Below are 230,686 nucleotides of genomic sequence, written 5' to 3'. Positions count from 1 at the left end.
CCTTCCCTTGAATCGATGTGGTGCGCAAGCTGCCGACCTTACAGAGCAGATGCCAAAGTGCCACTTTTGATGAGTAAGCAATGAGTATGTCAACAGCCACTGAAGTCATCGCTCAACACTGGGCGTTCGCCGTTTTTCTTGTCGTCGCAATGGGTCTTTGTTGCCTGATGTTACTGGGCGCCGCGTTTCTTGGCGGGAGAGCCAGAGCGCGTTACAAAAACACGCCTTTTGAATCAGGTATTGCCTCTGTCGGCACTGCCCGACTGCGTCTGTCCGCCAAGTTCTATCTGGTCGCCATGTTCTTCGTCATTTTCGACGTTGAAGCCCTGTATCTGTATGCATGGTCAACATCTATTCGCGAAAGCGGCTGGACCGGATTCGTTGAAGCCACCATTTTCATTTTGGTACTGCTGGCTGGTTTGTTCTATCTGGTGCGTATTGGCGCACTCGACTGGACACCAACACGTTCGAAAGGACCTGTTAAACCAAGCCCGGCGATTAATACCAACAGTCACCCTCAGTAAGCAGTCATAGCGAGGCATTAAGATGGACTATACGCTCACCCGCATAGACCCGGACGGTGAGAACGACCGTTACCCCCTGCAATCTCAGGAGGTCGTCGGCGATCCTCTTCAGGAACAGGTTAAACGCAGCGTCTTCATGGGAAATCTCCAGGAATCACTGCATGGCATGGTGAACTGGGGTCGTAAGAATTCCCTTTGGCCGTATAACTTCGGTCTTTCATGCTGTTACGTGGAAATGGTGACGTCATTCACTGCGGTGCATGACGTTGCGCGTTTTGGCGCAGAAGTTCTGCGTGCTTCACCACGTCAGGCTGACTTTATGGTGGTAGCCGGGACCTGCTTCACCAAAATGGCGCCGGTTATTCAGCGTTTGTACGATCAGATGCTGGAACCAAAATGGGTCATTTCGATGGGTGCCTGTGCGAATTCCGGCGGTATGTACGATATTTATTCTGTCGTTCAGGGCGTGGATAAATTCCTGCCTGTCGATGTGTACATCCCGGGATGTCCGCCGCGTCCGGAAGCCTATATGCAGGCTCTGTTACTGCTGCAGGAATCCATCGGCAAAGAACGTCGCCCATTGTCATGGGTTGTTGGCGATCAGGGTGTTTACCGCGCGAATATGCAGTCTGAAAAAGAGCGTAAACGTGCTGAGCGTATTGCAGTGACAAATCTGCGTTCGCCGGACGAGATTTAACACTGCGGTCTGAGAGTCAACCCTGAGGGGAGGTGTTTATGAATATCCCCCTTACGGCATAAATGACCATTTAGTGTGGTGAAAAAAATATGACAGATTTGACGACGCAAGATTCCGCCCTGCCAGCATGGCATACCCGTGATCATCTCGATGATCCGGTTATCGGCGAATTGCGTAACCGTTTTGGGCCAGAGGCCTTTACTGTTCAGGCGACCCGCACCGGAATTCCCGTGGTGTGGTTCAAACGTGAACAGTTACTGGAAGCGATTACCTTTTTACGAAAACAGCCAAAACCTTATGTCATGCTTTTCGATTTGCATGGCTTTGACGAGCGTTTACGTACTCACCGCGACGGTTTACCGGCCGCGGATTTTTCCGTTTTCTATCACCTGATCTCGGTCGAGCGTAACCGCGACATCATGATCAAAGTGGCATTGGCAGAAAACGATCTCCATGTTCCGACCATCACCAAAGTGTTCCCGAACGCTAACTGGTATGAGCGCGAAACGTGGGAAATGTTCGGTATTACCTTCGATGGCCACCCGCACCTGACGCGCATCATGATGCCGCAGACCTGGGAAGGGCACCCGCTGCGTAAAGACTATCCGGCACGCGCCACCGAGTTCGATCCTTACGAGCTGACCAAGCAGAAAGAAGAACTCGAGATGGAGTCGTTAACCTTCAAGCCTGAAGACTGGGGCATGAAGCGTGGTACCGAAAATGAGGACTTCATGTTCCTCAACCTCGGTCCTAACCACCCGTCCGCGCACGGTGCTTTCCGTATCATCCTGCAGCTTGATGGCGAAGAGATTGTCGACTGTGTTCCGGACGTTGGTTACCACCACCGTGGTGCTGAGAAAATGGGCGAACGCCAGTCCTGGCACAGCTACATTCCTTACACCGACCGTATCGAATACCTGGGCGGTTGTGTTAACGAAATGCCCTACGTGCTGGCCGTTGAAAAACTCGCCGGTATCGTGACGCCGGATCGCGTTAACACCATCCGTGTCATGCTGTCTGAACTGTTCCGTATCAACAGCCATCTGCTGTACATCTCTACGTTTATTCAGGACGTGGGCGCAATGACTCCGGTGTTCTTCGCCTTTACCGATCGTCAGAAAATCTACGATCTGGTGGAAGCGATCACCGGTTTCCGTATGCACCCGGCCTGGTTCCGTATTGGTGGCGTAGCGCATGACCTGCCGAAGGGCTGGGATCGTCTGCTGCGCGAGTTCCTTGACTGGATGCCAGCGCGTCTGGATTCCTATGTCAAAGCGGCGCTGAAAAACACCATTCTGATTGGCCGTTCAAAAGGCGTAGCTGCGTATAACGCAGACGACGCTCTGGCCTGGGGCACCACCGGTGCTGGCCTGCGCGCAACGGGTATCCCGTTCGATGTGCGCAAATGGCGTCCATACTCTGGTTACGAAAACTTTGACTTTGAAGTCCCGACAGGTGATGGCGTCAGTGACTGCTATTCCCGCGTGATGCTCAAAGTAGAAGAGCTGCGTCAGAGCTTGCGCATTCTGGAACAGTGCTACAAAAACATGCCGGAAGGCCCGTTCAAGGCGGATCACCCGCTGACCACGCCGCCACCGAAAGAGCGCACGCTGCAACACATCGAAACCCTGATCACGCACTTCCTGCAAGTGTCGTGGGGGCCGGTCATGCCTGCGCAAGAATCTTTCCAGATGGTTGAAGCAACCAAAGGGATCAACAGCTACTACCTTACCAGTGACGGCAGCACCATGAGCTACCGCACCCGTGTCCGTACGCCAAGCTTCCCGCATTTGCAGCAGATCCCGTCCGTAATCCGTGGCAGCCTGGTATCCGACCTGATCGTGTATCTGGGCAGTATCGATTTTGTAATGTCAGATGTGGACCGCTAACGATGACAGATATCAATAAAGACTCAGAAGTTCAGTACATCAACGTCAGCGAGCCCGTCGCGCCGCCGGTGTTTGTGCTGAGCGACGCTGAACGCGAAGCGATTGAGCACGAAAAACATCACTACGAGGATGCCCGTGCGGCCTCTATCGAAGCGCTGAAGATCGTGCAAAAAGCGCGTGGCTGGGTGCCTGATGGCGCTATCTACGCGATCTCCGATGTTCTGGGCATTCCTGCCAGCGACGTTGAAGGTGTGGCGACATTCTACAGCCAGATCTTCCGTCAGCCGGTGGGCCGCCATGTGATCCGTTACTGTGACAGCGTGGTGTGCCACATCACCGGTTATCAGGGGATCCAGGCTGCTCTGGAACAACAGTTGCACATCAAGCCGGGCGAAACGACCGAAGACGGACGTTTTACCCTGCTGCCGACCTGCTGCCTCGGTAACTGTGACAAAGGCCCGTCAATGATGATTGATGAGGACACGCACAGCCATCTGACGCCAGAAGCGATCGGTTCGCTACTGGAGCGCTACGCATGACCTACATCCCAAGACACATCGAACGCACGCCAGAAATGCACCCGCTGACATGGCGTATGCGTGATGATAAGCAGCCTGTCTGGATTGACGAATACCGCAGCAAAAACGGTTACGTCGGTGCAGAAAAAGCACTTAAAGGTATGGCTCAGGAAGAAATCGTCAATCTGGTAAAAGACGCTGGCCTGAAAGGGCGCGGCGGCGCAGGTTTCTCCACCGGTCTGAAGTGGAGCCTGATGCCGAAAGACGAAAGCATGAACATCCGCTATCTGCTGTGTAACGCCGATGAGATGGAACCGGGTACGTATAAAGACCGTATGCTGATGGAGCAAATGCCGCACCTGCTGGTGGAAGGCATGTTGATCTCGGCATTCGCGCTGAAGTCTTACCGTGGTTACATCTTCCTGCGTGGCGAATACATCGAAGCGGCTGTGAATCTGCGTCGTGCGATTGCGGAAGCCACTGAAGCGGGCCTGCTGGGTAAAAATATTCTCGGCACCGGTTTTGATTTTGAACTGATTGTTCACACCGGCGCAGGGCGTTACATCTGCGGTGAAGAAACCGCACTGATTAACTCGCTGGAAGGCCGCCGTGCTAACCCACGTTCCAAGCCACCGTTCCCGGCATCTGCCGGTGCATGGGGTAAACCGACCTGTGTTAACAACGTCGAAACCTTGTGCAACGTGCCAGCCATCCTGGAGCACGGTGTGGACTGGTACAAAGGTATGTCTGCGGGCAAAAGTGAAGATGCCGGTACCAAACTGATGGGCTTCTCTGGTCGGGTAAAAAATCCTGGCGTCTGGGAATTGCCGTTTGGGACTACCGCACGTGAAATTCTCGAAGACTATGCCGGTGGCATGCGTGATGGCCTGAAATTTAAAGCCTGGCAGCCGGGCGGGGCAGGGACTGACTTCCTGACCGCCGATCATCTGGATCTGCCGATGGACTTTGCCAGCATTGGTAAAGCCGGTAGCCGTCTGGGGACCGCCCTGGCGATGGCCGTCGATCATGAAATCGGTATGGTGCCGCTGGTGCGTAACCTGGAAGAGTTCTTCGCCCGTGAATCTTGCGGATGGTGTACACCGTGCCGCGATGGTCTGCCGTGGAGTGTGAAAATTCTTCGTGCGCTGGAACGTGGTGAAGGCCAGCCGGGGGATATCGAAACTCTCCTGCAGCTTTGCCGCCAGCTTGGCCCCGGCAAAACCTTCTGCGCACACGCGCCAGGTGCCGTGGAACCATTGCAGAGTGCGATTAAATATTTCCGGGAAGAGTTTGAGGCGGGTATCGCCAAACAGCATTACAACAACGCACATGCGATTGCGGGCATTCAGCCAAACAATCTGCTGAAAGAGCGCTGGTAGTGAAGGCAACAGGCAGCGGACGTGAGCCCGCTGTGCGCGAATTTCCGGAACAAGGGACGCGCTGTCGAATGATATACGCCAACCCGGCAAGAATTTTTGATTAACGCCCGTTTAGGCGGGCCACGTGGAAGCATGCTGACTATGGCTACGATTCATGTAGACGGCAAAGAATACGACGTAGACGGAGCGGACAACCTGTTACAGGCTTGCCTCTCTCTCGGCCTCGATATTCCTTATTTTTGCTGGCATCCGGCGCTGGGAAGCGTCGGCGCTTGCCGCCAATGTGCGGTTAAGCAATACCAAAACGCGGAAGACACGCGCGGTCGTCTGGTGATGTCATGTATGACACCAGCGTCTGATGGCACCTTCATTTCCATCGACGACTCTGAAGCGAAAGAATTCCGTGAAAGCGTCGTGGAATGGCTGATGACCAACCACCCGCACGACTGTCCGGTGTGTGAGGAAGGCGGTAACTGTCACCTGCAGGATATGACAGTCATGACCGGCCACAGTATGCGCCGTTACCGTTTCACCAAACGTACCCATAACAACCAGGATCTCGGTCCGTTCATCTCTCATGAAATGAACCGCTGTATCGCCTGTTACCGCTGCGTCCGCTACTACAAGGATTACGCAGATGGTACCGATCTGGGTGTTTATGGCGCGCACGACAACGTCTATTTCGGTCGTCCGGAAGATGGCCCGCTGGAAAGCGAGTTCTCCGGTAACCTGGTAGAAGTGTGTCCGACCGGCGTATTCACCGATAAAACGCACTCCGAACGCTATAACCGTAAATGGGACATGCAGTTTGCGCCAAGCATCTGTCAGCAATGTTCTGTTGGCTGTAACACCAGCCCGGGTGAGCGTTACGGCGAACTGCGTCGTATCGAAAACCGTTATAACGGTACCGTAAACCATTACTTCCTGTGCGACCGTGGTCGTTTCGGTTATGGCTACGTGAACCTGAAAGATCGTCCGAAGAAACCATTGCAGCTGCGTGGTAACGACTGGATCGAACTTAACGCTGAACAGGCGATGCAGGGCGCGGCAGACATTATCCGTCAGGCGAAGAAAACCATCGGTATCGGTTCTCCGCGCGCGAGTCTGGAAAGCAACTTTGCGTTGCGCGAACTGGTCGGCGCCGAAAACTTCTATACCGGCATCAACGCGGCAGAGCAGGACCGTCTGCAACTGATGCTGAACGTTCTGCGCAACAGCGGTGTTCACACACCGGCGCTGCGTGAAATCGAAGAATACGATGCCGTTCTGGTGCTGGGCGAAGATTTGACTCAGACCGGCGCGCGTATCGCGTTATCTGTTCGTCAGGCCGTTAAAGGCAAAGCCCGTGCGATGGCTGCGGCTCAGCGCGTAGCCGACTGGCAAATCGCGGCAGTCCAGAACATCGGTCAGCACGCCAAACATCCGCTGTTCATCACTAACGTGGACAACACCAAACTCGACGATATCGCGGCTTACAATTACCGTGCACCGGTCGATGAGCAGGCGCGTTTCGGCTTTGCTATCGCCCATGCGCTGGATAATTCTGCGCCCGCGGTCAGCGACCTTGCTGATGGCCTGAACAAGAAAATAGACGTGATCGTGCAGGCACTGACCGGTGCGCGCAAGCCGCTGATCATCACCGGTACTAGCGCTGGTTCTGACGCCATCATCGAAGCCGCTGCAAATATCGCCAAAGCCCTGAAAGTGGCTGGCAGCGATGTCGGCATTACGTTCGTGGCTTCTGCGGCAAACAGCATCGGTCTTTCGATGATTGGTGGTGGTACGCTGGACGAAGCTCTTGAATTGCTGACCCGCGGCGAAGCTGACAGCGCGATCGTGATGGAAAATGACCTATACCGTCAGGCGCCTGAAGCGAAAGTTGATGCGGCATTAGCGAATGTGCAGAACTTGCTGGTCGTTGACCATCAGCGTACGCGCATTATGGATAAAGCCAGCCTGATCCTGCCTGCGGCAAGTTTCGCAGAAAGCGACGGCACGCTGGTGAACCAGGAAGGCCGCGCACAGCGCTTCTTCCAGGTTTACGATCCGGCTTACTACGACACAACGGTTGCCATGCTGGAAAGCTGGCGCTGGATGCACTCGCTGCATTCCACCATCAACAGCCGCCATGTTGACTGGACGCAGTTGGATCACGTCATTGAAGCCTGCGTTGAAGCACTGCCACAGCTGAAAGGCATGGTAGAAGCTGCGCCAAACGCCAGCTTCCGTATCCGTGGTCAGAAACTGGCGCGTTCTCCGGCACGTTCCAGTGGTCGTACCGCCATGCGTGCGAACATCAGCGTTCATGAACCGCGTCAGCCGCAAGATAAAGACACCATGTTTGCCTTCTCAATGGAAGGGAACAACAGCCCGACAGCCAACCGCAATCAGGTGCCATTCGCCTGGGCGCCGGGCTGGAACTCACCACAAGCCTGGAACAAATTCCAGAGCGAAGTCGGCGGCAGTCTGCGCCATGGTGATCCGGGTGTGCGCTTGATTGAAGCAGGTGAGGGGACACTCGATTACTTCACCACTATTCCGGCTGCCTTTACTGCGCAGAGCGATAACTGGCGTGTTGCGCCTTATTATCACCTGTTCGGCAGCGAAGAAATGACACAGCGCTCTAAGGTGATCCAGCAACGTATGCCACAGGCGTATGTGATGGTTAACCCGGCAGATGCCGCGCAATTAGGGGTGAACGCAGGTTCTCAGGTGGAATTCACCTGTGCCGGTCAGACCCTCAGATTGCCGGTTCGTCTGAGCGAAACATTGGGTCAGGGCCAGGTTGGCCTGCCGCTGGGCTTGCCGGGCATTCCTCCGATACTGGTTGGCGCAACGGTTGAAAATCTGCGGGAGGCAGCACAATGAGCTGGTTTACACCTGTAGTCATTGATTCATTGATCGCCATTCTGAAAGCTGTCGTGATCCTGCTGGTTGTTGTGACCTGCGGGGCCTTTATGAGCTTCGGTGAGCGTCGCTTGCTGGGGCTGTTCCAGAACCGTTACGGGCCAAACCGTGTCGGCTGGGGCGGTTCCCTGCAGCTGGTCGCTGACATGATCAAGATGTTCTTCAAGGAAGACTGGGTACCTAAATTCACCGACAAAGCCATCTTTACGCTGGCGCCGATGATTGCTTTTACGTCCCTGTTGATCTCCTTTGCGATTGTTCCGGTCAGCCCGACCTGGTTCGCCGCAGACCTGAACATCGGCATTTTGTTCTTCCTGATGATGGCCGGTCTGACCGTCTATGCCGTGTTGTTCGCTGGCTGGTCCAGTAATAACAAATACTCGCTGCTGGGTGCGATGCGTGCGTCCGCTCAGACGCTGAGCTACGAAGTGTTCCTCGGCTTATCGCTGATGGGCGTTGTAGCGCAGGCGGGTTCTTTCAATCTGCAAGACATCGTCATTTCTCAGTCGCACATGTGGAACATCATCCCGCAGTTCTTTGGTTTCGTGACCTTTGCGATTGCCGGCGTTGCTGTTTGCCACCGTCATCCGTTTGACCAGCCGGAAGCCGAGCAGGAACTGGCCGATGGTTACCACATTGAATATTCCGGTATGAAATTCGGTCTGTTCTTTGTGGGGGAATACATCGGTATCGTGACTGTCTCTGCGCTGATCGTCACCTTGTTCTTCGGTGGCTGGCAAGGGCCGTTCCTGTATCCGGTGATCTGGTTTGCGCTGAAAACGGCGTTCTTCATGGTGATGTTCATTTTGATCCGTGCTGCTTTACCGCGTCCCCGCTACGACCAGGTGATGTCATTTGGCTGGAAAGTTTGCCTGCCATTGACCTTGCTTAATCTGCTGGCGACCGCTGCGGTCATCTTGTACAACGCGCAATAAGGGGTGATGAAACCATGACATTGAAAGACATAGTGGTCGGGTTCGGTACCCAGGTTCGCAGCTTGTGGATGATAGGCATGCACGCCTTCGCCAAGCGCGAAACCCAGATGTACCCTGAAGTTCCGGTCAATCCACCTCCGCGTTACCGTGGCCGTATCGTGCTGACGCGCGATCCGGACGGTGAAGAGCGCTGCGTTGCCTGTAACCTGTGTGCGGTAGCCTGTCCGGTAGGCTGTATTTCTCTGCAAAAAGCAGAAATGAAAGACGGTCGCTGGTATCCGGAATTCTTCCGCATCAACTTCTCACGCTGCATTTTCTGCGGTCTGTGTGAAGAAGCTTGCCCGACAACAGCCATTCAGCTGACGCCGGACTTCGAGCTGGGCGAATTCAAACGCCAGGATCTGGTGTATGAAAAAGAAGATCTGTTGATTTCTGGGCCGGGTAAATATCCGGAATACAATTTCTACCGGATGGCCGGTATGGCGATTGACGGCAAGTCGAAAGGCGAAGCTGAAAACGAAGCCAAACCGATCAACGTCAAAGGTCTGTTGCCTTAAGGAGCCGCAAGCATGGAATTTGCATTTTATATTGCAGCCCTGGTGGCCGTGTTGGCGACATTGCGTGTTATCACGCATACCAACCCGGTTCATGCACTGCTGTATCTGATCGTCTCTTTACTGGCGATTGCTGCGGTCTTCTTCTCGCTCGGTGCGTATTTCGCCGGTGCCCTGGAGATCATCGTTTACGCCGGCGCCATTATGGTGCTGTTCGTCTTCGTCGTGATGATGCTCAACCTAGGCAATGTCGAAGAACAGGAACGTGCATGGCTTAAACCTGCCACCTGGATCGGACCTTCGGTTCTGTCAGTCATCCTGCTGGTGGTGATGATCATGTCAATCCTCGGCGTGCATGACCACGGCATCAAAGGCGACATGATTGACGCGAAAGCAGTGGGCATCGCGCTGTTCGGGCCTTACGTTCTGGCTGTTGAACTGGCGTCAATGTTGCTGCTGGCCGGTCTGGTCGTGGCATTCCATATTGGTCGTGAACACAAACCGGGTGAAGTCTTCGGTGACGCACCGGTCACGACCGAAATGGCAACAAAAAGAAAACCGGAGGAGAGAGCATGATCCCTCTACAACATGGTCTTATTCTGGCCGCGATCCTCTTTGTTTTGGGGCTTACCGGGCTGCTGGTTCGTCGTAATTTGCTGTTTATGCTGATCAGTCTTGAAGTGATGATTAACGCAGCAGCGCTGGCGTTTATCGTGGCGGGAAGCTACTGGGGTCAGGCAGACGGGCAGGTGATGTACATTCTGGCTATCAGCCTGGCTGCGGCGGAGGCCAGTATTGGTCTGGCGTTGCTGCTGCAACTGTATCGCCGTCGCCACACTCTCAATATTGATACTGTCAGTGAGATGCGCGGATGAACTTACTCTATTTAACAATTTTGTTCCCGCTGATTGGCTTCCTGTTACTGGCCTTTTCACGCGGTCGCTGGTCTGAAAATACCTCTGCTACCATAGGCGTAGGTTCCATTGGTCTGGCAGCAGTGACCACCCTTTATGTGGGCATCAATTTCCTCAGCCAGAAAGCGGCGGGCGTGGAAGTCTTTAATCAGCATCTGTGGAACTGGATGCAGGTCGGTGACTTCAATATTCCTGTCACACTGACGCTCGACGGTTTGTCGATGACCATGCTGTCCGTGGTGACCGGCGTCGGTTTCTTCATCCACATGTTCGCTTCCTGGTACATGCGCGGTGAAGAAGGCTACTCACGCTTCTTCGCATACACCAACCTGTTTATCGCCAGCATGGTGATTCTGGTACTGGCAGACAACCTGTTGCTGATGTACCTCGGTTGGGAAGGCGTGGGTCTGTGCAGTTACCTGTTGATCGGTTTCTACTATACCCATCCGGCTAACGGCGCGGCAGCGATGAAAGCATTTATCGTGACCCGTGTGGGTGACGTGTTCCTGGCTTTCGCACTGTTCATCCTGTACCGCGAACTGGGTACGCTGAACTTCCGTGAACTGATGGTCCTGGCACCGCAGAAACTGGCAGTAGGCGACACGGCAATTACCTGGGCGACCCTGATGTTACTGGGCGGCGCAGTGGGTAAATCCGCACAGCTTCCGCTTCAGACCTGGCTGGCAGACGCCATGGCCGGTCCGACGCCGGTTTCCGCGCTGATCCACGCCGCGACCATGGTCACCGCCGGTGTTTACCTGATTGCACGTACTCATGGCCTGTTCCTGATGGCGCCTGAAATTCTGCATCTGGTGGGCATTATCGGTGCGGTCACGCTGGTTCTGGCCGGTTTCGCGGCGCTGGTGCAAACCGACATCAAACGTGTTCTCGCGTACTCGACCATGAGCCAGATTGGTTACATGTTCCTGGCGCTGGGCGTTCAGGCGTGGGATGCCGCTATCTTCCACCTGATGACGCACGCATTCTTCAAAGCACTGTTGTTCCTTTCTTCCGGTTCGGTCATTTTGGCCTGCCACCACGAACAGAACATCTTCAAAATGGGTGGATTACGTAAATCCATTCCTCTTGTCTATATCTGCTTCCTGGTCGGTGGCGCGGCGCTGTCCGCCTTACCAATCATCACTGCGGGCTTCTTCAGTAAAGATGAAATCCTCGCGGGTGCGCTGGCTAACGGCCACCTGAATCTGATGGTTGCTGGGCTGGTCGGTGCGTTTATGACCTCGCTGTACACCTTCCGCATGATCTTCATCGTCTTCCACGGCGAAGAGAAAATCAAAGCGCATGCGGGTAAAGGCATCACTCACCACCTGCCGCTGCTGGTGTTACTGGTTCTGTCCACCTTCATTGGCGCGATGATTGTTCCGCCACTGAAAGGCGTATTGCCGGATACCACTGAGCTGGCGCATGGCAGTGTGTTGACGCTGGAAATCACATCAGGCGTGATTGCAATTGCGGGCATTCTGCTGGCGGCTGCCCTGTATCTGGGGAAACGCTCGCTGGTCAACAGCATTGCGAAAAGCGCACCGGGCCGTTTCTTCACGACCTGGTGGTTCCATGCCTGGGGCTTCGACTGGCTGTACGACATGATTTTCGTGAAACCTTATCTGCTGGTTGCGAAACTCCTGCAACGTGATCCACTGAACTCAATGATGAATCTGCCTGCGCTGTTTGCCCGTCTGGGTAACCGTGGTCTGACTCTCAGCGAAAACGGTCAGGTTCGTTGGTACGTCGCGTCAATGGGGCTCGGTGCAGTGGTCGTTCTGGCGCTGCTGCTGGTGATTTAAGCCTGCATTACGGGTGTAGTTATCAATGCCGGTCTGTTCGTGTAACGGACCGGCAAGTGAAATAGCCTTCGGGCATAAAAGAAGGGAACGACACGCCATGCTATTACCTTGGCTAATATTTATCCCCTTTATCGGCGGGCTGCTGTGCTGGCAGACTGAGCGCTTTGGGAGCAAAGTACCGCGCTGGATCGCGTTAATTGCGATGGGGCTGACGCTGGCTCTTTCCGTGCAATTGTGGTTGCAGGGAGGATATTCATTAACGACGCCTGCGGGTATTCCACAGTGGCAATCCGAGTTTTCGGTGCCGTGGATCCCTCGTTTTGGCATCAGCTTCCATCTGGCGCTGGACGGTTTGTCCCTGCTGATGGTGGTTCTGACCGGTCTTTTGGGTGTTCTGGCGATCCTCTGTTCGTGGCGTGAAATCCAGAAGTATCAGGGTTTCTTCCACCTGAACTTACTGTGGATCCTCGGCGGCGTGATCGGCGTGTTCCTTGCCATCGACATGTTCCTGTTCTTCTTCTTCTGGGAAATGATGCTGGTGCCGATGTACTTCCTGATTGCCTTGTGGGGACACAAAGCGTCAGACGGTAAAACGCGTATCAGCGCAGCAACCAAATTCTTCATCTATACGCAGTCCAGCGGTCTGGTGATGTTGATTGCCATCCTCGGTCTGGTGTTTGTGCATTACAACGCCACCGGTGTGTGGACATTCAACTACGCTGACCTGCTGAAAACGCCAATGTCGCACGGTGTTGAATATCTGCTGATGCTGGGCTTCTTCATCGCCTTCGCGGTGAAAATGCCGGTTGTGCCACTGCACGGCTGGTTGCCGGATGCACACAGTCAGGCACCAACCGCCGGTTCCGTCGACTTAGCCGGTATCTTGCTGAAAACCGCGGCCTACGGGATGTTGCGTTTCTGTCTGCCACTGTTCCCGGAAGCGTCTCACCAGTTCGCACCGATTGCCATGTGGCTGGGGGTGATTGGTATCTTCTACGGTGCGTGGATGGCGTTCTGCCAGACTGATATTAAACGTCTGATTGCTTACACCTCCGTTTCGCACATGGGCTTCGTGCTGATTGCTATCTACACCGGCAGCCAGCTGGCGTACCAGGGCGCAGTTATCCAGATGATTGCACATGGTCTGTCCGCAGCTGGTATGTTCATCATCTGTGGTCAGCTGTACGAACGTCTGCATACCCGTGATATGCGCCAGATGGGCGGATTGTGGGGCCGGATTAAATACCTGCCAGCGTTGTCTCTGTTCTTCGCCGTCGCCACTTTAGGGATGCCGGGTACAGGTAACTTCGTCGGTGAATTCCAGATCCTGTTCGGCAGCTACCCGGTTGTGCCGGTGATCACTGTCATCTCAACCTTTGGTCTGGTGTTCGCTTCGGTTTACTCACTGGTGATGATGCAGCGCGCTTACTACGGCAAAGCAAAATCTGACGAACCGCTGCCGGGCATGACCTCACGCGAACTGTCGATCATCTTGTTACTTGTTGTATTGCTGGTGGCGCTGGGTTTATACCCGCAGCCAATTCTGGATACTTCAAGTGCTGCGATGAGCAACATTCAGCACTGGTTCGGGTCTTCAGTTTCCACTATTTCAACGACAAGGCCGTAACTCGCCATGACATTTACACTTCAAAATCTGATCGCACTATTACCGCTGATGATCGTCGGATTGACGGTGGTGGTGGTGATGCTGTCCATTGCGTGGCGACGCGACCATTTTCTTAATGCCACACTGACAGTCATCGGGCTGAACGTTGCCTTACTTTCCCTTTACTACGTCGGGCAGGTCGGCCCGCAGGACGTCACACCGTTGCTGCGCGTTGACGGCTACTCGATGTTCTACATCGGGCTGGTGCTGCTGGCGAGTCTGGCCACCAGTACGTTTGCTTACCCCTGGCTGGCCGGTTATCCGGACAACCGCGAAGAGTTCTACCTGTTAGTTCTCATTGCGGCCATGGGCGGCATTCTGCTGGCATGCTCTAACCATCTGGCGTCAATGTTCCTCGGGATCGAACTGATTTCCCTGCCATTGTTCGGCCTGATTGGTTACGCCTACCGCCAGAAACGCTCGCTGGAAGCGGCGATCAAATACATGCTGCTGTCGGCTGCTGCGTCTTCCTTCCTGCTGTTTGGTATGGCGCTGCTGTACGCACAGTCCGGTGATTTGTCCTTCGCGTCACTGGGCAAAAACCTGGGCGATGGCGTGATGCTGCACCAGCCGTTGCTGATGGCCGGTCTGGGCATGATGATTGTCGGTCTGGGCTTCAAGCTGTCGCTGGTTCCGTTCCACCTGTGGACGCCAGACGTGTATCAGGGCGCACCTGCACCGGTTTCGACTTTCCTGGCAACCGCCAGCAAAATCGCAATCTTCGCTGTGGTGATGCGTTTGTTCCTGTACGCGCCGGTGGCTGACAGCGAATCGATTCGTATCGTGCTGGCGATTATCGCCTTCTGCTCGATTCTGGTCGGTAACCTGATGGCGATCAGCCAGAGCAACATCAAACGTCTGCTCGGTTACTCTTCCATCGCTCACCTGGGTTATCTGCTGGTGGCGCTGATTGCCGTACAAACGCATCAGCTGTCGATGGAAACCGTTGGTGTGTATCTGGCCGGTTACCTGTTCAGCAGCCTCGGTGCTTTTGGTGTGGTCAGCCTGATGTCCAGCCCGTACAAAGGCCCGGACGCAGAATCGCTGTTCTCCTACCGTGGTCTGTTCTGGCATAAGCCAATCCTGTCTGCGGTAATGACCGTGATGATGCTGTCACTGGCCGGTATTCCGATGACGCTGGGCTTTATCGGTAAGTTCTACGTGATTGCGACCGGTGTGACCGCGCATCTGTGGTGGCTGACCGGTGCTGTGGTTGTCGGTTCTGCGATTGGTCTTTACTACTACCTGCGTGTAACGGTGAGCTTGTATCTGAGCGCGCCTGAAACACTGGTTCGTGATACGCCAAACAACTGGGCGCTCACGGCAGGTGGGGTAGTCGTACTGATTTCCGCGATTCTGGTGCTGTTGCTGGGTATCTTCCCGCAGCCGCTGATTTCGCTGGTACAGATGGCGCAACCGCTGCTCTGAAAAAGTCTGCAAATGCAGTCTGAAAAGCTGACGAAGCCGCTCACATGAGCGGCTTTTTTAATCGTATTAGTTGATAAATGTGATTCATATCACATTTATATGTACGTTCAGCTAAATATTACATTCATTTTGTGATCTTCCCCATTCCATTATTCCTGCCAATGCGTACACTGCGCGCTTGTTCAAATTCGTATGGAATTACACCATGAATGTTTTAGTGATGATTGCCATTACCACCGGCATCCTCTCCGGTATCTGGGGCTGGGTGGCTATCAGCCTTGGCCTGATAAGCTGGGCGGGATTCCTCGGATGCACGGCGTATTTCGCCTGTCCGCAGGGCGGGCTGCGCGGATTGCTGATCAGCACGCTGACCTGTCTCAGCGGCGTGTTCTGGGCAGTGGTGATCATCGCGGGCAGCGCCATGCGTCCCGAATGGAGCATTCTGGGTTATATGCTGACCGGCATCGTCGCCTTCCTGATGTGTATTCAGGCACGTCAGCAGTGGCTGGCGTTTGTTCCGGGCACCTTTATCGGTGCCTGTGCGACTTTCGCCGCACAGGGCGACTGGCGGCAGGTGGTGGTGTCATTGCTGGTCGGTCTGGTGTTCGGTTACGCGATGAAAAACAGCGGATTATGGCTGGCGAAACAGCGCGAAAAGCAGCTGAATGGCGCTAAAAAAGCTGCTATTTTCCCGGACGTTAAAGGGTCAGAAGGTTCTTAAAACCCCGTTTTTACGACAGTTTTCTGATGATCTGTCGGGCAATTCAGGCGGAACTGCGCTAGGGTTAATGGCAGCATAAGTTTTTAGAAGACCCGAACACATCATAAGGAGATAACCATGGCTGACCAATTTGAGACACAGCAGAATTCGTTAGATGACGATTTGCGTATGCTGACTGAAACTCTGGAAGAAGTGCTGAAATCTTCCGGCGATAAAGCGGATGAGAAATACGTGCAAATTAAAGCACGTGCTGAAAACGCACTGAAAGACATTAAATCCCGTATTGACCCTTCCGCCCGTTCTTACTGCAAGAAAGCCCGTCACGTCGCGGAACAGACTGACAGCTATGTGCGTGAAAATCCGTGGCATGGCGTGGGCGTCGGTGCCGCCGTCGGCCTGGTTGTAGGCCTGTTGTTGCGTCGCTAATGTCATTCCTTCAGGAGCAGCGTCCTGCTGCTCCTGCTCTTAACGCATTTGATAACTCCTTTGTCTGCTCCTATACTCCCTCTTAGCTAACAGCACTCACTTCAGCTTGATCTGTCGCATATTTTCATTTTTCGTATCGCCGCATAATTCATCCGTAATTGATCCAACCCGTTTTTTGATCCAGAAGGGTATTTCTACCCGTCACTAAACATCCGGTATGGCCCGAGGTAGCGGTGAAACAAATATCAGCAATCATTGAGCAGCTTGATACAACGCTGGCAGGCGAATGGCCTGATACAGCGGGGATCCGGCAGTTCAGTTATTCCCTGCAAAAACAGCCAGACACCGGCCTGCTGGAATGGTTGTCTGCGCAACCCTGCTACCCGAAATTCTACTGGCAACAGCGTGATGGCAATGAAGAAGCCGCCGTTTGTGGCGATGCTTACGCTTTTGGCGATACGGCACAGGCGCAGGCTTTTATCCGCGAACATCAGGATGTGCCTGATCTGCACATCTGGGGGCTGAACGCCTTCAATGGCGCTGACAGCTCCGCCTTTGCTGCCAATGCACTGTTTCTCCCACGCATCGAACTTTGCCGTCAGGGCAGCCGCTACTGGTTGCGGTGTACGCTTTTCAGTGCGCACTCTTTACGTAAGGAAGCTCGCCGCACACGTTTGTTCCTGCGATCTCTGGTCGCCAGTCAGGCTTTACCGCCGATCGCCTCCCGCGTATTACAACACCAGCATTTACCGGCGCAGCCCCAGTGGAATCAGCTGATTACCCGCGCACTGAACTGCATTGAAGCGCAGCAATTCGACAAAGTCGTGCTGGCGCGAAAAACCACGCTGACTCTCAGTCGACCGCTGAACGCCTGCGCATTTCTGGCTGCCAGTCGTGCGGTGAACCACCACTGCTATCACTTTATGCTGGCATTCACGCCACAACAGGCTTTCCTGGGTTCCAGCCCTGAACGCCTGTTCCTGCGCAACCACGATGAGTTATATACCGAAGCGCTGGCGGGCACCGTCGCCAACGATCCTGATGATTTTAAAGCACAGGAACTGGGCGACTGGCTGCTGAACGACGGCAAAAATCAGCGAGAAAACCTGCTGGTGGTGGATGACATTTGCCAGCGTTTGCAGGGCGGGGCGCAAACGCTCGACATCATGCCTGCCGAGATTTTACGTCTGCGCAAAGTCCAGCATCTGCGCCGCAGTATTCATGGCGAACTGACGGAATCCGATGACGCCGGTTGTCTGCAACGTTTACAACCGACGGCGGCCGTCGCCGGATTGCCGCGTCAGGCAGCCCGCGAATTTATCGCTGAATTTGAGCCTTTTGACCGCGAATGGTATGCCGGTTCCGCCGGGTACATCAGCGCTGAACAGACGGAGTTTACCGTCGCGCTGCGTTCTGCGGCGGTGAAAGGACATCATCTGGAACTCTACGCTGGCGCGGGAATTGTCGCGGGTTCTGACGCTGCACAGGAATGGCAGGAAATCGAAAACAAAGCCGCAGGTCTGCGTACTTTGCTGGAAGAGCACTACACGCCTGCCGTTCAGGCCGGATAATCCTTTGCCGGAGTAAGTTGACCATGTCTGTTGCCGTTTTTAACCGCCGCTGGGCGACGTTGCTCCTCGAAAGCCTGACCCGCCATCAGGTGCAACACGTATGCATTGCGCCCGGTTCCCGATCCACGCCGCTGACCCTTGCCGCCGCGGCGCATCCGCACCTTATCTGCCATACCCATTTTGATGAACGTGGCCTCGGCCATCTGGCGCTCGGGCTGGCAAAAGCCAGCGGGCAGCGTGTGGCGATCATTGTCACCTCCGGCACCGCGGTAGCCAATCTTTATCCGGCGCTGATCGAAGCCGGGCTGACCGGCGAAAAGCTGGTATTGCTCACTGCCGACCGTCCGCCGGAGCTTATCGATTGTGGCGCGAATCAGGCTATCCGCCAGACCGGCATGTTTGCCAGCCATCCTGTACACACCCTGGATTTGCCGCGTCCGACGCCGGAAATCAGCGCCCGCTGGCTGGTCTCCGCGCTGGATAATGCACTGGCGCAGCAGACACACGGCGCGGTGCATATTAACTGTCCGTTCGCCGAACCGCTGTATGGTGAAGACAGCGGTGAACATCTTGACTGGTTGCAACAGCTGGGCGACTGGTGGCAGGGGCATCAGCCGTGGCTGAATTACTCGCCGGTTGAGCATACGACCGCACAGCCAGACTGGTTTTCCTGGCGGCAAAAGCGCGGCGTGATTATTGCCGGTCGCATTTCAGCACAGGAAAGCGAGTCCGTCGCCCGCTGGGCTGAAGTGCTTGGCTGGCCGCTGATCAGCGACGTTCAGGCTTCAACGGGTAACCCGCTTCCCTGTGCCGATCTTTGGCTGGCTTCACCGCAGGCGCAGGCTGTGCTGGCACGCGCTCAGCTGGTGATTCAGTTTGGCGGCGGTTTAACCGGTAAACGTTTACTGCAATGGCAGGCAGCGTGTGAACCCGAGGAATACTGGCTGATTGATACGCTGCCGGGCCGTCAGGATCCGGCGCAGCACCGTGGCCGCAGGATACAGGCGACCGTCGCTGACTGGTTGCTGACGCATCCGGCTCAGCCACAGCCTGACTGGGCGGAAGAGCTTGGATCCTGTTCGCAACGTGCCAGTCAGGCGGTGAAAACTCATCTCGATGGCACTTTTGGAGAGGCCGCCGCCGCATGGCAGCTTCCGGCATTATTGCCCGCGCACGGCCAGTTATTCCTCGGCAACAGCCTGATTGTCCGGCTGGTCGATGCCTTTGCAAAACTGCCCGCCGGTTATCCTGTTTATGCCAATCGCGGTGCAAGCGGTATTGATGGTTTGCTTTCCACCGCTGCGGGCGTGCAGCGCGCAACCTGCAAACCGACGCTGGTGCTGCTCGGCGATATCTCTGCGCTGTATGATTTGAACGCACTGGCGCTGATGCGTCAGTGCTCAGCGCCAACCGTCATCATTATCGTTAACAACAACGGCGGACAGATTTTCTCGCTGCTACCGACGCCGGAAGCTGAGCGCCAGCGATTTTACTGCATGCCGCAGAACGTCAGTTTCAGTCACGCGGCGGCGATGTTTGGTCTGGATTATGCCTGCCCGACGTCAGTGCCTGCGCTGTATCAGGCTGTCAGCGAATGCTGGCAGCACGGCGGCGTGAAGCTGATCGAACTGAAAGTCAGTGAGACGGATGGAGCAGAAAGCCTGCGCACGCTGGTCCGCCAGATGAGCGCATCATGACGCTGGTCTGTACTTCGCTAAATGCCGGAGCCACAGGCCGTCCGTGGCTGGTATTTCTCCATGGCCTGCTGGGCAGCGCGCAAGACTGGCAGCCGTTACAGGCGGCGCTCGAAGGCTGGCCTTGTCTGTTTGTCGATTTGCCGGGACACGGGCGTTCAGCGCAATTAACCGCCGCCGGTTTTGCGGATGTCAGCCAGTTACTGACCGATACTTTGCATCAGCAGGGGATATCGTCGTACTGGCTTATTGGCTACTCGCTCGGCGGACGCATCAGTTTGTATCACGCGTGCCAGGGGGATCGCAGCGGATTGCAGGGCGTGCTGGTCGAAGGTGCGCATCCCGGGCTGACCTGTCAGGCCGAACGCGCGCAGCGTCGTCATCACGATCAGCAATGGGCGACGCGCTTTTTGCAACTGCCGTGGAAACAGGCGCTCGCCAGCTGGTATCGCCAGCCGGTGTTTTCCGGCCTGACCGATGAACAGCGACAGCAGCTGATTTTGCTGCGGGAAAACAACAATCCCCACACTGTGGCTGCGATGCTCACGGCGACATCGCTTTCTGTCCAACCCGATTTGCGCGGACAACTGCATCAGCTTTCGCTGCCCCTGATCTGGTTATGCGGCACTCATGACACCAAATTTATTCATCTCGCGCAGCATTCCGGTTTCGAACTGCGCACTATCGCCAATGCCGGGCATAACGCCCACCGTGAAAATCCGGCGGAATTTGTCCGTCAGGCGCTGGCATTTATTACTTCACCTGTCTTAAAGGACGTTGCACATGATTTATCCTGATGAAAAAGAACTTTACGCGCCGGTCGAATGGCGTGACTGCACCGGTGAGTTTGAAGATATTCGTTATCACAAATCCACCGATGGCATCGCTAAAATCACCATCAACCGCCCTCAGGTGCGTAATGCCTTTCGCCCGCTGACGGTGAAAGAAATGATCCGCGCCCTCGATGACGCCCGTAACGACGAAGGTATCGGTGTGATCGTACTGACCGGTGAAGGCGAAAAAGCCTTCTGTGCCGGCGGTGACCAGAAAGTCCGTGGCGACTACGGCGGCTATCAGGATGCCAGCGGCGTGCATCATCTGAATGTGCTGGATTTTCAGCGCCAGATCCGCACCTGCCCAAAACCGGTTGTGGCGATGGTGGCAGGTTATTCCATCGGCGGTGGCCACGTGCTGCATATGATGTGCGACCTGACGATTGCGGCAGATAATGCCATCTTCGGCCAGACCGGCCCGAAAGTCGGTTCTTTCGACGGCGGCTGGGGCGCATCTTATATGGCGCGTATCGTCGGCCAGAAAAAAGCCCGCGAAATCTGGTTCCTGTGCCGTCAGTACGATGCTAAAGCCGCGCTGGAGATGGGACTGGTCAACACCGTGGTTCCGCTGGCAGATCTGGAAAAAGAAACCGTGCGCTGGTGTCGTGAAATGCTGGAAAACAGCCCGATGGCGCTGCGTTGCCTGAAAGCGGCTCTGAACGCGGATTGCGACGGTCAGGCCGGTTTACAGGAACTGGCGGGTAACGCCACCATGCTGTTCTACATGACTGACGAAGGTCAGGAAGGCCGCAACGCGTTTAACGAAAAACGCCAGCCGGACTTCAGCAAATTTAAGCGGAATCCATAATGCGTCGCGCCACGGTGTACCGGTATTGCCTGCCGATGGAAGCGGGCGTGGTGCTGCGCAACCAGCGTCTCAAAACGCGCGACGGGCTGCTGGTTTCATTGTGGCAGGACGATAAAACAGGCTGGGGCGAGATTGCGCCGCTGCCCGGATTCAGTCAGGAAGATTTGCCTCAAGCGCAGGAAGCCGTTCAGCATGGCCTGAGTCAGTGGATGCAGGGCGCGTCGCTGACGGCGGTTGCCTCAGCATTCAGCACGCTGCCCTCAGTGGCTTTCGGGCTGAGCTGTGCCGATGCCGAACTGCGCGATGAACTGCCGCAGGTGCTGAGTACGCGCTGTGCGCCTTTGTGCCACGGTGATCCGAATGAGCTTTATGCACGTCTCGGTGCATTACCCGCAGATGCGCATGGCCGCAAGGTCGCCAAAGTAAAAGTCGGATTGTACGAATCTGTCGGCGACGGCCTGAATGTCAGTATGCTGCTGGAAGCCTTACCGGATTTGCATCTGCGTCTCGATGCTAACCGCAGCTGGACCCCGGTGAAAGCCGCAGGATTTGCCCGCCACGTTGCACCGGAACTGCGATCCCGCATCACGTTTATCGAAGAACCCTGTCTGAGCCGCGATCAATCCCGCGACTTTGCCCGTCTGACCGGTATCGCAATCGCCTGGGATGAAAGCGTGCGTGAAACGGGTTTTACCGTGCAGGCTGAGCCGGGTGTGGCAGCGATTATCATTAAACCTACGCTCACCGGCAGTCTGATGCGTTGCCGCCAACTGATAGCGCAGGCACACGCCGCCGGGCTGGAAGCGGTGATCAGCTCATCCATTGAATCCAGTCTGGGACTGACACAACTGGCGCGTATCGCGCAGTGGCTGACGCCGGATGCGGTTCCCGGTCTGGATACGCTGGATCTGATGCAGGCGCAGCTGGTCCGCCGCTGGCCGGATTCCGCGCTTCCGCTGACCGATGTTTCTGCGCTGGAGATTGTATGGCAGAGCAGATAGAGAAGCAGATAAATAGTATGGCAGAGCAAATAATGACGGACTGGCCGTGGCGCCAGAGGTCTGTGCAAACCCCTTTTGCTGTGGCGCTGAAAGCCGGAGACGTCAGCTGGTGCTGGCGCGATTTACAGCACCGCGTTGATTCGCTGGCCGCCGGATTTATTGCGCAGGGCGTGACGGAAGGCACCGGCGTGGTGTTGCGCAGTAAAAATAATCTGGATGCGTTGCTGTGTTATCTGGCGCTGTTACAGACCGGTGCGCGTTTATTGCCGCTTAATCCGCAACTGCCTCAGACGTTATGCGAGGAACTGCTTTCTCAGCTCAATATTGATTTTATGCTCGACCTGGCTGAAACGGCGCTGGGTTTAAATATCCCCGCGCTTTCGCTGCAAAATGCCTGGTCCGTCAGCGCTGTCGCATGGCAACCGGATCGCGTGGCAACTCTGACGCTGACCTCCGGCTCCACGGGTTTACCTAAAGCCGCCGCGCATACCGTCTCCGCTCATCTCGCCAGTGCGGCCGGGGTGCTGGGGCTGATTAATTTCACACAGCACGACAGCTGGCTGCTCTCGTTGCCGCAATTCCACGTTTCCGGACAGGGCATCATCTGGCGCTGGTTGCTGGCTGGCGCGACGCTGGTGCTGGCCGACGGACAACCGTTCGAGGCGGCGCTGCAGGAATGCAGCCATGCCTCACTGGTGCCGACTCAACTCTGGCGCCTGCTCAAAGGCACGCCGTTGCCTGAACAACTCAAAGATGTCCTGCTGGGTGGCGCGCAGATCCCGCCGGAATTAACCCTGCAAGCAGAACGCGCCGGTATCCGCTGCTGGTGCGGATATGGCATGACCGAAACGGCGTCGACCGTGACGGCAAAACGGGCAGATGGATCTGCGGGCGTAGGGCTGCCGCTCAGCGGTAAAGACGTCAAAATCGTCGATCAGGAAGTCCTGATCCGCAGCGACAGTCTGGCCTGCGGTTACTGGAAAAATGGCACGCTGACGCCAGTTGTCAGTACTGACGGCTGGTTACATACGCGTGACCGGGGAGAATGGCGGAATGGCGAACTGCTGATCGCCGGGCGGCTGGATAATCTCTTTTTCAGCGGCGGGGAAGGGATACAGCCTGAAGATATCGAGAAAGTGCTGGTAAGCCATCCGCAGGTTTCTCAGGCGTTTGTGATACCGGTGGAAGACGAGCAATTTGGACAGCGGCCGGTCGCCGTGCTCGAAGCACAAGCCGGGCTGCTGTATGAGGAACTCAATCTCTGGCTGAGCAATAAACTCCCGCGCTTTCAGCTACCGGTGGCTTATCATTCGCTGCCTGAAACTCTGGCACAGGGCGGGATTAAAATCTCGCGGGCCAGCGTCCGCCAGTGGATAGCCATGCTTTCGTAAAATATGCTTTTGCAGAAAACATTCTTTTGCAAAAAATAGAAAGGGCCGCGCATTGCGGCCCTTGTCATGTATGCGGCGCTAAAATCAGTCTTTCAGGGCTTTCTCAACACCTGCGCCATAAGCCGGGTCGACTTTATAGAACAGTGCGACCTGACGTGCCTGCGTGTCCGGCGACGCATGTTTCAACTCACCGGCAATGCGCGCAAACATGCGCTGATGTTCGGCCTCAGACAGCAAATTGAACAGCAGACGCGGCTGGGTGAAGTAATCGTCATCTTCACGGTGATTCCAGTGATCGGCCGCGCCTTCAATGCTCAGTGGCGGTTCGCTGAAATCAGGTTGTTCCTGGAACAGACCGGCGTTGTTCGGTTCGTACGTCACGCCGTTGCCGCTGTTACCGTCCACACGCATTGCGCCGTCACGGTGATAATTATGGAACGGGCATTTTGGCGCGTTCACTGGGATCTGATGATGGTTCACACCCAGACGGTAGCGGTGCGCGTCGCCGTAGGAGAACAGACGTCCCTGTAACATGCGATCTGGTGAGAAACCAATACCAGGGACCACATTCGCCGGGCTCATGGCGACCTGTTCCACTTCGGCAAAGTAGTTTTCCGGATTGCGGTTCAGTTCGAATTCACCGACTTCGATCAGCGGATAATCGCTGTGCAGCCAGACTTTAGTCAGGTCAAACGGGTTGTACGGCAGTTTTGAGGCGTCCGCTTCCGGCATGATTTGCACGAACAGCTTCCAGCGCGGGAAATCGCCACGTTCAATCGCTTCGTACAGATCACGCTGGGAGCTTTCGCGGTCGGTGCCCACCAGTTTTTCTGCTTCGTCGTCCATCAGGTTTTCAATACCCTGCTGGCAGCGGAAGTGGAATTTCACCCAGAAACGTTCATTTTCTGCATTAATAAAGCTGAATGTATGGCTGCCGAAACCGTGAATATGACGGTAAGAGGCGGGCAGACCGCGGTCACTGACGTCGATGGTCAGCTGATGCAGAGCTTCCGGAAGATGCGAGAAGAAGTCCCATTTATACGCCGGATTACGCAAGTTAGTGCGCGGGTCACGTTTAACGACGTGGTTCAGGTCAGGGAATTTCAGCGGGTCACGCAGATAAAACACCGGCGTATTATTGCCGACTAAATCCCAGTTACCTTCTTCGGTGTAAAACTTCATCGAGAAACCGCGGATATCACGCTCTGCATCTGCCGCACCGCGTTCACCGGCCACCGTCGAGAAACGGATAAACATGTCAGTTTGCTTGCCAATTTCGGAGAAGATTTTCGCGCGGGTGTAAGCGGTAATATCGTGGGTGACGGTAAATGTACCGTGAGCGCCGGAACCTTTTGCGTGCATACGGCGCTCAGGGATCACTTCGCGGTCGAAGTGCGCTAATTTCTCAAGAAACCAGACATCCTGCAGAAGTAACGGGCCACGGCGACCCGCCGTTATTACGTTATTATTATCGACGACGGGCGCGCCAGCGGCAGTAGTTAAACCTTTCTTGGTCATAACAAATTCCTTCCAGTGAAAACGGGGTGTGTAGGTAAAAGAAGCGTTGTAGATCGTTAACATTCCTTGTTTGCGGGTTGCTCTCCTAAGCCAAATTAACTCTACCCATTACAAATAAACCATATGTTGATCAGGGGCAAATAGGTGGGAGTTATCATTTCGACGTGAAAACTTCGTTTCATCAATGAGAACGATGTTTCTTACAATTTTCTATGCTCCGCTGAATGTTTAAAAGTCCCAAAAAGTTGTTACAACAGAGTGAATTGCTTTAGACTTCCAGCGGAAGATTTAATGTCGTTTAGCTATTATTTGGGAAAAATAATGAAAAAGATCCTTGTCGCTGGCGCCGCTGCCAGCCTGATGTTTGCCGCGGCTTCTGCGAACGCCATCAGTGTTAACGGTGAAGTCGGCGAACACTACACGCACCTGGGCGTGGGCTTTGGTACCACTTCTCCGGGACTGGCTCTGAGCGGTGATTACACTCACAACGATGACGACGGTGATGTGGCTGGCGTTGGTTTAGGTTACAACATTCCTTTAGGGCCTTTCATGGCAACCGTTGGCGGTAAAGGTCTGTATACCAATCCGAAAGACGGCGACGAAGGTTACGCGGCTGCGGTCGGCGGTGGTCTGCAATTGCCAATCGCAAAAATGTTCACCCTGTACGGTGACTATTACTATTCCCCGGATTCACTCTCCAGCGGCATCGCAAACTATGAAGAAGCGAACGCAGGCATCCGTCTGACCGCCATTCCACTGGTGACAGTGAGCGTGGGTTACCGCTACATGGCGATGGACGGCAAAGACGGCAACCGCGATAACGTGGTGGCAGATGGCGCATATTTAGGTGGCGCGATCAACTTCTAAATACCCGTCATCTTTCAAGTTGCAGATGCGTTAGCTGTACTTGCTCACCCCGGTCACTGACCTGTGTCAGCTCCCGGGGATCCGCGCGCTTGCCGCCTTCCTGCACCATGAAATCTTTTGGGTATTACTCTGTTTAAAGCCTGCTTAGCAGGCTTTTTTATTGTCTGTAATATCACTTTGTGCCCCAAAGATTGTTTTTCTGTCTCAGCCTTTCTACAGTGGAATGACAAAAAAACAGAAGGAGAACGGGATGCTTAGGGTTGAGATGCTGAGTACGGGTGATGAAGTGCTGCATGGCCAGATTGTGGATACCAATTCGGCGTGGCTGGCGAATTATCTGTTCGAACAGGGTTTACCGATGACCAGCCGTGAAACCGTGGGCGACAGCCTGGACGCGCTGGTGGCTGTTCTCGAAGAACGCAGCCATATCGCCGATGTGCTGATCGTGAACGGCGGCTTAGGGCCAACGACGGATGATTTAAGCGCGCTGGCTGCGGCGAAAGCCTGCGGCGTTGAGCTGGTTGAAGATGCCGGCTGGATTAAAACCATGCAGGCGTTCTTTAACGAACGTGGTCGCCCGATGGCCGAATCTAATCGTAAACAGGCGCAGATCCCGGCCAATGCTGAGTTGCTGGATAACCCGGTCGGCACTGCCTGCGGCTTCAGCGTGAAGCTTAACCGTTGCCAGATATTCTTCACCCCGGGCGTGCCTTCTGAATTCAAAGTGATGGTGGAGCAGCAAATCGTTCCGCGTCTGCATAAACAGTTTCCGGCGCTGGAAGCCCCGCTGTGTCTGCGTCTCACGACGTTTGGTCGCGGTGAAAGTGATCTTGCGACGGAGCTGGATAAACTCGAACTGCCGGAAGGCGTGGTGATGGGTTACCGTTCTTCTTCACCGATTATCGAGCTGAAAGTCACCGGCCCGCGCTCGCAGGAAGCCGCCATGCACAAAGCATTTGAGCGCGTGCGCGAAGTGGCGGGGGAGAGCACCATTTTCGAAGGACTGGGCAGCCTGCCGGATCGTCTGGCTGAGCGTCTGCTGGCGCAGGATTTGCGTCTGGCGGTCAGCGAAAGTTTCACCGGCGGACTGCTGAACTGGCGTCTGCAAAGCGCCGGCGTTCCGCTGGTCAACGGCGAGTTATTGCCACAGGGCGACGAAGCCTCACCAGAGAAATCCCTCGAATGCCTGCTGGCGCGCGCGCAGAGTCTGGCAGAAAGCACCGGCGCACAACTGGCTCTTGCCGTCGGTGCGCTGTCAGGGGATCAACTCAGTCTGGCGCTTCATACGCCATCCGGTACCAGCGGATTAACCATTCGTTATACCGCGACGCGTCACGGTCTGGCATTACGGCAGGAGACGATGGCAATGGTGGCGATGGATCTTCTCAGGCGTTATCTGAACGGGTGGGAACCGGTGGCGGATTATCCGTGGTTGGATCGGGTTGCAAAGGTTTAGCTTTTACAAAAGCCAGGTCAAGACCTTGGGTTGCCACCCAAACTGGCCTTAAGATCAAGGTCGTGGGCGTCGGCCCACACCGACTTAGGGGACGGCTTATCGCCGCCGCCCCCCAAGACCCCCCAGGCTCTTTCACTGCGCGCTATCGCGGGCACGACGGACATGTTTCTGACGCAATTGTGAGTGGCGCAAAATGTCATCGCTGCGCGATTCCCGAATTTCAGGTTTCGAGCCTCTGGTCTCGAACCATTCATTCGGTGCCATTTTTGAGCACGCCAATCAACTTATTTAAAAGATGAAAAATAGTCTGTCTTTGAATTTAAGATCGTGCGGGCGATTCAGAAATCTTGCTGAACGGAGCGGCTTCGAGACCTATGGCTCGAAGACCGAGAGAAGGTACCGCGCAGCGGCAAGATTTCCAGCCTGTCGCAGTGGTACCTGAAACATAGTGTCTAGCGGAGCGCGCAGTGAAAAAGCGGGGGAGTCCAGAGGGCGCGCGCTTACGCGTCCTCTGGTCGGTGTGGGCCGACGCCCACGACCTTAGGTCAGTTTGGGCGGTGAGCCCAATATCTTGATGTTGAAGGCTAAAAGCTAAAGGCAGGCATGGGCAGCAGCCCATCAAAACTCAATCTCAATATCCCCAACCGGCATGCAACAGCACGGCAAAATCTCGCCGTCAGAGATGAAAGCTAAAGGCTTCTCACTGTACTCAACGGCACCGTTGATCAGCTTCATCCGGCAAGATCCGCAATAACCTTCGCGACACTGGTATTCGACTTCAACCTGATGATGTTCAAACACTTCCAGCAAATTCCGGTGCTCTGACTTGCAGGCCAGTTGCTGGCCATTTGCTGAAAGTGTGATGGTTCTGTCCGTCATTTACAGCTCGAAATCACTCAGGTCGTCTGCGTGAACTTCAGAATCAATCTGACCCACGAGATAGGAGCTGACTTCCACTTCCTGCGGCGCAACCTGCACGTTATCAGACACCAGCCAGGCGTTGATCCACGGGATTGGGTTAGAGCGGGTTTTGAATGGCGCGTCCAGACCCACAGCCTGCATACGGATGTTGGTGATGTATTCCACGTACTGACACAGAATGTCTTTGTTCAGGCCAATCATCGAACCGTCTTTGAACAGGTATTCCGCCCAGTCTTTTTCCTGCTGTGCCGCGAGCACGAACAGGTCGTGACATTCCTGCTGACATTCCAGCGCGATTTCTGCCATTTCCGGGTCGTCCTGACCTGAACGCAGCAGGTTCAGCGCGTGCTGAGTACCGGTCAGATGCAGGGCTTCGTCACGGGCGATCATCTTGATGATTTTCGCGTTGCCTTCCATCAGTTCACGTTCAGCGAACGCAAATGAGCAGGCGAAGCTGACGTAGAAACGCACGGCTTCCAGCGCGTTCACGCTCATCAGACAGATGTAGAGTTTTTTCTTCAGCTCGCGCAGGTTTACCACGACCGTTTTGCCGTTGACCTGATGCGTACCTTCGCCCAGCAGATGGTAGTAGCTGGTCATCTCGATCAGTGTGTCGTAATAACCGGAGATGTCTTTCGCGCGCTTGAGGATTTCTTCGTTGGTGACGATATCGTCAAACACAATCGCCGGATCGTTCACGATGTTACGGATGATGTGCGTGTAAGAGCGTGAGTGAATGGTTTCTGAAAACGCCCAGGTTTCGACCCAGGTTTCAAGCTCAGGAATAGAAATGAGGGGTAACAGTGCCACGTTCGGGCTGCGACCCTGAATGGAATCGAGCAGCGTCTGGTATTTCAGGTTGCTCAGGAAGATGTGTTTTTCGTGATCCGGCAACGCCTGAAAATCGATACGGTCGCGGGAAACATCAATCTCTTCCGGACGCCAGAAGAAGGACAGCTGTTTTTCGATCAGTTTTTCAAAGATTTCATGCTTCTGCTGGTCGAAACGGGCAACGTTAACCGACTGGCCAAAGAACATTGGCTCAAGAAGCTGATCGTTTTTATTCTGGGAAAAAGTACTGTAAGCCATAACTTCCTCGACATTCTCGGCAAAAACCCCCTGACGGGGGTTTTGAATAATATATTTAGTTAAAACAGATGATTAGATTTTGCAGGCGCCGCTTTCGCAGTCGTCAGCCACGTCGGCTTTCATATCTTCCTGCACATCATCAGCACCGTCGCGGGTGTTCTGATAATACAGCGTTTTGACGCCAAATTTGTAGGCTGTCAGCAAGTCTTTCAACAACTGTTTCATCGGCACTTTACTGTTCGGGAAGCGCGACGGGTCATAGTTGGTGTTAGACGAAATCGCCTGGTCGATGAATTTCTGCATCACGCCAACCAGTTGCAGATAGCCGTCGTTGTTCGGCATATCCCACAGCAGTTCGTACTGATCCTTCAGACGCTCATACTCCGGCACGACCTGACGCAGGATCCCGTCTTTCGACGCTTTAATACTGATGTGGCCGCGCGGTGGCTCGATACCGTTGGTGGCGTTGGAGATCTGCGAAGAGGTCTCGGACGGCATCAGCGCAGACAGCGTGGAGTTACGCAGGCCGTGCGTTTTGATGCTTTCACGCAGCGTATCCCAGTCCAGATGCAGCGGCTCGTTGCAAATCGCATCCAGATCTTTCTTGTAAGTATCCACCGGCATGATGCCTTGTGAATAAGTGGTTTCATTGAACCACTGGCACGCACCTTGCTCTTTCGCCAGTTCGTTCGACGCTTTCAGCAGGTAATACTGAATGGCTTCAAACGTTTTGTGCGTAAGATTGTTTGCGCTGCCGTCGGAATAACGCACGCCGTTTTTCGCCAGATAGTAAGCGTAGTTAATCACGCCGATACCCAGAGTACGACGCCCCATCGCGCCACGTTTTGCGGCTTTAATCGGGTAATCCTGATAATCGAGCAGGGCGTCGAGGGCACGAACCGCCAGAACTGCCAGCTCTTCCAGATCGTCCAGGCTTTCTATCGCGCCGAGGTTGAAGGCAGACAGCGTACACAGCGCGATTTCGCCGTTTTCGTCGTTAACATCGTCCAGCGGTTTGGTTGGCAGTGCGATTTCCAGACACAGGTTGGACTGGCGAACAGGCGCGATAGCCGGATCAAACGGGCTGTGCGTGTTGCAATGGTCAACGTGCTGAATGTAGATACGTCCGGTAGATGCACGTTCCTGCATCATCAGGGAGAACAGTTCAACCGCTTTCACTTTCTGCTTACGGATGCTGGCGTCCTGCTCGTATTTTTCATACAGACGCTCGAACTCGTCCTGATCGGCAAAGAATGCATCGTACAGGCCAGGCACGTCAGAAGGGCTGAACAGAGTGATGTCGCCGCCTTTTACCAGACGCTGATACATCAGTTTGTTGATCTGCACGCCGTAGTCCATGTGACGGACGCGGTTGCCTTCAACACCACGGTTGTTTTTCAGAACCAGCAGGCTTTCGACTTCCAGATGCCACATCGGGTAGAACAGCGTCGCTGCGCCGCCACGAACGCCACCCTGAGAACAGGATTTCACCGCGGTCTGGAAATGTTTATAGAACGGGATACAACCGGTGTGGAACGCTTCACCGCCACGGATCGGGCTACCCAGCGCACGGATGCGACCGGCGTTGATGCCGATACCTGCACGTTGAGAAACGTATTTCACGATGGCGCTGGAGGTGGCGTTAATGGAATCCAGACTGTCGCCACATTCGATCAGAACACAAGAACTGAACTGACGGGTTGGGGTGCGCACGCCGGACATGATTGGCGTAGGCAGAGAAATTTTGAAGGTAGAAATCGCGTCGTAGAAACGTTTGATGTAATCCAGACGGGTTTCGCGCGGGTAGCCGGAGAACAGGCAAGCCGCGACCAGAATGTACAGGAACTGTGCGCTTTCGTAGATATCGCCGGTCACGCGGTTCTGTGCCAGATATTTCCCTTCCAGCTGTTTCACAGCGGCGTAGGAGAAATTCATGTCACGCCAGTGGTCAATAAAACTGTCCATCTGCTCGAACTCTTCAGTCGTGTAGTCTTCCAGCAGATGTTTGTCGTATTTACCCATTTCAACCATGCGGGTCACCTGGTCGATCAATTTTGGTGGTTCAAACTGGCCGTAGGCTTTTTTACGCAGGTGGAAGATAGCCAGACGTGCAGCCAGATATTGATAATCCGGTGCATCTTTAGAGATCAGGTCAGCCGCTGCTTTGATAATGGTTTCATGAATGTCAGCGGTTTTGATCCCGTCATAGAACTGGATGTGTGAACGAAGTTCTACCTGAGAAACTGATACGTTTTGAAGACCTTCCGCTGCCCAGTCAATGACACGGTGGATTTTATCAAGATTGATGCGTTCTGTGCGGCCATCACGTTTAGTTACAAGCAGACTTTGGTTCATTCGGGGCGATACCTCAAAGGTTTATAAAGGGTCTGACCTGGCCGCGTAAAACACGCGCAGCAGCACAAGAGGTCCCTAGTGTGCTGGTCAGGATATAAACACAATATATTGTGGGTTTGTTATTTTCTGATGACAAGATAGTGACTGAATGGCCCTTTTGCAAGTGAACAAAATGGGCAGATTTGTGGATAAGTTGGGGAGAAATTTTTGAGCCCTGCCTGAAGAGTCCGCCATTGCTGGCGCGACAATCCTGTCAATATCTGAGATACGATTTTCTTATATTTTTAAGAAAGGTGATCGACTGCCGGTTTATTAAACGTTAGAAAAAAACGCTATATTGATCTGGATAACTATTCTAAAAAATCATGTTCCGGCGTCGCTGCGAACCAACGCCCTAAAAACTAAGGTTTTAACACTCAAACTCGCCGTTCCCTAACGCAAATCACACCAGGCCACCCCAAAAAATGACTTGCAACTGCTAACAATTTAGCGTTGCCGTACTACCGGGAAGGCGCGCCGGGACAACATCAGAACCCTTCTTTTGTTCACTTTCTGAAAAATGCACTTTTGAGAAAAATGAGCCGTATTATAAATACATATCATGAATAAATGATGTTGTTTACATATTCTAAATTTATCATTAAGTGGCCTCCATGCCGCGTCAGTATTAACTTTCCCGCTCTTCATCAGGCGTGGGAATGAAATTGAATGATGTTCAATAAAGTGACGGTGTGTTTATTTTTAGCCTTTAACTTACTGCCATTGGCAAACGTTGTTTTTGCTGAAACCCTGCCGGCTTGTTCGGGTATGCAAATCACCGAAAGCTGCCATGCAAATGCTACCGCCCTGGGAAATGAAACACTCAACACCTACACCGTTGCCGATGGCGCTGAAATGCAGTTCTCCGGGCTGACGGTCTCAGACGCATCCGGCGGCGCTGTTCACCTGGACAGCAATACGTCACTGGCGATCATTCCTGAAAACTCTACCGGTTATAGCCTGTTCTCCCAAAATAAAAGCAATGGCAGCGGCGGGGCGATTTATGCCAATGAAGACTCTTCCGTTTATTTAGAAAACACGGGTTTTACGGATAATGTTGCCAATGATTATGGCGGCGCCATTTATATGAATGGTTCGAATGACCGTGGTGTGGGTGATCTCACCATTATCAATGGCGTATTTTCAGGCAATATTGCCAGTGAAGGGAAGGGCGGTGCCATCTATTCTCTGAATAATAAAGTTCGCCTGACGAATGTTTTATTTGAGGATAATCAGGCAAAAACCAGCGGAAACGGTAACAACGGAAATGGCAGCGGCGGCGCGATAGACGCCACTGACAATACGACAAATTCGCATGGCAACCTGATAATCACCAACAGCGAATTTACCGGCAATCAGGCAGAGGGGCAGGGCGGCGCGATTTATACTAACAGTGCATCCACACCGTTCCTCGTCGATATCAATATTGATGAAAACTATGAAGATAACGACGGCGTGGCCTATTACCACGATAATGTTGCGTACAGCTACGGTAATGATGCGGACGCGGCTGGCGGTGGTTTCATGTACCTCGGCCAAAGCGAGGCCGATTTTGATATTGCCAAAGATAAAACGCTGATCATCGGCAACACGGCTAATGACGGTGCTTATGACTCTATTGCGGGTGAAGGGGCTATTTTCAAACGCGGCGAGGGTGAACTGGTACTGAATGCTGATAACAGTGGCTTTACCGGCATCTTCCAGGTCTTAGAAGGTACGGTCACGCTCGGGCGTGACAACACCTTAATTAACGTCGGCGATACCCATTGCCAGGCTGAACCGGATTCCTGTCAGGGCATAATATTAGGCAGCGACTCTCCCGCGAATGATACCGCGATCCTCAATGTCGGCAGTACAGAGCAAACCTTCAAAAATACCTTTACCGGCTACGAAAACAGCACGTTGAATATTGATGACGGCGGCAATGTGATTGTTAACAGCGGCACCATGGCGGGTTCCACTTCCGGCGCAGGCGACCTGACCGTCGCCGAAAACGGCAGTTTCACGCTCAACGGCGCACAGTCCATGGGGCTGGAGGGCGACATTGTGGTGGAACAAAACGCTGTGCTCAGCGTTCAGGGCGATGCTGAAGACTTAGCGATATTGCAGGCCGATCCGCAGTCCATTGTGTTAGACGGCGGTGTACTGGATTTATCAGATATGTCGACGTTTAACGGAACAATGAATCAGATAAACGACGGCCTGACGATCACGGGTTCCGGCGGGACGGTGATTGGCAATGCCGATCTGGTTACGCTTGGTACGGGTAATGACTATCACATCGGTGACGGTACCTCAGCCGGTGACGGTGTGTATGTGGTGATTAATGCCGGAACCGGACGCGTCACGCTGGCAGATAACAATACTTATCTGGGCACGACGCAGATCGCTTCCGGGACATTGCAGGTCACCGGTAACTCTCAGTTGGGCGACGAAGCCTATAACCGTCAGGTCATTTTCACCGATCCGTCACAGGCCAGTACGCTGGAGATTTCTGCGCCGGGCGATACCAGCGGGCAGGTTGATACCACATCAGCACAAACCGGTAAGGCACGAGATATTGAAATGCGGGCCTCAGGGACGATGCAAGTGGACGACGGCGTGACCACGCAATGGGGCGGCTTAACCGCTGACAGTACCGGCGGGCAGGCAGACGTTGACAGCACGTTCACCAAAACCGGTAACGGTACGTTGATTCTGAACGATTCGGGCAACAGCCATTCCGCTGTGCGTGTCGAAGAGGGCAGCTTGCAGGGCGGCGCTGAAAATATTATCGCTGACGCCTCTTCATTGTATGTCGGTGAAAATGCCATGTTCGTCACCGGCATGGATCAGCAGGTGCGAAGCATCGATACAGATTCCGCTGGTACGGTGTTGATTTCCGATGACACTCAGCTGGTCCTGACAAATCAGGACACTTCCTCGGCGCTGGATGCCAGCCTGTTTACCGACACGGGCGGCACACTGGTGAATGCCACGTCCGGTATGGCGTTGCAAGGCACGCTGAACACTAATATGTCCCTCGACGCATTAACCTATTTATCCGGCGTGACGGTCAACGGCAGCCTTGATAACAGCGCAGGAACCGCCAGTCTGGAGAATGGCAAGGCTGGCGATACGCTGACGGTCAACGGTGATTACACCGGCGGCGGTACCGTGGTGCTGGAAACGGAAATGAATGGCGACGCATCGGCTACCGATCAACTGATCCTGAATGGCAATACTTCCGGTGATACCGCCCTGGCGATTGTGCCGGTCAGCGGCGTCGGGCAGGCCACAGAAACCGGCATCAAAGTCGTCGATTTTGCTGCTGATCCGCAAAACTATAATAACGCGGCAAATTTCCATCTGGCGGGCGATCAGCAATATATCAATATGGGTGCCTACGATTATTCGCTGGTGCAGGATAATCAGGACTGGTATCTGCGGTCGCAGGTGGTGACGCCTGATCCGCAACCTGAGCCCGATCCTGATGTCCAGCCACAACCAACACCGCAGCCACAACCTGTGCCAGCCTCTGGCGGGGAAGATTTTACCCCGGTGCTGAACCCTAAAACGGGCAGCTACGTGAGCAACCTGCGTATCGCCAATAATGCGTTCAGCATGACAGCACAAGATCACGCCGGTGCAGCGCATGACAACATCAAATTGCGTGTAGAGTCTGCGCATGAAAGTTCCACATTCAGCAACCAGATTGACAGCAGCAATGACACTAACGTCGCGCAGATCAGCGCCAATTTCCTGCGCGATAATGTGGGTGACGGCGAAATTCTGGCCGGTGTCGTCGGCGGCTACAGTAACAGCCACGGCGACAGCACCAGCGCGCTGACCGGGCGAAAATCAGATAATGATATTCAGGGCTATGCCGCAGGGCTGACCGCTTCCTGGTATCAGGATGCGCGGGATCATCAGGGCGCGTATCTCGACAGCTGGCTGCAATATGCCTGGTTTGATAACAGCGTCAGCGAAGACGGCACGGGTGACGATAATTATCACTCCTCCGGTCTTCTGGCCTCGCTGGAAGGCGGTTATCGCTTTACTCTGATGCAGGGAGAACAGTGGAACTGGACCTTGCAACCGCAGGCGCAGGTGACTTATCAGGGGGTGAAACAGAAAGACTTTACCGCCTCGAATCAGTCGAAAGTGACACAAGAAGGCGATAATAACGTTCAGACACGCTTAGGGCTGCGCAGCGAATGGGATATTCATACGGCACCGGCGCTGCATCTCAAACCCTTTATCGAAGCGAATTATCGCCATAACAGTGCGGAAACAGCGCTGAATGTCGATGGCGTGAGTTTTACCGACAACACCGCAAAAGACAGTGCGGAACTGAGTGCCGGGGTCAGTGGCAATCTGGGCGCAAATACCACGGTCTGGGGCAAGATCGGGCAACAGGAAGGGTCAGATGATTTTTCACAAACCGAAGCGTCAGTAGGTGTGAGTGTTCGCTGGTAAGTCAGTGGAATAGCTGCAACATAAAAAAAGGGTACAGCGCAAACTGTACCCTTTTTTGCAGGCAAAATATTACAGTGCCTGAGTATGGATCATGTAGTTCACATCTACATTTGGTCCGAGCTTGAAATGGTCGGTCAGCGGGTTGTAGTGCAGACCCATAATGTGACGCTCAAACAGCGATGTGCGGTCGATCATACCCAGCAATTCAGAAGGCTTGATGAATTTCTTGATGTCGTGCGTGCCCTTAGGCACCATTTTCAGCACATACTCAGCGCCGAAAATCGCCATCAGCCAGGCTTTATTATTGCGGTTGATGGTAGAGAAGAACACATGACCGCCGGGTTTCACCAGACGCGCGCAGGCGGCAACGACGGAAGCCGGATCCGGCACGTGCTCGAGCATTTCCATGCAGGTCACCACATCATATTGCTGCGGATGTGCGTCGGCATGAGATTCTACCGTTTCCTGTACATAATCGACTTTCACGCCACTTTCCAGCGCATGTAAACGCGCCACCTGTAACGGCTCACCGCCCATATCCAGACCGGTAACATTCGCACCTGCTACCGCCATGCTTTCACTCAAAATCCCGCCGCCACAACCGACATCCAGCACATTCTTGCCGAACAGGCCATCAGCGCGTTCGAGAATGTAGTTCAGGCGCAGCGGATTGATACGGTGCAGAGGTTTGAATTCGCCTTCCAGATCCCACCAGCGCGAGGCGACGGCTTCAAATTTGGCGATTTCTTCGTGGTCGATGTTTTGCGGTTTTGCAGACGGTGTGGTTGTCATGAGCGTGAGTAACTCCTTATCACTTGATTAGCGGATTATACATATTCCATCTGCTTTGGCTCAGTTTTGTCGTTTTGGTTAATGTTTATACGAAATGAAGACCTGCGTGCAAAGGTTTGAAACGCGTTGGATAATAGTACGCAAAAGGGGGCGGTTGTTTTCCACGTTTGGCTGGTTTGTGGTATAGTTTTACACCTTTGCGCTATATATGCCTACGTGGGCAGCGGCCATGAATAATCAGTAGAGGGATAGCAGCTCCATGAGCGACCTTGCCAGAGAAATCACACCGATTAACATCGAAGAAGAGCTTAAAAACTCTTATTTGGATTATGCGATGTCCGTTATTGTCGGACGTGCGTTACCAGATGTGCGCGATGGTTTGAAACCGGTGCACCGCCGCGTACTTTTCGCAATGAATGTCCTCGGTAACGACTGGAATAAAGCCTACAAAAAATCGGCCCGTGTGGTCGGTGACGTTATCGGTAAATATCACCCACACGGTGATACCGCGGTTTATGACACCATCGTTCGTATGGCTCAGCCTTTCTCACTTCGCTATATGCTGGTGGACGGGCAGGGTAACTTCGGGTCAGTGGATGGCGACTCCGCAGCAGCCATGCGTTATACCGAAATCCGCATGTCAAAAATTGCTCACGAATTGCTGGCAGACTTAGAAAAAGAAACTGTCGATTTCGTGCCAAACTATGACGGCACCGAACAAATTCCTTCTGTTATGCCTACGCGCATTCCAAACCTGCTGGTTAACGGCTCGTCCGGTATCGCGGTAGGTATGGCGACGAACATTCCGCCGCATAACCTTACCGAGGTTATCAACGGCTGTCTGGCGTACATTGAAGATGAAAACATCAGCATTGAAGGGCTGATGGAACACATCCCGGGGCCAGACTTCCCGACAGCGGCCATCATCAATGGTCGCCGTGGTATCGAAGAAGCTTACCGTACCGGCCGTGGCAAAATTTATATCCGTGCCCGTGCTGAAGTGGAAGCCGATGCAAAAACCGGTCGCGAAACCATCATTGTTCACGAGATCCCGTATCAGGTGAACAAAGCCCGTCTGATCGAAAAGATCGCCGAGCTGGTGAAAGAAAAACGCGTTGAAGGTATCAGTGCGCTGCGCGATGAGTCTGACAAAGACGGCATGCGTATCGTCATTGAAATCAAACGTGATGCGGTTGGTGAAGTGGTTCTGAATAACCTGTATTCACTGACGCAGCTGCAGACCTCTTTCGGTATCAATATGGTGGCACTGCATCAGGGTCAGCCGAAAATTCTCGGTCTGAAAGAAATCCTGTCTGCATTTGTTCGTCACCGCCGCGAAGTCGTCACGCGTCGTACCATCTTCGAACTGCGTAAAGCCCGCGACCGTGCTCATATCCTTGAAGCACTGGCCATCGCGCTGGCTAACATCGACCCAATCATTGAACTGATCCGTGCTGCACCGACGCCGGCAGAAGCGAAAGCTGGCCTGGTTGCGCGTTCATGGGATCTGGGCAACGTGTCTGCCATGCTGGCAAGCGCCGGTGATGACGCTGCGCGTCCGGAATGGCTGGAGCCGCAGTTTGGTATTCACGACGGGAAATACTTCCTGACTGAACAACAGGCGCAGGCAATTCTGGATCTGCGCTTGCAGAAACTGACCGGTCTCGAGCACGAAAAACTGCTGGATGAATACAAAGAGCTGCTGGTGCAAATCGCCGAGTTGCTGTTCATCCTGTCCAGCCCTGACCGTCTGATGGAAGTCATTCGTGAAGAACTGGAAGCGATCCGCGATCAGTACAACGATCCACGTCGCACTGAAATCACTGCCAATACGTCTGACATCAACATCGAAGACCTGATCAATCAGGAAGACGTTGTGGTGACCTTGTCGCATCAGGGCTACGTGAAATATCAGCCTCTGACCGATTACGAAGCGCAGCGTCGCGGCGGTAAAGGTAAGTCAGCAGCACGTATTAAAGAAGAAGACTTCATTGACCGTCTGCTGGTGGCTAACACCCATGACACCATTCTGATGTTCTCAAGTCGCGGACGTCTGTACTGGATGAAAGTCTATCAGTTGCCGGAAGCCAGCCGCGGTGCCCGTGGTCGTCCTATCGTCAACCTGTTGCCGCTTGAGCCGAACGAACGTATTACCGCCATTCTGCCAGTACGCGAGTACGAAGAAGGCCGTCATGTGTTCATGGCAACGGCGAGCGGTACCGTGAAGAAAACTGCACTGACCGATTTCAGCCGTCCACGCAGCGCCGGCATCATCGCCATCAACCTCAATGAGGGTGATGAGCTGATTGGTGTTGACCTGACTGACGGTAAAGACGAAGTCATGCTGTTCTCTGCGGCCGGTAAAGTGGTGCGCTTCTCTGAAGCAGCGGTCCGCTCTATGGGTCGTACGGCGACCGGTGTTCGCGGTATCCGACTGGGCGAAGGCGACAGCGTTGTATCGCTGATCATCCCACGCGGTGACGGTTGTATCCTGACTGTGACTGAAAACGGCTTCGGTAAACGTACTGAATCCACCGAATACCCAACCAAATCCCGTGCAACGCAAGGCGTTATCTCGATCAAAGTGAGCGAGCGTAACGGACCGGTTGTTGGCGCGATCCAGGTTGATGAAGCGGACCAGATCATGATGATCACCGATGCCGGCACACTGGTGCGTACCCGTGTTTCCGAAGTAAGTACTGTAGGTCGTAACACCCAGGGTGTGACGCTTATCCGTACCGCAGACGATGAGCACGTGGTCGGTCTGCAACGTGTTGCAGAACCGGTTGAAGACGAAGAGCTGGATGGCGTAGCCACCGAAGCGGGCGAACTGGAAGCGGCACAAGCAGCCGATTTGCCAGACGACGCGGAAAGTGAAGACGATCAGCCAGCTGACGACGAAGAAGAATAAGTTTTCTTCGTCAGATGACAAAAGGGCATAACATTGTTATGCCCTTTTTTATAACATCGTATTTTTTAGAAACTGCGACAATAGTGTATTCTGAATTCAAAACCTAACCCGCTCACAGAGCCGTAACATCAATGGTTAATCCTTGAAATATCTTGCTTCGTTTCGAACAACGCTAAAAATATCCCGCTATTTGTTCCGGGTGCTGGCGCTCATGTTGTGGACACTGGGTGTGTTGCTCACCACCTTCTATGTGCTCAATATTTTCCACAACAAAGAATCCGAAATCCGTGATGAAGACAACTTCAATTACGATCTCGCGCAGAGCTACATCAAGAATTCTAATGACGTCATGCACAGTATTAAGTTCATGGCGGAAAAACGGCTTAGCGATTCAATGAACGGGCTGGATATCATCAATGGCATGATCAGCACCAAAAACGTTCAGCCGACGTATCTTTCCCTTTTCCCAGAGTCCGATTGTTCGCAGATTAATGACAGCTACCGCAACTCCCTGAGTACGCTCGGTAACATGATCCATTACTGGAAAGATAATTTTTCCGATGCGTACGATCTGAACCGGGTGTTCTTCATCGGCGGAGCGAACCTGTGCCTGGTTGATTTTGGTATCAGCAGCGAACCGTTCGAACGCGCCAGTCAGGATCAGCTCAAGTCACTGCACGAAAAAATTCTGCAATACCGCAACGGCAAGAGCCAGGACAAAGAAAACAGCCTGTACTGGGTGTCGCAGGGCAGCAATAAAGATTCCGGTTATCTTTATGTTCTGACGCCGATTTATGTCGGCAATAAGCTGGAAGCATTGATGGGCATTCAGCAAAATCTTCGTATGGAAGATTTGGTCAATCCGAATGCGCAACACACCTCCGTCACGCTGCTGGATGCGGACGATCAGCCGCTGCTCAACATTTCTGAGGATAACCGAGCCACCGCGCCCATCGCTAATATCCCTGAGGAAAGCTCATTCTTTGGTTATGTGAATGGCTATAAAGATCTGGTCTATAAAAAGCCGCTGACGCCTTCCTCGCTGAGCGTGGTGTATTCGATGCCGTTTAATACCGTCATCGAGCGTTTTAAAATCCTGATATTCAACGCCGTGTTACTCAACATTTTCTCAGGCCTGCTGCTGTTTATTCTGGCGTGGGTTTTTGAGCGCAAAATGTTCTTACCTGCCGAGGAAAACGCCTTCCGTCTTGAAGAGCATGAGCAGTTCAACCATAAAATCGTGGCCTCGGCACCGGTCGGTATTTCGATTCTGCGTATCAGCGATGGCGTCAATATTCTGAGTAATGAACTGGCGCATAACTACATCAATATGCTGACGCAGGAAGACCGGCAACGTATTACGCGCATCATCTGCGATCAGCAAACAAATTTCGTCGATGTCATCACCAAGAACAATAACAACATCCAGCTCAGCTTCGTGCATTCGCGTTACCGTAATGAAGACGTGGCGATCTGTGTGCTGATCGACGTCAGTTCGCGGGTCAGGATGGAAGAATCTTTGCAGGAAATGGCCAATGCCGCCGAGCAGGCCAGCCAGTCGAAATCGATGTTCCTCGCGACGGTCAGCCATGAATTACGCACGCCGTTGTACGGCATCATCGGTAACCTGGATTTACTGCAAACGCAGGGGCTGCCGCAGGGCGTTGACCGGCTGGTGACGGCGATGAATAACTCTTCGGCGCTGCTGCTGAAAATTATCAGCGACATTCTCGATTTCTCGAAAATTGAATCCGAGCAGCTGAAAATTGAGCCACAGGAATTCTCATGCCGTGAAGTGATCACGCATATTGCCGGTAACTATTTGCCGCTGGTGGTGAAAAAGCGTCTGGGGCTGTACTGCTTTATCGAACACAACGTGCCGCTGTCATTTAACGGTGACCCGGTACGTTTGCAGCAGGTTATTTCCAATATTCTCAATAACGCGATTAAATTTACCGATACCGGCTGCATTGTCCTGAATGTCAGAACCTGCGGGAATTACCTCGAATTCCAGGTACGCGATACCGGTGTGGGGATCCCTGAACGTGAGATCACCCGTCTGTTTGACCCGTTCTTCCAGGTCGGTACCGGTGTACAGCGCCACTTCCAGGGGACCGGTCTTGGTCTGGCGATTTGTGAAAAACTGATTAACCTGATGGACGGTGATATCGACGTTGAATCCGAGCCGGGGTTGGGCAGTTCGTTTACGGTGCGAATTCCGCTCTATAACGCCACGTTCCCGTCGGGCGAGCCGCTGGATGACTGGCAGGATAAAACGGTCTGGCTGGATGTGCGTAATGCGTATCTGGAAAGCTATCTGATGCAGCTGATGCGCTACTACGGTGCGAATGTTCAGCGCTGCGAGGCGGAGCTGCAAAGTCAGCGTGAAGATGTGTTAATCACCGATACTCCGTTCATCCATAATGGTGAGCTGGCGGCGCAAATCGAGTTTTCTATCGATCATATCGGTCCGCCGGTCGAAACGCGTCCGGGTTACTGGGTTCACAGCACGTCAACGCCGCTGGAAATCACCGCGCTGCTGAATCGTATTTACCGTCTTGAGGCTGAAACGGAAGAGGGCATTCCGGCTCTTCCAGAAGCCACGGCGCAGGATTACAGCGATGTGACCTTGCTGGTGGTGGATGACCACCCAATTAACCGTCGTCTGCTTGCTGACCAGCTGGGAACCATGGGGTATATCGTGGTGACGGCAAATGACGGGATGGATGCGCTGGACGCCATGCGTGCGCATGAAATTGATATTGTGCTCAGCGACGTTAACATGCCGCGACTCGATGGTTATGGCCTGACGCAGAAACTGCGCGAACTCGGTCACACGCTGCCGGTGATTGGCGTTACCGCCAATGCGCTGGCCGAACAGCGTCAGCGTTGTCTGGAAGCCGGTATGGATAACTGTTTATCCAAGCCGGTCACGCTGGAAACCCTGCGCGATACGCTGCGTTATTACAGCGCGCTGGTTCGCAGAAAGCGCGACAGCTAAAACACCAAAACAAAAGGCACCGCGAAGGTGCCTTTTTCATTTCTTAATCATTTAGACTGAAACGTTAGTCTTTATCCACCGGCTGTGAGCTGACGGATGACAGGTAGTTCAGCAGGGCGATATCATTTTCAACGCCCAGTTTCAGCATCGCAGATTTCTTCTGGCTGCTGATGGTTTTAATGCTGCGGTTCAGCTTTTTGGCAATCTCAGTCACCAGGAAGCCTTCTGCGAACAGGCGCAGAACTTCGCTTTCTTTCGGAGACAGGCGTTTGTCGCCGTAACCGTTGGCGCTGATTTTTTCCAGCAATTTCGCCACGCTGTCCGGCGTGAACTTCTTGCCTTTCTGCAATGCAGCGAGTGCTTTAGGCAGGTCAGTTGGCGCGCCTTGCTTAAGCACAATCCCTTCGATATCCAGATCCAGAACAGAGCTCAGGATCGCCGGGTTATTGTTCATGGTCAGAACAATAATGGATAACTGCGGGTAATGGCGTTTGATGTATTTGATCAACGTGATGCCATCGCCGAATTTATCGCCGGGCATGGACAGGTCGGTGATCAGCACGTGAGCATCAAGTTTGCTTAAGCTGTTAACCAGTGCGGTGGAGTCCTCGAACTCGCCTACAACATTCACCCATTCAATTTGTTCAAGGGACTTACGAATACCAAACAGGACGATAGGATGGTCATCAGCAATAATTACGTTCATATTATTCATGTGATTAGCTACCTTGCTGGAGCAGTCTGGAGACAAAAGAATCAATGTGATTGATGGTTTCAGTAATCTGTAAAGCATCGCCATCTGCGATGTATTGCTCTAACGATTCACACATTTGCTTGCCTGGGGTCAGGTTCAGCATAGCGAACACCCCCTTGAGACGATGTGCTGTTTGTGAAAGTGACGTGAAATCACGACGTTGGTTCTCATTATACAGTTTCTCAAGATCTTCCGGTACTGTCTCGACGAAAAGCTGATAGTAATCGCTTGATTTTAACTGCTTTTCATAATAGTCGAGAGAGTCTTCACCGGGTTCTTCGGATGAAACACTGTCATCGGAAACAGAAAATTGCTGTTCGATTAACAGTAGGGTTGCGTCAATCAGCGCACTGCTGATGTTGTAATTGACGCGAATATAATGCTTTTCAAGCTGCTGGAAACCTGACTCATCATCAGTCAGCAAAAGCGTAAATTTGTCGCTGTTCTGCGGGTTATCTGTCAGTAAAACGTCGTATTCCCGCGCGACCTGCCGGTCATCAGCCACGATGCATACGGCACCATAGGCATTCATGGTCCGGGTGATAATACCGCGAACTTCTTCAGACGTGATGTCGAGCAAGACCGTCACATCATTCAGTAATTTCTCATGCTCAGCTTCAAGCTCCTGCGCTTCCTGACGCTGTTTAACACGTACAGTATAGCGTGTGCCAATATCTAGCTTGCTGCGGATTTCTAACTGGCCGCCAAGCTTTTTACACAGCTGATTACACAGGAAGAATGTCAGGCCGGAGCCGTGATTGAAACGGTCAACCAGTGTCTGGCTCAGGAAAGGATAATTCAGATTGCTTAATTCTTCCTTGGAAATTCCGCTACCGGTATCGTTAATGTGGAAAATCAACTGATCCGGACGATCTTCGTCCTGTTCGCTGGTCAGCGTCACTTTACCCAGAGAGGTGGTGACGATGGCATAATCGAGCAGCAGCGAAAGGATTTTCTTCACCGCCTGCACGTCGCCGACAAAGGTGGCTTCCGGGGCAATCTGGAAGTGATTGAGTAAGCCAAGACCTTTCTGGTTCAGGCGGGGCAGGGCTTCAAGCAACAGTTCATCAATCATGGCGGATAACACGTACTTTTCACCAGCCGGTTGCCAGTCCTGCGTTTCCAGCCGCGTCAGCAATGTGATGTTGTCTACCAACGTCAGCGCATTGCGCGATTCATTGAGCAGCTTGCCTTCCAGCGTCTGGCGCTCTTCCGGGCTTTGCTCTTCCACCAGCGCCACCGCCAGTCCGTTCAGCTCCTGCAATGGCTGATTCAGCTCAATGCCTAAATTGTGCAGCATCAGTTTACGGGCCTGCAGGTTTTTCTCAAACTCGCGTTTTGCCTGTTGCAGTGTGCGGTTCACCATCACTTCTTTGTCCTGATCATGAAGCATAAACAGGTAAGTTTCCGGTGAGATCTGACTGCGGATCATGCGGATTTCATAGACTTCGTTATTGACCGTGGCCTGAATGGTGCCGTGATGCTGTTCGGCCATATTGGCGATTTTATTCAGGCTCAGATGCGGTAACAGCTGGTCGGCAATTTTATTGCTCAGCACCACACTGTGATTGCTGAAGTTATACACCAGCAAACCGAGTGGCAGTCCGGAGATGATTTCCTGGTTCAGCGCCTGCTGCATCTGCAACTGGGCGGCCATATTTTCGCTCGGGCGGATGTACTGATGGCGGATAAAGTAAATGCTGGCCATCGCCAGACCCATCAGGAACAGATTAACCAGGATCAGCCAGAAGTTATTGCGTGAAAGGTCAACGACCAGACTGAACAAGGGAACATGATAGGTCAGCGACAGCGGCGAATTACTCAGCGGAACGTCAAACACCAGTGTCCAGCCCTGCATCACGATGCTGCTGGCCTCGGCGCTATCGTCTTCCGGATCCCCTTCATTTACCGCCGTGGTGTTGCCGTTTAACTGGAAATTATCCCGCGCCATGTTGTAGGGCACAAGATCAGTTATCGGTAAATCAAAGGCAATAACAGTCGCCAGATGTCCGGGATTATTAAACGTGGTGCGCAGGGAGAACGAGTAGTCGCTGCCCTGACGCGATTTTCTCAACGGGGAATAGCTTTCACGTTCATCCAGCGTATTGGCCTGTTGCAGCATTTCAGCGCGACGCGCCTGCAATGTGCTGGTGAATGCGTTTTCCTTCAGGCGCGAATCTTGTTGCTGCAAGGGAACGGTCGTCACCACCAGCATACTGTTATCCTGACCATTCAGGTAATACAGCGAGTAGGGCAGTGTGTTTGAGCCCCACTGATCATCCAGAAACGACGAGATTTTCAGGGTTAAATCCAGCGTAGAGCTGTCATGGGTGCCTAAAATAAGCGCATCGGTTTTTTTATGAGGTTTGGAGACAAGATACATGTCCTGACGCAGACGGATTTCCTGCGTACTGACCGCATCGGGTGTCATAGGCTGACCCGAATAGTTGTCATAAATCTGGTAGGTCATGTAACGGAATTTATCGATACGTTTTTGCAGCAGTTCGGCGGTGTTTTGCACCGTTCGCATCTTATCGTTCAGATAGGCATTGGTGTAATTGTAACCATACAGGCCCAGTCCCATCACCAGAAGGACAATGAACAACCAAAAGAAGCGCGTGATATTGGTCGATGTCAGCGATAAATATTTACCAGCCATGATGATGAGTTTTTTCCTTCATTCTTGTTATTACTCTTTACCGGACAACGGCTCTGGCGCAGGCGGTGACACAAAGCATCATCGCCGCTACGCAACCTAATGCAAAAGACAAACTACTGACCTGTGCGATAAAACCTATCAGCGCAGGGCCCGCCAAAATACCGGCATAACCCAGAGTTGTCACGGAGGCGATAGCCATGCTGGCAGGCATTGATGTCTGATTACCTGCCGCGCTGAACATAATCGGTACCAGATTCGAGGCACCAAATCCGATCATGACAAAGCCCAGACCGGCAATCCACAGATTATCCACCAGCGTCAGCAAAATCAGCCCGAGACTGGCACAAAGACTGCCGTACATCAGTACTTTATAACGCCCGAACGCGGCGATAATTTTGTCACCGGTCAGACGTCCTGCGGTCATAGCGACCGAGAAAACAGCGTAGCCCAGTCCGGCCTGATGTGCTGCAACGCCGCGTTCCGTGGTGAGGAACAGGGCGCCCCAGTCAAGCATCGACCCTTCGGTCAAAAACATCACAAAACATAAAAAGCCCAGCAAAATGACCCAGCCGCGGGGCAGGACAAAAATAGGGCCATCGCCATCATGACGGGTTTCGCGCCACAAGTGCGGGCTGGTTACCACCGTCAGAACGGCCAGTAAAATCACGACCAGCATCACCGACTCAAAAGGCGTCAGCCCGAAAAATAATAAACCGGTGACGGCCAGCGCGCCAAAAATGCTGCCCATGCTGAAAAAGCCATGAAACCCGGACATCATCGCGCGGCCGCTGGCTTTTTCAACCACAATCGCGTGGACGTTCATGGCCACATCAATCATGCCTATCGCCGCACCGAACACCAGCAGCACCACGGCCATACCGGCGGTGCTGTCCATCAGCGTCAGCAGGGGCAATGCCAGCAGCAGTAACACGCTGGCAATCAAAATCACGGTTTTACATCCCAGTTTTCCGGTGAGAAAACCGGTCAGCGGCATCGAAAAGGTCGAACCTGCGCCAATGCATAGCAACAGTAATCCTAATGTGCCGTCACTGATTGCCAGCCGCAATTTAACAAAGGGCACCAGCGGTGCCCAGGCGGCCATGGCAAAACCGGACAATAAGAAAATCAGCCGGGTGGCATGTTGTTGCGCTCTGCCCGGAACCGGCGCAGCAGTCAGGGGATATTCAGGTGACGAAGCTGTCGTCATCGGTTCTGGAGACATCTTTGGAAATTCCTTTTAGGCGTACCTTTCAGATATGCCTTTTCGATACAAAAACACTGACTCAGTTTCCACCTGTCTGACTGACCGGACACTTTATCAGAAAGCATAAGTTACTGTGATTGCACAAAGTCTTAATTATTTCTCAGGGCAATACATTAGCGATAAAAAATCTAAAACACGATCACACAATTGGTAAGTCATTTTGATGGGTGTTTCAGCGGGCTAATGCTTGATTTCATTAATAATGATCTGGCTTACTCTTTGCGTAAAAGTTAATAATATGTTGTTTTTTATGCATTTGTTTTAATTCTCAGTAAGCTAGATGACGATCCAATCCTCGTCAAACGGATGTTTTATAATTCATTGATGAAATTTTCTTGTCATGATGATTTGGTTTTTTTATAGCACTTATCCCAAATCATGCATATAACTTATGGAGTTTCGGGCAAAAACTACCGAAACAATGAATCATTAAAGTCATAAAAAATATCTTAATGTATTCACCACGCTTTAATTTGTTCGATTTGTAGTCTATGGCATTCCCTGACACCAGTTGGAAGTATACCCATTTTTTTTAATGGTCTTCACATCACGACACACCGCTTTTTCCTTAAAAGGAGAGAGCGGTATTTAGCGTGTGTGGGCAACAACTGGTGTAACAGGGGTACAACATGGCTCAGAACGGTAGCGTTGTTATTGATATTCTTTCTCGTACAAATGGCGCAGTAGTTTCTCAGGTCTCAAACGCCAGCCAGGACGTAACCCTCAATCAAATCAGTATCGTACGCGTCCACGCGACGCGGGACGCCGTCACCAGCTATGAGCGTGTCGGCAACGATCTGGTCATCCACATGAAAGATGGCCGCACAGTCCGCTACCACAGTTTCTTTGATACCGACGGCAAAGGGCACCACAGCGAACTGATTTTTGACGACGGCGTACACCCTATCGAACATGCCGCGTTTGTCGATACCGGCGCGACGGCAGCCGCCGTACCCATTGTTCCCGCGTATGAAACCATTCCTGACGTCGGTGCGCTGGTCATCGACTCCTCTAATTTTGATCCCGCTGTTTTAGGTGCCGTGCTGGGCGTGCTTGCGCTGGGCGCCGGTATTGCCATTGCCGCAGGTGGCGGCGGTGGTGGTGGCGGTGGCAGCAGCAGTAACAATGGTGGCAGCGACGGCGGTGGTAACACCGGTGGCGGCAATACCGGCGGAGGCAATACGGGTGGGGGAAATACCGGTGGCGGCAATACCGGCGGAGGCAATACGGGTGGGGGAAATACCGGTGGCGGTAATACCGGCGGAGGCAATACGGGCGGCGGGGATACCGGTGGCGGCAATACGGGTGGCGGCACTGTCGGCGGAGCAGCACCAACCCTGACGCTGGCAGCCTTTGCCAATGAAAATATCGTCAACCAGTCTGCTGTACAAAGTACTCAGACTTTCAGCGGTAGTTCAACTAACGCCGCCGCAGGCAGCACCATCGTGCTGACCATCAACGGCAAAACCTTCACCACGACGGTGGATGGCAGCGGTAACTGGAACGTTCCGCTGTCTGCCAGCGAACTGCAAACACTGGCCGACGGGACTTATGTTATTTCCGTTACCCTGACCAATACGTCGGGTGAAACCGTCACTAAAAGCGTGACCGTGGTGGTGGATACCACGCCGCCAACGCTGACCGTTGATCCCATCGACGGCGACAATGTGATTGATGCCAATGAGCATCAGCAACCTCTGACTCTCACCGGTACGGCATCCGTTTCTGAAGCGGGCCGGTCAGTGGATGTGGTACTCAACGGCGTGCATTACAGCGCCACCGTCGGCGCGGACGGCGTCTGGTCTGTGACCATCCCGGCGAATGTCGTTTCTGCGCTGGCTGAAGGGAATTATACGCTGACGGCTTCCCTGACCGATGCGGCCGGTAACTCGACTTCCACGCCGGAAAGTTTTGTCATCAGTGACAGCGCGGGCGTGCTGACCGTTAATCCGATTTCCGGTGACGGGCAGCTCAATGCCAGCGAAGCACAAAGCGCGCTGGTGATCACCGGCACGACGTCCAATGTGCCCGTCGGCACACCAATTACCGTCACCGTGGGCAGCACGGTGTATAGCACCACCACCACGGCGGGTGGCGGATGGAGCCTGACCCTTTCCCCGGCTGATTTGCAGGCACTCACCGACGGTTCGACAACTGTGACGGTCAGCATGGTGGATTCTCAGGGCAATACCATCAGCCAGACGACGGATCTGATTGTCGCCATTCACGGTGTTCCGCCGACCCTTGATCCGGCATTCGGTGGCGACAATACGCTGGATGCCAGCGAATCCACCACCAGCCAGACGCTGACCGGCCACACCGGTCTGACCGGCGAAGGCCAGACGGTGACCGTCACCATTGGCGGCCAGCAAATTACCGGCACCGTAGCCCCTGACGGCACGTTTACCGTCACGGTTCCGCCATCCGTGCTCGGCACTTTGCCGCAGGGCAGCAATAATATCGTGGTCACCGTGACGGATCCGGCGGGCAACCACAACACCATTACCACGCCGGTGAGCGTGGATACCATCGCGCCGACCCTGACTGTCAATCCGCTGGAAGGCGACGGATATATCAGCGTGGCGGAAGCCGCATCACAAATGACCCTCACCGGTACGGCGTCGGTGTCTGAAGCCGGTCGTCCGGTTGTCGTCACTATTAACGGCGTCGATTATACGGGCGCAATTGTTCAGCCGGATGGCAGCTGGAGCGTGAATATACCTGCCGGTTCCCTGAGCAATCTCAGTCAGGATGTGACGGTCACTGCGACGCTGACGGATGCCGCAGGTAACGCCACTACCAATACCAGTACTATTCACGTCGCTTCTGATCCGACCCTTCCGCCGCTGATCACGGTGAATACGTTCGCGTCCGATAATATTGTCGATGGTGCCGAGCGCCAGACCGCACAAACCTTAAGCGGTACCACCACGCGCGTTGAAGCCGGGCAAATTGTCAGTATTACCCTGAACGGCCACACCTATTCGGCGACCGTCGGTGCCAGCGGAAACTGGAGCGTGATTGTTCCTGCGGCGGATATGATTGTGCTGGCTAACGGCCCGCAAACCATTACAGCTACTGTGTCTGATAAAGCCGGGAACGAAGCCGCGCCGGGCACTGATACCTTTAACGTGGATACTGCGCAGGAAGGCATCGCCATTGATCCGGTGACCGGCGATAACGTCATCAACGCTGTGGAAACTGCTGATGGAATTTTGATTACTGGTACTACCCTTGGGGCTCTCCCATTAGGGATGGTTACGGTAACTATAGGTACTCCAGGTTCTCCTAATTTTCTGACATTCAGTACTAATATCCTGGCTGATGGGCGTTGGTCTCTGGCAATAAATTCAGCTGATTTGCAAGGATTGGATCCGACAACTCAGCTGTTAACTGCCACAGTCCTCTCTGCGGATGGGGTAACTCCCCTGAATAACAGCATCTCTGTTGGGCTGGATAATCAGGCACCTGTGCCAACCCTTAACACGCCGTTTGGTGACGGCTATCTGAATATTGCCGAAGCGGCAACGGCTGAAACGCTGAGCGGTACCACTGGCAAAGCCGGTGATGGTCAGACGGTCACCGTCACGATTGGCGGGCATACCTATAACGCCACGGTGGATGGCGCCGGTGTCTGGTCGGTGAGCCTGACTTCTGCTGATTTGCAGGCATTACCGCCAGGCAATAATGCGATTGTGGTGAATGTGACTGACAGGGCGGGCAACACCGCGACGCTTAACGGTACTGCCACTGTCGATTTAACCGCGCCAACCCTGACCATCAATCCGGTTTCCGGCGATGGTTACATCAACAACGCCGAAGCGGCGGCTGATATTGCCGTAACCGGTACCGCGTCGATTTCCGAGGCCGGTAACAGCGTCACGGTGACGATAAACGGCCAGCCTTACACCGGCATTGTGGCGGCGAACGGGCAGTGGACGGTGACTGTTCCGGCTGGCGCTCTGACGGGTGTGGCGGACGGGCAATATCCTGTCACCGTGCAGCTTGCAGATGCCGCAGGTAACAGCACCACGATTACTTCAAATGTTCAGCTGGCAGCCGATCCTGCGTCAGCGCCGACCATCACCCTGAATGCCTTTGCTGGCGACAATATTCTTGATGGCGCAGAGCAGCAAACGGCTCAGACCCTCAGCGGGACGACGACGCATGTCGAAGCCGGGCAGGTCGTCAATATTACCCTTAACAGCGTGGTGTACAACGCGACCGTGCAGGCCGATGGTAGCTGGAGCGTCAGCATTCCGTCTTCCGCATTGGGCGCACTGACCAACGGCACACTGCAAATTGACGTCGCTGTACTGGATAAGGCCGGAAATCAGGCCACCGGCAGCGAATCGTTTACCGTAGATAACACGCTAAGCGGTCTGTCTGTGGATCCGGTCACCGGCGATAACCAGCTGAATGCCCAGGAAGCGGCAGCGGGCGTCACCATCAGCGGCACCTCGGCTAACGTGCCGGTCAACGGTGTGGTGACGATTATCCTTAATGGCAAAACCTATACCGCAACAGTCGGGGTGGGCGGCGGCTGGAGTGCCCAGGTCTCTGCGGCAGATCTGGCTACGCTGAGTGACGGTGAACATACCATCACCGTCAGTGCGACCGATGCCGTCGGGCAAACGGTCACCGGAAGCGATGTGCTGAATGTCATCATTAACAATCTGCCCAATGCCACACTCGATACGCCGTTTGGCGACAGCATTCTTAATGCCGCCGAAGCCGGTGTCAGCCAGACTCTGACCGGGAATACCGGTGTTTCCGGCAGCGGTCAGACGGCTGTTGTGACCTTTGGCGGGCAGGGTTACACCGCAGTTGTCGCCGCCGACGGTTCCTTCTCGGTTTCCGTGCCGTCATCGGTACTGACGGCCCTCGGACAAGGCCCGACTGCCGTGCAGGTGGCGGTGACTGATGCGGCTGGCAACACCAGCAACATTTCTGTGCCGGTATCAGTGGATACCGTCGCGCCAGTAGTCACCATCACCACCCCGGTTGCGGGCGACGGCACCATCAATGCCGCCGAAGCCGGGGCGATTATTCCGGTCAGCGGTACGACGGGCGCGGGTGAGGCGGGCGACACGGTCACCCTCAGCCTTGGCGGACACACTTATACCGGCACCGTAGCCGCAGGCGGCGGCTGGACCGTTAACATTCCGGCCGATGCGCTGGCGAATGTGGCGAACGGGACTTATACCCTGACCGCGACGGTCACTGATGCCGCAGGCAACGCAGGCACAGCGACGGCACCGGTCACCGTGACCGCAGATCCGACGCTTTTGCCGACCATTGCAATTGATCTCTTTGCCGGAGACGGCACGTTAGACGGCGCGGAACGTACCAACCCGCAAACCGTCAGCGGCACCACCACTCACGTGGAAGCCGGACAAATCGTCACTGTGACCATCGGCGGCATTGATTATCAGGCCACGGTGCTGGCCAGCGGCGCATGGAGTGTCAGCGTTCCGGCAGCCACCTTGCAGACGCTGCTGGACGGCACGGCAACCATTGAGGTATCCGTCACCGATATAGCCGGTAACCCTGCTGTTAACAGTGAAGACTTCACCGTTAACAGTGCGCTGGGCGGCGTGACCATCAACCCGATCACCGGCGATAACAAAATCGACGCCACTGAGGCGGGTACCGGTTTTGACATTAGCGGTAAAACAGTCAATGTGCCGGAAGGAACCGCCGTTACCGTTCAGTTGGGCACGGTGACTTACACCACCCAGACTGATGCTGACGGCAACTGGACCGTCAATGTGCCTTCAACGGATGTCGTCAATCTGGCGGATGGCACCAGCCATGTGATTGTGACCACCGTGACCACCGATCTGGGACAGGTGACTACCACACAGGATTTGGGCATTTACACCACATTGCCGGTACCGACCCTGAATCCGCCGTTTGGCGATGGTCAGTTAGGCACGGACGAAGCGGCTGCAACACAGACTCTGACCGGTTCTACCGGGCTGACCGGCGATGGTCAGACGGTGACCGTGGTGATTGACGGTAATACCCTGACAGGTACCGTAGCGACTGACGGTACCTGGACCGTCACCGTACCGGCTGGCACATTAACCGGTTCGGCAGAAGGCCCGACGCCGGTGGTAGTCAACGTAACTGATGCCGCAGGTAACACGGGCACCACCACCGGTTCTGTGAATGTCGATTTCACATCACCAACGCTGACGCTCAACCCGGTGGCGACGGATAACGTGATTAACGCGCAGGAAGTGGCGGGCGTCATCGAGCTGTCGGGTACTGCCGATGTGGCGGATGCCGGTCAGATAGTCACGCTGCAATTTAACGGTCAGACCTATCAGGCAACCGTTCAGGGCGATGGCTCCTGGTCGACAAACGTTCCGGCGGGCGCGCTGGCCGGTCTGGCAGACGGCAGCTATACACTGACAGCCACGCTGGCTGATTTGGCGGGTAATACCACGACCGTTCCGGAGACGTTCACCGTAGTCGCCGCGAATCCTCCAGTGCCGACCATCGACACGCCATTTGGCGATACTTTCCTCAATCAGCGCGAAGCAGACACCGACCAGACGCTCACCGGCACCACCGGCGTCACGGGCGCAGGTCAGTCCGTCGTCGTGAATATCGGCGGTGTGGATCATACGGCGACTGTCGACGCGGCCGGTATCTGGACGGTTAATATCAGTGCGGCCGATTTGCAGTTAATCACCGAGGGTCCGCAAAACATTGTGGTCACGGCTACCGACAGCGCCGGAAACACGGGCACGGCCAACAGCGCCATCACCGTGGATTACACGCTGCCAACGCTGAGCTTTGATCCGGTGGCGAGCGACGATATCATTAATGCTGCTGAAACCTTGCAGCCGGTGGTGATCAGCGGCACATCCGATATCCCGGATGCCGGACAAACCGTTTCTGTGGTGCTGAGCTTCAACAACGTGACGTATACCGCAGTCGTCCAGCCGGACGGCACCTGGAGCTTCACGCTGCCAAGTTCTGTGGTGCAGGCGCTGGCTGATACCACTTACACGCTGTCAGCGACGATCACTGATGCGGCCGGTAACACCACCACAGGCGATCATACCTTCACCGTGGATGCAGCGGCGGCTGACTTGCCAACGCTGACCATCACGGCGGTGTCGGAAGATGATTACATTAATGCGGCAGAGAAAGGCGCCGATATCCCGATCACCGGAACATCCACCAATCTCGAAGTCGGACAGACGGTGGTGGTGAGCTTTAACGGCAAAAACTACAACGCCCTCGTCGGTGCGAATGGCGACTGGACGGCAACCGTGCCGCTGGCGGATCTGGCTACCTTGTCTGACGGGCCGATTACCGTAACAGCGACCTCTGCTGATCTGGCCGGTAACCCGGCGTCAGCGTCGCATAACGCCACCGTGATCGCCCAGCCGGGCGACCTGCCAACGCTGAGCATCAACGCCATTTCCGGCGATGATTACATCAATATCATTGAGCACAATCAGGGGATGACCGTCAGCGGCACCTCCACCCACGTTCCTGTGGGCGGTACGGTGACGGTGGTTATTACCGGCGAAGCCTACACGGCGACCTATACCGCTACCGTGCAGGCTGACGGCAGCTGGAGCTTCCCGATGACGGCGGCGCAGGTTCAGGCAATGCCGGCGGGCAACAATACCTTCACCGCGACTGCGGATGATGTGGCGCAAAACGTTGCGACGGCAACGCATGACGTGGCTGTTGATACAACTGCGCCGATACTGACTGTGACCGTGGATACCGGCGGTGATGACATCATCAATCTGGCAGAAGCTGCGCTGGGTATTCCGGTCAGTGGCACCACGGATCCAAACCTGACCGTGACCGTCACGCTCAACGGAAAAGACTACACTACCATCGCCGACGGTACAGGCGTCTGGAGCCTGACCATTCCGGGCGTGGATGTGCAGGCCATTACCACTGATGGCACTAAAACCATCGGTGTCAGCGTGACCGATCCTGCCGGGAACAACCTCACTACTTCGGCTGATTTCACGCTCTCCTCGCACGCATTACCAACGCTGACCATTGGCGTGATTGCCGGCGACGGTATTTTGAATATTACTGAAGCGGCCAACGGCTTTAACCTGAGCGGAAGCAGTTCAGGTCTGGCGCCGGGAACTGTTGTGCAGGTTACGGTGCCTGGGCTGGCGGATCCGATTTCCGGTACGGTGAACCCGGACGGACTCGGCTGGACAGCCATCGTTGCGCCAAACCTGCTCAGCGGGCTGACTACCGGTATCGTACAGGTGACCGTGACGGCAGAAGATGTGGCCGGTAACCCGGCGTCTTCCAGCGCAAGTCTGGATATCGAACTGTCTGCGCTGCTTTTACCGACCATCAATACCCCGTTTGTGGATGGCGTGCTTAACGCCACCGAAGCAGCGGGTAATCAGCTGATTACCGGTACAACCGGGATTACCGGCGCGGGTCAGACTGTACTGGTGACTGTTGATGGCACGCCGGTGCTGGCCACCGTCGCCAATGACGGCACCTGGACGGCGACCGTGCCTTCCGGCGTGCTTCAGGGGCTGGCGGATGCCACGCACACCATCAGCGTGACCGCCACCGACAGCGCGGGGAATACCAGTGCGGCCGGTACCCTTGATTTCACGTCGGTGACGCAGGTTCTGCCAGTCGCTGGCATTAACGTGCCATTCGGTGACGGCATTCTGAATCTGGATGAAGCGACCGCGGGCGGCAGCATTACCGGTACCACCGGTATCACCTCGCCGGGGCAAACCGTCACTGTGGTCATTAACGGTAACGCAGTGCCGGTGGTGGTGGATTCTGCTGCCGGAACCTGGACTGTCACTCTGACGCCAGCGCAGTTGCTGGGCTTGCAGGATGGCACCTGGCCGGTTGTCGTGACCGTGACCGACAGTGCGGGCAACACCTCGCCGCTGACGGCATCGGTTGATGTGCGGATCAATAACATTCCGCAACCGACGATTGATCTGCCATTCGGTGACGGCACCCTGAACATTGAGGAATCTGCGGCTGTTGGCGGCCAGACGCTCACCGGATCCACCGGTGTGACTGGCGCAGGACAAACCGTCAGCGTGGCGATCGCGGGCATGACCGGCAGTCCGTTTGCGGCAGCCGTCGATCCGGATACCGGAAACTGGACCCTGAACCTGACGCCGGCTCAGCTGGCAACGCTTGGGCTGGCGACCGCGCAGCATGATATTACCGTCACGGCGACCGATTCTGTTGGTAACCATAACGATACGACCATCAGCTTCACTTCACATCTGTCCGGACCGGTACCTGTTATCAATGAACCTTTCCTTGACGGCAGTCTGAATATCGCTGAAGCCGCGGGTGTGAACGTCATCACCGGTAACACCGGCATCACCGGCGACAACCAGAACGTCAAACTGACCATCGACGTGGGCGGCACCACCTATACCGCAACCGTCGATCCGACGACAGGCGACTGGGCGGTCAGCCTGCCTGCGGGCGTGCTGAGCTCTCTGGGCAGTGGTACGCATGATATTAACGTGACGGTGACAGATGCTGCAGGCAACACCACGCCAGCGACATTGGCATTCACCAGCTACCTCACCGTACCGGATGTCACTATCAACACGCCGTTTGGCGATGGTTATCTGAGTGCCGCCGAAGCTGCGACAGCACAGACCATTACCGGAACGACCGGGCTGACAGGCGCGGGACAAACGGTGGTGGTCACCATAGGCGGTCTGACAATTCCGGGCGTGACGGTGGATGCGAACGGCAACTGGACGGCACCTCTTTCAACCAGTGAAATCGCCGATCTGCCGCAGGGCGCACAGCAAATCTCCGTCACCGTGACTGACGCTGGCGGTAATACCGGTTCGGCCTCGGCCGATGTCGGCATTGCCGTGACGCAACTTCCGACAGTGGCGGTTACGTCCTTTGCCGGTGCCGGTTTTGACCTGACCTATGCAGAAAGCCAGAGCACGCAAACTATCACCGGTACCACGGTGAACGTGCAGGCCGGACAGCAGGTGACGGTTTCAGTCGGCGGCATCAGCCATCAGGCAACGGTGCTGGGCGACGGCACCTGGAGTGCCACCTTTACACCTGCTGAACTGGCAACGCTGGACAGCGCGGACACGATCACCGCTTCTGTTAATGACCTGGCGGGTAACACGGCAAATCTGCCGCTGCCTCAGGCCATTACGGTCAACCTGACGCCGCCAACATTCGCCATCACCATTGATCCGGTGACCGGCGATAACATTATTAACGTGGCGGATGGCAATCCGGCGAACATTACCGTTTCGGGTAAATCAATCAACGTGCCTGACGGTACGCTGGTCAATATCACGGTCGGGGGTGTTCCGCATCTGGCGACAGTCACTGGAGGAACATGGTCGGTATCTGTGGCTGCCGCTGAATTTGTCAATGGCACCACCACTAACGTTACCGCTTCAACACTGATCCCGGCGACCAGTGCCACACAAGGCGTGCTGGTGGATACCACTGCGCCTACGGTGACCATCAATGCCTTCACCGGCGACGATGTCCTCAACAGTACCGAGTCGAAATCCGCGCAGGTGATTACCGGTACTGCGGATACCGGCGATGTGGGGCGTGTTGTCGCCGTCACATTGAATGGCAAAACTTACAACGGTACCGTGCAGACGGGCGGCACCTGGTCGGTCAGCGTACCGGCAGCCGATTTGCAGGCATTGCCACAAGGCAACGGCGCAACTAACGTGATCTCCGCGACCCTGACGGACGCGGCAGGCAACGTGGGAACAGCAGTTCCGCACACCGTCACCGTCGATACCACCGCGCCGTTGCTGGCGCTGGATGTGGTTGCCGGGAATAACGTCATTAACCTGGCAGAATCGCTGCTCAACGTACTGGTCGGCGGGACGTCCAGCGGCGCTGACGGTCAGACCGTCAACGTCACACTGGGCGGTGCGTCCATCGGTACAGCGGTTATTCAGCCGGGCGGGGCATGGTCGCTCAACCTGACGCCAGCGCAGTTGCTGCTGCTTAACGACGGCACACTGACACTGGCGGCAACGGTAACGGATCAGGCGGGTAACACCACCAGCGTCAGTACCGGTCTGGATATCTTCTTCAACAAATTGCTGGACCTGAACGTGGCCAGCGGACTGGGGCTGACCGACGGTTTCCTCAATCTGGCGGAATCTCAGGTAGCACAAACCATCAGCGGCACGGCGATTGGTGCGGGTGTCGGGTCAGTTATCTCGACGGTGATTGACGGCACGCCGCTGTCGGCAGTTGTGGGCGCTAACGGGGTGTGGTCGATGACCATACCGGCAGCCGTGCTCGGCGCACTGACCGATGGCGCGCAGGTTATCGATCTGACCCTGACCGATGCGGCGGGTAACACCAAGGTTGAAGCACTTAATCTTGATGTGCTGAAAACACTGCCGGTGCTGGGCAATCTGGATCCTCTGTTCGGTGGCAACGGCCTGCTGAATGCGGCGGAATCCCTGCTGGCACAAACTATCGGCGGCGTCGCGACGGCGGTTGACGGCACTCAGGTCACCGTGACCCTCGGCGGCAAAACCTATAACACCACCGTGACGGCGGGCACCTGGAATATTCAGATCCAGCCGGGCGATCTGGGCGCACTGCTTGATGGCAATCTGAATCTGGGTATCACCCTGACAGATCCGGCAGGCAACACCTCTTCCACCACTATTCCGGTGGGGATTGCCATCCACAATCTGCCGCAGGTGGTGCTCAACACAGTGTTTGGCGACGGCGTGCTGAATATCGCCGATCTGCTGGTTAATCAGACCATCAGCGGTACTGTTTCCAATGTGGCGGCGGGTACAGCCATTGCGGTGCAGGTTGGGACACAAACCATTAATGGCGTAGTGGATGCGACGGGGCATTTCCTGGTCACCGTTCCGCCGTCCGTTCTCGGCTTACTGAGTGGCACGACCGCAGCAGTCAGCGTGACGGTAGCGGATGCGGCAGGCAACGTCGGCAGTGCTGTGGCGAACGCGGTGCTGGATCTGGTCCAACCGGTCATTAACCTCACCTCGGTACTGGGCGACGGCTTGCTGAATGCGGCTGACGCGCTGACCACGCAGGTGATTGGCGGTACCGTTGGCGGCGTCGCGGCGGGGACGCAGGTGCAGGTCACGCTGGGCGGGAAAACCTTCCTCGGCGCGACCGACGGTACGGGCGCATTCAGTATCACCCTGCAACCGGGTGACCTGAAAGCGCTGGGTGACGGCACCTTCCCGGTCGTGGTTTCTGTTACCGATGCTGGCGGTAATACCAGCACCAGCAGCAGCACGCTGACTTCCATCATCAACGCAGTACCGAAAATTGTGCTGGATCCTGTTTTCGGTGCAGACGGCATCCTCAACGCGGCGGAAGCACTGCTGACGCAAACCATCAGCGGTACGGTCACTAATGGGCATGTCGGCGAAACGGTCAACATTAACGTCGGCGGCGGCCTGATCAACCTGACAGCCACCGTCGGCAGTGACGGCAAATTCTCCGCGTCACTGACGCCGCTGCAACTTGCCGGATTGCTTGACGGCAATCTGACCATTGTCACCAGCGTGACCGATGAAGTGGGTAACACGGCGTCAAATACCGTGGGGCTGAATGTCGGTATTCACAATCTGCCGTCGATTGTCCTGAATCCGGTCTTTGGCGATGGCGTACTGAACGTGGTTGACCTGCTGACCGGCCAGACCATCAGCGGTATCGCGACTAATGTCGCGCAGGGCACACAAGTGCAGATTTCCCTGAATGGCAAAAACTACCTTGCCAATGTGGGTGTCGGCGGCGTGTTCAGCGTGACCGTGCCGGTGACGGATCTGGGCGCCATTCTCAACGGCACACAGTCGGTGGTCGCCAGCCTGGTGGATGGTTCCGGTAATACGGCGTCGGTCACCAATCTGCTGAGCGTGGTAGCGCAGTCTCTGCCAACCATTACGCTGAATCCGCTGTTTGGCGATGGCCTGCTGAACGCGGCGGATGCATTGCTGACACAAACCATCAGCGGTACCACCACCAACGCGCAGGGATCGACCGTAACCCTGAACGTCGGCGGCAATACCCTGACCGCGCTGGTAAAAGCGGATGGCACCTTCAGCGTCGCTGTTCCGCAGCTTACGCTGGCAAGCCTGCTCGACGGCACGCTGAATGTCGGTGCGTCAATCACTAACGCCGCCGGCCATTCAACCAGCGGTAGCGCAACGGCAACGGTCGGTATTCACGTTCTGCCAACGTTGTCACTCGGCTCACTGTTTGGCGGCGACGGTTACCTGAATGCTGCCGAAGCGGGCGCTAACACCAACATTACCGGGACTTCAAACCTGCTCAACGGCACGGTGTCGGTCAGTATTGGTGGCGTGACACATACCGGCACCATCACTAACGGTGCGTGGAGTGTGCCGTTTACGTCGGCAGAACTGAAAGGGCTGGCGGATGGCTCAACGCAGGTTTCCGTCTCGGTTGCGGATCTTGTGGGTAACACCGCGATTATCTCTAATCCGCTGAGCGTCCTGACTCATGCACTGCCGCTGGCGGCGCTGAACCCGCTGCTCGGGCTGACGCTCGGTGTGGTAGGCGGCATTTTGGGTGGTCAGGGTCTGACCCTGAGCGGAACCAGCCGCAACATCGCACAAGGTGGTCTGGTCAGCGTCACGCTGCTGGGTAATACGCTGGCGGGAACCGTGCAGGCGGACGGTACCTGGACGGTGAAACTGACCAGTGCGCTGCTGAGCAGTTACGGGCTGGTGGGCTTACTGAACGCACTGCTCGGCGCGGTGGTTGAACTGAAAGCCGTCGATGCGGCCGGTAACGGATTCGATGCGCACGTCGGGCTGACGGTAGGTTCAACATTGCCGGCGGACGCCAACGTTGCGCAGGTTCAGTCGCTGTCAGTGGACGATACCCATACGCTGGCGGCGGTTCACACCACCGATACCAGCACAACTACGGATACCTCAGTGACGCACGCCGCCAGTACGCTGACGGATCCGCTGGTCACTGCGGACACCAGTGCTTCAACCACAACCACGCACGACACCACCACGGCAGACACTACCGCGCACGCGGACACGGCGTTCTCCATTGGCGGTATCACCATCGACCTGACGGCCACTGACGGCGTGGCCATCGGTGGCGCGGGTGACGACACCATCTCGGTTCATACCCTCGATTTCTCGCAAATCGACGGCGGCACCGGTGTCGATACCTTACTGCTGGCGGGCACCAATCAGCATCTGGATCTGACCGTACTCGGGCTGAAAGTCGAGCATATCGACATCTTCGACCTGGGCAATTCCGGCACCAACAGCATTTCCCTGAACCTGCATGAGGCGCTGAACGTGAAGGATAACCCGACCGATGAAGTGATCATCAAAGGGGGCGAGGGCAGTCTGGTCAATCTGCAAATGGGCACCGACGGCGCATGGAACGAAACCGGGCAACGCACGGTGGATGGCCTGACCTTCGACGTTTACCACAACGCGTCAATGGATACCTCGAATACGCTGGGAGACGTTCTGGTGCAACACGGTCTGCACGTACAACAGAGTTAATTTCTGTACTCCTCCCCCTGCGAAGGGGGAGGCGGGGAGGGGGTTTTGCTGGCGTCTGCGATGCCATTGATACCCCGCCCCAACCCTCCCCTTTGCAGGGGAGGAATCAGTAAAAAAACAAAAAAAATCGGCGTAATTAAGTGGTGTCGGTAATGAAAAAAAAGAGAGCAATACGGCAAATCGCCGTTGTGTTGGGCACTTTGTGTCTGACGGGATTAACAGGGAATACGGGTGTGATGGCGGCGGAAAAACAGCCGGAATTTAACTGGCAGGCGGCACCGACGGAGGAAATGCGCGCCAGCCTGACGTTACGGGATGCCATTTTGCGGGCGTTCGCGCGTAACCCGCAAATTGCGGAAGCGGCGGCGCAAATCCGCGTGGGCGGCGGGAATCTGGATGCGGCGAAAAGTGCGTGGTATCCGCAGGTTTCATTACAAGGGTCAGCGGGGCAATCCCGGCAGACCTATTCATCGGGCGATCAGAGCAGCAACGGGTCGGCGGGTATTCAGCTCAGCCAGCTGCTGTGGGACTTTGGCAAAACCAACGGCAGTATCGGTGAGCAGGAATACTTGTCTGATTCCTATCGCTTTTCTCTTTACAGCACCATGACTGACGTGGCGCTGAGCACCATGCAGGCGTACCTCTCGGTGAAACGCTTCCAGGCGTTAAGCGTGGCAGCGCAGGACAATATCGAATCGCTCACCCGCGTGAAAGATACCGCGAAACTGCGCTCTGACGCCGGGCTGAGTTCTCAGTCTGACGTGTTGCAGGCGGAAACCCGCATTGCCGGGATGCGTGCCACCGTTGAACAATATCGCGCTCAGGAGCGTTCCGCACAGGCGCAGCTGACCGTGCTGACCGGTGTTGTCTCAAATAACTTGCCGGATCTGCCGGAAAGCCTTCTCAATCAGAAAGTCACTCTCGACAAAATCCCCTACGAAAACAGCACACTGGTGCGTGCCGCGCAGGCCAAGCAACAGGCCGCGATTGAGCAGGTCAATCAGGCGGAGGCGCAACACTGGCCGACGGTCAAAGTTCAGGCCGGTCGCACCCGTTATGACAATAACGGCAACACCGGTTCTTACTGGGATGACCAGCTCCAGCTGGCGGTAGATGCCCCGGTGTATCAGGGCGGCGCGGTCAGTGCCAAAGTCCGGGCGGCAGAAGGGCAACGGCAGGCCGCGCAGGCGGATGTCGAAAAAGCCAAGCTGGATATCAACCAAAAAGCGTCAACCGCTTACGCCGACATGATCGGCGGGCAGCAGCGGCAGGTCGCGGGCGAAGAGCAGTATGCCAGCGCCACGCACACCCGCAGCGTCTATCAGGACGAATACAAACTCAGCAAACGCAGCCTGAACGATTTGCTCAGCGTTGAGCAGGACGTTTTTCAGGCCGACACGTCGCGCATTGGCGCGCTCTACGACGGGTGGGATGCCACCGTGCGCTATGCCGCCGCCGTGGACAATCTGGTCGATATGTTAGGCATCGACCGGCAGAAACAAACAGGTGACACCATCCCGGCGCTGTAAGGCGAAACAGGCCGTGGGAAAACCCAGAAGCATTCGATACCGAGGTTGAAATGAGCAACGAAACAACAACACCTTTGTCGATCGACGTCTGGATAAGCGCCATGGGGCGCGTGGCCGAAACATTCGGTAAGCCAGCAGATCCGCTCTATCTTCGCCAGCAAATGCGCTGGTTTGAACATCAGCCGCTGCGCCGTCAGCTCGACCGTCTGAGCGGACTGATGGGGTTACAGGTGGGTATGGTCAGCTGGAATCAGGTGCGCTGGCGGCAGGAAGTGTTACCCGCCGTGATAACCCTGGAGCAGGGCGGCATTGCGGTGCTTGAGCAGTTACACGATGACGGCAAAGTAGATTACTGGCTGAGTGACGGCGGTGACCTGCTGCGCTCGGCGGAGCTGGTTACGCTGCTGGAACAAAGCGCCGGGCCGGTATTTCTGGTGGGTGTGGCGGCGCGCGGGCGTGATGAGCGTATCGATCAGTTTGTTCAGCCGCATAAAAAACACTGGTTCTGGGAAAACTTTCGCGGCAGCGGGCGGAAAATCGCGGAAATTTCGCTGGCATCCATTCTCGGCAACGTGCTGGCGCTGGCAGGGATTTTATTCTCTATGCAGGTTTATGACCGCGTTATTCCGGCACAATCTTTCCCGACTTTATGGGTGCTGTTCTTCGGCGTGGTGCTGGCGGCAGGCATGGAATATGTCATCCGCCTGATGCGCACGCTGGTGTCCGATTTAATGGGAAAGAAAATCGACCTCAAAGTTTCTTCGCTGTTTTTCGTGCGGGCGATGAACATCAAAAATGACGATCGGCCAAAATCCACCGGTTCGTTTATCTCTCAGTTACGCGAGATCGATCAGGTGCGCGAACTGCTGACGTCAACGACCGTCAGTGCCGCCGCTGATATGCCGTTCGTGCTGCTGTTCCTCGGCATCATGTTCTTCATCGGCGGTCCGCTGGTGATCATCCCGCTGCTGGCGATCCCGCTGATCGTTATTCCCGGCATTCTGATCCAATGGCCGATGGCGAAACTGGCGAAAGAAGGGATGCGTGAAAGTGCGCTGCGCAACGCAGTGCTGGTGGAAACTATCGAAGGCATCGAAGACATCAAAGCCTTGCAGGCCGAAGCGTATTTCCAGCGCCAGTGGGAACAGACGCATGAAGTCAGCGCAGCGGTCGGCATGAAGCAGCGTCTGTGGGGCGCACGCCTGACCGGCTGGGCATCCACCGTCCAGCAGCTGACGTATGGCGGGATGCTGGTGTTCGGGGTGTATCTGGTGCTGAACGGCGATATCACCACCGGTACGCTGGTCGCCGCCAGCATGTTGTCGTCACGCACCATTGCGCCGCTGATGCAGCTGACGATGGTGTTTTCCCGCTGGCAGCACGCCAAAAGCGCCATGCACGGGCTGGATGAGTTGCTGAAAAAACCGATCGACCGGCCTGCGGATGCAGAACTGTCGCATTGTCCGTCGCTCAGCGGTCATTTCAACGTGCGTAATCTGCAATACACCTACGACAAAGAAAATGCGCCGAATGTGCTCGGCATCGGCCAGCTGGAAATCAAACCGGGTGAACGTGTGGCGATCCTCGGCAAAGTCGGCGCGGGGAAATCCACGCTGCTGAAATTGCTCTCCGGTCAGGCCAGTCCGTCGCAGGGTAAAATCCTGATCGACGGCGTGGACATGACCAAAATCGAACCGGCAGATGTCCGCCGTCAGCTGGGGTATTTGTCGCAGGATTCGCGGCTGTTCTTCGGCACGCTGCGCCAGAACCTGATGCTCGGTTATCCCCATGCCTCCGATCAGGAAATGCTACAGGCGCTGCGCATCAGCGGCGCGCTGAGTATGGTGCAGGCCGATGCTTCGAGTCTGGATAAAATCATCAACGAGGGCGGGCGCGGATTGTCTGGCGGGCAGCGTCAGATGGTGATGCTGAGCCGCATGATCCTGCGTAATCCGCAGGTGGTGCTGATGGATGAACCGACGGCGTCGATGGATGAACAGCTTGAAGAATATGTGATCCGCCAGCTTCATGCCTGGCTGGTCGGACGCACCCTGATTGTTGTCACGCACCGCCCGGCGCTGCTCAAGCTGGTTGACCGGATTGTGGTGATGGACAACGGACGGGTGGTAGCTGACGGACCGCGGGATCAGATCCTCGCGAAAGCGGCCAGCAATACGCCCGCTCCGGCTGCGGCCGTGGTGGCGGACAACAAACAAGGCGCAGCCTGAGCTGCTGAGGACATCGCATGGCACATCTTACTTTGCATGATGAACTGGAAGCAGAAGGTCGCAAAGTGTCGTGGATCATCTGGGTATCGCTGGCTTGCCTGCTGATTTTCTTCGTCTGGGCGCGGTTTGCCCTGCTTGATGAAGTCACTGTCGGCACCGGCAAGGTCACGCCATCGAGTAAAGCGCAGCAAATCGACTCGCTCGACGGCGGCGTTATTTTAAAACTGATGGTGCAGGAAGGCTCGGTAGTCAATCGCGGCCAGTTGCTGGCGCAGCTCGACCCGACGCGCTCGCAGTCGAACTTCGGTGAAGCCGCTTCCCGCGTGCGGACCCTGCGCGCCTCATCTGAACGTCTGAGTGCTGAACTGACCGGTGCGCCGCTGAAATTCAGCCCGGAGACCATGAAATCGCCAGAGCTGGTGGCGCGTGAACGCCAGCTGTATTTATCGCGTAAACAGAACCGCGACGAAACCGTCAGTAACCTGCAGCAGTCGCTCAAACTGGTGAATGATGAAATCAACATGACCCAGCCTCTGGTGGCGAAAGGCGCGGCGGGGCAGGTGGAGGTGATCCGCCTTAAACGTCAGGCCAGCGAACTGCGCGGCAAAATCGACGATGCAACGAACCAGTACGCAGTGCGCGCCCGTGAGGAGCAGGTGAAGAACAACGCCGATCTGGACGCCGAATTGCAGGTGATGGCAGGGAAAGAGGATCAGGTGACGCGTTCCGAACTTTATTCGCCGGTTCACGGTATCGTGAAAGACATTCAGGTTTCCACCGTCGGCGGCGTGTTGCAGCCAGGCGGAAAACTGATGGAAATCGTGCCGATTGAAGATCAACTGCTGATAGAAACCCGCATCAACCCGCGTGATATCGCTTATATCCGTCCGGGCTTACCGGCGACGGTAAAAATCTCGGCGTACGATTCGTCCATTTACGGTGACCTCGAAGGCAAAGTCGAAGGCGTCTCGCCGGATACCTTGCAGGATGAAGTGAAACGCGATCAGTATTATTACCGTGTCTACGTGCGCACCGACAAAGCCTTCCTGACCAACAAAGCCGGCCGCCAGTTCCCGATTGTCCCGGGGATGGTGGCGAACGTAGACATCAAAACCGGCCAGAAAAGTGTGCTGGATTATTTGATAAAACCGCTGAATAAGGTGAAGGAATCGTTGAGGGAGAGGTAAGCGGGAGGCCGCTGCTTGTGCGGCTTCAACTTCAACTTCAACTTCGACTTCAACTTCAACTTCAACTTCAACTTCAAGGTCGTGGGCGTCGGCCGGGGTTTTGATTTTGCTCCTCCCCCTGCGAAGGGGGAGGTTGGGAGGGGGTTTTACAAGCGAAAAGAAAGTTGAGGTGAGCACTTCAACTTTTTGATTTTGCATTAATACCCCACCCCAACCCTCCCCTTCGCAGGGGAGGGAGCTGTCCTCTGCTGCTTCCACCCTCAGTCTATAAACACACTCGTCGGCACATTAAACCGCAATGCCAGCGGGCGATAGCGCGCAGTTAAAAAACTCAGGATTCCAAGGGGTTTCGCTTAAAACTCTTAGGGCCCGTGTGGGCGGCGAGCCCAGGATATCACCCGCTATTGCAGCGGCTCCTGCAAACCTTCAGTCAATAAACAAACTCGTCGGTACATTAAACCTCACCGCCAGCGCCCGGATATGTTCGACAGTCAGCGAACGCTTACCGCTCAGGATCTGACTGACCAGCGATTTTCCGCCGATTTCCTCACTTAGATCACTCTGCTTTAATCCGTAATCTTTCATCAACTGGCGAAGTGCTTCCACGCCGCGCGGGAGATTTTCCAACGCCTGATTAAAGGGGACGAAATCGGTATGCTGGCGCTCATAGCTTTCAATCTTTGCACTCAGAAACTCGATTAGCGGGTTTTCGTCATCATGCTCAATCAGATAATCAATCAGCTCAAGCGCACTTTTATAATCGGCTGTGCTGGTACTTCCTCCCAGAAGAGGAACCGCTTTAACCAGCGCTTTACTGGCTTCGATAGCTTCAGCAATCATTGTGTGTAAGTCCTGTAATGTTTGTTCAACTGGTCGTAAAGCGCATGAGTGACGATATGTTTTACATACACCCGCTTGTTGACGAAATTGATATAAGCAATGAGGCGAAGATTATTGCCGCCGACGTTCATAACTCACCATTTTGGCCGGTAGCGGAAATTGTCAAGGCTGGAAAAGACGGATTTCAGGGAATCTGGCGTCGGAAAGTCGCCTTCTTTGAGCCCGCGATAGGTTGCCAGCAAGGCGGTTTTATCATTGGGATACTGCCGCATCGCCCGGTCAAATGCTTCTTTGGCTATAACATGCATAGCACTCCTGAGTTCACATCCTGTGAACAATATAAAGGTTAATGTTGTGGTTTACAAGCTGTAAACCACAATAACCTTTTGCAGGAGGGGACGGGCTTTACTTGTTGTCAGATTGCGGCACATCTTCCAGAGAAGTTTCCGGGTCAGCAGGATGAACGGTGTGGTAAATGGCTACCGGATCTTCCCTCTCGGCTTTCCGCTTGTCCTGCCACAAATTCATCCGCGCCCGCAGCGAGCCGCTGAGGTCTTCATGCACCTGCTTCGCGGCTTCGGATTCAGGATTGAGTTCAAGAACGAATTCCATGAATTTATCGGCGGTATAACGGTTTTTCTTCACGCCGGTACCGGTCAGCCACGCCATGCCCAGCGTATAAGCGGCTTCGGCGCGATTGGGATGATGTGCGTTATGCAGGATTTCCGGCAGCCAGACTTCGGCAGCCTGACGCTTTTCGGCGTCTGAACCGTTATCCAGCGCGCAACTCGCACGGAAATAGGCGGCGGATAAATGTCCGGCGTCCATCGCCCGCTGATACCAGTGCATGGCTTGTTCATAATCGGGTTCGCCACCGAGCCCTTCACGCAGCGCATTGGCGCAGGTGAACATAGCGGGCACCATGCCTGAACGGGCGGCACTCAGCACACAGTCCATCGCATTACTGTCGTTGTGATACTGCTCAGGAACATCCTGATGCCAGCCGTTGCGGTAGAAAAAGTACAACTCGTAGCAGTGGATCGCGCTGCCGTGGCGGGCCATTTCGGTCATCAGAAAATGTGCGGCGTCCAGATCGTCATTGATCGCCATGTCGTGCGCCAGTGTCACCAGATCGTTTACCGGTTGTTCATCGCCCGATTGCTGAATAAGCGACCAGGCATGTTCCATCAGCCCCTGACATAATTCAGGACGCGCCGGTAATCCGTACAGGCCTGATTGCAAGGCCGTCGCGGCAAACGCCACCAGTACCGGATCATTTGCCTGACTCAGACCCCGGGTCAGCAGCTGGGTCAGTACCGGCAAACCTTCCTGATGGCCATTGGCCAGCACGGCACGGGAGATAAACATCCGCGCGGCGTGACCGGGCATCGCCTGGGGTGAAACAGCAAATAAATCGTTATAGACAGCCAGACCCGCCTGATCGTCGTCCTGCCAGTAGGCGATGCAGATCCCGGCCAGATCCAGCAGACGGACTCGCGTTTCCGGCGCCAGCGGTTGAGCCAGTAATGCAGCTAAGCGCGACTGGAGTTCCAGCGCCTGAGGAGATTCTCTGTCGGCGATATCACCGGAAAGCGCATCGCACAGCGCGTTGGCGCGGAACTGATTACGTTCTTCTTCACTAAATTCTGCGCACAGCGGACTGTCGATAATTTGCATCTGTTGCGCGTCGCTGCCACCCCAGAAAGCGGAATGGAATAAAAGGTAAGATTCCATGGTGCCAACGTCGGCGTGGCGGACTGACATCGCCATACGCAGCCAGTAATCCAGCGCTTCTTCATCATTTTTACGGGTTTGTTGCAACGCCGCGGGAAGTATCTGCGGCCAGTGTGTTGCTGGCTCGAATCCCAGTGCGTGGATGTGTGCGATACCCGCCTGCCAGATTTCACTGCCCTGAATCGAAAACTTTTCATGCAAAGGTTTGGGGATTTCACCGGCAAACAACGCTTTCAGCCAGTACGGTTCGCCGAAACCGCCGCTCAGATTCATCATGTGGCGCAGGGCATGCGTCGGGCGCGGATGCAGTTCAATAGCACGTAAAAATGACAGTACTGCGTAATCACAGCATAACTGTGCCCCCAGCCACTGGTGATCGGCGACGTCTTCACCTTCCTGCGGCTGGCGGATAATCCAGGCATTTTCATGCCAGACCATACCCAGCAAAGCGTGGGCATGATAGCTCTGCGGGCATTGCTGCGCCCAGTCACTGAGGATCTCCAGCGGGTTGAGCGGGGGGGATTCCGTGCCGGTAAACAGTGTAGCCGGATGCATCAGCAGCCCGTAATCGCTGTGACCTTCGCCCTGATTCTGCCAGCCACGCATCTGTGACAACAGCCACTCGTCGAGTTTAAGAAAACGGCGGGTCGCCAGAAGCATTCTGGCTTTGGAAATGTTGTCGTGCTGGTCCTGATGTGGCATGAGGTTCCCTGAGCTATTGAGTAAAAACGGTGTTTGCGCGGCACCCGAAGTCTACCTTTCTCCCCCTGCGCGATCAGCGGGATTGGTCTGACTTTGGCTATAGTAACGGATCCGAACCGTTACTGACCAACAAAGCCTCTGCATAATAAAGATTAATAATCCCCCTGAAATCCCTTATTAATCGAGGAGATTAGATATCATCTATTAAGAAAATCAGAATCATCAAAGATGGAGAAAGTGTGAGGTAATTATGGAGAAATACATTTCAGCAGGAAAATATAATGAGTGATGAATATCACAGGCGGTCATCATCTCTTAACAAAACAAAAAAAAACCGACCACTAAGGGTCGGCTGTTGTTTCCACAAAACGGGGAATGAGGGTAATAAATAACAAATAATGATGATAGCGAGAGCATTATATATTAAAGGTGAATAGATGCTTTATCACTTAGTGCGGTAACTATTTTTAATAAGATATTGATATTTATGATTAATTTATTGATTTAGCTTTGCGTGCTTTATTTTAACATTTAAATTGAGGTTTAATTTTATCCAATATTAATAAAATGTTACACCTTTAAATGCTTCGGAAATATATAAACTAATTTCGTATCATTTTCTTTCTGGATTAAAAGTATTTATATCAAGAGAATGGATTTGCCATGTCGGGCCAACTTTTATACAGATACCAACAAGCGTTAAGCAGATTCAAATCAGTAAAAACGTGTACTTTACATTCAGTGGCACGGTCCGACACCTATCGAGGACAGAAAAATGAAACTCCGTGTTCTTTCACTCATGATCCCTGCATTAGTGGTCGCAGGATCAGCAAGCGCGGCAGAAGTTTATAATAAAGATGGTAATAAACTCGACCTGTACGGTTTGGTTGATGGTTTGCACTACTTTTCTAACGATAAGGGTTCTGATGGCGATCAGAGCTATATCCGTCTTGGTTTCAAAGGCGAAACTCAGATCACCGACCAGCTGACCGGTTACGGCCAGTGGGAATATCAGGTTCAGGCTAACCAGGCTGAAAGCTCTGATGATGGCGATCGCGCCTTTACCCGTTATGGTTTCGCCGGTCTGAAATTCGGCGATATGGGTTCCTTTGACTACGGTCGTAACAACGGCGTTATGTATGACGTGGCCGCCTGGACCGACTTGCAGCCAGAGTTCGATGGTTCAACTTACGGCGCTGACCAGTTCCTTTATCAGCGTACCAACGGTGTTGCAACGTATCGTAACGACAACTTCTTCGGGCTGGTGGATGGCCTGCACTTCGCTCTGCAATATCAGGGTAAAAATGACAGCGGCGGCGGTGAGCCAGGTACACGTGATGTGCTGACTCAGAACGGCGACGGTTACGGTATGTCCCTGAGCTACGACATTGGCGCGGGCGTCAGCGTGGCAGGTGCATTCTTCAACTCTGACCGTACTGATGAGCAAAATAGTGCACCGGGCATCATGGGCGACGGTAAAAAAGCGGAAGGCTACACCGGTGGCCTGAAATATGACGCTAACAACGTTTACCTTGCTGCCATGTTTACTCAGGCTTATAACGCTTCACGCTTCGGTTCTACCGATTCAGAAGCTTACGGTTATGCTAACCAGTCACAGGCATTTGAAGCTTACGCAAGCTATCAGTTCGATTTCGGTCTGCGTCCGTTCGTGGCCTATAACCAAACTCGCGGTAAAGATTTAGGTTCCGACCGTCTGGGCAACAACTACCAGGATCAGGATCTGGTGAAATTTGTCGACCTGGGTGCGACTTACTACTTCAATAAAAATATGTCGGCCTATGTTGACTACAAAATCAACCTGATCGACAGCAGCACCTTCACCGATAACGCCGGTATCAACACCGATGACGTTACCGCTGTAGGTCTGGTGTATCAGTTCTAAGCGTGCCTTTCTCCGACACAGAATAGCGTTTAGATTTGAGTCAAAAGAACAAGCAGTAAAAAGAACGCGGTCGCTGATGGCCGCGTTTTTTTATGGCAAAAAGCAAGAGATCTGACAGCCTCAGGCTGATTTCTGGTGGATCAGATGCAGCGGGGGAGAAACATCAAGTTCGATTTCAGGATTCTGGCGGAATTCATGCGGCGTGATATTGAAACGCTTGCGGAACATGTAGGTAAAGTGTGACTGCGAGCCGAAGCCGAAATCCATAGCGATGTCGAAAATCGGGGTATCACTGCTGCTCAGCTGATAGACAGCACTCGCCAGACGACGTTCCCTGATGTACTTCCCCAGAGAAATGCCTGTCGATTCTTTGAACAATTTTTGCATGTGCCAGAGCGAATAGCCTGAATACTCAGCCAGTTCTTCAAGGTGGATCACACGACCAAGATGGCCTTCAATCCATTTGCTGAGTGCGCAGACGATAGCGATATGAATATCTTGAGCCATAACCAGTCTGTTTTAAGGTTGAATATCGCTATTATACACGACTTCGCCGTGATGGCGTTGCAGGTGTTGCTCTGAGGTGTATGACAACCGAAGTGACCAAAATGGCCCGCGGGAAAGGAGTGCGCAGACACCCTGACGGGCCATGATTTAGCGTAACAGGATCCAGTGAATCAAGCGGGCGATACCGTCGTCCACCAGAACGATCCCGACGAGGATAAGAACAATGATGATGTAAAAGTTCTTACCGGTTGGCAAAGTGGTTCCTCCCTTCATCCCCTTGCAGGGCATAAAATTGGGTTACCACGGGCCGCTGCCCCGCATATTCAATGCAATAACAGCCAGACAAACCGCAACAAATATCAGAAAAACGATAAGAAGCCGTTTCATTCTTTTTACAGAGCTTGCGCTCTTCCTCCAGCGTGGATCGTTAGCCAACGATTAATTCTTGCGAACGTTAACCGCTTCTTACGCTGAGATCCAGCCTGTCAGGAATTTAAAACGATTTTTATAGGTTTCGTTTAACCATCGGTTGCTGGGCGTCGCACCAGATCGGTTTTCTGACCGCCATTAATGACCGTGGTTGGCGGTGTTTCGGGTACCAGCGCATCCGGAGCAATGTTCATATGGTTGAGAATTTCGCCCATGATTTGCCCGAAGATTGGCCCTGCTACCGAACCACCGAAGTGTTTACCGGCTTGCGGATTGTTAACCATCACCACCAGCGCCACGCGCGGGTTGCTGGCGGGTGCTACACCGGCGGTATAGTTGATGTAACCGCCATCGTATTTACCGCTGGACCCCATTTTTTCCGCTGTACCGGTTTTAATCGCCAGACGATATCCCGGCACCGCCGCACTGAGGCCGGACCCTCCCGGCAGGGCGTCACTTTCCATCATATGAATGACCGTTCTGACCACGTCAGCCGACATTACGCGGGTGCCTAACACTGGCGGTGTAACCTTGGTAATCGACAGCGGGCGGTAAATGCCTTCCGCGCCAATCGTGGCGTATTCACGGGCAATTTGCAGTGGCGTGACGCGCAGGCCATAACCGAATGAGAAAGTTGCGCGTTCGATATCTGCCCAGCGGTCACGGTGCGCAGGGAAATAACCGCTGCTCTCGCCACCGATACCTAAATCAGTGGGTTTACCCAAACCGAATGACTGGTAAAGCTGAACCAGCACGTTCGCAGGCATCGCCAGCGCGATGTGCGATACCGCAATGTCACTCGATTTTTGCAAAATACCGGTGATGGTCAGTGCCGGCCAGTGGCCAACGTCGCGGATCAGGTGCCCGTTAACGGTGTAGGGATGAGTATCGAGAACGGAATCAGGGCGGATCATATGGCGGTTAAGACCGGCCATTACCACCAGCGGTTTCACCGTCGAGCCCGGTTCGAAGCTGTCGCTGATCGCCACATTTCGCATGTTTTTTGGCTGCACGCCGGCGTAATTGTTCGGGTTATAGGAAGGGTAGGACGCCATCCCTAAAATTTCACCGGTGTTCACATCCACCAGAACTGCTGCGCCGGACTCTGCCTGGTTGAGCGTCACGCCATCGCGCAGCCGCGAATACAATACGTACTGCATAAAACTGTCGATGCTGAGATTAATGGTCGGCGGCTGTTGTGGCGCGACTTCTTTGAGAATACCGATGACATTGCCGTGGCGATCCTGACGGTATTCGCGCATGCCAGGTTTACCCTGAAGCAGGGCGTTAAAGCCTTTTTCCACGCCTGTCAGGCCTTCGTTATCTGTCCCGACGACGCCGACCAGATTAGCTGCGGCTTCACTCATCGGATAATAACGGCTGTCATCAAGCTGAGTGCTGATGCCACCCAGATGCAGCTGGCTGATATCGGCAGCAATGCCTTCTTCTATTTTGCGACCAAGATACACAAAGCGGCGCTGCGGATCGCTGGTGATGGTTTGCTGTAACTGGGAAAGCGGCATATTCAGCGCAGAGGCCAGATATTGCCATTTCGGGCTGTTCAGATCGCTGTGCAATTCAAGCACGCGGAACGGGTCAGCGATAATGTCTTTGGAGGCGACGCTCAGTGCCAGCGGATGTCCGTTGCGGTCAACAATGGTCCCGCGTCCGGCAGGGATGACGCTGGAGCGCAGTGAGCGGGAATCGGCTTCTTTTTCCAGCATCGGCTGATTAAGAAGCTGCAGATAACCTACGCGGCCAAGGAGGAGCGCCAGACAAAAGACGATACCGAGACAAATCAGCGCAAAGCGCTTGGTGTAAAAATGCGGTTGGGCGCTGGATTTTTTTGAGCTCGGTGGCATGGCAGTTTCGCAAAGTCATTGACGCGTTTGAAGCGAAAAGCGATGGCGCCGGAGAACCCTTTCACCGCATCAAATGATGCCGGTAGTTGTCCGATAAAAATACAGCTCATCGCTCTGAAAGATAATGAATTTCGTGTACATGCACATCTTATATTAAGCCATAGCGATGGATTGTTTATTTCAATTGCTCTTTGTAAGCAAGTGCAACGGCGAAACCTTTTTTACTCGACGGACAGCCATTCGTCCGCTTCTTCAAACATTTCTTCCAGCATTTGGTTTAATTGCGAACGTTCCTGCTTGCTGGCCCCTTGCGTATTCAGCCCGTTGGCCTGCATCGGTTTTACCTTAACTTCCGCATCCGGAAACATCCGGTGTACGCGTTTTACCAGTTCCGCTTCAATTTTTTCACTGGCGTTAGGGATGCCGGCGACATTCCGTTTGTCAAAAATCAGTTCAACCCGCATGGTTTTCCTCATTATTTATAAATTTATTAACTGGCTAAATATACAGTATTCGCGTGGGGCGCTCTAGTGATTTTTCGCCTGAACGTGGAGATGCAGCACAGATTTGTGAGCGTAAATTCATGTAATTCATGATTCATACATCTTGTGAATGTTTGGACGGCCGTTAGAATGGCGGCCAGTCTGTGAGGGAAATGTGGATAAACAACGGCGTTCAGCTCTGATATTTTTTTGCCTGGCCTGTCTGGTCATACTGACGTGTATGACACAGCGTATTGCCGGGCTGAATGCGTTGTCCGCGATCCTGCATCAGGAAACGACGACGGCTCAGGCGTCATCCACTATTTCCGAAATCGACAAAATCCCGGCTCCCTGTGAGCTCAGCAGTAAATCGCTGCTTTCTGTTCCTCCTCTCCTTTTAGAATTTGCGTTTCTGGCGCTGATCCTGCTGCTGGCATTTTTGTCGCGCGGCAATATGGCGGCGATCCGCCTGCTTGTGCCGGAAGCCGTCCCTGTGCCGCGCCTGCGGGTGCATTTGCGGCTCTGTGTATTTCGGGAATAAAAACTCCGGGAATAAAAACACCCCTGTTATTCATCAGGATGTGACATTTTATTTTTGGAGAAAATCTATGCGAAGTTTATTCAGGGCGGCCGCTGGCTGCCTGCTGATGCTCTGGCTGCATACCGGATATGCTGCTGATACCGGCTGGCTGCAAAGCCCGCAAAATACACATGCAAAAGTACGCCTGCAGGCACAGTCCGCCGATTCTTCTGAGCAGGAAACCCGTCTGCTGCTTTCTGTCAGCCTCGAAAAGGGCTGGAAAACCTACTGGCGTTCGCCGGGCGAGGGCGGTATTGCGCCGTCGGTAGAGTGGCAAAAGCCGGTCACTGCGCAACAGGTTAAATGGTTCTGGCCGACGCCTGCACGGTTTGATGTGGCGGGCATGACAACTCAGGGCTATCACGATGACGTCACGCTACCTGTCACCCTCAGCGGCAGCGCGCCTGCCATAATCGCCGGAACGCTGACGCTGCCGGTGTGCAGCAACGTGTGCATTCTCACCGACTATCCTTTTAGTCTGGATCTCAGTTCTGCCGGAGGCAACGCAGATTTTGCGCGCCAGTTCGCCGCAGCGATGGGCAAGGTACCGATTCCTGAAGGTCTGGCGGACAATGTGACAGCGGGCTATCGTGCGGGCGTATTGCACATTGCCGCTCACCGCGAGCAAGGCTGGCAAAATCCGCAGGTCTTTACCGATACGCTGGAAGGCAGTTCACTGGGCAAACCGGTGGTGAGAGTGGACGGGCAACGGGCGCTTTTCACGCTGCCGGTGACGGACGAGTGGGGCGATAAAGCACAGGATATCAGCGGAAAAACGCTGAGTATTGTGTTGTCTGATAACGGTCTGGCGCAGCAGATTAGCCTGGACGTGAGCGCGCTACCCGCCGACGCGCCCGGCAGTATCGCTCTCTGGCAGGTGGCACTGATGGCGCTGGCCGGGGGCTTCATCCTCAATCTTATGCCTTGTGTTCTGCCGGTTCTGGGCATGAAACTGGGCAGTATTTTGCAGGTGGAACAGCGCAACCGCAAAAGCATTCGCGTGCAATTTCTGGCGTCGTCAGGCGGGATCATCACCTCGTTTCTGGCGCTGGCCTTGCTGATGACGCTGCTCCGTTACACAAATCAGACGCTGGGCTGGGGCATTCAGTTTCAGAATCCGTGGTTTATTGGTCTGATGGTGCTGGTCACGGCGGTGTTTACCGCCAATCTGCTGGGATTATTTGAAATCAATCTGCCGTCAAAGATGACGACACGTCTGGCGACGCATGAGCGTTCTGGTCTCAGCGGACACTTCGCTGAAGGTGCGTTTGCCACGCTGCTGGCGACGCCCTGTTCGGCACCGTTTCTCGGCACCGCGGTGGCGTTTGCACTGGCCGCACCGCTGCCGGTGCTGTGGGGACTGTTCCTGATGCTGGGCATCGGCATGAGTCTGCCGTGGCTGATGATTGCGCTGTGGCCGGGACTGGCGATGTGCCTGCCGCGTCCCGGTCACTGGATGTTACGGCTGCGACTTTTCCTCGGCGCGCTGATGCTGTCGGCCTGTCTCTGGTTGCTGAGCCTGATGCAAAACCATTTCTCTGCGCTGTTTGTCGCCGTGCTGGCGGGCGTATTGCTGGTGATGCTGTTTGCTTTATCCCTGCGACGCTATGGCCTGCGCAATTGTGCGTTAACTGCTGTTGCGGGCGCACTTCTGGCAGGCGCCGCGATGGTGATTGTCACGCAGTTTTCAGGCGCTGGCGGCAAACAGCTGCGCGATGATATTGCCTGGCAACCGCTGTCCGAAGAGGCGATTCAGAGTGCGCTGGCGGCTAAAAAAGTGGTCTTTGTGGATGTTACCGCCGACTGGTGTGTGACCTGTAAAGCTAACAAATACAACGTACTGATGAGTGAAGACGTGCAGAAAGCCCTGACGGAAAACGACGTCGTTGCACTGCGCGGTGACTGGACGTTGCCGTCAAAACCGATCAATGAATTCCTGCAAAAACGCGGCAGCGTCGCCGTGCCGTTTAATCAAATTTATGGTCCGCATAATCCTGCCGGTGAAATTTTATCGCCGTTGCTTACCCGTGATGCCGTATTACAGGGGCTGGAAGATGCCCGTGGAGCCCGATAATGAAAACGTTAATACTGATTATGATGATGGTTATTTCACCGGCTGTTCTGGCGATGACGCCGGAAGATACCCTGTTGAATAATCCGGCCTCACCGTGGTTTGGCGCGAAAAATCCCCGGCTGACGATTGTGTCTTTTACTGACTACAACTGTCCTTATTGTAAGCAGTTTGACCCGATGCTGGAAAAGGTCGCGGAAGAAAATCCTGATATAAAAGTGGTGATTAAACTGCTGCCTTTCCGCGGTGCGAGCTCCATTATTGCCGGTCGCGCGGCGATGACCGTGTGGGAACAACATCCGGAAAAGTTTCTGCTCGTGCATCAGCGGCTGATGTCTAAAAAAGGGCAACACGATGAGGCCAGCGCGCTTGAGGCCGTGAAATATGCCGGGCTGGAACCTATACGCGTGACGCCAGCCAGCTATCTTGAACTGAAAACCAATGTGGAAATTGCCGAAGTGTTGGGGATTCAGGGGACGCCAGCGACCATTATTGGCGATCAGCTGATCGCCGGCGCTATCTCTTATGAGGATTTGCAGAAAGTCGTGAAGGAACAACTGGCGAAGGCAAAACATGACCAGACTTAAACGCTGGGCGCGCGAAGGCGCAATTCTCGTTGTGCTGATTATGGTGGTGATGCTGGGAATGGATTTTCTGCGTGCACCGCAGGCTCCCGCCAGTTTCGGCAGTCAGCCGTTGCAGACCCTCAGCAATCAGTCCCTGACGCTCGACGAGCAAAGCCAGCAGCGCCCGCTGCTGGTCTACTTTTGGGCAACGTGGTGCGGCGTCTGTAAAATGACCACACCTTCAGTTTCCCGGCTGGCAGAAGAAGGAGAGAACGTCCTGACCGTGGCGTTGCGTTCGGGCGACAACGCGGCGCTGGCGCGTTATCTGCAAGGAAAGGGCATTCAGATGCCGGTGGTTAACGATTCACGCGGCGATTTGTCGGCGCAATGGGATATCGGCGTCACCCCGACGTTTGTCATTATTGATAAAGGGCAGGTTATCGCCACGACAACGGGCTGGACCTCTTACCGGGGGATGAAAGCGCGGATGTGGTGGGCGAAAATCCGCGCCTGATTGGCTGCTTTCAGAAAACAAAAGGCCTTCACCGTGGTGAAGGCCTTTCTTCATATTACATTTATGGCAGGGAAATCAGTTCGCGAGGAACCGTTTCTCGTCGGTCAGCACCTGAAGCAGTAAACCCAGCTCCGGTTTCTGATCTTTAATCCGTTTGCCGTCGGTATCAAAGGCGCGGTAATCGCCGTTGCTTTCCAGTTCCAGCGTCTGATCGGGTGTCGTGATGATAAGCGTTCCGTCATCGCTGGTGGTTACCCAGTTATGGCGACGCTTGGCAGCAAACAAATCTTCACCCTGAGAATAATCCGCCGGTGACGTCGTGACGTGTAACAGACGCTGCATCAGCGTCGTCATCACATCCGCATGGTCAGTCAGTTTATTGATGCTTTGCGCAGGTGTGCCCGGCCAGTGAATGATCAGCGGAACCTGCAACTGGCGGCGGTTCATGGCATTGCCTGAACCCCAGGTGCCGTTCTCGTTGAATTCAATACCGTGAGACGCCGTGATCACCACAACGGTTTTATCCAGCTCACCGCGGTCTTTCAGCGATTGCAGGATGGACTTGATCTGGTCATCAACGCTCAGAGCACCGGCCTGATAGCGGTGAATGAAAGTGTTACCTGTCGGTACACTTTCACTGTCCTGACGTAACGCCGCGCTGATGCCGTTCAGATTGACGTAAGAGAACCACGGGCCATTACCCCGCACGTTCAGCCACTGCTGCCACTGACTCACGGTTTGCCCATCGGACTGTTTAACCGGCGGCGGCAAGGTGAAATCGGTCAGCAAGGCCTGACGGTACAACGGGCTGTTAAAGCCGTCGGAGGCAAACAGACCAAATTCATAACCCTGTTGCTCCAGCGACGTCACCAGTGCAGAAGGTTTGCGAGCCGCCAGAATGCCCTGCATATAGCTTGGAGAAATCCCGTAGAACAGGCCGAACTGGCCGGTATCATTACGGTTGCCGGAGCTGAAATGCTGGTCAAAACGGATGTTATGATTGGCGAAATCACTCAGCGCTGGCATATCTTTATCCAGCGTGGCGGTATGAACACCATCCACCACAATCATCAGCAAATTATACTTCGAACCGGTTTTCGCAAAGCTGATGGAGTTCAGCGGATATTCCACTGCCAGCGCTTCAGGATTCCCTTGTTCGATCAGCCGTTTCTGGTATTCCTCGGCATTCAGCAGGCCGTGTTTCTCAAGGAATTTACGTGCCGTCATCGGATAAGAGAGCGGAAGATTCGCGCGCTGCATGGTGATCGGACGATAGAAATTGGCATCCGCCCAGATATACATCAGATGCGACGCAAAGAAACTGGCAATGAAAAGCACCACAATCGGCTTGGCGAAATTACGGCGGTTCAGGCTGCGCAGTTTCTGCCATGCCCAGGTGCCAAACAGCATTTCGAGCAGGAAAATGACCGGCACAGCAATAAACATCAGCTGCCAGTCTCGCGCCATTTCGCCTTGTCCGGGGTTAACCACCAGTTCCCACACCACCGGATTGATATGCAGATGGAAACGGGTAAAGACCTCGGTATCAACCAGCAGCAGCGTCAGTCCGGCGGTCGCCAGAATGGCAGACAAGAACCGCAGCAGCCGTTGCGACATCACCACAAAGGTCAGCGGGAAGATAATCAGCAAATAAGCAGAGAATCCGATAAAGCTGAAATGCCCAAGCCAGCTAACCAGCGCGTAAATACGCCCTTGCAAAGAAGAAGGCCAGTCTGAAACAAACAGGTAGCGGCTGCCGAGCCCGAGAATGAGCAGGATATTAAACAGGGCGAACCAGTGCCCCCAGCTGATCATCTGGGATACTTTTTCGCGATAGCGCTGACGATTTGTCACCATGAGAGGTATTGGGCAGTTTGTGAATTAATGGGCTTTATCTTCTCTTATCGACGCTTGCAACGCTTTAGCAAAAGACTGGGACAAGGCTTTGCGTTGTGCAGGAGCGACGCTGGTATTAATAAGGTTAGTCACCATATTGCCCAGAACCATCAAAGAAAGGTCTGTCGGGGCGCGGTGCTTTTCGAGAACAGTCGCCAGCTCGGAAAGGATCTGTTCAACGTGTTCGTCACTGTAACGGGATGATTGTGCCATAGAGTATTGTGCTTCTTGATCTGACAAAGTCCAATATCTTAGCCGATCACAGACCTACTTTCCGCATTTTTATAACCCCTTCATACTTCGGGTTACAGATGCGTTGGCTGCGCGCAGTCACCCGAATCACTTACCGGAGTAAGCTCATCAGGATTTCTTCGTTTGCCGCCTTCCTGAAACACGAATTATTTTGGGGTTTTTATCTCATTAAATCCCCATTTCTAAGGTATGAGCGGTTGCGGCTTTAGAGCTTCGGTGTTTGAATACGCCCCGCAGGCAAACCCTTCTTACACGGCTGCAATTCACACAGGAGAAAGTCCCCATGAGTCTGGATATTGAGCAGATTGCTCTGCACCAGTTGAACAAACGTGACGAGCAAACGCTGGATGTTGTGCTGCGCGATACGCTTCTGACGCCGAATGCGGCCGTTGATGAAATGATGGCCGAGCTGCACCGCGTCTACAGCGCCAAAAGCAAAGCTTACGGTCTGTTCAATGAAGACAGCGAACTGGCTGTGGCGTTGCGCAGTTGCCGCAAAGGGGACGATGATTTTCTGTCATTCAGCCGCGCTGCGACCGGCCGTCTGCGTGATGAGCTGGCGAAGTATCCGTTTGCCGAAGGCGGCGTGGTGCTGTTTTGTCATTACCGCTTCCTGGCGGTGGAATATTTACTGGTGGCGGTGCTTAACAGCCGCAGCAGTATGCGCGTCAACGAGCAACTGGATGTCAGCAGCATTCATTACCTCGATATCAATCATGCCGATATCGTAGCGCGTATTGACCTGACCGAATGGGAAACCAATCCGGAATCTACCCGTTACCTGACTTTCCTCAAAGGCCGGGTAGGGCGCAAAGTCTCTGACTTCTTTATGGATTTTCTGGGCGCGTCTGAAGGTCTGGATACCAAAGCACAGAACCGTGGTCTGTTGCAGGCGGTTGATGATTTCTGTACCGAAGCGCAGCTCGATAAGAACGAGCGTCAGAATTACCGTCAGCAGGTTTATACCTACTGTAACGAGCAGTTGCAGGCGGGCGAAGAAATCGCTCTGGATGATTTGTCCGAAGAGCTGCCGCCGTGGAATGATAAGAAATTCAAAGAATTTACCCAGGAACAGGGATATCAGCTGGAAGAAACCTTCCCGGCGGATCGCAGCACCTTGCGTCAGCTGACCAAATTCGCCGGCAGCGGCGGCGGGCTGAGCATCAACTTCGATGCCATGCTGATGGGCGAACGCATTTTCTGGGATCCGGCGACCGATACCCTGACCATCAAAGGCACACCGCCGAATCTGCGGGATCAGTTACAGCGTAAAGCGGGCAATAAATAATCGCTCCCTCCCCTGCGAAGGGGAGGGTTGGGGTGGGGTATTAAAGCAAAATCAAGATGTTGAAGTGTGCTTTAGAAAAGGGTCTTAGCCCTTAAAACCCCCACCCAGCCTCCCCCTTCGCAGGGGGAGGAGCAAATCAGAATAGCGCCCAATAAAAAACACCGCCTGGGCGGTGTTTTTTATTTGTTCTCGCACGGCGTCCCGATGCGCAGCAACTCAGTCAGCGATTAAACGCGAACGAAGTCGATGTGAGCCAGTTTTGGCTTGAACGGGTGACGCTGTACAGCCTGAACTTTAACTTTGGTTTCTTTACCGTCGATAACCAGAGTAATAGCTTCAGAGTAGAACTCCGCTTTAACTTCCATGTTCTTAACAGAATCATGGTCCAGTTTGATAGAAACCGGAGCAGCTGAGCCACCGTAAACGATAGCTGGGAATTTGTTAGCTGTACGCAGGCGGCGGCTCGCACCTTTGCCCTGCTCGTCCTGTGGACGTACTTCTACATTGATAGTGATCATTGTATGTTTCTCGATTAGAACTACTTCTAAAATGTGCCCCGCCACCTGCGACCGAGTGACGAGTTGAGTACTGCGGCTTTCACACAAGGCGAAAGCGGGCGGTATGATACCGGAGCAGGGTAGCGGCAGCAATACAAATCGCCGGCTTTCTTACCCGCGCAGCTCATTAGCACGCCGGTACCGGCCTTCATAATCGAACATTTTTTCGCGTACCTGCCAGAACTGGCCTTTCATGCGTGCCACAACAAAATCCGGATGACGCAGTAAAACCTGCTGCGCGACGATATCCGCAGCGCTATTCCATTCCAGTGGCACGCCCGGCGCACGCTGATGCGGACGCAGAAAATTATGCAAAAACGCCATGCGCTGGGCGGGCGTTGTCAGGCGAAAACGTTCGGAAACGTCCGCGCCGTCCTCATCGTAATAGGTGATCTTCAGCCATTCGCCTTTGTCGTCGCGACCGTTTTCCAGGTTCATGCCGCCGCAGCGCAGCACCAGTGCGTCTTTCAGGCGCAGCGCAGCTTTGAGCATATCGTCGGGATCAACCAGAATTTCCTGACACTGATGACAGCGTCGCGCGGCGATATCGTTTTCCGCGCCGCAGTGCGGGCAGCTTTTAAAGCGGAAACGGAAATCGCATTGTTCGCGATTGCCCTCGTCATCCTCCAGCACACCCTGACAACGGCGGCCAAAATGCTCGATGATGGTGCCGTCTTCCGTAGTTTTCCCCCAGAAGATATTGGCAAAACCGCAGGCGGGACAGAACACCTGCACCGGTTTGTTATCGCCCGCAGGCTTATGGCTGCCGACTTCCGGCGTAAACAGGTCGTGCGGATTACCGGCGTAATCGAGGATAAGGCAGTCGGTTTTGCCCGGCGCCAGCCGCAGCCCGCGTCCGACAATCTGCTGATACAGGCTGACGGATTCGGTCGGGCGCAGGATGGCGATCAGATCCACATGCGGCGCATCGAAGCCGGTAGTCAGCACCGATACATTCACCAGATAGCGTAACTGCTGCGCTTTAAACGCATTGATCAGCCGGTCGCGCTCGACGGCGTGCGTTTGTGCGCTGATCAGGGCCGCTTCGCCTTCGGGCAGCAGACCGAAGATTTCACCCGCGTGTTCCACCGTCGAGGCGAAAATCATCACGCCTTTGCGATCCTGCGCGAATTCAATAATCTGGCTGATGATGTGCGGCGTGATACGCTTTTGCTGACGCAGTTCATCATTCAGATCTGCTTCGCTGAACAGCCCGTTGCTGTTGGCCTGCAACCGGCTGAAATCGTAGCTGACCACCGGCATATCGAGCCGCTCAGGTGGCACCAGAAAACCGTTTTTAATCATGTAACGCAGCGGCAGTTCATAAATGCAGTCGCGAAACAGACTGTTGGCATCGCCACGCACAATGCCCTGATGGTGATACTGATAAATCCAGCCCTTGCCTAAACGGTAAGGTGTGGCGGTCAGGCCGAGCAGGCGCAGACGCGGATTTTGTGCCTTAAGATGGCCGATGATCTGCTGATACTGACTGTTGTCATCGTCGGAAATCCGGTGGCATTCATCGACAATCAGCAGGGAAAACTCACCGCTGAATTCTGCCAGATTAGGCGCGACGGACTGCACGCTGCCAAATACCACTTTGCCGCTGCTTTGCTTGAGATTCAGGCCAGCGGCGAAAATATCCGCCTCCAGACCGTAAGAAAGGTATTTACTGTGGTTTTGCGCCACCAGCTCTTTGACGTGGGCGAGCACCAGAACGCGGCCGCGCGCTACTCTCGCCAGCTCGGCAATCACCAGACTTTTCCCCGCGCCGGTCGGCAACACGATCACTGCCGGTTCGTCATGCTGGCGGAAATGACGCAGGGTGGCATCCACGGCATCCTGCTGATAGGGGCGAAGCGTAAAAGCGGTCACGGCAACAATCACCTGTAGTTTTACTGTTAATAAAGACAGTAGTGGAGTATGCCAAGAAATCAGGCCTATAGCGATGAGCAAAAAAATCACCCGGCGTGAATGTTTAGCCTGCTTATTTTCCTTCTTCCTGACCGGTTGCGCGGCTATACTGTTGGTCTCAATGCGGCAGCCAGTCTGCCTCCTCTAAGTAATAATAACTCGTTGCAATTATTACGAATCGAACAACCCTGAACCCTGTCAGTTGCCTATAGCGACGGCGGGGTCTTGTGTTTTATCAGTAACGCGATCACTCAGATCGCCATGAAGGCAAGTCTACTCAATGCGTCTGGACAAGTTTCTATCTCAGCAATTAGGTGTAAGCCGCGCGCTGGTTTTGCGTGAGCTTCGCAACAAACGTGTCACCGTTGACGGCGAAATCGTTAAAACGGGTGCGATGAAAATCAGCCCTGAGCAGCGTGTCGAATTTGACGGCAACGTACTGGATCAAATCACCGGCCCGCGTTATTTCATGCTCAACAAACCGCAGGGCTACGTGTGTTCTACCGATGACCCCGATCATCCGACCGTGCTGTATTTCCTCGAAGAACCGGTGGCCTACAAGCTGCATGCGGCAGGGCGTCTGGATATCGACACCACCGGTCTGGTACTGATGACCGACGACGGCCAGTGGTCACACCGCATCACCTCACCGCGTCATCACTGCGAAAAAACCTATCTGGTTAATCTCGAACATCCGCTGGCTGACGATACCGCTGCGCAGTTTGAAGCGGGTGTTCAGCTGCATAACGAAGATTCCCTGACCAAACCGGCGCAACTCGAGAAAATCGAAGATTGCCTGGTGCGCCTGACCATCAGCGAAGGCCGTTATCATCAGGTGAAACGTATGTTTGCCGCCGTGGGTAACCGCGTGGTGGGTCTGCATCGTGAACGTATCGGTGAAATCGTGATGGATGAAGATTTAGAACCGGGTCAGTACCGGCCTTTAACCGCGCAGGAAATTGCCAGCGTTGGCGTTCCCTCGCGCTAGTTTTTCCTATAACTGGAGCAGCTGAAAGTGCAAGAAAAACCGGTATCCCACATCGGACTGATTTTCATCCTGGGATTGATATCGATGCTGATGCCTCTGGCCATCGATATGTATCTGCCAAGTATGCCCGTCATCGCGCAGGAATATGGTGTTCCGGCGGGCAGTGTGCAAATGACGCTCAGCGCCTATGTGCTGGGTTTTGCGATAGGGCAGTTGTTTTACGGACCGATGGCGGACAGCCTCGGGCGTAAGCCGGTTATCTTCTGGGGCGTGCTGGTTTTTGCCGTCGCTGCCGGTGCCTGTGCGCTGGCGCAATCGGTCGAACAGCTGGTCTGGATGCGCTTCCTGCATGGTCTTGCCGCCGCCGCCGCCAGCGTCGTTATCAATGCGCTGATGCGCGATATGTTCACCAAAGACGAATTCTCGCGAATGATGTCTTTTGTGGTGCTGGTCATGACCGTCGCACCGCTGCTGGCACCGATGCTCGGGGGGCTGCTGATGGCGGTTTTCAGCTGGCATGCAATTTTCTGGGCGATGGCAATTGCCGCGCTGATCGCCGCCACGCTGGTGGGCGTCTATATCAAAGAGACGCTGCCCAAAGAACGACGGCAGAAATTTCATCTGCGTACCAGCGTCGGTAACTTTGCCTCACTGTTCCGTCATAAACGCGTGCTGAGCTATATGCTGGCGAGTGGTTTCTCGTTCGCCGGTATGTTCTCCTTCCTCAGCGCCGGTCCGTTTGTCTATATCGAACTGAATGGCGTTTCGCCGCAGCACTTCGGTTTTTACTTCGCGCTGAACATCGTGGCGCTGGTGATCCTGACTCTCATTAACAGCCGTAATGTGCGCCGTGCGGGCGCGGTGAAGATGTTCCGCTTCGGTCTGTTTGTGCAGCTGACGATGGGCATGTGGCTGGTGATTGTCTGCACCTTCGGATTGCCGTTCTGGGCGATGGTGATTGGTGTGGCGGGATATGTCGGTGTGATTGCGATGGTCACGTCAAACGCCATGGCGGTGATTATGGATGACTTCCCGCATATGGCCGGTACTGCGGCTTCACTGGCGGGGACGATCCGCTTCGGCACCGGTGCGGCGATTGGTTCGGTCCTGTCACTGTTTACTGCAAAAAGCGCCTGGCCGATGGTCGGTTCAATGGCGTTCTGTATTCTGGCTGCGACGCTGCTGTATCTCTACGCCAGCCGTCCGGTGAAAGCAGTATCTGCATAACTCCCTCCCCTGCGAAGGGGAGGGCTGGGGTGGGGTATTAAGGTCAAAATCAAAAAGGCAAAGTGTGCTTTGACAAGATGTTAGCTCTTAAAACCCCCTCCCAACCTCCCCCTTCGCAGGGGGAGGAGCAAAACCAGCACCGTTTTCTCTGCTTCGTGCTGGATCATTAAATCACTTCTGCTTTCACTCCCTGAACGCGTCGCGCGGCTTTAGCACGGGCATATTCGTCGGCCATGGCTTTGGCTTTTGCGCCCGGCACCAGCGCCATATCGCACTCTTTAGGCAGTAATGTCGTGACCGCTGCGGCAATCAGCAATGAGGCTACCAGCGCATAAATCGCGGTGCTCTGACCGTACAGGCTGACCAGCACGCCGACCAGATATGGCCCGCAGAAACCCCCAAGATTCCCCAGACCGTTAATCACACCGCGTGCGCTGCCTGCGACTTCCGGCGTGGTGACTTTGCCCGGAATAGTCCAGAAGGCGCTGGTTGCGGCTTGCAGGAAGAAACCGGCACCCACCAGGAATCCGTAGGCCGCCATTATGTTATGACCGAACGCCACGGACGCTGCCAGACAGGCTGCAAAACCACACAACGGCAGGGCGATGAACATACGGCGTTTACCGGTTTTATCCGACAGCACCGACATCGCGAGGATCCCCAGCATGGTGCCGACGTAAGGGATAATCGCCAGCATGCCGACTGAACTCATGTCACCGCCGGTCAGGTTTTTCAAAATGGTCGGCAGCCATAAGGTATAGCCGTAAATCCCGGTCTGATAGAAGAAGTTTATGATGATCAGTTTGACGATAGACTTGTTGCGGAACACCTCTTTCAGCGGCGCGTTATTCACCGGTGCCAGCGCTTTCAGGGCTTCGCGTTCGCGGTTCAGTTCCGTCACCAGATAGTCACGTTCACGCTCTGAAAGCCATTTCGCTTCTTCCGGACGGTCGCTTATGGTGAACCACCAGAAAATCATCACCACGAAAGACAATGCCCCTTCGATGATGAACAACCAGCGCCAGTCGAGCGTATCCAGAATCAGACCCGACAGCGGTGCGGTGATCATCCCGCCGAGCGGCGCGAACATCAGCACGTAAGCATTGGCGCGACCGCGTTCCTTATCCGGGAACCAGTTGCTGACCATCGTCAGCACCACCGGCAACATCCCGCCTTCAGCCACACCCAGTGCAAAGCGCAGGAACAGCAGCTGATACTGATTGGTGATAAAGCCGGTCAGGATGGAGATCACCGCCCAGGCAATCAGCGAGCAGGCAATGAACTTACGTCCGCTGCCGTGAACCGCCAGGCTGCCACCGGGAACCTGCAAAAATAAATAGCCGATAAAGAATATACCGGCGGCCAGACCGGCCATTGATGCGGTAATACCTAATTCGGCATCCATTCCGCCTGGCATGGCGAAACTAATATTAACCCTGTCCATGAAGGAAATAATGCAGGCAATAAGTATTGGTGTAATGACACGAAGCCAGCGAGCCTTAGGAATCTTATTATCCATTCTGTGATCCTCGGTGATGCTCGTCATACTTCAGGTTGCAGATGCGTTGGCTGCGCCCGCCAACCCCGGTCACTTACTTGTTTAAGCTCCCGGGGATTAACGGCCTTGCCGCCTTCCCGCAACCCGAATTATTTAGAGCATGTTCAATGCGACGTTTAATTTACTAATTACTATTTCGTCTTTCGGCGATGACTTAATAAAAGCATTTTGAGGAAAGTATTTCGTGACAGGCGTCACGTTGAATTATGTTAAGAAAAGGTGTTACCACATACGTGATCCTGCACCGGAGTTCGCGTGCAGGAGGGAAGGGCGAAATGGAGGCTGAAAGAAGAATTAAATCGTGCCGCCGAGGGAAATACGGTAGTGCAGATCCACGCGTTCGATTGTTGGCAACTTTCTGATTTTTTTAAGCAAAATTTCCGCCACTACTTTACCCATCTCAAAGCGCGGCGTGATCACGCTGGCCAGTAATGGTGTGGTCGCCAGCCCGATATCCAATCCATGGAAGCCGGAAATCGCCATGTCCTGCGGAACGCGGATGCCTAATTTGATACATTCTTGTAACACGCCGACGGCAATATCGTCATTGGTACATAAAATCGCGTTGGTTTGCGGATATAACTGACGCGCCATGGCTAACATTCCGGCACCGATAGAAACCGATGAAACTTTATTAGGCGTGATATGTACCGGCGTCAGACCCCGTTCAGTCATAGCGCGGCTGTAACCCTGATAACGTTTCTGGTCACGGGCATCTGACATAGAACCGAAATACACCACATGCTCTTTACCGCTGGCGAGGAGCGTATTCGCCATATCGTAACCGGCCTGCTGATTATCAAAACCGACCGCGATGCGCCCGTGCGTGTCATCGAGATCCATCACCTGTGCGACCGGGATTTCGGCAGCATTCAGGTACTTATCGGCTTTCAGCGTGTGAACGGAATCAGTCAGGATCAGCCCTGCCAGCTGATAACCCAGCAGATTGACGATATGTTCTTCTTCGCGTTCTTTGCTGTAATCGTAATTGACCACCAGCGTCTGAAAGCCCTGTGCGGAAGTGACCGACTCAATGCCAGCCAGCAAATCGGAGAAAATCTGGTTGTTGAACGAGGGCACTAAGATGCCGATACGCGGCGCTTTTGCCGGTCCGCGGGCTTCTTCCAGCGGATATCCCACTTCTTCCATCACCTTTGTAATACGTTCGCGGGTTTCAGGAGACACCTTTTCCGGCGTGCGCAGAAAACGGCTGACCGTCATCTTTGTGACGTCCGCCAGTTGGGCGATGTCCTGTAGTGTCACGCGCTGGTTTCTCATGGGGGATTTTCCTGATTGGGCCTGCAAAGATACCTTGTTATTGAAACAGAAAGCGCCGGAAATTGTTATCAAAATGATGAGGATCACACCGGGAGTAACAGGGTTTTTTAACATTCCGTGAGGTGATCTGCATCACGGTTTGGCGCGGGGTAAACCGGTGTAGTGAAGCTAACTTTTCAAATCTGCATTCAATAAGGCCAACGTCATGACAAATCTCTTTTCACTGGATAATAAAAAGATTCTGATTACCGGCTCGACGCGCGGTCTGGGTTTCCTGCTGGCGAAAGGGCTGGCGCAGCATGGCGCAGAAATTATCGTCAACGGCACACAGCCCGAATCGACACAAAAAGCTGCTGAAGCCCTGCGTGCCGAAGGCTTTATCGCCCATGCCGTCTCATTTGATGTCACCAGCAGTCAGGCGGTGAATCAGGCGATTGATCATATCGAAAGCACCATCGGGCCGATTGATGTGCTGGTAAACAACGCCGGTATTCAGCGTCGTCATAAATTCACCGAGTTTCCAGAAAAAGACTGGGACGACGTGATTGCCGTGAATCAGAAATCTGTGTTCCTGGTTTCTCAGGCGGTGGCGCGATACATGATCCAGCGCGAGCGTGGCAAAATCATCAATATCGGTTCGATGCAAAGCGAGCTGGGTCGCGACACCATCACGCCATACGCCGCTTCAAAGGGCGCGGTAAAAATGCTGACCCGCGGCATGTGTGTCGAGCTTGCGCGCTACAATATTCAGGTCAACGGCATCGCGCCGGGCTATTTCAAAACCGATATGACCCAGGCACTGGTGGACAACAAAGAGTTCTCCGAATGGCTATGTAAACGCACCCCGGCCGCGCGCTGGGGCAATCCGGAAGAACTGGTCGGCGGCGCGGTTTATCTGTCCTCTAAGGCGTCAGATTTCGTGAATGGTCATTTACTCTTTATTGATGGCGGCATGCTGGCTGCGGTATAGGAGGCCCAATGAACAAAATCGCATTAATCACTGGCGGCGGGAGCGGCATCGGGCTGAGCGCTGCCAAAGCGCTGGAAGCGACTGGCTTTACCGTGATCCTGGCCGGACGAAACAAAGAAAAGCTGGAGCAGGCTGTTGCGCTGTTTGCGCCGGGACAGGCGGTGGCGCGCCAGCTGGATGTGACCAGCCCGCAATCGGTCGCCGCGCTGTTTCAGGATATTCACGAAATCTTTGGACGTCTGGATTTGCTGTTCAATAACGCCGGTAATAACGTGAAAGATGTGCCGATTGAAGAACTGCCGGTGGAAGACTGGCTGTCGGTGATCAATACCAATCTGACCGGTGCGTTTTTGTGTACGCAGGCGGCGGTGAAACTGATGAAACAGCAATCGCCGCAGGGCGGACGCATCATCAATAACGGATCGATTTCAGCACAGTCGCCGCGCCCGAATTCCGCGCCATACACCGCCAGCAAACACGCCATTACCGGGCTGACCAAGTCCACGGCGCTGGACGGGCGAGCGTTTAATATTGCCTGCGGGCAAATTGATATCGGTAATGCGGCCACAGATATGGGCAATAAGGCGCTGGCGGGCAGAATGCAGGCTGACGGACATATTGCCGAAGAACCGGTGATCCCGGTGGAACGCGTAGGCGAGGCGGTAGCATTTATGGCCGGTTTACCGCTGGATACCAACGTGCTGACCATGACCGTCATGGCGAGTGCCATGCCGCTGGTGGGACGCGGTTAAGCTGAGTTTCAGGCATAAAAAACGGCCCGTGATGGGCCGTTTTGCATTCCAGTTTACGAATTATGCCGCTTTAGTTTTGCGTTTCCGGCCAAGCCAGAAAATCAGCACCAGCAGAATTATGACGCCCGCGACCATTGCCGGAGCCATAAACGGCTGCAGTTTTGCCAGCAAGGTGACCGGCCCGCCTGCGCGTAACACCGCGACATCGTGCGCGCTGACCTGAATAGCCGCGTTTCCGTAGTTCTTCAGCACATAGTTAGAGATATCGGCAATCTGCTGATCGTCAAGCTGACCGACATACGAACCCACGCCAAATTTCGGCATCAGCACGTGATGGTCGCCGACCTGACGATCCACGCCATACAGAATGGCGGAAATCAGGTTAGATGCATTGCCCATGCCGGTCGCAGTGTTGTTGAACAGCGACGGATACGCCTGATTCTTGCTGCCGGAGCCATCCGGCTGATGGCAGCTGGCGCAATAGCCGCTGAACAATGCCGCCCCGTTATCGATGGTTTTATTCGCGTTATACGGATGCGCACCGCGCAGACCTTCTTCGACATTCACCGGCTTACCGAAAGTATCCGCCGCCTGCGTATCACGCGGGTCACGTACCGGCGTGCTGTTTTTCAGGTAGAAGGCAATCGCGTTCAGGTCAGTGTCAGACATGTATTGCAGGCTGTTTTGCACCGCTTCTGCCATGCCGCCTGCCGCCTGATTTTTGCCTGCGGTACGACCTGTTTTCAGGTATTCCACCAGCTGAGCCTGCGACCAGTTACCGATACCGCTGACCGGATCAGAACTGATATTTGGCGCATACCACGGGCCTACCATGCCGCCCGCCAGGGGTTTATCCGTCACCGAACCCATCATCAGGTTACGTGGCGTGTGGCAGGTATCACAGTGACCGGCACCGTTGACCAGATACGCGCCACGGTTCCATTGCTCGCTTTTAGACGGATCCGGCTTACACGGCGTGCTGTCGAGGTACATCATGTTCCAGCCCGCCATAGCAATACGCATGTTGAACGGGAACGGCAGGGCGGTTTCAACATTCGCTTGCTCGACCGGTTTCACCCCTTGCTGGAAATAGACATACAGCGCGTGCATGTCGGCATCGCTCATATGGCTGTAAGAGGTGTAAGGCATGGCCGGATACAGGTTTGCACCGTCAGGGCGAACGCCTTCACGCACCGCACGGGTAAACTGTTCTTCGGTGTAATTACCGATACCAAACTGCTTTGACGGCGTGATGTTCGTCGTGTAAATCGTACCCATCGGCGAGTGGATTTCATAGCCACCGGCAAACGGCTTACCGCCTTCCGGCGCGGTATGACAGGCCTGACAGTCAGCGGCTGTCGCGACGTCCTGACCCTGATGGATAAGTGCAGCCTGAGTGTCATCCGCCATCGCGCTGGCGGCAAAGCCCCCGAATGCAGCGCTCAGCAGACAGGCGGTGAGAAGTTTTTTCATGCTGCACCTGCCAGTTTTTTCGCCATGTCGTCTGCCGCTTTCAGGCCGAGTGCGGCCATCGTCAGCGTACTGTTCACCACGCTTGATGACGGAATCGCACCGCCGCCCGGCAACCACAGGTTAGCGTGGTCGTGCGCACGGCATTCACCGTTTACCACGGAATCTTTCGGATCACTGCCCATGATGGTGCCGCCCATGATGTGGTTATTGGCGTTCAGGCTGGTGGTGATGTTGAATTCTTCGGCCATAAACAGAGAGCCAATGTGTTCCAGCTGCTTATGCGCGGCTTCTGCACCTTTGCGCACGTAATCGCCGACATCGTAATGAATGTCAGGGCACGGCAGACCGTGCGGATCTTTACGGGTGGTGCTGAGCGTCAGGCGGTTATTCGGATCCGGCAACGGTTCCAGGCTGATAGATAAGTCCACGCCAAAGATCGAGCGGCGGCGAATTTCCTCATCCAGCTCTTTACCGACCAGCCCCATCTGCAACGCTTTGGACGTCGCCGGGATCACGCGGCTGATGTTGTTGAGGATCATTTTGTTGGCAGAATAATCTTTGCGGAAATCGCCGTCGCGCGGGCCGACCAGACAACTGCTCTGCGCCGGACCACGACCAATCCACAGCGGCTCTTTGGCGATGAACGTACAGTGGAAACCGGAGTGGTCCATCATGTTACGACCAACGTGATCAGACGAGTTGGCGATGCCGTTCGGATTCTTTTCGTTAGCCGCCATCAGCAGCAGACGCGGAGTTTCGATACCGTTACAGGCCAGTGCGAAAACTTTACCGGTGGCTTTGTGCGATTTTTTATCGCTGTCCAGCCAGTGAACGGCGGTCACATTGTTGTTTTCATCGGTGTCGATTTTGTAGACCACCGCTTCAGCCAGCACCACGGCGCCTTTGTTTTCTGCGCGCTCCACGTGAGCAATACCGTTATACATCGCGCCAATCGGGCAGATCGGCTGGCAGTTGTTGTTACCGCAACAGGTCGGGCGACCATTCCACGGACGCGTGCTGCGACCCTGCGGGATGGGCACCGAACGGTAACCATGCGGGTTCACGATTTCAGCGAAACGCGTATCGCCATAACCGTAAGGCACCTGTTCCATCGGATAGGGTTTGCTGCGCTCGGAAGGGGATTGCAACGCCGGATCATTCGGACCGGCGACGCCGATTTCTTCTTCCGCGCGGCAGTAATAAGGTTCGAGTTCATCGTATGAAATCGGCCAGTCGCGGCCCACGCCGTATAACGTTTTCATTTTGAAATCGTTAGGAACGTGACGCCAGCAGGACGCTGCCCAGTGCCAGGTAGTGCCGCCGACGGTGCGCAGATAACCCTGTTTGAAACTGCTGGCGCTCGGCCCGGTCAGGTGGACGTAATTATTTTCCGGGAAGTACAGCGGAGCGGGGGCTTTTTCTGACTGCGGATACAAACCCTGGAAGTCAGAGCCTGCGCGGTTTTCGAAAGGCATATTGCGCCAGTTTTCCACAGCCTGAGCGCGCTCAATGCGTAAGCCTGCTTCCAGCACCAGCACAGAATGTCCCTGGCTGACCAGCTGATCGGCAATCATGCCGCCCACGATGCCGGAACCGACAACAATCACATCAGCAGACGCATCGCCATCTGCAGTAAATTCTGGTTTTTTCATCAGGCTTTGCTCACAACATTTGTTTCAGAAGGATTGGTAAAACGATCGGCGTTCATGGATTCCGGCATCGCTGCGGCAGGAGGCGCAGCGGTGAAGTACAGCGGACCATTACCGCAGTAAGTCGGCACAATCAGGCCGTCACTCACCGGGCGATACATCAGCGCATCTTTATATGAAATCAAAATGGAATCGGTTCCATATCCGACCGTGCCGGTATACCACGCAGTGACGATACTGGTGACCAGTTCACCCAGACCGTTTTGCTTTGCCACTTCCTGCAAATCTTTCGCCGCCTGACCCGGTTTCACCAGCGCATGTAACTTGCTGACCTGTGCAGGGAAATCAGGCTGTGAACGATAAAAGGCGTTAAAAATCTGCGCGGAAGAACCTTCACTGATATTTTTATGCTCAGTGATGGCCTGTGATACCAGATAGAACTGACCGAAGATGACCGGCTCTTGCGTGGCGGTTTCTTTCTCCGCCAGGCTCAGAAACGGGAAGCCGAGCAGGGTGGTCGCCACCATCGCGGAGGTGAGGCCTTTCAGCAGTTCACGACGACTGAAACCGGTTCCATTTTCGGGTGAGTTGCTTCCAATGATTGAAGGATCGTTTTCCATCTCTTTCTCGCTGGGAATGGGTTGTTTTGCCAAACGGCAGTGAATTCGCTTATCTGATTTTTATTATAATCTGCGTAATGCGAGATTTATCAGCGGGTTAGTTTCTGCCGATATCTGTCCCGATAGGGTATACCACTTATAACGGCGCGGATGATAAGCCAAAGAAGAGGGATTTGTGCAAACAAATTGTGCGGATTTATTAACATTAGATCCAGATTTTAACGTATGATGCGCCGCGGAAAATTTTGTAACCAACTGGTTCATTTCAGGCTGAAATTAACAACTGGCTTTGACAGTCACGGCACGTGAGCAATCCCTATTTATTTGAAAATTAAGCAATAAGAAGAGAATTCGGGGCTTTCATGGAACTTCGTTTGTATATTAAATGTAAACAAATAAGCAATTAAAAGTAACGGCAATTGATTAAAATGGTTGTAGATCAAGCCGGAAAAGGTTACAAATAGGCCAAAATGAGATCTGCCTCTCAGATTATCCGGAGACAGACATAAAAATATGCTAAGTCTGTAGTTTTGTATCTGGCAACGTTAATTTAATGTTAATTATTTGAGCGCAAGTTGGGCAAAGCGAAGACTGTCGGCTATAACTTAAGCTGTACGGTTGTAGCGATTTTGTAAAAACATCTCGTATAAGATGTGTGAATCACTGTCTGGGGAACCACGTGAATAATATCCAACTTTCGGTAGTACATCGTTTACCGCAAAGTTATCGCTGGTTGTCGGGTTTTGCCGGTATCAAAGTTGAACCGATTCCGCTGCCTGGTAACGATGAAGATAACAATCTGATTGGCCTGAAACTGCTCAGCCATGAGGGTGAACTCGCCTGGCAGGTTATGCACCAGCTGACGAATGCGTTAGAAGATATTCAGGTTAAAGCCGCAATCGTAGAAATTGACGGTGAACCCTGCCTGTTTGTTCATCGTGAAGATGAAAGCGCCACGCTTTGCTGCCTGAAGAATATCGGCGCCGCGATCGCAGAATCCGTCACCGCACTTTATCCTTTCTGAACCGCCTGAAACGACATGCTTTCAGGCGGCACTTATTCGATTGTGTCGAACGCGTCCGACGCTGCCAGTAACTCGCGGGTATAAGTCTGCTGCGGCGCGGTAAAAATCTGCTCGCAATCTCCCTGTTCGACCACTTCCCCGTTTCGCAATACCATCAGCTGGTGGCATAAAGATCGCACCACGTGTAAATCATGGCTGATAAACAGATACGTCAGGCCGTGGCGCTGTTGCAGCTCACTGAGGATCGTCAGAATCTGCGCCTGCACCGATTTATCCAGCGATGACGTCGGTTCATCCAGGATCAGCATTTCCGGCTGTAAAATCAGCGCGCGGGCAATCGCAATACGCTGGCGCTGGCCGCCGGAAAACTCCGTTGGATAGCGATGTCGCGACTCCGGATCTAATCCTACTTCGTGCATGGCGCGGATCACTTCCTGTTCCCGCTCCTGTTCGCTGATTTTCCGGTGAACCAGCAAACCTTCAGCAATAATCTGCCCGACCGTGAATCGCGGATTCAGTGCCGAGAACGGATCCTGAAATACCACCTGTATCCGGCTGCGGAACGGCAGCATTTTTTTGCGCGAAAAGGTGTGCAGCGGCTGGCCGTCGAACCAGATTTCGCCCTGTGACCTCATCAGACGCAGCAACGCCAGACCGGTGGTGCTTTTGCCTGAACCGGATTCACCCACCACGCCAAGGCTTTCGCCGCGACGCAGCTGAAAACTCACCTGATTCACCGCATGTTTGATACCCACGGTCCGGCGCAACAGTCCACGTTTTATCGGGAAACCCACATCCAGATTTTTGACGTCGAGCAGCACGGAAGCATTACCTTTCAGCGGTTGCGGGCGACCCTGAGGTTCAGCCTGTAATAACTGGCGCGTATACGGATGCTGTGGCTGGCTGAACAGCGTGGCGCGGGGTTGCTGTTCCACCACGCGACCGTTGTGCATCACCGCCACGGTGTCCGCCAGACGGCGCACAATGCGCAGGTTATGGGTGATAAACAGCATCGCCATGCCCATTTCCTGCTTGAGTTCGTCGAGCAGCGATAAAATCTGTGCCTGGACGGAAACATCCAGCGCAGTCGTCGGTTCATCAGCAATCAGCAGCTTCGGGCGGGTCAGTACCGCCATGGCAATCATCACGCGCTGGCGTTCACCGCCGGAAAGCTGATGCGGAAAATCTTTCAGGCGCGAGGCGGCCTGACGGATACCCACGCGATCCAGACAACGAAGAATTTCGCTGCGTGCAGCCTCACCGCGCAGATTACGGTGCAGCATCAGCACTTCTGCGAGCTGTTTTTCCAGCGTATGCAGCGGATTGAGCGACACCATCGGTTCCTGAAAGATCATCGAAATTTCATTGCCGCGGATCCGGCGCAGGGTCGTGCTGTCAGCATGAAGAAGCGATTGCCCGGCAAACACAATATCGCCCTGCGGATAACTCACCGAAGAGGGCAGCAGGCGTAATACCGACAGCGCGGTGACGCTTTTGCCGGAACCGGATTCACCGACCAGCGCTAAGGTTTCTCCGGCATGAATATCGAGCGAGACATCGGTGACCACTTCCCGCTGCTGGCTACCCTGACGGAAGGCGACGCTGAGATTTTTGATTTGTAAGAGAGGAGAGTCTGTCATTTCAGAGCGCCTCATGATGATGTGCGGACGGATTAAAGGCGTCGCGAACGGCTTCACCAATGAAAATCAGCAATGACAATAAGGCAGCCAGCACCACGAATGCGCTGATGCCAAGCCACGGCGCCTGCAAATTGTTTTTACCTTCCATCAGCAAGGTACCGAGTGACGGCGAACCCAGCGGCAGTCCGAAGCCAAGGAAGTCCAGCGACGTCAGGGTAGTAATGGAACCACACAGGATAAACGGCAGATACGTCAGCGTCGCCACCATGGCATTGGGCAGCATATGGCGGCGCATAATAGCGCTGTCACTGACGCCCATGGCCTGCGCCGCACGGATGTAATCAAAGTTACGGGTACGCAGGAATTCGGCGCGTACCACGCTCACCAGCGTCATCCAGCCAGAAAGCACCGTGATCAGCAACAGCCACCAGAAATTCGGCTGTACGACGCTTGCCAGAATGATAATCAGGAACAGCGTCGGAATACTGGACCACACTTCGATAAAACGCTGCCCGAGCAGGTCAATCAGCCCGCCGTAATAGCCCTGTGTGGCACCGGCCATAATGCCAATCACTGAAGTCAGCACGGTCAGCATAATGCCGAAGAACAGAGAAATCCGCAGGCCGTAGAGAATTTGAGCCAGCACATCGTGACCGTTGCTGTCGGTGCCCAGCCAGTTTTGAGAAGAAGGCGGTGAAGGGAAGGGCTGCGCGGTAGAAAAGTTAATGGAGTTATAACTGCTGCGGATCGGTGCCCAGACCGCCCAGCCGTGGTCTTCAATCTGGCGCACGACAAACGGATCCTGATAATCGGTTGGCGTTTCCAGCTCACCACCAAATGTCGTTTCGCTGTAATTGACCAGAAACGGTACATAGAGATGTCCCTGATAACGTGCCAGCAGCGGTTTGTCGTTGGCGAGGACGTTGGATAACAGCACCAGGATCAGCATGACCATGAAAATCCAAAGTGACCAGTAACCACGGCGGTTCTGGCAAAAACGCGCCCAGCGCGCCTGACTGACGGAGTTCAGTTTAAAAAGGCGCATTACTGGCGGCCCTCAAAATCGATACGCGGGTCAACCAGCGTGTAAGTGATATCGCTGACGATATTAAGCAGCAATCCAATCAGCGTGAAAACATACAGCGTGCCGAAAATCACCGGGAAATCGCGCTGTACGATGGCGTCGTAGCCCAGCAATCCCAGCCCCTGTAAGGAGAACATCACTTCAATCAGCAACGAGCCGGTGAAAAACATGCTGATAAAAGTGGCAGGGAACCCGGCGATCACCAGCAGCATCGCGTTGCGAAAGACATGCCGGTACAAAATCTGTTTCTCGTTCAGCCCTTTGGCGCGGGCGGTCACCACATATTGCTTGCCCACTTCATCCATAAACGAGTTTTTAGTCAGCATGGTCAACGTGGCAAATCCGCCAATCACCGTTGCCAGCACCGGCAATGTGATGTGCCAGAGATAATCGGTCACTTTGCCGTACCACGGCAGGGTATCGAAATTCGGCGACGTCAGGCCGCGCAGCGGGAACCAGTCGAGGTAACTTCCGCCGGTAAACAGCACAATCAATAAGATAGCGAATAAAAAGGAAGGAACGGCATAGCCGACGATAATCACCGAACTGCTCCAGGTATCGAACCGTGAGCCGTTGCGTACCGCTTTGCGAATGCCGAGCGGAACAGACACCAGATAGATAATCAGCGTGCTCCACAGGCCGATAGTGACGGAAACCGGCAGCGCGCTTTTCACCAGACCCATCACGGAAGAACCGCGGAATAAGCTGTCGCCAAAATCGAAGCGAACGTAGTTTGATAACATCTCAAAATACCGTTCATGCAGAGGCTTATCGAAACCGAAACGGTGGGTTATCTCGGCGATCACTTCCGGGTCAAGGCCGCGTGCGCCACGATACTGACCTTCACCAAACTGCGCCAGACCCGGTGACGCTTTACCATTGCCACTGCCGGAACTGGCGCCAGGTAAGCCACTGGATTGCCCCATTTCAATGGCGGCAATGGCCTGATCGACCGGTCCGCCGGGCGCAATTTGTACAATGAAAAAGTTAATCGTGATGATCGCCCACAGCGTCGGGATCACCAGAAGGAGTCGTCTTAACAGATAGGCGGCCACACTCTGCTCCTCAGCGGCGTTGCGCAGGTAAACGGCCTGCGCGGTTTACGTCGTACCACCATGTGTCGAGTTCCATTCCGTTGGACGGGGCGACAGCTGGCATCGAGAATTTATCCCAGTACGCATAGCGTTCATGATTGGTGTACCACATCGGGATCATCACCCTATTCCAGGTCAGAACGCGATCCAGCGCATGTCCGAGCGCTAACAGCGCGTCGGGTTTGCCCTGATTCGCAGCAATTTCATCGGTCAGTTTATCAATGGCCGGATCGCTGATACCCGATTTGTTATACGTGGAATCCAGATATTGGGTATTCCAGTAAATCCGCAAATCGCTGCTCGGATAAGACGTCGCAGGATAAACCGTCGGGATCATATCGTAATCGCGCTGGCGCATACGGCGCACGAACTGCGAGTTATCTACTTCGCGGATCGACATTTTGATGCCGAGACGTTGCAGATTATGCTGGAACGGCAACACGTACTGCGAGTTTCCGCCGCCCGGCAGCAGCAGTTCAAACGTAAACGGCTTGCCGGTTTTAGAATTCACCAGCACCTGATTTTTCACTTCCCAACCCGCTTCTTTCAGCAGTGCTGTGGCTTTCAGCAGATTGGCGCGGTCATTGCCGCTGCCATCGGAACGTGGCGGCTGATACAGCGAGGTGAAAACTTCCGCAGGCACCTGACCTTTCAGCGGCCCGAGCCAGGCTAGTTCGGCAGAGTTCGGATAATCTTTTGCCGCATATTCGGTATTCTGGAAATAGCTGTTCACCCGCTGATAAGCACCGAAATAGAGCGCCTTGTTCATCCAGTCAAAATCGAACGCCAGAGTAATGGCCTCGCGCACTTTGCGGTCGGCAAATTGCGGGCGGTGAAGATTGAAAGCCAGCCAGCGTGTATCCTGCGCGGCCTGGTTCTCTTCATCGGCTTTCACGATGAAATTTTTGCTGAAATTACCGCCCTGATACTGTGTTGCCCAGTTTTTTGGCGAGGATTCCATACGGAAATCAAAAGCACCGGATTTAAAGGCTTCCAGCGCGACATTATCATCCAGATAATAGTCGTAGCGGATGGTATCGAAATTATAACGCCCGCGGTTTACCGGTAAATTGGCGGCCCAGTAGTCAGGAACGCGCGAATAAGTGATGTACTGACCGAGCTTATAATCGCTGATGCGGTAAGGCCCGCTGCCCGGTGGCGGTGTGCTCAGTGGTTCGTTGAATTTATGTTTTTCCCAAAACATCTGAGGCAAAACAGGCAAACCCAGCAGGCCGAGCATCATGTCTTTATCCGGTTTCGGCAAGACCATCCGCACCGTCAGACGTGATATAGCTTTAACTTCCACACCTTTATAAACCACACGAAATTGCGGTACGCCTTCGGTCATGAACTTTTTGAAGCTGAATGCCACGTCGCTGGCGGTAATTGGCGTGTTGTCGTTAAAACGTGCGCGCGGATTGATGTCCACTTCGACCCAGCGGTACTGGCTGTCATAACGGGCTGAGTCGGCAATCAGCGGGTAATAACTGCCGATTTCGTCGCTGGAAGTGGTAAACAGACTGTCGTAAAGCGAGCCGCTGCGTGCCGCCGGATTGCCCCGTGAGGCGAAGCGGTTAAAGTTGTCATAGGTGCCGATAGCGGCCAGCGTAATCTGTCCGCCCTTCGGCGCGGCAGGATTGACGTAGTCAAAACTGGTGAAGTTAGAGACGTATTTAGGTTCGCCCAAAATGGCAAACGCATAGCTATCCTGTATGACTTCGGCTTGTGCGCTAAGGCTCAGCAGGCACAGCACACCGGCAAACACGCGAGAAAACATCCTGAATCAGCACTCCTGTGAGGGTGAGAGCATCGTGCGGCAATGCCGCAGATTATTGTTCGGGCTTAATCAATTGATCGCTAAGACCTTGTAACGCATCAGCCATAGATTTCATCCCTGATTCCGGCCTTTTTATCACAACCGGATGCAGACGCCTAAAAGAAAAATGGCACAAAAGATGCGGGGCTGATGCAGGTCAAATCTGCCAGGTGGCATCTTTCTCATTGAAATCCCGGATAAAGACCAGAAGCTCGGGTACGCCTAACGACTTGCTATACAGATATCCCTGCAAATAGGTCACGCCGTGATTGCGCAGATATTCTGCCTGCATCTCAGTTTCGACGCCTTCAGCAACAGTTTTGATCTTGAGTTCTTCCGTGAGCCTGAGGACGGTATCCAGTACCGGCGCAATCAGGGTTTTCTGATCGATAGACATTACAAAACCGCGGTCAATTTTCAGATAATCCAGGGTAAACTTCTCAAGATAAATCAGGGCGCTGTGGCCGGTGCCGAAGTCATCGATGGCGATTTCAATCTTATGACGGCGCAGCCAGTTAAATTCCCTTAACGCACCTTCGGTATCAATCATGCCGCGTTCAGTGATTTCAAACACCACCTGAAAAGCATTCTCCGGTAAAGCCTCGATAAAATTCATCACATCGTCATGAAAACTGATTTTATTCATATGATGAGGAGAAATGTTAATACTGAGTTTTGCGTGTTCAGGAAAAGCATGCTGCAGGGTATGGGCGTCCGCCGCCACCAGCGCCATCATGTGTTGGGTCAGTTCGACGATTAGCCCCTGATTTTCGGCGTAGCCGATAAAAACATCCGGTGGGATACGGCCCTCAATCGGGTGCTGCCAGCGTAGCAGAGCCTCCACGCCGGTCACTTTCAGGCTTTTTGAATCGATAACCGGCTGGTATTCAACAAAGAACTCTTTATTTTTCAGACCACGCAGGATCACGCGCTCAACATCATGGCGGTTTAGCAGGCTGTGATAAATCAGGGCGCACACCATCAGGCTCAGCAGCAATCCACCGGACATTGTAAACAGCACGCCATCACCGGTCAGGGTAGGGGAGTAGAGACGCACGGTAAACGGATAGCCTTCAATTTTTGCCTCCGTAAAATGGCTGTCCGGTAATTTACTCACTGGAACCAGCTGATCCTGGGCTGAGATCAGTGCTGAATCCCCGACCAGCAAGGCGAATCCCCGATAACCCGAACCCGATTGAGCAAACAGCATATAAGGCGAGAGTGTCAGTTCGAGCGTGGCGATCACGCCATCATTATGCGCACCGGGATTGCGCTGCCAGACGATGATCACCGCACGGTTAGGCACGGCAGGCGTCCCCATTTGCAGGTCGATACTCATCGTTTTATCGAAACTGATGTCATGCAGTGAACTGTTGGCGGGAATACTCTGGTTGCCGGAGGCAGAAGAACAAAAAACTATTCCATCGCGCACCAGCTGAAAATCACGCACACCTACGCTGAATGCGGCATATCGATTTAATTCACCCGCAATGGAGTTGCAGGGCTCATCCGTGAGTAATGCAATTTTACCCATCGTGTCGGAGAGTTGATGTAAATAGTCAGCCGCATAACGGGCGGTTCGCTGTGCGATTTGTTCTTGCTCGCGAAGGGTATTGGTTTTAATGACGGTCAGGGTGACGGCAGTAAAAAAAATAAAAAACAGAGCTGAAAAAAGGATGCTTTGTTTTAAATATCGGCGCTTGGGTAATACGGTGTGTGTTAACGCCGTTTTTAAACCCATATGTTTTGCCCTTTCTCTCGCCGAGGAAATAAAAGTATAACGTAGTCAAAAAAACATCAGACACTAAATACACTTTATTACAGGCATAAAAAAACGCCATCCGGAGATGACGTTTTTTTATTCGCTTGGCATAGGACAACAAGAACTAAATCATAAGTTAACGGGATTAACCGTTAGCTAAAACTCGTCTTGCTTCACGATAACGGGCATTCCAGTAGGACTCTTTCAGATTTGAAATCATCACACCGTTGCTGGTAGATGCATGAACAAACTGATCATTACCTAAATAAATACCGACGTGACGGCCTGTAGAACCTGCACGGAACAGAACCAGATCACCTGGACGCAATTTCGTGCGCTGAACTTTCTTGCCCTTTTCTTCCTGTTCATAAGTCGAACGAGGGAGATCCATACCAAATTGTTCGCGGAATGTTACCTGAACGAACGCTGAGCAATCGATACCACGCTTGCTGTCGCCGCCTAACCGATAACGAACGCCTTTCCAGTCAGCGTACTGATCCATAATTTTGGATTTAACGTTGACGCTACGAACCATTGCTTCGAATTCATCCTGAGAGGCTTGCAGTAGAAGACCATCTTTGTCATTTACTGCACGCATATCAGTTTGTGCGCTTTCTGTGTTCGAAGAATGCATACCACTACACGCAGAGAGAAGAATTGCTGCGCCAATTGCGGGAATCATCCGCGTGATATATCTCATAAACGGTTGAGACTTGACCATTATTGTTGTTATCCCTTGCTGTCCTTAACGATGAAATCGTTATTAAAATTGCCAAACGAAGCGAGACTACCTGCCACCATTAGCTGGGACAAATACCAGACGGGTAAAATGTGCGTTAGAGCACGTTTTTTCCTTCAATACGGGTGTTTTTGTCACATTTCTATGCGGGCGATTTGGAGAGTACCGTAATGAATAAGGGATTGCGAGAGGTTTTGTGGGATTTTTTATAAGAAATTGTGATGTAAGCTGATGTTAGTAAAGATGTTAAAAAGGATGGATGATTTATATACTAATTTGGGTTAAAACCGCGCCGCAAGCGGCTTCCACGTGCAAATTTCAGCAAAGTATATCCGGGAATTGTATGAAAAAAAGGTCAGGCAGATCATCAACATCTGCCTGACCATAATTTATTTGTATGAATGCAAAATTATGCCGTTTTTTTAGGAATTTTTTTACCCGGCAGTTTGCTCTCAAGCCAGTTAATCAACAGATCGCTGGCCGGTGTCATCAGCCACCAGCTTGCGCCGACCAGGACGACTGACATTGAACCCACGGCAATGTCTGTAAACCAGTGTGCGCCAATCATCACACGCGGCAGCGAGAAAATGATGGTGATCATCAGGGCAATAAAGAAGGCTGATTTACTCAGATAGCGCAGCATAAAGCAGGAAAAAATAATCAGCATCATGCCGTGGTCGCCGGGGAAGCTGTCAGATGACGCATCTTTTGTCGGGATACCGGTCAGCTGGCTGACACGGTTTACACCCGGGAAGCTCAGCGAAGGGCTCTTGTGACTGACCGGCAGTAAATGACCGAGCTGGTTAAGCACCACGGCAGTTAGCAGCATCACGAAACCAATAATGATGTAACGGCGGCGCCCGGCGGTGTCCTGCTTCAGGAAATAGCTCAGATAGAGCAAACCCATGGCCAGCAATGAAATCAGATCAAAGGCACGGTTATTGGTCACTGCGACCAGATGCAGGAACCACGCGTCAGTGGCCAGATGCTGGTTGAAGAAGAAGAAGATCGACTTATCAATCGGGAACCAGAAACCGTGGTTTGCAGGTAAATAGAAAGACAGAAAAAGAGCAACACCTAATACATTGAGTACCAGGATTGCAGGAATATTTCGGCGCCACATATATGAAGACCTATTCTTAGCAGGGTAACGATTATAGTAATGGACGTTAACTTAATCCTTACAACTTAAACGAAGCCTCAACAAAGACGATTGTAGAACATTCCACTGGGTTTCATTTTGCGTAATGAGCTCAATTCTGCTGTCTGAAGGCGCCATTGACCTTGTTTCGATTTCCAAATCATTGCCCTGGCGGTTAATCATCAGCGCGCCTTCTTTAATACGAATGATGCCTTTCACGCGATCAACCGGCGCGGCTCGTGCCCAGTCGAGTATGCCCGCGGTGTCAAAAACCGTTTCGCCATCAAATATCCAGCCGCAACTGCTAAAACCGCCGGCTTCATTGAGCGCACGTCTCCAGCGCTGCTTTTCGGGCAGACTCAGAGCCGCCAGTCCGCGCTTTGATATATGAGCATGATGATGCTGGCCGTCAGGCAATTCGGTGTGATTAAGGCGCGGTAAATCCAGCAGGGCAGGGGCAATCTCACCCTGAGAAGCCACCACCAGGCGGCGTTCACGGCCATGTTCGCTGAACCATTTTTCCAGCGCCTGCCGGTCATTTTCCTGCGTCACATCCGCTTTGTTGGCAATAATCACATCCGCTGCGGCAAGCTGGTCGCGGAAGTTTTCATTTTCAATCACGCGCTGTTCACTCAGCTGGCGCGGATCGAGCAAGCACAAAGTGGCATTCAGCGTCAGCCAGCTGCTGTAGACGTCAGAGGTTAATAAAGACAGGATTTGCTTCGGATGACCCAGGCCGGTGGGTTCTATCAGCAGCCGGTCAGGTTTTGCCTGCTGCAATAACATGTTCAGCCCGACCTGCATCGGTAAGCCATTAACGCAGCACATGCATCCGCCGGGGATTTCCTTCAATACTGCACCACTGTCCGCCAGCAGCGCGCCATCGATTCCAATCTCTCCGAACTCATTGACCAGCACGGCCCATTTTTCACCTTCAGGCTTCAGCGTCAGCAGGTGGCGCAGCGTGGTGGTTTTACCGCTTCCCAGAAAGCCGGTGATCAGGTTGGTTTTGGTCATGGGTCACATCCTTTTAAAAATTCACCCATCAATTTGCAGCGACCGGTTAAGAAAATCCAGTTTTGTGCCGATGAATAACATGGATTGCTTAATTCAGCCCGAAAGGGCAATAAATTATTTTGCCGTTCGCCATGTAAATTCCATTAGATGTATTAATGTTAAATGGCGGTTGCGTGAATTTTAAATTCTATAATTACAATGGGGTGTCACCATGAACAGAATGACTGCTTTACTGTTTTTGGGAGTTGTGGCCTCAGGGACGATTCAGTTTGCCAATGCGGCTGCTACAGGCGGCATCATACATTTCACTGGGGCAATTGTTGAAGGGGGATGTAACTTCAAGGCCGCAAGTAACAGAGTGATCAGCGACTGTGATCGCGGTGGAAAACAGGTGTCGCAAGTTCACACGTTGAATGTGCAAACACCTTCTTCTTTTGCGCTGCCTCTGTCTCTCGGACAGGTCACCACAAAGCATATCAACAATGATCCTCATCTTGCAGTGGTCACGGTAAGCTATAACTAAATACCCGTAAATAATTAACATTTTTAATGCATTTCGCGCCGGACAATGATCGTGATAACGCAATCTATCTTGATTTGGTCGGACAACTTCGCAAACTGGCTGGCCCTGTTTTGATCGGGCCGTCAGTTTTCATCTCCCGTCCTTTCCCTTTGTGCCGACATGTTATAATTTTCTCTCTTATTTCAGGCATCAGTGCATGTCATCAGTTGTCAGACCAATTGAGTGCGTGTTACAGACAGGGGCGAAAATATGCGACTTTATCAGGAAATTGGCGGTCATTTGCGCCGTGATATCCATGCCGGAAAATATACGTCCGGCGATCGTCTTCCTCCTGAACGTGATATTGCAGAATCCTATTCCGTCAGCCGCAGCGTGGTGCGTGAAGCGCTGATCATGCTTGAGCTCGAGAAAATCGTGGAAGTGCGCAAAGGCTCGGGTGTATATGTTCTGAATCAGCCTGAAAACACGCAGCCGGAACTGGCTGACAGCGGCTACGGCCCGTTCGAATTGCTGCAGGCGCGTCAGTTGCTGGAAAGCGAAGTCGCCGCATTTGCCGCCATGCAGGCGACGAAAACGGATATTTTGCAGATGCGCGATGCGATTGAAGCCCAGCGTGATTGCATTGCCCGTGGCGTGACAGACGAAGCGGAGGACCAGCGGTTTCACGCTTTACTGGCACAGGCATCGCAGAACAGTGTGCTGGTAAAACTGGTCGATGACCTCTGGCAGATCCGCCAGCGCAGTTCGATGTGGGAAGGGATCCATCAGCATGTTGTTGATAAAAGCTACCATCAGACCTGGTTGCAGGATCATCAGACCATTCTGCAGGCTGTTTTACGCCGGGATCCTAAAGCGGCGAAACAGGCGATGTGGCAGCATCTGGAGAACGTAAAAGATATGCTGTTGCAGGTTTCTGACGCTGACGATCCGTCCTTTGATGGTTTCCTGTTTTCGTCCGTTCCTTCAGAGCTGAATGAATGAGAGGCGGCAGCACCAATAAAAACGGCTGCCTGAGCAGCCGTACAATATTTACCGATATTCTTTAACCGATAGTCATGTCGCGTTAAGTCGTCTCACTGTACTGACTTAACCCACGTATTTAGCCACGGTTTTCTTCGCGCCGATCCTTTGCAGATCCGCATATGCGGCCTGAATAGCCTGTACCACTTTCTCTTCCTGTGGCAATTGCTCACCGAAAACGCCGTTCAGCGCCAGCAGCGCTTTCACGCGTTCTTCGCCATCCGCGGTAGAGGCGACGATTTCTGCCAGCGTTTCAGCCATCGGATCTTTAATCTCAATAGGCTGACCGGCATCATCGGTGCCACCGACATAACGCATCCAGCCCGCCACGCCCAGCGCCAGCAATTCATAAGAGCCCCCGTTTTTCACATGCCAGCGGATCGAATCGAGCATACGTTGCGGCAGTTTCATTGTGCCGTCCATCGCGATTTGCCAGGTGCGATGTTTCAGCGCCGGATTGCTGTAACGTGCAATCAGGCTGTCGGCATAGGCGGTAAGATCCACACCTTCAACGCTCAGCGTCGGCGCTTGTTCATGCAGCATCAGGTGATGCGCCGCGGCTTTATAGTTATCGTCATCCATACAATCATTGATGTGCTGATAACCGGCCAGATAACCCAGATAAGCGAGGAAAGAGTGACTGCCGTTCAGCATACGCAGTTTCATCTGCTCAAACGGCAGAACGTCGGACACCATCTGCGCACCGGCTTTTTCCCAGTCCGGACGACCTGCGACGAAGTGGTCTTCTACCACCCACTGGATGAAGGGTTCACAGGCGATACCACAAGGGTCTGTGACACCACCGAGCGCTTCGGTGATTTCTTCCAGTGTGGTTTCTGTGGCTGCCGGAACGATGCGGTCAACCATGGTGCTCGGGAAAGAGACGTTTTCGCTGATCCATTTTGCCAGTTCTGCAGAGCGTGCTTTCGCCATACCCAGCACAGCGTTTTTCACTACCAGACCATTTTCAGGAATGTTATCGCAGCATAAAACGGTGAAGCCCGGCAGACCGCGTTCATGACGCAGACGCAGCGCTTCAACTAACACACCCGGCGCGGTACATGGCGCCTGACCACCGGCCAGATCTTGCTGAATTTTCGGATTTTGCAAATCCAGTTCACCCGTTCCCGGCTCGATGCAGTAACCTTTTTCGGTGATAGTCAGGGAAACAATCGCCACCTGAGGTTCGGTCAGTTTTTCCAGCACGGCATCAAGCCCGTCGATACCGCCGTGGACAGATTCATGAGCAGAACCAATGATAATCGCCTGATTGCCTTCCGCCCCTTTCTCCAGCACGGTAAACAGGTGATCTTGCTGACGCAGACTTTTTATCAACGCTTCATTACCGAAGAGGCTGATTTCGCAAATGCCCCAGTCTCCGCCCTGAAGGTTTAAGACGCGGTTAGTAAGCAGCGCCTGGTGGGCACGGTGGAATGCGCCAAAGCCGAGATGAACGATGCGGCTTTTCAGTGCATCGCGATCATAAGCTGGCAATGACACTGCTGCGGGCAGAGACGCTGTGGCAATAGTTTTCATGCAATACTCCAGGCAAGTCAGAAATAAATAATTGGTCAGGCCAAATTGGGGCAGTTTACCCGTCAGTTCAATTTTGTGCTGGATAAAGCGACGATTTAAGCCGAAATCAGGGCTTAGAGTGTAAAGTCATATGATAGAAAGGGGAATTGGTAAGTCCGGACGACCACTGATTTTGTGATGCAGATCGAGAGTCTGCCGCATTAACGGCAAAATCAGGGCAATAAAAAAGGAACGCCGGAGCGTTCCTTCAAACTTACCTGGCGACAAACCTGGCGGGACAAGGCAGGGCGCTGATTAATCCGCGCGGCCCATATAACGGCGTTCTGCGATATGAATGCGAATTTTATCGCCGGAACTCAGATATTCCGGCACCTGAATGCTCAGGCCAGTTGCCATCACTGCCGGTTTGGTACGGGAGCTGGCAGACGCGCCTTTGATGCCCGGTGCCGTTTCGACGATTTCCAGATCTACCGTCTGTGGCATTTCCAGCGCCAGCAGCTGGCTGTCGAGCGTCAGAACCTGCATACCCTGTAAACCTTCTTCAGGAATGAACAGCAGTTCGTCTTCGATCTGCGCCTTATTGAAGGTGTATGGTGTGAAATCTTCATCATCCATAAATACGTATTCGTCGCCATCGACGTAAGAGAAGTTCACTTTACGACGGGTCAGGCTGACGGTATCCAGAATATCGTCGCCTTTAAAGCGTTCTTCTACTTTGCCGCCAGTACGTACATCAGCGAAACGCATTTTGTACAAGGTGCTGGCACCACGGGCGCTTGGGCTCTGAACATCAATATCTTTAACCAGCAGCAATTTGCCGTCGTAGTTCACAACGAAGCCGCGTTTAATTTCGTTAGCACGTGCCATATAAATAACCTGTCAGCAGAGAGATAAATAATTTGCGACACGTTACCCGCGCCGCTGATTTCAGGCAAGCAGATAGCGCAAAAAGAGTCGCGAAAAACCCGCTTTCTGACGCATTTTTTGCGTGTGTACTGCCTGCGTAAAAAATGTTCGGTATAGCCTGTTAAAGGATAGTAAATATTTCGCTGGTGGCGCATATCACCGCCTGCTATTGTCGCGCCTCAAAATGAGGCCTGAGGAGGCTGTTGATGGACTGTCGTACCGATTGCGGAGCCTGTTGCATAGCGCCTTCAATTTCCAGCCCGATACCCGGAATGCCTGACGGCAAACCGGCGAACACCCGTTGCGTGCAACTGGCTGATAATTTCATGTGCAAAATTTTCACCTCGCCGCTGCGCCCGAAAGTGTGCGCCAGTTTACAGGCCAGCCGTGAAATGTGTTTTACCCATCGCGACCAGGCGCTGACTTATCTGATTAAGCTCGAAGCGGATACCGCGCCTTAAGCGACGGCTTCCGGCGTTTCTTCTGCCGGCTTATCGACGTTTTTCACATTCCAGATACACAACACCGAACCTACCACCATCGCCAGTGCGGCATAAAACACAGCATGGTATGTCCAGAACTGCGCAATCACCCCCGCCAGAGAACCGGCAAGGATCCAGCCCGCACGGGTGGAGTTGGTGAACAGCGTGGTCGCCGCACCGGCCTGTCCCGGCATCAGATCCTGAAAATACAGCATGCCGATCCCGGCCAGAATGCCGATGAAAATCGCGTTCAGCAGCTGTAAAGCAATCAGCATGGCGGCACCGGTGGTAAACAACAGACAGCCGTAGAAAATCACCCCTGCGACTACCGCAAACCGCATCAGGAAGCGTTTCCCCAGCTGTTTAGCCAGATATCCGGCAATCAGCATGGTCGGGATTTCCAGACACGCCGCACTGCCCATCAGCACGCCCGCCAGTTTTTCCGGCAGACCTAATTCACGCACCACATACAGCGGCATATTGATGAGATAAATACTGTTAGCTGCCCACATCAGTGAACACGCGATGAAAAGCATCAGCGTGTCCCGACGGTTGCGACGGGGCGCTTCCAGCGTAGCCGTGGTTTTGATGCGTGCTTTAGGCATGGAGGGCAGGAACATATATACCATTACTCCGCAAAGCAGGAACGCCAGCGCGGCAGCGCAGTACATGAAGGTAAAACCGAAGCCCATCGACAGGGCGAAGGCCAGCGGCGGGCCGACGACCCAGGCCAGCGAAACCTGGGCGCGTAAAATAGAGCTGAACATGACGGCTTCACGGCCAGTCTTTTCAGAATGCTCACGCGCCAGAGCAAACATCTGTGGGTTGGCGGTGGAACCGAAGCTCGACAGCAACACGCCGATCAACAGCAGGATGAAGTAATTACGGTTGAAGGCGAAAAGCACACAGGCCAGCGCCCCCAGAATGCAGCAATATAGGATCAGCGTTTTTCGGTCACCGCGTTTATCCGACCACGTCGCGAGCAACTGACTCACGAAAATGCCGATCACCGCGCTGCCGGTGAAGAAAATCCCGACCATGAACGGACTGACGTGAACCTGAGATGTCAGGAACAGGCTCAGCGTTGGCGTCTGCAAAGCGCCGGCGATGCCGGTCAGAAAAGCGATGATCAGAAAAGCGGTTGACGTCATGTCGGGTAAACGGCGGGCTGACGTTGTAGAAATTCGCATGAGTTATGTGAACCAGGGTTATTTGGACCAGAGTTATATGGACCAGAAGTCAGGAAGGGAACGAAATTTGCGCGAATGTTACGTCAGTTTAAAAAAAACAAAAACAGGTTTTGATCATCAAAAATGTAAACCGGAGTGAATTTGCCATACTGAATAATAAAACCGCACTTTGTGTCAAAAACAACCAGGCGAGGTTTCTGATATCCACCCAAATAGTCACCACAAATGAGGTTCAGCTTACGTCAGCTTTTCGCGTCAGCCTGACTTCAGCATTTACGTTAAATCATCTGTTTCGGAAAGGGTTTAGAAAGGAAACTGTGCGTAGCATCAAAAAATTGTCACGCAAAATCAGGGAAAGCTTGATTTAAAAACAGCCCCGATTAAGACTTCCTGAAACGTTTCAGCGTTGTCAGCTATTCTCATGAAATCTGATGGCGCTCCTTTTTTCTCAGTAAAGCTGAAACGATTCAATTTCAGCAGGAGAGGAGAATTATGTTCCAACTGTCACAGCAAGATATTCATCTCGGTGCGGCTGCCAGCGATAAGCAGGAAGCAATTCGCCAGGTTGCAGCAGCACTGACACAAGCCGGTCGCGTCAGCGAAGGCTATGTAGACGGCATGTTAGCGCGTGAGCTGCAAACCTCTACTTATCTGGGTAACGGCATCGCTATTCCTCACGGCACTACTGATACCCGTGATCTGGTGCTCGATACAGGCGTGCAAGTTTTCCAGTTCCCGCAGGGTATTGCGTGGGGCGAAGGCCAGACCGCGTATGTGGTTATCGGTATCGCAGCGCGTTCTGACGAACACCTCGGTTTGCTGCGTCAGCTGACGCACGTCTTAAGCGACGACAGCGTGGCCGACCGTCTGGCAAAAACAGATTCAGCTGAAGAATTACGCAGCCTGCTGATGGGCGAAAAGAATGCCGCTGAATTCCTGTTTGATACTCAGCTGATCGCGGTCGATGTGGCTGCTGAAAACCTGATCACCTTACAGGCGCTGAACGCGGGTCGTCTGAAAGAGATCGGCGCAGTGGATACTGCTTTTGTCAGCGACGTTATCAGCCGTAAGCCGCTGAACCTCGGGCAGGGCATCTGGCTGAGTGACAGCACCGAAGGCAACCTGAAAAGTGCAGCAACGGTAAGCCGTGCGAAGCAGGCCTTTGATCTCGATGGCGAAAAAGTCTCATTGTTGCTGACGATTTCAGTCGCAGATGATCAGCCGCTCAATATTCTGAATTACCTCAGTGATTTGCTGATAGCGAATAAAGCTGAACGCTTGCTGACGGCAGATCCTGTGGGTGTGCTGGCATTGCTGACCAGCGAAGTCGAAGAACAAGCCAACGTGCTGACGGCGGAATACGTTATCCGTAACGAACACGGTTTGCATGCCCGTCCGGGTACTGCACTGGTGAACGTGATCAAACAGTTCAGCAGCGAAATCACAGTGACGAATCTTGATGGCAGCGGTAAACCTGCCAACGGCCGCAGCCTGATGAAAGTCGTGGCGCTGGGCGTGAAAAAAGGTCATCACCTGCGCTTTACCGCCAAAGGTGAAGACGCGGAACTGGCGCTGAAAACCATCGGTGAAGCTATTTCAGAAGGTCTTGGGGAGGGCGCATGAGCCGCAGAGTTGCCACAATTACCTTAAACCCGGCGTACGATTTAGTCGGCTATGTGCCGGAAATCGAACGCGGTGAAGTCAATCTGGTGCAAACCACCGGTCTGCACGCCGCAGGTAAAGGCATCAACGTAGCGAAAGTGCTGAAAGATCTCGGCATCGACGTCACCGTGGGTGGTTTTCTCGGTAAAGAAAATCAGGACGGGTTCCAGCTGTTATTCAGTGATCTGGGCATTGCTAACCGCTTCCAGGTGGTGAATGGCCGTACCCGTATCAACGTGAAACTGACCGAAAAAGACGGCGAAGTCAGCGACTTTAACTTCTCCGGTTTCAACGTCACTCCTGCCGACTGGGAGCGTTTCGTGACGGATTCTCTGTCCTGGCTGGGTCAGTTTGACATGGTTGCCGTCAGTGGCAGCCTGCCAGCGGGCGTTGATCCTGACGCGTTCACCGACTGGATGAAACGCCTGCGTGCGCAGTGTCCGTGCATCATCTTTGACAGCAGCCGTGAAGCGCTGGTCGCCGGTCTGAAGGCGGCACCGTGGCTGGTCAAACCAAACCGTCGAGAACTGGAAATCTGGGCTGGCCGTAAATTGCCGGAACTGAGCGATGTGGTAGAAGCTGCGCATGCCTTGCGTGATCAGGGAATTGCCCACGTGGTGATTTCACTGGGCGCAGAAGGGGCATTGTGGGTTAACGCATCCGGTGCTTGGATTGCCAAACCGCCAGCCTGTGAAGTAGTCAGCACCGTGGGTGCCGGTGATTCCATGGTCGGTGGCCTGATCTACGGCTTACTGATGCGCGAATCCAGTGAACATACGCTGCGACTGGCAACGGCTGTTGCCGCGCTGGCTGTCAGCCAGAGTAATGTCGGTGTCACCGATCGTCCGCAGCTCGCGGCGATGATGGCCCGTGTTGACCTGAAACCCTTTTAATCCGCAGGAGGCAGAATGAAAACGCTGCTGATGATAGACAGTTCGCTCGGACAGGCTCGCAGCCATCTGGCGAAAAATTTGCTTGCTGCCGCTGCTGTGAAGGCAGGGCATCAGGTGGTTGAACAGGCCGCTGACGCTGAAGTCGTCATTGTTGCCAGTGAAACTGTGCCTAACGACGCCGCACTCGCGGGCAAAAATATTTATACCGGTGATGTTGCGGATGCTGTACGTGATCCGCAGGCATTCCTGCAACGTGCGCTGACCGAAGCCAAACCTTATGTTGCTCCGGTGGCTACTGCTGTCGCAGCTCCGGCTGCCAGCGGTCCAAAACGCATTGTTGCTGTGACTGCTTGTCCGACCGGCGTGGCACATACCTTTATGGCTGCTGAAGCCATTGAAAGTGAAGCGAAAAAACGTGGCTGGTGGGTAAAAGTCGAAACCCGCGGTTCCGTGGGTGCGGGCAATGCCATCACGCCTGAAGAAGTTGCAGCGGCCGATCTGGTGATTGTCGCGGCTGATATCGAAGTGGATCTGGCTAAATTTGCCGGTAAGCCGATGTACCGCACTTCTACCGGTCTGGCACTGAAAAAGACCAAACAGGAACTGGATAAAGCGCTGGTTGAAGCTGAAGTCTTTGAGCCAAAATCTCAGGGCGCGGCAACAGGTGCGAAGAAAAAAGAAGCGGGCGGCACCGGGCCTTATCGTCACCTGCTGACCGGCGTATCTTACATGCTGCCAATGGTTGTGGCGGGCGGTTTGTGTATCGCGCTTTCGTTCGTGTTCGGTATCAAAGCCTTTGAAGTGAAAGGTACGCTGGCTGCGGCGCTGATGCAAATCGGTGGTGGTTCAGCCTTTGCTCTGATGGTGCCAGTGCTGGCGGGCTTCATTGCCTTCTCCATCGCTGACCGTCCGGGTCTGACGCCGGGTCTTATCGGCGGTATGCTGGCAGTGAGCACGGGTGCAGGGTTCCTTGGCGGTATCATCGCCGGTTTCCTGGCGGGTTATGTGGCGAAAGCCATCAGCGGCAAGCTGAAATTACCGCAAAGTATGGAAGCCCTGAAGCCTATCCTGATCATTCCATTGGTCGCGAGCTTGATTACCGGTCTGGTGATGATTTATATCGTTGGTACGCCGGTCGCTAAAATCATGGTTGGCCTGACTAACTGGTTGCAATCTCTGGGTACAGCGAACGCGGTTCTGCTCGGCGCGATCCTCGGTGCGATGATGTGTACCGACATGGGTGGCCCGGTAAACAAAGCCTCTTACGCATTCGGCGTGGCATTGTTGAGTTCTTCCGTGTACGGCCCGATGGCTGCCATCATGGCTGCCGGTATGGTGCCACCGCTGGCAATGGGTCTGGCAACGATTCTGGCGAGTAAGAAGTTCGAGCAGGGCGAGCGCGAAGGCGGCAAGGCTGCCATGGTGCTGGGTCTGTGCTTCATTACTGAAGGTGCCATTCCGTTCGCAGCCCGTGACCCGATGCGTGTTCTGCCATGCTGTATCGCAGGTGGCGCACTGACCGGTGCTCTGTCAATGGCCTTCCATGCACAACTGATGGCGCCACACGGCGGTCTGTTCGTGCTGTTAATCCCGGGTGCAATCACTCCGATCCTGGGTTATCTGGTGGCGATTATCGCCGGTACCGTTCTGGCCGGCGGTGCTTACGCGATTCTGAAACGTTCAGATGCTGCGTTAGCTGCGAAAGCCACTGCATAATCAGCAGGCTGTAAATAACAGAAAGGCGCGACATGTGTATGTCGCGCCTTTTTTATTACGCCTCCCCCTGCGAAGGGGGAGGCGGGGAGGGGGTTTTAAGGACTCACATCCTTGCCCATGCACACTTCAGCTTTCGTTTTTGACCTTAATACCCCACCCCAACCCTCCCCTTCGCAGGGGAGGGCGCTGACCGAAATCCTACTCAATGACAGCGCATGAAAATGCTATATCTTAAGCGGCGGCTTCGTCATTCTCCGACTTCTGCTGCGCTTTCAGCCAGGCGATTTCATCTTTCCAGATATCAGGGTTGACGGTTTCGAGGATCATCGGGATGCCGTCGAAGCGGGCATCTTTCATCATCCAGCTGAACACGGTATTGCCAATATTCCCTTCACCGAGGCTATGATGACGGTCCACGCGGCTGTTGAATTCACTTTTCGCATCGTTCAGATGCATACCGCGCAGGTATTTAAAGCCCACAACTTCTTCGAAATGTTTAAACGTTTTCTCGCATTCTTCTGCCGTGCGCAAATCGTAACCGGCCGCAAACGCGTGGCAGGTATCGATGCAGACCCCGACGCGGCTTTTGTCTTCCACGCCGTCGATAATTTTCGCCAGATGTTCAAAGCGGAAACCGAGATTGCTGCCCTGACCGGCGGTATTTTCGATAACGGCAGTGACGCCTTTGGTTTTATCCAGCGCAATGTTCAGGGATTCAGAAATCCGCTCGAGGCATTTGTCTTCCTCGATTTGCATCAGATGGCTGCCCGGATGGAAATTCAGCAGTGACAGACCTAACTGCTCACAGCGCTGCAATTCATCAAGGAAAGCTTCACGGGATTTTTCCAGCGCTTCCGTCACAGGATGTCCGAGGTTAATCAGATAGCTGTCGTGCGGTAAAATCTGGTTGCTCTTGTAGCCGTATTTTTCACAAGCCAGTTTGAATTTTTCAATCACATCTTCTGGCAAAGGTGCGGCTTTCCACTGACGCTGATTCTTGGTGAAAAGCGCAAAAGCCGTGGCTTCCAGCTCATGTGCGCGCAATACCGCCTGATCGACACCACCGGCTGCACTGACGTGTGCTCCCACAAACTTCATTTTTGCTCCTCAGTTTTCATCGCGTTTATTCACGAATGATAGCGCCTCCGTGAAGGAGGCGCAGCATCGGAATGTTAAAAGCCGCAACATCAGCCAAAAAGATGATGAACCAGCTGGTTGATACCCGCACCGCCGACAATCAGCCAGATGAACAGTATTGCCGCCAGCAGCATCGGTTTGAGACCCGCCTGACGCAGGGCGCTCATATGCGTTGTCAGACCCAGCGCCGCCATCGCCATCGCCAGTAACACGGTATCCAGCGTAATCAGCGGTGGGATCCAGCTGTGCGGCAGGATATCCAGCGAGTTGAACGCCGCGACCAGAATAAACAACAGGGCGAACCAAGGAATGGTGATATTGCGCATACCGCCGTTCTGACCGCCGTGCTGAACCTCTTTACGTGATTTCCAGCCAGAGAGCAGCAACAGGAACGGTGCCAGCATCATCACGCGGATCATCTTGGCGATTACTGCCGCATTTTCAGCGTCCGGGCTGACACCCTGACCGGCGGCTACCACCTGCGCGACTTCATGCACCGTCGAACCGGTGTAAATCCCGAACTGTGACGCGGTAAAATTCAGCCAGTGATATTGCTCATTCAGATGCCATAACCATGGATACAGGAAGATGGCCGCCGTTCCGAAGATAACCACAGTGGCGACGGCGACGGTCACTTTTTCTGCTTTGGCATCCAGCACCGGTTCGGTCGCCATCACAGCGGCAGCACCACAAATACTGCTGCCTGCGCCGATCAGCATCGACGTATCACGGTCTAATTTAAATATCCGTTGTCCCAGCCAGCAGGCAAGGGCGAAGGTGGAGCACAACATCAGGGCATCGATGAGGATCCCGGTTGCGCCGACGTCGGCGATTTGCGCGAACGTCAGACGCAGACCGTACAAGATAATCCCCAGACGCAGCAGGCGTTGTTTTGCCAGCGTAACGCCGCTGTCGCACCAGGGTCTGGCGGCCGGATAAACCGTGTTGCCGACGACCATGCCGATGACAATCGCCAGCGTCAGCGCGCTGAGACCGAGATGGCTCAGGGACGGGAAATTACTCAGCCAGACCGCCAGCCCGGTAATGGCACCGGTCAGGGCCAGGCCCGGCAGCAGGCGGCTGTATCCGCCACGTTTTTGCAGCGCAGGCTGGTCAACATCATGTTTAAGCGCGTCGCTTTTATTAAGTGAAAATTGGGTCATCGTCCGTTCCTCGTTCAGGAGTGATGACATAAGGCTACGCCGCACTTATATAAAAATGAAATTGATTATAACTTTATAACCTATCTGAAAAACTGGTATAAGAATTTCATTCAAAAGAGACCTGTAAGCCAAGGGTCTATACTAAACAGAACAAGCGTGCAGTCAGGCGCATGAGAACAGCGGGACATTTATGCACATAACATTGCGACAACTTGAAGTTTTCGCCGAGGTGCTGAAAAGCGGTTCGACCACTCAGGCGTCGGTTGTGCTTTCATTATCACAATCGGCAGTCAGTGCGGCGCTGGCCGATATCGAAGGGCAGCTCGGCGTGCAGTTATTTGACCGTGTCGGGAAGCGGCTGGTGATTAATGAGCACGGACGTCTGCTGTACCCGAAAGCACTGGCATTGCTGGAACAGGCGGGGGAAATCGAACGTCTGTTTAATCAGGACAACGGTTCGCTGCGCATTGGCGCCAGCAGTACCATTGGCAACTATATGCTGCCGGGGATGATTGCTGATTACCGGCTGGATTTTCCTCATACGCCGCTCGAGCTTAACGTCGGCAACACCAATGACGTCATCAATGCGGTGGCGGATTTTCGTGTCGATCTGGGGCTGATCGAAGGCCCCTGTCAGATGCCCGAGCTTATCACTCAGCCCTGGCTGGACGATGAGTTAGTGGTATTCGTTGCCCCCGAAAATCCGCTGGCGGGGCAGGTCGTTTCGCTTGAATCACTGGCGCGTGAACCGTGGATCTTACGTGAGCGCGGTTCGGGTACCCGCGAAGTGCTCGACCATTTGCTGTTACCGCAATTACCTGATTTCAATCTGGTGATGGAACTGGGTAATTCTGAAGCCATCAAGCACGCCGTCCGCCACGGGATTGGCATTAGCTGTCTCTCCCGGCGGGTGATTGCTGAGCAGCTGGCCAGCGGCTCGCTGGTGGAAATCCACCTGCCGGTCGCGCCCCTGGTACGCAAACTTTACCTTATACATCATCGTCAGAAACACATCTCCGGCGCGTTATCGCGTTTTTTAACGTACTGCCGTGAAGTTCAATAACGGTCTTTCGCTAATGATCCACGGCCTGTTATGAAGGTGTCTTATAACAGGTCGTTCCTGCTATTCAGAGCGGCAGGTTTTGCTACAATCCGCGCTTAAATTTCCACATGACGAGCGGATATAGGGAAAAAATGGCTCAACAACCTACAAAAAATGCGCAGGTGGCTCCCACACTGCGTCGCGAGCTGAAGGCACGTCACTTAACGATGATCGCCATCGGCGGTTCAATTGGTACGGGGTTATTTGTTGCATCCGGTGCGACAGTTTCACAGGCAGGCCCGGGTGGCGCGCTGCTCTCATACGCATTAATCGGCATCATGGTGTACTTCCTGATGACCAGCCTCGGTGAACTGGCGGCGTTCATGCCGGTTTCCGGCTCATTCTCCACCTACGGTTCCCGCTATGTAGAAGAAGGCTTCGGTTTCGCACTGGGCTGGAACTACTGGTACAACTGGGCAGTCACCATCGCGGTTGACCTGGTTGCCTCACAACTGGTGATGAACTACTGGTTCCCGGACACACCGGGCTGGATCTGGAGCGCCTTGTTCCTCGGCCTGATTTTCCTCCTGAACTACATTTCTGTTCGCGGTTTTGGCGAAGCGGAATACTGGTTCTCGCTGATCAAAGTGGTCACTGTTATCATCTTTATCGCCGTGGGCGTACTGATGATCACCGGCATTATGCGCGGCGGCGAAACGGCTGGCTGGCATAACTGGGCTATCGGTGATGCGCCGTTTGCAGGCGGCTTTGCGTCGATGATAGGCGTGGCGATGATCGTCGGCTTCTCCTTCCAGGGCACCGAACTGATTGGCGTCGCGGCAGGTGAATCCGAAAACCCGGGCAAAAACATCCCGCGTGCGGTTCGTCAGGTATTCTGGCGTATCCTGCTGTTCTATATTCTGGCGATTCTGGTCATCAGCCTGATCATTCCTTACACCGATCCAAACCTGCTGCGTAACGAAGTCGGCGATATCTCGGTCAGCCCGTTCACGCTGGTGTTCCGTAATGCCGGTTTGCTGTCAGCGGCGGCGGTGATGAATGCGGTTATCCTGACCGCCGTGCTGTCTGCCGGTAACTCAGGGATGTACGCGTCTACCCGTATGCTGTTTACGCTGGCAAGCGAAGGCAAAGCACCGCGCATTTTCGCCAAACTGTCGAAGGGCGGTGTACCGCGTAACGCGCTGTATGCCACCACGATTGTGGCTGCGCTGTGCTTCCTGAGCTCTATGTTTGGTAATCAGACTGTTTACCTGTGGCTGCTGAACACGTCCGGTATGACCGGCTTTATTGCCTGGCTCGGCATTGCTATCAGCCATTACCGCTTCCGTCGTGGTTATGTGTCACAGGGGCGTGACCTGAAAAAACTGCCATATCTTTCGGGCTTCTTCCCGTTCGGTCCGGTGTTTGCCTTTGTGTTGTGTCTGATTATTACGCTGGGGCAGAACTATCAGGCATTCCTGAAAGACACCATTGACTGGTACGGCGTGGCCGCGACTTATATCGGCCTGCCGCTGTTCCTGATTATCTGGTTCGGCTACAAGCTGACCAAAGGCACCAAAGTGGTGAAATACAGCGAAATGGAATTCCCGGATCACGTCGATAAGTAACCGGCTGGGATTTTGAAATATTCATATCGTTAATTAGCGGAGCTCAGGCTCCGCTTTTTTACGTCTGCAATTCAGCAAAACAACGCGGACAACATCATGCTTTGTTACCGCTGCGTTTAACGTCTGAGTCTGATAGGTTTTGCAAAACACATTGATAATTATTATCATTTGTTCCCATTCTTTGGGAATAGCACAACATCTGTTCCCGCCATAAGTTTTTAACTTAATGAGATTGAAGCGAAAATGAGTGCAACAACCGAACCCGCCCTGGCGGTGAAAGGCAACGCCCCGGACGGCGTGATGGGGCGATACCAGAATATCGTACGCCGCCGTCTGTTAATCATGCTGGTCCTGGTGCTGGCGATCGTCGTCTCGCTGGTGATTGATTTCATTATGGGGCCGTCGGGGTTGTCGCTCGGTACGCTGTGGAAAACCTTGTTTGATGCGGCGGCAGCCGATCCGGGTACACGCGTGATTGTCTGGGATATTCGTTTGCCGTATGCGCTGATGGCGGTGGCAGTCGGTATGTCGCTCGGTCTTGCCGGTGCGGAAATGCAGACTATCCTCAACAACCCGCTCGCCAGTCCGTTCACACTCGGTGTTTCTTCTGCGGCGGCGTTTGGCGCAGCGCTGGCGATTGTGCTGGGTATCGGTATTCCGGGCATTCCCGACCAGTGGTTTATCTCTGCTAACGCCTTTATTTTTGCCTTACTGGCCGCGCTGATGCTGGATGGGATCACGCGCTGGACGCGTGTCGCCAGTTCCGGCGTAGTGCTGTTCGGTATCGCGCTGGTGTTTACCTTCAACGCACTGGTTTCTCTGATGCAGTTTATCGCCACCGAAGACACCTTACAGGGACTGGTTTTCTGGACAATGGGCAGTCTGGCGCGTGCGTCATGGGTGAAGCTGGGCGTGATGCTACTGGCGTTTCTGGTTCTGTTGCCGTGGTCGATGATGAGCGCGTGGAAGCTGACCGCGCTGCGTCTGGGTGAAGATCGTGCGGTGAGTTTTGGTATCGACGTGCGCCGTTTGCGTCTCGGCACCTTGCTGCGTATCAGTATTCTTTCCGCGCTGGCAGTCGCATTTGTCGGCCCGATTGGATTTATCGGTCTGGTCGCGCCACACATCGCCCGTCTTATGTTTGGTGAAGATCACCGTTTCTACCTGCCAGCCAGTGCGCTGATTGGTGCGCTGGTGCTTTCTATGGCATCCGTGGCCTCAAAAAATCTGGTGCCGGGCGTCATTATTCCGGTGGGGATCGTCACCTCGCTGGTCGGCGTGCCGTTCTTCCTGAGTATTATTCTTCGTCACCGGGGGAACGTCTGATGTCCGCAATGCCAGAAATGCAGCCACAAGATTTACTGAATGCCGCCACGCAGGGGCTGCAAATCCGCGATTTCAACGCGGGCTATCCGAAGCGCCATGTGATCCGCCATCTCAATGTCCCGATGCTGCCGCGTGGAAAAATCACCGTGCTGCTCGGGCCAAACGGCAGCGGAAAATCGACGTTGCTGCGTTCCCTCGCCGGACTTAACCGCGCGGAAGGGCAGCTGTTTCTCGACGGGCACGATTTAATGCCGATGCCTTTTGCGCGCCGTGCGGAGCAGGTTGTTTACCTGCCACAAACGCTGCCTGCGGGTGTGCATCTGCATGTGCTGGAATCCATCATCGTGGCGCAGCGTGCGTCCGGCGGGAAGGGCAAAGTCTCGGAAGGCACCGATAAAGTGATGACGTTGTTGCGTCAGCTGGGTATCGAGCATCTGGCACTGAGTTATCTCGATCAGCTTTCCGGCGGTCAGAAACAGCTGGTCGGTCTGGCGCAATCCCTGATCCGCCAGCCTTCCTTACTGCTGCTCGACGAACCGCTCAGCGCGCTTGATCTTAACTATCAGTTCCACGTCATGGATCTGGTACGCAAAGAGACGCAGAAACGCAATATCGTCACCGTGGTAGTTGTGCATGACATCAATATCGCGCTGCGCCATGGCGACCGCGTGCTGATGCTTAAAGACGGTAATCTGATTGCCGATGGCGAACCGGAAGACGTGATCACCGCCGACAGTCTGGCGCGCGTTTACGGCGTACGGGGCAGGATTGAGCGCTGCTCGCAGGGGACACCGCAGATATTGATTGATGGATTAGTGGGGGATCCGGAGATTTAATGTTATGTCCTGACAAAAGGAAGACATTACTCAGGCGTTCACCGATCCGCTCCCTCCCCTGCGAAGGGGAGGGCCGGGGTGGGGTATTAACGCAAAAACGTTGGGTGACGTTTCCGCTCAGGCCATTGATTTACAGTCTAAAACCCCCTCCCAACCTCCCCCTTCGCAGGGGGAGGAGCATACCGCAACGGGCCTACTTCCCACTCCACGCCTTCAGATTCTGCTCCCGCGCATTCAATTTCTGCTCAGGTGTCAGCTTGTTGTAATCCTTCGCCAGACCACTTTCCCAGTCGCCGTAAAGCGGATTTGGCAGCACGATATATTGTGTGCCGAAGTGCTGATGATTCTGATTCACAAAGGCACGGCGTTGTTCATTACCCTGATGATAGGTCGCAGAACCAAAGTCATTCAGGTTGTCGCCGATGTAAATCACCACGTGATAACCCGCGGCTTTAATCGAGTCGAAACGCGCTTGTTTGTTCGACGTGTCTGAACTTAACAGCATGGTTTTTTCATTGGCGCCGGTAAAGCCCAGGCGGTTCATGTTGTCGAGCGTCGCGGCATATTCGCTGGTTTTACGGTTAGACACGTAGAACATCGTGCCGCCGTGCGTGTTGACATAGTTGGCAAATTCCACCGCGCCGGGCACGGCGGTAGCCTGACGCGCTGCTGTCCACTGGGACCAGGTTTTGCTGTCGAATGGCTTATTCGCTTTCACCTGCCACGCACTGTACGCGCTGTTATCGAGCATCGTTTCGTCGAGATCGACGACGACGGCTTTCTTCTGTCCGGCCAGCGGTTGTGCGTTATCAAACGCCATTTTCGCCGTGTTAAATGCCTGATACGCCAGCGCCTGATATTCGCCGGATTGCTGGAACCAGTTCAGCGCCATCACCGACTGATCGTTCAGTTTCTGTTGGGCGTCCGTTTTTTGCTGCGCGCAGCCGCTGAGGGCCAGCATGATTAAAGCACTGGTGGTGCAAAGCGAAATTTTATTCATGGGTTATCCCTGCTTGTTAAGAAAGATTCGCATTCATCAAAATCGTTAAAACTGTAGCAGATTCAGCGGGGTGTGGAAGCCTAAATGGCGATTTACGCGAGGTGTGCCGAAAAATAACACAAATAAAAAAGGCCGGAGGGTGAGTCCGGCCGAAGAATGTCAAGACAGAGAATAATAATGAGGTGGTAAAGCGCCTGTTTTTAGAACTAATTATCAGAACTGATAGACCAGACCAACGGCAGTAATGTCGTCGTTGTTCAGAGCCAGGTTGTTATCATCGGACAGCTGGTTGATTTTATAATCAACATAGGCAGACATGTTTTTGTTGAAATAATAGGTTGCTGCTACGTCAACATATTTAACCAGGTCTGCATCACCGATGTTTTCAATATCTTTTGCTTTAGTCTGAACATAACCCAGTGAAGGACGCAGGCCATTTTCAAACTGATATTGTGCAACGGCTTCGAAGGTCTGGGTTTTATTTGCAAAACCACTTCCTGCCGGTGCGCCTGCAATTCCGCCTGGTACGGTAATAGCCAGCATATTACGGGTTTCAGCATACATGGCGGCTAAATAAACGCCATTGTCGTCATATTTCATACCGCCAGTCCATGCGTCAGCTTTATCGCCTTTGCCGTAAGCGGAATTACTCTGCGCCGTGGTGCGGTCAGAAGACGCATATGCGCCGCCGAAGCTCACGCCGGTATCACCCAGTGCGTAAGTGGTAGACAGTGAATAGCCGTCGCCGTTGGCTGTGCTGCTGCCACGACCGTCATTTTCATTTTTGCCCTGATACTGAACAGCTACGTTCAGACCATCAACCAGGCCGAAGAAGCCGCGGTTACGGTACGTGGCCACGCCGTTGGTACGGCCAGTCATGAAGCGGTCAGCTTTGGTGTAACCGTCGCCGCCAAATTCAGGGAACATATCGGTCCAGGCTTCAACGTCGTACAGTGCGCCGTAGTTACGGCCATAGTCGAAGGAACCGTATTGACCAAATTTCAGACCGGCAAAGCCCAGACGTGTTTTGGTGCCGGTGGTGCTTGGCGTTTTGCTGTCAGATTCAGCATGGTTAGCCATGACGTTGTATTCCCACTGGCCGTAGCCGGTGATCAGGTCATTAATTTGGGTCTGGCCTTTAAAACCGAAACGCACGTAACTCTGGTCGCCATCACTGCCGGGAGCATCAGAGAAATAATGCAGACCTTTCACTTTTCCGTACAGGTCCAGTTTATTGCCGTCTTTATTATAAACTTCCGCTGCGTGTGCGCCTGATGCAATCAATAAACCAGGAATTAAAAGTGCCAGAATATTACGTTTCATGAATTTTACCCTGCATTCTTTATTAAAAGCTTTTCATAAAAGCTTTATATGAAGTCTTGTGGAAAGACGCTAATCATCATTTTTGCTGTGCATTCCGTATGGACTCGGATTTTTCTCAGCGAGAGTTTTTTACCGTATATTTGTGATCAATTTATGACAGTCAGAAATGAACTTTTTCTTTTTTACACGTCCTCCTTTTTTTCTGCATAAATTTACACCACAGGAAATGCCCTTAACCGCGATTTCGGGCTGCGCCAGAAGCCGGTCTGTGGGACAATAGCCGGGACATTCCTGTCTCACTTCCAACAAAAAAGAGATGCATGGCGCTTTCCCCCGCAGTAAAAAATCAGATAAGCCAGTGGTACAAAGCCCTGCAACAGCAAATCCCGGATTTCATTTCCCGCGCTCCGCAACGTCAGATGATTGCTGAGGTGGCTAAAGCGTTCTCGGGGGATTCTGCACGGCATCTGGCCATCGAGGCGCCGACCGGCGTCGGGAAAACCTTGTCCTATCTCATTCCCGGCATTGCTGTCAGCCGTGAGGAAGAAAAACCGCTGATTGTCAGCACGGCAAACGTGGCGTTGCAGGATCAGATTTTCAGCAAAGATTTACCGCTGCTGAAAAAAATCATTCCGGATCTGAAATTTACCGGCGCTTTTGGTCGCGGGCGTTACGTGTGTCCGCGAAATCTGGCGGCGATGAGCAATGAAAACGCGCAGGGCGATCTGGGATTATTTCTTGGTGATGAACTGGCACCTTCCAGCGGCGAAGAACAGAAACTGTGTAAAACGCTGGAAACCGCGCTGTCACGCTACGAGTGGGATGGATTACGCGATCACTACCAGAAGACCATCGACGATCCGCTGTGGATCAAAATCAGCACAGATAAAGCCAACTGCCTCAGTCGTAACTGTCATTACTTTCGCGAATGCCCGTATTTTGTGGCGCGCAAAGAAATTGAAAGCGCAGATGTAGTAGTGACCAACCACGCGCTGGTGATGGCGGCGCTGGAATCCGAATCCGTGCTGCCACCGGCAAAAGACCTGCTGCTGGTGCTCGACGAAGGACATCATCTGCCGGAAGTGGCCCGCGATGCGCTGGAAGTTGACGCGGAAATCACCGCGATGTGGAACAACCTGCAACTCGATAATTTTGTCCGTCAGATTGAACAATGTCTGGCGCTGTTTACGCCGAAGAATCCGCCGCCGCTGACCAACGCCGAGCGTCTGCATAATCACTGCGCCGAAATGCGCGAACTGCTGCTGTCGATTGAACAGACCGTGGGACAGTATTTACCCCCGGATGAGCCGGAAGCCGAATACCGTTTCGAGCTGGGACTATTGCCGCCGGAGCTGACAGAGCAGTGCAGCCGCCTGTTTAAACTCACCGATGGTTTGCGCAGTCTGGCGGAATACATGGTGAATGACCTCAGCGAGAAGACCGGCAAACACGACATTATGCGTCTGCATCGCGCGATTTTGCACATGAGCCGGATGCAGGGCTATCTCGAAACCATGAGCAAACTGTGGCGGCTGGCGGCGCTGGATAAAGCGTCCAATGCGCCGATTGGCAAATGGGTGACGCGGACTTATTTCGATAACCAGACGCATCTGGTCTTCCATTGCGCGGGGATCCGCGTCAGCGAACAGCTGGAAAAAATGCTGTGGCGCAAAGTACCGCATGTGGTGATTACCTCTGCGACGCTGCGCTCGCTGAACAGTTTCTCCCGCTTGCAGGAAATGACCGGCCTGACGGAAAAAGCCGGCGACCTTTTCGTCAGCCTGGATTCGCCGTTCAGTCATGTCACGCAGGGTAAACTGGTGATCCCGCAAATGACGCTGGAGCCGCTGATGGCGAATGAAGCCGCGCATTTGCAGGAAATGGCCGATTTCTTCCGCGCAGAACTGGCAAAAGGGCAGCACACCGGCCAGCTGGTGTTGTTCGCCAGTAACCGTGCGTTGCAGCAATTTGTTTCTTTGCTGCCGGATTTACGCCTGATGCTGCTGGTGCAGGGCGATCAGCCCCGTTACCGGCTGGTCGAGGAGCACCGCAAGCGCGTCGCCGCGGGCACGACCAGCGTGCTGATCGGCCTGCAATCTTTCGCCGAAGGGCTGGATCTGAAAGGTGAATTGCTGACGCAGGTGCACATCCATAAAATTGCGTTTCCGCCGATCGACAGTCCGGTGATCCTGACCGAAGGCGAGTGGCTGAAAACGCTGAAGCGCTATCCGTTTGAAGTGCAGAGTTTACCGAGTGCGTCATTCAACCTGATCCAGCAGGTCGGGCGTCTGATCCGCAGCCATGAATGTACCGGCGAAATCGTGATTTATGACAAGCGTCTGCTGACCAAAAGCTACGGTTCGCGCCTGCTCGCGGCATTACCGGTGTTTCCCATTGAACAGCGTGAAATGCCAGCGCCCGGTTCGGTGAAACGCCCTGATATCCTGAAAACAGCGAAGAAAGATCCGGTTCGCCGTCGCGCCCGCCGGCGATAATTTTTCCTCAAGAAAAGTCATTACACAGAGAAGGTAACGCTACGATGGATTACACCAAACTCATCAAAGAAGTGGGGCGTGGAAAAAATCATGCCCGTGATTTGGATCGTGAGCAGTCGCTTGCGTTGTACCGCGAAATTTTGGCCGGTGAAGTGCCGGATTTACAGCTGGGTGCGTTGCTCATTGCGTTTCGTATCAAAGGCGAAGCGGAAGAAGAGATGCTCGGGTTTTATGCGGCGATGGAAGAGCGCGTTATGCGCCTGCAGGCACCGGTAAATCGTCCGCTGCCGGTGGTCATTCCGACCTACAACGGCGCGCGCAAACAGGCGAATCTCACGCCGTTGCTGGCGATGCTGCTCAGCCGTCTGGGTTTGCCGGTGGTAGTGCATGGCGTGGATGAAGATCCTACCCGCATCACCAGCGCGGAGATTTTCCGCGCATCAGGTATCGACGCTGCTCAAAACCAGCAACAGGCGCAGCAGCAGCTTGATGCCGGAAACGGCCCGGTCTTTGTGCCGGTTTCTGTCCTGTGCGCGCCGATTGAAAAGCAACTGGCGCTGCGCTGGCAGATGGGCGTGCGTAACAGCAGCCATACGCTGGCGAAACTCATCACGCCTTTCATCGGGCAGGATGCGTTGCGTTTATCCAGCGTTTCTCATCCCGAATATATTCAGCGCGTCTCCTCGTTTTTCCGCCAGATTGATGGCCGTGCATTGCTGACGCAAGGAACGGAAGGGGAAGTGTATGCCAATCCGTCACGTTTCCCGCAGACGCACTTTATCGCCGGTGGTGAACTGAGTGTGCTGGCAGAAAAAGAAGAGATTTTTGCCGCCGATGTGCCGTCGACCAAAGACGTCGACGCCACCGTTAACTACATTCAGGAATGCCTGAAGGGCGAACGCGCTGTCCCGCAGGCGATTCTGAATCAGCTGGCATGTTGTCTGGTGGCAGCAGAAGTGTGTGGCGATATGGCTGAGGCCAAAATGATTGTGGATCAGATTTTTTAAAAGCTGGGAATGAGCTCAGTTAGCTCCTCCCCCTGCGAAGGGGGAGGCGGGGAGGGGGTATTAAGGTCAAAACTATAGTCAATGCATACTTCAAAATTTTTAGTTTTTCTTTAATACCCCACCCCAACCCTCTCCTTCGCAGGGGAGGGAGCTTAAAAAACCATATTTATCATCGAGAAATTCACTCCATATACCTGTCTCATCTCCCCAAAATCTCCCTTACCCTGTTCAAATGTGTGGTTAAAGGCTAAAATAAAGGAACTACGAAATCTATTTACTGATTTCATTCGTTTTTTTTATAAAGTTTTATGGAGATTTAAATATGGAAACGTTGCCGGCTTGCCCTACGTGTCAGTCCGAATTCACCTGGCAGGACGGTGAAATGCTTAACTGTCCTGAATGTGGACATGTCTGGTCAATGAACGGTGAAAACAGCGCGGAAGATGACGTGCTGAAAGTGGTCGATGCCAACGGTAACCTGCTGGCGGATGGCGATTCTGTCACCGTAATCAAAGACCTGAAAGTGAAAGGCAGTTCTTCGATGCTGAAAATCGGGACCAAAGTGAAGGGTATCCGTCTGGTTGAAGGCGATCACAATATCGACTGCAAAATTGACGGGTTTGGTCAGATGAAACTCAAATCCGAGTTCGTGAAGAAAAACTGATTTCCGCACAATCCTGCCTGACATTCAAAAGCGGTTTTGCCATATCGACATAACCGCTTTGCGAACATACACTCAATGTAAAATCTCTTTAACATTCAGCAGAGAAGATTACATGAAACAGGCTCAGGACTATTTTAACGCCCTCAATCGCGATTACCTCAACGTGCATCAGAACAAAGAAAACTTGTTCTGGCAAAACTACATGGGCACCGGTGATGAAAATGTCTCCGACGCTTTCTCCGCTGCCGAAACTGCTTACAAACGCTTTATCGCTGAACCTTCCCGTCCGCAGGAAATTCGTGACGCCATCGCCAGTCTGGAAAAACACAGTGCCAGCGACGAGCGTGATGCGCTGCTCCACGGTCTGCGCGGCTGGCTGAGTTTCTTCGACTGTAATGTGATTGAAGATCCCAAAGCCCAGGCGCTGATGGATGAAATCATTCAGGCCGAATCCGTGCTGTTTGGTAAGCGTAAGCAGTACCGCATGACCCACATCAACAGCAAAGGCGAGCGCGTCAGTGCCTCTCTCGGCGAACTGCTGACTAATCAGGCCAATAACGAAAATGAAGCTTACCGCCGCAGTTCCCAGAATGCGCTGCGCGACCTGGAAGACTGGCTGCTGCACAACGGACTGCCTGAACTGATAGGCCTGCGTAACCGCTTTGCCCGCCAGCTCGGTTACCGTAACTATTTCGACTATAAAGTGAATAAAACCGAACGCATGTCGCCGGAACAGTTATTCGCTATCCTCGACCGGTTCGAAGAACGCACCCGCGAAAGTAACACGCGCAGCCTCAATGAACTGGTAGCACGCGAAGGTGATGCCGCACTGCTGCCGTGGAATATCCGCTTCGCCAGCGCCGGTGACGTCACCCGTCAGCTCGATCCTTACTTCCCGTTTGCCGATTCCCTGCGCCGCTGGATTGACAGCTTCAAGCGCCTGAATATCGGTTTTAACGGCGCAGAAATGCAACTCGATTTACTGGTCCGCGAAGGCAAATACGAGAACGGATTTATGCACGGGCCGGTGCCGCCGTTCTATGACAACGGCAAATGGGTGCCTGCGGTGATTAACTTCACCAGTCTGGCAAAACCGGATCAGATTGGCAGCGGCGCGACTGGCCTGAACACCTTGTTCCATGAAGGAGGACATGCGGCGCATTTCGCCAATATCCGCCAGAATGCACCGTGTTTCTCACAGGAATTCCCGCCGACGTCGATGGCGTATGCTGAAACGCAGTCCATGTTCTGCGACAGCCTCCTCGATGACGCTGACTGGCTGAAACGTTACGCGAAAAATACCGCCGGTGAGCCGGTGCCGGACGAACTGATCCGCGCCAGTATTGAAGCCCGTCAGCCGATGCGTTCGTTTAATGAGCGCCACATTTTGCTGGTGCCGTATTTCGAGTGGCAGCTTTATCAGTGGCCGGATGAAAAACGCACGCCGGAAGCTATGACGGCGCTGGCGCGTGACGTTGAAACGCATATTCTTGGTGTGACCGGCAGCCCGCGTCCGACGCTGGCAATCCCGCATTTGCTTTCCATGGAATCCGCCTGTTCTTATCAGGGCTATCTGCTGGCGATGATGGCCGTGGAACAGACCCGCGCCTTCTTCCTGAAACGCGATGGCTATCTGACCGACAATCCGGCTATCGGCCCGGATCTGGCAAAGCATTACTGGACGCCGGGTAACAGCGTCAGCCACGACGATACCTTGCGCAGCCTGACCGGCGAGGGGTTCAATCCCGATTATCTGGCGCAGGTCTGTAATCAGACGGTAGATACAGCGTGGCAGGATGCGCGGCAGACCATTGAAATGGCATCAAAACGTGAGCAGCCCGCAGCCGATTTCGACCTGAATGTGCACATCCGCGTGGTGGATGGCGCCAGAATTTTAGCTGACAGCGCCGACGGTGATGACGCGATGTGTCAGGATTTTGCGGATTTCGTCGAGCAGAATTACAACCATAAATAGCCAGGTTACAAAATAATCCCTTTAATGAAAAAGCCACCGGCGGTGTAACTCGCACGGTGGCTTTTTTTACATTGATGCTCTGAACTCAGCGGGCGTCGGGGCGTATCAGGTCAAAGCGCTGATCTTCAGAAATGCCGTAGTAGGCGGAAGGGCCTCCGGCGCGTAATACCGGTTCGGCAAGCGCAGTCTGATAAATGCCGTCAATCAGCAGATGTGGCGCAATATGCACGGCAACCACTTCGCCCAGCACCAGCCAGGTATCGATATCGCCACCGGCGGCCGTTTTAAGCTGAATACACTGCGTCAGTTTGCACTCAAAGTTCACCGGACTTTCCAGCACGCGATCGGCCGCGACTCGCGTTCCCGCTTGCGGTGTCAGACCGGCGAAATCAAACTCATCCGCACCGTGTTCCAGCGAGGCCGAACTTTCATTCATTTTCACCGCCAGCGGTCGGGTGGTGAGATTCCAGACGAATTCACCGGTTTCCGCGATATTCGCCACGCTGTCTTTCCAGCCACTGCTGGCAAAACCAATGATAGGCGGACGGTAATTGAAACAGTTGAAGAAACTGTAAGGCGCCAGATTGCGCTGTCCGGCGGCATTGCGGGAGGAAATCCAGCCAATCGGGCGCGGACCGACAATAGCGTTTAACGGGTCATGGGGCAGGCCGTGGCCTTTGGCTGGTTCGTAATAGTAGCGTTCATCAGTACTCATGATTTTCCTCAGCAAATAATTCATAAAGACTATGATTTCTACATTACCCGATTTAATCAGGTGCTGACCGTTTTTATGTGCCCGCGTCAGCCCGGATGCATCCGGCAGGCGGCGGCGCTTTGTGGTATCTTGTGCGCCATTGATGAATATCTAACGCCCCATCGCATATTTTATGCGTCGCGCACACCTCTCGGAGAGTCACTCAGGTGGAAAAAAAGAAAGTCTTCCCTCAGGAAAAAAGCGGTCTTCACCCGCGAAATCGTCATCGCAGCCGCTATGATTTCCCGGCCCTGATTGCCAGCAGCCCGGAACTGGCACCGTTTGTTGTCGAAAATAAATGGGGCGATTTGTCCGTTGATTTCGCCAACGCTCAGGCAGTTAAAGCCCTGAACCGTGCCTTGCTGCGCGATTGCTATCAGATTGAAAACTGGGATATTCCTGCCGATTACCTGTGCCCGCCAATTCCTGGGCGTGCGGATTATATTCACCATCTGGCTGATTTACTGGCAGGCAGCAACAACGGCAAGATCCCGCAGGGCAAAGACATTTCCGTGCTGGATATCGGTGTTGGCGCGAACTGTATTTATCCGATTATCGGTCTGCGTGAATATGGCTGGCGCTTTACCGCCAGTGAGATTGATGCGGTTTCTATGGCTGCGGCCAAGAAAATTGTCGCGACCAATCCGCTGCTGACCAATCAGGTGCGTTTCCGTTTACAGGCTAAACCGCAGCGTATTCTCGACACCATTATCCGTCATGATGAGCGTTATGACGCGGTGCTGTGTAATCCGCCATTCCATGCTTCGGCGGCAGATGCGGCGTCTGGCAGTCAGCGTAAACGTCAGAATCTCGGTCTGGATCGTCGCGCCGGTACCGCAGAACTGAACTTTGGCGGCCAGCACAACGAATTGTGGTGTGAAGGCGGTGAAGAAGCGTTTGTGGTTCGCATGGCCGAAGAGAGCGCCGGTAAAGCGCAGAACTGTTTCTGGTACACGGTGCTGGTTTCTAAAAAAACGACATTGCCGTTACTGTATGACGCGCTGAGTGAAGAGGGTGCGACGGATGTCCGCACTGTCGAAATGGTTCACGGTAACAAGATCAGCCGTTTCGTGGCCTGGACATTCCTGACGCCTTCACAGCAAAAAAGCTGGGCAATCAAACGCTGGTCAGTTTGATCACGATGTGAACTGCCCTGATTTCAGCCTGTTCATCTGACGGTGAACAGGCTGTAAAAAATACTCCCGCGCCCCCCTTTCTTTTTCAGTGGAATAAATTATGCTTAATTCACTATAAGAAAGTTGATTAATTAACAGAGTAATGATTTTGCGCGTGACTTTATTTTTCACCGCATAATGTTTTGACTGCCTGAGCAACCTTCCTGCCACCCACCCAGGGGCCAGACTATTTTTCGCTATTTATTAGTGACCTTACTAATAACCCGCGGGAATTAGCACGTGTTTATTTCAATTAATTGCGTTCGCGCATTAATTCACGTTATCAGCCACAGGGTGTCTGTCCTATGCAATTATTTTCTCATCAGTTTAGTACGGCATGGCGTGATAAATTCGCTGCAATTCAGCAGGCAGTTCCTATGATCGCTTTTACGCCAGAAGGCGTGGTGCTTGAGGTCAACGATCTGTTTCTGAGCAGCATGGGGTACAACAGGAATGAGGTAATGGGTCAGCCACACCGGATTTTCTGTACGCCGGAGTTTGTTGCCAGCGATGCGTATCGTTTGCACTGGGAAGCATTGCGGCAGGGAAAGTCGGTCAGCGGCAATATTAAACGCGTCCAGAAAAACGGAAGCTTAATCTGGCTGGAAGCAACGTACATACCTGTCAAAAATAAACAAGGCAAAGTCACTGAGATAATTAAAATTGCCAGTGATGTCTCCGAAAGAATTAATGAATCTCACGAACACCAGGGAATTCTTCAGGCGCTGGAACGTTCAATGGCGCTGATTACCTTTACCCCAGACGGTCATGTAATTTCTGCAAACAATAACTTCCTGAAAGTCATGGGTTATTCTCTGCAGCAAATTAAGGGTCATCCCCATTCGATGTTTTGTCTAGCGCAATACCGCGATTCGCACGATTACCGCAATCACTGGCAACGTCTCAGAAACGGCGAGTTTATTCTCGGGCGCTTCGAGCGTATGAATGGCCGGGGTCAGGCAATCTGGCTGGAGGCGAGTTATAACCCGGTGATCGACGACGACGGCAAAGTGATAAAAATTGTCAAAATCGCCCAGGACATTACCAGCCAGATGGCGCAGCAGCGCCAGCAGGAAAGCATGATGACGCATGTGCATGAGCTTTCCCTGACCACGGATAAAACGGCGGCTGAGGGTGTCACCATCGTGCAGAAAGCGGTGGAAGATATGCAGGAAGTGGAAGCGCTGGCGCGCCGGACCTCTGAGATAATCGGGCAGCTGGGGCAGACCTCCGAACGCATTGGCGAAATGGTGGATACCATCCGCAGGATTTCATCCCAGACCAATCTGCTGGCCATCAACGCAACGATTGAAGCGGCGCACGCCGGAGAACAGGGCAGGGGATTCGCTGTGGTCGCCGGAGAAGTCCGCTCACTGGCCGATCAGTCCCGCAAAGCTGCTGTCGAAATTGACCAGCTTACGCAAAGCATCCGCGATGGCGTAATGGCGGCGATTGATGGCATGGGTAATTGCGTCAACCGCGCCGGCGGTGGCGTGGCGCTGAGCCGCAATGCGGGTGATGTGATCAATCAGGTGAACCTGGGGATGCAGGATCTGGTGCGGATGATGGCGGAGTTTTCCGTTATCACGGGGGATCAGGGGCAGACGAGGCATTAGTGGCACGGGGGCCGCTGCAACGAGGCGGCCAATGGATAAGTGAATTTCACTCGCCGTGAGGGCTGGAGCGAGAAAATTTCGGTTTCTCAAGTGCGGTGATCACTCAACGCGCTGCGCCGAAACCGCCCAAGAGAGGGAAGTGCTTTCCCTCTCTTGGATCTCTCCCCGCTTTTTTACTCCGCGCTATCGCTGACTGGCTATGTTCCAGTTATCACCGCGACAGGCGCGAAATCTTGCCGCTTCGCGGTGCCTTCGTTTCGGGATTGCAGCCTCAGGTCTGCAACCTCTCACTCAGCAAGCTTTCTGAACCGCCCGCACAATCTTAAATTTAAAAGAAGACTGTTTTCCATCTTTTAGAAATGTGGATTACCATTTTTGATCACGCCATTCGATTAATTCAAAAACATTAGTCTTGTGATTTTTCGTGGCTGTTTCGTAATGTCTTGTTGATGAGTTGACCTTGCGAATCTTAATGGCTTATAGCGTTCCAATTGTGAAATCAAGAAGTTGAGAGCTTCATTCAGAGTAAATTTCATTTTTTACATGGAGTTACATCAGAGGCAGGCTTTTTTCCCGAGGGCGATTCAGAAATCTTGCTGAACGGAGCGGCCTGAAGACCTATGGCTTCAGGACCGAGAGAAGGTACCGCGTAGCGGCAAGATTTCCAGCCTGTCACGGTGATAACTGGAACATAGCCAGCAAGCGTTAGCGCGTGTTGAAAAAGCGAGGGGAGTTCAGAGGGGAAAAGCCTTTCCCCTCTGGTCGGTTTCGGCGCAGTGCGATAAGTGATCGCTGCGCTTAAAAAACCGAAATTTTCACAATTCAGCCCTAACCGGTAAGGTGCCCCCACCGCCAGCATCTCCTTCATCTTTATATATCTGCACTGCCTGCCTCGGCATCACCATGCCCGCTTTCTCGAAGTGAATTTTCACCAGTCTGTCCAGCGCGTATTGCACCGTCCATTGCTCCAGCGCTCTGGTGCGTACCAGTACGCGGATAGTGAAGAACTGATCTCCTAATCCCACGACGCCCTGGAAGGTCGGTTCGCCGAGCAGCAGTGGTTTGATTTTCTCATCCTGCTGCAACTCTTCTACCGCCAGACGCAGTACGTCGTTGGCCTTATCCACGTCTTCATCGCGGCTGACGTTATAGCTGGCGCGGTACACGCCGAACTCGCGCTCGTAGTTGGAGAGGGTGGTGATGGAAGAATAAGGCACGATGTGGAACACGCCGTAAATATCGCGCAGGCCAATTGAGCGGATGGTCATGCTTTCGACCGTGCCGGTGATCCCCATCACGGTGACGTATTCGCCGGTATTCATGCCGTTTTCAAACTGGATGAAGATCCCGGTGATGACGTCTTTGACCAGAGTCTGCGCACCGAAGCTGACTGCCAGACCCAGCGCACCGGCACCGGCGAGCAGAGGCGCGATATTCAGCCCGATTTGCGAGAGCATGATCATCACGGTGATGGTGCAGATCACGATAGCGAGCACGTTACGGAACAGCGTCAGCAATGTCCGCTCGCGGGCACTTGGTCGTGCGCCGTTAGTCAGTTCCTGCCCCAGACGGTGTTCAATCATGCTGGCCAGCAACGTCCAGCCGACAATCGCAAAGCATAAGATAAACAGGATATGCCCCAGCCCGCTGATCACCTTCTCGCCGCTTTCGGTCATGAACCATTTATTGAGATTGAAGATGTGCCAGGCATCGAGCAGGAACAAGGTCACGCTGAGCACTACCAGCACGCGGATAATTTTCAGACCTGCCGGAATGTACGAGTTGATGCGTTTTTGCAACAGCGGATAGCGGCGGTTCACATCATCAGGCAAGGTAATGCGGCGGCTGATCCAGCGGGAAAGCAGGCCGGAAATCAGGGCGCCGAGCGCAATGACCACCAGACTTTTCACCGTTGCGGTCATCATAAACCGCAGGCTGCCGGCAAAATCAAACTGTGACAGGAAAAACAGCACCACGAAATAACTCACCGCGAGCAGGTGCCAGACGTGTCCGAGGGCGCGCAGGATCACGCTGAAAAACGCCATCGAGCGTTCGGCCAGCAGATTGAATTCGCGGTGGATCGTGCGCCGGTTATGCAGTATCAGCCAGCTGGCATAGATCGTCAGCCCCAGCATCACCACAAAATTCACCACGGCGGCGGTGGTGTAGTTGATTTGCGTTGCCACTACCGGCACGCCGACCATCAGCGCATAACCAATCAGGCCGCTGACCCAGGCCAGGCGGGTATTCCAGTAACGGGCGGTCATGTCAGTCAGCGGGAACGGGCGAAGATAGCTGAAGCCGGGCGCAAAGATCAGTCGCAATACGGCTTTGAAGAATTCAATGACCGCAAAGGCGCTGAGGAACAAGGCCTGCTGACGCGCAATCAGCGCGCTGCCGCCGTTCATATATTGCGTGAACAGATTTCCTGCGGCGACGGTCAGCAGCAAAATAATCAAATCGATGACGAATGCACCCAGAATACTGGCGGGCAGCTGATACCAGTGCGCCTGTTTAAGCCGCGCGTTATTTCCCCAGCGGCCAAGACGCACATACAGCGGACTCACCAGTTTACGGATCAGATGAAACAGCGCAAAGGTCACGGCAACGGTGAGCAGGAAATACCCCAGCGCCGTAAAAAAGCGGTCAGCGCGAAAGCTGTGCTGCGGGCCGGAATCGATAGTGTCTTTGAGTTTTTCTACGCGCTGTCTGAGCTGCGCGACGGTACTTTGCGTGGTATCGACCAGTTCGTCGATCAGGGAAAGCTGTTCCGGCTTAGGTTCGCTCTTTTCAGCGGCGGGAGCCGGTTCTGCCGTTTGAGTTTTGGCGGCTTCACGCAGATGTGAAATTAATTCAGCCCGGGCCTTATCATCCTGAAGTATATCGGCCAGCGCAGTGTATGAGGCTTTTTGCTGATCGGCATCGGCAGGTTGTTCTGCCGCGTGACTGAAAGCGCTGAACAGGGCCAGCGTGATGAACAGCAAGGTGGAAAATACGTGTGTCTGGATGCGGTGAGCCAACGGAGTCCTGTCGTTATGCGGCATTGTTCCTCTCTCAAAAATAGCAATTAATCGGCGTAAAGCTGCCTAAGGGTAAAGCATAAGTGGCCGTATTGTAGATAATTTGTGGCAAAAAGTTGTGGGGTGACGTGCCATAAGCGGGTGAGTGGGACACAAACCTGAAGGGTAAATCTGAAAAACTCCCTCCCCTGCGAAGGGGAGGGTTGGGGTGGGGTATTAAGGTCAAATCAAGGTGTTAGAGTTTTCTCCGACAAGGTGTTAACCCTTAGAACCCCCTCCCTGCCTCCCCCTTCGCAGGGGGAGGAGAAGGGCAGCATCACGCTCAGGAAACGTGTTGCAGGAACTCGCGCAGACGTTCGCTTGGCGGGTTGTTCACCAGTTCAGACGGTTTACCGTCTTCGGCGATACGACCTTTGTCGATGAAGATCAGACGTGAAGCCACTTTCTCGGCAAAGCCGACTTCGTGAGTCACGATAACCATCGTCATGCCTTCTTCTGCCAGCTGCTTCATTACCGTCAGCACTTCGTGACGCAGTTCAGGATCCAGCGCAGAGGTTGGCTCATCAAACAGCATCAGTTTTGGTTTAACAGCCAGCGCACGGGCGATGGCCACGCGTTGCTGCTGTCCACCGGAAAGCTCTGACGGATAGTGATTACCGCGCTCGGAAAGACCGACTTTTGCCAGCAGCTCTTTCGCCTGTTTATTGGCTTCTTCCTTCGACGCGCCACGCACACGGATCGGGCCGAACGCCACGTTTTCCAGTGCGGTCATGTGAGGGAACAGATAAAACTGCTGGAATACCATGCCCGCTTCCTGGCGGATCAGGCGTTCGTCGACTTTCGGGTCGTTCACTTTCAGGCCATCGACAATCAGCTCGCCGGAGGTGATTTCTTCCAGCTTGTTGATGCAACGTAGCAGTGTGGATTTACCCGAACCGGATGGCCCGATGATAACCACGACTTCACCCTGAGAAATGTTCAGATCGATGTCGTGGAGCACCTGGGTTTTACCAAAGTGTTTTGAGACGTTCTTGAATTCAATCATATAATTTTCAGTTTGCGTTCTAAGCGGCGCAGAACAAAGCTCAGAGCCAGCGTGATGATCAGATAGATAACAGCAACCGCACTCCAGATTTCCATGGCGCGGAAGTTGCCGGCGATGATTTCCTGTCCCTGGCGGGTCAGTTCGGCGACACCGATAACGATAAACAGTGAGGTGTCTTTGATGCTGACGATCCACTGGTTACCCAGCGGTGGCAACATGCGGCGCAGCGCCAGCGGCATGATGATGTAGCGCAGTGTCGCACGGCGCGACAGACCCAGCGCCAGACCCGCTTCACGGAATCCGTTGTGAATCGACAACACCGCGCCACGCGTAATTTCAGCGATATAAGCACCGGAGTTGATGATGATGGTCACCACCGCCGCGCTGAACGGGTCGATACGCAGATCGGGAACCATCATCGGCAGTGCGAAATAAATGAACATTACCTGTACGACAATAGGCGTACCGCGAATGAGCTCGATAAAGACCAGTGCGACGTTGCTGCTAAACCAGCCACCAAACGCGCGGGCAAAACCCGCAATCACACCAATAATCAGACCGCCAACCAGACCGAGGACCGAAATCCACAATGTCATTTTAGCGCCTTCGAGCAGGATAGGCAGAGCGGGCCAAATTACGCTCCAGTCAAACTGCATGGATTATCTCCTGGTAAAACAACAAACTGCGCCTGTGCAGATTTGCATCTGACAGGCGCTTCTTCTCAAGTGCTCTTTCTTAAAAAAGGAACGACTTAAATTAAAAACAGCTTATTTAGGTTCGGTATCAAACCATTTTTTGTAGATTGCTGCGTAAGTACCATTCTCTTTGATGGTTTTCAGCGCGGCGTTGGCTTTCTCACGCAGGTCACTGCCTTGCGGGAACGCGATACCGTATTGCTGGCCAGCCAGTGAATCGCCGACCGCTTTGAACTGACCTTTACCGGCAGTTTTGATGAAGTACAGAATGTTTGGCGTGTCGTGCATGACCGCATCAGCACGGCCCGTGCCCAGTTCCATGTAAGCGCTGTCGATGTTCGGGAACTGACGCAGATCTTTGGTCTGCACGTTGGCTTTCATGTAATCAACGGAGCTGGTGCCGCTTTTCACTGCAACAGTTTTGCCTTTCAGGTCAGCAACGCTTTTGATAGCGTCGTTATTGCTCTTAACCATTACCATCAGGCCGCTGTTGTAGTAGCCGTCAGAGAAGTCGATGGCTTTTTTACGCTCAGGGGTGATGGTAATACCGGCCAGTGCCAGGTCGATGTTGTGTGTTTGCAGGGCAGGAATGATGCCGCCGAAATCCATTGGTTTCAGTTCATAAGAGACTTTCATCTCTTTGGCGACCGCGTCCCAGAGGTCAATGTCGAAGCCGACGTACTTGTCGCCTTGTTTGAATTCAAACGGTACAAACGCAGTGTCGGTAGCTACGATCAGTTTTTTGTCTGCTGCGTGGGAGCTAACGGCAAAGGCCAGAGTCAACGCGGCCAGGGAAACTTTTAACAGTGACTTCATCAGTGAATTTCCTTTGTACATATTATGGGAACGGCATTGGGTTACGGCGCTTTAATGCAAAATTTATGCCAGAATTTATGCGAGACTCTATGCATATTAAAATTCAATAGGTTATCGCGCTGCTGAACCGATCAAGCGGCATTTTTATGAACCAAAGCACCATAATGGTGCGTTGTTACATGTTGAAATGTTCTTTGATGGTGCATGGGTTCATCATTAACCAGATGTTGTATTTTAAACAATCATTAATTAACAATTGTGCTGCTCAAATGATAACTCGCTCTAACTTTATTAGAACCTGAGCAAAACCAGCGCTCAGTTTTGAAGCAGATGTTAAGAAGGGAAGGGCGAAATTCAGGCCGGAATTCGCCCTGGGTGAACCAAAATGGTGCAACCGGTCATAAGGAAAAATGCTAGCGCAACTGACTGTCTTTGCTGCCGCGCCGGTTGTATCCGGCATGATCCTGCTGTTTTTTGTCTATCTCTGCCTGACATTTCACACAATATTGCACGCCCTGCAGCGCTTCCCGGCGTGCTTCAGGAATGGGGTCACCGCACTCCTTACAATAATGCGCACTTTCGCCATGACCAAGCGACTGACGCGCTCGTTCTACTGCGTCGTTCACTGTGGAATCAATCTGATCTTGTACCGCGCCATCTTGCGCCCATCCGCTTGCCATAATGGCCTCCTCGAAACATTAATTTAAATCACTCATTTGAAACATTTATTCACGGCTAAATTTCTATTGGTTAATAATAGGCTGCTTATAGTGCTAATTCGCTATGATTAATGGTGCTAGCTAAGTGTAAATGGTTATAAAACAGGGGGTTGATAATTTTTATTTGTCACAACAACATAGCGAAATGTCATAAATTCCTAGGACAAGTCTGATAGAGTTTGTGTTATTTCGTGCCCTATGTTAAAAAAACGCGTGAATTGAATGAATGTGTTTCGGTTATCAATAACCCATGTGAATCTGTTTCATTTTTCGCGTGTTTGTAAGTTCATATTTTGCTCGCGAGCCTCTGCATCGTTCAGGTTCTCGCTTTTCTCATTCAATTCCCTCCAGCTGCCAGGCAGCGTCGACCGGCCAGACCAGGAAATGGAATTCGTCTCCGTGCATTTACTTGATCGGCTAACCAAAATAAATAACCACTCTTAAGTGTAGTCGCTGAGTGAGTTTTATCCCGGAAGGGTATTCAGGGTATTAAAGTGGCAGATAATCAGGTAGTTGGAAGCGCTGGTCTTGTATCACTACAGCCCGGTCTGATTGATTCGGTGCGCAGTACGCTTTCTGAACAGGCTGACGCCTTACACCGTCTTTCTTCACACCTCGACAGCGTTCAGTACCAGAAGGCGCTGAAGCTGATTGTTGAATGCAAAGGTCACGTGATCCTCTCCGGAATGGGAAAATCCGGACATGTCGGGCGCAAAATTTCTGCGACGCTGGCCTCAACCGGAACCCCCAGTTTCTTTATTCATCCTGCAGAAGCCTTCCACGGCGATCTGGGGATGATTACACCGTATGACCTGCTGATCCTGATTTCAGCCAGTGGGGAAACCGACGAAATTCTTAAGCTTATCCCTTCATTACGTCAGTTTGGTAACCGCATTATTGCGATCACCAATCACAGCGAATCGACGCTGGCAAAACATGCTGATTCGACGCTTGAACTGATGATGGAAAGCGAAAGCTGTCCGAATAATCTGGCACCGACGACATCGACCACGCTCACCATGGCGATCGGTGATGCGCTGGCGGTGGCACTTATCCATCAGCGCAAATTCCTGCCGACAGATTTCGCCCGTTACCATCCGGGCGGCTCGCTGGGTCGCCGTTTGCTGACCCGCGTTTCCGACGTGATGCAGGCAAATGTGCCGACCATTACCGAAGACACTCAGTTCCGCCAGGTTATCTCGGCGATCACCTGCGGTTGTCAGGGCATGGTGGCGGTAAATGATGCGCAGAACCAGCTGGCCGGCATCATTACCGATGGCGATTTACGTCGTTATATGGAAAAGAATGCGCAGCTCGACAGCGCGTGTGCCAGAGACATGATGACCCGTTCGCCGCTGACCTTACCGGCTGACATGATGATTACGGATGCTGAAATGCTGATGCAAAAGCACCGCGTTTCAGTGTTGCTGGTGACGGATAAAGAAAAGAACGTCGCGGGCCTGGTTCGTATCTTCGACTGACGATAAAGCACGATTAAACTCTTTGCGCACCGTGAACCTTACGCGAGGGAAATGAGGTTTTCACGGTACTTTTAATAAAGCACGACACTAAAAACGTGCTGTTTGTCATGATGATAATAAATGTTTATTGAAAAATTGAAGTCCGCATGGCCGGGGGAACACATTGCCCGGGTTCGTCGATCTCCTCATCTTAATATGGCCACGCTGAACCGCAATCTGGGCAAAATTGTGATCGGCCTGCCGATGGCGTTGCTGATCATCTATCTGGTGATCTTCAGCCGTCCGCGCTATCTCAGCGAATCTACCGTCGCCATCAAAAGCTCTAACGACATCAGCGGTTCCAGCCTGAACGTTGGCCTCTTGCTGGGCGCAGGGAATCCCAGCACCGCTCAGGACGCCATGTATTTAAAAGAATACATCAACTCGCCTGACATGCTGGCCGTTCTGGATAAGCAACTCGATTTCCGTTCCGTTTTCGGTAAAAGCGGTCTGGATTTTCTGTATCACCTGCCAAAAGATGCGAGCAGTGAGCAGTTCCTGAATTACTACCGCGACCGGATTGCCGTCACGTATGACGATAAATCGGGCATGCTGACCATCGGCACGCAGGGCTTCACCCCGGAGTTTGCCGAGCAGTTCAACCAGGCCGTACTGAAAGAATCCGAACGTTTCATCAACGAAATCACGCATAAAATTGCCCGTGATCAGCAGGCTTTTGCTGAAAACGAAATGCGTGAAGCCCGCGCCCGTCTGGATGAAAGCAAAACCCAGCTGCTGGCGTATCAGAACCACAACAATATTCTCGATCCGCAGGCTCAGGCGATTGCAGCGACCACGCTGGTGAATACGCTGATGGGGCAAAAAATCCAGATGGAAGCGGAACTGCGCAACCTGCTGACCTACCTGCGCGATGATGCGCCGCAGGTGATCAGCGCGCAGAACGCCATTACCTCTCTGGGTAAGCAGATTGATCAGGAAAAAAGCAAAATCACCGCGCCGGATGGCCATCAGCTGAACAGCATGGCGGTGGATTTCGACAGCATTAAATCGAAAGTCGAGTTTGATACTGAACTCTACAAACTCACGCTGACATCGGTGGAGAAAACCCGTGTTGAAGCGGCACGAAAACTGAAGGTGCTCTCGGTGATCAGCTCACCGCAGCTCCCGCAAGAAACCACGTTCCCGAATATTCCTTATATGATCGCAAGCTGGCTGCTGGTGTGCTGCCTGTTATTCGGAACGATTAAATTATTGCTGGCCGTTATCGATGACCATAAAGATTGATGTGGTTTGTACCGCTATCCCTTTTTGCCTGAAGAATCGCACACAGAGCTTGTTATGAAATTATTGAAGTCCGTTTTAATTTTGCTGGCTTGCCAGCTTACCCAGGCAAATGCCATCGGGATCAACGCCGATCCGAACATGACCGGCGCCGCGCCGCTGCCGACTTTTCTGACCGGGCAGACGCAGCAGACCGGTTCTGATACCGGTTTTGATGATTCGCCACCGCCTCCGGTGCCTGCGGTCATGAGCCGTATGTTCGGAGCACAGTTATTTACCGGCAGCGCGGCGGCTGATAACGCGGCGAGCATCGGTTTCAACCCGAATTACATTGTCGGCCTGGGCGATCAGGTTCAAATCCGTTTGTGGGGCGCGTTCAATTTTGACGGCGCGCTGACCGTTGATCCGAAAGGTAATATCTTCCTGCCGAACGTCGGGCCGCTGAAAGTCGCCGGTGTGTCTAACAGCCAGCTGAACAGCGTGATCACCACCAAAGTGAAACAGGTTTATCAGGCCAACGTGAACGTTTACGCCTCACTGCTTCAGGCGCAGCCGGTGAAAGTGTTTGTCACCGGTTATGTCACCAATCCTGGCCTGTACGGTGGCGTGGCGTCTGACTCACTGCTTTCTTACCTGAGCAAAGCCGGTGGCGTGGATACCGAGCGCGGCAGCTATGTCGACATCGTGGTGAAACACAACGACCGCGTGCGTTCGCGCATCAATCTGTACGATTTCCTGCTCAACGGCGACCTGCGCCTGTCGCAGTTCTCTGATGGCGATACCATCGTGGTCGGACCGCGTCAGCACACGTTCAGCGTGGAAGGCGATGTCTTTAACAGCTACGACTTTGAATTCCGCGACAGCACTATTCCGGTCAGCGAAGCCCTGAGCTGGGCGCGTCCGAAGCCGGGCGCAACGCACATGACCATTATCCGCCAGCAGGGCAGCATGAAGCGCAGCGAGTATTATCCGCTGGGCTCCGCGCCGGGTCGCTCATTGCAGGATGGCGACAAACTGATTGTCAGCTCTGACCGTTACGCGGGCACCATTCAGGTGCGCATCGAAGGCGCGCATTCCGGTGAACACGCCGTCGTGCTGCCGTATGGCGCCACCATGAGCCAGCTGCTGCCGAAAATCCGCACCAACTCTATGTCGCAGATTAACTCCATCCAGCTTTATCGCCGTTCTGTCGCATTGCGTCAGAAAGAGATGCTGGATCTGACGTTGCAGAAACTGGAAGAAGCGTCTCTGTCCGCACAATCCTCGACGCAGGAAGAAGGGCGTCTGCGTGCGCAGGAAGCCCAGCTCGTCAGCCGTTTCGTGGCGAAAGCCCGTCAGGTGGTGCCGAAAGGTGAAGTGGTGCTGAGCGAAACAAACCTGAATCAGGTGATCCTCGAAGACGGCGACGTCATCAATATTCCTGAGAAAACCTCACTGGTCATGATCCACGGCGAAGTGCTGTTCCCGAATGCGGTGAGCTGGCAGAAAGGTCTGAGCCCGGATGATTACATCGACAAAGTCGGCGGTTACACGCAGAAAGCGGGTAACTCGAAAGTCATCCTGATCAAACAGAACGGCGAAGCGATTAACGCGGAAGACGTGAAAACGCTGCAACCTGGCGATGAGCTGATGGTGCTGCCGAAATACGAATCGAAGAACATCGAAGTCACGCGCGGTATTTCAACGATCCTGTATCAGCTGGCCGTTGCCGCGAAAGTGGTTCTGACAATTTAATGATTGGGATCTTTTCTGCGGGAATTCAGCGCATCCCGCATCTGGATGAGTTTCTCGGTCAGCCGTGCCGCAAGCTTTCTCTGCTGCGGCCGGTGCCGGAAGACATCACGCAGATTGCCGTGTGGGGATACCGGCCAACCGGTGATAAAGCCGTCGCACTGGCCGCAAAATCAGGCCTGCCGGTATTGCGCCTCGAGGACGGATTTATCCGTTCTCTGGAGCTGGGCGTTAGTGGCGCTGCGCCGCTTTCCATGGTGCTGGATACAGAGGGCATGTATTACGACGCCTCGCAACCCAGCACGCTTGAGCGGCTGATCCACCAGCGGGAAGAGAACCTGCCGCTGCATGATGCCGCACGTCAGGCCATGCAGATGATTGTTGACGGTGACCTGTCGAAATATAACCAGGCACCGGCGTGTACGCTGACCCGTCCGGAACAGGGCGCGGTGCTGGTGGTGGATCAGACCTTCGGCGATATGGCGGTGGTTTACGGCAATGCCGGCGCTGAACAGTTTGATGACATGCTGCGGTCGGCGATAGCTGACAATCCGCAGTCTGAGATATGGGTGAAGATCCACCCGGACGTTTTGCACGGTAAGAAAGCGGGCTATTTCACGCAGATTGCCAGACTGGCGCAACAGGAACCGCGGATCAAACTGCTGGCGGAAAACGTCAGTCCGCAATCTTTGCTGCGTCTGGTCGATCGCGTGTATGTGGTGACGTCCAATTATGGCTTTGAGGCGCTGATGGCAGGTAAACCGGTCAGCGTGTTCGGACAGCCGTGGTATGCGGGCTGGGGATTAACGGACGACCGTCATGCTCAGTCTGAACCGCTTCGTGCGCGGCGCGGTACAGCCAGTCTGGAAGATATCTTCAGCGCGGCCTGTTTGCGTTACAGCCGGTACATCAATCCGGTCAGCGGTAAGAGTGGCACGTTATTTGATGTACTTAGCTGGCTTTCGATGCAACGACGTCATCACCAGCAGCGGGCAGGACGCTTATGGTCGCCGGGGCTGACGTTGTGGAAGCGCAGCATTCTGGCGCCGTTTCTGCGAACCAGAAGCAACAAAGTGAATTTCAGTAAACGCTATGCCGGTGAAACCGCCTGCGTGGTGTGGGGGATCAAAGGCGAATCACGCTGGGGTGCGCAGACCGCGCAACAGCAGATCCCGCAATGGCGTATGGAAGACGGTTTTCTGCGCTCTGCCGGTCTAGGTTCTGACCTGCATCCGCCGCTGTCGCTGGTGCTGGATAAATCGGGCATTTATTACGATGCCACGCGACCGAGCGACCTTGAGCACTTGCTGAACCACAGTCAGCTGACGGCATTTCAGCAACAACGTGCCGCCGCGCTGCGTCAGCGTCTGGTCGCCAGTAAAGTCAGTAAATATAACCTCGGCGCTGCGTTCACCTTGCCAGCCGATGCGGCGGGTAAAACGGTGATTCTGGTGCCGGGACAGGTGGAAGACGACGCGTCGATCCTGACGGGAACGATGTCGATTTGCACCAACAGTGATTTGCTGCGCACGGTGCGGGAGCGTAATCCCGATGCCTACATCATTTATAAGCCGCACCCGGATGTTCTGGTGGGCAACCGGCAGGGCAATATTCCTGCGGAAGATGTCAGCCACTGGGCAAACAGTCAGGCGCTGGATGCTGACATTATTCAGTGTATCCAGGCTGCTGATGAGCTGCATACCCTGACCTCGTTGTCAGGTTTTGAAGCCTTATTACATGGCAAAAAAGTGGCGTGTTACGGCATGCCGTTTTATGCCGGATGGGGACTGACGCAGGATGAGCATGAATGTTCACGCCGGCTGCGCAGCCTCAGTGTAGACGACGTGGTTTACCAGGCGCTGATCGCGTACCCGTCGTATATCGACCCGCAAAGTCGGGAGCCCATTTTGGCGGAGCAGGCGGTTGAACTTCTCGCTGCGACCCCAAGGGCACAAATGCAATTCACAAGAATTAAAGCGGGCAGGATAGTCCGTTATTACAGAAAACTGCTCATGCTGATCCGGGTGACTTTAAGCACCTGAGAACAGCTTCTTACTAATGCCTGAGGCGTTGACGGAATCGGACAGAAATGGACAGTAAGGCGCTTACAACATTACTTTCTGGAAAAAAATACTTGCTGTTGCAGGGCCCGATGGGACCTTTCTTCAGCGATTTAGCGCAGTGGCTTGAGTCTCTGGGGCGGGAAGCGGTGAACGTCGTTTTCAACGGCGGAGACAGGCTGTATTCGCGTAAGCGTGAATACCGCTTGTACCAGCAGACGCCTGATGAGTTCCCGACCTGGTTGAAAGCCACCTGGCAGGAATACGACTTCGATACCATCGTGTGTTTCGGGGATTGTCGTCCGCTGCATCAGGCCGCAAAACGCTGGGCGCAGGCAAAAGGCGTGCGCTTCCTTGCGTTTGAAGAAGGCTATCTGCGCCCGCATTACATCACGCTGGAACAGAACGGCGTAAATGCCTATTCCAGCCTGCCGCGCGATGCGGAGTTTTACCGCAGCCTGCCACCGATGACCATGCCGGAAATCGAGCACCTGAAACCTTCAGGCTGGCAGCGCGTCCGTCATGCGACCCTGTATTATCTGGCCGGCTGGCGCTATCGGCACGACTTCCCGAAATATCGGCATCATAAATCCTTCTCGCCGTGGTATGAGGCGCGTTGCTGGACCCGTGCTGCGTGGCGTAAAAAACTGTATGCCTTCCGCCAGCGCAATGTGTTGCAGCAACTGCAGACGGATCTGGATCAGCGCTATTATCTGGCGATTTTGCAGGTATATAACGACAGCCAGATCCGCAATCACAGCCCGTATAAAGACGTGCGTGATTACATCAATGAAGTGATGCACTCGTTCGCGAAGAAAGCGCCGTCAACGGAGTTTCTGGTGATTAAGCATCACCCGATGGACAGAGGACACCGTTTATACGGACCGCTTATCCGCCAGCTGGGTAAAAAATACGGCATCAATAACCGGGTGATCTACGTCCACGACCTGCCGATGCCTGAACTGCTGACCCATTCTAAAGCCGTGGTGACGATTAACAGCACTGCCGGGATCTCTGCGCTTATTCATAATAAGCCGCTGAAGGTGATGGGCAGGGCGCTGTATGACATCAAAGGCATTACCTATCAGGGACATCTGAACCAGTTCTGGACCTCAGGATTTAAGCCGGACATGAAGCTTTTCAAACAGTTCCGTCTATACTTGCTGAAGAATACGCAGATTAATGCGGTGTATTATGGTGGTAATAAAGCGGACATCGCGACCGCCGCAGATACCCAGTATCAGCCGGTATTTATCAGCCAGAAACTGATTATGAACTACATCAAACAACAGCTTTCATAACGACTACCTTTGAGGAATATGCTCAGATGCAAAAACGTTTATCGATTAACCTCTGCGCATATTTCTCCTTACCTGTTCTGCTCCCCCTGTTTCTCTCAGGCTGCGCCAATGCCGTGCCCTCTATGCATTCTCATGAGTGCGAATTGCCTGAGGTGCGCGGCAATACCACGCTTTCCCCTCACTGCGTTTATAAAGAAGCGGTCATCATCACCAGCAGCAACACCACGTTAGATTGCCACGGAGCGGTGCTGGAGGGGGACAATGAACGCCCTTTTGGCATAATGATCAACAGCAAGGGTAAGCCTTTATCGGATGTCACTGTCCGTAACTGCAAAGTGCGACACTTCACCCGCAGCGGCATACGTATCACTTCTGATATCGCAGCCAGCAAACTCAGCCCAAACCATGAAGAGAACTACCGCCGGACACCGACGCGGATAACCCTTGAGAACGTCGAAGTGACCGGCAGCGGACGCGTAGGAATTTACTTTGACGATTACGTCACTCATTCCACACTGAGCCACTCGATTGTCCGCGATTCATATATGTCGGGTATCTACCTGGAACATTCATCGCGTAATAATAAAATTGTGGATAACCAGATCATCAACAACGGCCATGAGAGTTTCGGCAAGGGAAAGCGTGAAGGGTTAGCGGTGGATTCGTCGGCGTACAATCTTATCGAAGGCAACCGGTTCGAATCGAACGGGGCAGGGGGCGTGTTTCTGTACAAGAATTGCGGCGAGCATTTCAGCACAGGCAAATCCGTGATCCGCTGGCAGCACAGCGACTACAACGTCATTCGCAACAATACCTTCGTGAATGAACCCGTTGGCATCTGGCTAGCATCCCGGCAGAACCGGGACTTATCAGGATTTGATTGCGGGGATAAACCGAGGGACAGTTCCGGTAAATACTTTAACGATTATGCGGATAATAATGTGGTAGAGGGGAACAGGTTTGATGGGGTTAGGCCGAAAATAAATGACAATGGGAATTATAATCGTATATTGTAGGCCAGAAGATTGTTACTCCTGGCCCGAGGATAGTAGAGTTTTACTCTTGTTTAAAATTCTGGAATATTATATTCAATGCTATTTTCAATGTTTTCTAACAAAAATTGAATTTCATGAAGAGTCTCTAGTCTCAGGAAAAAACCGTGCTCAATGCTGTTTATATGCTTTTTGATAATTATTTTTTCACCGAAATCGATTTCGCAAAATAGTTTGTAATTTGCTATATCCATTCTATGTTGGCCATATATTATAAATATGTTACCACCACGATAATTACCACTAATAAAAGTTTTTAATGATATTTTATTTTCTATTTTAGATAGTGTTTCTCTGAGGTTTGGCCAAGATATTTCAAAGCTTACATCAAGATCAATTTGTGGGTTTGATGTTATTATATTGAAGCCTAATTGCGATCCAAAATATAATGCGGCATAACCTGCCATTGATGTTCCAAAAATGGTTATTCTTTTTTTATCATATTTTTCAGATATATTAATTAAAAGTTCTTTGTAAGTTTCACCATTATCATCATCAAGATAGTATGAGTTATTAGGATCTGTTATAAATAATAAATCACTCTTTGGGCTTTTAGTTAAACTGGCATAACCAAAGTATTTTTCACCTTGATTGTGTGTGTTTAATATTACAAGTAGGCTATTGTTGCCATATTGTTCATATACGTATTTTTTGTTTTTAAAAATTAATTCATTCATGAGTTAAACATCACGCTACCAATTTTATTTAAAATTTTTGACTTTGAATCAAAAAAGAATGATTTTGGGTTTTTCGTCAGCTTTCTAAATTTCCTAAGAAGATTGCTCTTTTTATTTTTCTCAATAGTAATGCCTTCATCTTTTACAATTTTTTTTGATAGAGTTTCTGAGCTAATATCTTCTTTGGTAAGATTGTTAGAAACTATATCAATTGCTTTTTGAACTAGAGCACTTTCTAATGGAGAGGAAACTAATTTTTGTATTTCATTTTTAGCTTCAGAGATGATAGTTGGCTTCTCTTGTTTTACTAATTTAATGTATGGATATAATTTTAATTTGTTTTCAAGAGTGCCGATGCCTGACTTATGCACAGATGCAAGTTCAACTTCTAAGAATTTCATCAGGAAAATTTCTAAGTTTTTGTATTCATTTAGAGTTAATGCTCTAGAAAGTTTTTCATCCTGCAGGTCATTTATGAAATCATCTATGCATGAATAGTCATATGTAAACCCTTTTTTTCCATAGAATGCATTACCCAATTGCACAGGTTTACTACCTAAAAATGCTGCTTCAATTGCAGATTGCGAACACAATGTCACTATATGTTCGGACTGATTTATTAAATCAGATAAATTGAAATTTTCAGTTATTAATAGTCTGTTTTTCTTCTCGTAGGGAAGTTTTTCTCTGTAATTCAAAAGAGCATCATAAGTTGGAGCTAATTTTTGCCTGGTTTTGTTTCTTTCCCATGGATGAGCTTTGAAAACGACGTAATTAGACTCTTGATCTAAAAGTTTGTCTATTAGCTCTAAATAAAAATTTATTGATGATAAGTATTTCGTGGCTGTTCCTATGATAGAATAGTCATTGTACACTTGACCAATTATACTTATTATTTTCCTTCCATAATTTTCAATTTTTTGAAATTCACTAGGTTGAAGAACGTTTTTATTTTTTGATAGTAATACTTTATTTATTGCCTTGATTCTTTTTCGTTCAAATTCATCCTGATTGCTTGGTAATATAATGCTTTTATAAGCATTCATATGTTTTAAATTGGTGTTATTAGGTATTGGCTCATACTTTTCTTCAAAGTAAAATTCGTTTCCAGTAAAGAAATGTTCAAGTACAAGAGGTGTTGTGGTATGAGTTTTAAGTTTTTCAAGTAATGCTCTATTATAAATTTGTTCTCCTGAAAAAATACATGCATATGTGTGTATTTTTAATGTTTTTAATTTGTCATCCCAAAATTTTAGCCAAAATATAGCTGCGCTAATATTCAATAATAAAGCTTCATGGTTTACTTGAGACATGTTTTCGAAAATTTCATAGTCAGTGAAATTTTGCGAAATTTTATTTCTGAACTTTGGTAAAGATAAAAAGTAAGATAATGCTTCACTTCTGTATACTTTGAAAAGCATTGTTCCATTTTCTTTTAATTTGAATAGTTCTTCATTGCTCAGTTGAGAAACTTCATTATATTCATTGATCAGTTGCTCTTTATGTTCGAAGTAATCGCCAAAGGCTGCGACTAAATGATGCATATTTGTCACAAACGTGTGCCTGATAGAATGTTTTTTTATTGTGTCAAATAAACTCTTGAAGTTTCTATCATGGAAATGAACTTGATCTGGGAATAGAATGCTTACGTTTTTCATAGAGATTTAACTTCCATTAATTCTTTATATTTTGATGTTATAGCTATGATTACTTCTTCCCAGCTCATTGCCTGGTCACTACAACTAAAAGCATTTAAGGCAAGTTTCTCAAATGCATATTCTTCGGTAAATGAGCTAATAAGATCTGCATCATGGTTATAGTTACCGGTCAAAAATGCGCCATTGCCGCCATTAGTGACATAATCTAAAACCATACCAATCGGCGTAGATACAATCGGTGTCCCTGATATGATAGCTTCTGGCACATTTGCAGGGCCACCTTCGTACAGGCTCGTAATAAGCAAAATATCTATGTTTTTATAAAGGTCGTTAAAGCATAAATAAGGTAATCTCTCAAAGCACTCAACCTCAAAACCATATGACATGGCTTTACGCGATGAAATACTACGACCCTCTCCTACAAACAAGAATTTAAATTTATTACTATCTAGTCTTTTATATAACTCAAGAATATGCGCTTCACCTTTAACTTTTCGGTCGTAGCGTTTTGAAACTATACCTAAGGTAATTTTTTCTTTCTTTACTTTAGGTTTTTCTGGTCGTGAAAATATATTCTTATTATAGCCATGAGGAATGACGACTGTATGCAGTATACCTTTTTGATTAAGTATGTTTTGTTGGTCTTTATTTAAACAAAAAACGATTTTTGCTTCTTTATAACGCTCATGAAACTTTTCATAAGATAGCCATTTATCAGAATCATTTATATCGTGATGCACGGTTACAACTGAATTTTCTTTAAGCTCACTTTCTAGATGCGGTCTGTGATAGTGATATATATCGGCATCTTCAATTGGCCTTACAGACTCAATAATTGTAATGTCTTCACCGCAGAACTCTTTATAATAATTCAGTATATCTGAAAAGATTTTGCTTGGAGTGTCTGCTGACATCACATGATTAACTAATAAACTCATTTTATAGTACTCGATTATAAGTTGAAATGTTAAGGTGGATTGTTATTACTTATTTTCTAGATTTTCTCATCAATCTTATAAGTATCAATCGCCTCATCAACTGACTCAAAGTATTTGACAAGATTATCCCTGCCGATAAACAAAGCCACATCGCAAAACTCTTTCAGTGATCCCAGACTGTGGGACACCATCAAAAAGCTGGCTTCTTCATGCCGTGCTTTAAACAAGTCAGCGCATTTCTGTTTGAATCTGGCATCGCCGACGGCTGTTACCTCATCGACAAGATAGTAATCAAATTTGAATGCCATACTCAGGCCAAAACCCAGACGGGATTTCATGCCGGAGGAATAGGTTTTAATCGGCATATCAAAGTATTTACCCAGTTCGGCAAACTCTTCGACGAAGGCGACTTTTTCGCGTAACTGGTCTGGTGTGGAATAAAGGCGTGCAACGAATTTCACATTTTCCCGTCCGGTAAGACTGCCCTGAAATCCACCAGCCAGGCCGACCGGCCAGGATATGGTTTTATCGGTGTGAATCTTGCCGGAATCGGGACGGTCAATGCCGCCGATAACGCGTAACAGGGTTGATTTACCTGCGCCATTTCGCCCAATTAACGCCACGCTTTTACCAGAAGGCAGTTCAACGTTGAGATCTTTAAAAACGTAATGGCGGCCTTTCGGTGTGCGGTAGGATTTTGTCAGGTTTTCGATTTTTATCATGATGTCAGCATCGCCTCTTCACGGTTTCGGTAGAGGGCTAATCCGATGAATAATACAACCAGAGTACAGGCGGCCAGATAATTCAGGCTGACGCCTTCGCTGATATAACCCGGAACAACGGATTCACGGCAAAGTTCTACCACGTGAACGATAGGGTTCCATAGCAAATACGGCCAGTATTCTTTCGGGATGTTGTGCAGCGAAAACATAATGCAGGAAATAAAATAGAGCGGTTTAATCAAAATAGGTAAGAACTTTTCGGTTTCAGGGAATGACTTCCCGACAACCATGAATATCAGCCCGACTCCACAAGAGAATAAAACTAACAGTACCCAGACCAGAATCAGAGTAATAAGCTTAGTGACTTCAAATTGTTCACCCAGCAAACCTACTATGGCCATTAGCAATATGTAAACCACGGCGTATATCAAGGTTTCTAAGATTGCTCTGGCGAGGATAGTATCAATTGGGCGTACAGGTCGATAGTTAAACAACCCTTGATTGGCTTCAATAGCGCCTATAGATCGGTTGGTAATATTGCTGAAAACAAAGAAAGGAATAATGCCATTAATCAAAAATACCGGAAATGATATATCAGGCATCGTGCGGTGCATAACATAGCCAAAGATCCCCAATAGAATCAGCATATGCGCCATGGGTTCTAAGGCTGCCCACAGATAACCCAGTCTGAACTTACCAAAACGAGTCTTAATTTCCCTCAAAAACAGCGCTTTTACCGCCGCTTTCTGAACTTCTAAGCCACTACGTGCCATCGGATTATTCCAGTGTTTAACATTTCCACGCTACCGCCCCTGGCTTACAGCAGCCAATGCGCTCAGGAACGGGTCGGATTGTGGGGAGTCGGTTGTGCATAACACATCAAAGATGTGTCAGGAGCGGGGGAGTCACTTATCCATAAGTTGCGTATAGAGGACTGATGCCGGGGGAACATCCCTGGTAAATATCTCTATTTTTTATAAGGTTAGAGTGAGATACCCTTTTCACAAAAATGCAAAGGTTGCGAAAAAATATTTCAGCAAGTTTCAGGGGTGACCACACCTATGTAAAATTGCTTTGAACTATTAATTTGTATTAAATCATTCATACGGCCTATTGGTTTAAGAATTCTCTGAGGGGGTAAATAAAGTCTTGGTTTTTCAGTGGGATATTGAAACCGGTTCCATTGACTTAAGTTGCAGATTTAGTTGAAATTGTAACTATTCATCAGGGGTATTATTAAATTCTGATGCAAAGTTACTGGCTGAGGCGGGTTTTAAGTCAAATTTTCACAAGAGGGGAGCGGGGCTTGATAGCGGACATAAAAAAGCCAGCGACTTTCGTCACTGGCCTTTCGCATTAATCACTCAGAGTTCCGCAGCCTGATTCTGCGGTATCGGGCAACATTTACCCGATAAGGATTACCTGATTCTGATTACTCAATATTTGATTCGATGAACCACAGGAATTTATCCAGGTCGCGCGATGCGGCGGTGAAAATATCTGCGGTGTCTTCATCTTCAACTTCACCAATCGCTTTACGGGTATCGTTAGCGACTACAGCAAAACGATCTGCCAGCGCTTTCAGATGTTCCTGCACGGTATGGATGTTGGTCGGGTAGCTTTTCAGCGGAGTTTTATCGTTAACAACCTGAACGGTACCCAGCGCCACGCCACCTAACTGCACCACACGTTCTGCGATGGTGTCCTGGTGATCGATAACAGCAGTACGGAATCCATCAAGCATTTCGTGGACGGCGATGAAGTTAGCGCCACGCATGTTCCAGTGTGCTTGTTTGATAATCAGTGACAGATCAATATATTCGGCCACCAGACGGTTCAGCACCTTGATAGTATCCAGCTTGACGCTTTCATCTAAATCGTTGCGTGTATAAATAAGCTCAGAAGATTTCGTTTTGACCAGTTTAGCGGTACTCATATTCATATCTCCTTGTTTCATTAAAATTAATTGCTACAAACGTGTTTCTCAACTGCATTCAGTATAGCAATAAATCGAAATTTTGCAGGACAGCATTTCCTATCGCTTCGATAGCATCTGTCTAATAGACAATTCCGTATTTGAGGAACCACCTTATCACACTGATTTATAAGGTGGATAGGAATCCTCCTGAACAGATAAAATATTATCGCGAAAATCATTAAATGCCAGTGATAATAATTTTCATTACAGCGGTCAGATATTATTAAATGTAAGCTGACGTGTGAGGATATATATCCTGGCTCTGGTTTCAACGGAAGTCGTCATTTATTCACTGAAAACGATTTATGCACTGAAAATAGTTGCTGGTATAAATTATTCTTTTGAAAACATAACGGCAGGAAAAGCCTGCCGTTTTATATTTCATAACGTCGATCGCAGGGTATCGCAGTGAATCAAAGTGCCAGAGCACCGCTGTACAGCACTGCACCTGTCGGTTGTCCGGTCGGTGAGCCTCCGCGTGGTTCCAGACTGATTGCCAGCGTATAACCCGGATCAGGCATCTTTTCCGCCAGTGCCAGTTGCGTCGGTTGTTGTGTATTCAGCAGGCCGAGGGAGCGGGGTTTGCCGCCAGGCGGAATGGCCCACAGTTCCAGACTATGGTCACCGGCGATACCTTGCGCCTTAAGTGGCGTCAGCATCAGGCTGCGGGTACTCATATCCACGCTCACCACCCATTGCCCGTTCTGCGCACCGGCACTGCTGGCGAGAACAGCCACCGGTGTCGGCGTTTCAGGTTGCACCAGAAGGCGCGGGATGAGTAACAGCGCCGCAAGCCCGGCGGCCAGCGCCCAGCCAAGATAAGCGCGTACCGGTCTTTTAGCGGGAACCGGTAATCTGGCCGGTTGCAATGCAAGATTGTGCTGAATGCGCTTCCACACCGAAGCGGGCGGAATGACCGGGACAATCTGATTATCCAGTTGTGTGAAAGCTTCCTGCCAGCGGGCGACTTCAGCCGCCAGTTCAGGTTCTTCCCGCATTTTTTGCTCGAACTGAATCCGTGCTGCGCCGCGTAAGGTGCCGAGCGCATATTCAGCCGCGAGGGCAGCATGATAATGGCTTCTGCTTTTCATAGGCCTGCGCAGCTCTTTAAGTGATCCAGGGCGCGACGGATCCAGCTTTTAATCGTCCCCAGAGGTTGTTGTAAATGCGATGAGACCTCACCGTGTGACAGGCCCTGATAATAGGCAAGAGTCAGGCTTTGTCTTTGTTCGGCGGGAAGGTGCGCGAGACAGTCGGCCAGTATTTTGGCTTCGCTGTCCTGCTGCAACCGTTGTAAGGGTTCATCGTGGTCGCTGGCATCGTTTTCTCCCACGTTGTCATCCAGTTCCTCTAACTGGTTGTCGCTCCCGCGCATCCAGTCGATAGCGCGGTTGCGGACAATATGGGTGAGCCAGGTCATCGGGGAACTCAGCGCCGGATTATACGACCCGGCACGGTTCCACGCGGTGATATAGCTGTCATGCAACACTTCTTCTGCCCAGGCATGCCGGCGCAGCATTCTCAGCGCGACGGCAAACAGCCGGGGGGACGTCAGACGGTACAATTGCTCAAATGCCTGTCGGTCGCCAACGGCCATGGCGCTCATCAGTTCACGCTGTACTTCCTGTGCTTTCTCTGGTGTTGGCTTAACTAAAAAATTGTCATGCATTCGCCCGTCCTGACTTACTGAAGTGCTGTTTCATAAAGAAATCATGCCCTCAGTATAGTCGGTATTATTTTGGCATCAGGACGGTATCAATGACGTCGATCACACCGTTCTTCTGCTGGACGTCATAAGTACTGATATTGGCGATATTCCCTTTGCCATCTTTCAGCTGAATATTGTGCGGGCCATTATTCATGATCCACAGTGGCTGGCCGTTGACGGTTTTCAGTTCCGCCGTGCCGTTGCCTTTTTTCAGCAGTTTTTCCAGATCTTTCATTTCATACTTACCCGCCACCACGTGGTAGGTCAGGATGCTGGTCAGCGTGGCTTTGTTTTCCGGTTTCACCAGATTGTCGACAGTCCCGGCTGGCAGTTTAGCGAAAGCGGCGTTGGTCGGCGCAAACACAGTGAACGGACCTTTACCCTGCAACGTATCCACCAGACCCGCCGCTTTCACGGCGGCGACCAGGGTGGTGTGGTCTTTCGAGTTCAGGGCGTTTTCTACGATATTTTTAGAAGGATACATTTCAGCGCCACCGACCATGGTGGTGCTTTGGGACATCATTGCAGCCATTGACGCGGTGCTTAGCAGAAGAGATGCACAGATAGCGGTACGGAGTAATGTTTTCATGATGGTGTCCTTTGTCGTTGAGTAGGTAAGGTCTTGCCTCACATCTATACATACGAATGGACCCCCGCTTTTGGATGCAGGAAAAACGATAAAAAATAGAAATTAATGAAAGTAATTTGCAATGCATTGATAAAAAAGAATAAACAGAAAAGAAAAAGCCACGTCGGAGGAACGTGGCTTTTTGACAGAAAAACGCAGGGCTATTTGCCGAAAGGCTATTTACCGGAAGGATTATTCCCGGCGATATCGACCGTTTCTATTTTCGTTTTACGCTGAATCGTCAGCGTCGAACCTGCCGATGCCGCGATAATCGCTGCGAGCCCGAGCCACTGTGTCCCCGTCAGGAACTCGCCGAGGAAGATAATGCCGGAAAGCGCGGCCATCGCCGGTTCCATGCTCATCAGCGTGCCGAAAGTTTTAGCGGGCAGTTTGGTCAGCGCCATCATTTCCAGTGAATAAGGAATAGCTGACGTAAGCAGGGCGATCAGCAGGCCCAGCGGCAGGATCTCCCAGCTGAATATCGAGGTCTTCGCCTGGATGACACCGACAGGGAAGAAGATCAGTGCGGCAATCAGCGAGCCCATCGCGGCAGTGCCGGGGCCGTAGCTGCTGCCAGCTCTTTGTCCGGCAAGAATATAAATCGCCCAGCACGCACCCGCAATCAGCGCAAAACACGCGCCTTTGAGATCAACACCGCCCGCGCTCTGGCCGAGCGGCAGCAGGAACAGCAATCCGGTGACGGCCAGCACGACCCAGATAAAATCGACGGGTCTGCGTGAAGAAAACATCGCCACGGCCAGCGGGCCGGTAAATTCCAGTGCAACGGCAATGCCCAGCGGGACGGTGCGCAGTGCCAGATAAAAGGAATAATTCATGCAGCCCAGTGCCAGACCATACATCAGCAGTGAACGCAGATTGCCGCCGCGCATTTTCAGGCGCCACGGACGGAAATAGAGCAGCAACAGAATGGAGCCGATGCCCAGTCGCAGCGCGGTGACACCTTGCGGCCCGACTACCGGGAACAACGTTTTGGCCAGTGACGCGCCGCCCTGTAATGACAGCATGGCGATCAGCAGCAACAGGATCGCGACCAGGGGAGACGCTTTTTTAGGCAACGCCGGGATCGGGGGGCTGTTGTTATTTGTCGCAGGCGGCAGAGTTGTCTGCGTTTCCGGCGTGTTCTTTCCTGAATGAGTCATCCTTTGAGCCTTTTGAGGTGATTCCATAAATTCAGAATCTTTTAGATTTATAGTTTTGAAAAGAAAGGTAAAGCAAGGTCAGTGTAGAGGGAAAACGGAAGAGAAAAAATCCTGATAAAAAGTTTTTTTCAGAACCTGTTTTTTTAAAAGAAGCGAAAAAACGCCTGAAAAGTGTCCATTTTTTGCCCAGATAATTAGGAATTATCTGCTAATTTCAAAAAGTTCAATAAGTTTATCTTATAGTTTATGTGACGAAAATCCCAATTAAATTATATGGATAGGGTGTGCTGGAAACTTCTTGTTACACCATATGATGCTTTGGACATCTTAAATGAGGCAGAGTTTCACACTAGTTTTTGTTATATTTTGGAACGTGAAGGTTACTTTGGTTTCTTATTTGAGGTGGTTATGATGAAAAAAATCGCATGTCTTTCCGCATTAGCTTGTGTAGTTGCACTGGGCGCATCAAGCGCATTCGCTGACACCAGCACCGTTACCGCTGGTTATGCTCAGGGTGATATGCAAGGCGTTGCTAACAAAGCAAACGGCTTCAACTTAAAATACCGCTGGGAACAAGATAGCAACCCACTGGGCGTTATCGGTTCTTTCACCTACATCGAAGATGACAGCACACCGGCATCTGGTGACTACCGTAAAGCACAGTACTACGGTCTGACTGCTGGTCCAGCTTACCGTCTGAATGACTGGGCTTCCATCTACGGTGTTGTGGGTGTGGGTTACGGTAAAACTCAGTACAACGAATCAGCAGCATCTACTAACCGTGAAAAATACGATTCAAGCGATTACGGCTTCTCTTACGGTGCTGGTCTGCAGTTCAACCCAATCCAGAACGTTGCTCTGGACGTGTCCTACGAACAGTCCCGCATCCGCAGTGTTGATGTTGGTACCTGGATCGCAGGCGTGGGTTACAGCTTCTAATTCTTCGCCCTGCGTAACGCTTTGTCGTTACACACCCGCGAAAACAAAAACCGCTCAACTGAGCGGTTTTTTTATGACTTTTTTCAGCGGGTAGTGGAGACGCGACCGTTATTTTCACCTTTGCCGCTTACGTGGGGGAGGCGGGGAGGGGGTGTTGGTTTATTGCAAACTTTACTATCGGGTTGCCATCAATACCCCTCCCCAGCCCTCCCCTTCGCAGGGGAGGGAGCAGGTCGGCTTTTTTACTCCTCCCCCTGCGAAGGGGGAGGCGGGGAGGGGGTTTAGCGGGCAACTCAAATCCCGCTGTACCAGTTATATCCCTGATCTTCCCAGTAGCCGCCGGGATATTCGTTGGTCACGAAGATCGCGCCAATGTGTTTGGCGTTTTTGAAGCCAAGCTTGGTGGGCATTCTCAGGCGTAACGGGTAACCGAAATCAGGCGGTAGCGGTTTGCCGCCGAAATCCAGCGCCAGAATGGTTTGCGGATGCAGCGCCGTCGCCATATCGATGCTGGAATAATAGCGGTCGTCACATTTGAATCCGACGTATTTAGCGGTCAGATCTGCGCCGATGTGCTGTAAAAACGTTTTCAGCGGCACGCCTTTCCACTGACCAATTGCGCTCCAGCCTTCAATGCAAATCAGACGAGTGATCTGACTTTCCTGCGGCAGTCGCTGTAACTGTTCCAGCGTCCACGAGGCTTTCTTTTGCACCAGACCAGAGACTTCAAGCCGGTAATTGGGAATGTCGATTTCCGGCACGTTATATTCCGGATAATAAGCATTAAAGCGAAACGGCGTGGTGATCTGGTCAGCGCGATAGGTTTGCGCCAGTTTTTGCCCGCTGAACAGCCAGCCTTGCACGCGGTCATTCCAGCGTGACATCGCCCACAGCACTTTATCGACTTCGTCACCGTCCTGCAGATTACAGCCGGTGAGCATCGATACCGCGCCCAGCGTGAGACCTCCACGCAATAACATGCGGCGCTGAATGTTGACCAGTTGCTTGCGCTGATCGGGCTCAAGAATAATTTTTGGCCGGCGTGATTTATCACTCATCGGCGCTTTCCTCCGTACTTATTTTTTTGCCGCCGGTCAGCATCGCCACGAAGGTTTTTGGCACCAGCAGAACCATCAGTACGTGAATAATGACGAACAGCATCACGCCGCTCATCGCAAAAAAATGCACATAACGCGCGATATCAAAACCGCCAAACAACCACACCAGACCGCTGAACTGTACCGGTTTCCAGATGGACAAACCGGAAAGCAAAAGCAATAGGCCGAGCAACAGCACGCCGCTGTACATCAGTTTTTGCACGGCATTGTACTGCCCGAGTTTGTGGGGGAGTTTGAATGTCAGCGCACGAACGGTATCTCGGCAGACCGTTCGCGGTGAAAAGGGGAAAAAATCGCGGCGGAAATGGCCGCTCAACATGCCCCACAGCACATAGAAAAGGGCATTGGCCGCCAGCAGCCACATGACTGCCAGATGCCAGGCGATGTTGCCGCCCAGCCAGCCGCCGAGGGTCGTGCTCTGGGGAAAGGTAAACGAGAAAATCGGGTCGGCGTTATAAATCCCCCAGCCGCTCATTACCATGCCGATCATTGCCAGCAGATTAATCCAGTGACAAATGCGCACCGGCCAGGAATGCACCCTGCGTTTGCGAAGTGGAGAGGGCTGAGGTTTCACGGAAAAACTCCTGTTGTCCGGTAAGGCCGTCAGGCCGGATTACATTGGTGGCGTAACGCCGTCTTTACCCGCAGAAATACCGCGTGCAACCAGGGAACCTTTGTCATCTTTCATCGCGAACAGCACGACTTTGGTGCCCGGTTTCAGCAGGCTGCGGTCACCCGGTGCCAGCAGAACGACCGGTACATCGTCAGGAACGACAACGGTTTTCTCTGCATCATGGTATTTCACGGTCAGCGTGCGGCCATTGCTGTTAACCAGTTTGCCGACGGTGCCGTTGGTCATGGTATTGATTTTGCCGTCCGGCGATTCAAACGGATTGAAACCTTCGCCGCTGCCGCGCAGGCTCGGAGCAAATACGTGAACTTCCAGCGCTTTCAGTGTGCCGTTGGCCTGAGGTACTGCCGCCGTACCGATGAAGCTGTCGGCTTTGATATCGCTGATCTGGCCTTTGGTGACGGAGTTGATACGGGTTTTATCCGTCAGCTTAACGTCGAGCTTTTCGCCCTGACGGGTGGTGATTTGTACTGATGAGTCATTAACAGAATCAATGGTTCCGCGTGTTGGTTTGATCACGTTATCGGCGGCAAAAGCCGATGCCATTGTGCTGCTCATCAGCAGTGAACCCAGTAACAGACCCGCAAGACGTTTGGTGGTATTCATTATTAACTCTCCAGTTTCCGGCGTTATTTCATTTGGTTAGAAGAATCACTGACCCTGCCAGTGATGAATAGCTTCCTTAAGAGTGGACGATAAACCGGGATTGGCTGATGACAAATTGATGACAAAATTGTCATCAAAGGTGTCTGGCGAAACTGATAAACTTCCCCATGAATCATTCTTTGGGAGAATGGTATTGCGGCGCTGAGGGCCTGAATGCGGATACTGGTGATTGAAGACGATGTCAGTACGGGCGATTACCTGAAAAAAGGGCTGACCGAAGCCGGTTACAGCGTCGATCTGGCGCGTAACGGGGCCGATGGCCTGTTTCTGGCGCTGGAAGAGGGCTATGACACGGTGATCCTCGATGTCATGCTGCCCGGCCTCGACGGCTGGCAGGTGATGGAAGTTCTGCGCAAGAAAAGCGACGTGCCGGTGCTGTTTCTCACCGCACGTGATGAAGTGCAGGATCGCATCCACGGGCTGGAACTGGGCGCTGACGATTATCTGATCAAACCGTTTTCCTTTACCGAACTGGTATTGCGTATCCGCACGTTGCTGCGCCGTCCGGCAGCGCGAGAGCCGGATATTTACTCGGTCGCTGACCTGCATCTTGATGTGCTGCGCCGTCGCGTAACCCGTCAGGATCAGACCATCGCGCTGACCAATAAAGAATTCATGTTGTTGCAGCTGCTGATGCGTCGCGAAGGCGAAGTGCTGTCGCGCACCATGATCGCCTCGCAGGTATGGGATATGAATTTCGACAGTGACACCAATGTGGTGGATGTCGCCATTAAGCGTCTGCGCGCCAAAGTTGACCGCGCCTTTGAGCTGAAACTGATCCACACCGTGCGCGGCATCGGCTACGTCTGTGAAGTGCGCAATGACTGATTTAACTTCCGCTAAAAAGCCTGCACGGGCCATGTCGCTGACGCTGCGCGCCACATTACTTTTTGCGCTGCTGGCCTCGCTGGTGGTCAGTGCCGTGGGCTTTTATCTCTACTATTCGATGGACAAAGAACTGGTGCGCCGTGCGGATTATCAGGTCAGCGGGCGCGTGCAGTATTTTCGCCATCTGCTGGCGAATGAATTCCCGCTGTCACAGCTGAGCCGCAATCCCGGCCTGTTTGAAAATATGCTCGGCAATGAGCGCGATATTCTGACCTTCAGCCTTTCCGGCGAGCCGCCGTTAATCAACGTCAATCCTTCACATCTTGTTTTACCGCCGTTTGCCGCGGTACCCGAAGGCCAGCCGCTGACGCTGAAAACGGTTCACGGGCAAAAAGCGCCAGATGGCACGCCGGTGCGTTTTGCCCGTGCTGCGGTAAAAATTCAGGACGGGCGCACGGTTGAAATTACCGCAGGCCATTTCATGACCGAAGAATCGCGCCTGTTAGAAACCTTCCGCTGGGAAATTATCGGCGCAGTGTTGTTTTCGTATGTGCTGATTGCCGCACTGGGTTATCTGGTTATCCGCCGTGGTTTGAGGCCGCTGCGCAATATGGCGCGGGAAGCGACGCAAATCCATCCGGCCAGCTTATCGACGCGCCTGAGTACCGACAAAGCGCCGCAGGAATTACAGCAACTCATCCTTTCTTTCAACGATATGCTGGAAAGGCTGGCGGAAGGTTATCAGCGCCTGACGCAGTTTTCCGCTGATCTGGCCCATGAAATCCGCACGCCGGTGGGCGCGCTGATGGGGCATTGTCAGGTGGCGTTGTATCAGCCACGCACGGTTGAGGAATATGAAACGCTGCTGGCTAATAATATGGAAGAGCTGGAACGCATCTCGCGGATGGTCGAAAACATCCTGTTCCTGGCGCGTGCTTCGGATGCGCGGTCGGTTCTCACCATAACCAGCATTGATGTTTCATCAGAAATTACGCGTATCCAGGAATACTTTGAAGGGCTGGCAGAAGAGCGGGAAATGACGCTGCACGGCGAGGGGCGCGGTGTATTACACGCGGATGCTATTTTGTTCCAGCGTGCGCTGAGTAATCTGGTGGCTAATGCGGTGCGTTATGGCCGTGAAGGAACCGAAGTGGTGTTACGCGCCGAACCTCATGCTAAAGGCATGGATATTCACGTTATCAGTCAGGGCGATCCGATACCGGCAGATAAGCTCGGAAAACTTTTCGACCGTTTCTATCGTGCGGATGCGTCACGCAGTGAAGGTGGCAGTTCCAGCGGGCTCGGTTTATCGATTGTTCAGGCCATTATGGCGTTGCATCAGGGCAGTGTCAGTGTTGAAAGTTCAGCGCAGGGAGAGACGCGCTTCACGCTGTCCTTTCCTGATGCGGGTCACAAAGATTCTTAATAATTGCTCAACAGATTTCAAAAAATGAGTCGGAAAAGTATGAAACCCACATTTCTATGGCTTTGAAACATAAGCAATTCGTTAATTTTGTAACATTATCACATTGGAAGTCACCAATGACTTTGAACGATTATAGGCGTTCCGGGGTCTGAATTGTCCTAAGGAGCAGGTTCCATCCTCCGGTACGAGCGGTCTTTACGACGTAAACAGACTCACAAAAGAGCCATTTATTTCTAATGCATAAATTACGAACACTTTCGCAACAGAGCATCTCTTTGTTCATTGCACTTTATCTTGGGATTTTACTGAACCTTCCGATCTTCTTCCGTCGTTTCGAGCAGCTGCATTATGACAATGCGTTGTCCATTGCTGTTGAAGCGATCGCCTGTTTCGCGCTGGTCTACTTCCTTTGTATGTTGCTGTCTTATACCGGAAAAACCGTTTTCCGTGTGCTGATGACGGCCATTGTTATTTCCTCCGCTGCCGCCAGCTATTACATGATCCTGTTCAACGTCGATATCGGTTACGGTATTTTGGCGGCGGCGCTGGCATCGGACTCGATTGATTTATCGAAAGAATCTGTCGGAACGCACTTCATCGCCTGGACGGTTCTGGTCAGCCTGATCCCGGTCCTGCTGTTGTGGCTGAGCAAAATGCCGGGTGCGGCGCTCAGACAAACCACCTTTAAAAAGCTGGCGGTGAGAACCGTGCTGCTCGCGGTTTCCGGGCTGATTTGTTATATGCCGCTGCGTCTGATGGGCAAAGTGCAGGATCGTCACGACATCGTTAATAACCGCATGATGGCGAGTTATGGCGGCGTGGTTGCCGGTACGTATTCGCCGTCCAACTGGCTTTCAGCGCTGGGTTTATACACCTACAGCAGCTACAGCAAAGCCGAAGACAACAAAAACCTGTTCGATCCGGCCAAACATTTCACTTACACCGCACCGGCTGATGCCAAAGATATGTATGTGGTGTTTGTCATCGGCGAAAGTGCGCGTCGTGACCATATGGGTCTGTACGGCTACGACCGTGACAACACGCCGAATCTCGACAAAGAGAAAAACCTGGTCGCGTTGCAGGGCTATTCCTGTGATACCGCCACCAAACTTTCCCTGCGCTGCATGTTTGTGCGCGAGGGCGGAGCCTCTGAAGAACCGCAGCGTACCCTGAAAGAAGCTAATGTGTTTTCCGTTCTGAAAAGCAATGGCTGGAGCTCTGAGCTTTATTCCATGCAAAGCGAAGCGTGGTTCTACAATAAAACCCGCGCTGACGATTATTCACTGCGTGAAAACATTGCCTCTGAGAAGCGTAATGCCGGTAAGCCGGTGGATGACATGCTGCTCATCAATGAAATGAAAGATTCGATGAACAATCATCCGCAGGGTAAGCACCTGATTATTCTGCACACCAAAGGCTCGCATTATCTTTACTCCGACCGTTATCCGCGTTCTTTCGCCAAATATAAACCGGAATGCATGGGTATTGATGATTCCTGTTCTACGGAAGAGATGATCAACGCTTACGACAACTCGCTGTTGTATACCGACTATTTCCTGTCGCAGGTGTTTGATCAGCTGCGCGACAAGAATGCGATTGTGTTTTATGCCTCCGATCACGGTGAATCGATTTCCAAAAGTATGCATTTCCACGGCACACCGCGCGATCATGCGCCGATTGAGCAACGTACTGTGCCGATCATGGTCTGGGCGTCAGACAAATTCCTGTCAAACGATCAGAACAAAGCGGGCTTCGAACAGTTGCAGAAAATGGCCGCTGAAAAGAAACCGGCTTTCCATGAAAAACTGTACGACACCCTTCTGGGTTGTATCGGTTACACCTCGCCAAATGGCGGGATTGTCGAGCAACATAACTGGTGTCATGTGCCTGATCAGGCCGCCGCTGCAAAATAATTACCGCTAAAAATGCCGCCTTTTTCGGAACAATGGAAAGGGCGGTGACATCCTTCTGGTCGCCCTCCGTTTTTTAAGTCACAATCGGTTAACAAGGTATTGAGAGTTTCTCTTCTGCTATTTTTTATCAGGGTCGATAACCGATGCATGCTTTTCGAATTACCCTTTGTGTCCTGACGGTCATCATGACCTTGCTGACGCTGCTGCCTTTTTCCCGCAATCAGCGCTGGTGGGTACGGGTCTGGGATTTCCCGCGTTTGCAGATGGCGACGTTGTGTCTGCTATTTCTGCTGACCGAGCTGATGATCATGCCGTTAACCGACGGAATTTCCACCACAATCATTATTTTAACGGTGGCTTGTATGGCCTATCAGAGCTGGTGGATTTTGCCTTACACCCCCTTTTACCGGGTGCAGGTGAAGAAAACCGTCTCCGGCAGTCATTCACGTATCAAAATCATGAACAGCAATGTATTGACCACCAACCGCAAGGCCGGTGCGCTGATTGCACAAATCCGCGAGCATCAGCCGGATATTCTGGTGTTGCTGGAAACAGATCAGTGGTGGGAAGATCAGATGGCGGTGCTGGACGCGGATTACCCGCACAGCCTGCGTTGCCCGCTGGATAATCTCTACGGAATGCACGTCTATTCCCGTCTGCCGATGCATTCGGCAAAAATTCAATTTCTGGTGGCAGACGACATCCCGTCGATGCATTTTCGCGCCGAACTGCCTTCCGGCGAACAGGTGGTGATGCACTGCCTGCACCCGATGCCGCCAAGCCCGACGGAAGCCGACGAATCCACTGACCGCGATGGCGAGCTGGTTGCTGTCGGTCATACGGCGGCGAAAGCGACCTATCCGACGATTGTCACCGGCGACCTGAATGATGTGGCATGGTCGCGCACCACGCGCCTGTTTATGAAAGTCAGCGGCCTGCTCGATCCGCGCCGTGGCCGGGGTATGTTCAATACTTTCCACGCCAGCTATCCGTTCCTGCGCTGGCCGCTGGATCACGTTTTCCATAGCAAAGATTTCACGCTGGTCGGTCTTCAGCGTCTTGGGTTTATGGGCTCAGACCATTTCCCGATCCTGGTGGAACTGGCGCTGACCCCTTGTGAGGGGCAGGATCAGGAATCGCTGGAAATCGATGAGGAAGACCTCGAAGAGGCGGAAGAAAAACTGGCTAACGCCGGGGTGAAAAGCACTGACGTACACCGGGCGGAAAAGCTCAACATGCCTGTCTGCGGGTAATCATCATTCCCGGCCCGGTCAACCGACCGGGCTTTGTACTACAGGAGATAATATTACTTAGCCTTGCGGGCGTTGTCTGCTTTCCATTCCTCGTATGTCGCTTCGAGGATCCACAGACAGGTTGCTCCTTTGTCTGTCCTCAGCAGGGCCAGACGGGTTCGCTGATAAAAATCCTCAACCATAGCGTCTGTGGTGAATAGCTCAGCAGGAATACCACAGACGATATCCGTCCCAATCATATGGGGCCATTCTTTTGCGTCGATGATGCTGAGTGCGCCTAAAACCGCCGAAGTGTTCTTAGATAACGCCATAGAGAGCGCATCCTCGAGACCGGCAGCCTGTTTTACGTCCGCCCTGGCCGCCAGTTCAGGGACCTTATCAATCCAGGCTTGTTCGCCTGACTCAACTCCCTTCCATGAAGCTGGCCAGTCTGGGGTATTTCCACCTGCCCATACAAGACACGGAAACAGTCCCAAAAGCCTGAGCCACTTCATTGGACGACCTCAAGCGTCCCGCCTTCGCGCAGAACGCGCCGCCGGGTAGAGCGTGACATGATAATACAGCCCGTTGACGCAAAGCCCGCAGGCATGTCGACCCTTTCCCCGTGAATGCGGAACAATGAACGGCCAAACGAGTCCCCGGACGTCTGCTCCAGAATAATGGTCATCGGGCCTTTAGACGTTGAGTGGCCCGCGATTCTGTACGTTCCCCGGGGAAGCGGCCCCAGCCCTTTAACCTGCTGACGGTCGGGGTTGTTTTTATTGGTCAGACTACCAGAGTAACCGGTTTCGACTAATTCGCTGCCGTTGTACAACCTACCTGTGCTTTGCTCATATTTCCATGCCATCGCTCTTTATCCTTATGCGGTTGTGCGTTCATTCCAGCTGTCAGAGTGGATGATGTTCCCGTCAACATAACGCCATGTGATTTTTTCGTAAATCAGCTCCACCACTTCCAGGTGGTTCCGCTTTTCCCCGTACTGAGATTTGACGTCATACATGATCGGCCCCACGCTGACGACCGTCACGCCTTCCATAACGGCGCTGAAATACTCAACCTCCTGACCGGCGTCATTGATTCGATAAAACTTTACTTCAGCGGAGTGGAGCTTCTGCCCCGAGGTTACAGCCTTGTACAGATAGGGACTGGAAGCATCGATCTCCTTGTCAAAACTGTAGGGGGAATGTTCACGGGTAGCGGTAGGTTTGCCCGTTGCGTTGTCTGTGGGGAGAGTGATGCAATGATTCAGGCCGAGGATCTCGATACTGCCTTCACGGCCCGCAACGTCGACAGAGCCGCGAATATCCGCGCCGCCGTCGTCTTTGAGCCATAGATAAGCTGGTATAGCCATAGTTTTAAACTCCATTTTAAAGAGAGAGCCAGCGCGATACATGCTGGCTGACCTGCTGCTTCCGCAGTGGAATTAAACTATCCCTAAGTCAAATTATCGTCAATTTTTGTACAGCATGAAAATTCTGTAACAGGGGAATTATTGATTAAAAATAAAAAAAGGCCGGAATAATCCGGCCCCTTTACGGTGAAGATTGTTACTAAATAAATTCTGCTGCTACGCATTACGCGGGTTTTTTTGAGCTCAGATTAAACCGGCTGTTCCGGGAAGGTCAGGGTATTCCCCGGCGCTTCGCGGTTAATGTGCAGGAAGTTCAGATGACGTTCGTACTGATCCAGAATGTCATTGATTACCTGATGTTTAGTGAAGTCCATCAGGTCATTGCCCTGCGTACCTTCCAGCAGGAAGGTTTCCAGACGGTAATAATTCGATTTACCGGCACGTGCGCGATAGGTAAAGGCAGGGACGGCATAACGCACCGGCCAGATCTGATACACAAAGTTCTGCTCTTCGCCCAGCGCCACCTGCAATTCCAGCGGCCCGATTTTCTCGTCTTCCTGTGGCTCATGTTCGCTGAACGTCACTTTCGCCCCGCGCAGCTCCAGTTCCTGCGCCACTTCCTGCATCGCCGGACGGCAGACGGTATCCATCATTTTCTGCGTATGGCGCGTGCCCGGATAGTTCATCACCCGTGACAGACGCTGTTTCCAGTTCAGCGCCGCGTCGCTGGTTGAAGGCATCGGCGCCAGATTCTGCTGGGTGCTGGCGCGGCGGTAATCTTCCAGCCGCAGTGATTTATACAATCCGGCCATGATGAAGAAAATCACAAAGCTGAACGGCAGCCCCATAATCACCGTGGTGTTTTGCAGCGCGGAAACGCCGTCGGTCATCAGCATCCCCAGCGTCAGCACGCCGATGGTAACTGACCAGAAAATCCGCAGCCAGTTCGGCGCATCGTTATTAATGTCCGCCAGTTTTGAGGTGAAGTTACCCAGCACCAGTGAACCGGAATCCGCCGAGGTGACATAAAACAGCAGGCCGGTGATGGTGGCGACAGAAGCACTCAGCGTAAAGCCGGGATACTGCGCCAGCAGGCTGTAAACGCCGCGCTCAGGGTGCGCAATCACTTCGTTGGCGAAATCCAGATTGCCGTGCAGTATCTGATACAGCGCGCTGTTACCGAAAATCGACAGCCACAACAGGGTGAAGACAAACGGAATGATCAGCGTGCCGAGCACGAACTGACGGATGGTGCGCCCGCGTGAAATACGCGCCAGGAACAGGCCGACAAACGGCGACCACGCCACCCACCATGCCCAGAAGAACAGAGTCCAGCTGTTCATCCATTCCGTCGGGCGATCAAACGCAAAGGTATTGAGCGTCATGCCCATAAAGCGGTTGATGTAATCCCCGATGTTGAGCACCAGCGCATTGAGCAGGAATTCGGTATTGCCAAAGAACAGCAGGAACAGGATCAGCCCCAGCGCCAGCAGCACATTGAGTTCCGACAGAATTCGGATGCCTTTATTCACGCCAGACGTGACCGATACCGTCGCCATGATCACCGAAAGCAGGATCAGGGCGGCCTGAACGGTCAGGTTTTCCGGAATATGGAACAGCACTTTCAGCCCGTAATTGAGCTGCACCACGCCAATACCGAGCGTTGTCGCGATACCAAAAATGGTGCCGACGACGGCGGCAATATCCACGCTGTGACCGATCGGGCCGTTGATGCGTTTGCCGAAAATCGGGTACAGCGCCGAACGGATGGTCAGTGGCAGGTTATAGCGGTAGCTGAAATAGCCCAGCGCGATCCCCATCAGCGCATACATTGCCCAGCCGGTCAGGCCGTAGTGGAACAGCGTCCAGGTCATTGCCTGCCGTGCGGCTTCCAGCGTCTGGCCGTTACCTTCCGGCGGCAGCATGTACTGCGTCACCGGTTCGGCGACCGAGAAAAACATCAGGTCGATGCCGATCCCGGCGGCAAATAACATGGCCGCCCAGCTCATCATGCTGAATTCGGGTTTGGATTGTTCAGGGCCCAGTTTGATCGAGCCGAAGCGCGAGCAGGCTATGAACACTACAAACACGATGTACAGCGTCGCCGCCAGCATGTAATACCAGCCAAATGTGGCGGACACCCAGTTGAGGGTCAGGCTGATCCATTTTCCCGATAAATCGGTGAAGAAAATGGTCATTAATGTGAAGGCTAAAATCAAACCTGCGGAGGTGAAGAACACCACCTTGTTAAGCTGGTCGCGAGGTTTTTCGCTCTTTTTATCTGTCGTATCGGCAATTGCCATTTTTTCCCCTGTCTTACTAATTAATCACTGTTTTTCAATAAATTGGCTTCTTACCAACTCCAAAATTCATACAAATTACTAACGTATTGGTAATAAAATATATGCATTTTTAATTGAACGTTCAATCAAAAAAAAGTTAAATAGGTGGCGTAAGAGCGTTAACAAGGTTGTACGAAAGCGTAAAAAAACGGTTTTTAAGCGCGTTTCAACCCGCTCATTTTCAGGAGCCGGAACCATGCCCAAAGTAGGAATGCAGCCGATAAGAAGGCAGCAATTGATTGAGGCAACCCTGGCGGCGGTCAACGAAGTCGGGATGCACGATGCGTCGATTTCGCAGATCGCACGCCGTGCAGGCGTCTCCAACGGCATCATCAGTCACTACTTTCGTGACAAGAATGGGCTGCTGGAAGCGACCATGCGTTATTTGCTCAGTCATTTGGGGGAAGGGGTGCAGTTGCGGTTAGCGCAGCTGACGGATACTGCACCGACGGCGCGACTGCATGCGATTGCAGAAGCCAATTTTGACGACAGTCAGACCAACAGCGCGGCGATGAAAACCTGGCTGGCCTTCTGGGCGAGCAGCATGCATCACCCGCAGTTGTACCGTCTGCAACAGGTCAACAGCCGCCGGCTCTATTCAAACTTATGTTCTGAATTCAGACGTTTTCTGCCCAAAAGTGAGGCACGTCTGGCGGCACAAAGCACCGCCGCACTGATTGACGGCCTGTGGCTGCGCGGCGCACTTAGCGGTAAAGAATTTAACCGCGCCGAGGCGATGCAAATCACCCGCCGCCACATCGAATCGCAGCTCACATGAGCCAGGCAGAAAACCTTCAGACCGCACAGACCGAGGAGAGATTTATGTCCCGCTACGGCACGCAAAAACTTTATATCAACGGGCGTTTTCAGGACAGTACCGGTGATGAAACCTTCGATGCAGTGAACCCGGCCAATGGCGACGTGATTGCCACGCTGCCATCCGCCACGCACGCCGATGTCGATCTGGCGGTGAAATCCGCGCAGAAAGGCCAGAAAGTCTGGGCGGCAATGACGGCCATGAGCCGCGCACGTATTCTGCGCCGCGCCGTGGATATTCTGCGTGAACGCAACGACGAGCTGGCGGCGATTGAAACTGCCGATACCGGCAAACCGCTGTCGGAAACGCTGGCGGTGGATATCGTCACCGGCGCGGATGTGCTGGAATATTACGCCGGGCTGATCCCTGCTATCGAAGGCCAGCAAATTCCGCTGCGCGATTCTTCCTTCGTGTATACCCGCCGCGAGCCGCTGGGCGTTGTCGCGGGTATCGGCGCATGGAACTACCCGATTCAGATTGCGCTGTGGAAATCCGCACCTGCGCTGGCGGCCGGAAACGCGATGGTGTTCAAACCAAGCGAAAACACCTCGCTGACCGCCCTGAAACTGGCGGAAATCTACACCGAAGCGGGTGTGCCGGACGGCGTGTTCAGCGTAGTCACCGGCGCGGCCAGCGTCGGCCAGGCGCTAACCGATCATCCGGATATCGCCAAAGTCTCGTTCACCGGTGGCGTCAAAACGGGCAAGAAAGTCATGGCCAGCGCGTCGGCGTCCACGCTGAAAGAAGTGACGATGGAACTGGGCGGCAAATCTCCGCTGATCATCTTTGAAGACGCGGATCTCGATAAAGCGGCTGACATCGCCATGATGGCGAACTTCTACAGCTCCGGCCAGGTGTGTACCAACGGCACCCGCGTGTTTGTGCCAAAAGCACTGCACAAAGCGTTTGAAGCTAAAGTTCTGGAACGCGTGAAGCGTATCCGTCTGGGCGATCCGACTGACGAAAACATCAATTTCGGCCCGCTGGTCAGCTTTGCACATATGGAATCCGTGCTGCGTTACATCGACAGCGGCAAGCGTGAAGGCGCGACGTTACTGACCGGCGGCGAACGCGTGACTTCCGGTGAATACGCGAAAGGCGCTTATGTCGCCCCGACAGTATTTACCGACTGCCGCGATGACATGCTGATTGTCCGCGAAGAAATCTTCGGACCGGTGATGAGCATTCTGACCTATGAAAGTGAAGAGGAAGTGATCCGCCGCGCCAACGATACCGAATACGGCCTGGCTGCCGGGCTGGTGACGCAGGATCTTAACCGTGCGCATCGTGTTATTCACAAACTCGAAGCCGGGATTTGCTGGGTCAATACGTGGGGCGAATCGGCGGCAGAAATGCCGGTCGGCGGTTATAAGCACTCCGGCGTTGGTCGTGAAAACGGCGTCACCACGCTTGAGCATTACACCCAAATCAAATCCGTGCAGGTCGAACTGGGCGAATTCAGCTCAGTCTTTTAATCCGCCGCGACAGAGGAGATTTTAATGGATTACGATTACATCATTATTGGTGCCGGTTCTGCCGGCAACGTTCTCGCCACCCGGCTGACCGAAGACAGCAACGTCAGCGTGTTGCTGCTGGAAGCGGGCGGCCCGGATTATCGTCTGGATTTCCGCACACAGATGCCTGCTGCGTTGGCTTTCCCGTTACAGGGGCGTCGTTACAACTGGGCGTATGAAACCGACCCGGAACCGCACATGAATAACCGCCGTATGGAATGCGGGCGTGGTAAAGGTCTGGGCGGTTCTTCGCTGATTAACGGTATGTGTTACATCCGCGGTAATGCGATGGATTTCGATAACTGGGCGAAAGCGCCGGGTCTGGAAGACTGGAGTTATCTGGACTGCCTGCCGTATTTCCGCAAAGCCGAAACCCGCGATATCGGTCCGAATGATTTTCACGGTGGCGACGGACCGGTCAGTGTGGCGACGCCGAAAAAAGGCAATAACCCGCTGTTCCACGCGATGATTGAAGCCGGTGTGCAGGCAGGGTATCCGCGTACCGACGACCTGAACGGTTATCAGCAGGAAGGTTTTGGTCCGATGGACAGAACCGTGACACCGAAAGGCCGTCGTGCAAGTACTGCGCGCGGGTATCTGGATCAGGCCAAACCGCGAGCCAATCTGACCATCGTGACCCACGCGCTGACCGACAGAATTCTGTTTGAAGGCAAGCGTGCCACGGGCGTCAGCTATTTCCACGGTGACGACTACAACGCTAAAACGGCGAAAGCGAAACGTGAAGTGTTGCTGTGCAGCGGCGCGATTGCGTCACCGCAAATTCTGCAACGTTCGGGTGTCGGCGCAGCGGAGCTGCTCAACCGTCTGGAGATTCCGCTGGTTCATGATTTGCCGGGCGTCGGCGAGAATCTGCAGGATCATCTGGAGATGTACCTGCAATACAGCTGCACCCAGCCGGTGTCTTTATACCCGGCCTTGCAGATGCATAACCAGCCCGCGATTGGCGCAGAATGGTTGTTTAAAGGTACCGGTGTCGGCGCGAGCAATCAGTTCGAAGCGGGTGGTTTTATCCGCAGCCGCGAAGAGTTTGCCTGGCCGAATATTCAGTATCACTTCCTGCCGGTGGCGATTAACTACAACGGCAGCAACGCGGTGAAAGAGCATGGTTTTCAGGCGCACGTGGGTTCCATGCGTTCGCCAAGCCGTGGCCGCGTGCAGGTGAAATCGAAAGATCCGCGCCAGCATCCGAGCATCCTGTTTAATTACATGGCAACCGAGCAGGACTGGCACGAGTTCCGCGACGCTATCCGCATCACGCGTGAAATCATGAATCAGCCAGCGCTGGATCCTTACCGTGGTCGTGAAATCAGTCCGGGTGAAAACGTACAGACTGATGAAGAACTGGATGCGTTTATCCGCGAGCATGCCGAAACGGCGTTCCATCCTTCGTGCTCCTGCAAAATGGGTACCGATGAGATGGCGGTGGTGGATGGAGAAGGGCGCGTTCACGGTGTAGAAAGCCTGCGCGTGGTGGATGCCTCCATCATGCCGCAGATCATTACCGGTAACCTGAACGCGACGACGATTATGATCGCAGAAAAGATTGCTGATAAAATCCGCGGGCGTCAGCCGTTACCGCGCAGTACCGCAGAGTATTACACCGCAGGCGATGCGCCGGTTCGCACGACACCGCTGAAGAAATCTGCCTGATAAATTGGCTGTAAAACGTGTGTTAAAAAGAGATATTCTCAGGAATATCTCTTTTTTTTGGGCTTTCAGAAAAGGCAGGGCACTTACTCATGACCGGATCATCATCGCTTCACTGGCAGGATTACCATCACAGCGAACTCAACACAGCACAGCTTTACGCCATTCTGGCACTGCGCAGCGAAGTGTTTGTGGTCGAGCAAACCTGCGTATATCAGGACATCGACGGGCAGGATCTGACCGGTGAAAATCGTCATATCATCGCCTGGCTGGACGGTAAAATAGCGGCCTATGCGCGTATTCTGCGTTCCGATGATGAGGTGGCAATCGGACGGGTGATTGTTGCCCCTTCCGCGCGTGGCCTGAAACTGGGATATCAGCTGATGGAACAGGCGCTGATTTCCTGCCAGAAACACTGGCCGGACGCGCGCGTCGCGATTTCCGCGCAGGCGCATTTGCAGGGATTCTACGGCCGGCTGGGGTTTGTGGCGTATACGGAGATTTATGATGAAGATGGGATTGCGCATGTGGGGATGGAACTGAATTCCTGATATTGGGTGAAGCGCAAGCTTCAGCATTGTTTTTGTCATTAATACCCCACCCCAACCCTCCCCTTCGCAGGGGAGGGAGCCGATCGAGCCCCTTGCATGGGATATAGCCGATCGGGTTTTACTCATCTTCCTTCGCATGGGATATAACCGATCGGGTTTTACTCCTCCCCCTGCGAAGGGGGAGGCGGGGAGGGGGTATTAATGGCAACTCAGAAGACGGATATGTTTACCTTTCCCAGTACGCCGGACTCCCAAACTTCTCCACCAGAAAATCAATCACCGCCCGTACTTTGATCGAAGGGCGTCTGCTGTTCGGGTACAGCGCCGATATGGTTTGCGGCTCCGGCGACGTCGATACCTGATAGTCTTCGAGCACGCTGACCAGACGACCGTCCCGCAATGCATCGCCTATCAGCCAGGTAGGAAATACAACCAGCCCCATGGCGTCGATCCCCGCCTGTGTCAGGGTTTCTGCATTATTACTGGTCAGTGATCCCCGCAGGTTTAGCGAGCGCCATTCCTGTTCAGGCTGACGGAAATACCAGCGCTGCGAACCGGCAAATCCTTTGAAAACCAGACAACTGTGACTGACTAAATCGTCCGGCGTTTTCGGCGTTCCTGCGCGTGCAAGATACGCCGGACTCGCGGCAAGGCGGAAATTCTGGTGGCCAAGCGTACGCGCCTGCAAAGTGGAATCTGTCATCACGCCAATGCGGATCAGCAAATCCACGCTGTCCTGTAACGGGTCGATGAAATCATCGGTTTGCATCAGTTCAATATTCAGGCGCGGGTATCGTGCGTTGAGCTCATGCAGCCACGGCGCAAGGTGGCGCTGGCCAAACACTACGGGAGCATTGATGCGGATCAGTCCGCCGGGTTCGCTGTCCTGTTCCTGTAAATCCAGCGCGGCGAGATCCAGCTGAGCCAGTACCTGACGCGCATGTTCTGCCAGCAGTTTGCCCGATTCTGTCGGACTGACGGCACGCGTATTTCGGTACAAAAGCTGTGTCTGTAACGCCTGTTCCAGTTGTGAAATCACCCGCGATACGGTTGATGGCGACATCGCTTCCCGGCGCGCCACTTCAGAGAAACTGCCCTGATCCAGTACGGCGACATACAGCCGTAATGCCTGAATGTTAATCTGATTAAAACCTTTCATCTGTGCAATTCCTGCAAAGGTATTTTCCTCATTGTGCTGTTTTTCGCATAGTTCTGTCACGCTATAGTCGCCGCCTCTCAAAAAACAAAAAGCAGGGTAAAAATGAATCTGATGTTAATTCCGCTGGTTATTCTGGCGGGGATGGGGCTGTCACTGGAGGCAGGACTGATTGGTCCGCTGGGAACAGAAGTCGGGCATCTGTGGGCAACACTGAGTATTTTCGGCGTCGGTGCCGTACTGACCGGTTTGCTGGTGCTGTTTTTCAGCCCGCGTAATGCGCCGTCTTTCACAGAACAACCAGGCTGGAAACTGCTGGGTGGCGTCCTCGGTCCCGTGTATGTCGTGGTGCTGACGCTCGCGACACCGGTCATTGGTATCGGCATGACAATGATTGCGATTTTATCCGGGCAGGTGGCGAAAAGTGTGCTGATCGACCATTACGGCTGGTTTGGTACGCCGCATAAGAAAGTCGGCGGTGAACGCCTGCTGGCTCTGCTGTTTATCGTTGCTGCACTTATTCTGATTGCCTGGGGCTGAAACATGACTGAAATGATTATGATTATTCTTGCGATTGTCGCAGGTGCTGCGCTGAGTATGCAGGCGGCAGTCAACGGGCAGTTAGGGGAAAAGGTGGGTGTGCTGAAAAGCGCCTTTCTGACATTCAGCGTCGGCGCAGCAATTACTGCCGTGCTGGTGTTATTCCTGCAAACACCGCAACCGGAAACCTTGCTGACGGTACCAAAATGGCAACTTGCGGGGGCGTTATTTGGTGTGCCTTACATCATTGTGATGGTAACTGCCGTCCCGCGTGTCGGTACTGCAGCGGCGACTGTTGCAGTCATCCTCGGACAGCTGAGTATGGGGATGTTGATCGATAATTTCGGCTGGCTGGATAATCCGCAAATTGCGTTGTCATGGCACCGGCTGGCGGCTATTCCCTGCCTGATTATTGCGCTGGCGCTGATATATCGCAGTAACCGGAAAGCGGAATAATCTCTGAAAGTAAAAAGACCCGTTTCTGTAAGAGTGGCTATTGCAGGCGCGGGTCAAATATCATCGGCTCGCGTTCTACTGAACTCAGTAAATCGACAAAAGCCGGATGCTGCGGATTCAGCAACACGTTGTATTCCGACGGCACAATGACCGACGGCACTTTCAGCCCGACATAATCACCTTCCTCGAGCCAGGCGTCACCCTGACGTTGTGTGCTGTCCGGCGGCGATGCACTCCGCCAGTCAGATGCCAGTTCGGAAACTTCCAGCGTATCCAGCAGTTCCTCCGGCACTTCTATACTGAGCAAGGTATACGACCGCATCAGCATACTGTTTTGCAAATGCACCAGGATTTCCAGGATCGCCAGCGAAATACTGGTGGTGACATAAACCACCGGCCTGCCCGGCGGATTCCAGCGCCCGCCATAAAGCTGTGCACCTGCGCCCGACCAGGCTGTCGCCAGATGGCGGGTTTGCACGATACGAAACAGCTTCAATTGAAAACACCGTGCTCAAGACGACCAATCAACCGGCTGACTTCCACCGCACCCGCTTCAGAGGACAACAGTTCCAGCGGACGTGAGCCATCCAGTGCCGGAGCAGGGCGGGTAAACCACTCGAGCGCAGCGACACGATCCCCTTCAAACAAATCGGTGGCAGCATCTACGATGCGTACCAGCCGCGCCACTCGCTCGCTCTCTTCACTTTTCAGCAATCCGTTCCCGGCTTTACGACGCGCATAATTACGTTCGTTAATCCCCATTATTTCCAGTAACACCATTTTCGGCCATCCCAGCTCAGTATTAAGACGGCTGATACTATCAACCGGAAATCCCTTTTGTATGGCATTAATCAAACTAATTCCGCTGCTTGCGGGAAGTCCCGCAGATTGCCAAAGCGGGGTTGCAGGTTTTTGCAAAAGGCTGGAAGACAGCCCGGAAATTTTTGAATTCATACTGCGTTCCTCCGTACCGTTATTTGTCATTACTATAGCATGACAAATAACGAATGTTCATTTTATGAACGATGTTTTTTTCTGGCCCCGGATCACGTGAATGAAATAAACCCGAAACATATGTGTGATCAATATCACATTCGGGATGTATCAGAATGAAACAGAAATTGACAAACCTTGACCAAATCTATTTATTAGCTAAGAAAAGTCGACTCTTGTAGGAAGTAACTGGAAATTGCAGGTTTTATGCACTATGTGCAGCAATCGGTTGCGGATCACAGTTTTAGGGTTTGTTTTATGCAACGTCTGTAAGTGGCAAGGCGTTGTCCCACCCCCGCTTCTGGTATAAATATGAAAAATAAAATTATTGCAGCAGGCGCTTTGATGGCTTTGTCCTACAGCGCGACCGTGCTCGCTGATGATAGCAAGGGCGAATTTGTTTCTGACTGGTGGCACCAGAGTGTTAACGTTGTAGGCAGCGCGGATACCCGTTTCGGGCCGACACTGCGTAACGATGTTTACCTTGAATATGAAGCGTTTGCGCACAAAGACTGGTTTGATTTCTACGGCTATATCGATATTCCTAAAACCTTCGGCGCCGGTAACGGTAACGACACCGGTATCTGGGATAAAAACGGTTCTCCGCTGTTTATGGAAATCGAACCGCGTTTCTCTATTGATAAGCTGACCGGCACTGATCTGAGCTTTGGCCCGTTCAAAGAGTGGTATTTCGCGAACAACTATATCTACGATATGGGTCCGGACAGCGAAAACCGTCAGAACACCTGGTACATGGGTCTGGGCACCGATATTGATACCGGCCTGCCGATGAGCCTGTCTCTGAACGTGTATGCAAAATACCAGTGGGAAAACTACAACGCTGCCAACGAAAACAGCTGGGACGGTTACCGTTTCAAAGTGAAATACTTTGTTCCGCTGACACAGTTGTGGGGCGGCAACCTGAGCTACATCGGGTTCACCAACTTCGACTGGGGCTCCTCACTCGGTGATGATGATATGCGTGACGTGAACGGCAACAAAGCGCGTTCTAACAACTCTATCGCCTCAAGCCATATTCTGTCCCTGAACTACACGCACTGGCATTACTCGTTCGTGGCGCGATACTTCCACAACGGCGGCCAGTGGGCTGACGGCGCAGAGCTGAACTTCGGCAACGGTAACTTCGATGTGAAGTCCACCGGCTGGGGTTACTACGGCGTGATCGGCTACAACTTCTGATCCCCGAATCTGACCTGTAAAACCCGGCTTATGTCGGGTTTTTTGTTTTTATTTCCCCACGATGATTGAGTGTGCAGGGAACTTTTTTAGCTATTGCGCGAAAAATGTACACAAGGGGAGGCGATCCCAACGCGCCGTTGTGGCATAATGCGCGCCAAATCACATTTCCCAATTAAGAGCGAGCGTTGTGCTAAGTACTTACAACATCACCATGCAATTCGGCAGCAAGCCGTTATTTGAAAACATTAACGTGAAATTTGGCGGCGGTAACCGTTATGGCCTGATTGGCGCGAACGGTTGTGGCAAGTCCACTTTCATGAAGATCCTCGGTGGCGATTTAGTGCCTTCTGGCGGTAACGTCGTTCTTGATCCGAACGAACGTCTGGGTAAATTACGCCAGGATCAGTTCGCCTTCGAACAGTTCAGCGTGCTGGACACCGTGATCATGGGCCACACCGAATTGTGGGAAGTGAAGGAAGAGCGCGACCGCATTTACGCCATGGCGGAAATGAGCGAAGAAGACGGCTACAAAGTGGCTGATCTGGAAGTCGCTTACGGTGAAATGGACGGCTACAGCGCAGAATCCCGTGCCGGCGAACTGCTGCTGGGCGTAGGCATTCCTGTTGAGCAACATTATGGTCCGATGAGCGAAATCGCGCCGGGCTTTAAACTGCGTGTGCTTCTGGCGCAGGCACTGTTCTCCGACCCGGAAATTCTGCTGCTCGACGAACCAACGAACAACCTGGATATCGATACTATTCGCTGGCTGGAGCAGGTGCTGAACGAACGTAACAGCACCATGATCATCATTTCGCATGACCGTCACTTCCTGAACATGGTGTGTACGCACATGGCGGATCTGGACTACGGCGAACTGCGTGTTTATCCGGGCAACTATGATGAATACATGACGGCGGCAACGCAGGCTCGTGAACTTCTGACAGCTAATAACGCCAAGAAGAAAGCGCAGATTGCTGAACTGCAATCGTTCGTCAGCCGCTTCAGCGCCAACGCCTCTAAATCTAAACAGGCAACGTCCCGCGCCCGTCAGATTGATAAAATTCAGCTCGATGAAATCAAAGCATCCAGCCGTCAGAACCCTTACATGCGTTTCGAGCAGGACAAAAAACTGTTCCGTAATGCGCTGGAAGTGGAAAAGATCACCAAAGGTTTCGACAACGGTCCGCTGTTTAAAAACCTCGGCCTGATGCTGGAAGTCGGCGAGAAAGTCGCGATTCTGGGTGCCAACGGTATCGGTAAATCGACCCTGCTGAAAACGCTGGTCGGTGAACATGAGCCGGAAAGCGGTTCAGTGAAATGGTCTGAAAACTCTAAAATCGGTTATTACGCGCAGGATCACGAATACGAATTCGACGATACCCTGAACGTATTCGACTGGATGAGCCAGTGGAAATCCGAGAAAGACGATGAGCAGGCTGTACGCGGTGTGTTAGGCCGTCTGCTGTTCGGTCAGGACGATATCAAGAAGAAAGTGAAAGTGCTTTCCGGTGGTGAGAAAGGTCGTATGTTATTCGGGAAACTGATGATGCAACGTCCAAACATCCTGATTATGGATGAACCAACTAACCACCTTGATATGGAATCCATCGAGTCACTGAACATGGCGCTGGAAATGTACGAAGGAACGCTGATCTTCGTTTCCCACGACCGTGAATTCGTCAGCTCACTGGCAACGCGTATTCTGGAAATGACACCGACCCGTGTGATTGATTTCTCTGGTAACTATGAAGATTACCTGCGTAGCCAGGGCATCAACACCTGATTCGCTTCATCCTTCGCGTTGTCTCGGCGTTGGCTGCCTTTACTCACCCCGGTCACATACTGATGTATGTGACCGGGGATTTGTTCAGTTGCCGCCTTGATACAACTCGAATGATTTAGAGGTTCTTATTATTTAAAAACCGCCGCCGATAAAGGCGGTTTTTTTGTGTCTGGATTTACCGATTCAACAATCACCACACACTTCACAATGCGGATCTTTGATCAGTTTCATTTCGCGAAACTGCAACGTCATGGCGTCGAACATCAGCAGTTTTCCTCGTGGGGTTTCGCCAAATTTTGTCAGCAGTTTGATGGTTTCCATCGCCTGCAAGCTGCCGATGGTGCCGACCAGCGGGGCCATGACGCCAGCTTCCACGCAGGTCAGTGCATTTTCACCGAATAACCGGCTCAGGCAGCGATAGCAGGGTTCCTGCGGCTGGTAGGTAAATACGCTGAGCTGACCTTCCATACGGATAGCGGCGCCGGAGACCAGCGGTTTTTTCTGCGCGAAACATTCACTGTTCAGCTGATTACGCGTCGTGACATTGTCGGTGCAATCCACCACCACGTCGCAGGCGGCGATCAGTTCGCGTAATAAATCGTCATCCGCCTGAGCATTTACCTGATTTAAGCGGATGTGCGGATTGATTGCCGCCAGCGCTATGGCGGCGGAGTCGACTTTCGGCATCCCGATCCGCGCGTCAGTGTGCAGCGTCTGGCGTTGCAGGTTTGAGAGCGATACCGTATCGAAATCCAGCAGCGTTAATGTGCCGGTGCCTGCCGCCGCCAGATATTGCGCGGCGGCGCAGCCTAAACCTCCCAGCCCGACAATCAGCGCGTGGCTGGCTTTCAGCTGTTCCTGCGCATCAAAATCAAACCCTTTCAGTACTATCTGGCGGTTATAGCGCATGGTTTCAGCGTCCGTCAGTTCCGGCAGAGTCGCCATGTTCAGCTCCGCAGCAGCGCGTTAAAAGGCTCGACTTCAACGATTTCGCCAGCCGTAACATTGTCGCGTTCACGCTCAAGTACGATAAAACAGTTAGCCTGGCTGAATGAGCTGAAGACGTGCGATCCCTGATGGCCGGTAGTGCGCACTTCCAGCTGACCTTCTGCATTGGTGCTGAAAATACCGCGCTGGAAATCGAGGCGTCCCGGCGATTTTTTCAGCGGCGTTACGGCTATCGCTTTCAGACGTGGCGGGAACTGCCAGGCACTGTGACCGGAAAGCTGAGCGATAAATGGCTGAACCAGCTGATAAAACGTCAGTGCAGCCGACACCGGATTTCCCGGCAGTCCGCAGAACCAGCTGTCTTTCAGTTTTCCGAAAGCAAACGGTTTGCCCGGTTTCATGGCCAGTTTCCAGAAACCAATTTCGCCCAGTTCGTCCAGCATCTGTTTGGTGTAATCAGCCTCACCGACGGAAACACCGCCGCTGGAAATCACCAAATCGGCAAATTCATTGGCTTCTTCAAACGCTTTACGCAATGCCTGCGGATCGTCGCGGATAATGCCTAAATCCAGCACCGTACAGCCGAGTTGCTCGAGCATCAGACGCACGGCAAACCGGTTCGTGTCATAAATCTGGCCTTCCTGCAGAGGCGTACCGACAGGTTGCAGCTCATCACCAGTGGAAAATACGGCGACTTTCAGCGGCTTCCAGACCTGTACCTCAGTCACGCCAAGGGATGCCAGCAGCGGTAATTCTGCTGCACCCAGACGCACGCCAGCAGGCAAAACGCTGTCGCCTTGCTTAATGTCGTCACCGGTCAGGCGGATATTCTGGCCTTTTTGCGCCGTTGCAGTGAAACGTATTCCCGCGTCTGAAACTTCTGCCTGTTCCTGCATGATCACTGTGTCGGCACCGGCCGGAACCGGCGCACCGGTCATGATGCGGATACAGGTTCCGGCAGGCCATTCGCCATGAAAAGGCGCGCCGGCAAAGGCTTTTCCCGCCACCGGCAGGACGGCGCCCTCGTGCAGGTCTTCAATGCGCAGGGCATAACCGTCCATCGCGGAGTTATCAAAAGGCGGGACAAAAATCGGGGAAAGCACCGGCGCCGCAGTAATACGGCCAGCGGCGCTTGCCAGTGGCAGAGATTCGGCATCCTGCGCTGTTTTTTTCGGAACGTAAGCGCGCATTTTATCCAGCGCTTCCTGAAGTGAGATCAAACCTGCAGTGTTGAATTCCATCAAAATTCCTTAGTGATTCAGCCCGGGCACGCGGGCGTACTCACCGGCGACGGACGGGAAAATGGGGCATGCGCATAGTATGACAGAGAATCGGGACGAACCAAAAACCGCTGAAGGCGTAAAAACTTCGTGGGGATTTCTGAAAAATTGAGATCGATCCCAAAAATACGGATGTAACGCGGTTATCATAGTTACCGTTATTTGTGATTTGTGTCACATATCTGTCATATACACAGGAATAACCGGTGCTTAAAAAAAATCGCCATCAGGCCATCCTTCAGTTGGTAGAACAACATGAAGTGTTACAGGTTAGCGAACTGGCACAATCGCTGGATGTGAGTCTTGAAACGATCCGACGTGACTTGAGTGAAATGCAGGACAAGGGATTGATTTTACGCCGCCATGGACGCGCGCGTCGTCTGGCCGCTCAGCCAGAAACATCCTGGCTAAACAGTTTGCAGCGCTGCCCGCAGCTTTAAAGGCGCAGCTAAATAAGAAAAGGGAAGGCTTTTATGCCTTCCCTTTTTTATGCATGAATTTATGCGTAGTAAATGTTATGCCGCCATTTCGCGGTGGATTTTTTCCGCTTTACTGCGCACACCGGCGATGATCACCGCCAGCACCAGCAGAACGTAAGATACGGTCGCGATATTCAGCGCCCAGAACAGGCCGTATTCGCGATAAATGAATGATGAGAAGGAAGCGAAAATCAGCGTACCGACGGAAGCCGTCGTCAGCAGCGCAGAGGTCAGCGTAGGAGGTGAGTTTTTCACCTGCAGGCTGCCGTAGCTCATCAGGCCGGAGAACATACCGGAGTTACAGAAGCCGAACAGGCCAACCGCAATCATCACCAGCGTGGTGTTTTCGTTGTGTGTCACCACAAACAGGCTGATTAACCCGACGATGGCCGACGCAAACAGGAAGGTACGCAGTTTCACAAAACGCACGGTGAACTGGTTCAGGAACAGGCCAATCGCTTTCACCATCCAGTAAGTGGTGATGTAGATCGCCGCTTTGTCAGTGTCCAGACCGAAATGCTCATGCAACCAGCTTGGCATCCACAGGGTGAAAACCAGTTCGCTGAAGACGAAGGCGAACAGGGCAAAACACAGCACGTACGCCGCGAAGCCCCACGGCTCTTTCGCTTCCCGCTCGCTTTTCGCCACTTTTTCCGGCTGCGCAACGGTCGGGAATTTCTGACCCACACACAGCAGGATCATCAGCACGCTCAGCGTACCCATGATGCCGTACATCGCCAGCCAGCTCGCGCCATGCTTGAACAGGAAACCGAGCACCAGAGACAGCGTCATGCCGGAAAGCGCAAAGAAGAAGTCGGTGAAGATTAAGTTGGCGGAACGCTTTTTCGGGTCGTCATTAATACGCACAACCAGATAGCTGCCAATCGACATCATCAGGCCAGCTGTCGCACCAATCAGGAAAACGCCGATGCCGAACAGGGTAATCGACGGCATCACGAACAGCGCGATACAGGTCAGGATGGTGACAATTGACCCGGTGATCAGCTGCTTGCCCAGATCGAACTTACGCATCAGGATGCCACTGATCATAATCGGCAGGAATAAACCGATGTTCATCAGTGAGAACATGAGGCCGATAAAGGCCGGATCTTTATTAAAAGCCGTCGCGACTGGCCCGATAACAATACCCAGAGTGGAGACGAGTCCCCCTGTAAAAAAGTAACTTAGCCACGAAATCACATTAAGACGCGGGCGGTTATAAACAGTTTCCATAAACTGATTTCCTAAAAAGAGAAAATAAAAAGTCGCGGTAAGCTTATCCAGAGGTGCTTTTGCCGCGATTAGGACGTTTATTATTGCTGTTCTCTGGTGATTTGTCCCGCATGTATATTCAATTGCAGCATTTGTTTTTCCTAAACAATCTAAGCAATTAGCGCCATTTTGGTGGCGATGCATTTCTGCTTTACATACTGTAGCGGGCTAAATATAGTCAAAAAACAGGTCAACATCTTCCATACATAAATACAACATCGAAAGGTGCAGTGCTAATGAGTTCTTCTACTGATAATTCAGCGGCTTCCGTTTCGAACAAGAAGCGTCCGGTCATCGCTATTCATGGTGGTGCCGGGGCAATAACCCGTGCGGCAATGAGCGCCGAAAAAGAACAACTTTACCTGGCCGAACTGGAAAGGATTGTCAGTGCCGGGCAGGCGATTCTGGCCGCGGGGGGCAGCGCACTGGACGCCGTAACTGAAGCTGTGCGCCTGCTGGAAGAATGCCCGTTATTTAATGCCGGTAAAGGTGCGGTATTTACCCATCAGGGTACGCATGAATTAGATGCCTGCATTATGGATGGCCGCACGCTGGATGCCGGTGCGATTTGCGGCGTCAGCCATATCCGCAATCCTGTTATGACCGCCCGTAAGGTGCTGGAAAACAGCCCGCACGTCCTGTTCACCGGTGCAGGCGCAGAAGATTTTGCCCGTGCCAGCGGTCAGGAAATGGTGGAACCGGCGTATTTCTTCACTCAGGAACGTTATGACCAGTTGCAGCGCGCCATCGCCGCGGATACCGGCGTAATGCTCGATCACGACGGGGCGACTCTGAATGCTTCAGGCGACCCGATTGATCCGGAACGTAAATTTGGCACCGTAGGCGCGGTGGCGATAGATGAACTCGGTAATCTGGCGGCGGCAACATCGACCGGCGGAATGACTAACAAACAGGCCGGACGCGTCGGTGATTCGCCGATTATTGGCGCCGGTTGTTACGCCAGCAACAATACGGTGGCGATTTCCAGCACCGGCACAGGTGAAGTGTTTATGCGTACCGTCGCTGCTTACGACGTGGCGGCGCTGATGGAATACGCCGGTTTAACGCTGGCAGAAGCGACACACAAAGTGGTGCAGGAAAAATTGCTGCCACTGGGCGGGAGCGGCGGGATGATCGCCGTCGATAAATTTGGCAACGTGGAACTGCCTTTCAACAGTGAAGGTATGTATCGCGGCTTTGCCCGCGTGGGCGAAGCACCTGTCGTCAGTATTTACCGCTCATGACCCATTCCCAGACTCTGCCTCCCGACCACGTTCTGGCGGTCAGCCAGCTCAGCGTGCAGTTCGCGCATGAAGGGCAAATCATCCCGGCGGTGAATCAGCTCAGTTTTCACGTGAAGCGCGGCGAAACGCTGGCGATAGTCGGTGAATCCGGCTCAGGTAAATCCGTTGCCTCGCTGGCGCTGATGCGTCTGGTGGAGCAGGGCGGCGGGCAGATCACCCAGGGTGAAATGCAATTTCGCCGTCGTAACGGTGAAGTCGTTGATCTGATGGCAGCAACGCAACCCGCCATGCGCAGCCTGCGCGGTGCGGACATGGCGATGATATTTCAGGAACCGATGACCTCACTCAATCCGGTATTTCCGGTAGGTGAGCAAATTGCTGAGTCTATCCGTCTGCATCAGAATAAAGATCACCGCGCCGCCCGTGCCGAAGCCTTACGCATGCTGGATCTGGTGCGTATTCCTGAAGCCAAAAATATTCTCGACAGCTATCCGCATCAGCTTTCCGGCGGTATGCGCCAGCGGGTGATGATCGCGATGGCGCTGTCGTGCAAACCCGCGTTACTGATTGCCGACGAACCGACCACAGCGCTGGATGTGACCATTCAGGCGCAGATTTTACAGCTGATCCGTGTGCTGCAAAAAGAGATGCACATGGGCGTGATTTTCATCACCCACGATATGGGCGTGGTGGCGGAAATCGCCGATCGCGTTCTGGTCATGCATCAGGGTAACAGCGTGGAAACCGGTGACGCGGGCGCGATATTTCGTACACCGCAACAGCCCTACACGCAGACGTTACTGGCGGCCGTGCCGAAGCTCGGATCTATGGCCGGTAAACCACTGCCCGCCCGCTTCCCTGCACCCGACCAGCAGGAAAGCGATCCCGAACTGATTCAAAACACCCTGACACCCGGCGTGCCGCCGATATTGCAGGTGCGTGATCTGGTGACCCGTTTCGACCTGCGCAGCGGTATTTTCAACCGCGTGACGCGTCGTGTGCATGCGGTTGAAAAAGTCAGTTTTGATTTACATCCCGGCGAAACGCTGGCGCTGGTGGGCGAATCCGGTTGCGGAAAATCCACCACCGGCCGTTCGTTGCTCAAACTGGTGAAAAGTCAGGGCGGAACCATCACCTTTGATGGCAAGACGCTGACGGATATCAGCGGCAGCGCACTGCAACATCTGCGGCGTGATATTCAGTTTATCTTTCAGGATCCTTATGCGTCGCTCGACCCGCGTCTGACGGTCGGGTATTCGATTATGGAGCCGTTGCTGGTGCATAACCTGGCAAAGGGCGCAGAGGCGGAAGCGCGCGTCGCGTGGTTGCTGGAGAAAGTCGGGCTGCTGCCGGAACATGCGCAGCGCTATCCTCACGAATTTTCCGGCGGTCAGCGGCAGCGAATTTGTATCGCCCGTGCACTGGCGCTCAATCCCAAAGTGGTGATTGCTGACGAGTCGGTGTCGGCGCTGGATGTGTCGATCCGCGCGCAAATCGTCAATCTGCTGATGGATTTGCAGAAAGAGTTCGGGCTGGCATTTTTGTTTATTTCACACGATATGGCGGTGGTGGAACGCATCAGTCATCGCGTTGCCGTGATGTATCTCGGTCAGATTGTGGAAATCGGCTCGCGCCGCGCGGTGTTTGAAAATCCGCAGCATCCGTATACCCGCAAACTGATGGCGGCGGTGCCGGTGGCCGATCCGGGTCATAAGCGCAAAGATCAGGCGCTGCTGGTGGATGAAATTCCCAGTCCGATTCGTGCGCTTAATGATGAGCCGGTTGTCGCACCGCTGGTTCAGGTGGCGGAAGGGCATTTTGTTGCCCGGCACGCCATTGCAGGTGTTTACTAATTTTTATGGTGGCTCATCTTGAGCCACTTTTTAACGGGTAAGACAGGAAAGGAACTGATATGAATCAGCATAAACATAAAGGTAAGAACGTAGTCCGTCAGGCCGTACTCGCTGCCGCTGTTTTCGGTTCGCTGGCATCGGCGTCTGCCTGGGCGGCAAAAGACGTGGTTGTCGCGGTAGGTTCTAACTTCACCTCGCTTGATCCTTATGACGCCAACGACACCTTGTCGCAGGCGGTGGCCAAATCTTTCTATCAGGGGCTGTTTGGCTTTGATAAAGATATGAAGCTGGAAAACGTGCTGGCCGACAGCTATACGGTCAGCAAAGACGGTCTGGTTTATACCATCAAACTGCATCCCGGCATCAAATTCCAGGACGGGACGGATTTCAACGCTGCGGCGGTAAAAGTTAACTTTGACCGTGCGAGTAATCCGGACAGCCACCTCAAACGCTATAACCTGTTTAAAAACATCGCCAGCACTGAAGCGGTTGATGACACCACGGTGAAAATTACGCTGAAAGAACCGTTCTCCGCGTTCATCAACATTCTGGCGCACCCGTCTGCGGTGATTATTTCTCCGGCGGCGCTGACTAAATACGGCAAAGACATCGGCTTCCATCCGGTCGGTACCGGCCCGTACACGCTGGAACAGTGGAACCAGACCGACTTCGTGAAAGTGAAGAAATTCGACGGTTACTGGAAAAAAGGCGAGCCGAAACTCGACACCATCACCTGGCGTCCTGTCGTGGATAACAATACCCGCGCCGCGATGCTGCAAACCGGTGAAGCGGATCTGGCGTTCCCGGTGCCTTACGAGCAGGCCGCGTTGCTGGAGAAAAACGATAAGCTGGATCTGGTCGCCGCGCCGTCAATTCTGCACCGTTACATCAGTTTTAACGTGACGCAAAAGCCTTTCGATAACGTCAAAGTGCGTGAAGCGATCAACTACGCCATCAACAAACAGGCGCTGATCAAAGTGGCCTTTGCCGGTTACGCGGTGCCATCAGAAGGGCCGTTGCCGCAGGGCATCGAATACGCCGCGAAATTCAAACCGTGGCCGTATGACCCGGCTAAAGCTAAAGCATTGCTGAAAGAAGCCGGTTATCCGGACGGTTTCACCACCACGCTGTGGTCGTCGCACAATAACAGCACGGCGCAGAAAGTGTTGCAGTTCACCCAGCAGCAATTGGCGCAGGTCGGTATCAAAGTGACAGTCACCGCCATGGATGCGGCGCAGCGTGCCGCGCAGGTTGAGAACGTCGGGCAGAAAGAGGCGGGTATCCGCATGTTCTATACCGGCTGGTCGGCGTCTACCGGCGAAGCAGACTGGGCGCTGTCGCCGCTGTTCTCCACGCAGGCTGCACCACCGAAGCAGTTCAACACGGCGTTCTACAGCAATGCGCAGGTGGATAAAGACCTGTCTGACGCGCTGAAAACCACCGACAAAGCTGAGAAAGCCAAACTGTACGCCGATGCCCAGAAACAAATCTGGACTGATGCACCGTGGGCATTCCTGGTGACGGAACGTCTGGTGTCGGCGAAAAATAAACGCCTGACCGGGTTTTATGTGATGCCGGATACGGCGTTCAGTTTTGATGATGCAGACGTGAAATAATACGCGGTGAAGCTTTCAGGGCGTGTGGCGCACAGCGTGCACGCCCTGAACTCGTGTGTTCCGGGTCCGGAACATGGATGTCGAACCGTGAAATCACAGACAGCGAATCATGCTTAATTATTTTTTAAAACGATTACTCGGACTGATCCCGACACTGCTGATTGTGGCGGTGCTGGTGTTTTTATTTGTGCATCTGCTGCCGGGCGATCCGGCGCGGCTGATGGCCGGACAGGACGCTGATGCCAGCGTTGTAGAGCTGGTACGTCAGGATCTCGGGCTGGATAAACCGCTTTATCAGCAATTCCTCACTTTCTTTGGCAATGCGCTGACCGGTGATTTCGGTCACTCGATGGTGTCAAAACGCCCGGTCATTGATGAAATCAGTTCCCGCTTTATGCCGACTTTCTGGCTGACGATGACCAGTATGCTGTGGTCGGTGATTTTCGGGCTGGTCATTGGCGTGGTGTCTGCCGTGTGGCGTAACCGCTGGCCGGATCGTCTTGGTATGGCGCTGGCCGTCTCTGGTATTTCCTTCCCGGCGTTTGCGCTGGGCATGTTGCTGATGCAAATCTTTTCCGTTGAACTGGGCTGGTTGCCGACGGTGGGTGCTGACAGCTGGCAGCATTACATTCTGCCCTCCATAACGCTTGGCGCTGCCGTGGCGGCGATCATGGCCCGCTTTACCCGAGCTTCATTTGTCGAGGTCATGCAGGAAGATTACATGCGCACCGCACGGGCTAAAGGCGTGCATGAGGCTGCGGTGGTGGTTAAACACGGTCTGCGAAACGCGATGATCCCGGTGGTCACCATGATGGGGCTGCAATTTGGCTTCCTGCTTGGCGGCTCGATTGTCGTGGAAAAAGTCTTCAACTGGCCGGGATTAGGGCGGTTGCTGGTCGATTCCGTTGAGATGCGTGATTATCCGGTGATACAGGCAGAAGTGCTGCTGTTCTCGCTGGAGTTCATCCTCATCAATCTGCTGGTGGACATGCTGTACGCCGTCATCAACCCTTCCATCCGATACAAGTGAGTGAACGCATGAAAAACTGGCGGCGAAATGCCGTACTCGCGAGTTTGCCGATTATCACACCGGGAACTGCGCAATCACAGGCGGTTCGCACACCGTGGAAAGCGTTCTGGCGGCGTTTCCGCAGGCAGCATATTGCGATGATAGCGGGTGCTTTTATCCTGTTACTGATTGTCGCCGCGATTTTTGCGCCGTGGCTGGTGCCGTTTGATCCGGAAAACTATTTCGATTATGACCGTCTGAACGAAGGCCCGTCGCTGATCCACTGGCTCGGCGTGGATTCACTGGGGCGCGATATTTTCAGCCGGATTCTGATGGGCACGCGGATATCACTCACCGCGGGCGTACTTTCTGTGGTGCTCGGCGCAGCGATCGGCACGGTGTTCGGATTACTGGCCGGATACTACGAAGGCTGGTGGGACCGTATCACCATGCGCGTTTGCGACGTGCTGTTTGCCTTCCCCGGTATTCTGCTGGCGATTGCCGTGGTGGCGGTGATGGGCAACGGTATGTCGAACGTGATCATCGCGGTCGCTATCTTCAGTATCCCGGCATTCGCACGTCTTGTTCGCGGCAACACGCTGGTGCTCAAACAGCAAACCTATATTGAATCGGCGCGCAGTATCGGCGCATCCGACGCGACAATTTTGTTCCGTCATATTCTGCCGGGCACGTTGTCATCAATCGTGGTGTATTTCACCATGCGTATCGGCACATCGATTATCACCGCTGCCAGCCTGTCGTTCCTCGGAATGGGCGCACAGCCGCCAACGCCGGAGTGGGGCGCGATGCTCAACGAGGCCCGCGCCGATATGGTCATGGCGCCGCACGTGGCAATATTCCCAAGTCTGGCGATATTCCTGACCGTACTGGCGTTTAATTTGCTGGGGGATGGGTTAAGGGATGCGCTGGATCCGAAATTGAAGAATTGAGATTTTAGGGATCCCCAAAGCCCCCTTTTTTAACTGAATCTCGAAGATTTCGGTTTCTTAATAACAACTTTCACATGACCTGCTGTGTTTGAAACCGACCAAAGAGGGCTAAGACGAGCCCTCTTTGGAATCTCCACGTCTCAAACTGCACGCTCCGCTCGCTGGCTATGTTTCAGGTATCACCGCGACAGGCTGGAAATCTTGCCGCCAGGCGGTGCCTTCATTTCGGGATTGCAGCCTTGGGTCTGCAACCTCTCATTCAGCAAGCTTTCTGAATCGCCCGCATGATCTTAAAATCACAGCGGACAGTTTTTCATCTTTTAAAAAAGTTGATTGACGCGATCAAAAATGGCACCGAATGAATGGTTCGAGACCCAAGGCTCGAATCCTGAAATGAGGGAATCGCAAAGCGATGACATTTTGCGCCACTCACTGATGTACCAGAACATGTCCGTCGTGACAGCGATAGCGGGGAGTTAAAAAGCGAGGGGAAATCCAAAAGGGGAAAAGCACTTCCCCTTTTGGGCGGTTTCGACGCAATGAATCAGGTGATCACTGCCATTGAGAAACCGAAATTTTCTCATTCAGCATCAAAAGGCATTACGCACTCATGCCCCAGAGTGCAAAAACTCCGCATGGAATCGCAGGTGATCTTCCACAAACGAGGCAATCGTGAAGTAACTGTGATCGTATCCCGGCTGAGCGCGCAGCTGTAAAGGCCAGCCGCGCTGACGGGCGATTTCTGCCAGCTTTGACGGCTGCAACTGATCCGCCAGGAACTGATCGTCGTCGCCCTGATCAACTAAAATCGGGAACGTTTTCTGATCCGCTGGCAATGCACTCAGCAGGTGGCAACTGTCGTATTGCAGCCACTGGCTTTCGTCATCCCCCAGATACGCAGTGAAAGCTTTACGCCCCCACGGCACCTGAGCCGGGTTCACAATCGGTGCAAACGCGGACACAGAACAGAAACGCTGCGGATTACGCAACGCCAGCATCAGCGCGCCGTGGCCACCCATCGAATGGCCGAAGATTGACTGCCGGTCGCTGACCTTGAAATGCCCGCTGATCAGCGCAGGTAACTCATCGAGCAGGTAATCGTACATCCGGTAATGCGCTGCCCACGGCGACTGCGTGGCGTTCAGGTAAAAACCTGCACCCTGACCGAGATCGTAACCGTCGTCGTTGGCGACACCTTCACCGCGCGGGCTGGTGTCCGGCATCACCAGAATCAGCCCAAGCTCAGCCGCGACGCGCTGCGCCCCGGCTTTAAGGGTGAAGTTTTCATCATTACAGGTCAGGCCCGACAGCCAGTAAAGTACCGGCGGCGGTGCATCGTCTTTTGCCGGTGGCAGATAAATGCTGAACGTCATGCTGCAATTCAGGCTCGCTGACGTATGACGGTAGCGCTGCTGCCAGCCGCCAAACATCCGGTGTTCTTCGAGTAGTTCAATCGAGCTGCTCATCGAAACATTCCTTACTTATTAAAATGAATAACCGTGCGGATAGATTTCCCTTCGTGCATCAGGTCAAACGCTTCGTTGATTTCTTCCAGCGGCAGGGTATGGGTGATGAAATCGTTCAGGGCGAACTCACCGTCCAAATAACGCTGCACAATGCCCGGCAACTGGCTGCGGCCTTTCACGCCACCAAATGCGGAACCACGCCATACACGACCGGTCACCAGCTGGAACGGACGGGTGGAGATTTCTTCACCGGCACCGGCCACGCCGATAATGACGGATTCGCCCCAGCCTTTGTGGCAGCATTCCAGCGCGGAACGCATCACGTTGACGTTGCCGATACATTCAAAGGAGAAGTCCACGCCGCCGTCAGTCATTTCAATGATCACTTCCTGAATCGGCTTGTCGTAATCTTTCGGGTTGATCAGATCTGTTGCGCCGAGTTTACGTGCCAGATCGAACTTGCTGGTGTTGAGATCGATACCGATGATGCGGCCTGCGCCCGCCATCACTGCGCCGATAATCGCTGAAAGGCCAATGCCACCCAGACCGAAGATCGCCACGGTGTCGCCTTTTTTGACTTTAGCCGTGTTCATTACCGCGCCCATGCCGGTGGTCACGCCGCAACCGAGCAGACACACTTCTTCCAGCGGCGCTTCTTTGTTGATTTTCGCCAGGGAGATTTCAGGAACAACCGTGTATTCGGAGAAGGTCGAGGTGCCCATGTAATGGAAAATCGGCTTGCCGTCTTTGAAGAAACGGGTAGTGCCGTCCGGCATCAGGCCTTTACCTTGTGTGGTGCGGATCGCCTGACACAGGTTAGTTTTGCCGGATTTACAGAACTTACACTCGCCACATTCCGGCGTGTACAGCGGGATCACGTGGTCGCCGACGGCCACGCTGGTGACGCCTTCGCCAACGGCTTCAACGATACCGCCGCCTTCATGACCGAGGATTGCCGGGAAAACGCCTTCCGGATCTTTGCCGGACAGCGTGTAAGCGTCTGTATGACAAACACCGGTGGCGACGATACGCACCAGCACTTCGCCTTTTTGTGGTGGCATCAAATCGACTTCTTCGATGGACAGAGGTTGATTCGGGCCCCAGGCGACGGCCGCACGCGTTTTAATCATTTCCATTATGTAGCTCCAGTCAGGTGTTTTTTACTTAATTAGATTTCAGGTTAATACGTCGGATGCAAAGCCGGGTCATGTTCGCCAGCCAGCGGGTGTTTCAGTAACGGGATCACACCGTCATTCTGTTCGATAATCAGTTCTTTCAGCGCCCGGACATTCGGGCTGAACGCATCCCTGCGCCAGATAAGCCAGGTGGCGGTATCGGCGAACTCATCCGGAATTTCGTGAATTTCTACCCGTTCGTGCCCGGGCAATTGTTCCAGTACCGAACGCGGGATCATCGCGATACCCGCGCCACTGGCGACACAGGCCATCATTGAATGATAGGACTGGATCTCCATTGTGTTGGCAACCGGCACATTCATATGCTTAATCCAGCCCTGCAAACGCTGGCGGTAGGAACAGCTCGGGCGAAACGCAAAAACGGTATGACCGCTGCGACCCGCGGGCACGTCGAGCGGTGATTCACCCAGCGGACTGATCACCACCATGCGTTCGCGAAAAGAGATACAACCGTTGATGTCGTCAAAATCGATCGGGCCATCAACCAGCGCCGCCGCGAGACGTCCCGCACGCACGCTGTCGATGGTTTCGCCGGACGTGGCGGTCACCAGCGACAATGCCACCTGCGGGAATTTCTGATGATAGGCCGCCAGCAACGAAGGCAGACGCGTTGCTGCCGTGCTTTCCATCGAGCCCAGCGCGAAATTCCCGGCGGGTTCTCCGGCATGTGTGATGCTCATGGCTTCATCACTCAGCGCCAGAATACGTTCGGCGTAGTTAAGGAAGTTGTGACCCATCGCGGAAAGGCGGATGCGCTGTTTTTCACGGATGAACAAATCAGTGCCCAGTTCGAGTTCGAGCTGGCGTAAACGGGTGGTCAGGTTTGACGGCACGCGGTGTAACTGCTCTGCCGCACGCGCCAGCGAACCGGTTTCCGCTACGCAGCAAAACATCCGTAACTGAGTCAGATCCATGATGGGTTCCTGTGTTCTCTTATCGTAAACAAGTTGGTTTGTATTATTCAGTTTTCGTGATTGTACTCATAAGGCATCATAGCCACAACTTCCAATTAACTTTCTTTTAAGAAATCTGCTGTTTTCGGCAACAGGCTTTGAGTATGTTTATTCATTGTTTCTGATATGTTGCATCGCGGTTTCTTGTGACGGAGCAGTTATGGCTTTTCGTATTGCATTAAGTGGTTTTCTGGCTTTTGTGGTCGCGATGGGTATCGGGCGCTTCGCCTTTACGCCGCAGGTTCCTTTAATGATAGCTGAACATCAGTTCAGCCTGACCGGCGCGGGGCTGGTCGCGGCCTTCAACTATCTCGGTTATCTTTGCGGCGCATTCGATGGAATGCGTGCCAGCAAACATCTCGAACGCCGTCTGTGGCTCGGCGTGTGGGGCGGGGTAGTTCTGACGTTATTATCCGCGGTGATTTCCGGCGAAGTGCTGCACAGCATTGTGCGCTTCATGATTGGCTGGACCAGCGGCTGGGCGATGGTGATGGTGTCGGCGTGGTGTAACGAACGGCTGGCGCATTATGGCCGTCCGGCACTGAGTGCGGCGGTATTCGCCGGGCCAGGGGCGGGAATTTTTCTCAGCGGCATGTTAGCGGTCGGTATCCACAGTTTGCAGCTGAGCTCGGCGCAGGCCTGGTGCGTCTACGGCGTGCTGGCGCTGATTTTTGTGGCGATTATCACCCCGAACCTGCCGCGAAAAGGCGATCTGCACCGTTCCCATGTGGCGACGGAACCGCTGGTGATGACGCCTGCGCTGAAACGTCTGGTGTGGAGTTACAGTCTGGCGGGCTTTGGTTACATCCTTCCGGCGACGTTTTTATCGCAAATGGCGAGTGCGCGTTTTCCTGACAGCCTGTTCGCGCAGTTCGTCTGGCCGGTGTTTGGCGGCGCGGCGGTTATCGGTATTATCATTGGTATTCTGACCCGGCACCGCCTGACGACGCATAAACGTCTGGCGCTGACATTATGGGCGCAGGGGCTGGGAATTTTATGTGCGGAAGTGGTGCCTGGCGTGACCGGTCTGGTGCTCGGCGCATTGCTGACCGGCGGCGGTTTCCTCAGCGTGGTTCAGCTCGCTTTGCAGTGCAGCCGTGAACTGGCGCCGAATCACAGCCGTTATATGGCCGGATTGCTGACCACCGGTTACGCCGTGGGTCAGTTATTTGGTCCGGTTCTGTCGGCGATTTCTACCGCGCTGACACATCAGCTGGAGCCTGCGTTGTACGTCGCGCTGGCTGGTTTCATTATTGCAGGGGCGCTGGTCTTCCGGCAGAACCGATAAGTTGCAGCTATTTCATCCATCATGACGCACATTCACTGGATTCTGAACCGGCTCTCCTCTACAGTAAGCCACCTCACTTTAGCGTGATCTGCGTCAAAGTGATTACATCTGCCGGAGAAAGAAAGAATGCCAATCCTGAGTAAAGAAGCCAATATGGTTCACGAGGCCCTGTTAGCCCGTGGTCTGGAAACCCCTCTGCGTGAAGCTTTGCCGATCGACAATGAAACGCGCAAGCAGCGGATCCAGGAACATATGACCGGTATCATGCAGCTTCTTAATCTGGATCTTTCCGATGACAGTCTGGCGGAAACGCCGCACCGCATCGCCAAGATGTATGTGGATGAAATCTTCTCCGGGCTCGATTACGCCAACTTCCCGAAAATCACCGTCATCGAAAATAAGATGAAAGTGGATGAAATGGTCACCGTGCGCGATATCACGCTGACCAGCACCTGCGAACACCATTTCGTGACCATCGACGGCAAAGCGACCGTGGCGTATATCCCGAAAGACACCGTGATTGGCTTGTCGAAAATCAACCGCATCGTGCAGTTCTTCTCGCAGCGTCCGCAGGTTCAGGAACGTCTGACCCAGCAGATTCTGGTGGCCTTGCAGACCCTGCTCGGCACCACCAACGTGGCGGTATCCATTGATGCGGTGCATTACTGCGTGAAAGCGCGCGGTGTGCGTGACGCGACCAGCGCAACGACCACGACGTCTCTGGGTGGACTTTTCAAATCCAGCCAGAATACGCGTCAAGAATTTTTAAGAACGGTAAGACACGCCAGCTAACAGCAGCGTTTTAAACAGTCAGACACTTTAATATTGCGGCACCTTCAGGGTGCCGTTAGTCTGTCTGGAGCCCACACAATTATCAGCTCCTTACCGTTAACAGGAACGCCAGGTATGCGCTCACGTATTGCCACGCTCGACTTTGCCCGTGGTCTCGCCATTTTTGGCATTCTTCTGCTCAATATCAGCGCCTTCGGTTTACCGAAAGCCGCTTACCTGAATCCGGCATTTGCCGGTACTCCCTCGACTTCTGATACCTGGACATGGGCGGTGCTCGACGTCGTCGCGCAGGGTAAATTCCTGATGATGTTCGCCATGCTGTTTGGCGGCGGACTGTATTTGTTGCTGCCGCGTGGTAAACACTGGATCCAGGCGCGTCTTTCGATTCTGTTGCTGTGCGGATTTTTACACGCGACCTTGCTGTGGGATGGCGATATTTTGCTGTCTTACGGACTGATCGGTCTGGTGTGCTGGCGGATGGTGCGGGAAGGGCGCAGCAGTCAGTCGCTGATTTCAACGGGCATCATTTTGTATCTGATTGGCGTGGCGGTACTGGCCATGCTCGGGCTTATCAGTTCGCCCAAGCCCGGCAGTTTCTGGCTTCCGGGACCGGCGGAGATTCAATATGAACAATACTGGCGGCTGAAAGGCGGCTGGGAAGCGATTCAGAACCGGCTCGATTTGCTGTCGTCGAGTCTTCTGGCGATCGGGGCGCAATATGGCTGGGAACTGGCGGGCGCAATGCTCATAGGTTCCGGTCTGATGCGCAGCGGCTGGCTGAAAGGCGGGTTTCGTCCCTCGCATTACCGTAAAGTCGCCGCAGTGCTGTTACCGCTTTCATTGCTGATACAAATCCCGGCGATTTATATGCAATATCGCACCGGCTGGGACTACCGCTGGAGTGGTTTTTTATTGCAGGTGCCGCGCGAAATTGGCTCGCTGATGCAGGCCGTCAGCTATCTGGCGCTGTGTTACGTCTTCTGGCCGCAGATCTCCCGCTGGCGACTGACGCGCTGGGTATCAATGATTGGTCGCATGGCGCTGACCAACTATCTGTTACAGACACTCATCTGCACCACCTTCTTCAACATTTTCGGCTTCTACCAGCACTTCGACCGCCTGCAACTGGTCGCGCTGGTGCCGCTGGTCTGGGCATGTAATCTGCTGGTGACGCTGCTGTGGTTGCGCCGTTTCAGGCAGGGGCCGGTGGAATGGTTGTGGCGTCTTTTGACGGCGAAAGCCGCGGGCGAAGAACTGAAAACCACCTGAGCCTGAGGTCGATACATCATCCTAAATGATGGATTTGGGATGAAGGTTGCAAAATTGTATGTAAACGTTTTCTTTCCTGTGACGAGATTCACGCAGGCGTTTTCACAAAATGATTAGGATAGCGGTCGTGCCAGTCCGACGACCACTACACTAATAAAGGAAACGCCATGAGCACTTCACCTCGCTTCTCTTTGTCTGCATTTTTTACTTCCTGGGTTAAAAATTTCCGTATTCCTCCTTACCATTCTCTGGCTGATCACGGAGCGACGCATGGTCACCATTCGTGATGTCGCCCGGCTGGCGGGCGTTTCTGTCGCCACCGTTTCACGTGTTCTGAACAATCCGGCAATCGCCAGCAAAGAAGCGCGCGAACAAGTTTTACAGGCGGTCGCCACGCTGGGATACCGGCCAAATGCCAATGCGCAGGCGCTGGCAACACAAAGCAGTGACACCATTGGCGTTGTCGTGATGGACGTTTCCGATCCGTTTTTTGGTGCGCTGGTGAAAGCGGTGGATACCGTTGCACAGCAGCATCAGAAATATGTCCTGATAGGTAACAGCTATCATATTGCCGAAAAAGAAAGGCATGCTATTGAGGTTTTGATTCGACAACGCTGTAACGCGCTGATTGTGCATTCGAAAGCGCTGGGCGATGACGAGCTCTCCCGCTTTATGGATCAGGTTTCCGGCATGGTGCTGATTAACCGGGTTATTCCTGGCTACGAACACCGTTGCGTCTGGCTCGATAACGTCAGCGGAGCGGAAATGGCGACCCGTTTACTGCTTTCTCAGGGTCATCAGCGCATTGGTTATATCGGTTCCAGTCACGGAATCGAAGACGATTTGCAGCGTTATCAGGGTTACTCACAGGCAATGACGCAGGCACATCAGAGCGGTGATGCGCCACCTGCCGCATGGCGGGCGCAAAGTTCGCCGGATCTGCAGGGCGGGGAGGCGGCGATGGTGGAATTGCTAGGCCGTAATTTACATCTGAGTGCGGTGTTTGCGTATAACGATTCGATGGCGGCGGGTGCGATGGCCGTGTTGAAAGAAAACGGAATTAACATTCCAGACGATTTTTCTTTGATTGGTTTTGATGATATTCCGATAGCCCGTTATACCAGTCCGAAGATGACGACGGTGCGCTATCCGATCGTTTCGATGGCAACACTGGCGACCGAACTGGCGCTAAAAGGTGCGGCAGAACAGCTATCTGCGGGCGTATCGCATTGTTTTATGCCGACGCTGGTCAGACGCCATTCGGTGTCACCGTGGCAAAATGTGGCGCCCGTCACTTATTGATCAAATAACGCGATGTAACCGTTTTCAATCTGTGAGAACTTTCACAGTTTATTAACATCACGCACATTATGATTCATTCGTTTTCAATATGATTCAATTTGGGTCCGCCTGGCGGACTTGTTTCACAGCGAGTCAGGACGTTATAAGTCAAGGATGGCAGGCACCCGCAAACATAGCGTGGATCTGTACTGCTCCCGCATGGATTTCCGGTGCCACATTCTGTAACACCCTACATAACCGGAGATACAAATGAATAAGAAGGTCTTCACCCTGGCGACTCTGGCTGCAAGCATGATGTTTGGTTTTGCCGCGCATGCTGCTGATACTAAAATCGGCGTCACTATCTACAAATATGATGACAACTTCATGTCAGAAGTTCGCAAAGCCATTGAGAAAGACGCAAAAGCGTCTCCAGATGTGCAACTGCTGATGAATGACTCGCAAAACAGCCAGTCCACCCAGAATGACCAGGTTGACGTTATGCTGGCGAAGGGTGTTAAAGCGCTGGCCATCAACCTGGTTGACCCGGCTGCTGCCCCGGTAATTATCGAGAAAGCCCGCGGTGCTGGCATTCCTGTTGTTTTCTATAACAAAGAACCTTCCCGTAAAGATTTAGACAGCTACGACAAAGCGTATTACGTCGGGACTGACTCTAAAGAATCCGGCGTTATCCAGGGTGAGCTGATTGCTAAACACTGGAAAGCTAATCCGGCCTGGGATCTGAACAAAGACGGCACCATCCAGTACGTACTGATCAAAGGTGAGCCGGGTCACCCGGATGCTGAAGCGCGTACTAAATACGTGATCAGCACCCTGAATGGCAAAGAAGGCCTGAAAACTGATCAGCTGCAGCTCGATACCGCCATGTGGGATACCGCTCAGGCGAAAGACAAAATGGACGCATGGTTGTCCGGTCCTAACGCTAACAAAATCGAAGTGGTTATCGCCAACAACGACGCAATGGCGATGGGCGCTGTAGAAGCACTGAAATCTCATAACAAATCCAGCATTCCGGTCTTCGGTGTGGATGCGTTGCCAGAAGCGCTGGCACTGGTTAAATCTGGCGCAATGGCCGGTACCGTGCTGAACGATGCAAGCAACCAGGCTAAAGCAACATTTGAGCTGGCTAAAAATCTGGCTGAAGGCAAGTCCGCAGCAGAGGGCACCAGCTGGAAAGTTGAAAACAAAGTCGTCCGTATTCCTTACGTGGCGGTAGATAAAGATAATCTGTCTACTTTCACGAAATAAGACTGACTTTTAGTTTTATGTAGTAAGCATCAAGACTCACAGACAGCAATAAAAAACAAAGCTAAGCAGTGGCAAAAATAATTGCGGTTAAGCCGTAAACAAAGACAAAGTGTTATACCCAAAATAATTTGCGTTGCAGGAAGGCGGCAAACGAGTGAGACCCGATGAGCTTACTCAGGTAAGTGATTCGGGCGAATAAGAGCAGCCAACGCATCTGCAACGTGAAGAATGAAGGGTACTGAGACGTTAATGCTTATCTGACAGGACGTCATGTCATGATGCAGCCGGCAGGTTCGCTTGCCGGCTGTATTACTGACATCAGGTATTAATACATCCGTTTATTTTTATCTTTAGCCAGGTACAACTATGGCCGATATTTCGTTATCTGACACAAAAACAGAAAAGCCAGGTGAATTCCTGCTGGAAATGAGCGGCATTAATAAATCATTCCCAGGCGTTAAGGCGTTAGATAATGTGAATTTAAAAGTGCGTCCGCATTCTATCCATGCCTTAATGGGTGAAAATGGCGCGGGTAAATCCACATTATTAAAATGTCTGTTCGGAATTTACAGCAAAGACTCTGGTACGATTCTTTTTCAGGGACAGGAAGTAAATTTTAAAAGCTCCAAAGAGGCGCTTGAACAAGGTGTGTCGATGGTGCATCAGGAATTAAACCTGGTGTTGCAACGTACCGTCATGGACAACATGTGGCTGGGACGTTATCCGACCAAAGGCATTTTTGTCGATCAGGACAAAATGTACAAAGACACCAAAGCGATTTTTGATGAGCTGGATATCGATATCGATCCGCGTGATAAGGTCGGTAAATTGTCTGTTTCCCAGATGCAGATGATCGAAATCGCCAAGGCGTTTTCCTACAATGCCAAAATCGTCATTATGGACGAACCGACATCTTCCCTGACGGAAAAGGAAGTGAACCACCTGTTCACGATTATCCGTAAGCTGAAAGATCGCGGCTGCGGCATTGTGTATATCTCTCATAAGATGGAAGAAATTTTCCAGCTGTGTGATGAAATCACCATCCTGCGAGACGGTCAGTGGATTGCCACTCAGTCGCTGGAAGGCCTCGACATGGACAGAATCATTTCCATGATGGTCGGTCGTTCACTCAGTCAGCGCTTCCCGGACCGTCAGAACGTGCCGGGTGAAGTGATCCTCGAAGTCCGTAATCTGACCTCACTGCGTCAGCCTTCGATTCGCGATATTTCCTTTGATTTACATAAAGGGGAAATCCTCGGAATTGCCGGTCTGGTCGGTGCGAAACGTACGGATATCGTCGAAACATTATTTGGCATCCGTGAGAAAGTATCCGGAACCATTAAACTGCACGGCAAAAAAATTAACAATCACAGCGCCAATGAAGCCATTAATCATGGTTTTGCGCTGGTGACTGAAGAGCGTCGTTCAACGGGTATTTATGCGTATCTGGATATCGGTTTTAACTCGCTGATTTCGAACATCCGTCAATATAAAAATAAAGCCGGACTGCTCGACACCACCCGTATGAAAAGCGATACCCAGTGGGTTATCGATTCCATGCGGGTGAAAACACCAGGGCATAAAACCAGTATTGGCTCTTTGTCTGGCGGGAACCAGCAAAAAGTCATTATCGGGCGCTGGTTATTAACCAATCCTGAAATATTAATGCTGGATGAACCAACTCGTGGGATTGACGTTGGCGCTAAATTTGAAATTTACCAGTTAATCACCGAGTTGGCTAAAAAAGAGAAGGGGATCATTATTATCTCCTCTGAAATGCCTGAGTTGCTGGGTATTACTGACAGAATATTGGTTATGAGTAATGGACAGGTTGCGGGTATTGTTGACACAAAAACGACTTCGCAGAATGAAATATTACGCCTGGCTTCCTTGCATCTCTAATTTTTAAGGGTTCTTATTATGAAAGCATTAAATAAGAAAAGTGTGCTCACTTATTTAAAAGAGGGCGGGATTTATGTGGTACTGCTGGTCTTACTGGCCATTATTATCATCCAGGATCCCAGCTTCCTCAGTCTGGTTAACTTAAGTAACATTCTTACGCAATCTTCTGTGCGCGTGATTATTGCGCTTGGTGTGGCGGGTCTGATTGTCACACAAGGTACCGACCTGTCTGCCGGTCGTCAGGTTGGTTTAGCGGCAGTTGTTGCAGCCACCATGTTGCAGGCAATGGACAACGTCAACAAAGTCTTCCCGCATCTGGAAGTGGTGCCTATCCCGCTGGTCATCCTGACCGTGTGTATCGTCGGTGCGCTGATCGGTTTGCTTAACGGTATTATCATCGCTTACCTGAACGTGACGCCGTTTATCACCACGTTGGGTACCATGATTATCGTTTACGGGATTAACTCCCTGTATTACGACTATGTGGGCTCCTCACCGATTGCCGGTTTTGACCCTGGCTTCTCCAAGTTTGCACAGGGCTTTATCCACCTGGGCGGCCTGAAGCTTTCTTACATCACCTTCTATGCGGTCATTGCTATCGCCTTCGTCTGGGTGTTGTGGAACAAAACGCGCTTTGGTAAAAACATCTTCGCCATCGGCGGTAACCCGGAAGCGGCAAAAGTGTCAGGCGTTAACGTACCGTTAAACCTGATCATGATTTATGCGCTCTCTGGTGTGTTCTATGCCTTCGGTGGTTTGCTGGAAGCAGGGCGTATCGGCAGTGCGACCAACAACCTCGGCTTTATGTACGAACTCGATGCCATCGCAGCGTGCGTGGTCGGTGGCGTGTCATTCGCCGGTGGTGTGGGTTCTGTGGCAGGCGTGGTAACCGGTGTGCTGATCTTCACCGTCATCAACTACGGTCTGACCTATATCGGCGTGAACCCATACTGGCAGTACATCATCAAAGGCAGCATCATCATCTTCGCGGTGGCGCTGGACTCTTTGAAATACGCCAAGAAAAAATAAGTTATCGGGTAGTAAAAACAAAAGGCCGCTTATGCGGCCTTTTTGCTGTCGTAAATTCGTAACCGGACTGCTCCTTCCCAGCGAAGGGGAGGGCTGGGGTGGGGTATTAAGGTCAAAGTCGTAAGGCTAAGGGTGCTTTAACTTATTGTTTTGTCTTTAAAACCCCCTCCCATCCTCCCCCTTCGCAGGGGGAGGCGCTAAAGGCCAAACCCCTGCGCAGGGGAGGAACCGTCGGTTTTTGACTGCTGGAATGGATTTCTGCCGAAAGCACAAACAAAATGCCGTGTATGCGTTTTTTGGCTGCCGTAAATTCGGAGCTCGATCAACTCCCTCCCCTGCGAAGGGGAGGGCTGGGGTGGGGTATTAAGGTCAAAGTCGTAAGGCTAAGTGTGCTTTAACTTATTGTTTTGTCTTTAAAACCCCCTCCCATCCTCCCCCTTCGCAGGGGGAGGCGCTAAAGGCCAAACCCCTGCGCAGGGGAGGGAGCCGTCGGTTTTTCACTGCTGGAATGGATTTCTGCCGAAAGCACAAACAAAATGCCGTGTATGCGTTTTTTGGCTGCCGTAAATTCGGAGCTCGATCAACTCCCTCCCCTGCGAAGGGGAGGGCTGGGGTGGGGTATTAAGGTCAAAGTCGTAAGGTCAGGTGTGCTTTAACTTATTGTTTTGTCTTTAAAACCCCCTCCCATCCTCCCCCCTTCGCAGGGGAAGGCGCTAAAGGCCAAACCCCTGCGCAGGGGAGGGAGCCGTCGGTTTTTGACTGCTGGAATGGATTTCTGCCGAAAGCACAAGCAAAATGCCGTGTATGCGTTTTTTGGCTGCCGTAAATTCGGAGCTCGATCAACTCCCACCCCAGCGAAGGGGAGGGCTGGGGTGGGGTATTAAGGTCAAGTCGTAAGGCCAGATGTGCGTTAACTTATTGTTTTGTCTTTAAAACCCCCTCCCACCCCTTCGCAGGGGCAGGCGCTAAAGGCCAGACCCCTGCGCAGGGGTGGGAGCATTGTGGTTTTCACTGCTGGAATGGATTTCTGCCTGCCGGTTTCGCCGTTTCGGGTGGCGGAGCGGCATCCTCGGTTTCAGCCTGAGCGGCTTCATTGGCTTCCTGCTCGGCTTTCAATTTTGCCGCTTGTTCTTCGGCGGCTTTATCCGCAGCCGCTTTATCGGCTGCCGCTTTTTCAGCCATGGCTTTGGCGATAGCGGCTTTTTTCTCGTCTTCCAGCTGTTGTTGCAGAGCCAGTAACTGCTCAGGCGTCACGGCCGGATAGCCCTGGGCATCATCAGGAATATTGTGTATTGCAGGGATTGGGATCAACGGGCCAAGGAAGCGCGGCTCGCGTTTAAGCAGATACAAATCGGTCAGCGCGCCCAGACGGGCGAAGATTTCACGGCTGCGGACGCTGAGCATGTTTTTCGGCGAAGGGACGGCAAAACATTGTGCCTGAATCCCCATATGCAACGCGATAAACAGCGCACGTTCACAGTGGAAACGTTGGGTAATAATGATGAAATCGTTGGTGTCGAAGACTTTACGCGTGCGCACGATGGAATCGAGCGTCCTGAATCCGGCGTAATCGAGCACTATGTCGCTGGCGGGGATCCCAGCGGCGATCAGATCACGTCGCATGGTGCTCGGCTCATTGTAACTTTGCTGCGCATTGTCACCACTGAGCAGCAAGTATTTTACCTTACCGCTGTTGTAAGCATTAATCGCGCCCTGAATGCGGTACAGGTAATACTGGTTGATCACGCCGGTGCGGTAATATTTTGATGTTCCGAGTACCACGCCGACCTGACGATGTGGCAGGGTCTGTACTTCGTCGTAAATATAAGGCTGAGTGCGTAAGCTGATCCACTGATCAAGCCCAATAGCGACAGCCAGCATCAGAATAATGATGCCGAAAACGCCAGCTATAAGTCGCTTAATCATAGGTATCCCTGTTATGACCAGATGGAAATCGGATCCAAGGCTACTTTACCTCTTCGGGGTTCGCAATACGTTGGACTCTGCATCGGCCGGCTTCGCGGGTTTTTTCAGCACTTTTCAGGCAATTACTTTCGAATCTGCGTAATGCGCTGCAATTTAGCCGAAAAAAAAGACCAATGCACAGGGCATTGGTCTGGATCATGGCCGGTCTGCTTTTGACGCAAATGCTATCAGAAAGAGGTGCGTTTATAGCTGCGGTATTGCGGTGCCCAGAAGTTGTGCTCGATCGCTTTCGACAGCGAATCTTCCGACGTCACCATCGCCACGCCCTGCAACTGTGCGGCTTTGCCGACTTCAAGCGCGATGCATTTAGACACGCCCTGAATATCGTCGACGTCCGGCAGCAGGGAGCCTTTACCTTCGGTCGCCAGCGGAGAACACTCTGCCAGTGTACGGCTTGCAGCCATCAGCATACCGTCAGTGACGCGGGTGGCGCCTGAAGCAATGACCCCCAGACCGATGCCCGGGAAGATAAAGGAGTTATTGCACTGGGCAATAGGGTAAAGCGTGCCTTTATGGCTTACCGGTGCAAACGGGCTGCCGGTGGCCACCAGCGCCGCGCCGTCGGTCCAGTTCAGGATATCGGCAGGCGTGGCTTCTACGCGTGATGTCGGGTTGCTCAGCGGCATTACCACCGGACGCGCACAGTGTTTATGCATTTCGCGGATGATTTCTTCGGTGAACAGACCCGGCTGGCCGGATACGCCGATAAGCACAGTCGGCCTGGCGTTACGCACCACATCCAGCAACGAAATGCTGTCATTCGCCATACCCCAGCTTGCCAGTGCGCTGCTTTTCTGCACCAGTTTGCTCTGGAAATCCAGCAGGTTTGGCAGTTTGTCGGTCAGCAAACCAAAACGATCCACCATGAAGACTTTCGCACGGGCTTCTTCTTCGCTCAGACCTTCTGATTTCATCTGCGCAACGATTTGCTCGGCGATACCACAACCGGCGGAACCCGCACCCAGGAAAGCGACAGTCTGATCACTCAGTTTGCCACCGGCGGCTTTGCTGGCGGCAATCAGGCTGCCCAGCGCCACGGAAGCTGTGCCCTGAATATCATCGTTAAAGCAGCACAGCTCATCGCGATAACGTTCGAGGAGCGGCATGGCGTTCTTCTGCGCGAAATCTTCAAACTGCAACAGCACGTTCGGCCAGCGGATTTTTACTGCCTGAATGAACTGATCGACGAAGGCTTCATACTCTTCACCGGTGATGCGCGGATGACGCCAGCCCATATACAGCGGGTCATTGAGCAGTTGCGGATTGTTTGTCCCCGCATCGAGCACGACCGGCAGGGTATACGCCGGGCTGATGCCGCCACACGCGGTGTAAAGAGACAGTTTACCAATCGGAATGCCCATCCCGCCGATGCCCTGGTCGCCCAGGCCGAGAATGCGTTCACCGTCAGTTACCACCACGACTTTTACATGTTGTTTGGTGGCGTTTTGCAGCATGTCATCAATGTGGGCGCGGTTCGGATATGAGATAAACAGGCCACGTGCGCGGCGGTAAATATCAGAAAAGTGTTCGCAGGCTTCGCCGACGGTCGGGGTATAAATCACCGGCATCATTTCGCTGAGATGGCTGTCGAGAAGGCGGTAGAACAGCGTTTCGTTGGTGTCCTGAATGTTTCTCAGATAGATATGCTTATCGATGTCGGTTTTGAAATTCTGAAACTGGCGGTAAGCACGGTCGGCTTGTTCCTCGATAGTTTCAACCGCTTCCGGGAGCAACCCGTGGAGGTTGAAATTGCTGCGTTCTTCTTCGGTGAACGCACTGCCTTTATTCAGTAACGGGAATTCTAACAGGATCGGGCCAGCGTGAGGGATGTACAGGGGACGTTTACTTTCGTATTCAAGTTCCATCGTTTTACTCTTCCGGTGTTCAGAATGTTGTTTTTTATATTTCGGAGCGGTGAGGGTAACAGAGAGGAAATAAGGATTTCAAATGACAAATGTAATGACAATGTTATGTAACTAAAGACTCCGGAATTGGAGTCTTTAGTGTTAACCCGCTCACACTATCAGCAGGTCAGCGTGCTCACATCCTGACAGCCCAGCGCGTTTAAGGTGGCGCGTGTGGCATCGTTTTGGGTGATCAGCGCCTCTTTTTGCTCAACCAGCACCGCGCGACGAACGTTCAGGCAATCTTCTCCTGACATATTCAGCAAGATTAATGCGGCCTGTAACGGAGGCAGGCTTGGGTTAAACGCAGCGTTTTCTGCGTAACGACCAGCAAACTGTTTGCCGTTGGATGTTTCCAGTGCCACACCACTGTGCGATTTGCTGTAAGGCGCATGACTCTGGTTACAGGCATCCAGCGCCAGCAGCGCCAGCGCATCAGTCGTATCGGTTTTGAAACCGTGATCGACTTTATCCATCAGCAGGGTGGTGATATCCAGATCCTTCGGTCCGAATGAATGCGGCAGATAATCGCCCAGCGTGGCGACGTCTCTGTCCGGCAGATGAATATTCAGCGCCGTTCCGCTGGTCAGTTCATTCATAAACTGACGGCAGTGACCACAAGGCGTGTAGTTCACGGTGATGGAAGCCAGACGGGTTTCGCCCCGCAGCCAGGCATGCGTGACTGCAGATTGCTCGGCGTGAACTGTTTGCTGCATTGGTGCACTGGCGAATTCCATATTGGCACCGAAATACAGATTGCCGGAAATACCGCGGGCAATGGCACCGACGTGGAAATGAGAAATTGGCGTGACGGAACAGGCTGCGGCCAGCGGCAGCAAAGCAAAGGCCAGCGCATCGTCATTCAATCCTGTCGCTTGTTTTATCTCTGCAACATCTGCCGCAGAGAACATTGCCGGAAAGTCGTCATGTCGCAGAAATGGCTCAAGCGCGGAGGATAAATTTTCAGGGAGTGCCGCAAAGGCGGTATGAAAACGTGCGTGCATAAACATTCGATCTCGACAGTGATTACGGTTGAACAGTTTAAAAGTCATTCCATGAATGTAGTGTGATGGATATCACTTTTTCGATGTAATAAGTTCTGGCGGATTACATTTTTGAGAGATGTTACGCAGAACAGCCGCCTTTTTAGTCCTTTCCCCAAAATCATTCGAGATGAATCCAGGCGGTAACTGAGTGACCCCCGGTCACATACATCAGTATGTGACCGGGGTGAGTGACCAATCTGCCGGGAGCAAATTGGAACGCGGCCAACGTAGCGTCAGCTCGAAGGATGACGGGGGATCAGTGGGACGGGAACCACTTGTCATTGATCTTCTGGAATTCGCCGTTGGCTTTGATGCCTTCGAGCGCCGTGTTCAGTTTCGCCAGCAGTTCCTTATCATCAGGACGCACCGCCATGCCGACGCCGGTACCAAAGTATTGCGGATCTTTAATCAGTTCACCCACTTCACCGAGATTCGGGTTGGATTTCAGCCAGCCATTTAGCACGGCGGTATCGCCTAACAGACCGTCCAGGCGACCACTTTTCAGATCCAGAATCGCATTCTGATAGCTGTCATACCCGACGGTGGTGATTTCAGGGTGTTTTTCCATCAGGTATTTCTGGTGTGTGGTGCCATTTTCCAGTCCGACGCGTTTGCCTTTCAGGTCAGCGATGGACGCGAACTTGCCTTTAGGTCCGATGATCATCGCAGTATTGGCGTAGTAAGGCTGGGTAAAGGTGACTTGCTTGCTGCGCTCTTCGGTAATGTCCATGCCGGAAATGATCACATCGAAACGACGGAATTTAAGCGCCGGGATCAGACCATCAAACGGCTGATTGGTAAAGGTGCAGGTTTCCTGCATTTGCTTACACAGCGCGTTCGCCAGATCGATATCAAAACCAATAATCTGATTATCAGCACCGATGGATTCAAACGGCGGATACGTGGCAGAAGTACCGAAACGAATAGTATCTGCAGCAGTGGCAGCAAAAGCAGTGGCAGACAAAAGGGCAGCGAGGATCAGCTTTTTCATGCAATACATTCCTGTTCAAAAAATGACATTCCCTTCACGGTACAGTTTACTGATTTTATTAATATAATCGGGTAACTGGCAGGAAGTGAGACCGTTAATTAAAGTGCCATTAAATGAATTTGTATGCAATAAATTTGATTAAAAAATTATTAATTGGCATGGAGCCGGTTTTACAGGCACAAAAAAAGGGACGATTTCTCGTCCCTTCAGGTATTTTCTGCTTAATCAGTTGCGGCGTTCAAATGCCAGCGCACGGCGTTCAATCAGACGCATCATCAGGGTCAGTAAACCGTTGACGCACAGATACACCAGACCGGCGGCACCGAAGACCATCACGTCATACGTGCGGCCATACATCAGCTGGCTGTGACCCATAACATCCATCAGCGTGATGGTGTAGGCCAGCGAGGTACTTTTAAACACCAGCACCACTTCGTTGGAATACGACGACAACGCACGTTTAAACGCGTATGGCAGCAGGATGCGCAGGGTCTGCGGCTTCGACATACCCAGCGCGTCACAAGATTGCCACTGACCGGAAGGAATGGCGCGTACCGCACCGGTAAACAGCTGCGTGGTATATGCCGCGCTGTTCAGCGCCAGAGCAAACATCGCGCATAGCCACGGTTGCGACAGTACTTCCCATAACCACGGAATTTCACGAATCGACGGAAACTGACCCGGACCGTAGTAAATCAGGAAGATCTGCACCAGCAACGGCGTGCCGGTAAACAGCGTGATGTAACCTTTCACAATCTGGCTGGCGACCGGCACTTTCAGCGTCAGAATCACGGTGAAAATCATCGCCAGCAGCAGCGCCACAATCAGCGCCGCCACGGTCAGCGTCAGGCTGGTGTGCAATCCCTTGAGGACTTCAGGTAAATATTCCCACATCAGGAAGCACTCCGTTCAAAGCGGGTGGTACGCAGTTCGATGCGTTTAATCACGAACTGGCTGAACAGGGTGACAAGCAGATAAATGCAGGCCGCAATCACATACCAGGTAAAGGGCTCCTGAGTACGGGTCGCGATGCTTTTGGTTTGCAGCATCAGGTCATTTACGCTGATAAGCGACACCAGCGCGGTATCTTTCAGCAGCACCAGCCACTGATTGCTCAGCCCCGGCAATGCATGACGCCACATTTGCGGCATGATCAGGCGAAAGAAGATCGCTGATTTTTTCATGCCCAGCACCTGACCGGATTCCCACTGACCTTGCGGTACGGCTTTCAGTGCGCCACGTAAAGTCTGCGATGCATAAGCCGAATACAGCAGGGAAAGGGCGATCACGCCACAGACGAACGGGCTGACTTCGAAATTCTCAATCGGCAGCTTGATCGGGATCGCGAACAGACCAAGATTGATGCTAAAGCCATCGGCCAGCACCATCAGCAGCTGAGAAGAACCGAAATAGATGAACAGCACCACCAGGATTTCCGGCAGGCCGCGCAGCACGGTGACCCACGCGGTGCCCAGCCAGCTAAGCGGCTTCCACGGCGCGGATTCCCAGACAGCGAAGATCATCGCCAGCACCAGGCCGAGGATCAGCGCACAAACGGCAAGGCCGACGGTCATCCCGGCGGCGCTTGCTAAAGGTTGGAATTCAGTCATTGATAGGCAAACTTATTGCTGGAACCATTTTGAATACAGCGTTTTGTAAGTGCCGTCTGCTTTCACTTTTGCCAGAGCATCATTCAGTTTAGTCAGCAATTCAGTATTGTTCTGACGAACTGCAACACCCAGGCCGGTACCGAAGTATGTCGGGTCAGTGATTTTGTCACCGACAGCGGCCAGGTTTTTGTTCTGCTTCAGCCATTCGTTCACCACGGCGGTGTCACCGAATACCGCGTCCAGACGACCATTTTTCAGATCCAGCACGGCATTCTGATAGCTGTCGTAAGGCACGGCAGTGATTTCAGGATGCTTATCCATCAGGAATTTCTGATGGGTGGTGCCGTTTTGCATACCGACACGTTTGCCTTTCAGCGCTGCAACGTCAGCGAACTGACCAGAATGCGCGATGAAAATAGCGGAGTTGTCGTAGTAAGCATTGGTGAAGGACACTTGTTTTTCACGTTCAGGCGTGATGTCCATACCGGAAATCACCGCGTCAAAACGGCGGAATTTCAGGCTTGGGATCAGACTGTCGAAGGCCTGGTTGGTAAAAGTACAGGTTGCCTGCATCTCTTTACACATAGCGTTCGCCAGATCGACATCAAAGCCCTGGATCTGATTGCTGGAGTCTACAAACTCAAACGGAGGATAAGACGCTTCCATCGCAAAACGGATGGTATCAGCCGCGCTGGCTGACAAACTGACGGTAGCCAGAACCGCGGCAATTACTAATTTTTTCATCGCTAACTCCGTAGAAAACATCAATCAATGTATTGGTGAAAATACAGTTAATGGGAAAGATAGCTGGCAAACTCTTTGGTTTGCGGCTGGGCGAAAATGGAGGCATCACCCTGTTCGACGATGCGGCCATTTTCCATGTACACCACGCGGCTGGCGGTTTTACGCGCCACTTCAACCTCATGGGTCACGATAACCTGGGTAATGCCGGTACCGGCCAGTTCGCGGATGATGCTGACGATCTGAGCGGTGATTTCCGGATCCAGCGCCGCCGTCGGTTCATCAAACAGCAGAACCTGAGGCTCCATCATCAGCGCACGGGCAATCGCCACACGCTGTTGCTGGCCACCGGAAAGGTGCAGCGGAAAACGATCCGCGTAATCGGTCAGACGCAGACGGGTCAGCAATTTCCCGGCGCGTTGCATCGCGACATCTTTGGTCAGACCCAGAACACGCATCGGGGCTTCCAGTAAGTTGTCGAGCACGGTGCGGTGCGGCCACAGATTGTATTGCTGGAAGACCATTCCGACATTCTGACGCAGTTCGCGAACGGCTTTCTCGTCCGGTTTACGGGTGAAATCGAAGGTATTACCGGCGATTTGCAACGTCCCTGAACGCGGCATTTCCAGCAGGTTCAGAACACGTAACAGGGAGCTTTTACCTGCGCCACTGGGTCCGAGTAAAACCAAAGTCTCACCGGCGGGGCAGTTAAGCTGAATGTCAAAAAGCGCCTGATGCACGCCGTAGAAGCAGTTGATGCTATTAAGTTGAATACTCATGCGCAAATAGTGAATAGCCATTGATGCCGCAGATGGTAACTTCCACAGCATAGTTATGCAACGATCGCGGCTTAAAAATTATGTGTTGCCGCAGGAAGGCTAAAGTCTAGCACAACATATTGTTAACTATCTGTGACGGGGGTGTTGGTCAATGACGTTATTCATCACTGACCAACCTTTTTCACGAGGTATTTTTAGAAAGCAGAGCGATTACTGATGTTCTAAAACCTGGCGTAATGTTCCGCTGGAAGCAAAATCAAGATTCGCCATGTAGCGGACATCATCGACGGTCCAGCATTTGCCTTCGCGTACCATTAACACTTCATCTTTCCAGCTGGTGGATGCGCCTTTGTCCTTCTCATGTGTGAAGGTCACGCGCAGAGGAATGTTGCGGGCGTCAGTGTTTGGAATAGTTGAGGCGCTGTCCACGGAAGCGGACGTCGGGCCATCAAACAGGCTGGAGAAGATATCGCCGTCGACTGCGCCGTTACCGGTTTTTTCATTCGGTGTGGCGGCGAGATCGACTTTAGGCTGGGATTGCGCTTTGAGTAACGCATTATACAACGCCGTACTCAGGTAAGGCCGGTAAGCGGCAAGCTGGCTGGAGTTTGGTAAGCCGCTGCCGCCTTGCTTAATGCGGAAATCATAGAATTGCTGAGCCACGCTGTCCGGGCCGCCGTCGACACACGGCGCGGTACGGCTGCCAATGTCCTTGTATGCAGGTTCGACCGTGGTGCAGGCATTTAACATGAACACCAACGGGATTGCGGCGACAAGAGTTTTCTTTTTCATCGTATTCCTTACTGAAAGATTGAACATTTTCACCATGACTTTCTTTACCATACAGTATAAAACCGATTTGGCTTAATGCATGGCGAAGAGAAAATCAGTCACCGGCTGATACCTCGATCCCGCACGCATGGTTTATGCTGTAAATGAAATGATTGCCAGGCTTTGGACGACAACTGATAAGGAATACTCATGCAAGTTTCAACCACTCCGACCCTCGAAGGTTTCACTATCGCTGAATATTGTGGCGTGGTGACAGGCGAAGCGATTTTAGGCGCAAATATTTTCCGTGATTTCTTTGCCGGTGTGCGCGATATCGTCGGCGGGCGCTCAGGCGCGTATGAAAAAGAGCTGCGCAAGGCGCGTGAAATTGCCTTCCGTGAACTGGAAGAGCAGGCGAAAGAACGTGGCGCGAATGCCGTTGTCGGTATTGATATCGATTATGAAACCGTGGGCAAAGACAGCAGCATGCTGATGGTGAGCGTCTCCGGTACGGCTGTCATTGTGCATCGTAAATGATCGGCCAGTGTATCAGGCGTGGTCTGTTAACCGCCGCTTTACTGATGCTGGCCGGTTGTCAGCACGCCAGCCAACAGCCGGACGATGCACCGTTCCGGCTGGAAACAACGCGGCAGGCCCAGGGTGCGGATCAGCGGATCCGCTTTCTGGTCATCCATTACACTGCTGAAGATTTCCACAACGCATTAAATACGCTAACCGATGAGCACGTCAGCGCGCATTATCTTATTCCGGCAAAACCGCCGCTGGAAGATGGTAAACCCGTGGCGTGGCAACTGGTACCGGAAAACATGCGTGCCTGGCACGCGGGTGCCAGTGGCTGGCGCGGGCGCACCAATCTGAACGATACGTCGGTGGGCATCGAGCTGGAAAATAAAGGCTACAGCCATTATTTGCTCGGCAAAAAGTTCTATCCGTTCCCGCCTGCGCAAATCGATTTGCTGGCAAATCTGAGCAAAGAGATTATCGCGCGCTATCAGATTGAGCCACGCAATGTGGTGGGACACAGTGATATTGCGCCGCAGCGCAAGGACGATCCCGGGCCATTATTTCCGTGGCAGGAAATGGCGAAACGCGGCGTGGGTGTCTGGCCGGATGCGGATCTTGTGAAACAGTATCTGGCGGGGCGTAATCCGCAACAGCTGGTGGATCAGGCGCATTTACTGGCCTTGCTGAAAGCGTACGGATATACAGTGGACGATAATATGACACCGCAGCAACAAAAGCGGGTGATTGCAGCGTTCCAGATGCATTTCAGGCAGAGTGATTATCGCGGGAATGCGGATGCTCAGACCGAAGCCATTGCGCAGGCATTGTTGCAGCAGTTTCCGGATCCCAATAGCTGATCAGCGCGGCTGACCATTGCGGTCAGTCGCACTTTTGTCAGTCTCGTTTTGGTCCGATACCGTGCAGTCCCTGAAGTTTACCGTGATCGCGCAGCCAGTCGGCGGTGCGGATAATCCCCTGATCGAGAGAAATCACCGGCACGTAGCCGAGTTCTTTCTGCGCGCGTTGGGTATCCAGCGTCAGGTCAAAATTCAGTTTTGCCACGCTGTAATGTGTCAGCACCGGTTCTTTGTGGGAGCTTTTGCTGATGCGCTCCATGCCTCGCGCCATCATATCCAGCAGCGGATACGGCACTGAGCGGATGCGGTATTTGATATCCAGATTTTCCATCAGCTGCTTGACCAGCGTATGCAGCGGGCGGGGTTGCTGATTGGTGATATTGAATGCGCGGCCTGATTCTGTGGCTTGTGTTTGGGTGGCCAGCCACATCGCATGGACGGCGTTTTCAACATACGTCATGTCTACCAGCGCTTCACCGCCGCGCGGCAGCATCAGCGTTCCGCCATATTTCAGCATTTGCATCAGGCGCGGCAACAGCACGTTATCGTGCGGGCCAAAAATCCCCTGCGGTCGCAAAATAGTGAAATGGGTTTGCGGGTTAGACATCGCCAGCGTGTGGATCACCTGCTCACCGGCGGCTTTACTGCGCGCAAAAGAGTTGGCAAAACGGTGCGGACGGAAGTCTTCCTGAATGTCCCGATGATGATGGAAATCGAAATAGATGGCCGGCGATGAAATATGGACGAAGTTTTCCACGCCATATGCCGCAGACCACTCGCCCAGGCGTCGCGTCGCGCGCACATTCGCCAGTTCGAATTCCTGTTCGCTGCCCCAGGGCGACATCAGCCCCGAACAGTGCCAGACGGTATCGATATCGGCCAGCAGCGCTTTCGCCTGCGAAGAGATAAGCGTGGTGAGATCGGCATGAATAAATTCTGCGCCCATTTTCTGCAAAAGTGAGCCCATAGCGGCATTACGGCCTGTCGCTCTGACTTTAATGCCTTTATTTCGCAGAAACTCGACGGCGTTACGCCCTAAACCGCTGCTCGCGCCGGTAACCAAAACCTTCATATACAGGCCAATGCCTTCAGAAATAGAGAAAAAATGTCTGCTGCGTCGGAGTTCTGGCACCCCTGAGCAATAAGGGTGCCATTCTTTCGTGAAATTGTGCGGGTTGCAATGAGAAAGGGTGCAAGCTGTGTGCGAAAGCGGATTAATTAACCCCCTTTAGCGTCCGCAACGATCTTTCTGACGGGCCAGGCTGGCGATACGCTTTGCCATGCCACGAAAAATAAACTGATGAGCGGGCATCATACTGAACCAGTACAGCAGACCGCTGAATCCTGCAGGGTGCCACCACGCACGAACATCCAGACTGCGGCTTTCACCGTTATCGGTGATGGTGAAGGTCAGACGCCCCAAACCCGGCGCTTTCATGCCGAACAGCAACGCCAGTTCGCGCTGAGGTTTCAGACCGATCACTTTCCAGCCATCAATTTTATCGCCAATTTTCAGGAAATCCCGATCCGGACGACCGTATTTCACACCGCCGCCGAGTAAATCGTCCATGCGCGCGCGGGTTTTCCATAATCCGTTGGCATAAAAATAGCCTTCCTGACCACCAAGTTGCTGCACGACTTTCCAAAGCGAGGCTTTTGAGGCGGACGTTTCCAGCGTGAAACCGGCTTGCTTCGGGTAATAACCGTAACCGGGACGCCAGCGCGCACGGGCATCCGGATCATATCCCCAGTCCGGTGAATCCATCACCTGCTTTTGTTCCTGCTCAAGTGTGCTGCAGATCGCGTCATCGATTGAGATAAGATCCTGTGGAATCAATCGTTGCAATTCTGCGCTGTCGGCGGGCAAATCATGGTTCAGCCCCTGGATAAGTGCCTTTGCGAGCGACGTCGGAACAGACGTGATCAGACTAAGAAAATACACTGAAACTAAAGAAGTCGGCAGGGGAATGGGGATCAGCCAGCGGCGTTTTCCGCTCATGGCGATAAAGCGTTCAAACAACGTCTGATAGCTGATGTACTCCGGCCCGGCGGCTTCCAGAATACGGTTCCCGGTGGCCGGTAATGTCACCAGGCCCTGTAAATAATTGAGCAGATTTTCCAGCGCAACCGGTGAGGATTTTGAACGCACCCAGCGCGGCGGCGTCAGCACCGGCAGGTTATAGACCATGTCCCGCATCACTTCGAACGCCGCTGAACCCGCGCCAATGACAATGCCGGTGCGCAGTTCGGTCACCGGAATATTGCTCATGCGCAGCAAATCACCGGTCAGTTTTCTGGCCTGTAAATGCGGGGAGTGATTGTCTTCAGGCTGCATCGAACCGAGATAAACGATGTGCTTTATCTGAGAGTCTTTCAGTGCCAGGAGGGTATGCTGCGCGGCCTGCCGCTCTTTCTCCAGCAGGTCATCATCTTCCGTCATGGCGTGAACCAGATACACCAGCACGTCAGCGCCTTCAAAGGCAGCGGCCAGTGTTTTACTCTGATAAACATCAGCAAAACAGCAGCGCACATGCGGCCATTTTTGCTGTTGCAGCCACTCTATCCGGCGTGCGGCTGCCGTCACCTGAAAACCATTCCTGCTCAGGTGGGCGGTAAGGTGTTGTCCTATATATCCGCTGGCACCGAGAATGACGACCCGGCCAGTTTGTGTCGAGATTGGCATTTCCATTTGCTCAGTCAGTGTAGGGAGAGAATTCAGAAAGTACGGCGGTAACCCGCAGGTTACTGCCGCAGACATAACGGACTATCAGGCGTGCTGGTGCAGGAATTCCTGCCACAACGCGACCACTTTATGCAGGTCTTCACGGCTGATATTGATGTGCGTCAGCACGCGGGTCACAGGACCTGCGCTGATGATCACGCCGCGCTCGCGCATCCACGGGCCCATTTTAGCAGCCAGTTCCGCGCTTTGTTTGATGTAAAGCACGTTGGTTTGCGCGCCGGGCTCTGCGATTTCAACGCCGATTTTGCTCAGTTCTTCTGCCAGCCACTGCGCATTGTCGTGGTCATCTTTCAGACGTGCGACGTTATTTTCCAGCGCATAAATTGCCGCCGCCGCCAGAATGCCCGACTGACGCATACCGCCGCCGGTCATTTTGCGCCAGCGGTTAGCTCGCTGGATATACTCTGTGCTGCCGACCAGCAGAGAGCCAATCGGCGCACCCAGACCTTTCGACAGGCAAATGGTCAGCGTGTCGCAATACTGTGTAATTTCTCGCAGTTCAACGTTCTGCGCCACGGCCGCATTCATAATGCGCGCGCCGTCGATATGCAATGCCAGTCCTTTTTCACGGGTGAACGCGTAGGCCTTTTGCAGATAATCCAGCGGAAGCACTTTGCCGCTGTGCGTGTTTTCCAGGCTCAGCAGGCGGGTACGCGCGAAATGGATATCGTCGGGTTTGATGGCTGCGGCAACTTTATCCAGCGGAATAGAACCGTCGGCGTCCATGTCCAGAGGCTGCGGCTGAATGCTGCCGAGTACCGCTGCGCCGCCTGCTTCATACATATAGTTGTGGGCTTTCTGGCCGACAATATATTCTTCGCCGCGCTGGCAATGCGTCAGTAACGCCACCAGATTGGCCTGTGTTCCGGTCGGTAAAAACAGCGCGGCTTCTTTACCACAAAGTTTTGCTGCCATGTCCTGTAAAGCGTTTACCGTTGGGTCATCGCCGTAGACATCATCGCCGACTTCAGCGCTGGCCATGGCCTGACGCATAGCTTCACTGGGGCGGGTTACGGTATCACTGCGTAAGTCGATCAACGTGGCTTCCTTCTGGGTGAATGCCCGTCATACTTCGAATTGCTGATGCGTTGACTGCGTTTACTCACCCCGGTCACTTAGTTATCTAAGTGACCGGGGACTCGCAAACTTGTCGCCTTATTTCAATCCGGACTATTTAGGGCTGCATATGAGAGTTTGTCTAATCATGCACTATAGCCCTGTCGGGGTTATCGCAGCCAGTTGGTTTTTGCCAGATCGACCACTTCGTCACCGCGGCCGCTGATCACTGCGCGCAGCATGTAAAGGCTGAAACCTTTTGCCTGCTCGAATTTAATCTGCGGTGGCATTGCCAGTTCTTCGGTGGCGGTGATCACGTCAATCAGTACCGGCCCTTCGTAGGCGAAGGCATCCTGCAAAGCAGTGTCGATATCAGACGCTTTCTCGACACGGATCCCTTTGATGCCCGCGGCTTCGGCAATGGCGGCGAAATCCGGGTTTTTCAGCTCGGTACCGTCAGTCAGGTAACCGCCTGACTTCATTTCCATTGCCACAAAGCCCAGCACGCTGTTGTTGAAGATGATGATTTTAACCGGCAGCTTTTGCTGCGCCAGCGTCAGGAAATCCCCCATCAGCATCGCGAAACCGCCGTCACCGCACAGTGCAACGACTTGACGTGAGCGGTCGATGGCTTGCGCGCCAATCGCCTGAGGCATGGCGTTCGCCATTGAGCCGTGGTTGAAGGAACCGAGCAAACGGCGCTGGCCGTTCATTTGCAGATAACGACATGCCCACACGGTCGGCGTGCCGACGTCGCAGGTGAAAATCGCATCGGCAGCAGCAAAGCGGCTGATCTGCTGTGCCAGATATTGCGGGTGAATAGCCTGTTTGTCGTTCGGCGTGGCCAGCCCGTCGAGATCTTTACGTGCCTCTTCGTAATGCTTCAGCGCTTTGTCGAGGAATTTGCGTTCGTTCTTCACCTGCAACTGCGGCAGAAGGGCGGTCAGGGTAGATTTGATGTCGCCGACCAGCGCCATATCCACGTGACAATGCGCGCCGATGCTGCCCGGATTGATATCAATCTGAATGATTTTGGCATCGGTCGGATAAAACGCCCGATACGGGAATTGCGTGCCGAGCAGGATCAGGGTGTCGGCATTGAGCATGGCGTGGTAACCGGAAGAAAATCCGATCAGACCGGTCATCCCGACGCTGTACGGATTGTCCCATTCGATATGTTCTTTACCGCGCAGTGCATGGACGACAGGCGCTTTCAGGGTTTCAGCCAGCTTAATCACTTCGTCATGCGCACCCGCACAACCGCTGCCGCACATCATCGTAATGTTCGTCGAACCGTTCAGCAGTTCGGCCAGCTTTTCCAGTTCGGTCGGCTGTGGTGTGACTTTAGGCAGTACCGGCGGATACCAGCTGATTTTGGCGTCTTCCGGCGCAGGTTTAAGCGCCACGTCGCCTGGCAGCACAATCACGGACACGCCACGGTTGAGAATGGCTTTGCGCATGGCAACCGCCAGCACCTGCGGCAACTGTTCGGGATTACTGATCAGCTCGCAGTAGTGGCTGCATTCGCGGAATAATTCTGTCGGATGGGTTTCCTGAAAATAGCCGCTGCCGATTTCGCTCGACGGAATATGCGCGGCAATCGCCACCACCGGAACGTGATTACGGTGGCAGTCGAACAGGCCGTTGATCAGATGCAGGTTGCCGGGCCCGCAGGAACCGGCGCACACCGCCAGTTCACCGGTAATTTGCGCTTCGGCACCGGCGGCAAAGGCGGCGACTTCTTCATGGCGCGTGCCCAGCCATTCAATAGTCCCCATGCGGTTCAGGCTGTCGCTGAGTCCGTTAAGGGAGTCGCCGGTGACGCCCCAAATTCTTTTTACGCCTGCTGCTTCAAGAGTTTTCGCCAGGTATGCTGCTACGCTTTGTTTCATAGTCCCTCCGGTGCGCCCGTCATCCTTCGAGCTGCCTCTGCGTTGGCTGCTTTCACGAACCCCGGTCACATACTTATGTATGCTCCCGGGAATTCACTCAGTTGCCGCCTTGATCCAACTCGAATGATTTAGGGCTAATTTTCAAATAAGTGGATTAAGCATAGTCCACTGATTACATCCTTGAATGTTCAGCCTTAAACCATACAAAAATATGCGCAGGAGGGAGGTGAAGAATTGTAAATCTGCCCGCGAAGACTGTAAAAAGTCATGTGCGGGCAGTGCGTTAATGTGTGATCAGGCGAGGGTGACGTCACCCTGAAGCTGACAGCTACAGGCCAGCACATAACCCCGGGCGACTTCTTCATCGGTCAGCGTCATGCGGCTGGTAGTCTGGTAATCACCGGAAAGTATCCGGGTTTTACAACTGCCGCAGACGCCTGCACGGCAGGCAGCGGTGACAGGTAAATTGTGCTGTTCCATGGCAGCCAGCAATGTCGTTCCCACCGGAACGCGGTAATTTTGCAAAGGCGTCAGGCGGGTCAGGGTCAGTTGCTGATCGGCAGATACCACGGTTTCAGTCGCCTGAAATTGCTCTTTGACGATGTTGCCCGCCGCCACACCGAGTTCTTTTGCCCAGTCACCCGCCAGTTGCATATAGGGCGCGGGGCCACAAATCATCACGCGTCGTGTCTGAATATCTGGCACCCGGCTTTGCAGCAAATCCTGACTCAGACGCCCGGCGATTTGCCCCGGCAGTGCACCATTTTCAGCAAGAAGGGTCAGATTCAGTTGCGGATAGCGCGCCGCCAGCTGCTGCCATTCGCTGGCAAAGATAATGTCCTGCGGGCTGCGCACGCTGTAAAACACCTGCACGCTTTGCGCCGGATGATGTGCCAGAACATCGCGCGTGATCGACATCACCGGCGTTACGCCGCAACCTGCAGCCAGTAATAGCAAGGGCTGTTCCGTGTCGCAGGTGAATTCCCCTTGCGCGTCACTCAACCACAGATAATCACCGGGTTTTACCTGCTCATTCAGCCACTCTGAACCTGCGCCTCCTTCAATGCGGCGCACCGTCAGCTGAATAAAACGGCTCTGACCCGGTGTGGAAGACAGCGTATATGCGCGCTGTACGTCGCCACTCTGACCAATATTGACCAGCGCAAACTGACCAGGACGATACGGATACACATCGTGATTTATCAGCGCCAGCGTGCGGACATCCGGTGTTTCCTGCGTGACGGAATACACCTGCATGCGGTTCTGGCACAGCGCGGTCGGCTGATCGGGAAATAAAGGAAAATTCATTTCAGCTTACTCCGGCAGCATGGTTTTCAGATCCTGCTCAACCGAAGTGATTGCGCGCAGGCCAAATTTTTCATTCAGGATTGCCAGCAGGTTATCGGTCAGGAAGGCAGGTGCCGTCGGGCCGGTAGCGATATTTTTTACGCCGAGCGAGAGCAGCGTCAGCAGGATCACAATGGCTTTTTGTTCAAACCAGGAAAGCACCAGACTCAGCGGTAAATCATTCACACCGCAGCCTAATTTCTCGGCCAGATTGACCGCAAGAATAATGGCAGAGTAGGCGTCGTTACACTGGCCGACGTCCAGCAGGCGCGGCAGGCCTTCGATGGAACCGAAATCCAGTTTGTTAAAACGGTATTTGCCACAGGCCAGCGTCATGATCAGGCAATCCTGCGGCACGCTGCGTGCCAGATCGGTGAAGTAACTGCGCTCGCCGCGGCTGCCGTCGCACCCGCCGATCAGGAAGATATGGCGCAGTTTTTTAGCGGCGACGAGATCAATCACGGTATCCGCCGCGCCGAGCAATGTCTGGCGGCCAAATCCGACCGTTATTTCCTGCTCAATTTCGCTGTAACGGAAGCCCTGAAGCTGCAAGGCCTGCGCAATCACTGGCGCAAAATCTTCACCTTCCAGATGCTGGACGCCCGGCCAGCCGACGATGCTGCGTGTCCAGATCCGGTCGCCGTAGTTGCCGACGTTCGGGTCAATAATGCAGTTGGACGTCATCACCACCGGCCCCGGGAATTTCGCGAATTCCACCTGCTGATTTTGCCAGCCGCTGCCGTAGTTACCGGCCAGATGCGGGAATTTTTTCAGTTCAGGATAACCGTGTGCCGGCAGCATTTCGCCGTGGGTATAAATATTGATGCCGGTACCGGCGGTTTGCTCGAGCAGCATCTGCAAATCTTTCAGGTCGTGGCCTGAAATCAGAATCGCTTTACCCGCCAGCGGACGGACATTGACGTTGGTCGGCTGAGGGTGACCATAGGCATCGGTTTCGCCCTTATCCAGAATTTCCATCACACCAAAGTTCATTTTGCCGATTGCCATCGCGTTTGCGAGCAGTTCACCCATGTCCGCAGGCTGCGTGCCTAGCCACGCCATCAGACGGTGATATTCGGCGTAAATGGCGGGGTCAGACTGCCCCAGAACGTGGGCATGTTCCATATACGCCGCTGCACCTTTCAGGCCGTACAAACACAGCATCCGCAGGCCATGAATGTCATCGCCAATCTGCGCTTTGTCGCCGTTCAGCGCAAACTGCTGCGCCTGTTGTTGCAGCTCATGGAGGCTATCGCTGACCAGTTCCAGCGCCGCCAGCGGATGGCTGACGGTGATTTGCGGATCCATCAGGCGGCAACGCACGGCCAGAGATTCGCGGTGGATTATGGCTTCACGGGCATAGCCGACGATGCGGTCAGAGTCGAAATTCACATTAGTCAGGGTGGAGAAAAAGGCACGGGGCGCGAAGCTGTCGATCTCTTCATCGATAATCCCGTAGCCTCGTGCGGCCAGCGCCCAGGCGGACAGGCCTTCGAGCACGGCGACCAGTAAGTCTTGTAAATCAGAGGTTTCTGCCGTTTTGCCACACATTCCCTGCGCATAAGCGCAGCCATTGCCCGCCGGGGTACGGACTGTTTGTTCACATTGCACACAAAACATAATGAGGTCCTTTTTAAAGTTGCATTTAAAATGCTTGTTTTAATGCAAGCCTAAAACTGGCAGGGACAGAAATGAAGGGGTTTTTAAGACTAAGTGAAGGGGAATTGATTTATCGCAAGTTTTACAGGGGAGTGCCCGCTGCCGGAAAGCAGCGGGAAAAAATGTGTCAGGCGGAGAAGAATGCCATCAGCACAGGCGCTATCAGGCTTAATACGAATCCATGAACGACGGCGGGTGGGACCATATCCAGGCCGCCACTGCGCTGTAGCACCGGCAGGGTGAAGTCCATTGACGTGGCACCGCACAAGCCGAGCGCCGTCGAGCGGCTGGTACGCACCAGTGTCGGGATCAGCATAATGGCGCACAGTTCGCGGGCCAGATCGTTAAAGAACGCGGCGCTGCCGATCACCGGGCCAAAAGAATCGGTAAGCACAATGCCGGAAAGCGAATACCAGCCGTAGCCGGAGGCGAGCGCCAGACCGGTTTTCAGCGGCAGGCCGAGCAATAACGCGGCGATTGCACCACCGGCTAACGCACTGACGGCGACCACCACCCCGACCATCATTCCGCGACGGTTAAGGATAATCTGGCGCAGCGTCATGCTGCTGTTGCGAAGCTGTATGCCGACCAGTGCCAGCAGGAATAACAGCGCAATTTCGCTGGCCTGCGAGGCGAAGGTCAGCCAGTGCCATTGGGTCAGGCCGAGGGCGAAACCACCGATCACCACGCCGCATAACTTCAACGATTCCAGCGCCATGTGAATACGCGACGGCAGTTTTTCCTGTTTGTGCTCTGATTTCCACGGACGGCGGCGTTCGAGCAGCCACAACGCGGCGTAGTTCATCACAAAAATGCACAGGAAACAGACCGCCGCATATTTGAAAATCAGCAGTAAATTTGTGCTGAGATTATCGAGGAAAGCCAGACTGATGCCCATAATGAAAAGGATGACGTACACCATCCAGCTCAGCAACTGATTAACAATATGCAGCAGGGGCCGGTTTTTTAGCGGAATAAGGTAGCCGGCGATCAGCGGCAGGAGAATAATTAACAGCCCGGAATACATGATGCAAAAGTCCCTGAAAAGTGAGATCCCATAAGTGGAACGCGGCGCAGAAAAGGCCGCCCGCCACGCTAACGAAAAGTTATCTGACTGTAAAGCAGCTTCGGCACGCAGAGATATCTTTGCACGCTTGACCTGAACCATTTTTTAACGCCATGCTCAGGAAAGTTTTGAGCGCACAGGAGGCGTCTGATGTATCTGGAACGTATTGATATTGTCGGTTTTCGCGGGATTAACCGCCTGTCTTTAACGCTGACACAGCCCGCTCAACGTGGCGCATCCATTACCGGCGCCTCCCGACAGGGGGAGGGCGAATCCTTTCCGACCAACACCGTTCTCATCGGTGAGAATGCCTGGGGTAAATCCAGTCTGCTCGACGCGTTAACTCTGCTGCTTTCTCCGGAACCCAAACTGTACTGCTTTAAAGAAGAGGATTTCTATTTCCCCGCCGGCGAGGAGGAATCAAAATCCCAGTACCTGCACGTGGTATTTACGTTCTGTGAGAATCAGGCTGGTCATCATATGTCGCCGCGGTTTAATTCACTCTCACCGCTTTGGGTGAAATGTGCCGACAAGCTCAACCGGATTTATTACCGGCTGGAAGGCGAACTCGACGACGATGGCAGCGTCATGACGCTGCGCAGCTTCCTGTCGTCCAACGGTCAGCCTTTAAATCTGACGACGATTGATCCGCTGGCGCAGGCGCTGATCCGCCTCAATCCGGTATTACGTTTACGCGATGCGCGTTTTATCCGCCGTCTGCGCAGTGAAACACTGGCGCCACGGCTGGCGGCTAATAACGAAGAACTGGCTAAACAACTGGATGAACTGACACGGGAGCTGGTCCACAGCCCGCAGACGCTGAAAAACAGCGAACTGCGTAGCGGGCTTTCGGCGATGCAGCAGTTGCTGGAACATTATTTTGCCGAGCAGGGGACATCGAACAGCGTGCCGTGGCAGCAAAAACGTCATGGCCGCGCAGAAAGCCGCCGGGCGTGGCGTTCTCTGGATAACATCAACCGTATGATTGCCGAACCCAACAGCCGCAGTATGCGGGTGATGCTGCTTGGCATGTTCTCGACGCTGTTACAGGCCAAAGGCTCAGTGGTGTTGCATCCCGATGCCAGACCGCTGTTGCTTATCGAAGACCCCGAAACCCGCCTGCATCCGATCATGCTTTCTGTGGCGTGGGGCCTGCTGGATCAGCTGCCGTTGCAGCGGATCACCACCACCAATTCCGGCGATTTGCTCTCACTGGTACCGGTCGAACAAATTTGTCGTCTGGTGCGTGAATCCGGTCGCGTGGCGGCGTATGGCATTGGTCCGGAAGGGCTGAGTCTGGAAGACAGCCGCCGCATTGCGTTTCATATTCGCTTTAACCGGCCGTCTTCTTTGTTCGCCCGTTGCTGGTTGCTGGTTGAAGGGGAAACGGAAGTCTGGTTGCTGAATCAGCTGGCGCGGCAATGTGGTTATCATTTTGAATCTGAAGGGATAAAGGTGATCGAATTTGCTCAGTGCGGGCTTAAGCCGTTGCTGCGTTTTGCCCGACAAATGGGCATTGAATGGCATGCGCTGGTCGATGGTGATGAAGCGGGGCGAAAATACGCGGCGACGGTGATGGCTAATGTGGAAAGCCATGAAGATACGTTGCGTTACCGGCTGACGGCCTTACCCGCTCAGGACATTGAATACTTTCTGTATCGCGAGGGTTTTGAAGATGTTTACCGCAAGAATGCGGGAATACCGGATAACGCGCCAATGTCGCCAAGGCGCATTCTTGATAAAGCTGTTCACCGTAGTTCGAAGCCGGATCTGGCAATAGACGTGGCGATGGCGGCATCGTTACGGGGAACCTCATCGATTCCCCCGTTGCTGCGACAGATGTTTTCCCGCGTGGCCTGGCTGGCGCGCGGGAGAGCCGATTAAGCAGCCTGAGTCTGGGCGACAGTAACCGGATTGCCGTGTCCGCTGGTGAATGTCTGGCGGATCTGGCTTTCCAGGTCATCTAACAGCAGATAACGGCGGCGGTACTCGGAACGGCGTTTACTGGCGATTTCTTCCAGCGGGCGGTGCGCAATCTGACGCGGCAGATGGAAATAACCGTCTTCGCCCTGTTTTGCATCCAGTGTTTCCCAGAAGCTGTCGTAATCGGCATACACCATTCCTTTACGTTTTTTGTAACGCGGATCCTCATAAATATGCGTGTGGTTGCCGACGGCAATCAGTTGCGTCATGCCTGTTACATCCGCCAGCGTTGTCAGCGCTTCAATCACCAGACGTTTCGGGAACAACCCATGGCAGGCTTTAGTAGCTGTCTGAATTTCCTGGTGATCCACATGGGCGCGCGGCCCCTGCAATGCGCCAATAAACAGCGTCGGCTGACCCTGATACTCAATAAAAGAGAACGTCACGATAGCTATCGGTTCTCCCTGCGGATTATTGAAGGACAGCGTCGCTTCGCCTTCTTTATCCAGACGGCTGACGGCGTTAAAGGTAATGGCATAACGCTGATCTTCTTTACCGGTCAGGGTGGCAATCGCCATCGGTTTTTTATTCAGATAGCCGTGATTAATGGCGTCCGGCAGGCAGTCCTGGATCATAT

General features: G+C 53.1%; 179 protein-coding genes and 1 pseudogene (1 of these 180 cut by a window edge). 92 read left to right on the top strand and 88 right to left on the bottom strand.

From position 1 onward, the window contains the following. Positions 1 to 80 precede the first annotated feature (80 nt). The 21 genes from CKQ54_RS18160 (at position 81) to menE (ending at position 23,661) form a co-directional block, all read left to right on the top strand. Positions 81 to 524: an NADH-quinone oxidoreductase subunit A gene (locus CKQ54_RS18160; protein ID WP_101076106.1), complete on the top strand. Its 444-nt coding sequence runs from the start codon at positions 81 to 83 to the stop codon at positions 522 to 524. Between the two features lie 22 nt (positions 525 to 546). Next, a complete protein-coding gene (locus CKQ54_RS18155) occupies positions 547 to 1,221 on the top strand; it encodes a NuoB/complex I 20 kDa subunit family protein (RefSeq protein ID WP_013574590.1) in 675 nt (224 codons plus the stop codon). 89 nt (positions 1,222 to 1,310) lie between these two features. Further along, on the top strand, positions 1,311 to 3,110 hold the full coding sequence (gene nuoC, locus CKQ54_RS18150; protein WP_013574591.1) for an NADH-quinone oxidoreductase subunit C/D: 1,800 nt from the start codon (positions 1,311 to 1,313) through the stop codon (positions 3,108 to 3,110). Positions 3,111 to 3,112: 2 nt separating this feature from the next. Beyond that, on the top strand, positions 3,113 to 3,649 hold the full coding sequence (gene nuoE / locus CKQ54_RS18145; protein WP_226790007.1) for an NADH-quinone oxidoreductase subunit NuoE: 537 nt from the start codon (positions 3,113 to 3,115) through the stop codon (positions 3,647 to 3,649). Next, entirely contained in the window at positions 3,646 to 5,007 is a 1,362-nt protein-coding gene (gene nuoF, locus CKQ54_RS18140) for an NADH-quinone oxidoreductase subunit NuoF (protein ID WP_112289929.1), read from the top strand. The genes nuoE and nuoF overlap by 4 nt, the downstream gene beginning before the upstream one ends. A gap of 141 nt (positions 5,008 to 5,148) precedes the next feature. Continuing rightward, positions 5,149 to 7,875, top strand: coding sequence for an NADH-quinone oxidoreductase subunit NuoG (nuoG, locus tag CKQ54_RS18135; protein WP_120162103.1), 2,727 nt, complete (start codon positions 5,149 to 5,151; stop codon positions 7,873 to 7,875). Beyond that, complete coding sequence (gene nuoH, locus CKQ54_RS18130; RefSeq protein ID WP_112289931.1) at positions 7,872 to 8,849, top strand: NADH-quinone oxidoreductase subunit NuoH; 978 nt, start codon at positions 7,872 to 7,874, stop codon at positions 8,847 to 8,849. The genes nuoG and nuoH overlap by 4 nt, the downstream gene beginning before the upstream one ends. A 14-nt stretch (positions 8,850 to 8,863) precedes the next feature. Next, a complete protein-coding gene (nuoI, locus tag CKQ54_RS18125) occupies positions 8,864 to 9,406 on the top strand; it encodes an NADH-quinone oxidoreductase subunit NuoI (RefSeq protein ID WP_112289933.1) in 543 nt (180 codons plus the stop codon). 12 nt (positions 9,407 to 9,418) lie between these two features. Then, positions 9,419 to 9,979 (top strand): NADH-quinone oxidoreductase subunit J, encoded by a 561-nt coding sequence (nuoJ, locus tag CKQ54_RS18120; protein ID WP_120162063.1) that lies wholly within the window; start codon positions 9,419 to 9,421, stop codon positions 9,977 to 9,979. After that, positions 9,976 to 10,278: an NADH-quinone oxidoreductase subunit NuoK gene (gene nuoK, locus CKQ54_RS18115; RefSeq protein ID WP_004936014.1), complete on the top strand. Its 303-nt coding sequence runs from the start codon at positions 9,976 to 9,978 to the stop codon at positions 10,276 to 10,278. Before nuoJ ends, nuoK begins: the two co-directional genes overlap by 4 nt. Beyond that, positions 10,275 to 12,122 (top strand): NADH-quinone oxidoreductase subunit L, encoded by a 1,848-nt coding sequence (gene nuoL / locus CKQ54_RS18110; protein ID WP_112289936.1) that lies wholly within the window; start codon positions 10,275 to 10,277, stop codon positions 12,120 to 12,122. Before nuoK ends, nuoL begins: the two co-directional genes overlap by 4 nt. A gap of 97 nt (positions 12,123 to 12,219) precedes the next feature. Then, positions 12,220 to 13,749: an NADH-quinone oxidoreductase subunit M gene (nuoM, locus tag CKQ54_RS18105; RefSeq protein WP_112289938.1), complete on the top strand. Its 1,530-nt coding sequence runs from the start codon at positions 12,220 to 12,222 to the stop codon at positions 13,747 to 13,749. A gap of 6 nt (positions 13,750 to 13,755) precedes the next feature. After that, the gene (nuoN, locus tag CKQ54_RS18100; RefSeq protein WP_112289939.1) at positions 13,756 to 15,216 is read left to right on the top strand and encodes an NADH-quinone oxidoreductase subunit NuoN; all 1,461 of its coding nucleotides are present in this window, start codon (positions 13,756 to 13,758) and stop codon (positions 15,214 to 15,216) included. A gap of 205 nt (positions 15,217 to 15,421) precedes the next feature. Then, positions 15,422 to 15,937 carry a DUF1097 domain-containing protein gene (locus tag CKQ54_RS18095; RefSeq protein WP_120162062.1) on the top strand — a complete coding sequence of 172 codons (516 nt, stop codon included), beginning with the start codon at positions 15,422 to 15,424 and terminating at the stop codon, positions 15,935 to 15,937. A 117-nt stretch (positions 15,938 to 16,054) separates the two neighbouring features. Then, complete coding sequence (locus CKQ54_RS18090; protein ID WP_112289943.1) at positions 16,055 to 16,363, top strand: DUF883 family protein; 309 nt, start codon at positions 16,055 to 16,057, stop codon at positions 16,361 to 16,363. A gap of 233 nt (positions 16,364 to 16,596) precedes the next feature. After that, on the top strand, positions 16,597 to 17,934 hold the full coding sequence (menF, locus tag CKQ54_RS18085) for an isochorismate synthase MenF (protein ID WP_120162061.1): 1,338 nt from the start codon (positions 16,597 to 16,599) through the stop codon (positions 17,932 to 17,934). 23 nt (positions 17,935 to 17,957) lie between these two features. After that, positions 17,958 to 19,631 (top strand): 2-succinyl-5-enolpyruvyl-6-hydroxy-3-cyclohexene-1-carboxylic-acid synthase, encoded by a 1,674-nt coding sequence (gene menD, locus CKQ54_RS18080; RefSeq protein WP_120162060.1) that lies wholly within the window; start codon positions 17,958 to 17,960, stop codon positions 19,629 to 19,631. Next, positions 19,628 to 20,425, top strand: a complete 798-nt coding sequence (menH, locus tag CKQ54_RS18075; protein ID WP_120162059.1) for a 2-succinyl-6-hydroxy-2,4-cyclohexadiene-1-carboxylate synthase — start codon at positions 19,628 to 19,630, stop codon at positions 20,423 to 20,425. Before menD ends, menH begins: the two co-directional genes overlap by 4 nt. Further along, the gene (menB, locus tag CKQ54_RS18070; RefSeq protein WP_112289949.1) at positions 20,412 to 21,269 is read left to right on the top strand and encodes a 1,4-dihydroxy-2-naphthoyl-CoA synthase; all 858 of its coding nucleotides are present in this window, start codon (positions 20,412 to 20,414) and stop codon (positions 21,267 to 21,269) included. Before menH ends, menB begins: the two co-directional genes overlap by 14 nt. After that, positions 21,269 to 22,270 (top strand): o-succinylbenzoate synthase, encoded by a 1,002-nt coding sequence (menC, locus tag CKQ54_RS18065; protein ID WP_120162058.1) that lies wholly within the window; start codon positions 21,269 to 21,271, stop codon positions 22,268 to 22,270. Before menB ends, menC begins: the two co-directional genes overlap by 1 nt. Positions 22,271 to 22,287: 17 nt before the next feature. Further along, a complete protein-coding gene (gene menE / locus CKQ54_RS18060) occupies positions 22,288 to 23,661 on the top strand; it encodes an o-succinylbenzoate--CoA ligase (RefSeq protein WP_120162057.1) in 1,374 nt (457 codons plus the stop codon). Between the two features lie 84 nt (positions 23,662 to 23,745). On the opposite strand, the gene CKQ54_RS18055 is transcribed toward menE, so the two are convergent. Further along, on the bottom strand, positions 23,746 to 25,179 hold the full coding sequence (locus tag CKQ54_RS18055) for a catalase (RefSeq protein ID WP_120162056.1): 1,434 nt from the start codon (positions 25,177 to 25,179) through the stop codon (positions 23,746 to 23,748). 321 nt (positions 25,180 to 25,500) lie between these two features. Here CKQ54_RS18055 and CKQ54_RS18050 point away from each other — a divergent pair, with 321 nt between their 5' ends. Both CKQ54_RS18050 and CKQ54_RS18045 read left to right on the top strand, forming a co-directional pair. Beyond that, a complete protein-coding gene (locus CKQ54_RS18050) occupies positions 25,501 to 26,046 on the top strand; it encodes a YfaZ family outer membrane protein (RefSeq protein ID WP_112289960.1) in 546 nt (181 codons plus the stop codon). A 250-nt stretch (positions 26,047 to 26,296) separates the two neighbouring features. Next, on the top strand, positions 26,297 to 27,502 hold the full coding sequence (locus CKQ54_RS18045) for a nicotinamide mononucleotide deamidase-related protein YfaY (RefSeq protein WP_120162055.1): 1,206 nt from the start codon (positions 26,297 to 26,299) through the stop codon (positions 27,500 to 27,502). Positions 27,503 to 28,120: 618 nt separating this feature from the next. On the opposite strand, the gene yfaE is transcribed toward CKQ54_RS18045, so the two are convergent. The 3 genes from yfaE to nrdA all read right to left on the bottom strand — a co-directional run bounded on the left by yfaE (position 28,121) and on the right by nrdA (position 31,867). After that, the gene (gene yfaE, locus CKQ54_RS18040) at positions 28,121 to 28,381 is read right to left on the bottom strand and encodes a class I ribonucleotide reductase maintenance protein YfaE (protein WP_120162054.1); all 261 of its coding nucleotides are present in this window, start codon (positions 28,379 to 28,381) and stop codon (positions 28,121 to 28,123) included. Further along, complete coding sequence (nrdB, locus tag CKQ54_RS18035) at positions 28,382 to 29,512, bottom strand: class Ia ribonucleoside-diphosphate reductase subunit beta (protein WP_013574613.1); 1,131 nt, start codon at positions 29,510 to 29,512, stop codon at positions 28,382 to 28,384. Between the two features lie 72 nt (positions 29,513 to 29,584). After that, positions 29,585 to 31,867 (bottom strand): class 1a ribonucleoside-diphosphate reductase subunit alpha, encoded by a 2,283-nt coding sequence (gene nrdA / locus CKQ54_RS18030; protein ID WP_120162053.1) that lies wholly within the window; start codon positions 31,865 to 31,867, stop codon positions 29,585 to 29,587. Between the two features lie 708 nt (positions 31,868 to 32,575). Here nrdA and CKQ54_RS18025 point away from each other — a divergent pair. Further along, on the top strand, positions 32,576 to 36,364 hold the full coding sequence (locus CKQ54_RS18025) for an autotransporter outer membrane beta-barrel domain-containing protein (protein WP_120162052.1): 3,789 nt from the start codon (positions 32,576 to 32,578) through the stop codon (positions 36,362 to 36,364). A gap of 69 nt (positions 36,365 to 36,433) precedes the next feature. On the opposite strand, the gene ubiG is transcribed toward CKQ54_RS18025, so the two are convergent. Next, positions 36,434 to 37,156 carry a bifunctional 2-polyprenyl-6-hydroxyphenol methylase/3-demethylubiquinol 3-O-methyltransferase UbiG gene (gene ubiG / locus CKQ54_RS18020; protein WP_112289498.1) on the bottom strand — a complete coding sequence of 241 codons (723 nt, stop codon included), beginning with the start codon at positions 37,154 to 37,156 and terminating at the stop codon, positions 36,434 to 36,436. A 259-nt stretch (positions 37,157 to 37,415) separates the two neighbouring features. Between ubiG and gyrA the strand changes: the two genes are divergently transcribed. Then, complete coding sequence (gene gyrA, locus CKQ54_RS18015; protein ID WP_112289497.1) at positions 37,416 to 40,067, top strand: DNA topoisomerase (ATP-hydrolyzing) subunit A; 2,652 nt, start codon at positions 37,416 to 37,418, stop codon at positions 40,065 to 40,067. Positions 40,068 to 40,209: 142 nt separating this feature from the next. Next, positions 40,210 to 43,068 (top strand): two-component system sensor histidine kinase RcsC, encoded by a 2,859-nt coding sequence (gene rcsC, locus CKQ54_RS18010; RefSeq protein WP_120162051.1) that lies wholly within the window; start codon positions 40,210 to 40,212, stop codon positions 43,066 to 43,068. Positions 43,069 to 43,132: 64 nt separating this feature from the next. Here the strand turns inward: rcsC and rcsB are convergent, their stop codons facing one another. Genes rcsB through CKQ54_RS17995 form a run of 3 tightly spaced genes read right to left on the bottom strand, consistent with a single transcriptional unit; the run spans position 43,133 to position 47,688 of the window. Next, positions 43,133 to 43,783, bottom strand: a complete 651-nt coding sequence (rcsB, locus tag CKQ54_RS18005; RefSeq protein WP_013574620.1) for a response regulator transcription factor RcsB — start codon at positions 43,781 to 43,783, stop codon at positions 43,133 to 43,135. A gap of 4 nt (positions 43,784 to 43,787) precedes the next feature. Then, positions 43,788 to 46,481, bottom strand: coding sequence for a phosphotransferase RcsD (gene rcsD, locus CKQ54_RS18000; protein WP_120162050.1), 2,694 nt, complete (start codon positions 46,479 to 46,481; stop codon positions 43,788 to 43,790). Between the two features lie 37 nt (positions 46,482 to 46,518). Then, entirely contained in the window at positions 46,519 to 47,688 is a 1,170-nt protein-coding gene (locus tag CKQ54_RS17995) for an MFS transporter (protein WP_112289502.1), read from the bottom strand. 686 nt (positions 47,689 to 48,374) lie between these two features. Between CKQ54_RS17995 and CKQ54_RS17990 the strand changes: the two genes are divergently transcribed. The 4 genes from CKQ54_RS17990 (at position 48,375) to CKQ54_RS17975 (ending at position 67,244) form a co-directional block, all read left to right on the top strand. Next, on the top strand, positions 48,375 to 62,300 hold the full coding sequence (locus CKQ54_RS17990) for an Ig-like domain-containing protein (protein WP_120349686.1): 13,926 nt from the start codon (positions 48,375 to 48,377) through the stop codon (positions 62,298 to 62,300). A 152-nt stretch (positions 62,301 to 62,452) separates the two neighbouring features. Beyond that, the gene (locus CKQ54_RS17985; protein WP_120162048.1) at positions 62,453 to 63,829 is read left to right on the top strand and encodes a TolC family outer membrane protein; all 1,377 of its coding nucleotides are present in this window, start codon (positions 62,453 to 62,455) and stop codon (positions 63,827 to 63,829) included. Between the two features lie 50 nt (positions 63,830 to 63,879). After that, a complete protein-coding gene (locus CKQ54_RS17980) occupies positions 63,880 to 66,057 on the top strand; it encodes a type I secretion system permease/ATPase (RefSeq protein ID WP_120162047.1) in 2,178 nt (725 codons plus the stop codon). 17 nt (positions 66,058 to 66,074) lie between these two features. Next, positions 66,075 to 67,244 carry a beta-barrel domain-containing protein gene (locus CKQ54_RS17975; RefSeq protein WP_112289491.1) on the top strand — a complete coding sequence of 390 codons (1,170 nt, stop codon included), beginning with the start codon at positions 66,075 to 66,077 and terminating at the stop codon, positions 67,242 to 67,244. Positions 67,245 to 67,670: 426 nt separating this feature from the next. Here the strand turns inward: CKQ54_RS17975 and CKQ54_RS17970 are convergent, their stop codons facing one another. The 3 genes and pseudogenes from CKQ54_RS17970 to CKQ54_RS17960 form a co-directional block, all read right to left on the bottom strand. Further along, positions 67,671 to 68,084, bottom strand: a complete 414-nt coding sequence (locus CKQ54_RS17970; RefSeq protein WP_120162046.1) for a helix-turn-helix domain-containing protein — start codon at positions 68,082 to 68,084, stop codon at positions 67,671 to 67,673. Further along, positions 68,081 to 68,392, bottom strand: a pseudogene (locus tag CKQ54_RS17965) (type II toxin-antitoxin system HigB family toxin). Before CKQ54_RS17965 ends, CKQ54_RS17970 begins: the two are co-directional and overlap by 4 nt. Before the next feature lie 97 nt (positions 68,393 to 68,489). Beyond that, the gene (locus CKQ54_RS17960) at positions 68,490 to 70,520 is read right to left on the bottom strand and encodes a DUF4034 domain-containing protein (RefSeq protein ID WP_244220226.1); all 2,031 of its coding nucleotides are present in this window, start codon (positions 70,518 to 70,520) and stop codon (positions 68,490 to 68,492) included. Between the two features lie 775 nt (positions 70,521 to 71,295). Between CKQ54_RS17960 and ompC the strand changes: the two genes are divergently transcribed. After that, a complete protein-coding gene (ompC, locus tag CKQ54_RS17955; RefSeq protein WP_120162045.1) occupies positions 71,296 to 72,423 on the top strand; it encodes a porin OmpC in 1,128 nt (375 codons plus the stop codon). Positions 72,424 to 72,543: 120 nt separating this feature from the next. Here the strand turns inward: ompC and CKQ54_RS17950 are convergent, their stop codons facing one another. From CKQ54_RS17950 to CKQ54_RS17940, 4 genes are all read right to left on the bottom strand, one after another. Beyond that, positions 72,544 to 72,930 (bottom strand): helix-turn-helix domain-containing protein, encoded by a 387-nt coding sequence (locus CKQ54_RS17950; RefSeq protein WP_112289967.1) that lies wholly within the window; start codon positions 72,928 to 72,930, stop codon positions 72,544 to 72,546. 147 nt (positions 72,931 to 73,077) lie between these two features. Next, a complete protein-coding gene (locus CKQ54_RS26005; protein WP_279630515.1) occupies positions 73,078 to 73,203 on the bottom strand; it encodes a hypothetical protein in 126 nt (41 codons plus the stop codon). Positions 73,204 to 73,448: 245 nt separating this feature from the next. After that, on the bottom strand, positions 73,449 to 75,221 hold the full coding sequence (locus tag CKQ54_RS17945) for a penicillin-binding transpeptidase domain-containing protein (protein WP_120162044.1): 1,773 nt from the start codon (positions 75,219 to 75,221) through the stop codon (positions 73,449 to 73,451). Positions 75,222 to 75,442: 221 nt separating this feature from the next. Beyond that, entirely contained in the window at positions 75,443 to 75,685 is a 243-nt protein-coding gene (locus CKQ54_RS17940) for a DinI family protein (RefSeq protein WP_120162043.1), read from the bottom strand. A gap of 259 nt (positions 75,686 to 75,944) precedes the next feature. On the opposite strand from CKQ54_RS17940, the gene CKQ54_RS17935 reads away from it, so the two are divergent. The 4 genes from CKQ54_RS17935 (at position 75,945) to CKQ54_RS17920 (ending at position 79,434) form a co-directional block, all read left to right on the top strand. Continuing rightward, on the top strand, positions 75,945 to 76,244 hold the full coding sequence (locus CKQ54_RS17935) for a copper resistance protein (RefSeq protein WP_244220225.1): 300 nt from the start codon (positions 75,945 to 75,947) through the stop codon (positions 76,242 to 76,244). 67 nt (positions 76,245 to 76,311) lie between these two features. Then, positions 76,312 to 78,357: a protein-disulfide reductase DsbD family protein gene (locus CKQ54_RS17930; RefSeq protein WP_120162041.1), complete on the top strand. Its 2,046-nt coding sequence runs from the start codon at positions 76,312 to 76,314 to the stop codon at positions 78,355 to 78,357. Then, complete coding sequence (locus CKQ54_RS17925) at positions 78,357 to 78,941, top strand: DsbA family protein (protein ID WP_120162040.1); 585 nt, start codon at positions 78,357 to 78,359, stop codon at positions 78,939 to 78,941. Before CKQ54_RS17930 ends, CKQ54_RS17925 begins: the two co-directional genes overlap by 1 nt. Further along, complete coding sequence (locus CKQ54_RS17920; RefSeq protein WP_120162039.1) at positions 78,928 to 79,434, top strand: protein disulfide oxidoreductase; 507 nt, start codon at positions 78,928 to 78,930, stop codon at positions 79,432 to 79,434. Before CKQ54_RS17925 ends, CKQ54_RS17920 begins: the two co-directional genes overlap by 14 nt. 75 nt (positions 79,435 to 79,509) lie before the next feature. Here CKQ54_RS17920 and yejM read toward each other — a convergent pair whose 3' ends face one another. Next, positions 79,510 to 81,291: an LPS biosynthesis-modulating metalloenzyme YejM gene (yejM, locus tag CKQ54_RS17915; protein WP_120162038.1), complete on the bottom strand. Its 1,782-nt coding sequence runs from the start codon at positions 81,289 to 81,291 to the stop codon at positions 79,510 to 79,512. A gap of 24 nt (positions 81,292 to 81,315) precedes the next feature. Next, on the bottom strand, positions 81,316 to 81,543 hold the full coding sequence (locus tag CKQ54_RS17910) for a YejL family protein (protein WP_104921319.1): 228 nt from the start codon (positions 81,541 to 81,543) through the stop codon (positions 81,316 to 81,318). A gap of 322 nt (positions 81,544 to 81,865) precedes the next feature. Here CKQ54_RS17910 and yejK point away from each other — a divergent pair, with 322 nt between their 5' ends. Continuing rightward, entirely contained in the window at positions 81,866 to 82,870 is a 1,005-nt protein-coding gene (gene yejK / locus CKQ54_RS17905) for a nucleoid-associated protein YejK (RefSeq protein ID WP_119822553.1), read from the top strand. 227 nt (positions 82,871 to 83,097) lie between these two features. Here yejK and rplY read toward each other — a convergent pair whose 3' ends face one another. Further along, positions 83,098 to 83,388, bottom strand: a complete 291-nt coding sequence (gene rplY / locus CKQ54_RS17900; protein WP_112290098.1) for a 50S ribosomal protein L25 — start codon at positions 83,386 to 83,388, stop codon at positions 83,098 to 83,100. Between the two features lie 150 nt (positions 83,389 to 83,538). Next, the gene (gene radD / locus CKQ54_RS17895) at positions 83,539 to 85,302 is read right to left on the bottom strand and encodes a DNA repair helicase RadD (protein WP_112290100.1); all 1,764 of its coding nucleotides are present in this window, start codon (positions 85,300 to 85,302) and stop codon (positions 83,539 to 83,541) included. Positions 85,303 to 85,621: 319 nt separating this feature from the next. On the opposite strand from radD, the gene rsuA reads away from it, so the two are divergent. Together rsuA and CKQ54_RS17885 are read left to right on the top strand one after the other, a co-directional pair. Beyond that, the gene (rsuA, locus tag CKQ54_RS17890) at positions 85,622 to 86,329 is read left to right on the top strand and encodes a 16S rRNA pseudouridine(516) synthase RsuA (RefSeq protein ID WP_112290097.1); all 708 of its coding nucleotides are present in this window, start codon (positions 85,622 to 85,624) and stop codon (positions 86,327 to 86,329) included. A gap of 27 nt (positions 86,330 to 86,356) precedes the next feature. After that, positions 86,357 to 87,556 (top strand): Bcr/CflA family multidrug efflux MFS transporter, encoded by a 1,200-nt coding sequence (locus tag CKQ54_RS17885; RefSeq protein WP_120162037.1) that lies wholly within the window; start codon positions 86,357 to 86,359, stop codon positions 87,554 to 87,556. 166 nt (positions 87,557 to 87,722) lie between these two features. Here the strand turns inward: CKQ54_RS17885 and CKQ54_RS17880 are convergent, their stop codons facing one another. Beyond that, entirely contained in the window at positions 87,723 to 89,075 is a 1,353-nt protein-coding gene (locus CKQ54_RS17880) for an MFS transporter (protein ID WP_037036162.1), read from the bottom strand. A 333-nt stretch (positions 89,076 to 89,408) separates the two neighbouring features. Next, on the bottom strand, positions 89,409 to 90,392 hold the full coding sequence (locus tag CKQ54_RS17875; RefSeq protein ID WP_112287833.1) for a LacI family DNA-binding transcriptional regulator: 984 nt from the start codon (positions 90,390 to 90,392) through the stop codon (positions 89,409 to 89,411). 205 nt (positions 90,393 to 90,597) lie between these two features. On the opposite strand from CKQ54_RS17875, the gene idnO reads away from it, so the two are divergent. Beyond that, on the top strand, positions 90,598 to 91,362 hold the full coding sequence (gene idnO / locus CKQ54_RS17870; RefSeq protein ID WP_113877461.1) for a gluconate 5-dehydrogenase: 765 nt from the start codon (positions 90,598 to 90,600) through the stop codon (positions 91,360 to 91,362). An 8-nt stretch (positions 91,363 to 91,370) separates the two neighbouring features. Continuing rightward, positions 91,371 to 92,114, top strand: coding sequence for an SDR family oxidoreductase (locus CKQ54_RS17865; protein ID WP_120162036.1), 744 nt, complete (start codon positions 91,371 to 91,373; stop codon positions 92,112 to 92,114). Between the two features lie 60 nt (positions 92,115 to 92,174). Here CKQ54_RS17865 and CKQ54_RS17860 read toward each other — a convergent pair whose 3' ends face one another. From CKQ54_RS17860 to CKQ54_RS17850, 3 genes are read right to left on the bottom strand one after another with little or no spacing between them, the layout of a single operon-like run. Next, positions 92,175 to 93,587, bottom strand: coding sequence for a cytochrome c (locus tag CKQ54_RS17860; protein ID WP_120162035.1), 1,413 nt, complete (start codon positions 93,585 to 93,587; stop codon positions 92,175 to 92,177). Next, positions 93,584 to 95,239 carry a GMC family oxidoreductase gene (locus CKQ54_RS17855; protein WP_120162034.1) on the bottom strand — a complete coding sequence of 552 codons (1,656 nt, stop codon included), beginning with the start codon at positions 95,237 to 95,239 and terminating at the stop codon, positions 93,584 to 93,586. Before CKQ54_RS17855 ends, CKQ54_RS17860 begins: the two co-directional genes overlap by 4 nt. After that, positions 95,239 to 95,856, bottom strand: a complete 618-nt coding sequence (locus tag CKQ54_RS17850; RefSeq protein WP_120162033.1) for a sorbitol dehydrogenase family protein — start codon at positions 95,854 to 95,856, stop codon at positions 95,239 to 95,241. Before CKQ54_RS17850 ends, CKQ54_RS17855 begins: the two co-directional genes overlap by 1 nt. Before the next feature lie 679 nt (positions 95,857 to 96,535). On the opposite strand from CKQ54_RS17850, the gene CKQ54_RS17845 reads away from it, so the two are divergent. Continuing rightward, on the top strand, positions 96,536 to 96,880 hold the full coding sequence (locus tag CKQ54_RS17845) for a YejG family protein (RefSeq protein ID WP_112287839.1): 345 nt from the start codon (positions 96,536 to 96,538) through the stop codon (positions 96,878 to 96,880). Between the two features lie 32 nt (positions 96,881 to 96,912). Here the strand turns inward: CKQ54_RS17845 and yejF are convergent, their stop codons facing one another. The 8 genes from yejF to CKQ54_RS17805 form a co-directional block, all read right to left on the bottom strand. Beyond that, positions 96,913 to 98,520 (bottom strand): microcin C ABC transporter ATP-binding protein YejF, encoded by a 1,608-nt coding sequence (gene yejF, locus CKQ54_RS17840; RefSeq protein WP_120162032.1) that lies wholly within the window; start codon positions 98,518 to 98,520, stop codon positions 96,913 to 96,915. 1 nt (position 98,521) lies between these two features. Next, positions 98,522 to 99,565: an ABC transporter permease gene (locus CKQ54_RS17835; protein ID WP_120162031.1), complete on the bottom strand. Its 1,044-nt coding sequence runs from the start codon at positions 99,563 to 99,565 to the stop codon at positions 98,522 to 98,524. Next, the gene (locus tag CKQ54_RS17830) at positions 99,565 to 100,659 is read right to left on the bottom strand and encodes a microcin C ABC transporter permease YejB (protein ID WP_112287842.1); all 1,095 of its coding nucleotides are present in this window, start codon (positions 100,657 to 100,659) and stop codon (positions 99,565 to 99,567) included. Before CKQ54_RS17830 ends, CKQ54_RS17835 begins: the two co-directional genes overlap by 1 nt. A 10-nt stretch (positions 100,660 to 100,669) precedes the next feature. Then, positions 100,670 to 102,475, bottom strand: a complete 1,806-nt coding sequence (locus tag CKQ54_RS17825) for an extracellular solute-binding protein (RefSeq protein ID WP_120162030.1) — start codon at positions 102,473 to 102,475, stop codon at positions 100,670 to 100,672. A gap of 196 nt (positions 102,476 to 102,671) precedes the next feature. Continuing rightward, positions 102,672 to 104,255 (bottom strand): cyclic di-GMP phosphodiesterase, encoded by a 1,584-nt coding sequence (locus tag CKQ54_RS17820; protein WP_244220224.1) that lies wholly within the window; start codon positions 104,253 to 104,255, stop codon positions 102,672 to 102,674. Between the two features lie 166 nt (positions 104,256 to 104,421). Next, a complete protein-coding gene (gene mepS / locus CKQ54_RS17815; protein ID WP_113877468.1) occupies positions 104,422 to 104,997 on the bottom strand; it encodes a bifunctional murein DD-endopeptidase/murein LD-carboxypeptidase in 576 nt (191 codons plus the stop codon). Positions 104,998 to 105,424: 427 nt separating this feature from the next. Continuing rightward, positions 105,425 to 106,138: a phosphatase PAP2 family protein gene (locus tag CKQ54_RS17810; RefSeq protein ID WP_120162029.1), complete on the bottom strand. Its 714-nt coding sequence runs from the start codon at positions 106,136 to 106,138 to the stop codon at positions 105,425 to 105,427. Between the two features lie 51 nt (positions 106,139 to 106,189). Next, on the bottom strand, positions 106,190 to 107,173 hold the full coding sequence (locus tag CKQ54_RS17805) for a CobW family GTP-binding protein (RefSeq protein WP_120162028.1): 984 nt from the start codon (positions 107,171 to 107,173) through the stop codon (positions 106,190 to 106,192). A 211-nt stretch (positions 107,174 to 107,384) separates the two neighbouring features. On the opposite strand from CKQ54_RS17805, the gene CKQ54_RS17800 reads away from it, so the two are divergent. Both CKQ54_RS17800 and CKQ54_RS17795 read left to right on the top strand, forming a co-directional pair. Further along, entirely contained in the window at positions 107,385 to 107,696 is a 312-nt protein-coding gene (locus CKQ54_RS17800) for a hypothetical protein (protein WP_113877471.1), read from the top strand. Positions 107,697 to 107,945: 249 nt separating this feature from the next. After that, positions 107,946 to 108,677 (top strand): FCD domain-containing protein, encoded by a 732-nt coding sequence (locus CKQ54_RS17795; RefSeq protein ID WP_120162027.1) that lies wholly within the window; start codon positions 107,946 to 107,948, stop codon positions 108,675 to 108,677. A 105-nt stretch (positions 108,678 to 108,782) separates the two neighbouring features. On the opposite strand, the gene CKQ54_RS17790 is transcribed toward CKQ54_RS17795, so the two are convergent. Both CKQ54_RS17790 and yeiP read right to left on the bottom strand, forming a co-directional pair. Then, on the bottom strand, positions 108,783 to 110,252 hold the full coding sequence (locus tag CKQ54_RS17790; RefSeq protein ID WP_113877473.1) for a mannitol dehydrogenase family protein: 1,470 nt from the start codon (positions 110,250 to 110,252) through the stop codon (positions 108,783 to 108,785). Positions 110,253 to 110,546: 294 nt separating this feature from the next. Then, positions 110,547 to 111,119: an elongation factor P-like protein YeiP gene (gene yeiP, locus CKQ54_RS17785; protein WP_112287850.1), complete on the bottom strand. Its 573-nt coding sequence runs from the start codon at positions 111,117 to 111,119 to the stop codon at positions 110,547 to 110,549. 245 nt (positions 111,120 to 111,364) lie between these two features. Between yeiP and CKQ54_RS17780 the strand changes: the two genes are divergently transcribed. Next, positions 111,365 to 111,619, top strand: a complete 255-nt coding sequence (locus tag CKQ54_RS17780) for a YkgJ family cysteine cluster protein (protein WP_112287851.1) — start codon at positions 111,365 to 111,367, stop codon at positions 111,617 to 111,619. Here the strand turns inward: CKQ54_RS17780 and CKQ54_RS17775 are convergent. Then, positions 111,616 to 112,830 (bottom strand): sugar efflux transporter, encoded by a 1,215-nt coding sequence (locus CKQ54_RS17775; RefSeq protein ID WP_120162026.1) that lies wholly within the window; start codon positions 112,828 to 112,830, stop codon positions 111,616 to 111,618. The two genes, CKQ54_RS17780 and CKQ54_RS17775, sit on opposite strands and share 4 nt — an antisense overlap. Positions 112,831 to 113,322: 492 nt before the next feature. Between CKQ54_RS17775 and fruB the strand changes: the two genes are divergently transcribed. From fruB to fruA, 3 genes are read left to right on the top strand one after another with little or no spacing between them, the layout of a single operon-like run. Then, positions 113,323 to 114,453, top strand: coding sequence for a fused PTS fructose transporter subunit IIA/HPr protein (fruB, locus tag CKQ54_RS17770; protein WP_113877475.1), 1,131 nt, complete (start codon positions 113,323 to 113,325; stop codon positions 114,451 to 114,453). Next, positions 114,450 to 115,385: a 1-phosphofructokinase gene (gene fruK, locus CKQ54_RS17765; protein ID WP_056778537.1), complete on the top strand. Its 936-nt coding sequence runs from the start codon at positions 114,450 to 114,452 to the stop codon at positions 115,383 to 115,385. The genes fruB and fruK overlap by 4 nt, the downstream gene beginning before the upstream one ends. A gap of 15 nt (positions 115,386 to 115,400) precedes the next feature. Continuing rightward, complete coding sequence (gene fruA, locus CKQ54_RS17760; protein ID WP_120162025.1) at positions 115,401 to 117,101, top strand: PTS fructose transporter subunit IIBC; 1,701 nt, start codon at positions 115,401 to 115,403, stop codon at positions 117,099 to 117,101. A gap of 231 nt (positions 117,102 to 117,332) precedes the next feature. Here fruA and nfo read toward each other — a convergent pair whose 3' ends face one another. Both nfo and CKQ54_RS17750 read right to left on the bottom strand, forming a co-directional pair. Beyond that, positions 117,333 to 118,199, bottom strand: coding sequence for a deoxyribonuclease IV (gene nfo, locus CKQ54_RS17755; protein ID WP_120162024.1), 867 nt, complete (start codon positions 118,197 to 118,199; stop codon positions 117,333 to 117,335). Positions 118,200 to 118,288: 89 nt separating this feature from the next. Then, a complete protein-coding gene (locus CKQ54_RS17750) occupies positions 118,289 to 119,401 on the bottom strand; it encodes a YeiH family protein (RefSeq protein WP_244220223.1) in 1,113 nt (370 codons plus the stop codon). 190 nt (positions 119,402 to 119,591) lie between these two features. Here CKQ54_RS17750 and yieE point away from each other — a divergent pair, with 190 nt between their 5' ends. The 4 genes from yieE to CKQ54_RS17730 all read left to right on the top strand — a co-directional run bounded on the left by yieE (position 119,592) and on the right by CKQ54_RS17730 (position 124,233). Continuing rightward, positions 119,592 to 120,464: a DNA-binding transcriptional regulator YeiE gene (yieE, locus tag CKQ54_RS17745; RefSeq protein ID WP_112287856.1), complete on the top strand. Its 873-nt coding sequence runs from the start codon at positions 119,592 to 119,594 to the stop codon at positions 120,462 to 120,464. A 131-nt stretch (positions 120,465 to 120,595) separates the two neighbouring features. Then, positions 120,596 to 122,071 carry an amino acid permease gene (locus tag CKQ54_RS17740; RefSeq protein ID WP_120162023.1) on the top strand — a complete coding sequence of 492 codons (1,476 nt, stop codon included), beginning with the start codon at positions 120,596 to 120,598 and terminating at the stop codon, positions 122,069 to 122,071. A gap of 243 nt (positions 122,072 to 122,314) precedes the next feature. After that, entirely contained in the window at positions 122,315 to 123,397 is a 1,083-nt protein-coding gene (locus CKQ54_RS17735) for a FecCD family ABC transporter permease (RefSeq protein WP_112287858.1), read from the top strand. Further along, positions 123,397 to 124,233 (top strand): ABC transporter ATP-binding protein, encoded by an 837-nt coding sequence (locus CKQ54_RS17730; protein WP_120162022.1) that lies wholly within the window; start codon positions 123,397 to 123,399, stop codon positions 124,231 to 124,233. Before CKQ54_RS17735 ends, CKQ54_RS17730 begins: the two co-directional genes overlap by 1 nt. Before the next feature lie 193 nt (positions 124,234 to 124,426). Here the strand turns inward: CKQ54_RS17730 and CKQ54_RS17725 are convergent, their stop codons facing one another. Together CKQ54_RS17725 and CKQ54_RS17720 are read right to left on the bottom strand one after the other, a co-directional pair. After that, positions 124,427 to 125,233 (bottom strand): 5'-nucleotidase, lipoprotein e(P4) family, encoded by an 807-nt coding sequence (locus tag CKQ54_RS17725; RefSeq protein WP_112287758.1) that lies wholly within the window; start codon positions 125,231 to 125,233, stop codon positions 124,427 to 124,429. Between the two features lie 213 nt (positions 125,234 to 125,446). Then, the gene (locus tag CKQ54_RS17720) at positions 125,447 to 126,556 is read right to left on the bottom strand and encodes a porin (RefSeq protein WP_120162021.1); all 1,110 of its coding nucleotides are present in this window, start codon (positions 126,554 to 126,556) and stop codon (positions 125,447 to 125,449) included. Positions 126,557 to 126,876: 320 nt separating this feature from the next. Here CKQ54_RS17720 and dinG point away from each other — a divergent pair, with 320 nt between their 5' ends. The 4 genes from dinG (at position 126,877) to CKQ54_RS17700 (ending at position 132,697) form a co-directional block, all read left to right on the top strand. After that, positions 126,877 to 129,051, top strand: coding sequence for an ATP-dependent DNA helicase DinG (gene dinG, locus CKQ54_RS17715; RefSeq protein WP_112287760.1), 2,175 nt, complete (start codon positions 126,877 to 126,879; stop codon positions 129,049 to 129,051). 44 nt (positions 129,052 to 129,095) lie between these two features. Beyond that, positions 129,096 to 130,058: a DNA-binding protein YbiB gene (gene ybiB / locus CKQ54_RS17710; RefSeq protein ID WP_120162020.1), complete on the top strand. Its 963-nt coding sequence runs from the start codon at positions 129,096 to 129,098 to the stop codon at positions 130,056 to 130,058. Positions 130,059 to 130,380: 322 nt separating this feature from the next. After that, a complete protein-coding gene (locus CKQ54_RS17705; protein ID WP_120162019.1) occupies positions 130,381 to 130,722 on the top strand; it encodes a zinc ribbon domain-containing protein YjdM in 342 nt (113 codons plus the stop codon). A 112-nt stretch (positions 130,723 to 130,834) separates the two neighbouring features. Beyond that, positions 130,835 to 132,697 carry a M3 family metallopeptidase gene (locus tag CKQ54_RS17700; RefSeq protein ID WP_120162018.1) on the top strand — a complete coding sequence of 621 codons (1,863 nt, stop codon included), beginning with the start codon at positions 130,835 to 130,837 and terminating at the stop codon, positions 132,695 to 132,697. A gap of 85 nt (positions 132,698 to 132,782) precedes the next feature. Here the strand turns inward: CKQ54_RS17700 and CKQ54_RS17695 are convergent, their stop codons facing one another. Beyond that, positions 132,783 to 133,412: a flavin reductase family protein gene (locus tag CKQ54_RS17695; protein WP_120162017.1), complete on the bottom strand. Its 630-nt coding sequence runs from the start codon at positions 133,410 to 133,412 to the stop codon at positions 132,783 to 132,785. Positions 133,413 to 133,618: 206 nt separating this feature from the next. Here CKQ54_RS17695 and rlmF point away from each other — a divergent pair, with 206 nt between their 5' ends. Both rlmF and CKQ54_RS17680 read left to right on the top strand, forming a co-directional pair. After that, entirely contained in the window at positions 133,619 to 134,587 is a 969-nt protein-coding gene (gene rlmF, locus CKQ54_RS17690; protein ID WP_112287765.1) for a 23S rRNA (adenine(1618)-N(6))-methyltransferase RlmF, read from the top strand. 344 nt (positions 134,588 to 134,931) lie between these two features. Next, complete coding sequence (locus CKQ54_RS17680) at positions 134,932 to 136,242, top strand: methyl-accepting chemotaxis protein (protein ID WP_120162015.1); 1,311 nt, start codon at positions 134,932 to 134,934, stop codon at positions 136,240 to 136,242. An 815-nt stretch (positions 136,243 to 137,057) separates the two neighbouring features. Here CKQ54_RS17680 and ybiO read toward each other — a convergent pair. The 5 genes from ybiO to CKQ54_RS17655 all read right to left on the bottom strand — a co-directional run bounded on the left by ybiO (position 137,058) and on the right by CKQ54_RS17655 (position 142,498). Then, positions 137,058 to 139,286 (bottom strand): mechanosensitive channel protein, encoded by a 2,229-nt coding sequence (gene ybiO / locus CKQ54_RS17675; RefSeq protein ID WP_120162014.1) that lies wholly within the window; start codon positions 139,284 to 139,286, stop codon positions 137,058 to 137,060. Positions 139,287 to 139,584: 298 nt separating this feature from the next. Further along, complete coding sequence (glnQ, locus tag CKQ54_RS17670; RefSeq protein WP_120162013.1) at positions 139,585 to 140,307, bottom strand: glutamine ABC transporter ATP-binding protein GlnQ; 723 nt, start codon at positions 140,305 to 140,307, stop codon at positions 139,585 to 139,587. Continuing rightward, positions 140,304 to 140,963: a glutamine ABC transporter permease GlnP gene (gene glnP / locus CKQ54_RS17665; RefSeq protein ID WP_013574682.1), complete on the bottom strand. Its 660-nt coding sequence runs from the start codon at positions 140,961 to 140,963 to the stop codon at positions 140,304 to 140,306. The genes glnQ and glnP overlap by 4 nt, the downstream gene beginning before the upstream one ends. Before the next feature lie 111 nt (positions 140,964 to 141,074). Beyond that, the gene (gene glnH / locus CKQ54_RS17660) at positions 141,075 to 141,818 is read right to left on the bottom strand and encodes a glutamine ABC transporter substrate-binding protein GlnH (protein WP_013574683.1); all 744 of its coding nucleotides are present in this window, start codon (positions 141,816 to 141,818) and stop codon (positions 141,075 to 141,077) included. A gap of 413 nt (positions 141,819 to 142,231) precedes the next feature. Continuing rightward, positions 142,232 to 142,498: a DksA/TraR family C4-type zinc finger protein gene (locus CKQ54_RS17655; protein WP_112289429.1), complete on the bottom strand. Its 267-nt coding sequence runs from the start codon at positions 142,496 to 142,498 to the stop codon at positions 142,232 to 142,234. 533 nt (positions 142,499 to 143,031) lie between these two features. Here CKQ54_RS17655 and CKQ54_RS17650 point away from each other — a divergent pair. From CKQ54_RS17650 to CKQ54_RS17625, 6 genes are all read left to right on the top strand, one after another. After that, positions 143,032 to 144,018: a KpsF/GutQ family sugar-phosphate isomerase gene (locus CKQ54_RS17650; RefSeq protein ID WP_147412486.1), complete on the top strand. Its 987-nt coding sequence runs from the start codon at positions 143,032 to 143,034 to the stop codon at positions 144,016 to 144,018. Positions 144,019 to 144,213: 195 nt separating this feature from the next. Next, positions 144,214 to 145,302, top strand: a complete 1,089-nt coding sequence (locus tag CKQ54_RS17645) for a capsule biosynthesis protein (protein ID WP_181955487.1) — start codon at positions 144,214 to 144,216, stop codon at positions 145,300 to 145,302. A gap of 54 nt (positions 145,303 to 145,356) precedes the next feature. Further along, on the top strand, positions 145,357 to 147,033 hold the full coding sequence (locus CKQ54_RS17640; protein ID WP_112289426.1) for a polysaccharide biosynthesis/export family protein: 1,677 nt from the start codon (positions 145,357 to 145,359) through the stop codon (positions 147,031 to 147,033). Beyond that, positions 147,033 to 149,072, top strand: coding sequence for a capsular polysaccharide biosynthesis protein (locus CKQ54_RS17635; protein ID WP_120162011.1), 2,040 nt, complete (start codon positions 147,033 to 147,035; stop codon positions 149,070 to 149,072). The genes CKQ54_RS17640 and CKQ54_RS17635 overlap by 1 nt, the downstream gene beginning before the upstream one ends. Before the next feature lie 47 nt (positions 149,073 to 149,119). Beyond that, on the top strand, positions 149,120 to 150,391 hold the full coding sequence (locus CKQ54_RS17630; protein ID WP_120162010.1) for a capsule biosynthesis protein: 1,272 nt from the start codon (positions 149,120 to 149,122) through the stop codon (positions 150,389 to 150,391). Between the two features lie 26 nt (positions 150,392 to 150,417). Then, complete coding sequence (locus tag CKQ54_RS17625) at positions 150,418 to 151,407, top strand: right-handed parallel beta-helix repeat-containing protein (RefSeq protein ID WP_120162009.1); 990 nt, start codon at positions 150,418 to 150,420, stop codon at positions 151,405 to 151,407. Positions 151,408 to 151,457: 50 nt separating this feature from the next. Here the strand turns inward: CKQ54_RS17625 and CKQ54_RS17620 are convergent, their stop codons facing one another. From CKQ54_RS17620 to rhtA, 10 genes are all read right to left on the bottom strand, one after another. Further along, complete coding sequence (locus CKQ54_RS17620) at positions 151,458 to 152,120, bottom strand: hypothetical protein (RefSeq protein WP_120349685.1); 663 nt, start codon at positions 152,118 to 152,120, stop codon at positions 151,458 to 151,460. Then, a complete protein-coding gene (locus CKQ54_RS17615; RefSeq protein ID WP_244220270.1) occupies positions 152,117 to 153,664 on the bottom strand; it encodes a capsular polysaccharide export protein, LipB/KpsS family in 1,548 nt (515 codons plus the stop codon). Before CKQ54_RS17615 ends, CKQ54_RS17620 begins: the two co-directional genes overlap by 4 nt. A 110-nt stretch (positions 153,665 to 153,774) precedes the next feature. Further along, complete coding sequence (locus tag CKQ54_RS17610; RefSeq protein WP_120164103.1) at positions 153,775 to 154,716, bottom strand: glycosyltransferase; 942 nt, start codon at positions 154,714 to 154,716, stop codon at positions 153,775 to 153,777. Between the two features lie 56 nt (positions 154,717 to 154,772). Beyond that, positions 154,773 to 155,438, bottom strand: coding sequence for an ABC transporter ATP-binding protein (locus CKQ54_RS17605; protein WP_120164104.1), 666 nt, complete (start codon positions 155,436 to 155,438; stop codon positions 154,773 to 154,775). Beyond that, positions 155,435 to 156,211 (bottom strand): ABC transporter permease, encoded by a 777-nt coding sequence (locus CKQ54_RS17600; RefSeq protein ID WP_113877497.1) that lies wholly within the window; start codon positions 156,209 to 156,211, stop codon positions 155,435 to 155,437. The genes CKQ54_RS17605 and CKQ54_RS17600 overlap by 4 nt, the downstream gene beginning before the upstream one ends. A gap of 659 nt (positions 156,212 to 156,870) precedes the next feature. Beyond that, on the bottom strand, positions 156,871 to 157,374 hold the full coding sequence (gene dps, locus CKQ54_RS17595; protein WP_112289418.1) for a DNA starvation/stationary phase protection protein Dps: 504 nt from the start codon (positions 157,372 to 157,374) through the stop codon (positions 156,871 to 156,873). A gap of 455 nt (positions 157,375 to 157,829) precedes the next feature. Beyond that, a complete protein-coding gene (locus tag CKQ54_RS17590) occupies positions 157,830 to 158,507 on the bottom strand; it encodes an anti-sigma factor (RefSeq protein WP_120164105.1) in 678 nt (225 codons plus the stop codon). After that, positions 158,504 to 159,085: a sigma-70 family RNA polymerase sigma factor gene (locus CKQ54_RS17585; RefSeq protein ID WP_120164106.1), complete on the bottom strand. Its 582-nt coding sequence runs from the start codon at positions 159,083 to 159,085 to the stop codon at positions 158,504 to 158,506. Before CKQ54_RS17585 ends, CKQ54_RS17590 begins: the two co-directional genes overlap by 4 nt. Positions 159,086 to 159,149: 64 nt before the next feature. Beyond that, positions 159,150 to 159,713: a fasciclin domain-containing protein gene (locus CKQ54_RS17580; RefSeq protein ID WP_120164107.1), complete on the bottom strand. Its 564-nt coding sequence runs from the start codon at positions 159,711 to 159,713 to the stop codon at positions 159,150 to 159,152. A gap of 215 nt (positions 159,714 to 159,928) precedes the next feature. Further along, positions 159,929 to 160,837: a threonine/homoserine exporter RhtA gene (gene rhtA, locus CKQ54_RS17575; protein ID WP_369964440.1), complete on the bottom strand. Its 909-nt coding sequence runs from the start codon at positions 160,835 to 160,837 to the stop codon at positions 159,929 to 159,931. Between the two features lie 486 nt (positions 160,838 to 161,323). Between rhtA and ompX the strand changes: the two genes are divergently transcribed. Beyond that, entirely contained in the window at positions 161,324 to 161,851 is a 528-nt protein-coding gene (gene ompX, locus CKQ54_RS17570; protein WP_120164108.1) for an outer membrane protein OmpX, read from the top strand. A 293-nt stretch (positions 161,852 to 162,144) separates the two neighbouring features. Here ompX and CKQ54_RS17565 read toward each other — a convergent pair whose 3' ends face one another. Genes CKQ54_RS17565 through CKQ54_RS17555 form a run of 3 tightly spaced genes read right to left on the bottom strand, consistent with a single transcriptional unit; the run spans position 162,145 to position 164,206 of the window. Then, complete coding sequence (locus CKQ54_RS17565; protein WP_112289414.1) at positions 162,145 to 162,909, bottom strand: molybdopterin-dependent oxidoreductase; 765 nt, start codon at positions 162,907 to 162,909, stop codon at positions 162,145 to 162,147. Next, positions 162,902 to 163,543 carry a cytochrome b/b6 domain-containing protein gene (locus CKQ54_RS17560; RefSeq protein ID WP_120163936.1) on the bottom strand — a complete coding sequence of 214 codons (642 nt, stop codon included), beginning with the start codon at positions 163,541 to 163,543 and terminating at the stop codon, positions 162,902 to 162,904. The genes CKQ54_RS17565 and CKQ54_RS17560 overlap by 8 nt, the downstream gene beginning before the upstream one ends. A 39-nt stretch (positions 163,544 to 163,582) precedes the next feature. Next, the gene (locus CKQ54_RS17555; protein ID WP_112289412.1) at positions 163,583 to 164,206 is read right to left on the bottom strand and encodes a hypothetical protein; all 624 of its coding nucleotides are present in this window, start codon (positions 164,204 to 164,206) and stop codon (positions 163,583 to 163,585) included. A gap of 213 nt (positions 164,207 to 164,419) precedes the next feature. Between CKQ54_RS17555 and CKQ54_RS17550 the strand changes: the two genes are divergently transcribed. The 4 genes from CKQ54_RS17550 to CKQ54_RS17535 all read left to right on the top strand — a co-directional run bounded on the left by CKQ54_RS17550 (position 164,420) and on the right by CKQ54_RS17535 (position 169,686). Further along, entirely contained in the window at positions 164,420 to 165,094 is a 675-nt protein-coding gene (locus CKQ54_RS17550) for a heavy metal response regulator transcription factor (RefSeq protein WP_120163935.1), read from the top strand. Continuing rightward, positions 165,087 to 166,520 (top strand): heavy metal sensor histidine kinase, encoded by a 1,434-nt coding sequence (locus CKQ54_RS17545; protein ID WP_244220221.1) that lies wholly within the window; start codon positions 165,087 to 165,089, stop codon positions 166,518 to 166,520. Before CKQ54_RS17550 ends, CKQ54_RS17545 begins: the two co-directional genes overlap by 8 nt. Positions 166,521 to 166,756: 236 nt before the next feature. Then, the gene (gene eptB / locus CKQ54_RS17540; protein ID WP_120163934.1) at positions 166,757 to 168,433 is read left to right on the top strand and encodes a kdo(2)-lipid A phosphoethanolamine 7''-transferase; all 1,677 of its coding nucleotides are present in this window, start codon (positions 166,757 to 166,759) and stop codon (positions 168,431 to 168,433) included. 143 nt (positions 168,434 to 168,576) lie between these two features. After that, positions 168,577 to 169,686, top strand: a complete 1,110-nt coding sequence (locus CKQ54_RS17535) for an endonuclease/exonuclease/phosphatase family protein (RefSeq protein ID WP_120163933.1) — start codon at positions 168,577 to 168,579, stop codon at positions 169,684 to 169,686. 53 nt (positions 169,687 to 169,739) lie between these two features. On the opposite strand, the gene CKQ54_RS17530 is transcribed toward CKQ54_RS17535, so the two are convergent. The 4 genes from CKQ54_RS17530 to CKQ54_RS17515 all read right to left on the bottom strand — a co-directional run bounded on the left by CKQ54_RS17530 (position 169,740) and on the right by CKQ54_RS17515 (position 173,340). Further along, entirely contained in the window at positions 169,740 to 170,180 is a 441-nt protein-coding gene (locus CKQ54_RS17530; RefSeq protein ID WP_120163932.1) for a hypothetical protein, read from the bottom strand. Further along, entirely contained in the window at positions 170,177 to 170,533 is a 357-nt protein-coding gene (locus CKQ54_RS17525) for a tlde1 domain-containing protein (RefSeq protein ID WP_113877505.1), read from the bottom strand. Before CKQ54_RS17525 ends, CKQ54_RS17530 begins: the two co-directional genes overlap by 4 nt. Before the next feature lie 12 nt (positions 170,534 to 170,545). Further along, positions 170,546 to 171,037 carry an Hcp family type VI secretion system effector gene (locus CKQ54_RS17520; protein ID WP_120163937.1) on the bottom strand — a complete coding sequence of 164 codons (492 nt, stop codon included), beginning with the start codon at positions 171,035 to 171,037 and terminating at the stop codon, positions 170,546 to 170,548. Positions 171,038 to 171,285: 248 nt separating this feature from the next. Then, the gene (locus CKQ54_RS17515; protein WP_120163931.1) at positions 171,286 to 173,340 is read right to left on the bottom strand and encodes a choline transporter; all 2,055 of its coding nucleotides are present in this window, start codon (positions 173,338 to 173,340) and stop codon (positions 171,286 to 171,288) included. Positions 173,341 to 173,575: 235 nt separating this feature from the next. Here CKQ54_RS17515 and betI point away from each other — a divergent pair, with 235 nt between their 5' ends. The 4 genes from betI (at position 173,576) to CKQ54_RS17495 (ending at position 177,929) form a co-directional block, all read left to right on the top strand. After that, positions 173,576 to 174,157, top strand: coding sequence for a transcriptional regulator BetI (gene betI, locus CKQ54_RS17510; protein ID WP_112289407.1), 582 nt, complete (start codon positions 173,576 to 173,578; stop codon positions 174,155 to 174,157). A gap of 44 nt (positions 174,158 to 174,201) precedes the next feature. Next, complete coding sequence (gene betB / locus CKQ54_RS17505) at positions 174,202 to 175,671, top strand: betaine-aldehyde dehydrogenase (protein WP_120163930.1); 1,470 nt, start codon at positions 174,202 to 174,204, stop codon at positions 175,669 to 175,671. A gap of 24 nt (positions 175,672 to 175,695) precedes the next feature. Then, positions 175,696 to 177,381, top strand: a complete 1,686-nt coding sequence (gene betA / locus CKQ54_RS17500; protein ID WP_112289405.1) for a choline dehydrogenase — start codon at positions 175,696 to 175,698, stop codon at positions 177,379 to 177,381. Positions 177,382 to 177,470: 89 nt separating this feature from the next. Next, the gene (locus tag CKQ54_RS17495; RefSeq protein WP_120163929.1) at positions 177,471 to 177,929 is read left to right on the top strand and encodes a GNAT family N-acetyltransferase; all 459 of its coding nucleotides are present in this window, start codon (positions 177,471 to 177,473) and stop codon (positions 177,927 to 177,929) included. A gap of 226 nt (positions 177,930 to 178,155) precedes the next feature. Here CKQ54_RS17495 and CKQ54_RS17490 read toward each other — a convergent pair whose 3' ends face one another. Then, the gene (locus tag CKQ54_RS17490) at positions 178,156 to 179,088 is read right to left on the bottom strand and encodes a LysR family transcriptional regulator (RefSeq protein WP_120163928.1); all 933 of its coding nucleotides are present in this window, start codon (positions 179,086 to 179,088) and stop codon (positions 178,156 to 178,158) included. A gap of 102 nt (positions 179,089 to 179,190) precedes the next feature. Between CKQ54_RS17490 and CKQ54_RS17485 the strand changes: the two genes are divergently transcribed. Both CKQ54_RS17485 and CKQ54_RS17480 read left to right on the top strand, forming a co-directional pair. After that, the gene (locus CKQ54_RS17485; protein WP_112291477.1) at positions 179,191 to 179,625 is read left to right on the top strand and encodes a DMT family transporter; all 435 of its coding nucleotides are present in this window, start codon (positions 179,191 to 179,193) and stop codon (positions 179,623 to 179,625) included. Positions 179,626 to 179,628: 3 nt separating this feature from the next. After that, on the top strand, positions 179,629 to 180,081 hold the full coding sequence (locus tag CKQ54_RS17480) for a DMT family transporter (RefSeq protein WP_112291479.1): 453 nt from the start codon (positions 179,629 to 179,631) through the stop codon (positions 180,079 to 180,081). A gap of 37 nt (positions 180,082 to 180,118) precedes the next feature. Here the strand turns inward: CKQ54_RS17480 and CKQ54_RS17475 are convergent, their stop codons facing one another. Next, a complete protein-coding gene (locus CKQ54_RS17475) occupies positions 180,119 to 180,577 on the bottom strand; it encodes an RES family NAD+ phosphorylase (RefSeq protein WP_113877510.1) in 459 nt (152 codons plus the stop codon). Beyond that, positions 180,574 to 181,035 carry a type II RES/Xre toxin-antitoxin system antitoxin gene (gene parS, locus CKQ54_RS17470; protein WP_112291482.1) on the bottom strand — a complete coding sequence of 154 codons (462 nt, stop codon included), beginning with the start codon at positions 181,033 to 181,035 and terminating at the stop codon, positions 180,574 to 180,576. Before parS ends, CKQ54_RS17475 begins: the two co-directional genes overlap by 4 nt. Before the next feature lie 351 nt (positions 181,036 to 181,386). Here parS and CKQ54_RS17465 point away from each other — a divergent pair, with 351 nt between their 5' ends. Together CKQ54_RS17465 and CKQ54_RS17460 are read left to right on the top strand one after the other, a co-directional pair. Continuing rightward, entirely contained in the window at positions 181,387 to 182,274 is an 888-nt protein-coding gene (locus CKQ54_RS17465; protein WP_112291485.1) for a nucleoside-specific channel-forming protein Tsx, read from the top strand. A gap of 187 nt (positions 182,275 to 182,461) precedes the next feature. Next, positions 182,462 to 184,057, top strand: coding sequence for an ABC-F family ATPase (locus tag CKQ54_RS17460; RefSeq protein ID WP_120163927.1), 1,596 nt, complete (start codon positions 182,462 to 182,464; stop codon positions 184,055 to 184,057). Between the two features lie 183 nt (positions 184,058 to 184,240). Here the strand turns inward: CKQ54_RS17460 and moeB are convergent, their stop codons facing one another. Next, positions 184,241 to 185,002 (bottom strand): molybdopterin-synthase adenylyltransferase MoeB, encoded by a 762-nt coding sequence (moeB, locus tag CKQ54_RS17455; RefSeq protein WP_120163926.1) that lies wholly within the window; start codon positions 185,000 to 185,002, stop codon positions 184,241 to 184,243. A gap of 2 nt (positions 185,003 to 185,004) precedes the next feature. Next, complete coding sequence (moeA, locus tag CKQ54_RS17450) at positions 185,005 to 186,246, bottom strand: molybdopterin molybdotransferase MoeA (RefSeq protein WP_120163925.1); 1,242 nt, start codon at positions 186,244 to 186,246, stop codon at positions 185,005 to 185,007. Between the two features lie 245 nt (positions 186,247 to 186,491). Between moeA and CKQ54_RS17445 the strand changes: the two genes are divergently transcribed. Continuing rightward, on the top strand, positions 186,492 to 186,725 hold the full coding sequence (locus CKQ54_RS17445) for a DeoR family transcriptional regulator (RefSeq protein ID WP_013574728.1): 234 nt from the start codon (positions 186,492 to 186,494) through the stop codon (positions 186,723 to 186,725). Between the two features lie 75 nt (positions 186,726 to 186,800). Here the strand turns inward: CKQ54_RS17445 and tsgA are convergent, their stop codons facing one another. Further along, the gene (tsgA, locus tag CKQ54_RS17440; protein WP_120163924.1) at positions 186,801 to 187,997 is read right to left on the bottom strand and encodes an MFS transporter TsgA; all 1,197 of its coding nucleotides are present in this window, start codon (positions 187,995 to 187,997) and stop codon (positions 186,801 to 186,803) included. 275 nt (positions 187,998 to 188,272) lie between these two features. On the opposite strand from tsgA, the gene CKQ54_RS17435 reads away from it, so the two are divergent. The 5 genes from CKQ54_RS17435 (at position 188,273) to gsiD (ending at position 194,708) form a co-directional block, all read left to right on the top strand. Continuing rightward, positions 188,273 to 189,280 carry an isoaspartyl peptidase/L-asparaginase family protein gene (locus tag CKQ54_RS17435; RefSeq protein ID WP_120163923.1) on the top strand — a complete coding sequence of 336 codons (1,008 nt, stop codon included), beginning with the start codon at positions 188,273 to 188,275 and terminating at the stop codon, positions 189,278 to 189,280. Continuing rightward, on the top strand, positions 189,277 to 191,133 hold the full coding sequence (locus CKQ54_RS17430) for a dipeptide ABC transporter ATP-binding protein (protein WP_120163922.1): 1,857 nt from the start codon (positions 189,277 to 189,279) through the stop codon (positions 191,131 to 191,133). Before CKQ54_RS17435 ends, CKQ54_RS17430 begins: the two co-directional genes overlap by 4 nt. Positions 191,134 to 191,192: 59 nt before the next feature. Further along, a complete protein-coding gene (gene gsiB / locus CKQ54_RS17425; RefSeq protein ID WP_120163921.1) occupies positions 191,193 to 192,749 on the top strand; it encodes a glutathione ABC transporter substrate-binding protein GsiB in 1,557 nt (518 codons plus the stop codon). A 109-nt stretch (positions 192,750 to 192,858) separates the two neighbouring features. Beyond that, entirely contained in the window at positions 192,859 to 193,779 is a 921-nt protein-coding gene (gsiC, locus tag CKQ54_RS17420; RefSeq protein WP_120163920.1) for a glutathione ABC transporter permease GsiC, read from the top strand. Positions 193,780 to 193,787: 8 nt separating this feature from the next. Next, the gene (gene gsiD / locus CKQ54_RS17415; protein WP_120163918.1) at positions 193,788 to 194,708 is read left to right on the top strand and encodes a glutathione ABC transporter permease GsiD; all 921 of its coding nucleotides are present in this window, start codon (positions 193,788 to 193,790) and stop codon (positions 194,706 to 194,708) included. 608 nt (positions 194,709 to 195,316) lie between these two features. On the opposite strand, the gene fghA is transcribed toward gsiD, so the two are convergent. From fghA to ptrR, 3 genes are read right to left on the bottom strand one after another with little or no spacing between them, the layout of a single operon-like run. Then, positions 195,317 to 196,174: an S-formylglutathione hydrolase gene (gene fghA, locus CKQ54_RS17410; RefSeq protein WP_120163916.1), complete on the bottom strand. Its 858-nt coding sequence runs from the start codon at positions 196,172 to 196,174 to the stop codon at positions 195,317 to 195,319. Between the two features lie 11 nt (positions 196,175 to 196,185). Then, positions 196,186 to 197,310, bottom strand: a complete 1,125-nt coding sequence (locus tag CKQ54_RS17405) for an S-(hydroxymethyl)glutathione dehydrogenase/class III alcohol dehydrogenase (protein WP_120163914.1) — start codon at positions 197,308 to 197,310, stop codon at positions 196,186 to 196,188. 44 nt (positions 197,311 to 197,354) lie between these two features. After that, a complete protein-coding gene (gene ptrR, locus CKQ54_RS17400; RefSeq protein WP_120163913.1) occupies positions 197,355 to 198,284 on the bottom strand; it encodes a putrescine utilization regulator PtrR in 930 nt (309 codons plus the stop codon). Between the two features lie 199 nt (positions 198,285 to 198,483). Between ptrR and CKQ54_RS17395 the strand changes: the two genes are divergently transcribed. The 7 genes from CKQ54_RS17395 (at position 198,484) to mglC (ending at position 207,153) form a co-directional block, all read left to right on the top strand. Next, a complete protein-coding gene (locus CKQ54_RS17395; RefSeq protein WP_120163911.1) occupies positions 198,484 to 199,611 on the top strand; it encodes a YbfB/YjiJ family MFS transporter in 1,128 nt (375 codons plus the stop codon). A gap of 126 nt (positions 199,612 to 199,737) precedes the next feature. Then, on the top strand, positions 199,738 to 200,403 hold the full coding sequence (gene folE / locus CKQ54_RS17390; protein ID WP_120163909.1) for a GTP cyclohydrolase I FolE: 666 nt from the start codon (positions 199,738 to 199,740) through the stop codon (positions 200,401 to 200,403). A 114-nt stretch (positions 200,404 to 200,517) separates the two neighbouring features. After that, positions 200,518 to 201,672: a DUF418 domain-containing protein YeiB gene (gene yeiB, locus CKQ54_RS17385; RefSeq protein WP_120163907.1), complete on the top strand. Its 1,155-nt coding sequence runs from the start codon at positions 200,518 to 200,520 to the stop codon at positions 201,670 to 201,672. 270 nt (positions 201,673 to 201,942) lie between these two features. Next, positions 201,943 to 202,974, top strand: a complete 1,032-nt coding sequence (gene galS / locus CKQ54_RS17380; RefSeq protein WP_120163905.1) for an HTH-type transcriptional regulator GalS — start codon at positions 201,943 to 201,945, stop codon at positions 202,972 to 202,974. Positions 202,975 to 203,223: 249 nt separating this feature from the next. After that, the gene (gene mglB, locus CKQ54_RS17375) at positions 203,224 to 204,222 is read left to right on the top strand and encodes a galactose/glucose ABC transporter substrate-binding protein MglB (protein WP_120163903.1); all 999 of its coding nucleotides are present in this window, start codon (positions 203,224 to 203,226) and stop codon (positions 204,220 to 204,222) included. 366 nt (positions 204,223 to 204,588) lie between these two features. Then, positions 204,589 to 206,124 (top strand): galactose/methyl galactoside ABC transporter ATP-binding protein MglA, encoded by a 1,536-nt coding sequence (gene mglA, locus CKQ54_RS17370; RefSeq protein ID WP_120163901.1) that lies wholly within the window; start codon positions 204,589 to 204,591, stop codon positions 206,122 to 206,124. An 18-nt stretch (positions 206,125 to 206,142) separates the two neighbouring features. Next, on the top strand, positions 206,143 to 207,153 hold the full coding sequence (gene mglC / locus CKQ54_RS17365; RefSeq protein WP_120163900.1) for a galactose/methyl galactoside ABC transporter permease MglC: 1,011 nt from the start codon (positions 206,143 to 206,145) through the stop codon (positions 207,151 to 207,153). Positions 207,154 to 208,161: 1,008 nt separating this feature from the next. Here mglC and sanA read toward each other — a convergent pair. The 9 genes from sanA to CKQ54_RS17320 all read right to left on the bottom strand — a co-directional run bounded on the left by sanA (position 208,162) and on the right by CKQ54_RS17320 (position 217,002). Further along, entirely contained in the window at positions 208,162 to 209,079 is a 918-nt protein-coding gene (gene sanA, locus CKQ54_RS17360; protein ID WP_120161167.1) for an outer membrane permeability protein SanA, read from the bottom strand. Positions 209,080 to 209,306: 227 nt separating this feature from the next. Further along, on the bottom strand, positions 209,307 to 211,004 hold the full coding sequence (locus CKQ54_RS17355) for an NAD-dependent malic enzyme (RefSeq protein WP_120161169.1): 1,698 nt from the start codon (positions 211,002 to 211,004) through the stop codon (positions 209,307 to 209,309). 158 nt (positions 211,005 to 211,162) lie between these two features. Further along, complete coding sequence (gene cdd / locus CKQ54_RS17350) at positions 211,163 to 212,047, bottom strand: cytidine deaminase (protein WP_120161452.1); 885 nt, start codon at positions 212,045 to 212,047, stop codon at positions 211,163 to 211,165. Between the two features lie 298 nt (positions 212,048 to 212,345). Further along, complete coding sequence (locus CKQ54_RS17345; RefSeq protein ID WP_120161171.1) at positions 212,346 to 213,080, bottom strand: arginine ABC transporter substrate-binding protein; 735 nt, start codon at positions 213,078 to 213,080, stop codon at positions 212,346 to 212,348. Positions 213,081 to 213,305: 225 nt separating this feature from the next. Next, on the bottom strand, positions 213,306 to 213,974 hold the full coding sequence (gene artM, locus CKQ54_RS17340) for an arginine ABC transporter permease ArtM (RefSeq protein WP_112287281.1): 669 nt from the start codon (positions 213,972 to 213,974) through the stop codon (positions 213,306 to 213,308). Continuing rightward, positions 213,974 to 214,690 carry an arginine ABC transporter permease ArtQ gene (artQ, locus tag CKQ54_RS17335; RefSeq protein WP_013574753.1) on the bottom strand — a complete coding sequence of 239 codons (717 nt, stop codon included), beginning with the start codon at positions 214,688 to 214,690 and terminating at the stop codon, positions 213,974 to 213,976. Before artQ ends, artM begins: the two co-directional genes overlap by 1 nt. Positions 214,691 to 214,702: 12 nt before the next feature. Beyond that, entirely contained in the window at positions 214,703 to 215,434 is a 732-nt protein-coding gene (gene artJ, locus CKQ54_RS17330) for an arginine ABC transporter substrate-binding protein (protein ID WP_112287282.1), read from the bottom strand. Positions 215,435 to 215,481: 47 nt separating this feature from the next. Beyond that, positions 215,482 to 216,210 carry an arginine ABC transporter ATP-binding protein ArtP gene (artP, locus tag CKQ54_RS17325; RefSeq protein ID WP_120161454.1) on the bottom strand — a complete coding sequence of 243 codons (729 nt, stop codon included), beginning with the start codon at positions 216,208 to 216,210 and terminating at the stop codon, positions 215,482 to 215,484. A gap of 210 nt (positions 216,211 to 216,420) precedes the next feature. Next, complete coding sequence (locus CKQ54_RS17320; RefSeq protein WP_112287283.1) at positions 216,421 to 217,002, bottom strand: lipoprotein; 582 nt, start codon at positions 217,000 to 217,002, stop codon at positions 216,421 to 216,423. A 189-nt stretch (positions 217,003 to 217,191) separates the two neighbouring features. Between CKQ54_RS17320 and CKQ54_RS17315 the strand changes: the two genes are divergently transcribed. Together CKQ54_RS17315 and CKQ54_RS17310 are read left to right on the top strand one after the other, a co-directional pair. After that, positions 217,192 to 217,518 carry a heavy metal-binding domain-containing protein gene (locus CKQ54_RS17315; protein WP_112287284.1) on the top strand — a complete coding sequence of 109 codons (327 nt, stop codon included), beginning with the start codon at positions 217,192 to 217,194 and terminating at the stop codon, positions 217,516 to 217,518. Next, on the top strand, positions 217,515 to 218,363 hold the full coding sequence (locus CKQ54_RS17310) for an N-acetylmuramoyl-L-alanine amidase (protein ID WP_120161172.1): 849 nt from the start codon (positions 217,515 to 217,517) through the stop codon (positions 218,361 to 218,363). The genes CKQ54_RS17315 and CKQ54_RS17310 overlap by 4 nt, the downstream gene beginning before the upstream one ends. Before the next feature lie 37 nt (positions 218,364 to 218,400). Here the strand turns inward: CKQ54_RS17310 and CKQ54_RS17305 are convergent, their stop codons facing one another. From CKQ54_RS17305 to CKQ54_RS17275, 7 genes are all read right to left on the bottom strand, one after another. Next, positions 218,401 to 219,435, bottom strand: coding sequence for an NAD-dependent epimerase/dehydratase family protein (locus tag CKQ54_RS17305; protein WP_120161174.1), 1,035 nt, complete (start codon positions 219,433 to 219,435; stop codon positions 218,401 to 218,403). A 156-nt stretch (positions 219,436 to 219,591) separates the two neighbouring features. Beyond that, positions 219,592 to 221,046: a DUF2867 domain-containing protein gene (locus tag CKQ54_RS17300; RefSeq protein ID WP_120161456.1), complete on the bottom strand. Its 1,455-nt coding sequence runs from the start codon at positions 221,044 to 221,046 to the stop codon at positions 219,592 to 219,594. 84 nt (positions 221,047 to 221,130) lie between these two features. Further along, positions 221,131 to 222,144, bottom strand: a complete 1,014-nt coding sequence (ltaE, locus tag CKQ54_RS17295; RefSeq protein WP_120161176.1) for a low-specificity L-threonine aldolase — start codon at positions 222,142 to 222,144, stop codon at positions 221,131 to 221,133. Positions 222,145 to 222,332: 188 nt separating this feature from the next. Further along, entirely contained in the window at positions 222,333 to 224,054 is a 1,722-nt protein-coding gene (gene poxB / locus CKQ54_RS17290) for a ubiquinone-dependent pyruvate dehydrogenase (RefSeq protein WP_120161178.1), read from the bottom strand. A gap of 294 nt (positions 224,055 to 224,348) precedes the next feature. After that, the gene (gene hcr / locus CKQ54_RS17285) at positions 224,349 to 225,362 is read right to left on the bottom strand and encodes an NADH oxidoreductase (protein WP_120161180.1); all 1,014 of its coding nucleotides are present in this window, start codon (positions 225,360 to 225,362) and stop codon (positions 224,349 to 224,351) included. A gap of 6 nt (positions 225,363 to 225,368) precedes the next feature. Then, entirely contained in the window at positions 225,369 to 227,021 is a 1,653-nt protein-coding gene (hcp, locus tag CKQ54_RS17280) for a hydroxylamine reductase (protein WP_120161182.1), read from the bottom strand. Positions 227,022 to 227,187: 166 nt separating this feature from the next. Next, a complete protein-coding gene (locus CKQ54_RS17275; RefSeq protein ID WP_112287398.1) occupies positions 227,188 to 228,087 on the bottom strand; it encodes a LysO family transporter in 900 nt (299 codons plus the stop codon). A 189-nt stretch (positions 228,088 to 228,276) separates the two neighbouring features. Here CKQ54_RS17275 and CKQ54_RS17270 point away from each other — a divergent pair, with 189 nt between their 5' ends. Continuing rightward, complete coding sequence (locus CKQ54_RS17270) at positions 228,277 to 230,010, top strand: ATP-dependent endonuclease (protein WP_120161184.1); 1,734 nt, start codon at positions 228,277 to 228,279, stop codon at positions 230,008 to 230,010. Here CKQ54_RS17270 and CKQ54_RS17265 read toward each other — a convergent pair. Continuing rightward, positions 230,007 to 230,686: the 3' portion of a VirK/YbjX family protein gene (locus CKQ54_RS17265; protein ID WP_112287292.1), read on the bottom strand. Its footprint extends 310 nt past the window's final position; 680 of the gene's 990 nt are visible here — the last part of the coding sequence; the start codon falls outside the window, past its right edge; its stop codon occupies positions 230,007 to 230,009. The two genes, CKQ54_RS17270 and CKQ54_RS17265, sit on opposite strands and share 4 nt — an antisense overlap.

It is taken from the genome of Rahnella variigena (assembly GCF_003610915.1).
GTDB lineage: Bacteria > Pseudomonadota > Gammaproteobacteria > Enterobacterales > Enterobacteriaceae > Rahnella > Rahnella variigena.
Note: the sequence above shows the minus strand (reverse complement) of the source record. Positions and strands in the feature narration are given on the sequence as shown.

Coding starts and splice junctions, on each gene's coding strand:
- CKQ54_RS17705 (WP_120162019.1), top strand. CDS start 130,381: ATGGAAACGTTGCCGGCTTGCCCTACGTGTCAGTCCGAATTCACCTGG.
- ubiG (WP_112289498.1), bottom strand. CDS start 37,156: ATGACAACCACACCGTCTGCAAAACCGCAAAACATCGACCACGAAGAA.
- CKQ54_RS17625 (WP_120162009.1), top strand. CDS start 150,418: ATGCAAAAACGTTTATCGATTAACCTCTGCGCATATTTCTCCTTACCT.
- yieE (WP_112287856.1), top strand. CDS start 119,592: ATGCACATAACATTGCGACAACTTGAAGTTTTCGCCGAGGTGCTGAAA.
- CKQ54_RS17355 (WP_120161169.1), bottom strand. CDS start 211,004: ATGGAACTTGAATACGAAAGTAAACGTCCCCTGTACATCCCTCACGCT.
- menD (WP_120162060.1), top strand. CDS start 17,958: ATGTCTGTTGCCGTTTTTAACCGCCGCTGGGCGACGTTGCTCCTCGAA.
- CKQ54_RS26005 (WP_279630515.1), bottom strand. CDS start 73,203: ATGAAGGGAGGAACCACTTTGCCAACCGGTAAGAACTTTTACATCATC.
- CKQ54_RS17485 (WP_112291477.1), top strand. CDS start 179,191: ATGAATCTGATGTTAATTCCGCTGGTTATTCTGGCGGGGATGGGGCTG.
- CKQ54_RS17305 (WP_120161174.1), bottom strand. CDS start 219,435: ATGAAGGTTTTGGTTACCGGCGCGAGCAGCGGTTTAGGGCGTAACGCC.
- CKQ54_RS17985 (WP_120162048.1), top strand. CDS start 62,453: ATGAAAAAAAAGAGAGCAATACGGCAAATCGCCGTTGTGTTGGGCACT.
- CKQ54_RS17465 (WP_112291485.1), top strand. CDS start 181,387: ATGAAAAATAAAATTATTGCAGCAGGCGCTTTGATGGCTTTGTCCTAC.
- dinG (WP_112287760.1), top strand. CDS start 126,877: ATGGCGCTTTCCCCCGCAGTAAAAAATCAGATAAGCCAGTGGTACAAA.
- CKQ54_RS17805 (WP_120162028.1), bottom strand. CDS start 107,173: ATGACCAAAACCAACCTGATCACCGGCTTTCTGGGAAGCGGTAAAACC.
- CKQ54_RS17480 (WP_112291479.1), top strand. CDS start 179,629: ATGACTGAAATGATTATGATTATTCTTGCGATTGTCGCAGGTGCTGCG.
- CKQ54_RS17920 (WP_120162039.1), top strand. CDS start 78,928: ATGACCAGACTTAAACGCTGGGCGCGCGAAGGCGCAATTCTCGTTGTG.
- CKQ54_RS17975 (WP_112289491.1), top strand. CDS start 66,075: ATGGCACATCTTACTTTGCATGATGAACTGGAAGCAGAAGGTCGCAAA.
- CKQ54_RS17550 (WP_120163935.1), top strand. CDS start 164,420: ATGCGGATACTGGTGATTGAAGACGATGTCAGTACGGGCGATTACCTG.
- CKQ54_RS17850 (WP_120162033.1), bottom strand. CDS start 95,856: ATGGAAAACGATCCTTCAATCATTGGAAGCAACTCACCCGAAAATGGA.
- CKQ54_RS17875 (WP_112287833.1), bottom strand. CDS start 90,392: ATGAGAAACCAGCGCGTGACACTACAGGACATCGCCCAACTGGCGGAC.
- CKQ54_RS17315 (WP_112287284.1), top strand. CDS start 217,192: ATGCAAGTTTCAACCACTCCGACCCTCGAAGGTTTCACTATCGCTGAA.
- mglA (WP_120163901.1), top strand. CDS start 204,589: ATGGCCGATATTTCGTTATCTGACACAAAAACAGAAAAGCCAGGTGAA.
- nuoH (WP_112289931.1), top strand. CDS start 7,872: ATGAGCTGGTTTACACCTGTAGTCATTGATTCATTGATCGCCATTCTG.
- mglC (WP_120163900.1), top strand. CDS start 206,143: ATGAAAGCATTAAATAAGAAAAGTGTGCTCACTTATTTAAAAGAGGGC.
- hcp (WP_120161182.1), bottom strand. CDS start 227,021: ATGTTTTGTGTGCAATGTGAACAAACAGTCCGTACCCCGGCGGGCAAT.
- yejF (WP_120162032.1), bottom strand. CDS start 98,520: ATGACAGACTCTCCTCTCTTACAAATCAAAAATCTCAGCGTCGCCTTC.
- menB (WP_112289949.1), top strand. CDS start 20,412: ATGATTTATCCTGATGAAAAAGAACTTTACGCGCCGGTCGAATGGCGT.
- artQ (WP_013574753.1), bottom strand. CDS start 214,690: ATGACTGAATTCCAACCTTTAGCAAGCGCCGCCGGGATGACCGTCGGC.
- CKQ54_RS17515 (WP_120163931.1), bottom strand. CDS start 173,340: ATGGCAATTGCCGATACGACAGATAAAAAGAGCGAAAAACCTCGCGAC.
- CKQ54_RS17800 (WP_113877471.1), top strand. CDS start 107,385: ATGAACAGAATGACTGCTTTACTGTTTTTGGGAGTTGTGGCCTCAGGG.
- CKQ54_RS17735 (WP_112287858.1), top strand. CDS start 122,315: ATGAGTGCAACAACCGAACCCGCCCTGGCGGTGAAAGGCAACGCCCCG.
- CKQ54_RS18045 (WP_120162055.1), top strand. CDS start 26,297: ATGCTTAGGGTTGAGATGCTGAGTACGGGTGATGAAGTGCTGCATGGC.
- CKQ54_RS17605 (WP_120164104.1), bottom strand. CDS start 155,438: ATGATAAAAATCGAAAACCTGACAAAATCCTACCGCACACCGAAAGGC.
- CKQ54_RS17590 (WP_120164105.1), bottom strand. CDS start 158,507: ATGAAAAGCAGAAGCCATTATCATGCTGCCCTCGCGGCTGAATATGCG.
- CKQ54_RS18090 (WP_112289943.1), top strand. CDS start 16,055: ATGGCTGACCAATTTGAGACACAGCAGAATTCGTTAGATGACGATTTG.
- CKQ54_RS17950 (WP_112289967.1), bottom strand. CDS start 72,930: ATGGCTCAAGATATTCATATCGCTATCGTCTGCGCACTCAGCAAATGG.
- CKQ54_RS17945 (WP_120162044.1), bottom strand. CDS start 75,221: ATGCCACCGAGCTCAAAAAAATCCAGCGCCCAACCGCATTTTTACACC.
- CKQ54_RS17935 (WP_244220225.1), top strand. CDS start 75,945: ATGACACAGCGTATTGCCGGGCTGAATGCGTTGTCCGCGATCCTGCAT.
- nuoG (WP_120162103.1), top strand. CDS start 5,149: ATGGCTACGATTCATGTAGACGGCAAAGAATACGACGTAGACGGAGCG.
- CKQ54_RS18055 (WP_120162056.1), bottom strand. CDS start 25,179: ATGACCAAGAAAGGTTTAACTACTGCCGCTGGCGCGCCCGTCGTCGAT.
- glnP (WP_013574682.1), bottom strand. CDS start 140,963: ATGCAGTTTGACTGGAGCGTAATTTGGCCCGCTCTGCCTATCCTGCTC.
- nuoI (WP_112289933.1), top strand. CDS start 8,864: ATGACATTGAAAGACATAGTGGTCGGGTTCGGTACCCAGGTTCGCAGC.
- rcsB (WP_013574620.1), bottom strand. CDS start 43,783: ATGAATAATATGAACGTAATTATTGCTGATGACCATCCTATCGTCCTG.
- CKQ54_RS17990 (WP_120349686.1), top strand. CDS start 48,375: ATGGCTCAGAACGGTAGCGTTGTTATTGATATTCTTTCTCGTACAAAT.
- betB (WP_120163930.1), top strand. CDS start 174,202: ATGTCCCGCTACGGCACGCAAAAACTTTATATCAACGGGCGTTTTCAG.
- CKQ54_RS17610 (WP_120164103.1), bottom strand. CDS start 154,716: ATGAGTTTATTAGTTAATCATGTGATGTCAGCAGACACTCCAAGCAAA.
- galS (WP_120163905.1), top strand. CDS start 201,943: ATGGTCACCATTCGTGATGTCGCCCGGCTGGCGGGCGTTTCTGTCGCC.
- nrdB (WP_013574613.1), bottom strand. CDS start 29,512: ATGGCTTACAGTACTTTTTCCCAGAATAAAAACGATCAGCTTCTTGAG.
- CKQ54_RS17925 (WP_120162040.1), top strand. CDS start 78,357: ATGAAAACGTTAATACTGATTATGATGATGGTTATTTCACCGGCTGTT.
- CKQ54_RS17820 (WP_244220224.1), bottom strand. CDS start 104,255: ATGGGTTTAAAAACGGCGTTAACACACACCGTATTACCCAAGCGCCGA.
- CKQ54_RS17620 (WP_120349685.1), bottom strand. CDS start 152,120: ATGAATGAATTAATTTTTAAAAACAAAAAATACGTATATGAACAATAT.
- nuoK (WP_004936014.1), top strand. CDS start 9,976: ATGATCCCTCTACAACATGGTCTTATTCTGGCCGCGATCCTCTTTGTT.
- CKQ54_RS17720 (WP_120162021.1), bottom strand. CDS start 126,556: ATGAAACGTAATATTCTGGCACTTTTAATTCCTGGTTTATTGATTGCA.
- CKQ54_RS17725 (WP_112287758.1), bottom strand. CDS start 125,233: ATGAATAAAATTTCGCTTTGCACCACCAGTGCTTTAATCATGCTGGCC.
- CKQ54_RS17495 (WP_120163929.1), top strand. CDS start 177,471: ATGACCGGATCATCATCGCTTCACTGGCAGGATTACCATCACAGCGAA.
- mepS (WP_113877468.1), bottom strand. CDS start 104,997: ATGGTCAAGTCTCAACCGTTTATGAGATATATCACGCGGATGATTCCC.
- CKQ54_RS17395 (WP_120163911.1), top strand. CDS start 198,484: ATGGCTTTTCGTATTGCATTAAGTGGTTTTCTGGCTTTTGTGGTCGCG.
- artM (WP_112287281.1), bottom strand. CDS start 213,974: ATGTGGGAATATTTACCTGAAGTCCTCAAGGGATTGCACACCAGCCTG.
- artJ (WP_112287282.1), bottom strand. CDS start 215,434: ATGAAAAAATTAGTAATTGCCGCGGTTCTGGCTACCGTCAGTTTGTCA.
- CKQ54_RS17980 (WP_120162047.1), top strand. CDS start 63,880: ATGAGCAACGAAACAACAACACCTTTGTCGATCGACGTCTGGATAAGC.
- CKQ54_RS18160 (WP_101076106.1), top strand. CDS start 81: ATGAGTATGTCAACAGCCACTGAAGTCATCGCTCAACACTGGGCGTTC.
- yeiB (WP_120163907.1), top strand. CDS start 200,518: ATGCGCTCACGTATTGCCACGCTCGACTTTGCCCGTGGTCTCGCCATT.
- CKQ54_RS17825 (WP_120162030.1), bottom strand. CDS start 102,475: ATGTTTTCTCGCGTGTTTGCCGGTGTGCTGTGCCTGCTGAGCCTTAGC.
- ompC (WP_120162045.1), top strand. CDS start 71,296: ATGAAACTCCGTGTTCTTTCACTCATGATCCCTGCATTAGTGGTCGCA.
- CKQ54_RS17525 (WP_113877505.1), bottom strand. CDS start 170,533: ATGGCATGGAAATATGAGCAAAGCACAGGTAGGTTGTACAACGGCAGC.
- CKQ54_RS17300 (WP_120161456.1), bottom strand. CDS start 221,046: ATGCCAATCTCGACACAAACTGGCCGGGTCGTCATTCTCGGTGCCAGC.
- CKQ54_RS17750 (WP_244220223.1), bottom strand. CDS start 119,401: ATGACCCAATTTTCACTTAATAAAAGCGACGCGCTTAAACATGATGTT.
- tsgA (WP_120163924.1), bottom strand. CDS start 187,997: ATGGAAACTGTTTATAACCGCCCGCGTCTTAATGTGATTTCGTGGCTA.
- ptrR (WP_120163913.1), bottom strand. CDS start 198,284: ATGGATCTGACTCAGTTACGGATGTTTTGCTGCGTAGCGGAAACCGGT.
- moeA (WP_120163925.1), bottom strand. CDS start 186,246: ATGGAATTCAACACTGCAGGTTTGATCTCACTTCAGGAAGCGCTGGAT.
- idnO (WP_113877461.1), top strand. CDS start 90,598: ATGACAAATCTCTTTTCACTGGATAATAAAAAGATTCTGATTACCGGC.
- CKQ54_RS17580 (WP_120164107.1), bottom strand. CDS start 159,713: ATGAAAACATTACTCCGTACCGCTATCTGTGCATCTCTTCTGCTAAGC.
- nuoE (WP_226790007.1), top strand. CDS start 3,113: ATGACAGATATCAATAAAGACTCAGAAGTTCAGTACATCAACGTCAGC.
- CKQ54_RS17270 (WP_120161184.1), top strand. CDS start 228,277: ATGTATCTGGAACGTATTGATATTGTCGGTTTTCGCGGGATTAACCGC.
- CKQ54_RS17680 (WP_120162015.1), top strand. CDS start 134,932: ATGCAATTATTTTCTCATCAGTTTAGTACGGCATGGCGTGATAAATTC.
- fruK (WP_056778537.1), top strand. CDS start 114,450: ATGAGCCGCAGAGTTGCCACAATTACCTTAAACCCGGCGTACGATTTA.
- CKQ54_RS17695 (WP_120162017.1), bottom strand. CDS start 133,412: ATGAGTACTGATGAACGCTACTATTACGAACCAGCCAAAGGCCACGGC.
- CKQ54_RS17585 (WP_120164106.1), bottom strand. CDS start 159,085: ATGCATGACAATTTTTTAGTTAAGCCAACACCAGAGAAAGCACAGGAA.
- gsiB (WP_120163921.1), top strand. CDS start 191,193: ATGAATCAGCATAAACATAAAGGTAAGAACGTAGTCCGTCAGGCCGTA.
- CKQ54_RS17320 (WP_112287283.1), bottom strand. CDS start 217,002: ATGAAAAAGAAAACTCTTGTCGCCGCAATCCCGTTGGTGTTCATGTTA.
- CKQ54_RS17640 (WP_112289426.1), top strand. CDS start 145,357: ATGAAATTATTGAAGTCCGTTTTAATTTTGCTGGCTTGCCAGCTTACC.
- fruB (WP_113877475.1), top strand. CDS start 113,323: ATGTTCCAACTGTCACAGCAAGATATTCATCTCGGTGCGGCTGCCAGC.
- CKQ54_RS17430 (WP_120163922.1), top strand. CDS start 189,277: ATGACCCATTCCCAGACTCTGCCTCCCGACCACGTTCTGGCGGTCAGC.
- CKQ54_RS17835 (WP_120162031.1), bottom strand. CDS start 99,565: ATGCGCCTTTTTAAACTGAACTCCGTCAGTCAGGCGCGCTGGGCGCGT.
- CKQ54_RS17970 (WP_120162046.1), bottom strand. CDS start 68,084: ATGATTGCTGAAGCTATCGAAGCCAGTAAAGCGCTGGTTAAAGCGGTT.
- folE (WP_120163909.1), top strand. CDS start 199,738: ATGCCAATCCTGAGTAAAGAAGCCAATATGGTTCACGAGGCCCTGTTA.
- CKQ54_RS17910 (WP_104921319.1), bottom strand. CDS start 81,543: ATGGCACAATCATCCCGTTACAGTGACGAACACGTTGAACAGATCCTT.
- gsiD (WP_120163918.1), top strand. CDS start 193,788: ATGAAAAACTGGCGGCGAAATGCCGTACTCGCGAGTTTGCCGATTATC.
- rcsD (WP_120162050.1), bottom strand. CDS start 46,481: ATGGCTGGTAAATATTTATCGCTGACATCGACCAATATCACGCGCTTC.
- fruA (WP_120162025.1), top strand. CDS start 115,401: ATGAAAACGCTGCTGATGATAGACAGTTCGCTCGGACAGGCTCGCAGC.
- CKQ54_RS17865 (WP_120162036.1), top strand. CDS start 91,371: ATGAACAAAATCGCATTAATCACTGGCGGCGGGAGCGGCATCGGGCTG.
- eptB (WP_120163934.1), top strand. CDS start 166,757: ATGCATAAATTACGAACACTTTCGCAACAGAGCATCTCTTTGTTCATT.
- CKQ54_RS17700 (WP_120162018.1), top strand. CDS start 130,835: ATGAAACAGGCTCAGGACTATTTTAACGCCCTCAATCGCGATTACCTC.
- CKQ54_RS17810 (WP_120162029.1), bottom strand. CDS start 106,138: ATGTGGCGCCGAAATATTCCTGCAATCCTGGTACTCAATGTATTAGGT.
- CKQ54_RS17645 (WP_181955487.1), top strand. CDS start 144,214: ATGGCCACGCTGAACCGCAATCTGGGCAAAATTGTGATCGGCCTGCCG.
- rplY (WP_112290098.1), bottom strand. CDS start 83,388: ATGATCACTATCAATGTAGAAGTACGTCCACAGGACGAGCAGGGCAAA.
- CKQ54_RS17790 (WP_113877473.1), bottom strand. CDS start 110,252: ATGAAAACTATTGCCACAGCGTCTCTGCCCGCAGCAGTGTCATTGCCA.
- yejM (WP_120162038.1), bottom strand. CDS start 81,291: ATGGTGACAAATCGTCAGCGCTATCGCGAAAAAGTATCCCAGATGATC.
- cdd (WP_120161452.1), bottom strand. CDS start 212,047: ATGCACGCACGTTTTCATACCGCCTTTGCGGCACTCCCTGAAAATTTA.
- yfaE (WP_120162054.1), bottom strand. CDS start 28,381: ATGACGGACAGAACCATCACACTTTCAGCAAATGGCCAGCAACTGGCC.
- CKQ54_RS18050 (WP_112289960.1), top strand. CDS start 25,501: ATGAAAAAGATCCTTGTCGCTGGCGCCGCTGCCAGCCTGATGTTTGCC.
- CKQ54_RS17345 (WP_120161171.1), bottom strand. CDS start 213,080: ATGAAAAAGCTGATCCTCGCTGCCCTTTTGTCTGCCACTGCTTTTGCT.
- CKQ54_RS17630 (WP_120162010.1), top strand. CDS start 149,120: ATGGACAGTAAGGCGCTTACAACATTACTTTCTGGAAAAAAATACTTG.
- yeiP (WP_112287850.1), bottom strand. CDS start 111,119: ATGGCACGTGCTAACGAAATTAAACGCGGCTTCGTTGTGAACTACGAC.
- nrdA (WP_120162053.1), bottom strand. CDS start 31,867: ATGAACCAAAGTCTGCTTGTAACTAAACGTGATGGCCGCACAGAACGC.
- CKQ54_RS17615 (WP_244220270.1), bottom strand. CDS start 153,664: ATGCATCATTTAGTCGCAGCCTTTGGCGATTACTTCGAACATAAAGAG.
- poxB (WP_120161178.1), bottom strand. CDS start 224,054: ATGAAACAAAGCGTAGCAGCATACCTGGCGAAAACTCTTGAAGCAGCA.
- CKQ54_RS17555 (WP_112289412.1), bottom strand. CDS start 164,206: ATGAATACCACCAAACGTCTTGCGGGTCTGTTACTGGGTTCACTGCTG.
- nuoC (WP_013574591.1), top strand. CDS start 1,311: ATGACAGATTTGACGACGCAAGATTCCGCCCTGCCAGCATGGCATACC.
- CKQ54_RS17520 (WP_120163937.1), bottom strand. CDS start 171,037: ATGGCTATACCAGCTTATCTATGGCTCAAAGACGACGGCGGCGCGGAT.
- gyrA (WP_112289497.1), top strand. CDS start 37,416: ATGAGCGACCTTGCCAGAGAAATCACACCGATTAACATCGAAGAAGAG.
- betA (WP_112289405.1), top strand. CDS start 175,696: ATGGATTACGATTACATCATTATTGGTGCCGGTTCTGCCGGCAACGTT.
- mglB (WP_120163903.1), top strand. CDS start 203,224: ATGAATAAGAAGGTCTTCACCCTGGCGACTCTGGCTGCAAGCATGATG.
- ybiB (WP_120162020.1), top strand. CDS start 129,096: ATGGATTACACCAAACTCATCAAAGAAGTGGGGCGTGGAAAAAATCAT.
- fghA (WP_120163916.1), bottom strand. CDS start 196,174: ATGAGCAGCTCGATTGAACTACTCGAAGAACACCGGATGTTTGGCGGC.
- moeB (WP_120163926.1), bottom strand. CDS start 185,002: ATGGCGACTCTGCCGGAACTGACGGACGCTGAAACCATGCGCTATAAC.
- hcr (WP_120161180.1), bottom strand. CDS start 225,362: ATGAATTTTCCTTTATTTCCCGATCAGCCGACCGCGCTGTGCCAGAAC.
- CKQ54_RS17795 (WP_120162027.1), top strand. CDS start 107,946: ATGCGACTTTATCAGGAAATTGGCGGTCATTTGCGCCGTGATATCCAT.
- nuoF (WP_112289929.1), top strand. CDS start 3,646: ATGACCTACATCCCAAGACACATCGAACGCACGCCAGAAATGCACCCG.
- CKQ54_RS17930 (WP_120162041.1), top strand. CDS start 76,312: ATGCGAAGTTTATTCAGGGCGGCCGCTGGCTGCCTGCTGATGCTCTGG.
- CKQ54_RS17860 (WP_120162035.1), bottom strand. CDS start 93,587: ATGAAAAAACTTCTCACCGCCTGTCTGCTGAGCGCTGCATTCGGGGGC.
- glnH (WP_013574683.1), bottom strand. CDS start 141,818: ATGAAGTCACTGTTAAAAGTTTCCCTGGCCGCGTTGACTCTGGCCTTT.
- CKQ54_RS17435 (WP_120163923.1), top strand. CDS start 188,273: ATGAGTTCTTCTACTGATAATTCAGCGGCTTCCGTTTCGAACAAGAAG.
- rsuA (WP_112290097.1), top strand. CDS start 85,622: ATGCGTCTGGACAAGTTTCTATCTCAGCAATTAGGTGTAAGCCGCGCG.
- CKQ54_RS17600 (WP_113877497.1), bottom strand. CDS start 156,211: ATGGCACGTAGTGGCTTAGAAGTTCAGAAAGCGGCGGTAAAAGCGCTG.
- CKQ54_RS17405 (WP_120163914.1), bottom strand. CDS start 197,310: ATGGAAATGATTAAAACGCGTGCGGCCGTCGCCTGGGGCCCGAATCAA.
- CKQ54_RS17775 (WP_120162026.1), bottom strand. CDS start 112,830: ATGCGAATTTCTACAACGTCAGCCCGCCGTTTACCCGACATGACGTCA.
- CKQ54_RS18025 (WP_120162052.1), top strand. CDS start 32,576: ATGATGTTCAATAAAGTGACGGTGTGTTTATTTTTAGCCTTTAACTTA.
- menE (WP_120162057.1), top strand. CDS start 22,288: ATGGCAGAGCAAATAATGACGGACTGGCCGTGGCGCCAGAGGTCTGTG.
- CKQ54_RS17995 (WP_112289502.1), bottom strand. CDS start 47,688: ATGACGACAGCTTCGTCACCTGAATATCCCCTGACTGCTGCGCCGGTT.
- CKQ54_RS17855 (WP_120162034.1), bottom strand. CDS start 95,239: ATGAAAAAACCAGAATTTACTGCAGATGGCGATGCGTCTGCTGATGTG.
- nuoL (WP_112289936.1), top strand. CDS start 10,275: ATGAACTTACTCTATTTAACAATTTTGTTCCCGCTGATTGGCTTCCTG.
- menC (WP_120162058.1), top strand. CDS start 21,269: ATGCGTCGCGCCACGGTGTACCGGTATTGCCTGCCGATGGAAGCGGGC.
- betI (WP_112289407.1), top strand. CDS start 173,576: ATGCCCAAAGTAGGAATGCAGCCGATAAGAAGGCAGCAATTGATTGAG.
- yejK (WP_119822553.1), top strand. CDS start 81,866: ATGAGTCTGGATATTGAGCAGATTGCTCTGCACCAGTTGAACAAACGT.
- ybiO (WP_120162014.1), bottom strand. CDS start 139,286: ATGCCGCATAACGACAGGACTCCGTTGGCTCACCGCATCCAGACACAC.
- nuoM (WP_112289938.1), top strand. CDS start 12,220: ATGCTATTACCTTGGCTAATATTTATCCCCTTTATCGGCGGGCTGCTG.
- nfo (WP_120162024.1), bottom strand. CDS start 118,199: ATGAAGTTTGTGGGAGCACACGTCAGTGCAGCCGGTGGTGTCGATCAG.
- CKQ54_RS17880 (WP_037036162.1), bottom strand. CDS start 89,075: ATGGATAATAAGATTCCTAAGGCTCGCTGGCTTCGTGTCATTACACCA.
- CKQ54_RS18095 (WP_120162062.1), top strand. CDS start 15,422: ATGAATGTTTTAGTGATGATTGCCATTACCACCGGCATCCTCTCCGGT.
- gsiC (WP_120163920.1), top strand. CDS start 192,859: ATGCTTAATTATTTTTTAAAACGATTACTCGGACTGATCCCGACACTG.
- CKQ54_RS17545 (WP_244220221.1), top strand. CDS start 165,087: ATGACTGATTTAACTTCCGCTAAAAAGCCTGCACGGGCCATGTCGCTG.
- menH (WP_120162059.1), top strand. CDS start 19,628: ATGACGCTGGTCTGTACTTCGCTAAATGCCGGAGCCACAGGCCGTCCG.
- CKQ54_RS17275 (WP_112287398.1), bottom strand. CDS start 228,087: ATGTATTCCGGGCTGTTAATTATTCTCCTGCCGCTGATCGCCGGCTAC.
- artP (WP_120161454.1), bottom strand. CDS start 216,210: ATGAGTATTCAACTTAATAGCATCAACTGCTTCTACGGCGTGCATCAG.
- CKQ54_RS17565 (WP_112289414.1), bottom strand. CDS start 162,909: ATGAGTGATAAATCACGCCGGCCAAAAATTATTCTTGAGCCCGATCAG.
- CKQ54_RS17740 (WP_120162023.1), top strand. CDS start 120,596: ATGGCTCAACAACCTACAAAAAATGCGCAGGTGGCTCCCACACTGCGT.
- dps (WP_112289418.1), bottom strand. CDS start 157,374: ATGAGTACCGCTAAACTGGTCAAAACGAAATCTTCTGAGCTTATTTAT.
- CKQ54_RS17530 (WP_120163932.1), bottom strand. CDS start 170,180: ATGAAGTGGCTCAGGCTTTTGGGACTGTTTCCGTGTCTTGTATGGGCA.
- CKQ54_RS17490 (WP_120163928.1), bottom strand. CDS start 179,088: ATGAAAGGTTTTAATCAGATTAACATTCAGGCATTACGGCTGTATGTC.
- CKQ54_RS17940 (WP_120162043.1), bottom strand. CDS start 75,685: ATGCGGGTTGAACTGATTTTTGACAAACGGAATGTCGCCGGCATCCCT.
- glnQ (WP_120162013.1), bottom strand. CDS start 140,307: ATGATTGAATTCAAGAACGTCTCAAAACACTTTGGTAAAACCCAGGTG.
- CKQ54_RS17635 (WP_120162011.1), top strand. CDS start 147,033: ATGATTGGGATCTTTTCTGCGGGAATTCAGCGCATCCCGCATCTGGAT.
- CKQ54_RS17310 (WP_120161172.1), top strand. CDS start 217,515: ATGATCGGCCAGTGTATCAGGCGTGGTCTGTTAACCGCCGCTTTACTG.
- parS (WP_112291482.1), bottom strand. CDS start 181,035: ATGAATTCAAAAATTTCCGGGCTGTCTTCCAGCCTTTTGCAAAAACCT.
- nuoJ (WP_120162063.1), top strand. CDS start 9,419: ATGGAATTTGCATTTTATATTGCAGCCCTGGTGGCCGTGTTGGCGACA.
- CKQ54_RS17535 (WP_120163933.1), top strand. CDS start 168,577: ATGCATGCTTTTCGAATTACCCTTTGTGTCCTGACGGTCATCATGACC.
- ompX (WP_120164108.1), top strand. CDS start 161,324: ATGAAAAAAATCGCATGTCTTTCCGCATTAGCTTGTGTAGTTGCACTG.
- CKQ54_RS17780 (WP_112287851.1), top strand. CDS start 111,365: ATGGACTGTCGTACCGATTGCGGAGCCTGTTGCATAGCGCCTTCAATT.
- CKQ54_RS17655 (WP_112289429.1), bottom strand. CDS start 142,498: ATGGCAAGCGGATGGGCGCAAGATGGCGCGGTACAAGATCAGATTGAT.
- sanA (WP_120161167.1), bottom strand. CDS start 209,079: ATGATTAAGCGACTTATAGCTGGCGTTTTCGGCATCATTATTCTGATG.
- nuoN (WP_112289939.1), top strand. CDS start 13,756: ATGACATTTACACTTCAAAATCTGATCGCACTATTACCGCTGATGATC.
- CKQ54_RS18155 (WP_013574590.1), top strand. CDS start 547: ATGGACTATACGCTCACCCGCATAGACCCGGACGGTGAGAACGACCGT.
- CKQ54_RS17960 (WP_244220226.1), bottom strand. CDS start 70,520: ATGCCACATCAGGACCAGCACGACAACATTTCCAAAGCCAGAATGCTT.
- CKQ54_RS17730 (WP_120162022.1), top strand. CDS start 123,397: ATGTCCGCAATGCCAGAAATGCAGCCACAAGATTTACTGAATGCCGCC.